Origin of the sequence: Nocardioides sp. OK12, assembly GCF_024341885.1 — a bacterium.
Lineage (GTDB): Bacteria > Actinomycetota > Actinomycetes > Propionibacteriales > Nocardioidaceae > Nocardioides > Nocardioides marinisabuli.
This window is the reverse complement of sequence record NZ_BNET01000001.1, coordinates 31497-256826: the sequence shown is the minus strand read 5'-3', so window position 1 is coordinate 256826 and position 225330 is coordinate 31497. Positions and strand designations below refer to the sequence as shown.

220 protein-coding genes, 1 other RNA gene, 2 pseudogenes and 1 riboswitch (1 of these 224 cut by a window edge) are annotated in these 225330 nt (G+C 72.8%); of the genes and pseudogenes, 81 read left to right on the top strand and 142 right to left on the bottom strand.

Annotated features, from left to right (window positions below):
• On the bottom strand, nt 1–583 hold the 5' portion of the coding sequence (locus OCU29_RS01280) for an SDR family NAD(P)-dependent oxidoreductase (protein WP_261818512.1). The gene continues 287 nt to the left of window position 1, outside the view; the window shows 583 of its 870 coding nt (coding positions 1–583); it begins with the start codon at nt 581–583; its stop codon lies off the left edge, out of view.
• A 73-nt stretch (nt 584–656) separates the two neighbouring features.
• Here OCU29_RS01280 and OCU29_RS01275 point away from each other — a divergent pair, with 73 nt between their 5' ends.
• On the top strand, nt 657–1115 hold the full coding sequence (locus OCU29_RS01275; RefSeq protein ID WP_261818511.1) for a MarR family winged helix-turn-helix transcriptional regulator: 459 nt from the start codon (nt 657–659) through the stop codon (nt 1113–1115).
• Nucleotides 1116–1354: 239 nt separating this feature from the next.
• Here the strand turns inward: OCU29_RS01275 and OCU29_RS01270 are convergent, their stop codons facing one another.
• A complete protein-coding gene (locus OCU29_RS01270) occupies nt 1355–1819 on the bottom strand; it encodes a GNAT family N-acetyltransferase (RefSeq protein ID WP_261818510.1) in 465 nt (154 codons plus the stop codon).
• 518 nt (nt 1820–2337) lie between these two features.
• Here OCU29_RS01270 and OCU29_RS01265 point away from each other — a divergent pair.
• Nucleotides 2338–4092, top strand: coding sequence for a DUF262 domain-containing protein (locus OCU29_RS01265; protein ID WP_261818509.1), 1755 nt, complete (start codon nt 2338–2340; stop codon nt 4090–4092).
• Nucleotides 4089–6389 (top strand): DUF262 domain-containing protein, encoded by a 2301-nt coding sequence (locus OCU29_RS01260; RefSeq protein WP_261818508.1) that lies wholly within the window; start codon nt 4089–4091, stop codon nt 6387–6389. Before OCU29_RS01265 ends, OCU29_RS01260 begins: the two co-directional genes overlap by 4 nt.
• Before the next feature lie 74 nt (nt 6390–6463).
• Here OCU29_RS01260 and OCU29_RS01255 read toward each other — a convergent pair whose 3' ends face one another.
• From OCU29_RS01255 to OCU29_RS01240, 4 genes are all read right to left on the bottom strand, one after another.
• Complete coding sequence (locus tag OCU29_RS01255) at nt 6464–7612, bottom strand: bacteriophage abortive infection AbiH family protein (protein WP_261818507.1); 1149 nt, start codon at nt 7610–7612, stop codon at nt 6464–6466.
• Nucleotides 7613–8093: 481 nt separating this feature from the next.
• On the bottom strand, nt 8094–8948 hold the full coding sequence (locus tag OCU29_RS01250) for a hypothetical protein (RefSeq protein ID WP_261818506.1): 855 nt from the start codon (nt 8946–8948) through the stop codon (nt 8094–8096).
• Nucleotides 8949–9254: 306 nt separating this feature from the next.
• Nucleotides 9255–9625: a transfer-messenger RNA gene (gene ssrA, locus OCU29_RS01245) on the bottom strand.
• 50 nt (nt 9626–9675) lie between these two features.
• Complete coding sequence (locus OCU29_RS01240; RefSeq protein ID WP_261818505.1) at nt 9676–10743, bottom strand: nitroreductase/quinone reductase family protein; 1068 nt, start codon at nt 10741–10743, stop codon at nt 9676–9678.
• 137 nt (nt 10744–10880) lie between these two features.
• On the opposite strand from OCU29_RS01240, the gene OCU29_RS01235 reads away from it, so the two are divergent.
• Complete coding sequence (locus tag OCU29_RS01235) at nt 10881–12266, top strand: HNH endonuclease signature motif containing protein (protein ID WP_261818504.1); 1386 nt, start codon at nt 10881–10883, stop codon at nt 12264–12266.
• Between the two features lie 27 nt (nt 12267–12293).
• Here OCU29_RS01235 and OCU29_RS01230 read toward each other — a convergent pair whose 3' ends face one another.
• From OCU29_RS01230 to ftsE, 5 genes are all read right to left on the bottom strand, one after another.
• Nucleotides 12294–13199 (bottom strand): amidohydrolase family protein, encoded by a 906-nt coding sequence (locus OCU29_RS01230; protein ID WP_261818503.1) that lies wholly within the window; start codon nt 13197–13199, stop codon nt 12294–12296.
• Entirely contained in the window at nt 13192–13671 is a 480-nt protein-coding gene (gene smpB, locus OCU29_RS01225) for an SsrA-binding protein SmpB (RefSeq protein ID WP_179615722.1), read from the bottom strand. Before smpB ends, OCU29_RS01230 begins: the two co-directional genes overlap by 8 nt.
• A 60-nt stretch (nt 13672–13731) precedes the next feature.
• Nucleotides 13732–14988 (bottom strand): M23 family metallopeptidase, encoded by a 1257-nt coding sequence (locus tag OCU29_RS01220; RefSeq protein WP_261818502.1) that lies wholly within the window; start codon nt 14986–14988, stop codon nt 13732–13734.
• Between the two features lie 52 nt (nt 14989–15040).
• Complete coding sequence (ftsX, locus tag OCU29_RS01215; RefSeq protein ID WP_179615720.1) at nt 15041–15955, bottom strand: permease-like cell division protein FtsX; 915 nt, start codon at nt 15953–15955, stop codon at nt 15041–15043.
• An 80-nt stretch (nt 15956–16035) separates the two neighbouring features.
• Entirely contained in the window at nt 16036–16725 is a 690-nt protein-coding gene (gene ftsE, locus OCU29_RS01210; RefSeq protein WP_261818501.1) for a cell division ATP-binding protein FtsE, read from the bottom strand.
• A 72-nt stretch (nt 16726–16797) separates the two neighbouring features.
• On the opposite strand from ftsE, the gene OCU29_RS01205 reads away from it, so the two are divergent.
• The 5 genes from OCU29_RS01205 (at nt 16798) to OCU29_RS01185 (ending at nt 19312) form a co-directional block, all read left to right on the top strand.
• Complete coding sequence (locus OCU29_RS01205) at nt 16798–17433, top strand: hypothetical protein (protein ID WP_261818500.1); 636 nt, start codon at nt 16798–16800, stop codon at nt 17431–17433.
• A gap of 29 nt (nt 17434–17462) precedes the next feature.
• Complete coding sequence (locus OCU29_RS01200) at nt 17463–17696, top strand: hypothetical protein (RefSeq protein WP_261818499.1); 234 nt, start codon at nt 17463–17465, stop codon at nt 17694–17696.
• A 66-nt stretch (nt 17697–17762) separates the two neighbouring features.
• Entirely contained in the window at nt 17763–18116 is a 354-nt protein-coding gene (locus tag OCU29_RS01195) for a hypothetical protein (protein ID WP_179615716.1), read from the top strand.
• Nucleotides 18109–18612, top strand: coding sequence for a hypothetical protein (locus tag OCU29_RS01190; protein WP_261818498.1), 504 nt, complete (start codon nt 18109–18111; stop codon nt 18610–18612). The genes OCU29_RS01195 and OCU29_RS01190 overlap by 8 nt, the downstream gene beginning before the upstream one ends.
• The gene (locus tag OCU29_RS01185; protein ID WP_261818497.1) at nt 18605–19312 is read left to right on the top strand and encodes a hypothetical protein; all 708 of its coding nucleotides are present in this window, start codon (nt 18605–18607) and stop codon (nt 19310–19312) included. Before OCU29_RS01190 ends, OCU29_RS01185 begins: the two co-directional genes overlap by 8 nt.
• 316 nt (nt 19313–19628) lie before the next feature.
• Here the strand turns inward: OCU29_RS01185 and prfB are convergent, their stop codons facing one another.
• The 4 genes from prfB to OCU29_RS01165 form a co-directional block, all read right to left on the bottom strand.
• Entirely contained in the window at nt 19629–20744 is a 1116-nt protein-coding gene (gene prfB / locus OCU29_RS01180) for a peptide chain release factor 2 (RefSeq protein ID WP_179615713.1), read from the bottom strand.
• Between the two features lie 34 nt (nt 20745–20778).
• Nucleotides 20779–22239 (bottom strand): CAP domain-containing protein, encoded by a 1461-nt coding sequence (locus OCU29_RS01175; RefSeq protein WP_261818496.1) that lies wholly within the window; start codon nt 22237–22239, stop codon nt 20779–20781.
• Nucleotides 22240–22320: 81 nt separating this feature from the next.
• A complete protein-coding gene (locus OCU29_RS01170) occupies nt 22321–22773 on the bottom strand; it encodes a CAP domain-containing protein (protein WP_261818495.1) in 453 nt (150 codons plus the stop codon).
• 20 nt (nt 22774–22793) lie between these two features.
• Complete coding sequence (locus OCU29_RS01165) at nt 22794–24113, bottom strand: sodium:proton antiporter (RefSeq protein ID WP_261818494.1); 1320 nt, start codon at nt 24111–24113, stop codon at nt 22794–22796.
• A gap of 89 nt (nt 24114–24202) precedes the next feature.
• Here OCU29_RS01165 and OCU29_RS01160 point away from each other — a divergent pair, with 89 nt between their 5' ends.
• The gene (locus tag OCU29_RS01160; protein ID WP_261818493.1) at nt 24203–26296 is read left to right on the top strand and encodes an acyltransferase family protein; all 2094 of its coding nucleotides are present in this window, start codon (nt 24203–24205) and stop codon (nt 26294–26296) included.
• Between the two features lie 39 nt (nt 26297–26335).
• On the opposite strand, the gene OCU29_RS01155 is transcribed toward OCU29_RS01160, so the two are convergent.
• From OCU29_RS01155 to OCU29_RS01115, 9 genes are all read right to left on the bottom strand, one after another.
• On the bottom strand, nt 26336–27874 hold the full coding sequence (locus OCU29_RS01155; protein ID WP_261818492.1) for a GntP family permease: 1539 nt from the start codon (nt 27872–27874) through the stop codon (nt 26336–26338).
• Between the two features lie 168 nt (nt 27875–28042).
• Nucleotides 28043–28501 carry a pilus assembly protein TadG-related protein gene (locus OCU29_RS01150; RefSeq protein WP_261818491.1) on the bottom strand — a complete coding sequence of 153 codons (459 nt, stop codon included), beginning with the start codon at nt 28499–28501 and terminating at the stop codon, nt 28043–28045.
• Nucleotides 28498–28941, bottom strand: a complete 444-nt coding sequence (locus OCU29_RS01145; RefSeq protein ID WP_261818490.1) for a hypothetical protein — start codon at nt 28939–28941, stop codon at nt 28498–28500. The genes OCU29_RS01150 and OCU29_RS01145 overlap by 4 nt, the downstream gene beginning before the upstream one ends.
• 11 nt (nt 28942–28952) lie before the next feature.
• A complete protein-coding gene (locus OCU29_RS01140; RefSeq protein WP_261818489.1) occupies nt 28953–29342 on the bottom strand; it encodes a TadE/TadG family type IV pilus assembly protein in 390 nt (129 codons plus the stop codon).
• The gene (locus OCU29_RS01135; protein ID WP_261818488.1) at nt 29342–29554 is read right to left on the bottom strand and encodes a hypothetical protein; all 213 of its coding nucleotides are present in this window, start codon (nt 29552–29554) and stop codon (nt 29342–29344) included. Before OCU29_RS01135 ends, OCU29_RS01140 begins: the two co-directional genes overlap by 1 nt.
• Before the next feature lie 23 nt (nt 29555–29577).
• Nucleotides 29578–29931, bottom strand: a complete 354-nt coding sequence (locus OCU29_RS01130) for a type II secretion system F family protein (RefSeq protein ID WP_261818487.1) — start codon at nt 29929–29931, stop codon at nt 29578–29580.
• Nucleotides 29928–30515, bottom strand: a complete 588-nt coding sequence (locus tag OCU29_RS01125; RefSeq protein WP_261818486.1) for a hypothetical protein — start codon at nt 30513–30515, stop codon at nt 29928–29930. Before OCU29_RS01125 ends, OCU29_RS01130 begins: the two co-directional genes overlap by 4 nt.
• The gene (locus OCU29_RS01120) at nt 30512–31366 is read right to left on the bottom strand and encodes a type II secretion system F family protein (protein WP_261818485.1); all 855 of its coding nucleotides are present in this window, start codon (nt 31364–31366) and stop codon (nt 30512–30514) included. Before OCU29_RS01120 ends, OCU29_RS01125 begins: the two co-directional genes overlap by 4 nt.
• 2 nt (nt 31367–31368) lie before the next feature.
• A complete protein-coding gene (locus OCU29_RS01115; RefSeq protein ID WP_261818484.1) occupies nt 31369–32667 on the bottom strand; it encodes a CpaF family protein in 1299 nt (432 codons plus the stop codon).
• Nucleotides 32668–32924: 257 nt separating this feature from the next.
• Here OCU29_RS01115 and OCU29_RS01110 point away from each other — a divergent pair, with 257 nt between their 5' ends.
• The gene (locus OCU29_RS01110; RefSeq protein WP_261818483.1) at nt 32925–33782 is read left to right on the top strand and encodes a hypothetical protein; all 858 of its coding nucleotides are present in this window, start codon (nt 32925–32927) and stop codon (nt 33780–33782) included.
• 26 nt (nt 33783–33808) lie between these two features.
• Here OCU29_RS01110 and OCU29_RS01105 read toward each other — a convergent pair whose 3' ends face one another.
• The 11 genes from OCU29_RS01105 to OCU29_RS01055 all read right to left on the bottom strand — a co-directional run bounded on the left by OCU29_RS01105 (nt 33809) and on the right by OCU29_RS01055 (nt 44379).
• Nucleotides 33809–34363 carry a YetF domain-containing protein gene (locus OCU29_RS01105; RefSeq protein WP_179615698.1) on the bottom strand — a complete coding sequence of 185 codons (555 nt, stop codon included), beginning with the start codon at nt 34361–34363 and terminating at the stop codon, nt 33809–33811.
• An 82-nt stretch (nt 34364–34445) separates the two neighbouring features.
• A complete protein-coding gene (locus OCU29_RS01100; RefSeq protein WP_261818482.1) occupies nt 34446–34991 on the bottom strand; it encodes a hypothetical protein in 546 nt (181 codons plus the stop codon).
• Between the two features lie 34 nt (nt 34992–35025).
• Nucleotides 35026–36330 carry a PHB depolymerase family esterase gene (locus OCU29_RS01095; protein WP_261818481.1) on the bottom strand — a complete coding sequence of 435 codons (1305 nt, stop codon included), beginning with the start codon at nt 36328–36330 and terminating at the stop codon, nt 35026–35028.
• A gap of 73 nt (nt 36331–36403) precedes the next feature.
• Entirely contained in the window at nt 36404–37339 is a 936-nt protein-coding gene (locus OCU29_RS01090) for an alpha/beta fold hydrolase (protein ID WP_261818480.1), read from the bottom strand.
• Nucleotides 37336–38031 carry a TetR/AcrR family transcriptional regulator gene (locus OCU29_RS01085; protein ID WP_261818479.1) on the bottom strand — a complete coding sequence of 232 codons (696 nt, stop codon included), beginning with the start codon at nt 38029–38031 and terminating at the stop codon, nt 37336–37338. The genes OCU29_RS01090 and OCU29_RS01085 overlap by 4 nt, the downstream gene beginning before the upstream one ends.
• Complete coding sequence (locus tag OCU29_RS01080) at nt 38028–39608, bottom strand: class I adenylate-forming enzyme family protein (protein WP_261818478.1); 1581 nt, start codon at nt 39606–39608, stop codon at nt 38028–38030. Before OCU29_RS01080 ends, OCU29_RS01085 begins: the two co-directional genes overlap by 4 nt.
• Entirely contained in the window at nt 39605–40765 is a 1161-nt protein-coding gene (locus OCU29_RS01075; RefSeq protein WP_261818477.1) for a branched-chain amino acid ABC transporter permease, read from the bottom strand. The genes OCU29_RS01080 and OCU29_RS01075 overlap by 4 nt, the downstream gene beginning before the upstream one ends.
• Nucleotides 40762–41637, bottom strand: coding sequence for a branched-chain amino acid ABC transporter permease (locus OCU29_RS01070; RefSeq protein WP_261818476.1), 876 nt, complete (start codon nt 41635–41637; stop codon nt 40762–40764). Before OCU29_RS01070 ends, OCU29_RS01075 begins: the two co-directional genes overlap by 4 nt.
• On the bottom strand, nt 41634–42398 hold the full coding sequence (locus OCU29_RS01065) for an ABC transporter ATP-binding protein (RefSeq protein ID WP_179615691.1): 765 nt from the start codon (nt 42396–42398) through the stop codon (nt 41634–41636). Before OCU29_RS01065 ends, OCU29_RS01070 begins: the two co-directional genes overlap by 4 nt.
• Nucleotides 42395–43156: an ABC transporter ATP-binding protein gene (locus OCU29_RS01060; protein WP_179615690.1), complete on the bottom strand. Its 762-nt coding sequence runs from the start codon at nt 43154–43156 to the stop codon at nt 42395–42397. Before OCU29_RS01060 ends, OCU29_RS01065 begins: the two co-directional genes overlap by 4 nt.
• Nucleotides 43153–44379, bottom strand: coding sequence for a substrate-binding domain-containing protein (locus OCU29_RS01055; protein ID WP_261818475.1), 1227 nt, complete (start codon nt 44377–44379; stop codon nt 43153–43155). Before OCU29_RS01055 ends, OCU29_RS01060 begins: the two co-directional genes overlap by 4 nt.
• A 115-nt stretch (nt 44380–44494) precedes the next feature.
• Here OCU29_RS01055 and OCU29_RS01050 point away from each other — a divergent pair, with 115 nt between their 5' ends.
• Nucleotides 44495–45619, top strand: coding sequence for an LLM class flavin-dependent oxidoreductase (locus OCU29_RS01050; protein WP_261818474.1), 1125 nt, complete (start codon nt 44495–44497; stop codon nt 45617–45619).
• Here OCU29_RS01050 and OCU29_RS01045 read toward each other — a convergent pair.
• The 10 genes from OCU29_RS01045 to ligD (OCU29_RS01000) all read right to left on the bottom strand — a co-directional run bounded on the left by OCU29_RS01045 (nt 45576) and on the right by ligD (OCU29_RS01000) (nt 54536).
• Complete coding sequence (locus OCU29_RS01045; protein ID WP_261818473.1) at nt 45576–46523, bottom strand: oxygenase MpaB family protein; 948 nt, start codon at nt 46521–46523, stop codon at nt 45576–45578. The genes OCU29_RS01050 and OCU29_RS01045 overlap by 44 nt on opposite strands.
• A gap of 9 nt (nt 46524–46532) precedes the next feature.
• Nucleotides 46533–46916: a response regulator gene (locus OCU29_RS01040; RefSeq protein WP_179615687.1), complete on the bottom strand. Its 384-nt coding sequence runs from the start codon at nt 46914–46916 to the stop codon at nt 46533–46535.
• Between the two features lie 88 nt (nt 46917–47004).
• Nucleotides 47005–47586 carry a hypothetical protein gene (locus OCU29_RS01035; protein WP_261818472.1) on the bottom strand — a complete coding sequence of 194 codons (582 nt, stop codon included), beginning with the start codon at nt 47584–47586 and terminating at the stop codon, nt 47005–47007.
• Entirely contained in the window at nt 47579–48082 is a 504-nt protein-coding gene (locus OCU29_RS01030) for a pyruvoyl-dependent arginine decarboxylase (protein ID WP_261818471.1), read from the bottom strand. The genes OCU29_RS01035 and OCU29_RS01030 overlap by 8 nt, the downstream gene beginning before the upstream one ends.
• A 74-nt stretch (nt 48083–48156) precedes the next feature.
• Complete coding sequence (locus OCU29_RS01025) at nt 48157–50277, bottom strand: cell wall metabolism sensor histidine kinase WalK (RefSeq protein ID WP_261818470.1); 2121 nt, start codon at nt 50275–50277, stop codon at nt 48157–48159.
• 28 nt (nt 50278–50305) lie between these two features.
• The gene (locus OCU29_RS01020; protein ID WP_179617377.1) at nt 50306–51067 is read right to left on the bottom strand and encodes an HAD-IIA family hydrolase; all 762 of its coding nucleotides are present in this window, start codon (nt 51065–51067) and stop codon (nt 50306–50308) included.
• Nucleotides 51068–51158: 91 nt separating this feature from the next.
• The gene (locus OCU29_RS01015; protein WP_246305143.1) at nt 51159–51884 is read right to left on the bottom strand and encodes a response regulator transcription factor; all 726 of its coding nucleotides are present in this window, start codon (nt 51882–51884) and stop codon (nt 51159–51161) included.
• 82 nt (nt 51885–51966) lie between these two features.
• On the bottom strand, nt 51967–52503 hold the full coding sequence (locus OCU29_RS01010) for a hypothetical protein (protein WP_179615682.1): 537 nt from the start codon (nt 52501–52503) through the stop codon (nt 51967–51969).
• A 130-nt stretch (nt 52504–52633) separates the two neighbouring features.
• On the bottom strand, nt 52634–53542 hold the full coding sequence (ligD, locus tag OCU29_RS01005; protein WP_261818469.1) for a non-homologous end-joining DNA ligase: 909 nt from the start codon (nt 53540–53542) through the stop codon (nt 52634–52636).
• Between the two features lie 49 nt (nt 53543–53591).
• Entirely contained in the window at nt 53592–54536 is a 945-nt protein-coding gene (ligD, locus tag OCU29_RS01000; RefSeq protein ID WP_261818468.1) for a non-homologous end-joining DNA ligase, read from the bottom strand.
• 106 nt (nt 54537–54642) lie between these two features.
• Between ligD (OCU29_RS01000) and OCU29_RS00995 the strand changes: the two genes are divergently transcribed.
• A complete protein-coding gene (locus OCU29_RS00995; RefSeq protein WP_261818467.1) occupies nt 54643–55644 on the top strand; it encodes a Ku protein in 1002 nt (333 codons plus the stop codon).
• Nucleotides 55645–55709: 65 nt separating this feature from the next.
• Here OCU29_RS00995 and OCU29_RS00990 read toward each other — a convergent pair whose 3' ends face one another.
• The 7 genes from OCU29_RS00990 to OCU29_RS00960 all read right to left on the bottom strand — a co-directional run bounded on the left by OCU29_RS00990 (nt 55710) and on the right by OCU29_RS00960 (nt 68219).
• Nucleotides 55710–56621 (bottom strand): SDR family NAD(P)-dependent oxidoreductase, encoded by a 912-nt coding sequence (locus OCU29_RS00990; RefSeq protein ID WP_261818466.1) that lies wholly within the window; start codon nt 56619–56621, stop codon nt 55710–55712.
• A complete protein-coding gene (locus tag OCU29_RS00985) occupies nt 56618–57691 on the bottom strand; it encodes an ABC transporter permease (RefSeq protein ID WP_261818465.1) in 1074 nt (357 codons plus the stop codon). The genes OCU29_RS00990 and OCU29_RS00985 overlap by 4 nt, the downstream gene beginning before the upstream one ends.
• Nucleotides 57688–58587: an ABC transporter ATP-binding protein gene (locus tag OCU29_RS00980; RefSeq protein ID WP_261818464.1), complete on the bottom strand. Its 900-nt coding sequence runs from the start codon at nt 58585–58587 to the stop codon at nt 57688–57690. The genes OCU29_RS00985 and OCU29_RS00980 overlap by 4 nt, the downstream gene beginning before the upstream one ends.
• Nucleotides 58588–58625: 38 nt before the next feature.
• Nucleotides 58626–60452 (bottom strand): ABC transporter ATP-binding protein, encoded by a 1827-nt coding sequence (locus OCU29_RS00975; RefSeq protein WP_261818463.1) that lies wholly within the window; start codon nt 60450–60452, stop codon nt 58626–58628.
• On the bottom strand, nt 60449–62272 hold the full coding sequence (locus OCU29_RS00970) for an ABC transporter ATP-binding protein (protein ID WP_261818462.1): 1824 nt from the start codon (nt 62270–62272) through the stop codon (nt 60449–60451). Before OCU29_RS00970 ends, OCU29_RS00975 begins: the two co-directional genes overlap by 4 nt.
• Nucleotides 62273–62398: 126 nt before the next feature.
• Nucleotides 62399–67300: an NAD-glutamate dehydrogenase gene (locus OCU29_RS00965; protein ID WP_261818461.1), complete on the bottom strand. Its 4902-nt coding sequence runs from the start codon at nt 67298–67300 to the stop codon at nt 62399–62401.
• Between the two features lie 73 nt (nt 67301–67373).
• Nucleotides 67374–68219: a tryptophan 2,3-dioxygenase family protein gene (locus tag OCU29_RS00960; RefSeq protein WP_261818460.1), complete on the bottom strand. Its 846-nt coding sequence runs from the start codon at nt 68217–68219 to the stop codon at nt 67374–67376.
• Between the two features lie 69 nt (nt 68220–68288).
• Here OCU29_RS00960 and OCU29_RS00955 point away from each other — a divergent pair, with 69 nt between their 5' ends.
• Genes OCU29_RS00955 through OCU29_RS00945 form a run of 3 tightly spaced genes read left to right on the top strand, consistent with a single transcriptional unit; the run spans nt 68289 to nt 70279 of the window.
• Nucleotides 68289–69284, top strand: a complete 996-nt coding sequence (locus tag OCU29_RS00955) for a hypothetical protein (protein ID WP_261818459.1) — start codon at nt 68289–68291, stop codon at nt 69282–69284.
• Between the two features lie 27 nt (nt 69285–69311).
• A complete protein-coding gene (locus tag OCU29_RS00950) occupies nt 69312–69797 on the top strand; it encodes a DUF2505 domain-containing protein (protein WP_179615674.1) in 486 nt (161 codons plus the stop codon).
• Nucleotides 69797–70279 (top strand): DUF2505 domain-containing protein, encoded by a 483-nt coding sequence (locus OCU29_RS00945; RefSeq protein WP_261818458.1) that lies wholly within the window; start codon nt 69797–69799, stop codon nt 70277–70279. The genes OCU29_RS00950 and OCU29_RS00945 overlap by 1 nt, the downstream gene beginning before the upstream one ends.
• Here OCU29_RS00945 and OCU29_RS00940 read toward each other — a convergent pair.
• Nucleotides 70264–70467, bottom strand: coding sequence for a hypothetical protein (locus OCU29_RS00940; RefSeq protein ID WP_261818457.1), 204 nt, complete (start codon nt 70465–70467; stop codon nt 70264–70266). The genes OCU29_RS00945 and OCU29_RS00940 overlap by 16 nt on opposite strands.
• Nucleotides 70468–70533: 66 nt before the next feature.
• Here OCU29_RS00940 and OCU29_RS00935 point away from each other — a divergent pair, with 66 nt between their 5' ends.
• A complete protein-coding gene (locus OCU29_RS00935; protein ID WP_261818456.1) occupies nt 70534–71604 on the top strand; it encodes an alkene reductase in 1071 nt (356 codons plus the stop codon).
• A gap of 79 nt (nt 71605–71683) precedes the next feature.
• Nucleotides 71684–71836 carry a hypothetical protein gene (locus OCU29_RS00930; RefSeq protein WP_179615670.1) on the top strand — a complete coding sequence of 51 codons (153 nt, stop codon included), beginning with the start codon at nt 71684–71686 and terminating at the stop codon, nt 71834–71836.
• 63 nt (nt 71837–71899) lie between these two features.
• On the opposite strand, the gene pruA is transcribed toward OCU29_RS00930, so the two are convergent.
• The 3 genes from pruA to OCU29_RS00915 are packed head-to-tail and all read right to left on the bottom strand — an operon-like array spanning nt 71900 to nt 75330.
• The gene (pruA, locus tag OCU29_RS00925; RefSeq protein WP_261818455.1) at nt 71900–73537 is read right to left on the bottom strand and encodes an L-glutamate gamma-semialdehyde dehydrogenase; all 1638 of its coding nucleotides are present in this window, start codon (nt 73535–73537) and stop codon (nt 71900–71902) included.
• A 9-nt stretch (nt 73538–73546) separates the two neighbouring features.
• Complete coding sequence (locus OCU29_RS00920) at nt 73547–73888, bottom strand: hypothetical protein (protein WP_261818454.1); 342 nt, start codon at nt 73886–73888, stop codon at nt 73547–73549.
• Nucleotides 73888–75330, bottom strand: coding sequence for a wax ester/triacylglycerol synthase family O-acyltransferase (locus OCU29_RS00915; RefSeq protein WP_261818453.1), 1443 nt, complete (start codon nt 75328–75330; stop codon nt 73888–73890). Before OCU29_RS00915 ends, OCU29_RS00920 begins: the two co-directional genes overlap by 1 nt.
• Before the next feature lie 94 nt (nt 75331–75424).
• Here OCU29_RS00915 and OCU29_RS00910 point away from each other — a divergent pair, with 94 nt between their 5' ends.
• The gene (locus OCU29_RS00910) at nt 75425–75811 is read left to right on the top strand and encodes a hypothetical protein (protein WP_261818452.1); all 387 of its coding nucleotides are present in this window, start codon (nt 75425–75427) and stop codon (nt 75809–75811) included.
• Between the two features lies 1 nt (nt 75812).
• Nucleotides 75813–77186 carry a hypothetical protein gene (locus tag OCU29_RS00905; RefSeq protein ID WP_261818451.1) on the top strand — a complete coding sequence of 458 codons (1374 nt, stop codon included), beginning with the start codon at nt 75813–75815 and terminating at the stop codon, nt 77184–77186.
• Here the strand turns inward: OCU29_RS00905 and OCU29_RS00900 are convergent.
• Together OCU29_RS00900 and OCU29_RS00895 are read right to left on the bottom strand one after the other, a co-directional pair.
• Nucleotides 77149–78498, bottom strand: coding sequence for a hypothetical protein (locus OCU29_RS00900; protein WP_261818450.1), 1350 nt, complete (start codon nt 78496–78498; stop codon nt 77149–77151). The genes OCU29_RS00905 and OCU29_RS00900 overlap by 38 nt on opposite strands.
• A gap of 32 nt (nt 78499–78530) precedes the next feature.
• The gene (locus tag OCU29_RS00895; protein WP_261818449.1) at nt 78531–79244 is read right to left on the bottom strand and encodes a hypothetical protein; all 714 of its coding nucleotides are present in this window, start codon (nt 79242–79244) and stop codon (nt 78531–78533) included.
• A 99-nt stretch (nt 79245–79343) separates the two neighbouring features.
• Between OCU29_RS00895 and OCU29_RS00890 the strand changes: the two genes are divergently transcribed.
• Nucleotides 79344–79580 carry a helix-turn-helix domain-containing protein gene (locus tag OCU29_RS00890; protein ID WP_179615663.1) on the top strand — a complete coding sequence of 79 codons (237 nt, stop codon included), beginning with the start codon at nt 79344–79346 and terminating at the stop codon, nt 79578–79580.
• A gap of 111 nt (nt 79581–79691) precedes the next feature.
• On the opposite strand, the gene OCU29_RS00885 is transcribed toward OCU29_RS00890, so the two are convergent.
• Genes OCU29_RS00885 through sigE form a run of 3 tightly spaced genes read right to left on the bottom strand, consistent with a single transcriptional unit; the run spans nt 79692 to nt 82165 of the window.
• Complete coding sequence (locus tag OCU29_RS00885) at nt 79692–80957, bottom strand: S1C family serine protease (RefSeq protein ID WP_261818448.1); 1266 nt, start codon at nt 80955–80957, stop codon at nt 79692–79694.
• 60 nt (nt 80958–81017) lie between these two features.
• Nucleotides 81018–81545 (bottom strand): anti-sigma factor, encoded by a 528-nt coding sequence (locus tag OCU29_RS00880; RefSeq protein WP_261818447.1) that lies wholly within the window; start codon nt 81543–81545, stop codon nt 81018–81020.
• A complete protein-coding gene (gene sigE / locus OCU29_RS00875; protein WP_179615660.1) occupies nt 81542–82165 on the bottom strand; it encodes an RNA polymerase sigma factor SigE in 624 nt (207 codons plus the stop codon). The genes OCU29_RS00880 and sigE overlap by 4 nt, the downstream gene beginning before the upstream one ends.
• A 172-nt stretch (nt 82166–82337) precedes the next feature.
• Between sigE and OCU29_RS00870 the strand changes: the two genes are divergently transcribed.
• On the top strand, nt 82338–83027 hold the full coding sequence (locus OCU29_RS00870) for an O-methyltransferase (RefSeq protein ID WP_276529366.1): 690 nt from the start codon (nt 82338–82340) through the stop codon (nt 83025–83027).
• A gap of 48 nt (nt 83028–83075) precedes the next feature.
• Here OCU29_RS00870 and OCU29_RS00865 read toward each other — a convergent pair whose 3' ends face one another.
• Genes OCU29_RS00865 through OCU29_RS00855 form a run of 3 tightly spaced genes read right to left on the bottom strand, consistent with a single transcriptional unit; the run spans nt 83076 to nt 85215 of the window.
• On the bottom strand, nt 83076–83420 hold the full coding sequence (locus tag OCU29_RS00865) for a hypothetical protein (protein ID WP_261818446.1): 345 nt from the start codon (nt 83418–83420) through the stop codon (nt 83076–83078).
• Nucleotides 83417–85030 (bottom strand): M17 family metallopeptidase, encoded by a 1614-nt coding sequence (locus tag OCU29_RS00860; RefSeq protein WP_261818445.1) that lies wholly within the window; start codon nt 85028–85030, stop codon nt 83417–83419. The genes OCU29_RS00865 and OCU29_RS00860 overlap by 4 nt, the downstream gene beginning before the upstream one ends.
• A 17-nt stretch (nt 85031–85047) precedes the next feature.
• A complete protein-coding gene (locus OCU29_RS00855) occupies nt 85048–85215 on the bottom strand; it encodes a DUF3117 domain-containing protein (RefSeq protein ID WP_082602897.1) in 168 nt (55 codons plus the stop codon).
• Nucleotides 85216–85336: 121 nt separating this feature from the next.
• Here OCU29_RS00855 and OCU29_RS00850 point away from each other — a divergent pair, with 121 nt between their 5' ends.
• Nucleotides 85337–86143 (top strand): enoyl-CoA hydratase/isomerase family protein, encoded by an 807-nt coding sequence (locus tag OCU29_RS00850; protein WP_261818444.1) that lies wholly within the window; start codon nt 85337–85339, stop codon nt 86141–86143.
• 10 nt (nt 86144–86153) lie between these two features.
• On the opposite strand, the gene OCU29_RS00845 is transcribed toward OCU29_RS00850, so the two are convergent.
• The 4 genes from OCU29_RS00845 to dapE are packed head-to-tail and all read right to left on the bottom strand — an operon-like array spanning nt 86154 to nt 88759.
• Complete coding sequence (locus OCU29_RS00845) at nt 86154–86579, bottom strand: hypothetical protein (RefSeq protein ID WP_179615656.1); 426 nt, start codon at nt 86577–86579, stop codon at nt 86154–86156.
• 15 nt (nt 86580–86594) lie between these two features.
• Nucleotides 86595–86891 carry a DivIVA domain-containing protein gene (locus OCU29_RS00840; protein ID WP_261818443.1) on the bottom strand — a complete coding sequence of 99 codons (297 nt, stop codon included), beginning with the start codon at nt 86889–86891 and terminating at the stop codon, nt 86595–86597.
• A gap of 7 nt (nt 86892–86898) precedes the next feature.
• Entirely contained in the window at nt 86899–87633 is a 735-nt protein-coding gene (locus OCU29_RS00835; protein WP_261818442.1) for a TIGR00730 family Rossman fold protein, read from the bottom strand.
• 1 nt (nt 87634) lies between these two features.
• On the bottom strand, nt 87635–88759 hold the full coding sequence (gene dapE / locus OCU29_RS00830) for a succinyl-diaminopimelate desuccinylase (RefSeq protein ID WP_261818441.1): 1125 nt from the start codon (nt 88757–88759) through the stop codon (nt 87635–87637).
• 188 nt (nt 88760–88947) lie between these two features.
• Between dapE and OCU29_RS00825 the strand changes: the two genes are divergently transcribed.
• The 3 genes from OCU29_RS00825 (at nt 88948) to OCU29_RS00815 (ending at nt 91457) form a co-directional block, all read left to right on the top strand.
• The gene (locus OCU29_RS00825) at nt 88948–89811 is read left to right on the top strand and encodes an LLM class F420-dependent oxidoreductase (RefSeq protein WP_261818440.1); all 864 of its coding nucleotides are present in this window, start codon (nt 88948–88950) and stop codon (nt 89809–89811) included.
• 90 nt (nt 89812–89901) lie between these two features.
• Entirely contained in the window at nt 89902–90957 is a 1056-nt protein-coding gene (locus tag OCU29_RS00820; RefSeq protein WP_261818439.1) for a helix-turn-helix transcriptional regulator, read from the top strand.
• A 14-nt stretch (nt 90958–90971) separates the two neighbouring features.
• Nucleotides 90972–91457 (top strand): cupin domain-containing protein, encoded by a 486-nt coding sequence (locus OCU29_RS00815; protein WP_261818438.1) that lies wholly within the window; start codon nt 90972–90974, stop codon nt 91455–91457.
• Between the two features lie 35 nt (nt 91458–91492).
• On the opposite strand, the gene ileS is transcribed toward OCU29_RS00815, so the two are convergent.
• On the bottom strand, nt 91493–94774 hold the full coding sequence (gene ileS / locus OCU29_RS00810; protein WP_261818437.1) for an isoleucine--tRNA ligase: 3282 nt from the start codon (nt 94772–94774) through the stop codon (nt 91493–91495).
• A 338-nt stretch (nt 94775–95112) separates the two neighbouring features.
• On the opposite strand from ileS, the gene OCU29_RS00805 reads away from it, so the two are divergent.
• From OCU29_RS00805 to OCU29_RS00795, 3 genes are all read left to right on the top strand, one after another.
• A complete protein-coding gene (locus tag OCU29_RS00805) occupies nt 95113–95523 on the top strand; it encodes a hypothetical protein (protein WP_179615649.1) in 411 nt (136 codons plus the stop codon).
• The gene (locus OCU29_RS00800; RefSeq protein WP_179615648.1) at nt 95523–95726 is read left to right on the top strand and encodes a helix-turn-helix transcriptional regulator; all 204 of its coding nucleotides are present in this window, start codon (nt 95523–95525) and stop codon (nt 95724–95726) included. Before OCU29_RS00805 ends, OCU29_RS00800 begins: the two co-directional genes overlap by 1 nt.
• Before the next feature lie 83 nt (nt 95727–95809).
• Nucleotides 95810–96361, top strand: a complete 552-nt coding sequence (locus OCU29_RS00795; protein ID WP_261818436.1) for a DinB family protein — start codon at nt 95810–95812, stop codon at nt 96359–96361.
• A 10-nt stretch (nt 96362–96371) separates the two neighbouring features.
• Here OCU29_RS00795 and OCU29_RS00790 read toward each other — a convergent pair whose 3' ends face one another.
• Together OCU29_RS00790 and OCU29_RS00785 are read right to left on the bottom strand one after the other, a co-directional pair.
• Nucleotides 96372–96959, bottom strand: a complete 588-nt coding sequence (locus OCU29_RS00790; RefSeq protein WP_261818435.1) for an AAA family ATPase — start codon at nt 96957–96959, stop codon at nt 96372–96374.
• A 117-nt stretch (nt 96960–97076) separates the two neighbouring features.
• Nucleotides 97077–98051, bottom strand: a complete 975-nt coding sequence (locus OCU29_RS00785) for a hypothetical protein (RefSeq protein ID WP_261818434.1) — start codon at nt 98049–98051, stop codon at nt 97077–97079.
• A gap of 164 nt (nt 98052–98215) precedes the next feature.
• Here OCU29_RS00785 and dapD point away from each other — a divergent pair, with 164 nt between their 5' ends.
• Both dapD and OCU29_RS00775 read left to right on the top strand, forming a co-directional pair.
• Nucleotides 98216–99205, top strand: coding sequence for a 2,3,4,5-tetrahydropyridine-2,6-dicarboxylate N-succinyltransferase (gene dapD / locus OCU29_RS00780; RefSeq protein ID WP_261818433.1), 990 nt, complete (start codon nt 98216–98218; stop codon nt 99203–99205).
• A gap of 67 nt (nt 99206–99272) precedes the next feature.
• Complete coding sequence (locus OCU29_RS00775; RefSeq protein ID WP_261818432.1) at nt 99273–100241, top strand: hypothetical protein; 969 nt, start codon at nt 99273–99275, stop codon at nt 100239–100241.
• Nucleotides 100242–100272: 31 nt separating this feature from the next.
• On the opposite strand, the gene OCU29_RS00770 is transcribed toward OCU29_RS00775, so the two are convergent.
• Nucleotides 100273–101490 (bottom strand): YihY/virulence factor BrkB family protein, encoded by a 1218-nt coding sequence (locus OCU29_RS00770; RefSeq protein WP_261818431.1) that lies wholly within the window; start codon nt 101488–101490, stop codon nt 100273–100275.
• Between the two features lie 145 nt (nt 101491–101635).
• Here OCU29_RS00770 and OCU29_RS00765 point away from each other — a divergent pair, with 145 nt between their 5' ends.
• The 3 genes from OCU29_RS00765 to OCU29_RS00755 all read left to right on the top strand — a co-directional run bounded on the left by OCU29_RS00765 (nt 101636) and on the right by OCU29_RS00755 (nt 105563).
• On the top strand, nt 101636–102412 hold the full coding sequence (locus tag OCU29_RS00765; protein ID WP_261818430.1) for an ABC transporter ATP-binding protein: 777 nt from the start codon (nt 101636–101638) through the stop codon (nt 102410–102412).
• 3 nt (nt 102413–102415) lie between these two features.
• Nucleotides 102416–104977 carry an ABC transporter permease gene (locus tag OCU29_RS00760; protein ID WP_261818429.1) on the top strand — a complete coding sequence of 854 codons (2562 nt, stop codon included), beginning with the start codon at nt 102416–102418 and terminating at the stop codon, nt 104975–104977.
• Nucleotides 104978–105071: 94 nt separating this feature from the next.
• Nucleotides 105072–105563, top strand: a complete 492-nt coding sequence (locus tag OCU29_RS00755) for a hemerythrin domain-containing protein (protein ID WP_261818428.1) — start codon at nt 105072–105074, stop codon at nt 105561–105563.
• On the opposite strand, the gene OCU29_RS00750 is transcribed toward OCU29_RS00755, so the two are convergent.
• On the bottom strand, nt 105560–107617 hold the full coding sequence (locus OCU29_RS00750) for a hypothetical protein (RefSeq protein WP_261818427.1): 2058 nt from the start codon (nt 107615–107617) through the stop codon (nt 105560–105562). The two genes, OCU29_RS00755 and OCU29_RS00750, sit on opposite strands and share 4 nt — an antisense overlap.
• A gap of 72 nt (nt 107618–107689) precedes the next feature.
• Between OCU29_RS00750 and OCU29_RS00745 the strand changes: the two genes are divergently transcribed.
• Entirely contained in the window at nt 107690–108076 is a 387-nt protein-coding gene (locus OCU29_RS00745; RefSeq protein ID WP_261818426.1) for a hypothetical protein, read from the top strand.
• Between the two features lie 100 nt (nt 108077–108176).
• On the opposite strand, the gene dapC is transcribed toward OCU29_RS00745, so the two are convergent.
• Nucleotides 108177–109325: a succinyldiaminopimelate transaminase gene (dapC, locus tag OCU29_RS00740; protein ID WP_261818899.1), complete on the bottom strand. Its 1149-nt coding sequence runs from the start codon at nt 109323–109325 to the stop codon at nt 108177–108179.
• Nucleotides 109322–109648 carry a ferredoxin gene (gene fdxA, locus OCU29_RS00735; RefSeq protein ID WP_179615637.1) on the bottom strand — a complete coding sequence of 109 codons (327 nt, stop codon included), beginning with the start codon at nt 109646–109648 and terminating at the stop codon, nt 109322–109324. Before fdxA ends, dapC begins: the two co-directional genes overlap by 4 nt.
• Before the next feature lie 86 nt (nt 109649–109734).
• Between fdxA and OCU29_RS00730 the strand changes: the two genes are divergently transcribed.
• On the top strand, nt 109735–110715 hold the full coding sequence (locus tag OCU29_RS00730) for a GNAT family N-acetyltransferase (protein WP_261818425.1): 981 nt from the start codon (nt 109735–109737) through the stop codon (nt 110713–110715).
• A 6-nt stretch (nt 110716–110721) separates the two neighbouring features.
• Here OCU29_RS00730 and OCU29_RS00725 read toward each other — a convergent pair whose 3' ends face one another.
• The 5 genes from OCU29_RS00725 to OCU29_RS00705 are packed head-to-tail and all read right to left on the bottom strand — an operon-like array spanning nt 110722 to nt 115599.
• Nucleotides 110722–111759, bottom strand: coding sequence for a DUF389 domain-containing protein (locus OCU29_RS00725; RefSeq protein WP_261818424.1), 1038 nt, complete (start codon nt 111757–111759; stop codon nt 110722–110724).
• A 21-nt stretch (nt 111760–111780) separates the two neighbouring features.
• On the bottom strand, nt 111781–113550 hold the full coding sequence (locus OCU29_RS00720) for a VanW family protein (protein WP_261818423.1): 1770 nt from the start codon (nt 113548–113550) through the stop codon (nt 111781–111783).
• Between the two features lie 24 nt (nt 113551–113574).
• Nucleotides 113575–113940 carry a hypothetical protein gene (locus OCU29_RS00715; RefSeq protein ID WP_261818422.1) on the bottom strand — a complete coding sequence of 122 codons (366 nt, stop codon included), beginning with the start codon at nt 113938–113940 and terminating at the stop codon, nt 113575–113577.
• Nucleotides 113941–113954: 14 nt separating this feature from the next.
• Nucleotides 113955–114872, bottom strand: a complete 918-nt coding sequence (mshB, locus tag OCU29_RS00710; protein ID WP_179615632.1) for an N-acetyl-1-D-myo-inositol-2-amino-2-deoxy-alpha-D-glucopyranoside deacetylase — start codon at nt 114870–114872, stop codon at nt 113955–113957.
• A 10-nt stretch (nt 114873–114882) separates the two neighbouring features.
• A complete protein-coding gene (locus OCU29_RS00705; RefSeq protein WP_261818421.1) occupies nt 114883–115599 on the bottom strand; it encodes a (deoxy)nucleoside triphosphate pyrophosphohydrolase in 717 nt (238 codons plus the stop codon).
• 80 nt (nt 115600–115679) lie between these two features.
• On the opposite strand from OCU29_RS00705, the gene OCU29_RS00700 reads away from it, so the two are divergent.
• Both OCU29_RS00700 and OCU29_RS00695 read left to right on the top strand, forming a co-directional pair.
• A complete protein-coding gene (locus OCU29_RS00700) occupies nt 115680–116636 on the top strand; it encodes a DMT family transporter (RefSeq protein WP_261818420.1) in 957 nt (318 codons plus the stop codon).
• Complete coding sequence (locus OCU29_RS00695; protein WP_261818419.1) at nt 116633–117562, top strand: hypothetical protein; 930 nt, start codon at nt 116633–116635, stop codon at nt 117560–117562. Before OCU29_RS00700 ends, OCU29_RS00695 begins: the two co-directional genes overlap by 4 nt.
• 247 nt (nt 117563–117809) lie before the next feature.
• Here OCU29_RS00695 and OCU29_RS00690 read toward each other — a convergent pair whose 3' ends face one another.
• Nucleotides 117810–121280: a hypothetical protein gene (locus tag OCU29_RS00690; RefSeq protein WP_261818418.1), complete on the bottom strand. Its 3471-nt coding sequence runs from the start codon at nt 121278–121280 to the stop codon at nt 117810–117812.
• 326 nt (nt 121281–121606) lie between these two features.
• On the opposite strand from OCU29_RS00690, the gene OCU29_RS00685 reads away from it, so the two are divergent.
• The gene (locus OCU29_RS00685; RefSeq protein ID WP_261818417.1) at nt 121607–123229 is read left to right on the top strand and encodes a hypothetical protein; all 1623 of its coding nucleotides are present in this window, start codon (nt 121607–121609) and stop codon (nt 123227–123229) included.
• A gap of 60 nt (nt 123230–123289) precedes the next feature.
• Here OCU29_RS00685 and OCU29_RS00680 read toward each other — a convergent pair whose 3' ends face one another.
• Both OCU29_RS00680 and OCU29_RS00675 read right to left on the bottom strand, forming a co-directional pair.
• The gene (locus tag OCU29_RS00680) at nt 123290–123796 is read right to left on the bottom strand and encodes a hypothetical protein (RefSeq protein ID WP_261818416.1); all 507 of its coding nucleotides are present in this window, start codon (nt 123794–123796) and stop codon (nt 123290–123292) included.
• 339 nt (nt 123797–124135) lie between these two features.
• Nucleotides 124136–127405, bottom strand: a complete 3270-nt coding sequence (locus OCU29_RS00675; protein ID WP_261818415.1) for a hypothetical protein — start codon at nt 127403–127405, stop codon at nt 124136–124138.
• Between the two features lie 535 nt (nt 127406–127940).
• Here OCU29_RS00675 and OCU29_RS00670 point away from each other — a divergent pair.
• From OCU29_RS00670 to OCU29_RS00655, 4 genes are all read left to right on the top strand, one after another.
• Nucleotides 127941–129323, top strand: coding sequence for a hypothetical protein (locus tag OCU29_RS00670; RefSeq protein ID WP_261818414.1), 1383 nt, complete (start codon nt 127941–127943; stop codon nt 129321–129323).
• A gap of 68 nt (nt 129324–129391) precedes the next feature.
• Nucleotides 129392–130702, top strand: coding sequence for an HNH endonuclease signature motif containing protein (locus tag OCU29_RS00665; protein WP_261818413.1), 1311 nt, complete (start codon nt 129392–129394; stop codon nt 130700–130702).
• A gap of 63 nt (nt 130703–130765) precedes the next feature.
• A complete protein-coding gene (locus tag OCU29_RS00660) occupies nt 130766–132367 on the top strand; it encodes a sulfatase (protein WP_261818412.1) in 1602 nt (533 codons plus the stop codon).
• Nucleotides 132368–132423: 56 nt separating this feature from the next.
• Nucleotides 132424–133968, top strand: a complete 1545-nt coding sequence (locus OCU29_RS00655) for a sulfatase (protein ID WP_261818411.1) — start codon at nt 132424–132426, stop codon at nt 133966–133968.
• A 30-nt stretch (nt 133969–133998) separates the two neighbouring features.
• Here OCU29_RS00655 and OCU29_RS00650 read toward each other — a convergent pair whose 3' ends face one another.
• Complete coding sequence (locus tag OCU29_RS00650; protein WP_179615622.1) at nt 133999–134817, bottom strand: thioesterase family protein; 819 nt, start codon at nt 134815–134817, stop codon at nt 133999–134001.
• A gap of 106 nt (nt 134818–134923) precedes the next feature.
• Between OCU29_RS00650 and OCU29_RS00645 the strand changes: the two genes are divergently transcribed.
• Nucleotides 134924–135112, top strand: a complete 189-nt coding sequence (locus tag OCU29_RS00645; protein ID WP_179615621.1) for a hypothetical protein — start codon at nt 134924–134926, stop codon at nt 135110–135112.
• 7 nt (nt 135113–135119) lie between these two features.
• Here OCU29_RS00645 and OCU29_RS00640 read toward each other — a convergent pair whose 3' ends face one another.
• Nucleotides 135120–135455 (bottom strand): YnfA family protein, encoded by a 336-nt coding sequence (locus tag OCU29_RS00640; RefSeq protein WP_179615620.1) that lies wholly within the window; start codon nt 135453–135455, stop codon nt 135120–135122.
• Nucleotides 135456–135498: 43 nt separating this feature from the next.
• Between OCU29_RS00640 and OCU29_RS00635 the strand changes: the two genes are divergently transcribed.
• The gene (locus OCU29_RS00635) at nt 135499–137013 is read left to right on the top strand and encodes an AtzH-like domain-containing protein (RefSeq protein ID WP_261818410.1); all 1515 of its coding nucleotides are present in this window, start codon (nt 135499–135501) and stop codon (nt 137011–137013) included.
• 212 nt (nt 137014–137225) lie between these two features.
• Entirely contained in the window at nt 137226–138203 is a 978-nt protein-coding gene (locus tag OCU29_RS00630) for a type IV toxin-antitoxin system AbiEi family antitoxin domain-containing protein (protein WP_261818409.1), read from the top strand.
• A 122-nt stretch (nt 138204–138325) separates the two neighbouring features.
• Here OCU29_RS00630 and OCU29_RS00625 read toward each other — a convergent pair whose 3' ends face one another.
• Together OCU29_RS00625 and OCU29_RS00620 are read right to left on the bottom strand one after the other, a co-directional pair.
• Nucleotides 138326–139309, bottom strand: coding sequence for an SGNH/GDSL hydrolase family protein (locus OCU29_RS00625; RefSeq protein WP_261818408.1), 984 nt, complete (start codon nt 139307–139309; stop codon nt 138326–138328).
• 30 nt (nt 139310–139339) lie between these two features.
• Nucleotides 139340–139903, bottom strand: coding sequence for a TetR/AcrR family transcriptional regulator (locus OCU29_RS00620; protein WP_261818407.1), 564 nt, complete (start codon nt 139901–139903; stop codon nt 139340–139342).
• 32 nt (nt 139904–139935) lie between these two features.
• Here OCU29_RS00620 and OCU29_RS00615 point away from each other — a divergent pair, with 32 nt between their 5' ends.
• On the top strand, nt 139936–140256 hold the full coding sequence (locus OCU29_RS00615) for a multidrug efflux SMR transporter (RefSeq protein WP_179615616.1): 321 nt from the start codon (nt 139936–139938) through the stop codon (nt 140254–140256).
• Here the strand turns inward: OCU29_RS00615 and OCU29_RS00610 are convergent.
• The 4 genes from OCU29_RS00610 to OCU29_RS00595 all read right to left on the bottom strand — a co-directional run bounded on the left by OCU29_RS00610 (nt 140240) and on the right by OCU29_RS00595 (nt 144277).
• Entirely contained in the window at nt 140240–141235 is a 996-nt protein-coding gene (locus tag OCU29_RS00610; protein ID WP_261818406.1) for an alpha/beta hydrolase, read from the bottom strand. The genes OCU29_RS00615 and OCU29_RS00610 overlap by 17 nt on opposite strands.
• Nucleotides 141236–141251: 16 nt before the next feature.
• Complete coding sequence (locus tag OCU29_RS00605) at nt 141252–141425, bottom strand: hypothetical protein (protein ID WP_179615614.1); 174 nt, start codon at nt 141423–141425, stop codon at nt 141252–141254.
• Between the two features lie 110 nt (nt 141426–141535).
• Nucleotides 141536–143029, bottom strand: coding sequence for a serine/threonine-protein kinase (locus OCU29_RS00600; RefSeq protein WP_261818405.1), 1494 nt, complete (start codon nt 143027–143029; stop codon nt 141536–141538).
• Nucleotides 143030–143137: 108 nt separating this feature from the next.
• Nucleotides 143138–144277: a DNA glycosylase AlkZ-like family protein gene (locus OCU29_RS00595; protein WP_261818404.1), complete on the bottom strand. Its 1140-nt coding sequence runs from the start codon at nt 144275–144277 to the stop codon at nt 143138–143140.
• Between the two features lie 53 nt (nt 144278–144330).
• Between OCU29_RS00595 and OCU29_RS00590 the strand changes: the two genes are divergently transcribed.
• Entirely contained in the window at nt 144331–145014 is a 684-nt protein-coding gene (locus OCU29_RS00590) for a DapH/DapD/GlmU-related protein (RefSeq protein WP_261818403.1), read from the top strand.
• Nucleotides 145015–145021: 7 nt separating this feature from the next.
• Here the strand turns inward: OCU29_RS00590 and OCU29_RS00585 are convergent, their stop codons facing one another.
• Entirely contained in the window at nt 145022–146398 is a 1377-nt protein-coding gene (locus tag OCU29_RS00585; RefSeq protein WP_261818402.1) for a wax ester/triacylglycerol synthase family O-acyltransferase, read from the bottom strand.
• Nucleotides 146399–146570: 172 nt separating this feature from the next.
• Between OCU29_RS00585 and OCU29_RS00580 the strand changes: the two genes are divergently transcribed.
• Nucleotides 146571–147080 carry a DUF2243 domain-containing protein gene (locus OCU29_RS00580; RefSeq protein WP_261818401.1) on the top strand — a complete coding sequence of 170 codons (510 nt, stop codon included), beginning with the start codon at nt 146571–146573 and terminating at the stop codon, nt 147078–147080.
• On the opposite strand, the gene OCU29_RS00575 is transcribed toward OCU29_RS00580, so the two are convergent.
• From OCU29_RS00575 to OCU29_RS00525, 11 genes are all read right to left on the bottom strand, one after another.
• Nucleotides 147067–147840, bottom strand: coding sequence for an SDR family oxidoreductase (locus OCU29_RS00575; RefSeq protein WP_261818400.1), 774 nt, complete (start codon nt 147838–147840; stop codon nt 147067–147069). The two genes, OCU29_RS00580 and OCU29_RS00575, sit on opposite strands and share 14 nt — an antisense overlap.
• Nucleotides 147841–147867: 27 nt before the next feature.
• Complete coding sequence (locus OCU29_RS00570) at nt 147868–149064, bottom strand: MFS transporter (RefSeq protein ID WP_261818399.1); 1197 nt, start codon at nt 149062–149064, stop codon at nt 147868–147870.
• A complete protein-coding gene (locus OCU29_RS00565; RefSeq protein ID WP_261818398.1) occupies nt 149061–149717 on the bottom strand; it encodes a hypothetical protein in 657 nt (218 codons plus the stop codon). The genes OCU29_RS00570 and OCU29_RS00565 overlap by 4 nt, the downstream gene beginning before the upstream one ends.
• On the bottom strand, nt 149714–151753 hold the full coding sequence (locus tag OCU29_RS00560) for a DUF4962 domain-containing protein (RefSeq protein WP_179615607.1): 2040 nt from the start codon (nt 151751–151753) through the stop codon (nt 149714–149716). The genes OCU29_RS00565 and OCU29_RS00560 overlap by 4 nt, the downstream gene beginning before the upstream one ends.
• Nucleotides 151750–153702, bottom strand: a complete 1953-nt coding sequence (locus OCU29_RS00555) for a heparinase II/III family protein (RefSeq protein WP_261818397.1) — start codon at nt 153700–153702, stop codon at nt 151750–151752. Before OCU29_RS00555 ends, OCU29_RS00560 begins: the two co-directional genes overlap by 4 nt.
• Entirely contained in the window at nt 153699–154463 is a 765-nt protein-coding gene (locus OCU29_RS00550; protein ID WP_261818396.1) for an SDR family NAD(P)-dependent oxidoreductase, read from the bottom strand. The genes OCU29_RS00555 and OCU29_RS00550 overlap by 4 nt, the downstream gene beginning before the upstream one ends.
• Nucleotides 154464–154546: 83 nt before the next feature.
• Nucleotides 154547–155488 (bottom strand): carbohydrate ABC transporter permease, encoded by a 942-nt coding sequence (locus OCU29_RS00545; protein WP_179615604.1) that lies wholly within the window; start codon nt 155486–155488, stop codon nt 154547–154549.
• Nucleotides 155485–156432, bottom strand: a complete 948-nt coding sequence (locus OCU29_RS00540) for a carbohydrate ABC transporter permease (protein WP_179615603.1) — start codon at nt 156430–156432, stop codon at nt 155485–155487. Before OCU29_RS00540 ends, OCU29_RS00545 begins: the two co-directional genes overlap by 4 nt.
• 63 nt (nt 156433–156495) lie before the next feature.
• Nucleotides 156496–157770: an ABC transporter substrate-binding protein gene (locus OCU29_RS00535; RefSeq protein ID WP_179615602.1), complete on the bottom strand. Its 1275-nt coding sequence runs from the start codon at nt 157768–157770 to the stop codon at nt 156496–156498.
• An 82-nt stretch (nt 157771–157852) separates the two neighbouring features.
• Nucleotides 157853–158506, bottom strand: coding sequence for a bifunctional 4-hydroxy-2-oxoglutarate aldolase/2-dehydro-3-deoxy-phosphogluconate aldolase (locus OCU29_RS00530; RefSeq protein WP_261818395.1), 654 nt, complete (start codon nt 158504–158506; stop codon nt 157853–157855).
• Complete coding sequence (locus tag OCU29_RS00525) at nt 158503–159450, bottom strand: sugar kinase (protein WP_261818394.1); 948 nt, start codon at nt 159448–159450, stop codon at nt 158503–158505. Before OCU29_RS00525 ends, OCU29_RS00530 begins: the two co-directional genes overlap by 4 nt.
• Nucleotides 159451–159592: 142 nt before the next feature.
• Between OCU29_RS00525 and OCU29_RS00520 the strand changes: the two genes are divergently transcribed.
• A complete protein-coding gene (locus OCU29_RS00520) occupies nt 159593–160360 on the top strand; it encodes an IclR family transcriptional regulator (RefSeq protein ID WP_218876308.1) in 768 nt (255 codons plus the stop codon).
• A 77-nt stretch (nt 160361–160437) separates the two neighbouring features.
• Here OCU29_RS00520 and OCU29_RS00515 read toward each other — a convergent pair whose 3' ends face one another.
• The 5 genes from OCU29_RS00515 to OCU29_RS00495 all read right to left on the bottom strand — a co-directional run bounded on the left by OCU29_RS00515 (nt 160438) and on the right by OCU29_RS00495 (nt 164536).
• Nucleotides 160438–161133 (bottom strand): nucleotidyl transferase AbiEii/AbiGii toxin family protein, encoded by a 696-nt coding sequence (locus OCU29_RS00515; RefSeq protein WP_261818393.1) that lies wholly within the window; start codon nt 161131–161133, stop codon nt 160438–160440.
• A gap of 19 nt (nt 161134–161152) precedes the next feature.
• Nucleotides 161153–161614, bottom strand: coding sequence for a helix-turn-helix domain-containing protein (locus OCU29_RS00510; protein WP_261818392.1), 462 nt, complete (start codon nt 161612–161614; stop codon nt 161153–161155).
• An 801-nt stretch (nt 161615–162415) separates the two neighbouring features.
• On the bottom strand, nt 162416–163492 hold the full coding sequence (gene ychF, locus OCU29_RS00505) for a redox-regulated ATPase YchF (protein ID WP_261818391.1): 1077 nt from the start codon (nt 163490–163492) through the stop codon (nt 162416–162418).
• A gap of 34 nt (nt 163493–163526) precedes the next feature.
• Nucleotides 163527–164015, bottom strand: a complete 489-nt coding sequence (locus OCU29_RS00500; protein ID WP_261818390.1) for a pyridoxamine 5'-phosphate oxidase family protein — start codon at nt 164013–164015, stop codon at nt 163527–163529.
• Between the two features lie 86 nt (nt 164016–164101).
• Entirely contained in the window at nt 164102–164536 is a 435-nt protein-coding gene (locus OCU29_RS00495; RefSeq protein WP_261818389.1) for a thioesterase family protein, read from the bottom strand.
• 134 nt (nt 164537–164670) lie between these two features.
• Between OCU29_RS00495 and OCU29_RS00490 the strand changes: the two genes are divergently transcribed.
• From OCU29_RS00490 to OCU29_RS00475, 4 genes and pseudogenes are all read left to right on the top strand, one after another.
• Complete coding sequence (locus tag OCU29_RS00490) at nt 164671–166416, top strand: alpha/beta hydrolase (protein ID WP_179615597.1); 1746 nt, start codon at nt 164671–164673, stop codon at nt 166414–166416.
• Nucleotides 166417–166423: 7 nt separating this feature from the next.
• Nucleotides 166424–167293, top strand: a complete 870-nt coding sequence (locus OCU29_RS00485) for an alpha/beta fold hydrolase (RefSeq protein ID WP_261818388.1) — start codon at nt 166424–166426, stop codon at nt 167291–167293.
• Between the two features lie 116 nt (nt 167294–167409).
• Nucleotides 167410–167934, top strand: a pseudogene (locus tag OCU29_RS19820) (acyl-CoA dehydrogenase family protein); the annotation flags it as partial.
• Between the two features lie 97 nt (nt 167935–168031).
• A complete protein-coding gene (locus tag OCU29_RS00475; protein ID WP_261818386.1) occupies nt 168032–168475 on the top strand; it encodes an acyl-CoA dehydrogenase family protein in 444 nt (147 codons plus the stop codon).
• 164 nt (nt 168476–168639) lie between these two features.
• Here OCU29_RS00475 and OCU29_RS00470 read toward each other — a convergent pair whose 3' ends face one another.
• Entirely contained in the window at nt 168640–169821 is a 1182-nt protein-coding gene (locus OCU29_RS00470) for an ATP-binding protein (RefSeq protein ID WP_261818385.1), read from the bottom strand.
• A gap of 102 nt (nt 169822–169923) precedes the next feature.
• Here OCU29_RS00470 and OCU29_RS00465 point away from each other — a divergent pair, with 102 nt between their 5' ends.
• Genes OCU29_RS00465 through OCU29_RS00455 form a run of 3 tightly spaced genes read left to right on the top strand, consistent with a single transcriptional unit; the run spans nt 169924 to nt 172432 of the window.
• A complete protein-coding gene (locus OCU29_RS00465) occupies nt 169924–170703 on the top strand; it encodes an exodeoxyribonuclease III (RefSeq protein WP_179615594.1) in 780 nt (259 codons plus the stop codon).
• A 57-nt stretch (nt 170704–170760) separates the two neighbouring features.
• Nucleotides 170761–171867 carry a DNA recombination protein RmuC gene (locus OCU29_RS00460; protein WP_261818384.1) on the top strand — a complete coding sequence of 369 codons (1107 nt, stop codon included), beginning with the start codon at nt 170761–170763 and terminating at the stop codon, nt 171865–171867.
• Between the two features lie 52 nt (nt 171868–171919).
• On the top strand, nt 171920–172432 hold the full coding sequence (locus OCU29_RS00455) for a DUF6542 domain-containing protein (RefSeq protein WP_261818383.1): 513 nt from the start codon (nt 171920–171922) through the stop codon (nt 172430–172432).
• On the opposite strand, the gene OCU29_RS00450 is transcribed toward OCU29_RS00455, so the two are convergent.
• Complete coding sequence (locus OCU29_RS00450; RefSeq protein WP_179615590.1) at nt 172353–172973, bottom strand: L-threonylcarbamoyladenylate synthase; 621 nt, start codon at nt 172971–172973, stop codon at nt 172353–172355. The two genes, OCU29_RS00455 and OCU29_RS00450, sit on opposite strands and share 80 nt — an antisense overlap.
• A gap of 14 nt (nt 172974–172987) precedes the next feature.
• Nucleotides 172988–173986, bottom strand: coding sequence for a 4-hydroxy-3-methylbut-2-enyl diphosphate reductase (locus OCU29_RS00445; RefSeq protein WP_179617361.1), 999 nt, complete (start codon nt 173984–173986; stop codon nt 172988–172990).
• Between the two features lie 82 nt (nt 173987–174068).
• On the opposite strand from OCU29_RS00445, the gene xseA reads away from it, so the two are divergent.
• Nucleotides 174069–175358 carry an exodeoxyribonuclease VII large subunit gene (gene xseA / locus OCU29_RS00440; protein WP_261818382.1) on the top strand — a complete coding sequence of 430 codons (1290 nt, stop codon included), beginning with the start codon at nt 174069–174071 and terminating at the stop codon, nt 175356–175358.
• Nucleotides 175351–175587: an exodeoxyribonuclease VII small subunit gene (locus OCU29_RS00435; RefSeq protein WP_179615588.1), complete on the top strand. Its 237-nt coding sequence runs from the start codon at nt 175351–175353 to the stop codon at nt 175585–175587. Before xseA ends, OCU29_RS00435 begins: the two co-directional genes overlap by 8 nt.
• 64 nt (nt 175588–175651) lie before the next feature.
• Here the strand turns inward: OCU29_RS00435 and OCU29_RS00430 are convergent, their stop codons facing one another.
• Nucleotides 175652–176224: a DUF4245 domain-containing protein gene (locus OCU29_RS00430; protein ID WP_261818381.1), complete on the bottom strand. Its 573-nt coding sequence runs from the start codon at nt 176222–176224 to the stop codon at nt 175652–175654.
• 109 nt (nt 176225–176333) lie between these two features.
• Between OCU29_RS00430 and OCU29_RS00425 the strand changes: the two genes are divergently transcribed.
• The 5 genes from OCU29_RS00425 to glpX are packed head-to-tail and all read left to right on the top strand — an operon-like array spanning nt 176334 to nt 180331.
• On the top strand, nt 176334–176723 hold the full coding sequence (locus OCU29_RS00425; RefSeq protein ID WP_261818380.1) for a molybdopterin-binding protein: 390 nt from the start codon (nt 176334–176336) through the stop codon (nt 176721–176723).
• Nucleotides 176720–177481, top strand: coding sequence for a molybdate ABC transporter substrate-binding protein (modA, locus tag OCU29_RS00420; protein ID WP_261818379.1), 762 nt, complete (start codon nt 176720–176722; stop codon nt 177479–177481). The genes OCU29_RS00425 and modA overlap by 4 nt, the downstream gene beginning before the upstream one ends.
• Entirely contained in the window at nt 177478–178305 is an 828-nt protein-coding gene (locus OCU29_RS00415; RefSeq protein WP_261818378.1) for an ABC transporter permease, read from the top strand. Before modA ends, OCU29_RS00415 begins: the two co-directional genes overlap by 4 nt.
• On the top strand, nt 178302–179318 hold the full coding sequence (locus OCU29_RS00410; RefSeq protein ID WP_261818377.1) for a sulfate/molybdate ABC transporter ATP-binding protein: 1017 nt from the start codon (nt 178302–178304) through the stop codon (nt 179316–179318). Before OCU29_RS00415 ends, OCU29_RS00410 begins: the two co-directional genes overlap by 4 nt.
• Complete coding sequence (gene glpX, locus OCU29_RS00405) at nt 179315–180331, top strand: class II fructose-bisphosphatase (protein WP_179615582.1); 1017 nt, start codon at nt 179315–179317, stop codon at nt 180329–180331. The genes OCU29_RS00410 and glpX overlap by 4 nt, the downstream gene beginning before the upstream one ends.
• Nucleotides 180332–180422: 91 nt before the next feature.
• Here glpX and OCU29_RS00400 read toward each other — a convergent pair whose 3' ends face one another.
• Entirely contained in the window at nt 180423–181262 is an 840-nt protein-coding gene (locus tag OCU29_RS00400) for a triacylglycerol lipase (RefSeq protein ID WP_179615581.1), read from the bottom strand.
• Between the two features lie 97 nt (nt 181263–181359).
• On the opposite strand from OCU29_RS00400, the gene OCU29_RS00395 reads away from it, so the two are divergent.
• From OCU29_RS00395 to OCU29_RS00375, 5 genes are all read left to right on the top strand, one after another.
• Nucleotides 181360–182268, top strand: coding sequence for an alpha/beta fold hydrolase (locus tag OCU29_RS00395; protein WP_261818376.1), 909 nt, complete (start codon nt 181360–181362; stop codon nt 182266–182268).
• A 98-nt stretch (nt 182269–182366) separates the two neighbouring features.
• Entirely contained in the window at nt 182367–183695 is a 1329-nt protein-coding gene (locus OCU29_RS00390; protein ID WP_261818375.1) for an extracellular solute-binding protein, read from the top strand.
• Nucleotides 183692–184645 carry a carbohydrate ABC transporter permease gene (locus OCU29_RS00385; protein ID WP_261818374.1) on the top strand — a complete coding sequence of 318 codons (954 nt, stop codon included), beginning with the start codon at nt 183692–183694 and terminating at the stop codon, nt 184643–184645. The genes OCU29_RS00390 and OCU29_RS00385 overlap by 4 nt, the downstream gene beginning before the upstream one ends.
• 5 nt (nt 184646–184650) lie before the next feature.
• Nucleotides 184651–185481 (top strand): carbohydrate ABC transporter permease, encoded by an 831-nt coding sequence (locus OCU29_RS00380; RefSeq protein WP_179615578.1) that lies wholly within the window; start codon nt 184651–184653, stop codon nt 185479–185481.
• Nucleotides 185482–185505: 24 nt separating this feature from the next.
• Nucleotides 185506–186708, top strand: a complete 1203-nt coding sequence (locus tag OCU29_RS00375; RefSeq protein ID WP_261818373.1) for an ABC transporter ATP-binding protein — start codon at nt 185506–185508, stop codon at nt 186706–186708.
• Nucleotides 186709–186767: 59 nt separating this feature from the next.
• On the opposite strand, the gene OCU29_RS00370 is transcribed toward OCU29_RS00375, so the two are convergent.
• The 9 genes and pseudogenes from OCU29_RS00370 to OCU29_RS00330 all read right to left on the bottom strand — a co-directional run bounded on the left by OCU29_RS00370 (nt 186768) and on the right by OCU29_RS00330 (nt 195293).
• Nucleotides 186768–187847, bottom strand: coding sequence for an ABC transporter ATP-binding protein (locus OCU29_RS00370; protein ID WP_261818372.1), 1080 nt, complete (start codon nt 187845–187847; stop codon nt 186768–186770).
• 190 nt (nt 187848–188037) lie between these two features.
• A complete protein-coding gene (gene thiC / locus OCU29_RS00365) occupies nt 188038–189723 on the bottom strand; it encodes a phosphomethylpyrimidine synthase ThiC (RefSeq protein WP_261818371.1) in 1686 nt (561 codons plus the stop codon).
• A complete protein-coding gene (gene thiD, locus OCU29_RS00360) occupies nt 189720–190556 on the bottom strand; it encodes a bifunctional hydroxymethylpyrimidine kinase/phosphomethylpyrimidine kinase (RefSeq protein WP_261818370.1) in 837 nt (278 codons plus the stop codon). Before thiD ends, thiC begins: the two co-directional genes overlap by 4 nt.
• Nucleotides 190553–190858: pseudogene (locus tag OCU29_RS00355) on the bottom strand (thiamine phosphate synthase); the annotation flags it as partial. The pseudogene OCU29_RS00355 and the gene thiD, both read right to left, overlap by 4 nt.
• 294 nt (nt 190859–191152) lie before the next feature.
• Complete coding sequence (locus OCU29_RS00350) at nt 191153–191938, bottom strand: thiazole synthase (RefSeq protein ID WP_261818369.1); 786 nt, start codon at nt 191936–191938, stop codon at nt 191153–191155.
• Complete coding sequence (gene thiS / locus OCU29_RS00345) at nt 191935–192129, bottom strand: sulfur carrier protein ThiS (protein ID WP_261818368.1); 195 nt, start codon at nt 192127–192129, stop codon at nt 191935–191937. Before thiS ends, OCU29_RS00350 begins: the two co-directional genes overlap by 4 nt.
• Nucleotides 192126–193178 carry a glycine oxidase ThiO gene (thiO, locus tag OCU29_RS00340; RefSeq protein ID WP_261818367.1) on the bottom strand — a complete coding sequence of 351 codons (1053 nt, stop codon included), beginning with the start codon at nt 193176–193178 and terminating at the stop codon, nt 192126–192128. Before thiO ends, thiS begins: the two co-directional genes overlap by 4 nt.
• On the bottom strand, nt 193175–193777 hold the full coding sequence (locus OCU29_RS00335; protein WP_261818366.1) for a thiamine phosphate synthase: 603 nt from the start codon (nt 193775–193777) through the stop codon (nt 193175–193177). The genes thiO and OCU29_RS00335 overlap by 4 nt, the downstream gene beginning before the upstream one ends.
• Nucleotides 193773–193882: riboswitch (TPP riboswitch) on the bottom strand. Its footprint overlaps the gene before it by 5 nt.
• Nucleotides 193883–193943: 61 nt before the next feature.
• Complete coding sequence (locus OCU29_RS00330) at nt 193944–195293, bottom strand: HNH endonuclease signature motif containing protein (protein WP_261818365.1); 1350 nt, start codon at nt 195291–195293, stop codon at nt 193944–193946.
• Nucleotides 195294–195445: 152 nt separating this feature from the next.
• Between OCU29_RS00330 and OCU29_RS00325 the strand changes: the two genes are divergently transcribed.
• The gene (locus tag OCU29_RS00325) at nt 195446–195808 is read left to right on the top strand and encodes an HIT family protein (RefSeq protein WP_261818364.1); all 363 of its coding nucleotides are present in this window, start codon (nt 195446–195448) and stop codon (nt 195806–195808) included.
• Here OCU29_RS00325 and OCU29_RS00320 read toward each other — a convergent pair.
• On the bottom strand, nt 195802–196446 hold the full coding sequence (locus OCU29_RS00320; RefSeq protein ID WP_261818363.1) for a DUF1707 domain-containing protein: 645 nt from the start codon (nt 196444–196446) through the stop codon (nt 195802–195804). The genes OCU29_RS00325 and OCU29_RS00320 overlap by 7 nt on opposite strands.
• A gap of 45 nt (nt 196447–196491) precedes the next feature.
• On the opposite strand from OCU29_RS00320, the gene OCU29_RS00315 reads away from it, so the two are divergent.
• Nucleotides 196492–198177 (top strand): fumarate hydratase, encoded by a 1686-nt coding sequence (locus tag OCU29_RS00315; protein WP_261818362.1) that lies wholly within the window; start codon nt 196492–196494, stop codon nt 198175–198177.
• A gap of 36 nt (nt 198178–198213) precedes the next feature.
• On the opposite strand, the gene OCU29_RS00310 is transcribed toward OCU29_RS00315, so the two are convergent.
• Nucleotides 198214–198447 carry a hypothetical protein gene (locus tag OCU29_RS00310; protein WP_179615567.1) on the bottom strand — a complete coding sequence of 78 codons (234 nt, stop codon included), beginning with the start codon at nt 198445–198447 and terminating at the stop codon, nt 198214–198216.
• Nucleotides 198448–198554: 107 nt separating this feature from the next.
• Here OCU29_RS00310 and OCU29_RS00305 point away from each other — a divergent pair, with 107 nt between their 5' ends.
• Complete coding sequence (locus tag OCU29_RS00305; RefSeq protein ID WP_258016881.1) at nt 198555–199238, top strand: spermidine synthase; 684 nt, start codon at nt 198555–198557, stop codon at nt 199236–199238.
• On the opposite strand, the gene OCU29_RS00300 is transcribed toward OCU29_RS00305, so the two are convergent.
• Nucleotides 199208–199816 carry a hypothetical protein gene (locus OCU29_RS00300; protein ID WP_179615565.1) on the bottom strand — a complete coding sequence of 203 codons (609 nt, stop codon included), beginning with the start codon at nt 199814–199816 and terminating at the stop codon, nt 199208–199210. The genes OCU29_RS00305 and OCU29_RS00300 overlap by 31 nt on opposite strands.
• Before the next feature lie 88 nt (nt 199817–199904).
• Between OCU29_RS00300 and OCU29_RS00295 the strand changes: the two genes are divergently transcribed.
• The gene (locus OCU29_RS00295; RefSeq protein ID WP_261818361.1) at nt 199905–201305 is read left to right on the top strand and encodes an aspartate ammonia-lyase; all 1401 of its coding nucleotides are present in this window, start codon (nt 199905–199907) and stop codon (nt 201303–201305) included.
• Nucleotides 201306–201348: 43 nt separating this feature from the next.
• Here the strand turns inward: OCU29_RS00295 and OCU29_RS00290 are convergent, their stop codons facing one another.
• The 8 genes from OCU29_RS00290 to OCU29_RS00255 form a co-directional block, all read right to left on the bottom strand.
• Complete coding sequence (locus OCU29_RS00290; protein WP_261818360.1) at nt 201349–201831, bottom strand: hypothetical protein; 483 nt, start codon at nt 201829–201831, stop codon at nt 201349–201351.
• Nucleotides 201832–201866: 35 nt separating this feature from the next.
• Complete coding sequence (locus OCU29_RS00285) at nt 201867–202328, bottom strand: thioesterase family protein (protein WP_261818359.1); 462 nt, start codon at nt 202326–202328, stop codon at nt 201867–201869.
• A gap of 52 nt (nt 202329–202380) precedes the next feature.
• Nucleotides 202381–203235, bottom strand: coding sequence for a hypothetical protein (locus tag OCU29_RS00280; protein ID WP_261818358.1), 855 nt, complete (start codon nt 203233–203235; stop codon nt 202381–202383).
• Nucleotides 203232–203816 (bottom strand): RNA polymerase sigma factor, encoded by a 585-nt coding sequence (locus tag OCU29_RS00275; RefSeq protein WP_261818357.1) that lies wholly within the window; start codon nt 203814–203816, stop codon nt 203232–203234. Before OCU29_RS00275 ends, OCU29_RS00280 begins: the two co-directional genes overlap by 4 nt.
• A gap of 141 nt (nt 203817–203957) precedes the next feature.
• Nucleotides 203958–204953 (bottom strand): hypothetical protein, encoded by a 996-nt coding sequence (locus tag OCU29_RS00270; protein ID WP_261818356.1) that lies wholly within the window; start codon nt 204951–204953, stop codon nt 203958–203960.
• A gap of 176 nt (nt 204954–205129) precedes the next feature.
• Complete coding sequence (locus OCU29_RS00265) at nt 205130–205789, bottom strand: lytic transglycosylase domain-containing protein (RefSeq protein ID WP_261818355.1); 660 nt, start codon at nt 205787–205789, stop codon at nt 205130–205132.
• A 219-nt stretch (nt 205790–206008) separates the two neighbouring features.
• Nucleotides 206009–207346, bottom strand: coding sequence for a PhoH family protein (locus tag OCU29_RS00260; RefSeq protein ID WP_261818354.1), 1338 nt, complete (start codon nt 207344–207346; stop codon nt 206009–206011).
• Between the two features lie 674 nt (nt 207347–208020).
• Entirely contained in the window at nt 208021–208794 is a 774-nt protein-coding gene (locus OCU29_RS00255) for an isoprenyl transferase (protein ID WP_261818353.1), read from the bottom strand.
• 111 nt (nt 208795–208905) lie between these two features.
• Here OCU29_RS00255 and OCU29_RS00250 point away from each other — a divergent pair, with 111 nt between their 5' ends.
• Entirely contained in the window at nt 208906–209640 is a 735-nt protein-coding gene (locus OCU29_RS00250; protein ID WP_261818352.1) for a hemolysin III family protein, read from the top strand.
• Here the strand turns inward: OCU29_RS00250 and OCU29_RS00245 are convergent.
• On the bottom strand, nt 209625–210674 hold the full coding sequence (locus OCU29_RS00245) for a LacI family DNA-binding transcriptional regulator (RefSeq protein WP_261818351.1): 1050 nt from the start codon (nt 210672–210674) through the stop codon (nt 209625–209627). The genes OCU29_RS00250 and OCU29_RS00245 overlap by 16 nt on opposite strands.
• Nucleotides 210675–210721: 47 nt before the next feature.
• On the opposite strand from OCU29_RS00245, the gene OCU29_RS00240 reads away from it, so the two are divergent.
• Nucleotides 210722–212116, top strand: coding sequence for a GH1 family beta-glucosidase (locus OCU29_RS00240; protein WP_261818350.1), 1395 nt, complete (start codon nt 210722–210724; stop codon nt 212114–212116).
• A gap of 32 nt (nt 212117–212148) precedes the next feature.
• On the opposite strand, the gene OCU29_RS00235 is transcribed toward OCU29_RS00240, so the two are convergent.
• The 5 genes from OCU29_RS00235 to OCU29_RS00215 form a co-directional block, all read right to left on the bottom strand.
• On the bottom strand, nt 212149–213117 hold the full coding sequence (locus OCU29_RS00235; RefSeq protein ID WP_179615555.1) for a carbohydrate ABC transporter permease: 969 nt from the start codon (nt 213115–213117) through the stop codon (nt 212149–212151).
• Nucleotides 213114–214076 carry a carbohydrate ABC transporter permease gene (locus OCU29_RS00230; protein WP_219633566.1) on the bottom strand — a complete coding sequence of 321 codons (963 nt, stop codon included), beginning with the start codon at nt 214074–214076 and terminating at the stop codon, nt 213114–213116. The genes OCU29_RS00235 and OCU29_RS00230 overlap by 4 nt, the downstream gene beginning before the upstream one ends.
• Before the next feature lie 88 nt (nt 214077–214164).
• Nucleotides 214165–215535, bottom strand: coding sequence for an ABC transporter substrate-binding protein (locus OCU29_RS00225; RefSeq protein ID WP_261818349.1), 1371 nt, complete (start codon nt 215533–215535; stop codon nt 214165–214167).
• A gap of 162 nt (nt 215536–215697) precedes the next feature.
• Nucleotides 215698–216456, bottom strand: coding sequence for an anti-sigma factor (locus tag OCU29_RS00220; protein ID WP_261818348.1), 759 nt, complete (start codon nt 216454–216456; stop codon nt 215698–215700).
• On the bottom strand, nt 216453–216989 hold the full coding sequence (locus OCU29_RS00215; RefSeq protein WP_261818347.1) for a sigma-70 family RNA polymerase sigma factor: 537 nt from the start codon (nt 216987–216989) through the stop codon (nt 216453–216455). The genes OCU29_RS00220 and OCU29_RS00215 overlap by 4 nt, the downstream gene beginning before the upstream one ends.
• Nucleotides 216990–217341: 352 nt before the next feature.
• On the opposite strand from OCU29_RS00215, the gene OCU29_RS00210 reads away from it, so the two are divergent.
• Entirely contained in the window at nt 217342–219504 is a 2163-nt protein-coding gene (locus tag OCU29_RS00210; RefSeq protein WP_261818346.1) for a hypothetical protein, read from the top strand.
• Nucleotides 219505–219597: 93 nt separating this feature from the next.
• On the opposite strand, the gene OCU29_RS00205 is transcribed toward OCU29_RS00210, so the two are convergent.
• Nucleotides 219598–220335: a haloacid dehalogenase type II gene (locus OCU29_RS00205; protein ID WP_261818345.1), complete on the bottom strand. Its 738-nt coding sequence runs from the start codon at nt 220333–220335 to the stop codon at nt 219598–219600.
• Between the two features lie 85 nt (nt 220336–220420).
• Between OCU29_RS00205 and OCU29_RS00200 the strand changes: the two genes are divergently transcribed.
• Genes OCU29_RS00200 through trxA form a run of 3 tightly spaced genes read left to right on the top strand, consistent with a single transcriptional unit; the run spans nt 220421 to nt 222423 of the window.
• A complete protein-coding gene (locus OCU29_RS00200; protein WP_261818344.1) occupies nt 220421–221572 on the top strand; it encodes a serine/threonine-protein kinase in 1152 nt (383 codons plus the stop codon).
• Nucleotides 221569–222006 (top strand): hypothetical protein, encoded by a 438-nt coding sequence (locus tag OCU29_RS00195; RefSeq protein WP_261818343.1) that lies wholly within the window; start codon nt 221569–221571, stop codon nt 222004–222006. Before OCU29_RS00200 ends, OCU29_RS00195 begins: the two co-directional genes overlap by 4 nt.
• Nucleotides 222007–222042: 36 nt before the next feature.
• On the top strand, nt 222043–222423 hold the full coding sequence (trxA, locus tag OCU29_RS00190; protein WP_261818342.1) for a thioredoxin: 381 nt from the start codon (nt 222043–222045) through the stop codon (nt 222421–222423).
• 6 nt (nt 222424–222429) lie between these two features.
• On the opposite strand, the gene OCU29_RS00185 is transcribed toward trxA, so the two are convergent.
• Nucleotides 222430–222720: a hypothetical protein gene (locus OCU29_RS00185; RefSeq protein WP_261818341.1), complete on the bottom strand. Its 291-nt coding sequence runs from the start codon at nt 222718–222720 to the stop codon at nt 222430–222432.
• 2 nt (nt 222721–222722) lie between these two features.
• On the bottom strand, nt 222723–223628 hold the full coding sequence (mca, locus tag OCU29_RS00180; RefSeq protein ID WP_179615545.1) for a mycothiol conjugate amidase Mca: 906 nt from the start codon (nt 223626–223628) through the stop codon (nt 222723–222725).
• Nucleotides 223629–223658: 30 nt separating this feature from the next.
• Here mca and OCU29_RS00175 point away from each other — a divergent pair, with 30 nt between their 5' ends.
• Nucleotides 223659–224060 carry a DUF4307 domain-containing protein gene (locus tag OCU29_RS00175; RefSeq protein ID WP_179615544.1) on the top strand — a complete coding sequence of 134 codons (402 nt, stop codon included), beginning with the start codon at nt 223659–223661 and terminating at the stop codon, nt 224058–224060.
• 235 nt (nt 224061–224295) lie between these two features.
• Nucleotides 224296–224805 (top strand): transcription elongation factor GreA, encoded by a 510-nt coding sequence (gene greA / locus OCU29_RS00170; protein WP_179615543.1) that lies wholly within the window; start codon nt 224296–224298, stop codon nt 224803–224805.
• Nucleotides 224806–225330: the final 525 nt, after the last annotated feature.

Here is a 225330-nt window from a genome sequence, read left to right as displayed (position 1 = left end):
CCGGGCCGCCGGTGAGCATGCTCCCGGGCGAGACGATGGTGACGTCGATGCCGAACTGCTTCAGCTCGGCCCGGTAGACGTCGGCGAACACCTCCGCCGCGGCCTTGGACGCCCCCGAGGCGGCGTTGAACGGGAGCGGCACCGTCGCGGTGATGGTGCTGATCTGCACGATGCGCCCGCGCGCGGCGCGCAGCGCCGGCAGGAACTCGTTGATCACCCGGAGCGGCCCGAAGGTGTTCACCTCGAACTCGCGGCGTACGTCGTCGATCGCCAGCAGCTCGACGGGGCCGGGGGTGAGAATGCCGGCGTTGCTGACCAGGAGGTCGACACCGGCCACGTGGTCCTGCACGCCCTGGGCCCAGGTGGCGACCGCCGCGTCGTCGACGATGTCGACGACCGCCAGCCGCACGGCACCCCCCGAGGCGGCATCGAGGTCGGTGACCTCCGCTGCCGCGAGGGCGGTCCCGAAGACCTGGTAGCCGCGTGCGGTCAGCCCCAAGGAGATCTCCCGACCCAGCCCGCTGCCGGCCCCGGTCACCACTGCTACTCGTCCGGCGTCCATCTCGACGTCACGCTCCTCCACTCGTCAGTTACTTGCTTCGTGAAACAAACACTACGGCTAGACAGGTGCTTGAGCAAGCAACTATCCTGTGAGCGTGCCCACACCACCACCTGCACGCGACCCGCTGACCCCCGTCGAGGAGCGGTTCATGCGGTCGCTGACCCGACTGCTGGCAGTCCTGCCCCGCAAGCTCGATGCGGACCTGGTCCGCAGCACCGGGATCTCGGCGACCGACTACTTCGTGCTCGTCCACGTGTCCGAGGCGCCCGAGCAGCGGATGCGGATGAGCGACCTCGCCGCAGGCGCCGCCATGTCGATGAGCGGGATCTCACGCGTCATCGACCGACTGCAGAAGGCGGGGCTGGTGCGGCGAGACCGCTCCCCCGACGACGGGCGGGGTTGGGACGCCGTCCTCACCGATCTTGGGCTCCAGGAGCTCCGGGAGGCGTGGGTGGTGCACCTGGCGAGCGCACGCACCCACATCTTCGACCACGTCGGCGAGCTGGACCTCGACGCCGTCGCCGACATGTTCCAGCGTATGGCCGACTCCTAGGCCCCACCCACTGCGCCAGCCACCGCGCTTCCGTTCGGCTCCTGGTCGGTGGCGCGGACGGCAACGAGCCCGCGGCGTCGCCGCGGGCCCGTTGCATCAGTCAGTTCAGTCAGTCAGTCGGGTCTTCGCGGAAAGTCGAACGTGCAGGCCCCGGCATCGTTCTGCGAACCGACTCCGGCGCGCGCACCCACGCGTCGCCAGATCAGCACCCGCGCACTCGCCGCGACGGCCGACCCGGCTCAGAGGTCTTTGCGGAAGTGCACGTCGCCGGCCCCGGGGACTGGCACGTCCTCCCATCGGAAGATCTCTCGATACCCCTGTCGCTCGTAGAAGCCAGGAGCCTGGAACGTGAAGGAGGTGACGAAGACATGGGTGCACCCTCGTCGCCGAGCCTCGGTCTCGAACTCGGCGAGCACTCGGGTGCCAAGGCCCGCGCCGCGGCTGTCCTCGCGGACCCACGTCATCCCAATGCCGGCGGCGACACCCCAGGTCCAGCCGCTCATGCCCGCCGCGAGCCGCCCCGCCGCGTCGTTGATCCGCACCGTCAGCTCCCGCGCCGGAGCAGTTCCAAGGGTCGCCCGCGCGTTCACCTTGTCCAGCTCGTCCGACAACGTCTGGTCGAGCTCAGCGTCAGCCTCGTCGACCCTCGAGCTGTATCGGCGATCGTCTCCGAGTGCGCTGTTCGACCCGCCCGCCTCTGTCATGACGAGGATCGTGCCACGAGGGCTTGCCACTGCATTCGCCGGCAGCCGCTGCCGGAAAGCGGCTGCGGACGCAGCACGAGAGCCGCTCCGACTGGCGTCGAAGCGGCTCTCGTTCAAGAGGGCTGGCTCTCGGTGGTGTCACCCACCGGGACCGGCAATTCTGCGAAGTGTCCGGGCTACTTCTGCGAAGACCCCCTCAGTGGCGTGTTCCCGAAAGTCGTCTGACCTGCGCCAACGTCGAGTTCGCTGGGTGGTCTCCACGCGGTAAGGGGCCTAGTCTCCACACTGATCACCGTTTCAGCAGGTCAGACCCTCTGTGCACGCCATGAGCTCCTGGGCCGTGGCGCCGTCGCTGCGGCGCGGGGCGCGGATGCGTCGCCCGCGACGTCACTCGCTTCCGAGCCAGGCCGCCCCAACTGGCGGCGGGCTCCGGCCACCAAGTCCGCGGTGCGAGGTGGCCCCACCGAGGTTGCCTGACTTCCGGGCGTGTCTCCTGAGAGTGAGTCAAGATGTGCCGCATGAACCTCGGGACCCCCGCGCTCTTGGAGCCACGCCTCGTCGACGACCTGGAGGGGTCATTCTTCGTGCCGGACTACCAACGCGGCTATCGCTGGGGTAGTCACGAGGTGGAGAGGCTTCTGGACGACATCCAGGAGGCTAAGGGTGACAACTACTACCTCCAGCCTGTGGTGGTAAAGCCGATGGACGACGGCCGCTGGGAGCTCGTCGATGGTCAGCAGCGATTGACCACGCTGTACCTGGTGATGCGCGCGCTCAAGGCTTACATGCCGCAGGCCGAGGTTCACTACGACCTCAGCTACGAAACCCGGCCGGGCAGCGCTGAGTACCTCGACGATCCGCGGGAGGACCTCCGTCACGAGAACATCGACTACTTCCACATGTTCGAGGCGTTCACTGCCATCGAGGCCTGGTTCGCGAAACAGGCCAAGCCGAACCTCGCGGCCTACAAGCTGTCTGAGGCTCTGAGCAGCACGGTCTTCGTGATCTGGTACGAGGCGCCGCGGGAGGCTGAGTTCGACTCGCGCGCTCTCTTCACGCGACTCAACGTCGGCCGAATTCCGCTCACGGACGCCGAGCTAGTCAAGGCGTCGCTGCTGTCCCGCATCGAGCGCGAGCACGAGACCGCGGCGCAGTGGGACACCATCGAGCGCCAGCTGTGGTCGCCGGAGGTGTGGGCCTTCGCGGCTGGCTCGTCCTACGACCAAGCGGCAACCCGGATCGAATTGCTGCTCGACACCGTTGCTGATCTCGAGTCGGGAACGCACATCAAGAACCGCCCGCGCTTCCACACCTTCGAGATCCTGCGACCGCTGATCCTGTCTGACCCCCAGGCGGTGTGGGACAAGATCGTCGATCTGCACTCGCTGATCCTCGGCTGGTACGAAGATCTGAGCTCGTTTCACAAAGTCGGCTACCTCGTCGCGTCCGAGGTCGCAACCTTCTTCGACCTCGTCCAGCTGGCCGAAGGCAGAGCAAAGTCCGCCTTCGACAACGCGCTCGATGAGCGCATCAGACGCAGCTTGAGCCTTGCGTGGACGGGAGTGGCTGCCCTGACTTACGGAAGCAGGAAGACCAGACAAGTTCTGCTTCTCATGAATGTCGAGACTGTACGGAGCAACGCGTTCTCATCTGAGCGCTACTCCTTCAGCCAACACGTGCAGAGGCTCTGGTCCCTGGAACACATCCACGCGCAGCGCTCCGAGGGGTTGAACACGGTCGAGCAGTGGACATCGTGGCTCAAGGAACACCTCGAGGCCTTGGACGTGCTGGGTCTGTCGTCCGAGCGACGCGCAGACCTAGAAGCCAGGATCGAAGGCGCGCTGCCCACCATCAACAGCGACTCGTTCGACGCCCTACATCTCGAGCTCGTTGAGCTCTTCAGCGACAACACCGACTCGGACGAAGCCGAAGGACCGACCTCGGCCGACCACGACGAGATCGACTCAATCGCCAACCTCGCGTTGCTCTCTCGGGACGACAACAGCGTCTTGAACAACTCGGTGTTCGAGGTCAAGCGCCGCCACGTGATCGAGCTCGATCAGCGCGGGTCCTACATCCCAGTCTGCACTCGCAACGTGTTCTTGAAGTACTACGACACGAGCGCCGCAGCCCAGCAGATCCACTTCTGGGGTCGACGCGACCGAGAGGCCTACCTCACCGCACTGCGCGCAAAGCTGCAGCCCTATCTGCTCGAGGACACTCCCGAGAACGACAGCATCGCGGCCGACGTCGATGAGGAGGACGTGGCATGAGCATCCGTGAGTCGGACGAACAGGGCATGACTGGCTACCGCACCACCTACCAGGCGATGTTCGGAGAGCAAATCGACGGCATGCCATCGGTAGAGCGAGTCGCGGTTCCCTTGATCCAACGCGACTACGCCCAGGGACGCCTGGACGCACGAACAACCACGATTCGATCGACCTTCCTAGATGCCCTGCACTCCGCGCTCACCGGCGAGACATCCGTCGGCCTCGACTTCATCTACGGAGAGGTCCACACCAACGGCACGTTCGAGCCGCTGGATGGCCAACAACGCCTCACGACGCTATTCCTGCTGCACTGGTACTTCGCCTTCCGCCGTGGAGTAGTGAGCTCGGAGCACCCTTGGTCCAACTTCAGCTACGCCACGCGGCCAAGCGCCAGGCTCTTCTGCGAACGCTTGGTCAAGCACCCCCCGCCGAGCGATCTCGCCACACCACCCTCGGCATGGATCACTGATCAGAGCTGGTACCTGCACCTTTGGCAGTTCGACCCGACGATCCGCGCGATGCTGGTCACCATCGACGCCATCGCCAGTCGCTTCGCCGACGAGAACCCTGATGAGCTCTGGGGTCGGCTAACCGACGCCGAGAACCCAGCCATCTGGTTTCAATTGCTACCCATCGACAACATGGGTGCCGCAGAGGACCTCTACATCAAGATGAACTCCCGTGGGAAACCCCTCACCGAGTTCGAGGCCTTCAAGGCGTCCCTTGGTCAGCTGGTGGGTGAGGCCGGCGGGTTCGAGGACTTCGGGCACAAGATAGACGGGGACTGGACCGACGTCCTTTGGCCTTACCGCGGCGAGAACAACATCGTCGACGACGAGTTCATGCGCTACTTCGACTTCTTGATGGAGGTCTGCGAGTGGCGCGACGGGCTGGTCAGAAGCGGCGAGACCGTGACACCTGAGAAGCGTGCGAAGGTTCTCTTCGGCATCAGCAACCCGCGTCACCACGAGCACCTCTCGTTCATGCACGGAGCGTTCCAGACGTGGGTCACGGAGCCGAACCTCAAGGACTACTTCGAGAGTCTCTTCAAGACGACACTCGACGGCGACGGGGTGCGGCTCTTCGGCGCCAACGCCACCAGCGACCTTTTCCATGCTTGTTGTGACCGCTACGGCGACGTTAGAGGGACGACCAGAGCGTTCTCGCTGACCGACACCCTGCTGCTGTTAGCAGTCCTGGTGCACCGGCAGCATGAGACGAAGGATGTTGCCGCCCGGTTGCGTAGTCTGCGGAACATCAACGAGGCATCTCAGTTCGAGATGCGCGTGACCAACATGCCGAAGTTCGTCAACGAGGTCACCACGTTCATGCAGACCGGCGACCTAGACGCACTCATTACCTTCAACAAGAACCAAGTGAACGAGGAAAAGGCCAAGCAGGACCTCAGAATCAAGGATGCCGAACTGGCTCATGCCGTCGAACGCCTGGAGGACCACCCCATCCTGCGAGGCACGCTGGCATGCTTCGACCTGGACCCGTCCATCGCGCACCGAGCGAGCGCCTTCGAGGCTGCGTTTAACCCGGACCAGTGGTCCCTCGTCACTGGGGCCCTGCTCGCCTCTGGCGAATACCAACGCGGCTTCCAAGACTCAGACCGGTTCCAGTTCGGCTCACCCACCACTGACAGCGTTTGGCGTTCAGTGCTCGTCGATCGCGGCGACCGAGGCGCACTTGCCCCCGCTCGTGAAACTCTAGGAACGATGCTCGATGCCATTGCTGTATCACAGGCCTCCGACGTGGAGGACAAGCTGATCGAGATCGCCAGCAACTTCACGAAGTCGCGGGCCGACCAAGAGTTCTTCGACTGGCGATACCACTTGGTTCGCTATCCAGAGATGAGGGAGGGCAACACCGGCATCTATTTTGGGGCGGGTGGCGAGCTCGGCTACGAGATGACGATGCTGCGCAGAAAGGTGCAACGCAGCTACTACCGCGACGCCTACCTTTATGCGATCTGGAGCGAGGCGGGACGGCCGGTTGAGGTCAAGGACCCATGGTTCTACGGCTACTCCACGACCCCACGCTGGATGCAGCTTGTTCACTCCGGCGTGGCGTTGCGAAGCATTGAAGCAGGGCTCGTTCTCCGCAGCGGCGACTCGTCTAGTGACGAGGGCACCCTCGAGGCGCTATGCGAGGCCGCTGGTGCGGAACCCCACGAGGACGGCTGGCTCCTTTGCATTCCACAGAGGCATCATGCTGGCAAGCTCGTCGATACCGTCGATCGCGTACAGGTCGGAGCAAGGATCCTGCGAGACCTCATCTCAAACGGTTTCTGACGGCCCCACACCGGGTTCTCCGGGAGGTCGAGCCTCCAAGTTGCGCTTCGGGCGCTCGCGCGTGGGGGCAGCCCCTACGGGGTGGCCAAGAAGGTCGGCGGGTCATCATCGGTGTAGATGACGATCTGAATCCGATGTTCCACGCTCGCCCGCTCGGGTTCACATCCGTTCCCTTCGACGCCGGCGAAGAAGGTGTCGAGGACTGCCGCCCTGGTGACGGAGCCCGCGGTAGGGCTCCACCAGTAGATGATGAGTTCGCTGGGAGACTCTCCGTCGCCAGTGTGGCGGTTGAGGGCGTCGTATACGCGGCGCCACCACCAGCCGTCGGTCTTGCCGAGGGAGCACCCGAAGATGATGAACAGCCGGGTGTCTGAGAACAGGTGGCCGTACTCAATGCGGTTCATGGCCCAATACGGCTTCATGAGTTGGCGGTGAGGGTCCGTCCCTGCGCTGAAGTTGTCGGGGGCGTCGATCCCGAACAGGAGCGACCGCGGAATCGGTTGCTGTCCGTGGGGATGGATGACCTCGCTACGGAGGTAGCTGGACCAGCCAGTCTTGCTGTTCCCGTGGCCGTCTGAGTGGTTGGTTGGGTTGGGGTGAAACTCGAAGTTGCGGTCGGCATACGTGTGCGCTTGCGGCAGGAACTGCTGAGCGTCTCGGAACACGTAGTCGTCCAGCAGCGGCGTGTAATTGAAGTTGACGAACAGGTAATTGAAGAGGTCGTAGTGACTGGTCTCCGCAGGGAAAGCGAAGGAGTCAAAGGTCTGCGAGCCCGTCGCGACGTCCCCGATGAAATCCGCCATCGACCTCACGGCCAAGGAGCCTTCGGCGGAGTCCTTTCCGACTCGAGTGAGCAGTTCAGGTGGTGCGACGAGTTCCAGATACTCTGAGAACGCTGCCTGGATGGCGAGAGTCGCCTCGTACACGGCGTCAGCGGGGTGCCGGCCGCCCCCTGGCGTGATGAGGTTTCCGATCGCAGACTCGACGTCACTCCAATTCTCCTGACCGCGCTCCCTGGCAACCGCCATCTGCAGGACAACGAGGTTCGAGGAGTCGAAGTCGCGGGAGAGGAGGTAGTGATAGAAGGCCGGGTAGCGGGGAGAGAACCGTGCCTGGTAACGCCGAGTGACTTGGATGTCGAAGCCGTTGCCCACCAGGACCATGACGTTGTGCTGACGCCTCAGGTCGTCGTACTCGTGCTTGGTGAAGGTGCGATACCCCATGGCTGGTCCTGTTCGTTTATCGCGTCAGAGTCGTTGGCCTAGTGCGTGCCGGCGGTCGTGCGGGTAATCCTAGGCGGGTGCTACCACCGGCGTAGGGGCAACGACTGGGACGGCAGCCCTGACGCAGTCCGGACTCCCGACCGCTAGCGATGATTCGACGCAGCCCCCTGGCCGGAATGGCCTGCATAGCCCACTTGCCCCCCGACGCCGATAACGCCTGACACCTACCCGTCAGTGTCGAAGATGTCTCGGGTGAGGCTGAAGCCGCGCGCTGAACCGATCGCGCTGAGCTCTTGATCACCCGGTGACAGCGTCGATGCAAATGAGATGTCACCTATCCGCGCAGCCGACCCCCGGGGCCCCTGTGGGGCTCTATCGCCTCACTCGAGTGGCCTTCTTGCACATGCCCCGAATCCGGCGGCCGCCTAGAGGTCCTCGGTCGAAAGCGTATCCAGTGGGCGTCGTGGTCGACTCGCCGGGGTCAACCGTCTGTCTCAATCGACATGCTGTCTTGGGAAAAATTGCGCGCCTTCCAAGTCGAGGTCTTTGCGTCCCACAACAACAATCTCTTGCCCGACACCCCGCTCAGCGTCGGCTTCCCGTCCCAAACTCCACTTGCCAGCTCTGCCACGGCGTTCACAGCCTCTTGCGCAACCGCCTCGTCGCTCGTTTCGATGACCGCGGTCAGTGACCGACTACCATCCCTCAATTCGATGTTCACACGCGTCGGCTTGTCGGGCTGACCACCGACTGGCGTCTTTCTCCGCCGAAGCAAGGTCTTCACGGCGTCCCAAAGGGCACTCCCCAGCGCCCCTAGACCAATCGTTCCGACCACTGACCCAACAGCGATGAAGATCTGCGGGTCAGGGATCACACTGAACTGGTAGACACGCTCTGTCCGAATGTCAGTAGCACCGGCGGCGACGAGCGCCGCTTCCGCTTCGATCAGGGCATCGTCGTCGAACCATGCGTTGTCGGCGCTGAGCTCGAAAGGACTCGAGGACACGTCTTGCCCCTCGCGCCCATCCAGTGGCGAACGAATCGCAACTGACATAGCGCGTCGTTCGGATACGATGTGCACATCGTCGGGGTGCACGTCGTATCGTACCTTCAGCCGCGAGAAGCCGTCGTCACCGTCTTCCACCCAAGCCACAAGATCCCGGACCCGAAGCGGTCGTGTCTGATCATGCTCCACCTGCATGGGGATCTGCCCACCACTGAGGGACGCGGCCGCCGTCTCCAGCGCCTGGCGTCCAAGTTGCACGCCGCCGTAGGCCTCGATGGCGTGCGTTGTCATCAGGGTCGCTTCTAGGGAAAGCCAGGCAGCTTCGGTCACCTCGGCACCCTGCCATGGGACCAGGAGCTCGTCTACGGGTTGGCCCACTCTGTGCCCACCTCCGCATCAACCGCACCCGCACCCTCAGCGCCACAGGCATGAGGGCTGAAGTGCTGCCCCCACGCGGGCGCCCACCCACAGCCCGGGCCGTCGGCTCGCGAAACGCGGGCAACGCAGGGACAACCGCGCCCTGAACGGCAACGAATAAGTGCCCGGAACCCCTGCGGGGCTCCGGGCACTTCTCTCAAGAGGCTTTCGGGAACAAGCGCGTCATCCTTTCGGGAACACGCCCGCGTGTCAGTCAGTCAGTGGAGCTGGCGGGAATCGAACCCGCGTCCTCGAGCGTCGAACCTGGTCTTCTCCGGGTGCAGTCTGTGATGTCGTTTTCTCAGCCCCGGTGCTCGCAACAGACACGTCACCGACGGGCTCAGTCAGATTTGAGTCCCGATCAACCACTCTGACTGCAGTTGATCAGCGAGTCTCCTAGTCGACGCCAGGTTCCGGGACGGAGACAGGTGCCCGGTCTGACGCTTCGATCACTGCTCAGGCAGCGAGAGCGAAGGAACTGCGATTGGTGTTGGCAGTTATTGGTTTCCAGCGATCGTTTACGAGATGGCGCTGGCTTCTCGACCCGCTTCTCCAGGAACTAACGTCCCAAGTCGAAACCGATCAGCCCCTCTTGAGTTTTCACCTGCACGCACAGGCTACCTGACCCAACCACCCGAGGTCACGCAGCATTCCCGCCCGACCCCCGCACCCGCAGCACGACCCCGTTCGCAGGCAGGTGCGCGCGCGGCCAGCGCAGCGAGTACGTCGCCCAGGCCTCCTCGTGGTCGGGGTGGCCGGGCACCAGCGGCTCGGCGTACGCCGGGAGCCACTCGCCCTGCCACAGCACCTCGACCGCCGTGGTGGGCCGGTGCACGTTGCGCCACCAGCTCGTGCCGTCGCGGGGCACGACGACGAGCGCGCCCTCGAGGTCGACGGCGTAGCGCACCGGCACCCGGTGGGTCCGCCCGGTCCGCCGACCCCGCACCTCGACCCCCACCAGGTCACCGTCGAGCCAGCCCCACGAGGAGCCGAGCAGGCGCAGCAGCACCCGGTCCCACAGCGGGACGGCGGTCATCGACCCCAGTGCCCAGTACGTCGCCAGGCCGAGCAGGCCGCCCGCGACGGCTCCGGTCGCAGCCCCAGCGCCGACGACCTCCGCCGGCGACCAGTCCTGCCCAGGCAGCGAGGCCCCAGCGAAGATCGCCACCATCACCGGCGGCCAGGCCAGCGCACTGGCCAGCACCCAGGCGCCGGGGTGGCCCACCGCCGGCCGCAGCGCCGACGCCTGGGCCAGCCCGAGCAGAGGTCCGAGCACCAGCCCGACGCCGACCGCCGCGAGCAGCAGCAACACCGGCGGCGCGCCGCCGACGGCCTCCCCCGCCTCCTGGCCCAGCACCGCTGGGGCAGCCCCCGCCGCCCAGCCCAGGCCGGCCACCAGGACGGTGGCCGCGACGAACCGCGCCCGCCGCAACCGCGGGAGCCAGCGCCCGAGGTTCCACGCCTGCGCCGACCCGAGAGCCAGCCCCTCGACGAGACCGGCACCGACCACGAGCAGCAGGCCGAGCCCGACACTGCCTCGCACCCCCGGCTCCGCCGACCACGACCCCACCAGGCGCGAGGCCCCGGCCGCGGCGGCCAGGCCGACCGCCTCGGCCAGCGACAGCGCGGCCACCCAGACGCCCAGACCGGGCCGGTCCGCCGAGCGCGACGTGGGTCTCGGCCGGAGGTCAGCGGTCTGCGTCCTCATGCCAACAGTCCAGCGCGCGCACGCGCGAGAGGGCAGCGACGAAGGTCCCGAGCGCACCGCCACAGGACCCCGAGAAGTTCTCCACAGATCTTCGAACTGGTGTTCCCATGACGCCCTCGCTCTGGGATCATGGAGGCATGACGTTGACGGCGCTCCCGATCCCCACCGCGGCCCCCGCGGTGGCCGGCGCGAGCGCTGCCCTGGGCGAGGCGCACGCCATCGCCCTCGAGCACGTGGCCCGCGAGGAGCTGGGTCACCTGCTCGAGACGCTGGCCGTCGTCGAGTCGCAGGCCGAGTCGCTGCGCCTCAAGGTCCTCGCCGAGGCCGAACGACGCCAGGTCGCCGCCGATGACGCGGCCACGGGCACCGATGCCTGGGCGGCCGCCCTCACCGGCACCACTCGCGAGGTCAACGCGGGCGGCCTGCACCTGGCCGAGCTGCTCAAGACGAAGTACCACCACACGCGCGAGGCGTACGCCGCCGGCCAGCTGCGCGCCGACCAGGTCCGGGTGGTCGTCCGCGCCGCTGAGCAGGCACCGCTCGAGACCACCCCCGAGCAGCTCGCCGCCGCTGAGGAGGTGCTGGTCAACAAAGCCACCGGGGTCGGCACCCGCTCGGGGCGCCCGATGAACGCCAAGCGGCTCCGCCAGGCGGCCCGGCGGATGCTCGACGTCGTCGACCGCGACCTGGCCGACAAGCACGAGGCGATCATGCTCGGCCGCGAGTCCCGGCGCGCGAAGCACGAGACCTACCTCGCGCTGCACGACAACGGCGACGGCACCTACTCCGGCAAGTTCACCCTCCCCGAGCTCCACGGCTCCCTGCTGCGCACCGCCATCGAGACCCTCTCGGCACCCCGCCGCCTCAACAAGGCGCGCACCGGCCCCGACGGCGAGAACATCTCCGGCTACGACGAGTCCGCCCCCACCGGGCCGGACCACGGCCTGTCGGGCTGGGAGGTCGCAGGCAATGCCCTGTGCGAGCTCATCGAGCACCTGCCCACCGACGGCTGGAACGGCGCCAACGCCCTCACACTCCTGGTCACCATGACCGCCGAAGACCTCACCCGCGACCTCGCCGCCACCGGCGACCTCGACCCCGCCACCTGGCCCGACTGGCACGGACCCCACGAGACCGGCACCGCCAAGCTCGACACCGGCACCCGGGTCGCCGCCGGCGACCTCCGGCGACTCGCCTGCGAAGCAGGCCTCGTCCCCGCCGTCCTCAACTCCCGATCAGTTCCACTCGACCTCGGCCGCACCAAACGGCTCCACACCCACCACCAACGAAAAGCCCTGGCGCTCGTCCACGACACCTGCGCCATCGGCACCTGCGAGAGACCCTTCGCCTGGACCGAGATCCACCATCTCCTCCCCTGGGCCCACCGCGGCGACACCGACCTCGACAACGGCATCCCCCTCTGTTCCTGGCACCACCACCGAGCCCACGACCCCAGGTGGCACCTCACCCAGCACCCACTCCGAGGCTGGGAGCTGAAGGCACGCCGGACCGCCCGGCACTGAGCCGACCTGCCCGACCAGCCCGACCAGCTACTCCGGCAGGCCCAGCAGCGCGGCCGCGTTGTGCCAGCAGACCGCGCGCAGCCAGTCGTCGCCCAGCCCGAGCCGCTCGAGGCCCTCGAGCTGGTGGGCGTAGGGGTACGGGATCGTTGGGAAGTCGGTGCCGAGCAGGATCCGGTCACCGAGGTCGGCGAGCCGCTCCAGCATCCCGTCGGGGTAGGTGGTCGTCCAGAAGTCGGTGAAGGTCATCGTCGTGTCGAGGTGCACCCGGTCGTAGGTGTCGGCGAACGACATGAAGTCCAGGTAGTCCGGCGCGCCGAGGTGCGCGACCACCAGGCACAACCGCGGGTGCGCGGCCAGCACCCGCGCCATCGGCGCGGGGCCGGTGAAGTCGTTGCCGACCGGCGCGTGCCCGGCGTGCACCACGACCGGGGTGCCGGCCTCGGCCAGCAGCCCCCAGACCGGGTCGAGCAGCGGGTCGTCGAGGTCGAACTCGCCCACCTGCACGTGCACCTTGAAGATCTCCACCCCGGCCTCGAGGGCCGCCGAGACGTAGGCGCCGGCCTCCGGCTCGGGGTAGAACGTCGCCGACCACAGCGACTCCGGCGCCAGCAGCTTGAACTCGGCCCCCCACTCGTTGAGGTAGCCGGCGATGCCGGGCCGGTGGGCGTAGGGCAGCGACGAGAAGCGGCGTACGCCGAGCGCGCGCAGCTGCTCGACCCGCTCCTGGGTGGTGCCGCGGTAGCGGATCGGCCAGGGCCGACCGATCTTGGGCCCGGCCTCGTCGAACTGGGCCCACACCCGGCGCTGGATCCGCTCGGGCAGGAAGTGGGTGTGCACGTCGAGCAGCCCGGGCAGGCCGAGCCGCTCCCAGAAGGCGGTGACGTCGCCGACCTCCTGGGCCCAGGTCACCTCCTGCTGGTCGGCCTCAGTCACGCATGCCCTTGAGGCGGCGCCCCACGGCCTGCTCGACCTCGCGCTTGGCAGTGCGCTCGGCGATCGACTGGCGCTTGTCCCAGTGCTTCTTGCCCTTCGCCAGGCCGATCTCGACCTTGGCGCGGCCGTTGACGAAGTACAGCGCCAGCGGGATGACCGTCAGGCCCTTCTCGCTGACCCGGCGCTCGATCTTGTCGATCTCGACCCGGTTCAGCAGCAGCTTGCGCTTGCGGCGTGCGGCGTGGTTGGTCCAGGTGCCCTGGGAGTACTCCGGGATGTGCACCCCGTGCAGCCACGCCTCGTTGCGGTCGATGTCGACGAAGCCGTCGACGAGGCTGGCGCGGCCCATCCGCAGCGACTTCACCTCGGTGCCCTGCAGCACCAGGCCCGCCTCGAAGGTGTCCTCGATGGCGTAGTCGTGGCGCGCCTTCTTGTTCTGCGCCACCATCTTCTGTCCCTGCTCCCTGGCCATCCGTCCATTCTCCCAGGTCAGGTCAACGCGGTTGCGGCGGGACCACCGACGAGCCGCTCGTCAGAGCCAGTTCATCGGGTCGACCGGGTTGCCGCCGACCAGCACCGTGTAGTGCAGGTGGCAGCCGGTCGACCAGCCGGTGTTGCCGGCGTACCCGATCGTGGCGCCGCGCGAGACCCGGTCACCGACGTTGAAGCGGTAGCTGCGCGCGTGGTTGTAGACCACGGTCAGCGAGCGTCCGTTGACCTGGCCGAGGTTGAGGAAGAGCCGGTTGCCGTAGACCGACGAGTAGTACTTCGCGATCACCGTGCCCGTGCCGGAGGCGGCCATCGGCTGCCCGCACGTCACGCCGAAGTCGGTGCCGTCGTGCATGCCGCGGTAGCCGTAGATCGGGTGGGTGCGCATGCCGAACGGCGAGGTGACCGCGCCGCCGACCGGCCGCAGCAGGTAGCCCGACGGCTTGGCCGCCACCGAGGTGCCGCGCGCCCGCCGGGCGGCCGCAGCGATGCGGGCCTTGATGCGGTCCTCCTGCTTGCGCAGCGCGGCCAGCGCCGCCTGGTCGGCCTGCTTGGCGGCCGTGGCCTCCTTGCGCGCCGCGAGCCGCTTGTCGACCAGTCCGCGCACCTCGTCGCGCACCTGCACCGCCTGAGCGGTCAGCGACTTCACCTTCGACAGGTGCGCCGCGGCGGCGGCCCGCTCGTCGGCGACCCGGTCCTTGGCGGCCTCGACCTCGTCCTCGCGAACCTGCAGCAGCACCTCGGCGGCGTCCAGGTCGTCGTACATCGACGTCTCGCGGCCCACGATGGCGCTGCTGGCCGCCTGCTGGCGGGTCAGGTCGCTGGTGGAGCTCGAGTTGAGCAGGCTGCCCAGGACCAGCAGGTCGGGGCTGCCCTGCATGTAGGTGTCGGCGATGCGGTCCTTGACCACGTCGCGCTGGGTCTCGAGCGCCTCCTGACCCACGACCAGGTCGTCGCGGGCGGTCTCGAGGCGCAGCTGGGCCGCGGCCAGGCGCTGCTCCATGCGGGCGTCCTCGAGCTTGGCCTCGTCGAGCTTGCTGCGCACGGTGCCCAGCTCGGCCTTCGCCGAGTCGAGCTCGGCGCGGGCCTTCGCGGCCGCCTCGAACGCCTTGCGGGTGGCCTTGCTCGAGTGCTCGAGGTCCTCGGTGGCGCTGTGGATCTCCTTCTGGACCTTCTTCTGCTGGTCCTTCAGGTCGTCGTCTGCGTGAGCGAGTGGGATGGCCAGGGCACCCAGAACCAGCGCACCGGCCGTGGCGGCCGATGCGAGGCGGTGGCGCGAGGCGCTGGGGAAGGAGCGCACCGTATTGCCTTCGACGTCGGGGAAGAGTCGATCGAACGGTACGGCGCGCGGCTCAGACTTTGACGTATTTGCGGGTCAGCGCGAGTGTCGGCAGCAGCGTGAGGACCGGTCCGAGCACCGCCACGACGCCCAGCGCGACCAGGTAGTCGTCCCAGCCGACCCAGGGGATGAACTCCAGGTAGTCGCTGAAGCGCTGCTGCACCCCGAAGTACTGGAAGCCCGCCAGCGCTCCACCCGCGAGCACCACGCTGACGACCGCGGTGACCAGCGCCTCGAGCAGGAAGGGCAGCGCGATGTAGAGCGTCGAGGCGCCCACCAGCCGCATGATGCCGATCTCCTTGCGGCGCGCGAAGGCCGCCAGGCGGATGGTGTTGGCCACCAGCAGCAGCGCCGAGACCACCAGCAGCAGGGCGATGCCGAGCGCGGCGCGCTGCATGGCCTCCATCGTGTTGATGATCTTGCCGGCGGTCTCGCGCTGGTCGACCAGCTTGGCGACGCCGTCGAGCCCGACGATCGCCGAGGTGATGCCCTCGAACTCGGCGGGGTCCTCCAGCGTGATCCACACCGACTCGGGCAGGTCCTCGGCGCCCAGGATCGCGTTGGGGCCCTCGAAGCGGTCGGCCTCCTCGGGGCCGTAGAGCTCCTTGACCTTCTCGAAGGCCGTCTCCTTCGACTCCACCCGGTAGGACGCCACCTCGGGGTTGTCCTCGACCGCCTGGAGGATGCGCTTCTTCTCGGCGCTGGTCACCTCGCCCTGGCAGCTCTGGTTGGGGTCGTCGTCACGGCACAGGTACGCCGTGATCTCGAGCTCGCTGCCGAGCTGGTCGCTGGTCTTCTCCGCCTGCCGGTTGAGCAGCGCCCCGGCGCCCACGAGCGTGAGCGAGACGAAGAGGGTCAGGATCACCGCCAGGTGCATCGAGAGGTTGCGACGCAGCCCCTGGCCGAGGTTGGAGAAGACGTAGCGCATGGAGGGAGGGACTCTCTGCCTGTAGGGGGCCGGTGGAGGAGGTGCGCTGGGTACGGCGCGGGCGACTCAGTGCTGACGACTCAGTGCTGGAAGCCGTAGGCGCCCTGCGCCTGGTCGCGGATCACCTTGCCGTGGTCGAGCTCGATGACGCGCTTGCGCATCTGGTCGACGATGCCGTGGTCGTGGGTGGCCATCACCACGGTGGTGCCGGTGCGGTTGATCCGGTCGAGCAGCTTCATGATGCCCACCGAGGTGGTGGGGTCCAGGTTGCCGGTCGGCTCGTCGGCGATCAGGATCATCGGCCGGTTGACGAAGGCCCGCGCCACCGCGACGCGCTGCTGCTCGCCGCCCGACAGCTCGTCGGGCAACCGGTCGGCCTTGGAGTCGAGGCCCACCAGCTCGAGGGTCTCGGGCACCAGGGCCCGGACCTCCTTGGGCGAGTGGCCGGTCACCTGCATGGCGAACGCGACGTTCTCGGCGACGGTCTTGGACTGCAGCAGCCGGAAGTCCTGGAAGACGGTGCCGATCTGGCGGCGCAGCCGCGGCACCTTCCAGCCCGCCAGGCGGTTGATCTCCTTGCCGGCGACGTAGACGCGGCCCGAGGTGGGCCGGGCCTCGCGCAGGATCAGGCGCAGGGCGGTGGACTTGCCCGAGCCCGAGCTGCCGACCAGGAAGACGAACTCGCCCTTCTCGACGTCGACCGACACCTGGTCGAGGGCGGGCCCTCCGGTGCCGGGGTAGGTCTTGGTGACCTTCTCGAAGCGAATCACCCGGTCGAGATTACGCCAGGACGCCTGACAACCCGGACTCCTCGGGCCGCGCCCCGTCCGTAGGGTGGGCGGGTGCCGTCCCGCTCCCTCCTCGCGCTGCTCCCTGCCCTGGTGCTGCTGCTGGCCGCGTGCAGCGACGAGCCCGCCGCGCCCGGAGCCGACGGTGCCACGGAGCCGACCGGGCCCGCGGTGAGCACGGTGGCGCTCGCCGACATCGACACCTCCGACCTGGTGGTGCCGCGCGTCGGTCTGTGCGACGGCCTGCCGGTCGCGGCGGTCGAGGCCGCTCTCGGCGGCGAGGTCCGCCGCAGCGAGACCTGGGCCGACGGCGAGGAGGCCCGCCTGTCCGCCGAGGTGCGCGACGTGGCCCACGAGGACGGCTGCCGCTTCGACGGCCCCGCCCGCACCAGCGCCGCCGCCTGGGTCTTCACCCCGCCGGTCTCCCCCGCCCGCGCCGAGGAGCTGGCCGAGAGTGCCCTCGACGGCGCCGGCCGCAGGTGCCGCGACGTCCCCGACGCGGCGGCGTACGGCGACCCGTCGGTGGCGCAGACCTGTCGCAGCGGCCCGCTGCGCGAGACCAGGTACGCCGGGCTGGTCGGTGACGCGTGGGTGACCTGCAGCCTCAGCGCGCCCCGGTCGGTGGAGCGCGCCGACCTCGAGGAACGCGCCGACCGATGGTGTGCCGCGGTGCTGTCGGGGGAGGTTTGACCCACCCGCCCAGGTGGGACGATCGCCTCGTGACCACCTCCGCGAGCCGCACGCCGGGGCGTCTCCACGTGGAGCCGGCGGACCTGCGCACCGCCGCACGCCTCCTCGACTCGACGGCGGGGTCGCTGGCGTCGGTGGCTCCGAACCTCGACGGACGACCCGACGCCGGGGCCTCGTCGGACGAGCTGGCCACGGCGCTGGGCGCGCTGGCCCAGGCGGTGGCTGCGGTGGCGGACGAGGTCCGCGACATCGCGGACCGGTGACCGTCTCCCCGACGTCGGCGAGGGCCTGGACGACGTCGGTGACGCCCTGACCTTCTGGGACTGATCGTGATCTACCTCTTCATGCTGCTCAGCGGCACGGCTGCGGCCGGGTTCAACACCTGGCAGCGACGCGGTCGTTCGAGCGCCGCTCGACGATGGGCCCACGGCACCCACCGAGACTTCGCCCAGCGCAACGTGCTGATCCTGTGGCCGCTGCTCGCCGCCGCCCTCCTGCTGGGCGCCGCCCTCGGGGGGCTGCAGCGCGCGGGCGGCCCGACCACACCGGTGGCGCTGCTGCTGGGACTCGTCCTCGTGGCCTGGGTGGGCTTCGCCGCGCTTCCGCTGCCCGTGCCCTCCGCGGTCCAGCCGCGGTGGTACCGCGACCGGCCCACGTCGCCGGACGGCCGGTCGCGTGACTGACCCCGCTCCCCCGTCGTACGCCGCCCCGGAGGTGCCACCGGGGTGGGACAAGCTGGCGCTGGCGCCGGTGGGCGCGCTCTGCGCCGCGGTGCAGGCCGGTGACCCGGCCGGAGCGGGCGGGCCGGCCGCGCGGGGGTCTTTTCGCGCCAACCTCGTGCTGACCTGCGACGACCTGCACGGGCTCAGCTTCCGCGACTGGCAGGTGGGCACCGACCAGCTCCTGCCCCGGACCCTGCGTGACTACCACCTCATCGAGATCGAACGGCTGCGCATCGACGACCTGCCGGGCGGGCGACGGCTGGCGCACCACGTCGACCTCGACGGGCGGGCCCTGACCATGGAGCAGTGGTTCGTGCGCGAGGACGATCGGCACGCCTGGTCGCTGACCGCGACGTTCGAGACCTGGTCCTACGACGCCCTCGCCGACTGTTGCGCAGACGTCGCTGCGGCGTGGCGACCGGTCAGCGGCCGCCGGAGGAACAACGCCGATGTCTGACCCGTCCACTGCCGCCCAGGGGCAGCGCGTCGACGACCAGGGTCTCGCCGCGCTCCTGCTCTCCGGCCACCCGGTCGCCGAGGTGGCGCGTGAGCACGCGGTCGCGGTGGACCTGGTGGTGGCCGGGCCGACCCTCCTGCGGCACCGCGCCTGGGCGGCCCCCGACCGGATGGCGGTCGTGCTCGCCGTGCAGCCGGGACTGCACCAGGTGATGATGCTCCCGCCCTCGCACCTGGCCGTGTCGCTGGTCCGCCTGACGCGCCCGGGTGTCGCACGTCGTGGCCCGCGCGTAGAACGCGTCTACCCGGCGGGGGAGCTCGACCGGCTCCTGTCCACCGACCCGGCGGTCCGCGCCGACGCCCTCGAGCTGGCCGGCGCCTCGCGCGCCTGGCGGCTGGAGGTGTCCTCACCCGGCCGACGGGTCGAGGTCGTGGCGGTCGACGGAGCGCACGGCCCCTTCCTGGCAGATCCTGGCGCCGACCTGCTCCGCCCGGTCGATGCGACCTCGCTCTACCGGGTGTTCTCGACGCTGCTGCCGTCCGCCGACCCGCTCCCGCGCTCGCCCGCGGGCTCCGAGCCGCGGGCTCAGGGTCCGGCTTGGAGGTCCACCGCGTCGAGCGAGGCCCCGAGGACGTCCAGTGCAGCGACACACATCCGCGCCGCCGCCGCGGACTCGGAGACCGGCAGGACCCGCCAGTAGCTCGGCCACGAGGGCTGCACCCCCGTCGCGTCTATCTCGCCGGGCACCAACCAGCCCAGCCGCCGCAGCCGCGTGTGGGCGGTGTCGTCGATCTCCCAGCCGCCGCCGAAGGAACGAGCCCCGACGCACTCGACGTACACGTGCGCCCCGTCGCGGCGCGCCTGCACGTACCTGGTGGGCGCCGTCGGCGCCTGTCGACGCCACCACGCCCGGCGCTCCAGGACGCGTGGAGCCTCGCCGAGCACGACGAAACCACCCTCGGGCAGCTCCCGGAGACGGCACTCGAGACGACGTCGCACGTCGTCCCAGCCGACCATCAGGCGTCGGTCTTCTCGGCGCCCATCCGCCAGCGGATGCCGGCCTCGAGGAAGCCGTCGAGGTCCCCGTCGAAGACGGCCTGGGGGTTGCCGACCTCGTAGGAGGTCCGCAGGTCCTTGACCACCTGGTAGGGGTTGAGCACGTAGTTGCGCATCTGGTCGCCCCACGAGGCCTGCACGTCGCCGCGCATCTCGTCGAGGTGCGCCTTCTCCTCGGCCTTCTTGCGCGCCAGCAGCTTGGCCTTCAGCACGACCATCGCGGAGGCCTTGTTCTGCAGCTGCGACTTCTCGTTCTGGCACGAGACGACCACGCCGGTGGGGATGTGGGTCAGGCGCACCGCGGAGTCGGTGGTGTTGACCGACTGGCCGCCGGGACCGCCGGAGCGGTAGACGTCGGTGCGGATCTCCTCGTCGGGGATCTCGATCTCGTCGGTCTGCTCGAGCACCGGCACCACCTCGACGGCGGCGAAGGAGGTCTGGCGGCGGCCCTGGTTGTCGAAGGGGCTGATCCGCACCAGGCGGTGCGTGCCGGCCTCGACCGAGAGGGTGCCGTAGGCGTAGGGCGCGTGGATGGCGAAGGTGGCCGACTTCAGACCCGCCTCCTCGGCGTAGGAGGTGTCGAAGACCTCCACGGGGTACTTGTGCTGCTCGGCCCAGCGCGTGTACATCCGCATCAGGGTCTCGGCGAAGTCGGCGGCGTCGACGCCACCGGCGCCGGCGCGGATCGTCACCAGCGCCTCGCGGGCGTCGTACTCGCCGGAGAGCAGGGTGCGGACCTCGAGCTGCTCGACGGCCTTCTTGACCCGGGCCAGCTCGCGCTCGGCCTCGGCCATCGAGTCGGCGTCACCCTCCTCGACCCCGAGCTCGACGAGGACCTCGAGGTCCTCGATGCGGCCCGAGAGCTCGGCGAAGCGGTCGACCTGGCCCTGCAGCAGCGAGAGGCGCCCGGTCACGCGGGTGGCGTTGGCCTGGTCGTCCCACAGGTCGGCCGCGCCGACCTGCTCGCCGAGCTCGGCGATCTCACGACGCATCGCGTCGATGTCGAGCACCTGCTCGACGGTGCGCATGGTCGCCTGGAGCTGCTTGATCTCTAGGTCGTAGTCGATGCCTGCCACAAGGAGCAAGACTACGCACCTCCCGGGGCGGTTCCTACTTGCGGCCGAAGACCTGGGCGGCGTACCAGGTGCCGTCGGCGCTCTGGCGCGCCCCGACCCCCAGCAGCCGGAAGCGGCCGTCGAGGATGTTGGCGCGGTGGCCCGGGGACCCCATCCAGCCCTTCACCACGGCCTTGCCGCTGGAGTAGCCGTAGGCGACGTTCTCGGCGACCCGGCTCAGGTCGCACTTCTCCAGCACCGGACCGAGGTCCTGGTGGAACATCCGCTCCTGGTCCGCCATCCGGCGGGCCTGCCGGTCGGCGAAGCGCTGCACGCACTTCTGCTTGCGCAGCCCCACCAGGTCGCGCTTGGTGCGCTGCACGTTGGTCTTCTTGTGCACCGACTTCTCGTACGCCGCCGCGCTCGGGCCAGGGGTGGGCGTCGGCGTCGGGGTCGGCGTCGGGGTCGGCGTCGGGGTCGGCGTCGGGGTCGGCGTCGGGGTCGGCGTCGGAGTGGGATCGGTGGGCTCCCAGTCCGGGTCGAGGAGCCGGACCTCGTAGGAGAGGTCGTCGGTCGGGGTGTCCCCCAGCCGGGCGCCCGACACCGTGACCGAGACCGTCCGGTCGCCGGGTTCGGAGCCGAGGTCGGGCACGGAGAAGACCACCCGGTCCCATGCTGCGGTCTCGACGTCGGCGGCGACGGGTGGCTGTCCGTCGATGCTCACCGTGACCCTCGCACTCTCGAGGTTGCGTTGGTCGTCGGTCGCCAGGAACAGCGACCACCGCCCGGAGTCCGGCAGAAGCGGCCGCGGGAACCACCCCGCCACCGGCCACGTCACCGGTTCGACCCGGTCGACCTCGCGCCACGGGTCGTCGACCACCCACAGGGCGTTGGCCCGCGAGGTGCTCCCGGCACCCACGCGGGTCAGTGTCGGGTGGAGGATCCACCACCGGTGCCCGACCCATCCGTTGTTGGACCCAGGGTCGTTGATGTAGCCACCGATCGACGGCACCCCGGTGACACCGAGGTAGAGGTTCGACCTGGACGCCGCCTCGGCGCCCTCCTCGCTCCAGCACGGCCACGACTTGTCCGGGCTGTGGCTCAGCCGGCTGGCGGCATGCATCATCAGCGCAGCCTTCTGCGCCTTGGCGGACCATGCCTCGTCGAGGACCACCGACGGCAGGCCGGCGAGGTCCCTGACGTAGTTGACGGCCCCGATGATGCCCTCCTGCGTCTGCTCCCCCGTCCGACCCTCGCGGCACGATGCGACGTCGCCGCCCTGCCACTCGGTGGGGACGTCCTGCAGCGGCAACCAGACGTCCTCGTAGTCACCCAGCACCTCCGCGCGCGTCGACGCGACCGCGGATCGCTGCGGGCTCGCGGCCTGCGCGACCCCGTCGGCCGGTGCCGCCGGTCCGGGGCCGGCCTGCGCAGTCGTCGTCGCGACCGGCCCGGCACCGATGAGTACGGCGACGACGGCCAGGGCGGCCAGGGGCCTGCGGGGTCCACGGTTCACGTGAGGAGAGTGGACCAGGCGAGCGGCTGTGTCTCGCGATTCGAGCATCTGGGGTGAAGAAGAGGCCCCCTCGGGCGGTTCCTACTTGCGGCCGAAGACCTGGGCGGCGTACCAGGTGCCGTCGGCGCTCTGGCGCGCCCCGACCCCCAGCAGCCGGAAGCGGCCGTCGAGGATGTTGGCGCGGTGGCCCGGGGACCCCATCCAGCCCTTCACCACGGCCTTGCCGCTGGAGTAGCCGTAGGCGACGTTCTCGGCGACCCGGCTCAGGTCGCACTTCTCCAGCACCGGACCGAGGTCCTGGTGGAACATCCGCTCCTGGTCCGCCATCCGGCGGGCCTGCCGGTCGGCGAAGCGCTGCACGCACTTCTGCTTGCGCAGCCCCACCAGGTCGCGCTTGGTGCGCTGCACGTTGGTCTTCTTGTGCACCGACTTCTCGTACGCCGCCGCGCCGGCGGCGTGGGCGGTGGTGGGGGCGGCGACGCCTCCGACGACGGTCAGGAGCACGACGAGCAGGGCGGCGAGGGGGGATCGCATACCCGGGAGGGTACGGGCTGCTAGGCCGCCGGCACCCGTTCGCGACGCTCGAGCAGGTCCATCGCCGGGCCGACCAGCACGCCGTGCACCAGCACCGAGGCCACGACCGTGAAGCCGACGGTCGACCACAGCCAGCTCTGCCCGAAGTCGTCGACCTCACCGGCGGCGTAGGCCAGGTAGAACAGCGAGCCGACGCCGCGGACCCCGAAGAACGCCGCGGTGAGCCGCTCGGCCCGGGTCAGCCCGCCCCGCTCCCCCGGCGGCACCGGCCGCACGCTCAGGGCCAGGTAGCCGGCCAGCGGCCGCACCACCAGGATCAGGCCCAGACCGATCGCGACCCCGCGCCAGTCGAGGGCCTCGAGCAGGCCGCGGGTCAGGGCGATGCCGAGCACCAGCAGCACGAAGAGGGTCAGCAGCCGCTCGAGCCGCTCGACGACCTCGTGCATCGCGCGGTGGTAGTCGTGGCGGCGCTCGGAGGCCCGGAAGGTCATCGCGCAGGCGAAGACGGCCAGGAAGCCGTAGCCGCCGAGCACCTCCGCCGCGCCGTACGACGCCGTCAGCGCCGCCACCGCGAGCAGCGGCTCGCCGCGGTCGGCGATGCGCAGCGTGGGGCTGACTGCACGGAAGGCGAAGCGGGCCAGCACGTGGCCCACCGCGACGCCGGCGAGCACCCCGATGGCGGTCTTGCCGAACAGGTACCAGCCCACCCACTCCAGCGCCGTGGCGCCGAGCGCGCCGCCGCCGGCGACGAGGACCGCGAGGTAGACGAACGGGAAGGCCAGACCGTCGTTGAGACCGGCCTCGGCCGTCAGCGCGAAGCGGACCTCGTCGTCCTCGTCGATCGGTGCGCAGTCGTCGGCCTCCTCGCCGACCACCTTCCTGGTCGCGGGCCCGCCGACCTGCACGTCGGAGGCGAGCACGGGGTCGGTGGGCGCCAGCACCGCGCCGAGCAGGATCGCCACCGCGGGGGCCAGCCCGGCCCACCAGCCCAGCAGCGCCACTCCTGCGATCGAGAGCGGCATCGCGATGCCGAGCAGTCGCCAGGTCGGCGACCAGGCCCGGCGCGACGCCTTCTGGCGCGGGTCGAGGGGCCGGTCGAGCGCCAGGCCGACGCCCATCAGGGCGATCAGCACGGTGAGCTCGGTGATGTGCTCGATCGCCGCGCGGTTGTCCTGCGGGCTCAGCGGCAGGTCGTCGGGCAGCGGGGTGGCGCCCAGCAGCATGCCCAGCCCCACGAGGACCATCGGCGAGGTCAGCGGCAGCCGGCCCAGCGCGGTGGGCAGCACGATGGCCAGCAGCAGGCTGGCCCCGGCCACGAGGTAGACGAGGTCGGCTGTCACGTGGTCGAAACTACCGCCACCGACCGGGTGGTGCCGGGCGCGGCGGTGCGGGGCCGGGTCCGTGCGATCGCAAAGTTAAGGTGCGGTCCGTGACGACCACGACCCGTCCGGCGCCGACGTCCGCGCCGGCGCCCCGGCCGACGGCCGCTCCGCTCGCCTACCGCCCCCAGCTCGACGGCATCCGCACCGTCGCGGTGATGCTGGTGCTGCTCTTCCACGCCGAGCTGCCCGGCTTCGCCAACGGCTTCCTGGGCCTGGACCTCTTCTTCGTGCTGTCCGGCTTCCTGGTCACCACCGTGGTGCTGCACGGCGCGAGCGCCAGCGGCGAGCTGCGGCTGGGGGCGTTCTTCGCGCGTCGCGCCCGTCGGCTGCTGCCGGCCGCCGTCGTCACCGTCCTGGGCACGTGCGCCCTCTTCGTGCTGCTCGCCTCGAAGCCCGAGCGCCTCGAGCTCGTCTCGCAGGCCCGCTCGGCGCTGCTCTACGTCGCCAACTGGCAGTTCATCCTCGACGGCGCCGACTACTTCGCCCGCGACGTGCAGGAGTCGCCGTTCCTGCACTTCTGGTCGCTCTCGGTGGAGGAGCAGTTCTACGTGCTGCTCCCCCTGGTGCTGCTGGTGTGGTGGCGCTGGGGCCGGCGCAACGAGGTCGTGCTGCTCGGCGTGCTGGTCGGCCTGGTGGTCGCCTCGGCCGTCAACCAGCTCGTCTGGGCCCAGGTCAACCCCTCCTGGGCGTACTACGCCACCGACGCCCGGCTCTACCAGCTGATGACCGGCGCGGCGCTCGCCGTGCTGCTGCGGCTGCGCGCGGCGCGCGGCGCGGACGAGACCACCACCGCCCGGGGCGCCGCGCTGCTGGCCACCGCCGGGGCCATCGGTGTCGCGGTCGTGGCCTCCGAGCTGCTCGCGATGGCCGCCACGACCCGCAACCTGGTGGCCACCCCGCTGCTGGCGGCCCTGGTGGTGGGGGTCTACCTCGCCCCGGGCGCCTGGCTCTCCCGGCTGCTGTCGCTGCCCACGCTGACCTACCTGGGTCGGATCTCCTACGGCATCTACCTGTGGCACTGGCCGATGCTGCTCGCGGTCGGCCGGGTGGTCGAGGTGGGCCCCGCCCTCACGGCCGCGGTCGGGACGGTGCTGTCGGTGGGCCTGGCCTCGATGTCGTACCACCTGCTGGAGCACCCCGTACGGCGCGCGCGCTCGCTCGACGGCTGGTGGTGGCCCACCGTCGCCGGCGGCCTGGCCGTCAGTCTTGCGGCCGCGCTCCTGGTGGCGCCCGCGCTGCTGCAGAGCGACAGGACCCCGATCGCGACCGCCTCGGCCGCCACCACCCGGGTCGACCAGTCCCTGACCAACCGCCGACTGGGCCGGCCGGTGCCGCCCATCGACTACGCCGAGGTGGCCGAGAACAAGGGGCCCGAGGGCGTCTACTGCACCCCCGACGCCCCCGAGGACTGCCTCGTGGTCGACGGTCCCGGTCAGCACGTCGTCCTCGTCGGCGACAGCCACGCCCAGATGCTCACGCCCGCCTTCGAGGCGCTGGCCGAGGAGAAGGGCCTGCGGCTCTCGGTCAGCATCGTGACGGGGTGCCCGTGGCAGGACGGCCTCCTCAACACCCGCAACCCCACCGCCGTGCAGGAGGCCTGCACGACAGCACGGGAGGACTTCTACACCGAGACCCTGCCCCGCATGGACGCCGACGCCGTCGTCCTGGTGCACCTGCCCCGCAGCGACCGCACCTGGGAGGGCAAGATCCGCTCCCGCGAGGGCGAGCAGCTGCCGCTGGCCCGCATGCAGCTCGACGGCGTACGCCGCACGGTCGACCTGGTGGAGGCCGCCGGCGCCAGCGCCGTGATGGTGCGCAGCATCATCGGCACCGGCGGGTTCGATCTCGGCGGGTTCGATCCCCTCGACTGCCTGGCCCGGGCCCGGGTGCTGGGCGACTGCGTCGTCACGGTGCCGCTGGAGCGTCCGCTGGCCGACGGGATGTACGACACGGCCGCGATCGACACCGAGTCCGCCGGGGTGGTCGACCTCAACCCGGTCATCTGCCCCGACGCCCCGGTCTGCCTGCCGGTCGTCGACGGCACGGTCGTGTGGTTCAACCCCACCCACGTGACCGCGACCTACCTCGTCGAGCAGCGCGAGCAGATCTGGACGGCGCTCACCGGCACCGGGCTGCTCTGAGCCCGGCGCCGGTGAGGGTGCCGGTGTCCGCTCGGTGGCTCAGAAGCCGCCGAAGAGCGTGCCGAGGGTGATCACGGTGACGAGCGCGACGACCGGGATCGCTACAGCCACCACGAAGATGTCCTTGTAGGACTGGCGGTGGGTCAGCCCGCAGATGGCCAGGACCGTGACGACCGCGCCGTTGTGGGGCAGGGCGTCGAAGCCGCCGGCGGCCAGCACCGTGACGCGGTGCATCAGCTCGAGGCTGATGCCCTGGGCGTCGGCCAGCCCGCGGAACTGCTCGCCCAGCGTCTGCAGGGCGATGCTCATGCCGCCCGAGGCCGAGCCGGTGATGCCGGCCAGGACGTTGACCGCGACGGCCAGCGAGATGACCGGGTTGCCGGAGATGCCGAGCACCGAGTCGCGCACGGTGCGGAAGGCGGGCAGCGAGGCGATGACGGCGCCGTACCCGACCTCGCTGGCGGTGTTGAAGATCGGCAGGAAGGAGCCCATGGTGCCGGTGTTGACCGACTCCTTGACGTCGCCGAAGCGCTTGAGGTTGAAGGCGACGACGACCAGCGTGGAGACCACCAGGGCCACCACGATCGCCCAGATGCCGCCGACGGTGTCGATGTCGGTGTTGCCGTAGGCGTCGCCGGCCAGGTAGTCGGTGTCCATGGCCGGGAAGACCCAGGTGACCAGCACGTAGTTGAGCGCGATGACCACGAAGATCGGCAGGAACGCGACGAGCACGCTGGGTCGCGGCAGGGTCGACTGGTCGGTGGCCACCGGCTCCCCGGTCGCGGCGGTGGCCGTCGCGGTGCCGGCACCCTCGGGGGCTGTGCCGGTCTCGGTGCCGCCCGAGGTGCCGGTCGAGGTGCTGCCCCGCTCGTCGCGGTCGGTGCCCTTGCCGGTGACGCGGGCCAGCAGGCCGGGACCCTTGGGAGCCTCGGCGGGCAGGTAGGTCTCGCCGGCGGCGGTGAGCTTCTTGGCGCGGTACATCAGCCACGCGGTGCCGCCGCCGAACATCATGATCGCGGCGATGATGCCGAGCCCGGGGGCGGCGAAGGCGTTGGTGCCGAAGAACGGGGCCGGGATGGCGTTCTGGATCTGCGGGGTGCCGGGCAGGGCGGTCATCGTGAACGTGAACGAGCCGAGCGCGATGGTCGCGGGGATCAGCCGCTTGGGCACCCCGGCCTCGCGGAAGAGCGCGGCCGCGATCGGGAAGACCGCGAAGGCCACCACGAACAGCGAGACCCCGCCGTACGTAAGGATGCCGCAGGCCAGCACGATCGCGAGGATCGCCTTCGTGTCGCCGAGCTTCTCGACGATGAAGTAGGCGATCGCGCGCGCCGAGCCGCTGTCGTCCATCAGCTTGCCGAAGAGCGCGCCGAGCAGGAACAGCGGGAAGTAGGTGATCAGGTAGTTGCCCAGTGCCGGCATGAACACCTGGGTGTAGGTGGCCAGCATGGGCAGCCCGCCCGCGAACGCGGTGGCCAGGAGCGCCATCAGCGGGGCCAGGATGATCACGTTGACGCCGCGGTAGGCGAAGAAGATCAGCAGGGCCAGCGACAGGATGATTCCGAAGAGCCCGATCATGGGCGGGGTTCCTTCCGTTCAGGTCGACCGCCGTCGCGGGGTGTGACGGCGGTCTCGTGCATCAGGGTGACGCTACGCACGCTCTGGCCGAAGAGGTATGTGCTGCGACCACACAGAAGGTCCGCCGCACTGTGGCTCGTCTAGACAGGTGTGCTGAACGGGAACCGATCACCGCTCGACGTCGGAGACCGCCGACCCCTCGGCCGAGACCGTGGGCGCCTCGGGAGCACCGGGCATGCTGAGCGGCAGATCGAGCGGGGCGCTGAGGCGCACCTGCACCGACGAGCGGGCCTGGTCGACGACGACCACGAACCGCAGACCGGGGTACTCCTCGTGAGCACCGACGCTGCGCAGGTAGTCGGCCACCCCGGCCCGGGCGACCCCGGCGTCGAGGGCGAGCTGGTCCTGCGGCACGCCCTCGGTGTACGTCGACGCCCCGGTCGCGCCCGCGTCGGCGCCGTACAGCGCGGCACCGTCGGCCAGGGTGCTGAGCCCCGAGCGCTGCAGGTAGGCGGCGCTGACGTCGACCACCACCGCCACCCCCAGCGCGAGCACGAAGGCGAACCCGACGATCAGCACGCTGACCTGGCCCCGCTCGTCGCGCCGGCTCGTGGGTCGGGGCCTCATCGGGTGATCTCCTGGTACTGCCCGATCGGGACGGTGTGGCTGGAGGCCAGCGCGAAGCTGGGCGCTCCCCCGCCGAGCACGTCCGGCATCAACGGCAGCTCGACCTTCGAGTCGACACGCACCGTGATGACCGCGGTGCCCGAGTGGCAGTCGGCCAGCTCGCCGCAGCGCACGTCCACGGTGACGGGGACGTCGTCGAGGCCCTGATCGGCCAGCGCCTGCCGGGCCGCTGCCCTCGCGCGGTCGTGGCCGCTGGCGTCGTCGGGGGCCAGGGCGTAGGCCCGCGCCGCCGACCGGGCTGCGGACTCCACGCCGAAGGCACCGCGCTGGACCTCGAAGACGCTGACGACGATCCAGAGCATCGGCACCAGCAGCAGGACGCCCAGCCAGACCAGCTCGACCAGGGCGCTGCCGGTCTCGTCGCGGGACCGCCGTCCCACCGGCCGCCGGCTCACTGCTCCTCCCTGACCGCGTGGCCGGCGACCTCGATGCCCACCCCCGGGCCTCCCAGGCCCAGCGCGGGCACGGTCGCCCGCACGGTCACCACGACGGTGGGGGCGCCGTCGACGAGCACGGTGCGGGCGGTGACGTCCTGGGCGAAGCGGCCCGAGACGGCGCCGTCGATCTGGCTTCGGGTGCGCGCGACCCCGTCGCCCTCGCCGCGACCGGCCGTGGCGGCGTACCGGGCGCCCTCGGAGGCGGCCGAGGCCAGGGTGTTGCGCACCAGCAGCACCAACGAGACCTGAAGGATGCCCAGCACCAGCGGCACGAGCACGACCAGCACCAGGACGAAGTCGACGATGGCCGCGCCGCGGCAGCTGCGCCGACGCAGCAGCGGCACTACTTCACCTTGTTGAGGGCGTTGCGCAGCATCTGCCCCAGCTCGTCCTGGGCGATCGAGCCGATCGCGACCACGATGCCGGCCGACATCACGGTCACCAGCACCCACCCGGGCACGTCGCCGCGGTCGTCGCGGCGCGGGCCGCTGCGGTGGGCGGGTGCCACCAGGGCGAGCCAGAGCAGCACCAGTCGGTGCGCGAGGAGGGATGTCATGTGGGTGTCCTTTCCCGAGAGGGTCATGGGGTCGTCAGGTCGAGCCCGACGACGCCGGGCCAGAAGGCGAAGAGGATGGTCACGGGCAGCACCAGGAACACGACGGGCACCATCATCAGCACCTCACGACGTGCCGCCGACTCGATGAGCTCGCGCCGGCCGGCCTCGCGGACGTCGGCTGCCTGGGCGTGCAGCACGTCGGCCAGCGGCGTGCCGCGCTCGACAGCGGTGGCGATGCCCTGCGCGAAACGGGAGACCAGCGGCAGGCCGCTGGTGGCGGCCAGGGTGTCGAAGGCGGAGCCGACCGGCTCACCGGTGCGCACCTGCGCGAGCACCCGGGCCAGGTCGGCCGACAGCTCGCCGCCGGACCGGCTCACCACCCGGTCGAGCGCCCGACCGGGCTCTCCCCCGCGGCCACCGCCAGCGCGAGCAGCTCGGCGACGGTCGGGAACTCGGCGAGGATGCGGCGCTCGCGGGTGCGGACCTGGGCCGAGAGGTGGTTGTCGCGGGCGAGCACACCGACCACGAAGGCGATGGCGCACACCAGCGCCGAGCTCACCACCGCACCGGGGTCGCCCAGGGTGCGCAGCAGCCCCCAGGCCGCCGCCAGCGAGAACGCCACCAGCCCCCATTGGACCTGCTCGACGCGGAACTCGTGGACGCTCCTGTCGATGCCGGCCCGTGCCAGCCGCCGGCGCACCGAGGTCGCGCCGCCCAGCACGCGCTCCACGCTCTGGGCCAACGAGCGCAGCACCGGCCCGAAGACGGCGACCACCACCGAGGACCCTCCCGGGACCGCCGGCCCCGCGCCCGGACGCCCCGCCTGCGGCAGGTCGCGCAGGTAGGGCAGCACCCGGTCAGCCAGCTGCGGGCGGCGTACGACGCGCAGCCGCGCCGCGACCAGCAGCAGCCCGGCGGCGGTCGTGGCCCCCAGCAGGGCACCCCACATCGTCAGGCTCACGACAGGATCCGCCTCTCGGTGGGCAGCCGGCCGATGCGCATCATCAGGCGGTAGGCCAGCACGCACAGCCCGGCGCCGACGGTGAGCACCACGACCCCGGCCGGTGAGGCGTAGCGGCGGATCACGTCGCTCTGCAACGACATCAGCAGCAGCACCACCCAGGGCGCGGCGACCGCCAGGCGCGCGCCGTTGACGGTCCAGGCCTGCCTCGACTCCAGCTCGGAGCGGGTGCGGGCGTCCTCGCGCAGGTAGCCCGACAGGTTGCGCAACAGCCGGCCCAGCTCGCCGCCGCCGACCTCGCGGGCCACCCGCAGGCCCTCGACGACACGGTCGCCGACCGGGTCGGCCAGGCGGTCCTTGAGGCGGTCGAGGCTCTCGCCGAACCGGCCGGTGACCTGGTAGTCGAGGGCGAAACCGGTGAACGCCTCGCGCAGCGGCTCCGGCCCCCGGGTGCCCAGCGCCGAGAGCGCGTCGGGCAGCGACATGCCGGCGCGCACCGCGGAGGACAGGTTGTCGACCGCCTCGGGCCACACCTCGGCGAACTCGCGCAGCCGCCGCCGCGCCCGGGCCGCGACCACCGTCACTGGCAGGTAGGCCGCCAGCACCCCGAAGACGACCGCGACCGGCGGGGTCCGGGAGACCAGCTGCACCAGCAGCGCGGCCCCGACACCCGCAACCGCGCACATCAGCACGAAGGACGTCGAGGACACGCCCCGCAGCCCCGCGGAGCCCAGCAGCCGTTCCAGCCGCCCCGGTCCGGTCGAGGTCGCGCGAGGTCGCCGCGGCATAGTGAAGGCCGACCAGATGAGCAGCAGCCCGACCCCCACCCCGAGACCCACCAGCGCGCCCACGCTCAGACCTCCTGCTCCGCGCCCACCGCGAGCAGGCGGCGTACGTCGATGCCGTGACGCTCGTAGAGCTCGGTGCGCGGCGGCATCCCCTGCGCGCGGCGCAGCTCGCCCTGGGTACGCCGGAAGATCGGCTCGACCTCGATGATGTCGTTCTCGGTGCGCCCCGGCACCGCCACGATCTCCTCTACGTGCCGCCGACCCCGGTGGTCGAGACCCAGGTGGACCACCAGGTCGACCGACGAGGCGACGGTCGGCACCACGAAGCGCGAGCCGATGTTCTCACCCGCCAGCAGCGGCAGCGTGCACATCTTCACCAGCGCCTCGCGCGCGGAGTTGGCGTGCAGGGTGCACATGCCAGGCAGCCCGGAGTTCAGCGCCAGCACCAGGTCGAGGCACTCCTCGGCCCGCACCTCCCCCACGATCACCCGGCTCGGCCGCATCCGCAGCGTCTCCTTGACCAGGTCGCGCAGCCGGATCTCGCCGGTGCCCTCCAACCCGGCCTGGCGGGTCTGCAGCGGCACCCAGTCGGGGTGCGGGAAGCGCAGCTCGAAGACCTCCTCGGCCGAGATCACCCGCTCGCTGCCGGGGATCGCGGCCGCCAGGCAGTTCAGCATCGTCGTCTTCCCGGCCTGGGTGCCGCCGGAGACCAGGATGTTGAGCCCGGCCCGCACCGAGGCCTGCAGGAATTCCGCGGCCTGCGGGGTCAGGCTGCCGAGCTCGACCAGGTCGCCCAGCCGGGCCGCGCGCAGCACGAACTTGCGGATGTTCACGGCGGAGAAGCCACGGCTGATCCCCTCGAGGACCACGTGCAGCCGATGCCCTTCGGGCAGCATGGCGTCGACGAAGGGGCGGCTCATGTCGATGCGCCGCCCGCTGGACTTGAGCATCCGCTCCACCAGCTCGGCGACCTGTGCCTGGGTGAGCATCAGGTTGGTCAGCTCGTGGCGCCCGTTGCGGGCCACGAAGACCCGGCTCGGGTCGTTGATCCACACCTCCTCGACGCTCGGGTCGTCGAGCAGCGGCTGCAACGCCCCGAAGCCCGAGACCCGGGCGACGAGCTCGTCGACCATCGCTTCGAGGTCGCCGACCGGCGCGACCGCCCCGGTCAGGCTCCGGTCGTCGTGGGCCCGCACCAGCGCCTCGGCCAGGCGGCGTACGACGCCCGGGTCGCGCTGGGGGTCGACACCCTCGCGTCGCACCCCTTCGCGCAGCGCGTGGTCGAGCTGCTCGAGGGTCTCGGCGTGACCGGGCAGCCCGGAGGGAGCCGACGCCCGGCGGGCGTCGGCGTGGGTCATCGCCATGGAGGCTCCCTCCGAGTAGGGATCCGAGAGGTGGGAGTGCGTCGTCGCTGACGCTACGCAGTCCTTTACCTACCCGGGAAGAGGCCCTCCTTAACCTGTGGAGAACCTCCCGCCCCGCCGACCCGGCCCAGATCTCGCGCCGAGCCGGCGCGTACCTGCGCTCCAGCCTGTTCGGAATCGTCCGGGATCGCCCGGTCCGGTCCCAGCGGCGACTGCTGCTCACCACGATGAGGCTCCCCCGACCCCAAGGAGCCTGCATGTCCCCCGCACGTCTCACCCGTCTGGCCGGCGTGGCCACGTCCCTGACCCTGCTCGTCGGCGGTCTCAGCCTGGCCCCGGCGCAGGCCGCCGGACCAGCGGCCGGCACGACCGCTGTGTCGTCGACCGAGGACCGGGACCGCGCCAAGCCGTTGCGGATCAAATCGCCCGGGGTCTCCTGCGAGTGCGGCGGCGCCGGCTACCTCTGGGGCTGGTCCGTCGTGGGCATGCGGTTCACGGGCGTGCAGAAGGGCCACACCTACCGCGCGTTCATCAAGGGCGGTGGCGAGGCCACCGCGACGCAGTCCTACGGGTACGCCATGTTCTCGCAGGCCGGCCACGACTTCGAGTACGGCGAGACCTACAAGTTCGTCGTCAAGGAGTACAAGCGCAAGAAGCTGGTGCGCACGAGCAAGGCGAAGAAATACACGATCCCCACCCCGGTGGCCCACCCGGACATGGCGCGGCTGGAGACGATCGAGGCCGACGGCAAGGACTACCTGGTCGCCGGGCGCACCTACTCGGTCGCCTACGAGGGCGAGTGGCAGGACGGCATCCAGTTCGCCAAGGGCGTCGACCGCTACCTCACCGAGGACGGGGGCTTCGGCTGGTACGAGGAGGAGGGCTACCCGCTTCCTTGGGTCGAGCACGCTCCCGATGCCGCACTCACGCTGGCTCCGACCGAGGAGCACCTCGGACAGCAGTGGAACATCTACGTCGTCGGGTCCGTCCCCGCACCGAAGGACGTGCCGCGCAAGGGCATCGAGGCCGGCGACCCGGTGCGGGGGTCCGAGTGGGGCCACCACTGGTTCGTCTCCATCATCTCCGAGGAGGAGGCCGCCCAGCTCGAGCAGTAGCCGGTCGGCGCGGGACCGGGGCCGGGTCAGTCGCGGGCGAGCCGCTCGAGCAGCTCCCCCGACTGCTTGACCCCGGTCAGCGCGGCGGGGTGCACGTCCTCGCCGCGGCGCAGCACCGTGAACCGCCCGTCGGGCTCGACGACCGCGACCGCCACCTCCTGCGGTGAGCGGACGCCGGCGGCGCGCAGCTCGCTCCACAGGCCGGTCTCGTCGAGGCCGAGCCGCGTCAGCTCGTGGCGCTGCACCTGCCCGGCCACCATCACCGCGACCGCTCGGTGCCGCCGGCGCGCCACCATCCGCTCGCTGCGACGTACCCGCCCGGCGACGCCCTCGACCGCCAGCAACGTCGCCAGCGCCAGCAGGCCACCGCTGAGCGTCGGCACCTGGCCGAGGATCGAGCGACCCACGATCGCGCCCAGCACCGTGACGACCGCGAGGTCGAGGCTCGAGGGCGAGGCGTGGAGCCGCTGACCCGCGTGCGAGAGCAGGGCCGTGATCGCCAGGTAGAGCACGATCGTGGAGACCACGATCGCCACAGCGCCGAGTAGAGGCAGGCCGAGGTAGAAGCCGAGGTCGTCCATCGACCCATCGTGGCCCATCACCACCGCCCGCGTGCCGGGGCCACCGACCGGGGGAGATCTGCGCCGGGTCAGCGTGGGCTGGTCAGCGTGGGGCGGGGGCGGCGGGGGTCGGGTGGGAGGTCTCCTTCGAGACGCTGCCCAGGAAGACCAGCACCATGATGAGCACCACCAGGTTGACCAGCCCCGCCATCAGCGCCAGCACCGCGAGCGCCATGCTGACCATCGAGCCCAGGGCGAGGGCGCCGAAGACCAGCGCCGCCACGACGTACGTCGTGCGCAGCGAGCGGGCGCCGGCGCTGCGGGTCGGCACCACGGCCATCACGCCGGTCAGCACCCCCGCCACGACGACCAGGTCGACGACCCCGGTGGCGAGGTCGAGGGGCAGCTCGACCTCGCGGAGCCCCGCGAGCCCGGGCCACAGCGGCACCGAGAGGGCGGCCCCGACCCAGGCGGCGACGGCGCCGACCCGGAACCCGGGGTGCAGGTGGGCGAGGCGACCCAGCGCGACGGCGACGAGGACCCAGCCGACGGGGTCGGGCAGGAGGTCCGGCGCCACCTCCCCGTCGCCGATGCGCAGGTCGCCCACCACGAGCAGCAGGCCGACGACGACGGTGCGGAGCGGGGTCACGCGCCCAGGCTAGGCCGCCGTCGCCGCGGCGCCCTCAACAGGCCGTGACCTTGCGGTAGACGCCCTCGCCCGTCCGGCGCACCGACGTCACGGTCGCGTCGCCCTGGCCCAGGTAGTCCTGGCTGCCGAGGGCGTAGAAGGGGTTGTAGGGGTCGTTGCCGTAGCTGACCGCGCGCCCCGCGTCCTCGTGGGTGGCGTTGCTGGTGGTCCAGCAGTCCACCGCGGGCGGCGGCGTGGTCGCCGTGGGGGTCGGGGTCGGGGTGGGGGTCGGCGTGGGGGTCGGCGTCGGCGTGGGGGTGCCCGTCGTGCCGCTCACCCGGCGGTTGTTCGCGAAGAAGAACGAGGTGACGTAGCGCGGGTAGTCGATGCTGGTGGCCTTGATGTAGCGCCCGCCCGGGCCGCCGCCGGCCGGCCAGTTGTGGCCCAGGCCGGTGTTGGTGAGCAGCGAGACCCGGGGCCCCTCGGCGTCGGACCAGACCGTGCCGCTGCCGGCGGTGCTGGTGCCGGGCAGCGTCGACATCGTGACCGGCGAGGTCGCGGTGGCGTCGTACAGCCCGGCCATCACCTCGGCGTTGAGCAGGTTGTAGCCCGTGGCGACGGTGTAGTCGTCGTTGCCGTGGATGACCGAGGTGAGCTGGGTGTCGAAGCCGGCGGTGTGGCTGCCGGCGAAGCGGGTGCAGGTCGAGGTCGCGGCCGACTTCGTGGTGGAGACCGTCGAGATCTGCGAGGAGGTGGTGCCGACCGTGGGCCCGGCGTTGATCCCGATGCCGGCGAAGACGTCGGGTGCCAGGCAGCCCATCACCATCGTCTCGCCGCCGCCCGAGGAGAGACCGGAAAGGTAGACCTGGTCGGCGTCGAGACCCAGCGTGGTCCGGCCGAGCAGGGTCTCGACGAGCGCCAGCAGGTTGTCGTCGTGGCGCGCCGGGGCGCTGCGGCTGTGGTTGCCGTCGTAGTAGTCCCAGCACCCCGCGATCACGCCGCCGCCGGGCGCGGCCGGCACGGCCACCACCATGCCGTAGTCGTCGGCGGTGGCCTGCCAGTTGCCGGCGGTCTGCAGGTCGGTGTTGGTCTGCACGCAGCCGTGCAGGTTGACCATCAGCGCCCTGCCGTCGGCGATCGCGGGCGCGGTGGTCGGCACGTAGAGACGCACGTTCATCCCGGCGATGGTCTCGCTGGTCCAGCTGCCCGCGGCCCGGGCGCTGGTGGTCGCTCCGGGTGCCAGCGCCAGCGCGACCGCGGTGAGCACCACCGCGAGCACGCCGGCCAGCGCGGCCGGGACGCCCCGGCGCTGCGCCGTGGCTGTGCTGGTGGGCAGGGACGGGGTCGGTACGTCGTTCATGGTGCTCCTCCGAGTAGGGCCAGGCATGACGTGCAGCTGTGGTGCAGGTGTGGAACGGGTGGTGCGGGTCGGCTCAGGCGTGCAGGTCTCGTACGGCGGCGACGACGGCCTCGGCCCCGCGCGGGGCCAGCACGATCGTGTAGTGGTTGACGTCGTCGACCTCGACGTCGCGCAGGTGCGGCACCAGCGCGCGCGCCCGCTCGGCCGCGTCGGGGGCGTAGAGCGCCTGCGGCTCGTCCATCAGCCCGCGCGGGGCGCGCAGGAAGACGGTGGGCAGCGTGAGCGAGCGCATCGCCTGCTCGTAGGTCGGCCCGCCGAAGAGCTGCGCGGCGTCGGCGGCCACGGCGGCCACCGCGGCCGAGGGCCTCAGTCGCGGCGCCTCGCCCTCGAGGTCGTAGTCGACGTACCCCTCGACGACGGGGCTCCAGTCGTCGGCGAAGGCGGGGTGCTCGCGCCAGAAGTCGCGGTAGGTTTCGTGGCTCTCGAAGGTCATCCGCAGCCGCTGCGCGGCCGGCCCGAGCACGTCGTCGGGCGTGGCGGTCGGCGAGGGCACGCCCCCGGCGGGCGCCGCGAGCGGCAGGCCGCCGTCGACGAGCACCAGCCCGGTGGCCCGCTCCCCCACCAGCGCGGCCAGGGTCAGCACCACGAAGGCGCCCATCGAGTGGCCCACCAGCGTCACCTCGCGCACCCCGAGGTGGTCGAGCACCTGCTCGAGGTCGCGGGCGTGGCGCTCGAGGCCGTACGGCGCCGGCAGGCCCGCGCTGCGGCCGCGGCCGCGCAGGTCGGGGGCGACGACCCGGACACCGGGCATCGCCTCGGCGACCAGCGGCCAGCAGCGGTGGTGGGCGGTGATGCCGTGCACCGCGAGCACCACCGGAGCCTCGGGGTCCTCGGGCCCCCAGACGCCGCAGGTCAGCTCGCCGCCGTCGACGGGCACACGGACCGTGCGCGGGCCGGCCGGGTCGGTCGGGGCGGCGGGCCCCGAGGGGTGCCGGGTGGCGGTGGTCATCGCTGGTCTGCTCCTGGGTCGGTGGCGGGGTCGGCGGCGGGGTGGTCGGCGGGGTCGGGGTGGCCGGCGGCCAGGGCGCGCTCGATGAAGGCCATCACCTGCTCGAAGACGTGGTCGGGCACCGTGGCGGTGGCGCCGGGGCCCAGCGTGCGGCCGGGCTCGTCGCCCCACAGCACCCAGCGCATCCCGACCATCTCGCCGATGCCCATCAGCACCCACGCGACGACCTCGGGGTCGATCTCGCCGACGTCGCCGACCTCGCGGGCCCGCTCGAGGTTGGCGATGTAGCCCTCGACGATGCGCGTGTAGTGCAGCTTGAGCGCCCGCGGCGAGACGAACTCGGCCTCGCGCACCACGCGGTAGAGGGCGGGGTGCTCGGCGGTGAAGGCGAAGAACGCCCGGAAGCCGGCCCGCTCCCCCTCCAGCCGGGTGGTGGCCCCGGCCGAGCCCTCGCTCATGGCGTGGCGCACCCGCCGGTTGAGGTCCTCGACGAGCTCCTCGAAGACGGTGAGCTTGGAGTCGAAGTAGAGGTAGAAGGTGCCCTGGGCGACCCCGGCGCGCTCGGTGATGCGGGTGATCGAGGCGTCGGCGTAGCCGTGCTCGGCGAAAACGTGCTCGGCGGCGTCGATGATCGCCTTGCGGGTCGCGGTGCCGCGCTTGGTGCTCGGCGGCTTGCGTGCGCTCTCGCTCATGCCCGGACCTCCTGCTCGCGCCACCGGTCGGCCAGCGCGCGCCGCATGATCTTGCTGCTCGAGGAGCGCGGGATCTCGGCGACCACCGCGACGTGGCGCGGCACCTTGAAGGCGGCCAGCTCGTTCGCGCAGTGCTCGCGCAGGTCCTGCTCGTCGGTGGCGACCCCGGGGCGCAGCACGACGTACGCCGCGCACACCTCGCCCCAGCGCTCGTCGGGCACCCCGACCACGGCGGCGTCGGCCACGGCGGCGTGCGCGAGCAGCACCTGCTCGACCTCGGCGGGCGCGACGCTCTCGCCGCCGGTGATGAAGATGTCCTTGATGCGGTCGACGATGCGGTAGTAGCCGTCGGCGTCGCGGGTGGCCAGGTCGCCGGTGTGCAGGCCGCGGCGCCGCTCCTGCTCGGCCCGCTCGTGCTCGGGCTCGCGGAAGTAGCCGGCGAAGACGTTGGGCCCGCGCACCACCAGCTCACCGGTGCCGGGGCCCTCGACCAGCGCGCCGGTGGCCGGGTCGACCAGCTCGACCTCGACGTGCGGGTACGGCGTGCCGGCCATGCCCACGCGCCGGGTGGCCTCCTCGGGCGGCAGGCACAGCACGTTGGGGGCGGCCTCGGTCAGCCCGTAGCCCTGGGTCAGCGCGACCCCGCGCCGGTGCCAGGTGCGCAGCAGCGGCTCGGGCATCGGCGCCCCGCCGACGATGGCGTGGCGCAGGCTGGTCAGGTCGGCGTCGGCGAAGTCGGGGTGCTCGGCGAGCATCAGGTAGGTCGCGGGCACCCCCATCGTCGTGGTGATCTGGCGCTCGGCGATCAGGTGCAGCACCCGCCCGGCGTCGAAGGTGCGCTCGAGCACCACGGTGGCGCCCATCCACCAGGCCAGCAGCGGCTGCACGTTCCACCCGCCGACGTGGAACTGCGGCATCAGCGCCAGCACCACGTCGCGGCTGGTGATCTCGGCGGTGCGCGAGAGCGACAGGTTGGTCCAGAAGCAGTTGGCGTGGGTCAGCACCGCGCCGCGGGCCTGCCCGGAGGTGCCGGAGGTGAAGATGATCAGCAGCGGGTCGTCGTCACCCACCGGGCGGGCCGCCCCGCCGGTCGTCGTACGCCGCTCGCCGCGGGCCCGCTCGAACCCGCCGGGCGTCGGGGCGTGCTGCTCGACCCCCTGGGTGCCCATCGCGGCCACCGGCACCGTGCCGACGACGAGGTCGAGGGTGGCGCGGGCCAGCGCCGTGAACTCCTCCTCCACCAGCAGCAGCGCCGGGTCGGCCTCCTCGACCTGGCCGGCCAGCTCGCGCGGGGACAGCCGCCACGACAGCGGCACCAGCACCAGCCCGGCCTTCGCGCAGGCGAAGAACAGCACCACGTGGTCGGCGCTGTTGCCGGTCAGCGTGGCCAGCCGGTCACCGGCGGTGTAGCCGGCCGCGAGCAGCCGCTCGGCGAGGTCCTCGGCGCGCTGGTCGAGGCGGGCGTAGGTGAGCACCACCCCGCGGTCGTCGATGGCGACCCGCTCGGGGGTGGAGGTGGCCCGGTCGGTGGTCCAGCGACCCAGGGTGTGCAGGCCGTCGCGGCGCGGAGTGGTCATGGGCCATCCTCACCCGCGGCGACCGCGGGGCGCCCGGCCCGGCTGCGCGCCCCGGCCAGGCGGGCGCCGAGGCCGACCAGGCCGCCGGGCACGAAGAGCACCACCAGGATGAACAGGGTGCCGAGGATGAACAGCGGCTCCCCCAGCGGCACGCTCAGCACGGCCGGGAGCCCCTCGACGGCGTCGGAGGCGGCCAGCGCGGTCAGCCGCTGGTCGAGCAGCGTGTAGACGATGCCGCCGACCACCGCTCCCCAGCGCGAGCCGAGGCCGCCGAGCACGACGATCACCAGGATGGTGAGGGTGAAGTCGGCGGAGGCGATCCGCGGGGTCGCGCCGCTCTGGAGCAGCAGGTAGACCATGCCGACCACGACGGCCAGCACCGAGCCGGTCACGAAGGCCAGCAGCTTGACCGCGAAGGGGCGCAGGCCCAGCACCCGCACCCGCAGCTCGTTCTCGCGGGTCGCGGCGGCGACGTGGCCGGCGCGGGAGCGCTCGAACCAGGTCACCAGCGCGAAGACGACCACGAGCAGCACCACGGCCACCCAGTAGAGGTTGCGGGTGTCGGTGACCCCGACCAGCGCGTCGGGCACGTGGGTGGTGTCGAGGCGCAGGCCCTCCTCGCCGCCGGTGACGTCGCTGTTGCGGCGGATCAGCACCGAGCCGGCCTGCGCGAAGGCCAGGGTGACCATCGCGAAGGAGATGCCGCCGACCCGCAGCCCGACCGCGCCGAGCACCAGCGCCACGACCGCGCCGCCCAGCAGGGTCAGCGCCATCGCCGGCACCAGGCCCAGGTCGGTGCGGTCCAGGACGATGCCCAGGCCGTAGGCGCCGATGGCCAGGTAGAGCGCGTGCCCGAAGCTCAGCAGCCCCGCCACCCCGAAGATCACGTGGTAGGTCAGCGCCAGCGAGGCGAAGACCAGCGCCAGCGCCATCAGCTGCAGCGTGCCGGGCGTGTACGTCGCTCCCGGCAGCACGCCGGGGATGCTCAGGTTGACCAGCGGCAGCACCGCGAGCAGCGCGACGAGGCCGAGCATGCCCAGCAGCCGCGGCAGGCCGGGCCCGCGGCGCGGCCCGGCGCCCGGCCCGGCCGGGGCCGGGGACGCCGGGGCGTCGGCGGTCGGGGTGGGGCTGGTGCCGGTGGTGGTGTCGGTGCTCATGCGCGGGCTCCCATCAGGCCGGAGGGACGCACGAGGAGCACGGTGGCCAGCAGCAGCACGACCACCAGGTCGCCGGTCCCGGAGAGGTAGAAGTTGGCCATCTGCTGGAGCACCGCGACCACCACGGAGGCGATCGCCGCGCCGAGCAGGGAGCCCAGGCCACCGATGACGGTGACGATGAAGGCGAAGATCAGCAGCGACCCGCCGAGCTGCGGGGAGACGTAGCCGAAGTAGTGCGAGGCCAGCACCCCGCCCAGGCCGGCCGCGGCGCCGCCGATGGCGAAGACGACGGTGAAGGCGCGGCGCACGTCGATGCCCAGGGCGGTGACCATGGAGCGGTTCTCGACGCCGGCGCGGATCACCAGGCCGAAGCGGGTGAAGCGCAGGAAGGCGATGATGCCGCCGAGCACCAGCAGCGCGACGCCGATCAGCACGAACCGGTCGTTGGGCACCCGGGCGCCGAGGATCGTGGTCGTCTCGTTGAACCAGGCCGGGCCGGTGACGAAGATGGCGTCGGTGCCCCAGATGCCGTCGAAGAGCGCGACCGTGGCCAGGGCCAGGCCGACGGTGACCAGCACCTGCTCGATGTGGCGCTCGTAGAGGCGCCGGATCAGCAGCAGCTCGGTGAGCACCGCGGCCAGGGCGCCGACGCCGGCGCCGACCAGCAGCGAGAGCAGCAGCGAGCCCCACGAGTCGCCGCCGAGGCTGCGGGCGGTCTCCCAGCCGGCGAAGGCACCGAGGGTCAGGAACGAGCCGTGGGCGAAGTTCAGCACGCCCATCAGGCCGTAGATGAGCGAGAGCCCGGAGGCGACGAGGAAGTAGAGCGCGCCCAGGCCCAGGCCGGTGGCGAGCAGCAGCACGATCGTGCTCACGAGGGGACCTCCTGGCTGTGGGTGGAGTGGGACTCGCCGGTGGAGCCGACGCCGAGCAGGCTGACGACCCGCTGCTCGTCGTCGAGCAGCTCGGCGGCGTCGCCGGTGTGCACGACCCGGCCGTCGGACATCACGACCGCGCGGTCGGCCAGGCGGCGGGCCACGACGAGGTTCTGCTCGACGAGCAGGATCGGGACCACCTGCGCGGCGCGCTCGAGGGCCTCGGTGACCTCCCCGACCAGCTTGGGCGAGAGGCCCTTGGTGGGCTCGTCGACCAGCAGCAGCCGGTTCTCGTTGAGCAGCGCGCGGGCCAGCGCGACCATCTGCTGCTGCCCGCCCGACAGGGTGCCGGCGGCCTGCTGGCTGCGGGCGATGATGTCGGGGAACAGGTCGGCGACCAGCTCGCGGCGAGGGTTCGAGGTGCGCTCGGCCAGCCGCAGGTTCTCCTCGACGCTCAGCGAGCCGAAGACCTCGCGGTCCTCGGGCACGTAGCCCACGCCGCGCTGCACGATGCGGTGCGTGGGCAGGGTGTCGATGCGCTCGCCGTCGAGCTCGACCACCCCGCTGCGCTCGACCAGGCCGAGCACCGCCTTGATGGTGCTGGTCTTGCCGACGCCGTTGCGGCCCAGCAGCGCGGTGACGCCCTGGGCGGGCACCTCGAGTGTGACGTCCTCGACGACCTGCTGCTGGCCGATGCGGGCCGAGAGGCCGCGCACGCGCAGCACGGGCTGCGCCTGCGGCGTCGTACGGGGGGTGCTCATGCGGTCGCTCCGAGGTAGGCGCTCTGGACGGTGGGGTCGGCCATCACGGCCTCCGGGGAGTCGCAGGCCAGCAGCTGGCCGTGGTGCATGACCGCGAGGCGGTCGACCAGGCCGAGCACGACGTCCATGTGGTGCTCGACCATCAGCACGGTGGTGCCGTGCTCGCGGTGCACCCGGCGGATGAGGTCCATCAGTCCCTCGACGTCGGCGCTGCCGACCCCGGCCATCGGCTCGTCGAGCAGGATGACGTGGGGGTCGCTGGCCAACAGCATGGCGATCTCGAGCTTGCGCTTGTCGCCGTGGGCCAGCCCGCCGGCGACGGTGTGCTCGTGGTGGGCCAGGCCCACCTGGTCGAGCCGGTCACGCGCCCGCTCGGTGGCGGCGCCGCCGCGCCCGGGGAACCGGACGAGGCTGAGCGCGCCGCCGAGCGCGGCCTGGGCGGCCAGGCGGACGTTCTCGACGGCGGTGAGGCCGTCGAAGAGGCTCGAGGTCTGGAACGTGCGTCCCAGCCCGGCCCTGGCGCGGGCGTCGACCGAGCGGGCGGTGACGTCGTCGCCGGCGAGGTGCACCGTGCCCGCGGTCGGGCGCATGACGCCCGAGAGCAGGTTGAACAGCGTCGTCTTGCCCGCACCGTTGGGGCCGATCACCCCGAGCATCTCGCCGCGCGGCACCGCCAGGGAGACCCCGTCGATGATGACCGCGCCACCGATGCTCAGGTGCAGGTCGCGCACCGCCAGGACCGGGCCGGGCTCGCTCACGAGGTCGCGACCGGGGGTGCGACGGCGTCGGGCTCGACCTGGTCGGCCAGCTCGGGCACGAACGAGCCGCCCTCCTTGGTCAGGGTGGCCGCGAACATCGGCTGGATCAGTGCGTGGTCCTCGGCGCGCACCGTGGTGGTGCCCTTGGGGCCCTCGAACTCCCAGCCCTCGAGCGCCTCGATCATCGCGTCGACGTCGTCGCCGCCGCCCTCCTCGATGGCGTGCACGATCATCTGGCCGGCCACGAAGCCGTCGGGCGAGAACAGGTCGGCCTCGGCGCCGGCCTCCTCGAGCGACTCGACCATCGCGGCGTTGACCTCGTTGTCGGGGGCGCCGGCGAAGTAGTGCGACAGGAAGGTGATCTGCTCGCTGGCCGCGCCGTAGGCGCCGTAGCTGGCGATGTCGCCGAGACCGGTGGTCACCGGCACCTCGTCGAAGACCTGCTGCTGGTCCAGCGACTGCCACATGGCGCTGGTGGTGTCGCCGGCCCAGGCCACGAAGACCAGGTCGGGCTCGGCGTCGAGGATGCGACGCGCGAAGGGGGTGAACTCGGTGGCGTCCTCGGGCACGAGCACCGGCTCGACGTCGGCGCCGGCGCCGCCCAGGACGGCCTCGACACCGGCCACGTTGCCCTGGCCGAAGGCGTTGTCCTGCGCGAAGACCGCGACCTTCTTGCCGTCGAGGTCGCCGATCAGCGAGCCCGCGGTGGCCACGTCCTGGTAGGTCTGGCGGCCCGAGCGGAAGGTGTAGCGGTTGATGCCGGTCACGGCGTCGGCCGCGGCGGGCCCGGAGATGTAGAGCACCTCGTTCTGCTCGGCCTGCTCGGCCAGCGAGAGCGCGACGCCCGAGGAGACGGTGCCGGCGATGATCTGGGTGCCCGAGCCGATCGCGTCCTTGGCCAGGCCGACCGCCTTGGCGGGGTCGCCGGCGTCGTCGACGAAGTCGAGGTCGATCTCGCGGCCGTCGACCTCGCCGCTGCCGTCGGTGGCGTAGTCGATGCCGGCCTCGAGGCCGTTGCGGTAGGCCTCGCCGTAGGCGGCGAGCGGGCCGCTCTGGGAGTAGATGATCGAGACGGGCACCGCGCCGCCCTCGCCGTCCTCCCCCGCCGAGGCCGAGCCGCTGTCGGGCGCGCAGGCGCTGAGGCCCAGCACGCCCACGACCGCTGCTGCGGCCACTGCCAGGGTTCGTCGTCCGCCCTGTCGGGCCGGGGTGCGCTGCGTCATGACTTCTCCTTCGTCGTCCAACCTGACGGATGATTCAGGTCTCATGACGTGACCGTAGCCACAGGGCTGACTCCTGTCAACGACCGGTACGGACCGCCGCTCGTACGCTCGAGGGGTGAGCACTCCCCCGGTCCCGCCCGCCCAGCCCGACGCCCTGCCCGACGCCCTGCCCTATGCCCTGGCCCGCCTCGGCACCCGCGAGCACCCGACCTTCGGCCTCGACACCTTCGGCGACCTCGAGCTCGGCCCCGACGGGCGACCGGTGCACGAGGCCGAGGCGATCCGCCAGGTCGTGGCCGAGGGGGTGCTGGCCGACGAGGTCGGGGTCGACTACCTCGGGCTCGGCGAGCACCACCGCGACGACTACGCGATCTCCGCCCCCGACGTGGTGCTGGCCGCGATCGCCGCGCAGACCTCGCGGATACGTCTCGGCTCCGGCGTCACGGTGCTCTCCTCCGACGACCCGATCCGGGTCCACCAGCGCTTCGCCACGCTCGCGGCGATCAGCGGCGGGCGCGCCGAGGTGCAGCTGGGCCGCGGCTCCTTCACCGAGTCCTTCGCGCTCTTCGGCCACGACCTGTCCGACTACGAGGTGCTCTTCCACGAGAAGCTCGACCTCTTCGCCGCGGTGCAGACCGAGCAGCCGGTGACCTGGTCGGGCACGACCCGCCCGCCGCTGCGCGAGCAGGTCGTGCACCCCCGCACCGAGGCCGGGCTGCTGCCCGCCTGGATCGCCGTCGGCGGCACGCCGCAGTCGGTGGTGCGGGCGGCGGCGTACGGCATGCCGCTGGTGCTGGCCGTCATCGGCGGCTCCCCCGCCGGGTTCACCCAGCTCGCCGACCTCTACCGCCGCGCGCTCACCGAGTACGAGCGCCCCGAGCTGCCGGTCGGCATGCACTCCCCCGGCCACGTCGCCGCCACCGACGAGCTGGCGCGCGAGCAGATGTACCCCCACCAGGCGGCGGCCTTCAGCCGGATCGGGCGCGAGCGCGGCTGGGGCCCCTACACCCGCGCGGCCTTCGACGAGGGCGCGAGCGCGCAGGGCGCGCTCTTCGTGGGTTCCCCCGAGACCGTGGCGACCAAGATCGCCTGGGCGGTGCGCACCCTGGGCCTCTCGCGCTTCCAGATGAAGTACGCCGTCGGCGCGCTGCCGCACGCCCAGCGTGCGGAGTCGATCCGGCTCTACGGCACCGAGGTCATCCCCCGGGTGCGGGAGCTGCTGGCCCAGGAGCGTGCCTGACCGGGCAGCCGGCCACGCCCGGCGTCGGGAAGGTGCCCAGCTGCTCGATCTCGTAGCCGTCGGGGTAGGAGCGCACCCACGGCAGGTCGGCGACCGTCTGGGGGCTCATCCGCGCCGGGAACAAACGCAGCACCCGTCCGCGTGCCCGCAGCCCGGCCCGGGCGGCGAGCACGACCGGTCGCGGGGGTGCGGCGTAGCCCAGCGCCTCGCGCAGCGGCGGGTCCATCAGGGCCCGCGAGAACACCTCGACCGCCGGTGCGGCGATGCGGGGCTGGAAGGTCAGCATCAGCGCCAGCGTCGAGGCCGCCACCGCCCGACCGCCGGCGTCGGGGCCGAAGTGCTCGGCCTCGTAGTCGTCCATCAGCCGGGCGAAGCCGTCGTAGGTCTCGGGCACGTCGGGGATCGCCATGTGCCGCCCGAGGGTGCGGTAGTAGTTGACCGAGGCCCGCAGCTCGGTGCTGGTCAGGGGCCGCTTGCCGTAGTCGTCGAGCCAGCGCTTGGGCACCACCACGAACGTGGACAGCACGTAGCGGAACTCGTGGTCGGGGATGTCGTAGGCGCGGTGCATCTGGTTGACGCGCCGGATCGCGGCCCGGGCGTCAGGGTGGTCGAAGCCCTTGAGGGAGGGCTGCTCGAGCAGCAGCGCCGTGTCGTCGTAGCGCCGCTGCACCTGCTCGGTGAAGGCGCCGGTCTCGGCGAGCAGCCGCCCGATGCCCGGCACCGCGTAGGTGCGGAACAGCGCGAAGGACAGCGCCTGGTTCATGTCCCACGGGAACTCGTGGACCACCGCGTTGCGGTAGATCTCGACGAAGTCGCTCTCGGGGTCGAGCGCGTCGTTGACGCGCCGCCAGTGCTCGCGCGGGACCCCGCCGAACGTCTTGCCGTGCCACCGGAACGACCGCATGGCCGTACGTTAGGCGCCCGGCGCGCTCCAGCCCAGCAGCGCCGCGACGTCGCCGGGCAGCTCCATCGGGCTGAAGGGCTTGGCCAGCACCCCGGTCACGGCCAGTCCGTCCCACGGCTGGGTGGGGCCGACCCGGCTCTTGGCGGTCAGCAGGATGACGGGGATGTCCCTGGTCACGGGGTCGTCCTGGAGCAGGCGGAAGGTCGTGATGCCGTCCATGTCCGGCATCATCAGGTCGAGCAGGATGGCGTCGGGCCGGGCGCTCGCGGCGAGCTCGAGCGCCTCACGACCGCGCGACGCCTCGAGCACGTCCCACCCGCCGACCTTGCTCAGCGAGATGCAGGTGACCATGCGGACGTCGTCGTCGTCGTCGACCACCAGCACGCTCGGCATCGTTCCCTCTCGACGGTCACGGCCCCGGACGACCGCGAGCGCCCACGATACCCGGGGCGGCACCCCCGCAGGTCATCCCCAGGAGCGCTCAGGAGCCCCTGGGTCCGTGCATCCGGACCACCGAGTAGGTCTGGGTGTCGACCTGCTCGATGGTGCAGTCGGCCCGCGAGTGCAGCAGCGCCCCGATCATCGTCGAGAAGCCCAGGTGCTGCTCGTTGTAGGCGCACACGTCCCACCCGCAGACCCCGCGGTCGTCGCGGACCAGCTCGACGACCTCCTCGATCATCGACTGGAAGACGTGGGTGCGACGGTGCTGCGGGGCGACCAGGGTGAAGCCGAGGTAGTAGACCGCGTCGCGGGCCGTGTGCTCGGGGTAGTGCGCGGCGAAGTAGTCGGGGCTGATCCACGGCACGGTCTCGAGGTCGCGGGTCAGCGTGGTCAGCCCGACCACCTCGCCGTCGAGGTCGCGGGCGACGTACTTCATCACCCGCGGGTCCGACATCTCCTCCACGAACTCCTCGCGGTGCAGCACCTGGCGCGCCACGGCGCGCGTGGCCAGCGGCTCGAAGGTGGCGGCGTACAGCGCGTGGAAGCGCTCGACGACCTCGGGCTCGAGCACCGTCTCGACCTCGATGGTCACGGTCAGCCCCTCGAGGGTCCGCTCAGGCACCGGTGCCCCACCCCTGGACCTCGTAGGCGGCCACGGCCAGGGCACAGACCGGGTCGTCGACGCAGTGGGCGCTGGCCACGACCGTGTGGCTCTCGACGTCGACCCAGCCGCGCGAGGCGCACAGGTCCTCCAGGCTCAGCGCGATCTGGGTGCGCAGGGCCTCCTCGCTGCCGCTGTGGTGCTCCACGAACACCCCGGCACCGCTGGTGGTCTCGCGGGCCCAGCCCAGACCGGCCCACACGACCTCGCCGTGCTGCTCGGCGCCGGCCGAGGCCAGCACGCACCACAGCCGGTCCCCGTGGTCGTGCTTCAACGGCTCGTGCGACTCCACCACCGTGCTGCCCGGCGGCACCACCGAGGACAGCGTGACCAGGTTGAGGTCGGCCACCCCGGCCTCGCGCAGCGCGGCGTCGAAGGCCGAGAGCCGGGTGCGGCCGGTGCCGCTGCCGGTGCGCACCGTGATCCGGGGCGCGGCGGGCGGTGGGGTCGTGTCCAAGGGAGCCTCCGAGGCAGCGGGACGGTGGTGCGGGGCTGTCCCCGCCGGCGAGCGGGCCGATTCTGCCCCGCGGCTCAGACCGGCACCTCGGAGGGTCCACGCACCGGCGCGGCCCGCAGGCTCAGGTGGGCGGTGGTGCCGACGCCGACCTCGCTCTCCAGCCACACCCGGCCGCCGTGGCGCTCCACGATGCCGCGGCAGATCGCCAGGCCCAGGCCCGAGCCGCCCTCCTGGCGCATGTCGGAGGAGTCGACCTGCACGAACCGGTCGAAGATCGCGTCGAGCTGGTCGGCGGGGATGCCACGGCCCTGGTCGCGCACCCGCATCTCCACCTCGCCACCCACCAGCCGCGCGTCGAGCTCGACCACCGCGCCGGGCGCGGAGAACTTCACCGCGTTGCCGATCAGGTTGGTCAGCGACTGCACGATGCGGTCGTGGTCGGCCAGGACCTGGGCCGGGCACCCGGCACCGCGCACGAGGCGCACCTGGCGGCTCTCGGCCAGCCCGGTCATCTCGCGCTCGGCGATGGCCAGCAGGTCGTCGACGTCGTGCGGCGCGACCTCGAGGGCCAGGCTGCCCGACTCGATCCGCTCGAGGTCGAGGATGTCGTTGATCATCCGGGTCAGGCGCTCCGAGCTCATCAGCGCCCGGTCGACCATCGCCGAGGCGGGCTCGGGCAGCTCCCCGAGCACGCCCCCGGCCAGCAGCCCCAGGGAGCCGCGGATCGAGGTCAGTGGGGTGCGCAGCTCGTGGCTGACCACCGAGAGGAACTCGTTCTTGACCCGCTCGACCTCGTGGCGCGAGGTCACGTCACGGAAGACCACGACCCCGCCACGGACCTCGCCGGTGTCGCCGTCGACGAGCGGGCTCGCGGTGATCTCGACCGGGAACGCCTCACCGTCCGCGCGCAGGTAGCGGTCGTCCTCGCTGTGGGTGACCAAGCGCGAGCCGACGGCGTCGGCGATGTAGCAGTGCTCGGCCGGGTAGGCCCTGCCCTGCTCGTCGGGGGCGTGGAAGACGTCGTGGGCCACGCGCCCGGTCAGGTCGGCCACCTCGTAGCCCAGCATCTGGGCGCCGGAGGGGTTGACGAAGGTGACCCGGCCCTCGAGGTCGACGCCGTAGATGCCGTCGGCCACCGAGGAGAGCAGCACCTCGGTCTCGCGCCCCATCTGGCGCAGGTCGGCGGTGCGCTCGCGCACCTGGTCCTCCAGGTTGGCGCGCAGGTGCCGGTTGTCGCGCGCGATCAGTCCCTGGCGCAACCCCGCCCCGCCGATCAGCAGGAACCACAGCACGGCCTCGACGCTGAGCAGGCCGCCGGCGCCCTCGCCGATCACCTCGACCATGGTCGCGACCAGGAGCACGCCGAAGACGACGGCGGTGTCCCAGTCCTCCGCGCCCGCGACCCCGTCCTCGCGGGTCACGTCGCTGACCCGGCTGGGCCACCAGGCCGCCAGGGCGAGCAGGAGGTAGCCGCCCATCCAGCCGAGGTCGAGCACCGTGCCGAAGTCGAAGGTGCCGGCCGCGACCCGCACGGCGTACCCCAGGTCGGTCATCGTGTAGACGATGAAGCCGGCCGCGACCAGGCCGAGGGCGACCCGGTCGGGGCCGCGGGTGCGGCGCAGCAGGATGAGCGCGACGGTCGCCAGCACGACGTCGAGGATCGGGATGACCGTGCCCGCGAGCAGGGAGACGTTCTCGCCCGAGGCGAGCAGCTGGTCGTAGACCAGGCTGGCGGCGATCATCAGCACCGCGGTGCCGAGGATCAGCCCGTCGAGCGCCATCACCGCCAGGTCGACCCGGCTGCGGTTCACCTGGGTGAACCAGGTCAGGCTCACGATCGCCAGCACCAGCGCCAGGGCGATCGCGGTGTCGCCCACCGGCGAGGACACCGCGCTCGAGGAGTCCCCCAGCAGCATCGCCAGCACGTTGCCGGTGAGCGCGGTCAGGCCGGCCAGGGACAGCAGCCGCCAGGCGCGACGCCGCCCGCCGGTCGACCACCGGGCCCGCACAGCGGTGCTCGCGGTGGCCAGCGCGCCCGCCACGACCAGGCCCAGGGCGCTGACACCCCCACGTGCCTCCAGCGAGAGCGACGACGCCAGCAGCGACCAGAAGACGACGAGCACGGCGGCGGCGACGACGGTGGCGACGACCAGGAGGACCCGCTGCCGCCTGGCATCGGGGGGGCCGGACGTCATGCGCGGAGACTACGTCGCGGGGGCGTGCTCACACCCGTCGGGCCCACTCGTCGACGAGGCCGACGAGGTCGGCCACCGACTCGCGCACCACGGTGGGGCGGTAGGGGAAGGTGCCGACCTGGTCGGGGCGGGTCGAGCCGCTGGTGACCAGCACCGTGCGCAGCCCCGCCTCGAGCCCGGCGATGATGTCGGTGTCCATCCGGTCGCCCACCATCACGGTGGTCTCGGAGTGGGCGTCGATGCGGTTCAGGGCGCTGCGCATCATCAGCGCGTTGGGCTTGCCGACGTAGTAGGGCGCCCGCCCGGTCGCGGTGGTGATCAGCGAGGCGACCGCGCCGGTGGCGGGCAGCTTGCCGTCCTGGCTGGGCCCGCTGGGGTCGGGGTTGGTCGCGATGAACCGGGCGCCGTCGTCGATGAGGCGGATCGCGCGGGTGATCGCCTCGAAGGAGTAGGTGCGGGTCTCGCCGAGCACGACGTAGTCGGGGTCGCGGTCGGTCATCACGTAGCCCGCGTCGTGCAGGGCCGTGGTCAGCCCGGTCTCCCCCACGACGTACGCCGACCCGCCGGGGCGCTGGTCGTGCAGGAACTGCGCGGTGGCCAGGGCGGAGGTCCAGATCGCCGACTCGGGCACGTCGATGCCGCTGCCGAGCAGGCGGGCGCGCAGGTCGCGCGGGGTGAAGATCGAGTTGTTGGTCAGCACCATGAAGCCGAGCCCGGAGCGCTGGAGGGCCTCGATGAACTCCTGGGCGCCGGGGATCGGCACCTCCTCGTGCACCAGCACGCCGTCCATGTCGGTCAGCCAGGTCAGCACCTCACGGCGCGGGGCATCCTGGTCGGGCTGGTCGTGCTGGGCGGGGTCCTGCGGGGGCGCGGCCACCGGCTCAGGCGTCGGCCGAGGAGGGGGCCGAGCTGGTCGAGGGGGCCGCGGCGCCCTCGAGACGGAAGCCGACCCCGCGCACGGCGACGATCTTGTCGGTGACCCCGACGCTCTCGAGCTTCTGGCGCAGGCGACCGATGGTGACGTCGAGGGTCTTGGTCGAGCCGTACCAGTTCTCGTCCCACACGTCGGCCATCAGCCGGCCGCGGGCCACGACCTTGTCGCGCTGGGAGGCCAGGATGTTGAGCACCTCGAACTCCTTGCCCGTCAGCGGGACCTCCTGCTCGCCGCAGTAGACGCGGCGGGCCGCGACGTCGACGCGCAGCCCGTGGGGGTCGGGATCGCCCGAGGCGGAGAAGCCGCTGGCGGTGCGGCGCAGCAGCGCCCGCACCCGGGCCTGCAGCTCGGCCAGGCCGAAGGGCTTGGCCAGGTAGTCGTCGGCGCCGTAGTCGAGGCCCACGACCCGGTCGAGCTCACCGGCGCGGGCGGTCACGATCATGATCGCACCCTCGTAGCCGGCCTCCCGGGCGCGCCGGCAGACCTCGAGGCCGTCCATGTCGGGCAGGCCCAGGTCGAGGATGACCACGTCCGCGGGGATGCCGCTCAGGTCGTCGAGGGCGCGCTGACCGCTGTCGACCCAGGACACCTCGTAGCCCTCACGTTCGAGGGTGCGGACGAGGGGGAAGGCGATGTCTTCCTCGTCCTCGACCACCAGGACACGCTGAGCCATGGTCCGAAGCATAGGGCCCCGGGCATCGGGGCGAGGCGCCAACACGGCAGTTCGACGACGCGACACCCCGGACCCCTCCCCGTCAGGGAGTGCTCTCCCACGCATACGTGGCTGTGGCGGCCTGCCCGCCCGCGGAGAAGGGCGGCGCGGTCTCAGGGAGCGAGACGGTGAAGCGGAAGGTGCTCTCCCCGCGCGCCGGCACCCAGCCCATGTCCTGGCGCACGTCGGCCATCGCACCGAAGGGGCCCTCGTAGACCACCCGCTCGTCGTGCTCGATGCGCAGCACCAGCGCGCCACCGGCGGCCGTGGTGGGTGCGGCGTTCTCGACCAGCGCCAGGCGCACCTCGCTGCTCTCGGGGTTGCGGATCGTCACGGTGCGGCTGGCGCTGGCCCCCGCCTCGAGGCTGGTCACGCTCAGCGTGGTGCCCTGCTCGCCGGCGGAGAGCGACATGCCGGCGCCCGCGTCGGTCTCGCTGCCGCGCAGCGGGATGCCGCTGAGCCACACGGTGCCCGCGAGCACGAGCAGCACGACCAGGAACACGCCACCCGTGCGCAGCTGCGAGCTGCTCAGGCTCGGCAGCTGCGGCTGTCCGTGCCGCTGGAGCTGGATCGAGGTCATGGCGGGTCCTCCCCTGGTCGCGCACCGGTCGAGCGCCCGGTCCCTGTGACCGTAGGACCCGGCGCGCACGCCGCGGCCACGCCTCGACCACGACCGGTCCACGGTTCGGTAACACCGCTCGGCAGCACCCTCAGCGCGGCTCCGCGAACAGGTCGCCCCGCTCCTCCACGCGCTCCAGGACCTCCTCGAGGCGCAGCTGCTCCAGGCCCAGGGGGTCCTCGGCGCCGGCCTCGACCTCGTCCCACGAGACCGGCGCGGCGACGTACGGCCGGTCGCGCCCGCGCAGCGAGTAGGGCGTGATGGTGGTCTTCGAGCCGGCGTTCTGCGACCAGTCGAGGAAGACCTTGCCGCCGCGGCGCGCCTTGGTCATGGTCGCGGTGACCCGCCGGGGGTGGGCAGCGGATAGCTCCTCGGCGACCTCCTTGGCCAGCTCGGTCGACTCCGCGGGCGGCAGGCGCCGCGGCAGCGTCGCGTAGAGGTGCAGCCCCTTGCTGCCGCTGGTGACCGGTCGCGCCTCCAGGCCGCGCTCGGCCAGGCGGTCGCGCACCAGCAGCGCCACCTGGCAGCACTCGTGCAGCCCCGCCGGGTCACCCGGGTCGAGGTCGATGACGATCCGGTCGGCGTTGCGCGGCCGGCCGTTGCGCCCCACCCGCCACTGGTGCACGTGCAGCTCGAGGGCGGCCAGGTTGGCCAGCCAGGTCAGCGTCGCCAGGTCGTCGACCACCGGGAAGACCAGGCGGTCGCCGTGGCGCGACTCCCCGCGGCTGCCGGTCGTGGGCACCGACACGGTGCGCACCCACGACGGCGTGCCCGAGGGGGCGTTCTTCTCGAAGAAGCTGCTGCCGCCGGTGCCGTGCGGCCAGCGGATCCGGGTCACCGCGCGGTCGGCCAGGTGCGGCAGCAGGGTGGGCGCGATCCGGGCGTAGTACTGCAGCACCTCGCCCTTGGTCGTCCCCGTCGCGGGGTACATCACCTTGTCGAGGTTGCTGATGCGCAGCGTGCGGCCCTCGACGTCGACCAGCACCTCCTCGCCCGCCATCAGTCCCCGCCTCTCACGACTGGTCTCACGACTGGTCTCACGACTGGCCTCACGACTGGTCCGGCAGGTCGGCGGGGGCCAGGTCCTCGCGCAGGCCGCGGTAGGACGGCTGGCGCAGGCGGGCGTGGCCGGTGCCGTGGGTGTCGACGTCGACGACCAGCACCGGCTCGACCCAGTGCGTGCCGCGGGCGTCGAGCCGGGGCACCTCGTCGGCGAAGGGGCTGCGGTCGCGCGCGAGGTCGGCGACCAGCGCGGTGAGCTGGCGCGAGACCCGCGCCCCGATGCCGCTGCCGACCCGACCGCGGTAGGCCAGCCCGTCGGGGGTCGGCTCCCCCACCAGCAGCGCGGCCAACCGGTCGCTGCTGCCCTCCTGGGGCCGCCAGCCCCCGACGACGTAGGAGCGGCGGTGGCGGTGGGCGAGCTTGAGCCAGTGCGGGCTGCGCCGCTCGAAGGTGTAGCGCGAGTCGAGGCGCTTGCTGACCACGCCCTCGAGCCCCTGCTCGAGGGTCGCGGCGTGCAGCATCGCCCCGTCGTCGTACGCCGCCGGCACCTGCCAGCGGCCCAGGTCGAGGTCGGCGAGGCGGGCGCGCCGCTCGTGCAGCGGCAGGTCGCTCAGGTCGGTGCCGTCGAGGCGCAGCAGGTCGAAGACCATGAAGGTCGCCGGCAGGGCGCCGGCGAGCCGCTCGGCGGTGCTCGCCCGGCTCACGTGCAGGCGCTCCTGGAGCACCCGGAAGTCGGGCACCCCGGCGTCGTTGAGCACGATCACCTCGCCGTCGACGAGCAGGTCGCGCGCGCCCACGGCGTTCTCGACCACGTCGGGCCAGGCCACGCCGACCTCGTTGACGTTGCGGCTCCACAGCCTCGTCGAGCCCCCACCGGCGGGCGTGAGGTCGGCGAGGATGCGCACACCGTCCCACTTCACCTCGTGGGACCACTCGGCGCCCGTGGGCAGGCTGCTCGTCTTGGTCGCGAGCATCGGGCGCAGCGGTGGCACCCGGCCATCCTGCCCGAGCGGGCGCGCACGCGCCCCCACCCGGGCGATGACGAACCGGCGTCCCACCCGTCACACTGGTGGTGTCCGCGAAACGAGAGGCTTCCCCATGCGCGCGATCTGGAAGGGTGCGGTGTCCTTCGGGCTCGTCAGCGTGCCCGTCAAGCTCTACTCCGCGACCGAGTCGCACGACGTGTCGTTCCGCCAGGTGCACGCCAAGGACGGCGGGCGCATCCGCTACCAGCGGGTCTGCTCGATCGACGGCGAGGAGGTGCCCTACGCCGACATCGCGAAGGGCTACGAGACCGAGGACGGCGAGATGGTGATCCTCACCGACGACGACATGGCCGAGCTGCCGTCGACGTCGTCGCGCGAGATCGCGGTCGAGAAGTTCGTGCCCTCCGACCAGATCGACCCGATGCTCTTCGAGAAGAGCTACTACCTCGAGCCCGAGAAGTCCGGCGCGAAGCCGTACGCCCTGCTGCGCCAGGCGCTGCTCGAGGCCGACCGGATGGCCGTGGTGACCGTCGCGCTGCGCCAGCGCACCACCATCGCGGTGCTGCGGGTGCGCGACGACGTGATCGTGCTGCAGACGATGATGTGGCCCGACGAGATCCGCACCCCCGACTTCTCGGTCGAGGCCGGCGAGGTCAAGGAGGCCGAGACCAAGATGGCCACGATGCTCGTCGAGACCCTCGCCGGCGACTTCGACGCCTCCGAGTTCGAGGACGACTACGCCGCGGCCGTCGAGATGATGGTCAAGACCAAGATCGAGGGCGGCGAGATGAAGCGCACCCCCACCTCGACCAAGTCCTCCGGCGAGGTCGTCGACCTCCTCGCCGCCCTCCAGCGCTCCGTCGACGCCGCGAAGTCGGGACGCCGCGAGAGCGACGAGTCCGACGAGGACTCCCAGGACTCCGAGGGCTCCGAGGCCGGCGAGAAGCCCGCGAGGAGCGCCACCAAGAAGACGCCGGCCAAGAAGACGGCCGCGAAGAAGTCGACGGCCAAGAAGAGCACCAGCAAGTCGAGCGCGGCCAGGAAGACCAGCGCGAAGAAGAGCACCAGCAAGAAGACGACGACGAAGAAGGCGGCGGCCAAGAAGGCGAGCTGAGGCGAGGCCGGCGGGAGTTTCATCGGGTACCCGATGGAACTCGCGCTACCCGGCTGAACCTTCGGTCAGGTGGCGCCAGCTTCATCGGGTACCCGATGAACCTTCGCGGCCTCCCCCTCCCCCGGGCGGGCCGCGGCGGAGTCGGGGAACATCCGGTCGGCTCGGGCGAAGAGCACGTCGGTGAGCCGGGGCGCGAGCAGGTTGAGCACCTCGCCGAGGTTGCCGGCGAGGGTGCTGACCAGCACCGGCCGCTCCTCCAGGGCGCGTACGACGCGCGCGGCGGCCTGCTCGGGGCTCGCGCCGCGCCCGGCGTAGGCCTCGGTGGGCGCGGTCATCGCGGTCTCGACCAGCCCGAAGCGCATCGAGGTGAAGGTGACACCGTCGCCCCAGGTCTCGCGGCCCGCGACCCGGCTCCAGGCGTCGAGGGCGGTCTTGGAGGCGATGTAGGCCGAGAACTTCGGGGCCTTGAGCTGCACGCCCCAGGTGACGATGTTGACCACGTGGCCCGAGCCGCGCTCGCGCATCGAGGGCAGCAGCCCCATGGTCAGGCGCACCGGGGCCAGGAAGTTGATCGCCATCGTGCGCTCGACGTCGTGGAACCGGTCGCCGCTCAGCGCCAGCGACCGCCGGATCGAGCGCCCGGCGTTGTTGACCAGGTGGTCGACGTGGCCGTGCTCGGCGAGCAGCCGCGCGACCAGCGCGTCGACGGCCGCACCGTCGGTCAGGTCGCAGGGGTACGTCGTCGCCGTGCCGCCCCGCTCGCGCACCCGGCCGGCCACCCGCTCGAGCTCGTCGGCGCGCCGCGCCACCAGCAGCACGTGGGCGCCGGCGGCAGCGGCGGCGTACGCCGTGGCCTCGCCGATGCCCGAGGAGGCCCCGGTGATGACCACGTGGGTGCCGCGCAGCGGGCTGGGCCGCCCGGTGAGCGGACGGGTGAGCCGGTCGAGGCGGGCCAGCGGGGTGCTGAGCAGGTTCATGCGCGTTCCCATCGGAAGAGGCGGGCCGCCAGGAGCGTGACGACCAGGGCGAAGAGTGCCAGCACGCCGATCGGTGCGAACGCAGCCGTTGCTCCCTCGCCGCGCACCATCACGTCGAGCATGCCCTCGTTGAGGTAGCGCAGGGGAAGCGCCAGCGACACGGTCTGCAGCCACTGCGGCGCCGCGTCGAGCGGGAAGAACGAGCCGCTGAGGAAGGCCATCGGCAGCACCACGAAGTTGGCCGCGTTGACCGCGCCCTCGGCGCTGCGGGTGACCGCCCCCGCCAACAGCCCCAGCGCCATGAAGCTCAACGTGCCGGTGACCAGCAGCGGCACCGCCATCCACCACGACCCGGTCAGGCTGAGCCCGAAGAGGGCGGTGCCGAGACCGAGGAAGATCGCCATCTGCACCAGCGCGATCACCAGGGTCACGCTGACCCGCGCGGCGACCACGGTGCGGGTCGCGACCGGGGCCAGCTGCAGGCGGCGCAGCAGCTTCGACTGCCGCCAGCCCTGCAGCGTCGCGGCGGCGCCGAACGCCGCGCTCATCGCCACCGCCCAGCCGAGCAGGCCGGGGGTGACGAACTGGATGGCGCTCAGCGACTCGTCCTCCACCTGCTCGACGGCGAGCCCGTACGCCGGCGCGCGGCCGGCGTCCTGCGCGAGCAGCGCGACGTTGGTGCCGTCGACGAAGGCCTGCAGCGAGCCGCGCGTGACGGCGGCCGCGACCTGGTCGGTGAGCGTGATGTGTGCGACCAGGGTGTCGTCGCGCATCTCGACCGCCACGTCGGCGTCGCCGCTGCGCACCAGCTCGACGGCCGTGTCGAGGTCGTCGGTACGGGTCACGGTGAAGGTGTCGTCGAAGGCCTCCCGCGCCCCGTCCGGCAGCTCCTGGAGGACCGGCACCTCGCCGACCTGCACCATGTCGAGCTCGGAGCGGGACTGGTCGGCGAAGACGCCGCCGAAGAGGACCAGGAACATCAGCGGGAAGACGAGCGAGAAGAACACCGACGCCTTGTCGCGCGTGAAGCCGCGCACGATGGCCAGGGAGAGCGCCCAGAACTGCCTCACGCGCGGTACTCCCGTCCGGTGAGGGTCAGGAAGACGTCCTCCAGGGTGCCGGTGTGCACCTGCACCCCGTCGAGCAGGTCGAGCTCGGCGAGCCTGCCGACGACCCGCGCGGGCTCCCGGGTGACCAGCACCGTGCCCTCGGCGCCCGCCCGGGCGTCCTCGACCCCGCCCAGCGAGCGGCCCGCGGCCCGGTCGAGCAGCCCCGGGGCCACGGTGATCCGGGTGGGTGCGTCGAGGCCACGCACCAGCGCGGCCGGGCTGTCCATGTCGAGGATCCGACCGTGGTCCATGATCGCCACCCGGTCGCACAGGGTCTCGGCCTCGTCCATGTGGTGGGTGGTGAGCACGACGGTGCGGCCCGCCTCGTTCAGCCCCGACAGCAGGTCCCACAGGTTGCGCCGCGCCTGCGGGTCGAGGGACGCGGTCGGCTCGTCGAGGAAGAGCACCTCGGGGTCGTGCACCAGCGCGCAGGCGATGGAGAGCCGTTGGGCCTGGCCACCGGACAGGTCCTCGACCCGGGTCCCGGCCTTCTCCGCCAGACCCACCCGCTCGAGCCAGTCGTCGGCCTCGCGGGCGGGGCGGGAGTAGAGCGCGGCGAAGGTCCGGATCTGCTCGCGGGCGGTGAGCCGCTCGAAGAACGACGACGCCTGCAGCTGCACCCCGATGCGCGGCAGCAGCGCCGCGTTGCGCGGCCACACGGGCTCACCCAGCACGGTGGCGCTGCCCGACGTGGGGCGCCGCAGCCCCTCGACCATCTCCAGCAGCGTGGTCTTCCCGGCCCCGTTGGGCCCCAGGACGCCGACGAACTCGCCCTCGGCGACCTGCACCGAGACGGCGTCCACCGCCCGCAGCGTGCCGTAGGTCATCGTCAGGTCGACCGTCTCGATCGCTCCCATGTCCCGGACCCTAGTACGCCGCCGGCGGGCCCACCCGTCTAGGCCAGCGAGGCCTGCCAGGCCTCGTGCAGCGCCGAGAACCGGCCGTCGCCGGCGGCCACGAGCTCCGCCGGGCTGCCGTCCTCGACGACCCGACCGTGCTCCATCACCAGCACCCGGTCGGCGATCTGCACCGTCGAGAGCCGGTGGGCGATGATCACCGCGGTGCGCCCGGCCAGCACGGTGCGCAGCGCCTGCTGCACCAACCGCTCCGAGGGCACGTCGAGCGACGACGTCGCCTCGTCGAGGATCAGCACCGCGGGGTCTGCCAGGAAGGCCCGGGCGAAGGCGACCAGCTGGCGCTGGCCGGCCGAGAGGCGGCCGCCCTGGTTGGCGACGTCGGTCTCGTAGCCCTGCGGCATGGCCGCGATGAAGTCGTGGGCGCCCAGCGCCGTGGTGGCGGCCACGACCTCCTCCATCGTCGCGTCGGGCCGGCCGAAGCGGATGTTGTCGGCGATCGTGCCCGAGAACAGGTAGTTCTCCTGGGTCACCATCACCACGTGGTCGCGCAGGGTGTCGCTGGCCAGGTCGCGCACGTCGATGCCGTCGAGCAGCACCCGCCCGCCGGTCGGGTCGTAGAAGCGGGTGGCCAGCTTGGCCAGGGTGGTCTTGCCGGCGCCGGTGGTGCCCACCAGCGCCACGGTCTGGCCGGCGGGCACGACCAGGTCGAGGCCCGGCAGCACCGGACGCCCCTCGACGTACTCGAAGCGCACCGAGTCGAAGCGCAGCTCCCCCGACGCCTGTGCCAACGGGCGCGGCGAGGTGGGCTCGGGGACGTCCGGCTCCTGCTCGAGCACGCCCGCGAGCTTCTCCAGCGCCGCCGAGGCGGACTGGAAGGTGTTGTAGAACTGGCTGATCTCCATCATCGGCTCGAAGAACTGGCGCAGGTAGAGCAGGAACGCGGCCAGCACCCCGACGGTGACGTCGCCCTGGTAGGCCAGGTAGCCGCCGTAGAGCAGCACCACCGCGATGGTGATGTTGCCGATCAGGCGGATGCCGGGCATGAACCAGGCGACCAGGCGGAAGGCGACCAGGTTGGCGCGGCGGTACTGGTCGTTGACGTCGTCGAAGATCTCCTGGTTGCGCTCCTCGCGGCGGAAGGCCTGGACCGCGCGGACCCCGCCCATGGACTCCACGAAGTGCACGATGACCAGCGCGACCTTCTCCCGGGTGACCCGGTAGGAGCTGGCCGAGGCCTTGCGGAACCAGTTGGTCAGCAGCGCCAGGAACGGCCCGCACAGCAGCGCGACCAGACCCAGCCGGACGTCGAGGAAGAGCAGGATGCCGGCGGTGCCGACCAGGGTGATGGCCGCGGTGACCAGGCCGTCGAAGCCGGTCTCGAGCATCTCGTGGATCGCGTCGACGTCGGAGGTCTGGCGCGAGATCACCCGTCCCGAGGTGTAGGTGTCGTGGAAGGCGGGGCTGAGGGCCTGGAAGTGCCCGAAGACCCGTCGGCGCAGCGCCAGCAGCACGTCCTGGCCGATCTGGCCCTGGCGCACGAGGAACCGGTTGCGGGCCACGGCCTGGGTCAGCGTGGCCACCAGCACCACGGCCACCACGGTCAGCAGCGTGGAGAGGTCGTCGCGCTCGCGGATCGGCGGGATGCCCGAGTCGATGCCGACCTTGACCAGGTAGGGGATCGCCAGCCGGGCGGCGTTCTCGACCAGCACGATCAGGACCAGGACCTGCAGGGCCCGCTTGTAGGGGCGCAGCAGGTCGCGCAGCAGCCGCTTGGCGCCGCCCCCGAGGGAGCCGGCCGTCAGCCGCTCGGCCGCCTCGTCCTGGTCGACCTCGGCCTCGCCGCGCCAGGTCTGTGCGGTGCTCATGCCGACACCTCCTCAGCCTGCTCGTCGTCGAGGTCGTCGTCGCCCGCGAGCAGGTCGCGGTACGCCGGCACGGTCGCCAGCAGCTCGCGGTGCGGCCCGACGTGGGTGATGGTGCCGTCCTGCAGGAGCGCGACCCGGTCGGCCAGCTGCACCGTGGAGGCCCGGTGCGCCACCACGATCGCCGTCGTCGAGGACAGCACCCGGCCCAGGGCCTCCTCGACGAGCGCCTCGGTGTGCACGTCGAGCGCGGACAGGGTGTCGTCGAGCACCAGGACGCGGGGTCGCGCCAGCACCGCACGGGCCAGCGCGAGCCGCTGGCGCTGCCCGCCCGAGAGCGCCATCCCCTGCTCGCCGATGCGGGTGTCGAGGCCCCACGGCAGGTCGTGCACGAACTGCGCCTGGCTGACCTCGAGGGCCTGCTCGATCTCGATCTCGGTCGCGTCAGCGCGGCCCAGGGTGAGGTTCTCGCGCGCGCTCATCGAGAACAGCGTGGGGTCCTCGAAGGCGGTGGCGACCAGGGTGCGCAGGTGGTCGGTGCGCAGCTCGCGCACGTCGACGCCGTCGATGAGCACCCGGCCACCGGTGACGTCCCACAGCCGCGGGACGAGCGCGGTCAGGATGGTCTTGCCCGAGCCGGTGGCGCCGACCAGGGCGACCGTCTCGCCGGGGCGCACGTCGAGGTCGACGCCGCGCAGCACCGGCTCGTCGGGGGCGTCGGGGAACGCGAAGTCGACCTGCTCGAGGCGCAGGTGGCCGCGCGGGTCGTCGACGACCCGGTCGCCGCCGACGATGGAGGGCTCGGTGTCGTAGATCTCCAGGATGCGCGCCGAGGCCGTCATCGCCTCCTGGGCCATCGCCAGGATCACGCCGAGCGAGGAGACCGGCCACACCAGGCTCAGCAGCAGGGTGATGAAGGCGACCAGCTCGCCGAGGGTCAGCTGGCCGCGCCCGACCCCGAGGGCGCCGAGCAGCAGCACCACGACCACCGCGACGTTGGGGATCACCTCGAGGAAGGTCCAGAACTTCGCCGAGAGCCTCGCCTTCTCGACGCTGGTGGCGTGCAGGCGTCGGGCGGCGACGTCGTACTGCTCGCCGATGTGGGCGCTGCGCCCGAAGGACTTCACCACCCGGATGCCGACCGCGCCCTCCTCGGCCAGGGTCGCGAGGTCGCCCTGCTCGTCCTGGACCCGGCGCGAGATGACGACGTAGCGCTTCTCGAAGCGCATCGAGAGCCACACGATCGGCACCGCGGCCGCGGCCACGACGAGACCCAGCGGCCAGTACATGTGCAGCAGGACCGCGGTGGTCGCCACCAGCTGCACGACGTTGATCAGCAGGAACAGCAGGCCGAACCCGGAGAACCGGCGGATCGCGGCCAGGTCGGTGGTGGCCCGCGACAGCAGCTGGCCCGAGCCCCACCGGGTGTGGAAGGCCATCGGCAGCCGCTGCAGGTGGGCGTAGAGGTCGCGGCGCATCGTGGTCTCGAGGCCCAGGACCGCGTTGGACTGCACCCAGCGCCGCCACCACACCAGCACCGCCTCGAGCACGCCGAGCAGCAGCGCCAGCCCGGCCAGCGGCAGCAGGGCCCCGAGGTCGCGGTCGGTCACCGGCCCGTCGATGATCGCCCGGGTCACCAGCGGGATCCCGATCGCCAGGGCGACCCCGCCCAGCGAGGCGACGAGCATGATGGCCAGCGCCCCGACGTGGGGGCGCAGGTAGCCGCGCAGGCGCCACAGCGAGTGGACGCCCGCGGGCGGCGGGCTGTCCGGGTCGGGACCGAGCGCGTCGGTGCCACCACGAGATCCGAGAGTCGTTGACATCGACACCGATCCTAGGCGCGGCCACCGACACCCCACGACCCGGTTTCCTCACCCCCGACCCGGTGTCGGCGCGAACGGTGCACGGCGTGCAGGAGGCGGGCACCTCACCCGGTCTCGACGACGGGGTCAGCTGGTGAGCAGCCCCCGCACGATCCGCAGCCCCACCGAGAGCCGCGCGAGGTCGGCGTCCTCGTCGGAGCAGATCTCGCCGAGGGTGCTGGCGGCACGGCCCACCGCGGTGGCGTCGCCGTCCTCCCAGGTCGAGATCCGCGCGGTGGCCGACTCGTCGTCGCCGGTGGCGGCGATGACCCGCAGGGTCAGCTGCAGGTGCACCGAGTGCAGGTCGTCGCGCAGCGCGGCGCGCGCCATGGTCTGCCAGCGGTCCTCGCGCGGCAGCCCGAGGATGCGCAGCACCAGCGCGGGCAGCCCCAGCCGCTCGCCGAGGGCGAAGTGCACCCGGGCGACCTCGGCGGGGTCGAGGCCCTCGCGGGTGGCGGCGTCGACGATGCCCAGCACCATGTACGCCGGCGGCAGGACCGCCACGCGGGTGGCCAGGTCGTCGGGCACGCCGCGCTCGACCAGGCGGTCGCGGCGCTGCTCGAAGGCCGCCAGCTCGCGCCCGGTCATCAGCTCGGGCAGCTGGGCCACGGTCTCCTGGACCGGCCCGGCCAGCTGCTCGACGGTGGCGCTGCTGTCGAGCGGGGCACGCCGGTTGGCGACGAGCCAGCGGGTGGCCCGCTCGACCAGGGTGCGCATCTCCAGGCGCATCCGGGTCTGCACCGAGGCGTCGAGCTTGTTGTCGTAGGAGTGCAGCTCCTCGCGCAGCGGCAGCGACCCGAAGATCTCGCGGGCCACGAAGTTGGCGTGGGTCAGCTCGGCGGCCCCCACCCCGGTCTCGCCGCCCAGGCGCGGCCAGAACGTCATGCCGGCGCCGTTGACCAGGTCGTTGACCACCTGGGTCACGATGATCTCGCGGCGCAGCGGGTGCTTGCGGATCTGCTCGGTGAAGCGTTCGCGCATCGCTGTGGGGAAGTAGACCAGCAGGTCCTGGTCGAGGTAGGGGTCGTCGGGCACGTCGGACTCGATGAGCTCCTGGGCCAGCACGATCTTGGTCCAGGCCAGCAGCACCGACAGCTCCGGCGCGGTCAGCCCCTCCTTCTTGTCGGCCCGGCGACGCACCTCGCGGCTGGTGGGCAGGCCCTCGACCGCGCGGTTGAGGACGCCCTCGCGCTCGAGGCGCTTCATGAACTCCTCGTGCACGTGCAGCAGCGACGGCGCGTGCGAGAGCGCGTTGGCCAGCGCCAGGTTCTGCTCGTAGTTGTCGCGCAGCACCAGCGCGGCGACCTCGTCGGTCATCGCCGCCAGCAGCTCGTTGCGCTGCTTGCCGGTCAGGTCGCCGTCGGCGACCACCCGGTCGAGCAGGATCTTGATGTTGACCTCGTGGTCGGAGGTGTCCACCCCGGCGGAGTTGTCGATGAAGTCGGTGTTGACGCGACCGCCACCGCTGTCGGGGTCGCCGCCCAGGCGGGCGTACTCGATGCGCCCGGCCTGGGTCAGGCCCAGGTTGCCGCCCTCGCCGATGCAGCGCGCCCGCACGTCGCGACCGTCGACGCGGATCGGGTCGTTGGCCTTGTCGCCGGCGTCGGCGTGGGTCTCCTCGCGGCTCTTGACGTAGGTGCCGATGCCGCCGTTCCACAGCAGGTCGACGGGCGCGGTGAGGATGGCGCGCATCAGCTCGGCCGGCGTCATCGACGACACGTCGTCCTTGATGCCGAGCGCCTCGCGCACCTGCGGGGTGATCGGGATCGACTTCTTCGAGCGCGAGTGCACCCCGCCGCCCTCGGAGATCAGCGAGGTGTCGTAGTCCTGCCAGCTGGTGCGCGGCTGCTCGAAGAGCCGCTTGCGCTCGGCGTACGACGTCGCGGCGTCGGGCGTGGGGTCGAGGAAGATGTCGCGGTGGTCGAAGGCGGCCACGAGCCGGATGTGCTCGGAGCAGAGCATCCCGTTGCCGAACACGTCGCCGGACATGTCGCCGATGCCGACGCAGGTGAAGTCCTCGGTCTGGCAGTCGATGCCGCGCTCGCGGAAGTGGCGCTGCACCGAGACCCAGGCGCCGCGGGCGGTGATGCCCATCGCCTTGTGGTCGTAGCCGACCGAGCCGCCGCTGGCGAAGGCGTCGCCGAGCCAGAACCCGTAGTCCTTGGACAGCTCGTTGGCGATGTCGGAGAAGGTCGCGGTGCCCTTGTCGGCGGCGACCACCAGGTAGGAGTCGTCGCCGTCGTGGCGCACCACGTCGACCGGCGGCGCGGTGCGCCCGTCGACGAGGTTGTCGGTGATGTCGAGCAGGCCGCTGATGAAGGTGCGGTAGGAGGCGATGCCCTCGGCCATCCACGCCTCGCGGTCGGAGGGGTCGGGCAGCTGCTTGGCGAAGAACCCGCCCTTCGCGCCGACCGGCACGATGACGGTGTTCTTGACCATCTGCGCCTTGACCAGGCCCAGCACCTCGGTGCGGAAGTCGTCGCGCCGGTCGGACCAGCGCAGCCCGCCGCGGGCCACCGAGCCGAAGCGCAGGTGCACGCCCTCCACGCGCGGGGAGTGCACGAACACCTCGTACTCCGGGCGCGGGCGCGGCAGGTCGGGGATCGCCGACGGCTCCAGCTTGAGGCTGAGGTACGACTTGGGCTCGCCGTCGTCGGTGCACTGGTAGTGGTTGGTGCGCAGGGTCGCGCCGATGTGGGTCAGGTAGGAGCGCAGGATGCGGTCGTGGTCGAGGCTGGCGACGTCGTCGAGCGCGCCGGCCAGCCGCTCGCGCAGCTGCTCCTCGCGCTGCTCGCGGTCCTCGCAGGTCGGGTCGAAGCGGACCTCGAAGAGCTGCACGAGCAGCCGGGTGATGTCGACGTTGCTGCTCAGCGCCTCCTCGATGGTGTCGAGCTGGAAGGGCGACCCGCCCTGGCGCATGTACTTGGCGTAGGCGCGCAGCACCGAGACCTGGCGCCAGCTCAGCTCGGCGGCCAGCACCAGCACGTTGAAGCCGTCGGTGTCGGTGCGCCCGTCCCAGATCGCGCGCAGCGACTGCACGAACAGGTCGCGGGAGCGCTCCGGCAGCGAGCGGCCGTAGCGCAGCCCGAACTCGTAGATGTAGGAGGCGCGCTCGAGGCCGTCGATCTCGTACGGGCGCTCGTCGACGACCTCGACGCCGAGGCTGGAGATCATCGGCAGCACCTTGGACAGCGACAGCGGGCTGCCGACCCGGTAGACCTTCAGGCGCACCTCGCCGCGACCGGCGTCGAGGTTCTCGTGCAGCGCCAGGTCGAGGCCCTCGTCGCCCTCGATCGCCTCGAGCCGGCCCAGGTCGACCGCGGCGGTGCGCGCCGAGTAGTCCTCCTTGAACGCCTCGGGGAAGGAGTCGGCGTAGCGCCGGCCCAGCACCGCCCCGGCCTGCTCGCCGTACTCGGAGAGCACGGCGGCCAGGAAGTCGTCGCGCCACGAGCGCGACGCGTCGGCCAGGCGCCGCTCGAGGTCGGTGGTGTCGAGGGCGCGCAGCTGGCCGGTGACGGTCGGGTCGCTCTCGCCGCGCGGCAGGTGCACCACGAAGTGCACGCGCGCGGTCGTCGACTCGTTGATCCGCACGGTGAACTCGATGGACTCGCCGCCCAGGCGCTCGAGCAGGATGTCGCTGAACCGCTCGCGCACCGCGGTGTTGTAGCGGTCGCGGGGCAGGTAGACCAGCACCGAGACGTAGCGCCCGTAGGTGTCGGGACGGATGATCGCGCGCACCGCACGCCGCTCGCGCGCGTGCATCGCGGCCTCGGCCATCGTCGCGAGCTGGCTCACGTCGGTGTGGAAGAGCTCGTCGCGCGGGTAGGTCTCCAGGGTGTCCATCAGCGCGCGGCCGGCGTAGGAGCGCGGGTCGAAGCCGCTGCGGCGCAGCACCTCGCGGGCCTTCTCGCGCAGCAGCGGGATGCGGGTGAGCGACTCGGCGTACGCCGTCGAGGAGAACAGGCCCAGGAAGCGCTGCTCGCCGGTCACCTCGCCCCGCTCGTCGAACGTCTTGACCCCGACGTAGTCGAGGTAGGCCGGGCGGTGCACGGTGGCCCGCGAGTTGGCCTTGGCCAGGACCAGCAGGCACTTCTCGCGGGCCTTGACCTTGACCGGCTCGGGGAGCCGGGCGAAGGAGGTGCTGTGGGCCTGGTCGGCGCGCAGGATGCCCAGGCCGGTGCCGGGCACCGCCCGCAGGACGTCGTCCTCGCCGCCGTCGATCTCGACGGTCTCGAGGCGGTACTCGCGGTAGCCCAGGAAGGTGAAGTGGTCGTCGACGAGCCACTCGAGCAGCTCGGCGCCCTGGCGGACCTCCTCGGCGGTCAGCTCGACCGGCGGGTCCTCGCGCAGGCCGCGCACGACGTCGAGCATCCGCTGCCGGGTGCGCGGCCAGTCCTCGACGGCCTCGCGCACGTCGCGCAGCACCCGCTGGACGTCCTCGACGATCTGCTCGGTGTCGTCGTCGTCGGCGAGCCGGTCGATCTCGACGTGCATCCACGACTCGCGCACCGAGGAGTCCTGCGGCTCCATCGCGCCGTCGTCGACGACCCGGGCGCGCTGGAGCTCGCCGGTGATGTCGCGCTCGACGTCGAAGTGCGGGTGCACGACCAGGTGCACGTCGCGCAGCTGGCGCGAGAGCTCCATGGTCAGCGAGTCGACGAGGAAGGGCATGTCGTCGGTGACGACCTCGACGACGCTGTGCCCGCCGGCCGACCAGCCGTGCTCGGCCAGGGTCGGGGTGAAGACCCGCACCGAGGCGCGGCCCTGGGGTCGCTGCTGGGCCAGGCGGTAGTGGCTGGCCAGGGCCCCCCACACGTCGCTCTCGGCGCGCTCGGCGAGGTCCTCGGGGGCGACGTGGCGGTAGTAGGCGGTGAGCAGGTCGCCCACCTCGGCGTGCGGCGGGCCGCCGCTGCCGCGGCCGGCACGCGCCAGCTCCGCGGCCTTGGAGATCAGCTCGGACTTGTCGAGATCGTGCGTCGTCGTTGACACGTTCCCGACCCTAGGACCCCGACGTGACGCGGACAACACGGGCCCCGGGGTGGTGCGGAGGTGTGCCGGGGGCTCAGAGCTGCGAGCGCAGCTCCCACAGCAGCGGGTAGTACTGCAGCGGCAGCCGCGAGCGCAGGTACGTCGACCCGCTGGACCCACCGGTGCCCGACTTCGCCCCGATCATCCGCTCCACCATCACCACGTGCCGCGCCCGCCACGACGCGGCCAGCTCGTCGTGCTGCAGCAGCGCCTCGGCCAGCGCCCACAACGCGGCGTGGGAGTCGCGGTCGTGCGCCACCGTGTGCAGCGCCCGCGCCACCTGCTCGTCGTCGCCGACGTCGAAGCCGGCGCCGCCCAGGGCGGTGACGAAGGCGTCCCACAGGGTCGGCTCCTCGAGCCGGCGGCGCAGCCGCTCCTGCTCGTCGTCGCTGAGGCCGCGGAAGCGGTCGAGGTAGCCGGGGTCCTTCGCGCCGGAGAGGAACTCCAGCTCGCGGAACTGCACCGACTGGAAGCCGCTGGCCGGCGCGAGCCGCTGGCGGAACTCCAGGAAGTCCTGGGGCGTCATCGTCTCCAGCACGTCGACCTGCTGGACCAGGGTGCGCTCGATGACGTGCACGCGCGCCAGCAGGTGCTGGGCCCACCACAGCCGGTCCCGACCCGCGCCGGGCGGCGAGAGCAGGGCGTCGCGGGCGGCGGTGACCTCGTGCAGCAGCTGCTTGAACCACAGCTCGTAGACCTGGTGGATCGTGATGAACAGCAGCTCGTCGTGCGCCGGCGGGTCGGACTCGAGGTGCTGGCTGTCGAGGAGCTGGGGCAGGCGCAGGTAGGACCCGTAGGTCAGCTGCGCCCCCTGCTCACCGAAGGACACGAACGTCTCGTCGCCCCGCGTCGCGGCACCCTGACCTGGCTGACCACTCATGGCCCCAACCTCGCACAGCGCCACGGCGAGGTCTTGGTGGAGGGTCGGCGCGCCGCCTAGGGTCCCGCGGTGCGCTCCCCCCACCTCCGCCGTCCCCACCGCCGTCCAGCCGCCCTGGTCAGCACCCTGTCGGCCGGGGTGCTCGTCGCCGGGCTGGGCGGGTGCGCCGGCTCCGGCACCACCAGCTCGGCCGGCTCCACGGAGACACCCAGCCCGACGTCCGGCCCCACCTCGAGCCCGACGTCCGGCCCCACCGCCACCCCGAGCCCGGAGGCCCTCGCCGTCGGCGACCTCGCCAAGGACCCGGCGGCCCGCAAGGCGGTCGCCCGGGCGGTCCGGGCGCTGCTCACCGCCGGCACCGGGACCGTCACCGTGCGCGCCGACCTCGCCCCCGTGGCGAGCATCCGCGAGAAGGGCAGCTACGACATCGACGGCCAGGACTGGGCAGCGACCCGCACGTTCGACGTCGACGGCCAGGACCTGACCGCCGAGATGCTCACGGTCGACGCCACGAGCTGGATGCGCATGGACGCCCCCGGCTGGGGCTGCTGGGTGGGCGCGGGCGCCCTCCAGGCCACGATCGGCGTCCCGAGCGCGGGCGCACCGCACCCGGCGCCGGTGATCGCGGCGTCGTACCTCGTGGGTCGCGAGCAGGTCGGCCCCGGGACCTTCCTGGCCACCGCCGACCTCGTGACGCTGGTCCAGCTGCTGAGCAGCAAGTCCCTGGTGACCGGTGAGCTGGACCCCGAGAGCGACATCCCCGTGCCCGCGACCGTCACGCTCTCCGAGGGGGTGCTGGAGAGCATCTCCGTCCGGGTGCGCGACCTGCTGCCGGCCCTGGAGGGGGCCGGGGTCGCTGCCGAGGCGCTGGCGGACCTGCGCGAGCTGCGGCGCTCCGGCGGGGAGGCGGCCCGGACCGCCGAGGAGGTGCTCGACGGCTCGCTCGAGGCCCGCTTCGCCGACGTGGGCGCGCCGGTCTCCATCACCGCGCCCGGCCCCGAGGAGGTGCTGGAGGAGGTCGACGAGGCGACCTTCGAGCAGGACCTGCGCTCCTGCCCCGCATAGCGACATACCCACGGCATGATGGCGCCCATGAAGTTCACCCACGAGCTCACCTACGACGCCTCCCCCGCCGACGTGTACGCCATGCTGAGCGACCCCGCCTTCCGCGAGAAGGTGTGCGCCGCCCAGCGGGTCGTCTCCGCCGAGGTCACCCTGACCCCTCGCGGCGCCGACGGCTTCAGCCTGGTGGTCGACCAGGTGCAGGACACCAGCGACCTGCCCTCGATCGCCCGCAAGATCACCGGCGACACCACCCAGGCCGTGGTGGAGGAGGAGTGGACGAGCCCCTCGGGCGGCACCGTCACGATCCTCTCCCCCGGCAAGCCGACCTCGATCGGCGGCACCGTGGCCCTCGAGGCCGACGGCAGCGGCACCCGCGAGGTGGTCACGCTCGACGCCAAGGTGAAGGTCCCCCTGGTGGGCGGCAAGCTCGAGTCGATGCTCGCCGAGCAGATCAGGAAGAACCTCGACGTCGAGCAGGGCGTCGGCACCGCCTGGCTGGCGGGTGAGCGCTGATGTCGAAGCACCTGGTCGAGGAGATGGCGTACGACGCCCCCCTCGCCGCGGTCGCGGCGATGCTGGCCGACCCGGCGTTCCGCGAGGAGGTCTGCGAGCGGCAGCGGGTGCTGCGCCACGACGTGCGCGTGGACTCCTCCGGCGACGTGCTCGAGGTGCGCATCGAGCAGGTCCAGGACGCCGCCGGCGTCCCGTCGTTCGCCAAGAAGCTGATCGGGGACGAGATCACGATCGTGCAGGAGGAGCGCTGGACCCGCCCCGAGGCGGGCGAGGTGACGATGACGATCCCCGGCAAGCCCGGCGACATGCGCGGCACGATCACGCTCGTGGAGCGCGACGGCGTCACCACCGAGACCGTCGACCTGACCGTCAAGGTCTCGATCCCGCTGGTCGGCGGGAAGGTCGAGGGCCTGGTGACCGACATGCTGCGCAAGGCGCTGCGGGTGGAGCACAAGGTGGGGCGCGACTACCTGTCGCGCTGAACCGGGTCCTCGGGCCGCTCGACCGGGTCGTGCCCGTCGTCGTGCTCGTCCTGCTCGTGGCGCGAGCGCCACCAGACCACCACGCCGAGCACCACGAACGGCCCGAAGGCCAGCGCCAGGGTCAACGCGCGCTCCACGGGGTGCAGGGCACCGAGGTGGAGGGCCACCAGGTGGGTCTGGGTCGTCATCGTGACCATTGTCGCTCACCCCTGGGTGGCGGAATGCGGCAGGCACCCCGGCCGGTTGGGACAGACATGCCTTCCCTCTTCCAGCCCCTGACCGCCGGCGCCCTGACGATGCCCAACCGCCTCGTGATGGCGCCGCTGACCCGCAACCGCGCCACCGGCACGGTGCCCGGCGACCTGCAGGTCGAGTACTACGCCCAGCGCGCCTCCGCCGGGCTGATCATCACCGAGGGCAGCCAGCCCACCGCCGAGGGCCAGGGCTACCCGAACACCCCCGGCTTCCACTCCCCCGAGCAGCTCGCCGGCTGGCGCCGCGTGGCCGACGCCGTGCACGAGCGCGGCGGACGGATCGTCGCCCAGCTGATGCACGCCGGGCGCATCGCCCACCCCGACAACACCGGCGGCCAGGAGGTCGTGGCCCCCTCGGCCATCGCGGCCCCCGGCGAGATGTTCACCGCGACCGGCGCCAAGCCGCACTCGACCCCGCGGGCGCTGACCACCGAGGAGGTCCCCGACGTCGTCCAGGGCATCGCCCGGGCGGCGCGCAACGCCGTCGAGGCCGGGCTGGACGGCGTCGAGGTGCACGCCGCCAACGGCTACCTCATCCACCAGTTCCTGGCCCCGGGCTCCAACACCCGCGACGACCGGTACGGCGGCTCCCCCGAGAACCGCGCCCGCTTCGCCGTCGAGGTGACCCGGGCCGTGGCCGAGGCCGTCGGCCCCGAGCGGGTCGGCATCCGGATCAGCCCCGCGCACAACATCCAGGGCGCCACCGAGGAGGACGCCGCCGACGTGCGCGCGACCTACACCCACCTCGTCGAGCAGCTCGCGCCGCTCGGCCTGGCCTACCTCAGCATCCTGGCCGACCCCCGCCTCGACCTGGTGCAGGACCTCCGCTCGGCCTTCGGTGGCGTCGTGCTCGCCAACGACGGCTTCGGCGAGGTCACCACCGCCGAGTCGGCCCAGGAGATCCTCGACAAGGACCTCGCCGACGCGGTCGCGGTCGGGCGGCTCTTCATCGCCAACCCCGACCTGCCGCGCCGCTGGGCCGAGGGTGCCGGGCTCAACGAGCCCGACGCCGCCACCTTCTACGGCGGGGGCGCCGAGGGCTACACCGACTACCCCGCGCTCGAGGCGTGACCTGACGCCGCACCGCTCGTTCACCGGGGCAAGGCCGGGTCGCTCGGGTCCGGCCACGTCTCGGAAAGGTGGTACCGACATGGCCAAGCGCCTCGTCGCCGTCCTCGCCCTCTCGTTCGGTCTCTCGCTGGTCGCCGCAACCGCTCCGGCCTCGGCCGCGAGCATCTGCATCGACTACGACATCTCGATCAACGGCCAGGGCCAGGCCGGCAGCCAGTGCCTGCCCGGCTGATCCACTCGTGACGCACGAGCGCCCCGCCCGGTCTCCCGGGCGGGGCGCTCGTCGTCGTGGGTCTCAGCCCATGTAGGGGTAGCGGTAGTCGGTCGGCGGCACGAACGTCTCCTTGATGGAGCGCGGGCTGGTCCAGCGCAGCAGGTTGACCGCGGCACCGGCCTTGTCGTTGGTGCCCGAGGCGCGACCGCCGCCGAAGGGCTGCTGGCCCACCACGGCACCGGTCGGCTTGTCGTTGATGTAGAAGTTGCCGGCCGCGAAGCGCAGCGCCTCACGGGCCCACGCGACCGCCGCCCGGTCCTGGCTGATGATCGCGCCGGTCAGCGCGTACGGCGCGAACGACTCCATCTGCTCCACGACCGACTCGAAGGCCCCCTCCCGGCTGTCGTCGTAGACGTGCACGGCCAGGATCGGGCCGAAGTACTCCGTCGCGAACATCTCGTCGTCGGGCTGGTCGGAGACCACGACGGTGGGCCGCACGAACCAGCCCACGGAGTCGTCGGTCTGGCCGCCCGCGACGACCTCGAGGCCCGGGGTCGACTGCGCCCGCTCGATCGCGGCGACGTGCTTGGCGAACGCGCGCTCGTCGATGACGGCACCCATGAAGTTCGACAGGTCGGTGGGGTCGCCGACCTTGATGGCCTCGACCTCCTCGACCAGGTCGTCCTTGATCCGGGCCCACACCGAGGCCGGCACGTAGGCACGCGAGGCCGCCGAGCACTTCTGGCCCTGGAACTCGAAGGCGCCGCGGACCATGGCGGTGCGCAGCACGGCGGGGTCGGCGGAGGGGTGGGCGACGATGAAGTCCTTGCCGCCGGTCTCGCCGACGATGCGCGGGTAGGAGCGGTAGCCGGTGATGTTCTCGCCGACCGTGCGCCACAGGTGCTGGAAGGTCGGCGTGGAGCCGGTGAAGTGGATGCCGGCCAGGTCGCGGTGGGTCAGCGCCACCTCGGAGACCTCCAGGCCGTCGCCGGGCAGCATGTTGATCACGCCCGGCGGCATCCCGGCCTCCTCGAGCAGCTCCATGATCAGCGAGGCCGAGAGCTGCTGGGTGGGGCTGGGCTTCCACAGCACCACGTTGCCCATCAGGGCCGGGGCGGTCGGCAGGTTGCCGGCGATCGCGGTGAAGTTGAAGGGGGTGATCGCGTAGACGAAGCCCTCGAGCGGGCGGTGGTCGGTGCGGTTCCAGATGCCGGGGCTGTTGGCGATCGGCTGGTCGGTCAGGATCTGCTTGGCGTAGTGGACGTTGAAGCGCCAGAAGTCGATGAGCTCGCAGGCCGAGTCGATCTCGGCCTGGAAGGCGGTCTTCGACTGGCCCAGCACGGTCGCGGCGTTGAGCCGCTGGCGCCACGGGCCGGCCAGCAGGTCGGCGGCCTTGAGGATGATCGCGCAGCGGTCGTCGAAGGACATCGCACGCCAGGCCGGCGCGGCCGCGAGGGCGGCGTCGATGGCGTCCTGCGCGTCGGCGCGGGTGGAGTTGTGGGTGGTGCCCAGCACGTGCTGGTGGTCGTGGGGCTGCACGACGTCGATCGCCGCGCCGCCGCCCTGGCGCCACTGGCCACCGATGTAGGCGGGCAGCTCGCGGGGCTCCTTCTCGAGCACCGCGATCTGGTCGAGCAGCGCCTCGCGCTCCGCGGAGCCGGGGGCGTAGTGGAGGTTCGGCTCGTTGACGGGAGCCGGCGGGAAGGAGATGGCGTCCATGGCCCGACCCTAGGCGCCCGGGGCCCCCTGGACCAGTTGACCGATCTCCTGGGTCGCGAACCACGCCAGGTCGTCGTCGGGGGCGGCACCCTCCTCGGTGTCGACGTGCACCGCGGCCACCTCGCGCACCGTGACCGGGTCGCCGCGGCGGGCCACCTCGGCCACGACCACGACCCGGCGCCGGCCGGCGCCGACGATGCCGGCGGAGGTCTCGGCGGCCTCGAGCAGCGCGGCGTACTCGGCGTCCTCGCTGTCGTCCTCGGCCTCGACGGCGGCGTCGGTGGTGAGCGGCTCGCCGGCGTGCAGGCGCGCCAGCAGCTCCAGGCTCGAGGGCAGGTAGAGGCGGGTCATCAGCGCTTCACGCTCTTCTTGCGGCGACCGCGCGGCGCGCGCGGGCGGACCCCCGAGACGGTGTCGAGCAGCTCGTCGAGGGCCTCGGCCAGGCACTGGCCCAGCACGTCGGCGTCGGGCACCTTGTCGCGGTCGGCGGTGATGCCGTAGGAGACCTGCCCGTCGTACGACGTCACGCCGATGGCGAGCAGGTGGCCGGGCAGCAGCGGCGGGACCGGGTAGGTCTCGACCATCCGCGCCCCGGCGGCGTAGAGCGGCGACTGCGGGCCCGGCACGTTGGTGACGATCAGCTGGGCGCCGCGCCCGGCCTCCCAGGCCGCGACGCGTGACCCGATGGCGTGGAAGGTGCTCGGGGCGAAGCCGGCGATGCCGGCGAGGCGGTTGGCGGCCACGCCCCGGCCGGTCTCGGCGTGGCTCTGGAAGGAGTAGGAGACCTGGTGCAGGCGCACCACGGCGCTGGGCTCGCCCACCGGCAGGTCGACCACGTGGGCGGCGATCTGGCTGCCCAGCGAGGTCGCCTCCAGCTCGCTGTCGATGACCGAGACCGGCACGACCGCGCGCACCCGCCGCAGCCCGGCCATCGACTCCGAGCGGGTCATCAGCCAGGCCCGCAGCGCGCCGGAGACCGTGGCGAGCACCACGTCGTTGACGGTGCCGCCGTGCCCGTCGCGGATGCGCTGGTGGTCGGCCAGGGTGGTGTGCACCGACACCACGCGGCGCTGCTGGGAGTGCCGGCCGCTGATCGGGGTCTCCCGCTCGCCGCCGCGGCCGGTGAGCGCGCCGAGCACCTGGCCGGCTCGCTCGCCGGCGGCGTCGGCGCCGCGCACCAGCGCGGCGGAGGTGCTGCGCAGCGTCTGGCCCAGCACGTCGGGGCGTGTCAGGTTGTCGCGCACGGCACCGGCCACCAGGCTCGGCACAGAGGGCCGCTTCCAGGCGTCCCAGTCGTCGCCGCCGAGCAGCTTGGGCTCGGGCGAGGTGTCGAGCAGCACCTGGGCCAGGTCGACCGTGTCGACCCCGTCGACCAGGGCCTGGTGGGCCTTGTAGAGCAGGGCCACCCGGCCGTCGGCCAGACCCTCGACGACGTACACCTCCCACAGCGGCTTCGAGCGGTCGAGCGGCCGCGAGACGATGCGGGCCACCAGCTCGCGCAGCTGCTCGGGGGTGCCGGGGCGCGGCAGCGCCGAGCGGCGCACGTGGTAGCCCAGGTCGAAGTCGGGGTCGTCGATCCAGATCGGGTTGGCCAGCCGCCCCGGGACCGCCTTTAGCCGCTGGCGGTAGCGCGGCACGAAGGAGATGCGGTCCTCGATGAGCGCGAGCAGCTGCTCGTGGTCGAAGCCGGACGCACCGGGCTCGAAGACCTCCACGGTGGCGTTGTGACGCGGCGTCGAGGGTGTCTCCTCGGCCAGGAAGGCCAGGTCGCGCGCCTGCACCCGGGTGGTCATCTGGTGGGGCCCCTCTCGCCGTCGACCTTGTCGTGCATGGGATTCTGTCAGAGACGACCCCCCGCGGCCGACCGGCCACGACAGGAAGAGCCTCATGCACCGCGTCCCGACCCGTCCCTCGTCCCGCGGCCTGGCCGCCCTGGCCGCCCTCGTGCTGCCCCTGGCACTGGTCGCCTGCGGCTCCGACGAGCCCGACAGCGGCGCCGACGGCACCCAGGAGCCCGTCGCCATCGAGATCACCGTCGAGGACGGGGCGATCACCCCCAAGGGCGACCGGATCGAGGTCGGGGTCGGCGACGAGGTCGTCTTCACCGTCACCTCCGACGTCGCCGGCTCGGTGCACGTGCACTCGACCCCCGAGGCCACCTTCGATTACACCGAGGGCACCACCGAGGAGACGCTGACCTTCGAGCGTCCCGGTGTCGTCGAGGTCGAGGCGCACGACCCCGACCAGCTGATCGTCCAGCTCGAAGTCTCCTGACGTGGGGCTGAGGCTGGACGACGCGGCGCGCACGGTCGAGGCCCACGGCATCGGCGGGGCCAAGGACCTGCCGATCTCGCCGGAGCTGGCCATCGCCGGCGCCGTCGCGGCGCTGACCATCTCCTTCACCGTCCTGGCCCTGGCCTGGCGCACCCCGCGCTACGCCTCCCAGGACGTGCCGCCGCGCGGGGGCCACCTGCTGCCCGACGCGCTGCAGGACGTCCTCGACTCGGCGCTCTGGCGCGGCGCGCTGCGGGTCGTCGGCCTGCTGTTCTTCGGCTGGGCCGCACTGGCCGCGGTCGCGGGCCAGGACCTGCTGACCAACCCGTTCTTCGGGATGTTCTACGTGTGGCTGTGGGTCGGCCTGGTGCCGGCCTCCCTGCTGCTGGGCCCGGTCTGGAAGGCCGTCAGCCCGGTGCGCACCTTCCACCTGCTGCTGGCCAAGGTCTCGGGCTCCGACCCCGCCCGCGGCGTGCTGGCCTACCCGGCCCGCCTCGGCTACTGGCCGGCCGCGCTGGGCCTGTTCGCGTTCGTCTGGCTCGAGCTGGTCTACCCCTACTCCACCGAGCTGGGCCCGGTGCGCCTGTGGGCGTCGGTGTACGTCGCGGTGATGCTCCTGGGCGGTGCGCTCTTCGGCGACACCTGGTTCGAGCGGGCCGACCCCTTCGAGGTCTACTCCTCGCTGGTCGCCAAGCTGTCGGTGTGGGGCGAGCGCGACGGGCGGGTCGCGATCCGCTCGCCGCTGGCCAACCTGGCCACCACCGAGGTGCGCCCCGGGCTGGTGGCGGTGGTCGCGGTGCTCTTCGGCAGCACCGGCTTCGACTCCTTCCGCGAGTCGCCCACCTGGGTGCGCTTCCTGCTCAACACCGACGCGATCGCCAGCCGCGACTGGGCGGCCACCGTGGCCGACAACATCGCGTTGCTCGTCTTCTGCGGCGGGGTCGGGCTGCTCTTCGCCCTGGGCACCATGCTGACCGGGGTCGGCCACGGCCAGCGGCGCCGGCACCTGCCCTCGCAGTTCGCGCACACGATGATCCCGATCATCGTCGGCTACATCGCCGCGCACTACCTGTCGTACTGGCTCGAGGTCGGCCAGGACACGCTGATCAAGGCCAGCGACCCGATGAGCACCGGCGCCGACCACCTCGGCACCGGCGACTGGAGCGTCAACTACTGGCTCTCCTACCACCCCACGCTGCTGGCCAACCTCAAGGTGCTGGGGGTCGTGCTGGGCCACGTGGTCGCGGTGGTGGCCGCCCACGACCGGGCGATCTCGCTGCTGCCCAAGCGCCACCAGCTCACCGGCCAGCTGCCGCTGCTGCTGCTGATGGTCGGTTTCACCGCCGGCGGGCTCTTCCTCCTCTTCGCTGCCTGAGCCCGGCGGGCGCCGCGGCCGGAGCCGCCCCGACCAGGGCGTCGGCCAGCTCGGCGACCGCGCGGGTCAGCGGTGACTCGCCGCTCTCCAGCAGGGTGCGCCCGGCCACCAGGGCCCGGTCGACGCCGGCACGGTCCTCGGGCAGGAAGTGCAGCGAGGCGGGGGCCACGAAGCCGTGCACCATCGAGGCGACCTCCTCGCGGGTCCAGCCCAGGGTGGGTCGCATCTGGTTGACCGCCACCCGCACCGGGGTGCCCGGCCAGCGCTCCGCCAGCTCGACCAGCCCCCGGGCCAGCCGCGAGAGCCCCACCGGGTCGGCGGTGCCCACCACCAGCACCTCGTCGGCGACGTCGAGCGCACCCAGGGTCAGCGCGTTGCGGCCGGGCCGGCCGCCCAGGTCGGCGGCCGGGTCGTCCTCCAGGGAGGCGCCGGTGTCGACCACCACGTGGCCCTGCTCGCGGCCCAGCTCGAGCAGGAGCTCCAGCGAGCCGGCGCGCACCTCGCTCCACCGGTCCGAGCGCGGCAGCCCGGTCACCACTCGCAGGTGCGGCCCGAGGGCCCGCTGCACCGAGGCCAGCCGCTCCTCCAGCACGCCGGCCGTGGCCAGCCGGGCCGCGGCCAGCAGCCCCGAGACCTCGTCGAGCACACCGAGCTGCTGGGCGGTGCTGCCGGCCTGCGGGTCGGCGTCGACGAGCATCGTCGTGCTGCGGCGGCGGGCCAGCTCGGAGGCCAGCGCCACGGCGACGGTGCTGCGACCGGGGGCCCCGGCCGGGCCCCACACGGCCAGCACCCGCCCGGGTGCCGGGGCCCCGTCGGCGTCCTGGCTCCCCTCGGCGTCGAGGGAGGCCAGCACCCGCGGCGGTGCGCTCGGCGGGCCCGGGGGCGGCGGGGCGCCCGGCCCGCCGGCGTACGCCGCCCGGTCGGCCACGCGGGTCGGCTCCGGGCTCGCCTCGGGCGCGGTGACCGCGTCGGCGACCGTGTCGACGCGTCCCTCGGGCACCAGCGTGCGCACCCCGATGCGCGAGGCCCGCAGCCTGGCGGTGTCGGGGGCCACGGAGGCGGGCACGACCGCGACTGGGCGCACCCGGTAGCGGCGCAGCAGGTCGACGGCCGCGGCGTCGAGGCCGTGCGCGTCGAGCCCGAGCACCGCCGCGTCGGCCTGCCCGGCCGACGCGGCGGCCAGCAGGTCGTCGACGTCGACGCAGCGCTTGAGCAGCACCACGCCGCTGCGGGCGTTGAGCGCCTCCACGGCCGTGGACTCCCAGGCCGCGCCGGCGGCGGCCACCAGCACGACGACCGGGTCGGACCCCACCCCCGGACCCACCCCCGGGCCCACCGCTGGGCTCACTGCTGGGCCCGCGAGACGAGGACCGTGGGCTCGCCGAGGCGGCCGAGCAGCGCGACGTAGGCGTCGGCGTCGTCCTCGGGCACCGCGACCACGACCCGTCGCTGCCCCGAGGAGCCGAAGCCGCCGTCGGGTGTGCTGGCGTCGACGACGGTCACGTCGGCGAGCACCGGCCCGGGGTCGAGCTCGACCTTGCGGCCGTCGGCGTCGCGACCGGTGGCCAGCAGGTAGACGTCGACGGTCATCCCGGCACCGAGGTCGGGCAGGCGCTCGGGGTCGACCGAGAGCGGCAGCTCGACGCGCCCGGAGTCCTGCGCCGAGCCGAGCGCGGCCGCGGGCACCAGCTCGCCGGCCGCCACCGGCCGCAGCAGCGTCGCGTCGGCGGGCAGCTCGTCGTCGGCGCCGAGGTAGCCCTCCAGGGCCAGCGCGTCGTCGAAGCGCACCCGCTGGGCGACCAGGTCGTCGGGCTCCAGGCGCTGGCCCGCCCCCAGGTCGCTGCCCGCCGACCACACGGTCACCATGTCGTCGGCGGCCGCGAGCAGGCGGGCACCGAGCACCACCGAGGCCGCGACCAGCGCGACGCCGACCCACAGCCGCGGGTCGCGCCACCCGGGGCGCCCGGCCCGTACGGCGCCGGGGACGGCGCCGGGGGTCGCGCCGGGGACGGCGCCGGCGGCGGTCGGCGCGCTGCTGGTCTGCTGGTCGGTCGTCACGGCGGGCATCATGCCCACTCGGGCGCGCTCTCTCACCTGCTTCTCCACAGCCCGGGGTGGGCTGCGCCGTCGCGGGCCGCCAGGTGGGAGCATGGCCGCATGCCCGGCACGCCCCGCTTCCTGACCCTGGCCGACGTCGCGGAGGTCCTCAACACCTCCAGCGCCCAGGTCTACGCGCTGGTGCGCCGCGGCGACCTGCCCGCCATCAAGATCGGCGGTCGCGGGCAGTGGCGGGTGGAGTCGGCGCAGCTCGAGCAGTTCATCGAGCGGATGTACGCCGAGACCCGCACCTTCGTCGACGAGCACCCCTACGTCGAGGCCGAGCGCCCCGAGTAGCCCTCCGGGAGTTTCATCGGGTGCCCGATGGAACTGGCGGTACCAGGCTGAACCTTCAGCCGGGTGGCGCGAGCTTCGTCGGGCACCCGATGGAACTCCCGGGTGGCGTCCTCAGCCCACCTCGGCGCGCAGCGTGATCGCGACGGTCTCGCGCACGCCCTTGCGCAGCACCGTGAACTCGATCGTCTCGCCGGGCTGGTGGGAGCGGATCGAGACGATCAGCGCGATCCCGTCGGTGACCCGGTCGCCCTCGACCTCGACCACCAGGTCGCCCTCCTGCAGGCCCGCCTCCTCGGCGGCGCTGCCGCCGACGACCTCCTCGATGCGCGCGCCACGCCCGTCCTCGCGGCCGGTCCGCACCTGGGCCCCGATCACGGGATAGCGCGCCTCGCCGGTCTTGAGGATCTGGTCGGCGGTGACCTTGACCTGCTCGATCGGGATGGCGAAGCCGACGCCGATGTTGCCCGAGCTGCCGCCGCCGAAGCCGCCCCCGCCGGTGGTGGCGATGGCGGAGTTCACCCCGACCACCTGCCCGACGAGGTTGACCAGCGGGCCGCCGGAGTTGCCGGGGTTGATGGCGGCGTCGGTCTGCACCGCGTTGATGTAGGAGGACTCGTTGGCCGAGTCGCCGGTGGTGACCGGGCGCTGGAGGGCGCTGACGATGCCGGAGGTGACCGTCGAGCTCAGCCCCAGCGGGGAGCCGATCGCCACGACCGTCTCGCCCACGCGCAGCGCGGCGGAGGCGCCCAGCGCGGCCGGGTCGGTGCCCTCGAGGTCGGGGACCTCGAGGACGGCGAGGTCGTAGACCGGGCTGCGGCCCACCACGCTGGCGGCGTAGCGCGCGCCCTCCTGGTCGACCACCTGGATGCGGCCGCCGTCGGCGGCGTCGGCCACCACGTGGTTGTTGGTGATGACGTGGCCCTGGCGGTCGAGGATGAAGCCCGACCCGGTCGCCCCCTGGTCGTCGCCGCCGAGCTCGGCGACGATCTGCACGGTCGCCGGCAGCAGCGCCTCGGCGACCGCCGCGACCGTGCCGTCCTCGGCGCGCAGCGGCGCCTGGGTGATGGTGTCGACCCCGGCCAGGCCCTCGCTGACCGGGCCGAGCCCGTTGCGCTCGACCGCGGTCACCAGCGCCCCGCCGACCGCGCCCCCGAGCAGGCCGACCACCAGCGCCACGACCGTCACGACCGGCCACACCCAGCCGCTCACCCGGGCCCGCGGGGCGGGCCGGGCCGGCGGCACCTGCTGGCCGAGGCCGGCGTACGGCGCACCCGCCCACGGTCCCGGCTGCGGCGGCAACCAGGCCCCGTGCTGCGGGGGTGCCGGCTGCGCGGGCTGCTGCGCGGTGTCCTGCGCGGTCTGCTCCTCGTCGCTCACCGGCCCATCATCCCCCGGGGGTCCTGAGCCCCGCCCCACCCGGGCACCGGATGCCCTGGATCAGGGACCGACGACCCCTCGCACCGGCACCACGCCGGGCCCGTAGGAGGGCACCGTCACCGACGTGACCGGCACCTGCCGGTCGGCCGTCGGGGCGTCGGCGGGCGCGGCGCCCAGCGCCAGCAGCCCCAGCACCGCGACGCCGGCGGCGCTGCCGACGGTCGCCACCACCCCGCCCGCGCGGCGGGCGCGGCCGGCGGGCTGCTCGCCCAGCGCCAGGTAGACCTCGCCCGGGGTGAGCGCCGGGGGGTGCGCCGAGGGGTGCGCGGGGGTGGACGCCGGACCGGGGCCGGTGGCGGGGAAGCCCGGCGCCAGGCCGCTCTTCAGCGCACCCTTGAGGTGGTCGGGGGCGCCGGCGCAGGGCGCCGCACCCAGGCCGCCGAGGCGGGTCTTGACCGCGCCCAGCCGCTCGACCAGGTCGCGGCACTGGTGGCAGCCGTGCACGTGCTCCCACAGCCGGTCGGCCTCGTCGGGGCCCAGGCGCCCGTCGAGCAGGGCGCTGGCGCGGGTGCCGAGGTGACCGATCACCGGGCGCCCCCCACGGACCCACCCAGGGTGGTGGCGCCCGAGGTGTCCCGCCCGACCTCGAGCCCCGGCCCGGCGAAGCGCAGCCGGCCGTTGCCGGGGGCCCGGTGGGCCAGCGCGGTGCGCAGCATGGCGCGGCCGCGGTGGATGCGGCTGCGCACGGTGCCGAGCTTGGCGTCGAGGATCTGCGCGATCTCCTCGTAGCTGAGCCCCTCGACGTCGCAGAGCACCACCGCGGCGCGGAAGTCGGGCGGCAGCGTGGCCAGGGCCCGCTCGACGTCGTCGTCGAAGCGCTGGTCGGCGTACGCCGCCTCGGGGGCCGGCGAGCTGCTGGTCAGCCGGGCGGCGCGCTCGTCGGAGAGCGCGTCGAAGCGGATCCGCTGCTTGCGGCGGGCCTGGTCGAGGAAGAGGTTGGTGGTGATGCGGTGCAGCCAGCCCTCGAAGGTGCCCGGGGAGTAGGAGTCCAGGGAGCGGAAGACCCGCACGAAGACCTCCTGGGTGAGGTCCTCGGCGTCGTGCCGGTCGCCGGTCAGGCGGTAGGCCAGGCGGTAGACCCGGTCGGAGTGGTCCTCGACGATCTGCGCCCAGGTCAGGGCGCCGTCGGGGTGCTCGGGACTGGTCATCGCGGTCTCCTGCTGGTGGCGCCGGGTGCGCACGGTGTGTGGTCCTCCACGCTAGGGCTCCTTGCTGAGGGGAGCCTGTGAACGTCGTCGCCCCCTCCAACGAGCGGCCCGGCAGCGGGGTTCCCGGGGCGCGGGGCCGCCCCGCGATAGGTTGGGCCCGACCGTGCGGCGAGTGACCGCGCGCCACGTCTGCAGGAGGCCCGTCATCACCACGCCGATCACCCCCGCCAGCTGGTCCCACGCGGAGGCGTTCGTCCCCGAGGACGACGTCCTGGCCGCGGCCCGCGCCCGCGCCGAGGAGGTCGGGGTGGTGCCGATCAGCCCCGGCGGCGGCGCCTCGCTGCGCTTCCTGGCCTCGGTCCTCGAGGCCCGCGCGGTCGTCGAGATCGGCACCGGCACCGGGGTCTCCGGCCTGTGGCTGCTGCGCGGCATGCGTGGTGACGGGGTGCTGACCACCGTCGACATCGAGGCCGAGCACCAGCGCCTGGCCCGCCAGTCCTTCACCGAGGCCGGCGTCGCCTCGCAGCGCGCCCGCACCATCTCGGGCTCGGCGCTCGACGTGCTGCCGCGCCTGACCGACGGCCACTACGACCTGGTCTTCTGCGACGGCGACAAGCGCGAGTACTCCGCCTACCTCGCCGAGGCGCTGCGCCTGCTGCGCCCCGGCGGCGTGGTGGCCTTCGACAACGCCCTGTGGCACGACCGGGTCGCCGACCCCGCGCAGCGCGACGAGGAGACGGTGGCGATCCGTGAGCTCGGGCGCACCGTGGCCGCCCACGAGGGCCTGCTCTCGGTGCTGCTGCCCGTCGGCGACGGCCTGCTGTGCGCCAAGAAGGTGTGGAGCCCCGACGACGAGGACTGACCTCGCCGCGCCCCGGTCCGCTCGGGACTGCGCGGGCCTGCTCGGGCCTCAGCCCTCGTCGCGCGCGACGGGGCTGAAGCCGTCCCAGCCCTCGGCGACCGCGAGGACGTCGCAGGACTCGATCAGCACCGGGGCGCTGCCGATGATCGCCGAGCCCGGCGCGTCGGCGGCGCCGGCGGTGAAGCTCTCCTCGAACGCGGCGCGGGCCTCGTCGCTGGCGAAGACGTAGACGCCCTCGAACCACTCCCCCGCCCGCATCCGCCAGGTCTTGAACTGCAGGCCCGACATGCCGGTGAACTTCGCGTGCGAGGTGCCCTCGACGTACGCCGCGAGCTCGGCCTCGACGCCCTCCGGCGCCTCGGCGAGCGACCAGCGCACGGTCAGGCCCTTCACGAGGCGTCCCCCTGGGCGCCGACCCCGGCCAGCGGGTCCTCGGAGCCCAGCCAGGCCAGCAGCGCGCGGGCGCCGAAGCCGGTCGGGCCGGCGCTCCACTCGTCGACGTCGACCGGCGAGTCGCCGACCGAGGCCACGTCGAGGTGGGCCCAGGGCACGTCGCCGGTGAAGTGGCGCAGGAAGAGCGCCGCGGTGATGGCGCCCGGACCGCCGCCGGCGTTGTCGGCGTCGGCGACCTCGGAGGCGATGCGCTCCTCGTAGACGTCGGCCAGCGGCATCCGCCACAGGGTCTCGCCGGAGGTCTCGCCGGCCGCGGCGATGTGGGTGGCCAGTGCCTCGTCGTCGGCGAAGAAGCCGCCGGTGCGCAGACCCAGGGCGACCTTCATCGCCCCGGTCAGGGTGGCGACGTCGACGATGGCGGCGGGGTCGAGCTGGGCGACGCCGTAGGCCAGCGCGTCGGCCATGACCAGGCGGCCCTCGGCGTCGGTGTTGGTCACCTCGGAGGTGCGCCCGCCGTAGTGGCGCACCACGTCGCCGGGGCGCATCGCGCTGCCAGAGACGGCGTTCTCGGCCGCCGCGACCAGCCCGACGACGCGCACCGGGCAGCCGACGGCACGCAGCGCCGCCATCGTGGCGATGACCACGGCGCCGCCGGTCATGTCGCGCTTCATCGTGGCCATGCCCTCGGCGGGCTTGATCGACAGCCCGCCGGTGTCGAAGGTGATGCCCTTGCCGACCAGCACCACCGTCGGGGTCTTCTTCGTGACGCGGGCCGGGGTGTAGTCGAGGCGGATCAGGCGCGGCGGGCTGGCCGAGGCCTGCCCGACGCCCAGGATGCCGCCGCAGCCCTCGGCGGCCAGCCGCTCCTCGTCCCACACCTCGACCTCGAGGCCGGCGCGGGTGGCGGTCTCGACGGCCTGCGCGGCCAGCCAGGCGGGGTTCTTGAGGTTCGAGGGGACGGTCGCCAGCAGGCGGGCCTGCCAGCCCGCCCCGGCCACGGCGAGCGCTCGCGCGAGCACCGCGCGGTGGGCCTCGGTGTCGCCGACACCGGCGAGGACCGCGCGTGCCACCGGGCGCTGCTCGGGCTCGCGGCCCGACCAGCGGAAGCCGAAGGAGCCGAGCACCAGGCCGACGACGAACGCCTCGAGACCGGCCTCGAGCCCCTCGGGGCCCGCGACGGCCGGCACCGAGGTGGCGACCGCCTCACGGTTGCGCACCGCCCGCGCCAGCGCCGCGCCGGCGCGGCGCAGGTCGACGGGGCGCTGCTGTCCGACGCCGACGAGCAGCACCCAGCGCAGCTCGGCGTTGTCGGGCCCGCCCAGCGGCACCGGCACCCGGGTGACCTCGCCGGCCGCGCCGGTGGCCTCCTCGAGCTCGAGCACCGCGAGCAGGTCGAGACCGAGCTGGTCGGAGAGCTCGGCCGCGCCGGGGCCCAGCACCGGGCCGGTGCTGGTGTCGTCCTCGGCGGGCAGCACCGGGACGGCCACCACGTCGACGCCCAGGACGGCGTCCGGCCCGAGGTCGCTGAGCGCGACGTCGGGCGGGGTGACCTGGGGTGCCAGGCCGGGGGCCAACTGGTGAGGGAGCGGGGCGGCGGGGGTCTGGGCCATCGAGGGGAGCAGCCGGCTCAGCCGACGACGCCCTTGAGGGCGTCCCCGAGAGCGGTGGCCTCGTCAGCGTTGAGCTCCACGACGAGGCGGCCTCCACCCTCGAGCGGGACGCGCATCACGATGCCGCGCCCTTCCTTGGTGACCTCCAGCGGACCGTCGCCCGTCCGCGGCTTCATCGCCGCCATCCGGCACCTCTTCCATTCGTGCGTGCAGGGGTGCGCACCCGAGGACCCGGGAGGCACGTGAGTGCCTAGTATCCCCCATCCCCCTGGTGATCGGCACCACAGGGTCGGGCAGACTCGGCGCATGACCTCCCAGAGCGCCCCCGCGACCGTGCTGCTCGACGTCTCCGGCGGCGTCGCGACCATCACCCTGAACCGTCCCGAGGCGATGAACAGCCTCGACATCGCCACCAAGGTGCAGCTGCTCGACGCGCTGCGCCGCGTGGGCGAGGACGACGCGGTGCGCTGCGTCGTCATCACCGGCACCGGCCGCTCGTTCTGCACCGGCCAGGACCTCAAGGAGCACATCTCGCTGCTCGAGAACGGCGGCAGCGACGCGCTCTTCACCACCGTCGACGAGCACTACAACCCGATCGTCACCGCGATCGCCGAGCTCGACAAGCCAGTCGTCGCGGCCGTCAACGGGGTCGCGGCCGGCGCCGGCGCCAGCATCGCGATGGCCTGCGACCTGCGGGTGCTCGCCGAGGGGGCCGGCTTCAACCTCGCCTTCGCCGGCGTCGCGCTCTCCTGCGACACCGGCGCCTCGGTGCACCTGCCCCAGCTGGTCGGGCGCGCCAAGGCGATGGAGCTGCTCTACTTCCCCCGCACCGTGCCGGCCCAGGAGGCCCTCGAGCTCGGCCTGGCCACCGCGGTGGTGCCCGCCGACGAGTTCGCGGGCGAGATCGAGGCGCTGGCCACCCGCCTCGCGGCCGGCCCGACCCTGGCCTTCGGCTCGATGCGCCGCTCGGTGGCGTACGCCGCCACCCACGACCTCGCCGAGTCGCTGGCCTTCGAGAGCGAGCAGATGACCCGCACCGGCGCGACCGCCGACCACCGCGCCGCGGTCGAGGCGTTCGTGGCCAAGCAGCGCCCGCAGTTCGAGGGCCGCTGACGCAGGTCGCTCAGACCACGGCCGACCAGTAGGCCCAGGTGAAGACGGCGACCCCGACGACCATCCCGACATGGGCCAGCACCGAGAGGCCCGGGCCGGTCGACCAGGAGTCCTCGGTGCCGGCCTGGGCGTGCTTGCCCTTCGAGGGCAGCCAGCGCGCGAGGATCAGCAGGCCCACCAGCGCCACGACCCACCACAGGCCCAGCGCCACGACGCCCAGCAGCGACCCGCCGAGCGCGGTGTCGGCGGGGGCGACGAGGAAGGTCAGCCACAGCACCAGCGCCAGCGCGCCGGCCCCGGTGTGCGCCGCCAGCCAGCGCCGCCCGACGTCGGCGCGCCGGGCGGCGCCGTCGCTGCGGCCCAGACGGGCACGGGTGAGCACGACCACCACCGCCGCGAGGGCGGTGAGCACGTAGACGACGACCTGGGAGGACACCCGCGTGAGTGTGCCCTACGGCTCGTGGCGCGCGCCACGCTCCCCGTCGACCTCGCCGACCCCGTCGGCCCCGGCGGCCTCCAGCTGGGCGGCCACCCGGTCGAGCAGGGCGTCGACCTCCGACATCCGGTAGCCCCGGAAGGCCAGCGAGAACCGCACCCGGCGCAGGTCGTCGCCCCGCAGCGTGCCCGCCGGCACGCTGACGTCGGGGCGGTCGTCGTACGTCGGCGCGAGCGGGGTGCCGCGCCCGGCGGCGACCATCGCGATCGCGCCCATCACCAGCACCAGCAGGATCGCGAAGAACCACATCATCGCTCGATCATCGCTCGGCCCCTTCCTGGGCGGCCACGACGTGGCGCACCGCCTCCTCGACGTCGTCGGTCAGGTGTAGCAGGTCGAGGTCGCCCTGCGAGATCTTGCCGTCGGCCAGCACGGTGTCGCGCATCCAGTCCAGCAGCCCGCTCCAGTAGTCGACGCCGACGAGCACGATCGGGAAGCGGGTGACCTTGCGGGTCTGCACCAGCGTGATCGCCTCGAAGAGCTCGTCGAGGGTGCCGACGCCGCCGGGCAGCACCACGAAGCCCTGGGAGTACTTCACGAACATCGTCTTGCGCACGAAGAAGTAGCGGAAGTTGATGCCGACGTCGACCCACTCGTTGAGCCCGGCCTCGAAGGGCAGCTCGATCCCGAGCCCGACGGAGGTGCCGCCGGCGTCGCAGGCGCCCTTGTTGGCGGCCTCCATCGCGCCCGGCCCGCCGCCGGTGATCACCGCGAAGCCGGCCTCGACCAGCAGCCGGCCCACCTGCTCGCCCTGCGCGTACGACGGGTGGTCGGGCGGGGTGCGCGCGGAGCCGAAGACCGCGATCGCGGGCCCCAGCTCGGCCAGCGCGCCGAAGCCCTCGACGAACTCGGCTTGAATCCTGAGGACCCGCCACGGGTCGGTGTGCACCCACTCGGCACCGCCGCGGGAGTCGAGGAGCCGCTGGTCGGTGGTGGTGGTCTCCTCGGTGCGGGTGAAGACCGGGCCCTTGAAGCGCCCGCGCAGCCGCGACACCTCAGGCCCCCGCCCGCTCGGCGCCGCCGGTGAGCCAGGCACGCAGCGCCCGCTCGCAGTGCTCGATCTCGGCGACCGGCACGTGCTCGTCGGCCTTGTGGGCGAAGAGCGGGTCGCCGGGGCCGTAGTTGACCGCCGGGACGCCCAGCGCGGTGAAGCGCGCGACGTCGGTCCAGCCGAACTTGGGGGCGACCTGCCCGCCGACCGCCGCGACGAACTCCTTGGCCGCGGGCCGGTCGAGCCCGGGCATCGCGGCAGCGCCGAGGTCGGTGAGCGTGACGTCGTACCCCTCGAAGACCTCGCGGACGAACGCCTCGGCCTCGTCGGTGGAGCGGTCGGGGGCGAAGCGGAAGTTGACCTCGACGACGCACTCGTCGGGGACCACGTTGCCGGCGACGCCGCCGCGGATGGCGACCGCGTTGAGGCCCTCGTGGTACTCCAGGCCGTCGATGACCGGGCGGCGGGCCTCGTAGGCGTTGAGCCGGGCCAGCACGTCGGCGGCGCCGTGGATGGCGTTGACGCCCTTCCAGGAGCGGGCCGAGTGGGCGCGCTCGCCGGTGGTGCGCACGTCGACGCGCAGGGTGCCCTGGCAGCCGGCCTCGACGCCCGCGTTGGAGGGCTCCATCAGAATCGCGAAGTCGGCCTCGAGCAGGTCGGGGCGCTGCTCGGCGACCTTCTTCAGCCCGTTGTGCTCCTCCTCGATCTCCTCGGCCTCGTAGAGCACGAACGTCACGTCACGCACCGGCTCGCGCACGGTGGCGGCCAGGCGCAGGATCACCGCGTCGCCGCCCTTCATGTCGCAGGTGCCGAGCCCGTGCAGGAGGCCGGTCTCCTCGTCGAGGCGGCTGGGGAAGTTGCCGTTGACCGGGACCGTGTCGAGGTGGCCGGCCAGCACCACCCGCTCGCCGCGACCCAGGTCGGTGCGGGCCACGACGGTGTGGCCGATGCGGGTCACGCTCAGGTGGCCCAGCGTCTCCAGCGCCGCCTGCACCGCGTCGGCGATGCGCTGCTCGTCGCGGCTGACCGACTCGATGTCGCACAGCTGGCGGGTCAGGGTCACCACGTCGGCGTCGAGGTCGAGCACCGGGGTCGCGTCGCTCGTCGTACGCGCGTCAGGGCTGGTCATGGGGCCCATCCAACCAGCCGCTCCCCCGCCCCGGGGTGGGTGCGCGCCGCCGACCCCGAAGGTTCATCGGGTACCCGATGGAACTGGCGCCACCACACCAAAGGTTCATGTAGGTGCCGTGAGTTTCATCGGGTACCCGATGAAACTCCCGCTACCCCCGAACTGCAACACGTTCTACTGTGGCACGCATGCGCAACGGCCTCGTCCTGTTCACCTCCGACCGCGGCATCACCCCCGCACGTCTGGCGGCGGCCGCGGAGGAGCGTGGCTTCGACACCTTCTACGTGCCCGAGCACACCCACATCCCCGTACGCCGCGACGCCGCCCACCCCGGCACCGGCGACGCGACGCTCCCCGACGACCGCTACACCCGCACCCTCGACCCGTGGATCTCGCTGGCCACCGCGGCCGCGGTCACCAGCCGCATCCGCCTCTCCACCGCGGTGGCGCTGCCGGTGGAGTCCGACCCGATCACCCTGGCCAAGCAGGTCGCGACCCTCGACCACCTCTCGGGCGGGCGGGTCGAGATCGGGGCCGGCTTCGGCTGGAACACCGACGAGCTGGCCGACCACGGGGTGCCGGCCGACCGGCGCCGCACGGTGCTCAAGGAGTACGTCGAGGCGATGCGGGCGCTGTGGACCCAGGAGGAGGCCGCCTACGACGGCGAGTTCGTCTCCTTCGGGCCGAGCTGGGCCTGGCCCAAGCCGGCGCGCCACGTGCCGCTGGTCATCGGCGCCGGCGCCGGGCCCCGGACGTTCGCCTGGATCGCCCGGCACGCCGACGGCTGGATGACCACCCCGCAGCAGCGCGACATCACCCACCAGATCGGGGCGCTGCAGCGGGCCTGGAGCGAGGCGGGGCGCGAGGGCCGGCCCGACGTACGGGTCCTGATCGCCTCCAGGCCCGACCCCGACGACCTGGCCGCGTGGGCGGAGGCGGGGGCGACCGAGCTGATCTGGGGCGTGCCCGACAAGGAGCCCGACGAGGTGCTCGCCAGCCTCGACCGGCTGACCGCGCGCCTGGGGCTGGCCCCCGAGCCGCTGCTCGGCTAGACCGGCCGGGCCGGGGCGAACCCCCCATCTGAGGGAGTGCCCTCGCCGCGGGACCCGCCTAGCGTGGTGGGACCGGCGAAGGAGCCGCCCATGACGATCAGCACCGACCTGGCCGAGCGCACCCTGCACGGCGTACGCCGCTTCTGCGAGGCGGCGGGCGTCGAGACCGACCTGCTGGCCGGGGTCGCGGCCCGGGTCAAGCCCGTCGTCGGGTGGGACACCGGGGTCTTCTTCACCACCGACCCCGCGACGACGCTCTTCACCGACGCCTGCGTCGACGGCTTCGGGCTCGACACGTGCGCGCCGTGGTTCCACCACGAGATCAACGTCGACGACGTCAACCTCTTCCGCGACCTCGCCGGCACCGGCGGGGTCGCGCTGCTCTCCCGCTCCTGCGCCGACCCGGTCGCCGACAGCGCGCGGCACCGCGAGGTGATGCGCCCGCAGGGTCTCGACGCCGAGGTGCGCCTGACCGCCGACGACCCGAGCGGCACCTGGGGGGCGATCGAGGTGCACCGCGAGCGCGGTGCCCGCGACTTCGGCGACGACGAGCTCGCGCTGCTGGCCGCGCTCGGGCCGGTCGTGGCCCGGGGCATCCGCCGCCAGGCGCTGGCCCGGGCCTGCCTCGAGGGGGCGGGGGTGAGCACGCCCGGCCTGGTGCACCTGACCCGCGACGGGCAGGTGCGGCCCGGCACCGAGGCCGGCGCGGCCTGGCTCGAGCTGCTCGCGCCAGGCGAGGAGCAGGACGTGCACTCGGCACTGCTGACGATGACGGCGCTGCTGCGCGGCCCCGGCGACGTGACACGGGTCCGGGCCCGCGCCGCCGACGGGCGCTGGGTCACCCTGCACGCCTCGCGCGCCTGGGGCAGCGACGACGCGGTGGTCATCATCGAGCCCGCGGGCCCCTCCGACGTCGCCGACCTGCTGGCCCGCGCCCACGGCCTGACGCCCCGCGAGCGCGAGGTGGCGCTGGGCCTGGCCCGTGGCCAGTCCACGGCGCAGCTCGCCGAGCGCCTGGGCGTCTCCCCGCACACCGTGCGCGACCACCTCAAGAACGTCTTCCGCAAGACCGGCACCACCAGCCGCACCGAGCTCGTCTCCCACCTGTTCTCGCAGTGGTACGCCGAGCGCCTCTTCCACCACTAGCGAAGGAGAACGCGATGACCCTGCAGACACCCGCGATACTGGGACCGACCGAGGGCGAGCACTGGCACTTCCTCAACGGCCTGATGTCGATCAAGGCCGACGGCGCCCAGACCGACGGCGCGATGACCGCCCTGGTCTTCGAGGGCCCCCGCGGGTTCGGACCCCCGCTGCACAGCCACGACGTCGAGGAGGAGCTCTTCCACGTCCTCGAGGGCGAGATCCGCTTCACCACCGGCGAGATCGAGCAGGTCGTCGGTGAGGGCGGCACGGTCTTCCTGCCCAAGCAGCGCCCGCACCAGTTCCAGGTGCTGTCCCCGACCGCGAAGATGTTCCAGGTGACCACACCGGCGCAGTTCGGGGACTTCGTGCGCAAGCTCGGCACCCCGGCCGAGAGCGCCACGATCCCGGAGCCGACCGAGGTCGACGGGGCGCGGGTGGCCGAGATCTGCGCCCAGTTCCAGATCCAGGTGCTGGGCCCGCCCCCGCCGCCGCTCGACTGAGCGGCCGGACGAGGGGCGGGCACCGCGGGCCGGCCTCAGGCCTTCGCGACCGCCACGGTCGCCTTCTCGCCCTCCCCCACGGTCACCGGCGTGCCCGGGTGGTCGACGTTCGAGGTGACCTCGTACGCCGTCGCCAGGGTCTCGCCGGTGATCAGCTCGCGGTGCGTCGACGCGGCCGCCTGCACGGCCTCCGAGCCGGCGATCGTCAGCACGATCCGGTCGGAGACCTCGAAGCCGGCGTCGCGGCGGGCCTGCTGGACCGCGCGCACCAGGTCGCGGGCCAGGCCCTCGGCGGCCAGCTCGTCGGTGACCACGGTGTCGAGCACCACGAAGCCGCCGCCGGGCAGCATCCCGATCGCGTCGGTGTCGTCGGCCGAGCCGGCGACGGTCTCGAGGGTGTACTCGCCCTCGAGCAGCGCCAGGCCGCCCGCGGTCACGGTGCCGTCCTCGGCCACCGACCAGTCGCCCGACTTCGAGCCCTTGATCGCCTGCTGCACGTCCTTGCCGAGCCGGGGCCCGGCGGCGCGCGCGTTGACGCTCAGCCGCTGCGAGACGCCGTACGACGCCGCCTCGGGCGCGTCGGCGCCCAGCAGGCGCACCGACCGGACGTTGACCTCGTCGGCCACGATCGACTCGAAGCCCTCGAGCGCCGCGGGGTCGGCGACGACCACGGTCAGCCCGGCCAGCGGCAGGCGGTTGCGCAGCGAACGGGCCTTGCGCAGCGCCGAGGTGGCCGAGCAGACCTCGCGCACCTGGTCCATCGCCGCGACCAGCGCGTCGTCCGCGGGCAGCTCGCCGGCGGTGGGCCAGTCGGTCAGGTGCACCGACCGCTCGCCGGTCAGCCCGCGCCAGATCTCCTCGGTGGCCAGCGGCATCAGCGGCGCGGTGACCCGGCAGACCGTCTCGAGCACCGTGTAGAGGGTGTCGAAGGGGGCCGAGTCGTCGGCGTCCCAGAACCGCTCGCGCGAGCGGCGGATGTACCAGTTGGTCAGCACGTCGAGGAACGAGCGGGTCGCGTCGCAGGCGTCGGCCACGGCGTACGAGTCGAGCGCGGTGGTCATCTGCTCGACGTACTGGCCGCACTTGGCCAGCAGGTAGCGGTCGAGGCGGTCGGTCGAGGCGGTCGAGGCCTGCGCGTCGACGGAGCCGGCGTTGGCGTAGAGCTGGAAGAAGTACCAGCTGTTCCACAGCGGGATCAGCACCTGGCGCACCGAGTCGCGGATGCCCTGCTCGGTGACCACGAGGTTGCCGCCGCGCAGGATCGGGCTCGACATCAGGAACCAGCGCATCGCGTCGGCGCCGTCGCGGTCGAAGACCTCGCGCACGTCGGGGTAGTTGCGCAGGCTCTTGGACATCTTGTTGCCGTCGGAGCCCAGCACGATGCCGTGGCTGATGCAGTTCTCGAAGGCCGGCTTGTCGAAGAGCGCGGTGGCCAGGATGTGCAGCGTGTAGAACCAGCCGCGGGTCTGGCCGATGTACTCGACGATGAAGTCGGCCGGGAAGTGGCCGGGGTGGCCGTCGGTGCCGCTGAACCACTCGGCGTTCTCGAACGGGTAGTGCACCTGGGCGTAGGACATCGACCCCGAGTCGAACCACACGTCGAGCACGTCGGGGACCCGGCGCATCATCGACTTCCCCGTGGGGTCGTCGGGGTTCGGGCGCACCAGCTCGTCGACGAAGGGGCGGTGCAGGTCGGGCTCGCCGGCATGGTTGCGCGGCAGGTCGCCGAAGTCGCGCTCGATGTCGGCGAAGGAGCCGTAGACGTCGAGGCGCGGGTACGCCGGGTCGTCGCTCTTCCACACCGGCACCGGGGAGCCCCAGAAGCGGTTGCGGGTGATCGACCAGTCGCGAGCGTTCTCCAGCCAGCGGCCGAACTGCCCGTCCTGGATGTGGTCGGGCACCCAGTTGATCTGCTGGTTCAGCTCGAGCATCCGCTGCTTGATCGCGGTGACCTCGACGAACCACGACGAGACGCCCTTGTAGATCAGCGGCTCGCGGCAGCGCCAGCAGTGCGGGTAGGAGTGGTCGTAGGTCTCGCGGCGCAACAGGATCGTGCCGGGCGTGACCGCGCCGGCCTGCTCGCCGCGCGTCGTGGACTTGAGGTGGTCGATGATGTGCAGGTTGGCGTCGAAGACCTGCATGCCGGCGTAGTCGTCGACGGGGTGCGTGAAGCGGCCGTCCTTGCCGACCGGCATCACCGCCTCGATGCCCTCGCGGTCGGTGACCTCCTTGTCGATCTCACCGAAGGCGCCGGCGGTGTGCACCAGCCCGGTGCCGTCGGTGGTGGTGACGGCGTCGTCGGCGGCGACCACGCGGAAGGCGTTCTCGTGGCCCAGGAAGTAGGAGAACGGCGGGGTGTAGGTGCGCCCGACCAGGTCGGCGCCGCGGTAGCGGCCCAGCACCTCGATGTCGTCGGTCGAGCCCAGCTCCTTGGCGTACGACGCCAGCCGGGCCTCGGCGAGCAGGTAGCGCGCGGTGGTCTCGGTGCCGGGCACGGCGGCCTCCACGACGACGTACTCGATCTCGGAGCCGACCATCACCGCGAGGTTGGAGGTCAGCGTCCACGGGGTCGTGGTCCAGATCAGCAGGTGCGCGCCGTCGAGGACCTCGTCCTCACCGGTCGCGTCGAGCGCGTAGCCGACCGTGACCGCGGGGTCCTGGCGGTTCTGGTAGACGTCGTCGTCCATCCGCAGCTCGTGGTTCGACAGCGGCGTCTCGTCGTTCCAGCAGTAGGGCAGCACCCGGAAGCCCTCGTAGACCAGGCCCTTCTCGTGCAGCTGCGAGAACGCCCACATGACCGACTCCATGTAGTCGGGGTTCATGGTGCGGTAGTCGTTGTCGAAGTCGACCCAGCGCGCCTGGCGGGTCACGTAGTCGCGCCACTCGCCGGTGTAGGTCATCACCGACTCGCGGCAGGCGTCGTTGAACTTGTCGATGCCCATCTCGACGATCTCGTCGGTGGTCTTGATGCCGTTGAGGCGCATCGCCTCGAGCTCGGCGGGCAGGCCGTGGGTGTCCCAGCCGAAGCGGCGCTCGACGCGGCGCCCGCGCATCGTCTGGTAGCGCGGGATCAGGTCCTTGACGTAGCCGGTGAGCAGGTGGCCGTAGTGCGGCAGCCCGTTGGCGAACGGCGGGCCGTCGTAGAAGACGAACTCGTTCTCGCCGTGCTCGCCCGCGTCGCGCTGGTCGATGCTCGCCTGGAAGGTGCCGTCGGCGGCCCAGTAGGCCAGCACCCGCTCCTCGATCTCGGGGAAGCGCGGGCTCGACGGGACGGCGCTGGCGCCGCTGGGGTCGGTGGAGACCTTCGGGTAGGTCACGGCTGCTCCTGGGGTACGTCGGTCGTCGGGGCTGACTGCCACGAGGACGACTCCCCTGCCGGGGTCCGCGGTACCACCTCGCTTGCTCCCGCGGGTGCTGCTGCGGGGGCCGCTCGTTGCTGGCTGTGACGGGCCCACCCGTCCGGTTCTACTCACCCGAGGGCTTTCTTCCGGAGGCTCGCCGCTGATGACGGCTCAGACGCCTGTGCCCCGATCGTACGCCGCCGCACCGATCAACCGCGCCTCCGGGAGGACATGTCAGAGAAACTTGACACCATGGCGCGCCGGGCCTGATGCTGGTGGTGTCAAAGAACTCTGACATCAGGAGACGTGCCGCCATGCCCTCGACCACCGCTCCCCACCCGGCCCGACCGTGGCTGCTCGCCACCGCGCCGGCCCTGGTCCTGGCCGCCGGCGTCGGCGCCGTCGCCGCCCGGGTCCGTGACGACGCCCCCGCCGAGGTCTCCTTCACCGTCTTCGCCGTGATGACCTTCGGGTGCTTCCTGGCCCTGGGGGCGGTCCTCCTCGACCGCACCGAGCGCCCCGAGCAGCACGAGGACTCCATCGAGTCCCAGTGGGCCCGCTCCGCCAGCAGCGGCGCCTTCTACGACCTGGTCGTCGCCCTGGGCGTGGTCACCTTCCTCACCGCCCTCCTCGACGCCGGCCACGTGCCGCTGTGGCCCTTCGTGGTCCTCGGCCTCGGCGACCTGTCCGTGCGCCTGGTCGTCCTGCAGCGCCGCGAGGGCTGATGGACAACCACCTCAGGGCGATGCGCGAGCGGGCCGGCCTGTCGCAGAGCGAGTGCGCGACGGCGCTCGGCGTCTCGCGCCAGACCGTGATCTCGATCGAGAAGGGCCACTTCGACCCCCGCTTGTCGCTGGCCTTCCGGATCAGCCGGCTCTTCGACACCCCCGTCGACGAGATCTTCGCCCCCGACGACCCCACCCCCTGACCCGGCCCATTTCTTGCACCGACCCGGCCCGGATCTCGCGTCGACCCGGCCCGAACCTCCCGTCGTGCGGCAGGCTGCTGCGCATGACCTCCCACCACGGCATGTTCGTGCCGGCCGACGAGGACCCGCGCGGCGACACCGGCAGCAGCCGGGGTGAGCGGGGCTGCGTGACCGGCTACCTCGAGGCCTACCGCCACACCATCGCCATGAAGTGCCAGGGCCTGTCCCCCGCCCAGCTCGCCACGGCTTCGGTGCCCCCGTCGGCGATCTCCCTGCTCGGGCTGGTGCGCCACCTGGCCCGGGTCGAGCACCACTGGGCCCGGCGGGTCCTCGAGGGCCGCGGCGACCTCCCCCGCCTCTTCGACGAGCCGGGCGACGACGCCGGCTTCACGCTCCCCGGCGCCACCGAGGAGACCGACGAGACCACGGTGCACGAGGCGTTCGAGCTCTGGCGCGGCGAGTGCGCGTACGCCGACGGGGTGGTCGCGACTGCCTCCCTCGACGACCTCGTCAGCGTCGGTGACGAGCGGATCGAGGTCCGCGACGTGCTGGTGCACCTCGTCGAGGAGTACGCCCGCCACGCCGGCCACGCCGACCTCGTCCGGGAGTGCCTCGACGGCCGCACCGGTCAGTGACCCGGCCGTCTCAGTGCGGCTCGAGCCAGGCCAGCACCCGCTGCGCCGCCTCGTCGGCGGTGAGCCCGGCGTTGTCGAGGCGCAGGTGCTCGACGTCGGCGAGCAGCTCGTCGGCGAGCGTCGGGTCGGCGGGGTCGGTGTTCATCCGCAGCCGGCCGTCGACGTCGCGCACGTGCGCGTCCGACCAGGCGAGGTCGGCCTTCGAGGGCTTGGCGGCGATCCGGTCGGCGCCGGAGTTGCGGGCCAGCCTGGTCTCGAGGTCGGCGTACAGCTCGACCCAGCGCACCGGCAGCCCCGCCTCGCGGAAGGGCGCGATCATCTGCCGCACCAGGTCGGCGTCCGCGGGGTCGTCGACACCCCAGACCAGGGTGAAGACCAGCTTGAGCCCGTGCTCGGCCGCCTCCTCGAGCACCCGGCGCCGGAACTCGAGGGTGAGCTCCTCGAAGGCGGGCGTGCCGTGCCCGAAGACCTCCAGCAGCGGCTCGACCGTGTGGTGGTTGTGGAAGAGCCGGTAGTCGCTGCGCGCGCAGATCGCCCGCCCCACCGTCATCTTGCCGACCGCCGGCGGTCCGGTGATCAGCAGCAGCTCACCCGTCATGCCCGGACCGTACGCCGTCGGCGCGGCGCGGCCGAGCGGTTTTGCGCCGGGTCGACGCGAGATCTGGGACGGGTCAGCGGGAGATCTGGGACGGGTCGACGCGAGATCTGGGCCGTGTCAGCGCAGCGAGAGGACGTCGTCGGGCACCACGGTCAGGCCGTGGGCGCGGGCGGCGTCGAGGAGGCGGTGGCGCACGTCGGAGTGCACGGCCGAGGGCAGCTCCTCGAGCACGAGGCGGCGCACAGCGCCGTGGCGGAAGGCAGGGGTGCCGTCGGGGGTGTGCACCACCAGGCCCGACTCGACGGCGCGGGCGAGCGCGGCCGGGCCGACGGCGTCCTCGACCACCCCGGCCGGGATGTGCGGGCCGGCGACGGCCGCGACCCCGACGGCCAGCAGGGCCAGCGGGTCGAGCGCCGCGAGGCGGCGGTGCACCGAGGCCGGCAGGGCGTGCGCGAGGCGGGGGGCCAGGTCGGTGGGGTCGACGGCGGTGCCGGCGGCGGCGAACTCGGCGCGCAGGCCCGGCTCGTCGAGCAGCGCGCGGAGCACGCCGGGGTTGCCGGCGCTGGCGCGGTGGTAGGCCGAGACCAGGCCGGAGGCGCCCTCGAGCCGCTCCCCCAGCGCGTCACCGACCACGTCGGCGACGCCCGCCCGCTCCAGGCAGGCCAGGTCGATGAGGGTGCAGTCGCGCTCGTCGGAGATCTCGGGCACGTCGTCGTGGGCGCCGACCAGCAGCGGCGCGCGCGAGCGGTGGCACCGACGCGCCACCTCGGCGCGCTGCGCGGGGTCGCAGAGGTCGGCGTCGTCGAGCACCACCAGCACCTTGTCGCGCCCCGCGAGCATCGGCTCGAGGTCGTCGACCAGGTCGAGGGGCGAGGCGGCCCAGGGCCGCGGGCGCAGCCTGCTCACCCGCACCCCCTCGACGGACGCGCGCCGGGCGGCCTCCTGCAGCATCGTGCTCACCCCGACGCCGGGGCGCCCGCGCACCACGGCGGGGCGCACCTCGCGCACCACGACCTCGAGGATCGCCAGCTCGCGGTTGCGCCCGCGGACCAGCGGGGAGACGGGGGTGCCGGGACGCGCTGCGGAGGCCATCAGACGATCCCTCCGGTCGGCGTACGGCGCGTGGCGCCGTCCCGCTCCCCCCGAGCAGGTCCTCCCAGCGTAGGCGCCGCGCAGCGCTGTGCCAACGCCCCCGGGGGCGTCCCACCGCGGGGAGGGGGTCGCCGAGCGTCGGCGGGCTTTCCTAGGGTGGGGTCGTGACCGCGACCAACGAGCCCACGACCACCACTCCCGCCCGCACCACCGGGCCCGCCTGGGGCCACGGCCTGGCCACCGTCACCGGCGACGGCACGGTCCTCGACGTGTGGTTCCCGCAGCCGCGGCTCGGGTCGCGCCCGGACGCGGAGGAGCCCGCCCCCAAGGTCCTGGTGGACCTCGAGGGCAGCGACCACGCCCGCGGCGTGCGCCGCGAGGTCGTCCTCGTCGAGATCGCCGACCTGCAGCAGCCCCCGGCCGACACCGCCGACGTGTGGCTGCGCCTGCACCTGCTCTCGCACCGCCTCGTGCGCCCCCACGGCGTCTCGATGGACGGCGTCTTCGGCAAGCTCACCAACGTCGTGTGGACCTCCGCCGGGCCGTGCGCGGTCGCCGACTTCGAGATGGCCCGGGCCCGGATGAAGGCCGGCGGCACCCACGTGGCGGTCTACGGCATCGACAAGTTCCCCCGGATGACCGACTACGTCGCCCCCGCGGGCGTGCGGATCGCCGACGCCGACCGGGTGCGCCTGGGCGCCCACCTGGCCGAGGGCACCACGGTCATGCACGAGGGCTTCGTGAACTTCAACGCCGGCACCCTGGGCTCCTCGATGGTCGAGGGCCGCATCTCGGCGGGCGTCGTGGTCGGCGAGGGCAGCGACATCGGCGGCGGCGCCTCGATCATGGGCACCCTGTCCGGCGGCGGCACCGCGGTCATCTCGATCGGCGAGCGCTGCCTGCTGGGCGCCAACGCCGGCATCGGCATCTCGCTGGGCGACGACTGCGTCGTCGAGGCCGGCTGCTACGTCACCGCCGGCACCAAGGTCACGATGGCCGACCCCGAGGGCGGCGAGCCCCGGGTGGTCAAGGCCGCCGAGCTGTCCGGCGCCTCCAACGTGCTCTTCCGCCGCAACTCGGTCACCGGCGCCGTCGAGGCCGTGGCGTGGAAGGGCGAGGGCATCGCCCTCAACGCCGACCTGCACGCCAACTGAGCGGGCCGGCGGCCGGCGCCAGGCCCCGCCTCAGCGTCCTCTTGGGGTCGTCACGGACGATGTCCCCATGAGGAAGGTCGTCCCCGCCGTCGCGATCACCCTGGCCCTGGCCGGGGTGATCGCGCTCGGCGTCTGGGCGGTGGTCGACCGGGTCGGCGGCGTCTTCACCAGCCGCACCTGCACCGCCACGGTCGACGGCCTCGAGGTCCAGCTCAGCGCCGAGCAGGCCGAGAACGCCGGGCTGATCGCGGCGATCGGCGTACGCCGAGGGCTGCCGGCGCGCGCGGTGTCGATCGCGCTGGCCACCGCCTACCAGGAGTCGAAGATCCTCAACCTCGACTCCGGTGACCGCGACTCCCTGGGCATCTTCCAGCAGCGGCCCTCGCAGGGCTGGGGCACCGAGGCGCAGCTGCAGGACCCGGTCTACGCCACCAACGCCTTCTACGACGCCCTGGTCGACGTCGAGGGCTACCGCGAGATGGAGGTGACCGAGGCGGCGCAGGCGGTGCAGCGCTCGGGCTTCCCCAACGCCTACGCCGACCACGAGGCCGACGCCCGGGTGCTGGCCTCGGCGCTGACCGGCAACTCCCCCGCCGCGCTGCACTGCGAGGTGCCCGGCGACGTCGAGGCCTCCGACTCCGACCTGCGCGACGTCGGGCTGACCTTCCGGGCCAACCAGGTGCGCAAGGAGGTCACCGCGGTCTTCGGGGAGCTGCCGCTGGGCGGCTTCGCCCCCGGCGGCGTCAGCACCGGGCACAGCGAGGGCTCGGCCCACTACGACGGCCGGGCCGTCGACATCTTCGTGCGCCCGGTCTCGGATGCCAACAAGGTGCGCGGCTGGGCGATCTCGCACTACCTGGTCAGCCAGGCCGAGCGGCTCGCGATCGCCACGATCATCTTCGACGACAAGATCTGGACCGCTCGCCGCTCGGCCCAGGGCTGGCGCGAGTACGACGTCGACACCTCGGGCGTGGCCGAGTCGACGGCCGAGATCCTCGAGCACCGCGAGCACGTGCACGTCGACGTCTTCGCCTGAGGCGGCGACCCCCGGCCGGGCCCACCACGGCTCAGTCGTCGGCGGTCTCCTGGGTGGCCCCGCGCGACAGGCGCAGCCGGCGCCCGCGGGCGACGTCCTCCTCGTGCTTCTCGTCGGCCTTCTCGATGCCGGTGGTGTCGCGCGCCGGCAGCTGCACCGACTCCTCAGCGGCGATGCCGGCCTGCAGCTCGCGCCCGCGCTCGAGCTCGGCGTCGAGCTCGGCGCCGAACAGCAGGGCGAGATTGGTGATCCACAGCCACAGCAGGAAGACCACGGCGCCGGCCAGCGAGCCGTAGGTCTTGTTGTAGCTGCCGAAGTTGGCGACGTAGAAGCCGAACGCGGCCGAGGCCACGATCCAGGTGACGATGGCGAGGACGGCGCCGAGGCTGATCCACCGGAACTTGGGCTGCTCCACGTTGGGCGTCGCCCAGTAGAGGATCGCCACGATCAGCACCACGACCAGCAGCAGCACCGGCCACTTGGCGATGCTCCAGACGGTCACGACGCTCGAGCCGAGCCCGATCGCCTCGCCCACGGCCTCGGCGGCCGGGCCGGTCAGCACCAGCGCCACCATCACCAGCGCGGCGAGCAGCACCATCACCAGGGTCACCAGCAGCATGACCGGGCGCAGCTTCCAGACCGGGCGGCCCTCGCGGATCTCGTAGATCCGGTTCATCGCGCGGCTGAAGGAGTTGACGTACCCCGAGGCCGACCACAGCGCGGCGAGCAGACCGGCCACCAGCGCGAACCCCGAGCCCTCGGCCTGAGCCAGCGACATCAGGGTCGGCTCGATCGTCTCGACCGCGGTGCCGGCGCCGACGTCGCCCAGGATCTGCAGCAGCGTGGTGACGGTCTCGCGCGGGTCGCCGACCAGCCCGACGAGCGAGAGCAGCGCCAGTGCGGCCGGGAAGAGCGCGAGCACCCCGTAGTAGGTCAGCGCGGCGGCCAGGTCGGTGCACTGGTCCTTGCCGAACTCGCGGCCGGTCTTGCGCAGCACGTACTTCCACGACGGTGCGGTGACGTCACCCGGTGAGTCGGGCTTGAGGTCGCTGTCGGGGTCCGGGGCGACCCCCTCGCGCCCGGGGCCCTTCCGCGGCTCGCCCCCGTCCCGGTCGTCGGCCGGTACGTCGCGCAGCTCGACGCGTCGCGTCCGCGAGCCTGCGACGTAGCCCAGCGCCGCGCCGGCCACGAGCCCGGCCGCACCCTTGCGCCGCGAGGCACTGCCGGCCCCGTCCGTCACTCCTGTCACGTCCTTCGCAGTCCTGCCCATTCCGCCGAAGGTAGGCGCAACGCTCGTCGAGGGGCACCTCCCTGAGGGGTGGTCGGGGACCCCGGGGACACCATCCGGGGTATTCCCGATGACGCGCGGCACCGACCGCTGCCAGACTCGGCGCATGGCCCAGCCCACCGCCGCGCAGCCGCCCACGCCCGCGGCCAGCGCCCACGACCTGACCAAGGTGTACGGCGCCGACGAAGCGCAGGTGCGCGCGCTCGACGGCGTCAGCGTCGACCTGCACCGCGGCGAGTTCACCGCCATCATGGGGCCCTCCGGCTCCGGCAAGTCGACCCTGATGCACTGCCTGGCGGCGCTCGACACCCCCACCAGCGGCGAGGTCGTCGTCGACGGCACGGCGCTGCACGGGCTCAGCGACAAGCGGCTCACCGCGCTGCGCCGCGAGAAGATCGGCTTCGTCTTCCAGGCCTTCAACCTGGTGCCGACCCTGACCGCGCAGGAGAACATCCTGCTGCCGCTCGACCTGGCCGGCCGCAAGCCCGAGCCGGCCTGGTTCGACACCGTCGTCGACGCGGTCGGGCTGCGACCCCGGCTCGGGCACCGCCCCAGCGAGCTCTCCGGCGGCCAGCAGCAGCGCGTGGCCTGCGCGCGGGCCCTGGTCAGCCGGCCCGCGATCGTCTTCGCCGACGAGCCCACCGGCAACCTCGACTCGACCAGCTCGGCGGAGGTGATGCGCTTCCTGCGGCGCAGCGTCGACGAGTTCGGCCAGACCATCGTGATGGTCACCCACGACCCGGTGGCGGCGGCGTACACCGACCGGATCCTCTTCCTGGCCGACGGCCGCATCGTCGACGAGCTGCGCGACCCCGACCGCGACGGGGTGCTGGAGCGGATGCGGCGCCTGCAGCCGGCGCCGGTGCCGCCTCGGGCGGGCTGAGCGGTGCTCCGCCTGACCTGGCGCACCCTGCTGGCGCGCAAGGCCCGCCTGGCCATGAGCACGCTGGCGATCGTGCTCGGCATCGGCTTCCTGACCGGAGTGCTGACCTTCAGCAGCGGCATGTCGACGACCTTCGACGGGATCATCGACGGCTCGACCAGCGACGCCGTGGTCCGCCCGGCCGGCACCGCCTCCTTCGAGGCCGTCGGCGCGGGCAACACCCATACCCTCGACCCCGACGACGTCGCCGAGCTGGCCGCCCTGCCCGAGGTGGCCGGCGCCGACGGCAACGTCGACGGGCTGGGGCTCTACGTGCTCGACCCCGACCTCAAGCTGGTCGGCACCGGCGGTGCGCCCACGCTCTCCTTCAACTACACCGACACCCCCAACATGGACGGCGAGCCCATCCTGGCGCTCGACGAGGGCCGGTGGCCCGACGCGGTCGACGAGATCGTCCTCGACACCACGGCGGCCACCAACGCCGGCTACGAGGTCGGCGACGCCGTCACCGTCATCCCGCCGGGCGTCGACGGCAGCGGCCCGGTCAGCGTCGAGCTCGAGCTGGTCGGCCTGGCCGGCTTCAACGCCGGGGCGGGCACCGCGGGCGCCACCCTGGTGATCTTCTCGACCACCGGCGCGCAGGAGATGTTCCTCGACGGCGCCGACGCGTTCACCTCCGTGGCGCTGACCGCCGCGCCCGGGGTCGACCAGCGACAGCTCGCCGAGGCCGCCGGCGCCGTCGTGCCCGCCGGCTACGAGGCGGTCGCGGGTGACGTGGTCGCCGAGGAGTCGAAGTCGGCGGTCGGGGAGTTCCTCGGCTTCATCGACATCTTCCTGGGCGCGTTCGCGGTGATCGCCGTGGTGGTCGGCGGCTTCATCATCGCCAACACCTTCTCGATCCTGGTCGCCCAGCGGGTCCGCGAGCTCGCGCTGCTGCGCGGGCTCGGCGCCAGCCGCGCACAGGTGCGCCGCTCGGTGCTCCTGGAGGCCGCCCTGACCGCCGTGCTCGGCTCCAGCGTCGGACTCCTGCTGGGCCTGGGCCTGGCCCGCGCCCTGGCCGCGCTGTTCACCAGCATCGGGCTGCCCATCGACGGCGGGGTGCTCGACCTGACCCCGGCGACCATCGCGACGGCGTACGTCGTGGGCCTGGGCGTGACCCTCGCCTCGGCCTACCTGCCGGCCCGACGGGCGGCGACGGTCGCGCCGGTCGTGGCGATGCGCGAGGAGACCGGGCCCAGCGGGGCCGGGCTGCGCCGCCGCACCCTGCTGGGTGCGCTCGCGCTGGTGCTCGGCGGCGTCCTGGCCGCCCTGGGCCTGGCCGGCGCCCCCGGCAACGACGCGCTCTGGCTGGGCGCCGGCGCGGTGGTGTGGGTGCTGACCACCGCGGCGATCAGCCCGGTGCTGGGCCGGCCGGTGCTGCTGGCCGCCCGGCGCGGCTTCGGCGCCCTCTTCGGCACCACCGGCCGTCTCGCCGGCGACAACGCGCTGCGCAACCCGCGGCGCACCGGCGCCACCGCCTCCGCGCTGATGATCGGCCTCGCGCTGGTCTCGGCGGTGGGGGTGCTCGCGGCGTCGGTGAGCGCGTCGAGCGACCGGCTGGTCGACGAGCAGTTCGAGTCCGACTTCCTGGTGCAGTCACCGGTCTTCGGCAGCTTCCCGGTCGCGATCGGCGACCGGATGAGCCGCGTCGACGGCGTCGAGGTGGTCTCGCGGCAGCAGGCGGTGCTGGCCACGGTCGGCGACGACGAGGACCCGACGTACGTCGCGGCGACCGACGGGTTCTTCGGCGACGTCTACGACCTGAGCATGGTGGCCGGCAGCGAGCAGCCGGGGCCCGGCGAGGTCGTCGTCTCGGCCGACACCGCGGCCGAGCGCGACCTCGAGCTCGGCCAGAGCATCGACCTCGGCTTCCCCGGCGACCGCCGGGTGCCGGTCGTGGTGGCCGGCATCTTCGAGGACAGCCAGGTCGCCGGGCCGCTCAACGTCGGCTTCGACGTGCTCGAGGCCGCGGGGGTGCGGCGCGTCGACTCGGCGCTGAGCATCAACACCGAGCCCGGCGCCGACGTCGAGGCGGTCCAGGCCGACCTCGAGGCGCTGGTCGCCGACCTGCCGGTCGTGGCGGTGCAGGACAAGGAGGAGTTCGCCGACTCGATCACCTCGCAGGTCAACCAGCTGCTCTACATCGTCTACGGTCTGCTCGCCCTGTCGGTGGTCATCGCGGTGATCGGCATCGTCAACACCCTGAGCCTCAGCGTCCTCGAGCGCACCCGCGAGATCGGGCTGCTGCGCGCCGTGGGGCTCTCGCGGCGCCGGCTGCGGCTGATGGTGACCCTGGAGTCGGTGACCATCGCCGTGATGGGCGCGGTGCTCGGGCTGGTGCTGGGCGTGCTGATCGGGGTGCTGCTGCAGCGCTCGCTGCGCGAGGACCTCTCCGAGCTGGCGCTGCCCTGGACGAGCCTGGTGGCCTTCCTGGCCGTCGCCGTGGTCTTCGGGGTGCTCGCCGCCATCGTGCCGGCGGTGCGCGCCTCGCGGATGAACGTGCTCGAGGCGATCGCGACCGAGTAGACCCCTGACGCCGGCCCGCGCCGCTGGGTCCTTCGGCCCTGGGCTGTGCAACGCGCCAGGCCTAGCGTGGGAACCCCGCCCCCCGGAGGTGCCCATGACCCACGACCCGTTGCCGCCCGTGCGGCTCTCGGTCGTCCTCGAGGCCGGCTGCCGCACCATCGAGCAGCACATCGACGACTACCTGGCCCGACGCGGCGGCCCCACCGTCGCGGCGCGCCGGCTCGGGGAGGCGGTCTCGGCGCTGCGGGAGCACATCTACGTGCAGGAGGAGCTGGTGTTCCCGCTGCTGCGCGAGGCAGGGATGGAGGGCCCGGTGCACGCCATGTCGCTCGACCACTACCAGCTGTGGGAGACCCTCGACCGGCTCGATGCCGACCTGGCCACGCCCGGCACCCCCGACGTCCGCACCGCGGCGCGGATCCTGCAGGCCGAGCTCGACCGGCACACCTCGACCGAGCGGCCCGTCATCCTCGCCCACGTCGAGGACACGCTCACCGAACGGCAGCAGGCCACTCTCCTGAACCAGCTGAGCCACGCCCACACGCCGCCCGGCTGGACCTGCGCCGACCCCAGCGAGCCCGGCTAGTCCCGCTGGCTCGGCTGGCCCAGCCGCCAGGTCACCGGGCTCAACGGGTCGGGCTCGTAGCAGCAGTAGGTGCCCGTGCGGAGCCGTTGCGACAGGTGGGCGCCGAGGTCGGGGTGCTGCTCGGCCAGGCGCGCCAGCCCGTAGCGCAGCGAGCGCGTCACGCTCGTGCGCGCGCGCTCGGCCGAGCCGCCGGTACGCCGGTCGCGACCCCCCAGGCCCACTGCCCGCGAGAGCTCGGCGAGCAGGTAGTCGCGGTCGCGCGCGGCCATCTCCTGGCGCGCCAGGTCGTCGGCGCGCACCGCCTCCTCGAGGTCGTCCTCGACCTCGGCCAGCCGTCGGCGGTAGGCCGCCTTGGCCTCCTCGTCGAGCACCAGGAGGCCCGGGGCGTCGACCCGGACGACCCCCTCGGGGGCCTGCGGGTCGGCCTCGCCGGCGACCAGGTCGAGCACGTGCAGCTCCTCGCCGGGCCGGGCCAGCAGCCGCTCGAGGTAGCGCAACCCCTTGAGGTCGGGCAGCACCCGCTCGACCCCGCCGAGCGCGACCCGACGGCTGCTGCCGAGGCGTTCGAAGACCGCGACCGGCGGCCCCGCCGCCCGCTCCCCCGGCTCCTCCTCGCCCTGCCCCGCGGCCGCGAGCAGGCGGCGTACGTCGAGGGCGGCGCCGAACGCCTGGTAGGCCGCGAGCGCCGAGTCGCGCTCGAGGCGTGCCGCGTCGGGGCGACCGGCTGCGTCGAGCGCCGCAGCCAGCACCTCGCGGGCGCCCGCCGTCTCGTACGCCGCCTCCGCGTCGGCCCAGGCCGCGACCGCGGCCGTGCCGGCCTCGACGGCCGGGCGCCCGGCGGCCAGCTCGGCGCGGGCCCGGGCCAGCGCCGCGGCGGCGCAGAGGCCCGGGCCCGGCCAGCGCTGCGCGATCGCCTCGAGCCGCTCGGCCGCGCGCGCGACCGCTGGTGGCCGGCCGAGCGCGGCGGCGACCTCGGCCTGCGCCTCCAGCAGCGGCGCGACCCGCAGCTCGACGAAGGGGGGCCGCTCCTTGGAGGGCATCGGGAGCGGGTGGGCGACGGCCTCGTCGAGCAGGCCCAGCGCCTCCTCGCCCCGGCCCTGGGCCAGGCGCAGGAGGGCGAGCGCCGGTTGGGGGCACCAGGCGTGCTCGTGGGCCTCGAGCAGGGCCTCCTCCGCGCCCACCAGGTCACCCAGGCGCAGCCGGATCGTGCCGAGCTCGACCAGCGGCCAGCCGTACTCGCGCCGCATCCAGGGCCGCAGCTCCTCGCAGGCGGCGACCGCCTCGGCCTCGGCCTCCTCCCCCGGTCCCGACCAGCGCAGCATCTCGGCGCGGTGCACCCGGCAGCGCCCGTTGATGCCGCCCACGGCGCGGCCCGGGCGCCAGCGCTGCATCACCTCGGTCCACTCCCGGGCCCGGTCGTGGCGCCCGACGCCCTGCGCGGCGCAGACGAGCTCGCAGAGCATCATCCCCGCCGTCAGCGGGTCGACGCGCTCGGAGGTCAGCTCGATGGCGACCTCGTCGAGCAGCTCGAGGCCCTCCTCGACCGCACCGTCGAGGATGCGCAGCCGGGCCAGCGCCGTACGCCCCACCACGATGGCGGCGACGACGTCGCGCTCGCGGCCGAGCTCGACGGCGCGGCTCGCCAGCTCGCGCGCGGCGACCGGGTCGCCGCTGAAGAACCGCTCGTAGCCGGCCACCATGGCCACCACCGCCCACACCGGCGACTCGGGCGTGGGGCCCAGCAGCTCCTCGGCGCGGCGGTTCCAGCCGCGCACCGTGGCCATCAGGCCCGAGTCGATGAGCAGGTGCAGCGCGGTCATCGCCGCCGCGCGCCCGGCCTGCTCGGTCTCCCCGCGCTGCTCGTGCAGGTCGTGCAGCCGCTCCCAGGACCCGATGGAGCGCTCGAGGTCGCCGGCGCCGTAGCAGGCCGCGGCCTGCACCTCGAGGGCGTCCGCCAGCTGCGGACCGTCGTCCTCGGCGAGCGCCCCGAGCTCGGTCAGGGCGTCGGTCCATGCGCCGGTGCCGAGGGCCGCGCGGGCCCGGTCGAGCGTCACTGTCCCACTGTGACACCGATTGTCACGCCGTACGAGTGACAGCCCAGCCACCCACTCGCACAGGAGACTCCCATGCGCATCTCGCAGCACGACCTGCCCGTCAAGATCGACGTGCCCGGCGCCACCGCCCGCCAGCTGCCCGACTTCGGCCTCGCCGAGGGCCCGCTGGCCGCCGAGTGGTTCTCGCTGGCCGCCGGCACCGACATCGCCCCGCTGCTGGTGGGCCTGCCCGGCGACGCCTGCCAGGCCACCCACGTCGGCTACGTCATCTCCGGCGCGCTGGTCGTGAGCTACACCGACGGCGACCCCGAGCGCTGCACCACCGGCGACCTCTTCAGCTGGCGCGCCGGGCACAGCGTGCGTGTCGAGCAGGACGCCGAGGTCATCCTCTTCAGCCCCTCCCACGCCCACACCGTCGTGCTCGACCACATGCTGGGGGTGATGGGCGCGGCGGTCTGAGCGGCCCGCGGGAGTTTCATCGGGTACCCGATGGAGCTCGCGCTGCCGCCATGAATCTTCAGCCGGGTGGCGCCAGTTCCATCGGGTGCCCGATGAACCTTCAGCCCGCCGCGAGCCGAGCCACCGCGGCGGAGACCCGCTCGTCGGTGGCGGTGAAGGCGACCCGCACGTGGCGGGCGCCGGCGCGGCCGTAGAAGACGCCGGGGGCGGCGAGGATGCCGCGCTCGGCGAGCCAGGCGACGGTCTCCCAGCAGTCCTGCTCGACCCCGTCGACCACGCGGGTCGACCACAGGTAGAGCGACGACTCGGAGTGGTCGACGCGGAAGCCCGCGCCCTCCAGCGCGGCGCGCAGGGCCGTACGCCGCGCGGCGTAGCGGGCGTGCTGCTCGTCGGCGTGCGCGTCGTCGTCGAGGGCGGCGACCATCGCGTGCTGCATCGGCCCGGGCATGATCAGCCCGAGGTTCTTGCGCACCGCGAGCAGCTCGCCCACCAGGGCCGGGTCGCCGGCGACGAAGGAGCAGCGGTAGCCGGCGAGGTTGGAGCGCTTCGAGAGCGAGTGCACCGCGAGGATGCCCTCGAGGGAGCCGCCGTTGATGTCGGGGTGCAGCACCGAGACGGGCCGCTCACCCTCCCAGGAGCACTCGACGTAGCACTCGTCGGAGACGAGCACGGTGCCGCGCTCGCGGCACCAGTCGACGACCTTGCGCAGGTGGGCCGCCGGCAGCACCCGCCCCGTCGGGTTCGACGGGGAGTTCAGCCACAGCAGCGCCGGCGCCTCGGGGCCGAAGGAGGTCAGCGAGTCGGTGGCCACACCGGTCGCGCCGCACAGCGCCGCCCCGACCTCGTACGTCGGGTAGGCCAGCTCGGGGTAGGCCACGACGTCACCGGGCCCCACGCCCAGGTGCAGCGGCAGGGTCGCGACCAGCTCCTTGGAGCCGATCGAGGGGATCACCGCGCCGAGGTCGAGCCCCGGCACGCCGGTCACGCCGTGGCGCCGCTCGAGCCAGTCGAGGCACGCCTGGCGGGTGCGCTCGAGACCGATCGTGACCGGGTAGCCCGGCGAGTCGCTCGCCGCGCGCAGGGCGGCCTGGGCCACCTCGGGCGTCGGGTCGACGGGGGTGCCGACCGAGAGGTCGACGATGCCGTCGGGGTGGGCGCGCGCGGTGGCGGCGTACGACGTCAGCTGGTCCCAGGGGAAGTCGGGCAGGCGGGCCGAGACCGGCCCGCCCGACCGGCGACGCTGGTTCAGGAGTCCTGGTTCTGCGGCGGGAGCGCGGCGACCATCGGGTGGTCCTTGTCGATCTCGCCCATCTTCGCGGCGCCGCCCGGCGAGCCGAGGTCGTCGAAGAAGTGCACGTTGGCGTCGTAGTAGCCCTTCCACTCCTCCGGGGTGTCGTCCTCGTAGAAGATCGCCTCGACCGGGCAGACCGGCTCGCAGGCACCGCAGTCGACGCACTCGTCGGGGTGGATGTAGAGCATCCGCTTGCCCTCGTAGATGCAGTCGACGGGGCACTCGTCGACGCAGGCGCGGTCCTTGAGGTCGACGCACGGCTGGGAGATGACGTAGGTCACCGGTTCCTCCTCGGAGGCGGGGTCAGCGGGGGTTCAGCAGGGTGGCGGCATCCTGGTGACGCCGTTGCGCAGCCTAGTATCCCGCCGTGCCTGCATCGCCGGAAGCCCACCCCTCGGGAGCGCCGCACCTGGGCCCCCACGTCGTGGGCACCCGGGTGGTCGTGCGCCGCGTCGTACGCCGCCCCGGCGCCGAGGGTGGGCCCGGCGAGGTCGAGACCGGCCCCAGCGGCGGCCCGGCGCTGACCGACGTGCTGGGCACCTGCCTGGCCTGGGGCGAGGGCGTGTGCGTGGTGCAGCCCGCCGACGGCGAGCCGGTGACGATCCCGGTCGCCGACATCGTCGCCGGCAAGCCGGTGCCGCCGAGGGCGTCGGTGCGCCAGCGGGTCTCGGCCCGCGAGGCCGAGGGCCACTCGTTCGTGCTGTTCCCCGACGTGGAGCGCCGCGACGTCGGCGAGTGGGTGCTGCGCAGCGACCCGGCGCCGATCGGGCGGCTCTACAAGCGCGCCAACTCGGCGCTGGCGATGGGCGACCCCGGCTGCTCGTTCGCCGAGGCGGAACGGGCGGTGCTCGACTTCTACGCCGAGCGCGGCCGCGACCCGATGGTCTCGGTCGAGGCCGACGGCGACGTCGAGGCCGCCTTCCGGGAGCGGGGGTGGGTGCCCCACCCGCACGGCGAGGTCGAGTTCCGCCTGGGTTCGCTGGTCGCGGTGCGCCGCGCCCGCCGCGGGCGCGGCCGGGGCCTGGGCGTGGTCGCCCTCGAGGGCGACCGTGACGAGCGGGTGCACGTGGTGGTGCCGGGCACCGCCGAGCCGCGCGCCGAGGGCCGCGGGGCCGTGCACGGCGACTGGCTGGGGCTCAACGGTCTGCGCACCCGTCTCGAGCACCGCCGCCAGGGCCTGGCCGGCGAGGTCCTCGACGCCCTGCTCGAGTGGGGCGCCGAGCGCGGCGCGATGACGGTGTGGCTGCACGTCGAGTCCGACAACCCCGCCGCGCGCGCCCTCTACGACGGCCTCGGCCTGGCCGTGCACCACGTGACGCGCTACCTGGTGCCCGGCGACGCGGGCTGAGGCGGCTCAGTCCTCGTCTCGCACGCCGATGCCCTCGTCGCGGCTGTGCCCCGGCCCCGCTGACCCGGCACGCCCGTCGTCGTTGCCGTACGACGTGGCCCGGAAGACCCTTTCGGCCCCGGCGGTGATGGGGATCCACCAGCGCCGCTGCACCGCCAGCACCAGCGTGCCGGCCACCAGCATCCCGGCGATGTTGATGCCGAGCTGGGCCAGCGACCCCAGGATCTCGGCGGTCTCGAGGAACGCCAGGCCCAGCGCGAGGTTGCCGGCGGCGGGCACGGTGGTGACGCTGATGAAGACGCCGACCATCGTGGAGGTCTTCTGGATCGACAGCGCCAGCACGCCCGCGGCGCCGGCGATGAGGGCCACCACCAGCGACCACTGGTCGGGGCGCCAGATGAAGCCGGTGTTCGGCCGCTTGGCGGTCACGTCGGCCAGGTCGATCATCCCGGTGGCCCGCCCCAGCAGGCACGACAGGCCCACGACCGCGATCGCCAGCACGAAGGACAGCACCAGCAGCTGCAGGCTGCGGCGCACGAGCCGCCACCGGCCCAGCACGACGCCGGCACTGGCGCTGGCCACCACCGCGAAGTCGGGGCCCACCACCATCGCCCCGACCACGAGCACCGCCGAGTCGGTGAGCACCGCGACCGCGCCCAGCGCCACCGCCAGCACCAGGAACAGGTGGTAGGAGACCGTCGGGTCGGCCCCGCCCTCGGCGTCGGCCTCGACCTGCTCCCAGATCACCGCGTCGTCGGGGTGGCCGGGCGCGAGCGCCTCGAGCTCCTCGGCCCGGTCGAAGGGCGCGCCGCTGGGGTCGACGACCAGGATCGAGCCGCGCTCCTTGAGCCCGCACCGCTCGAGCTTGTCGATGAGCGGGCCGGCCTTCTCCCGGGCCACGTCGCACTCGAGCAGGTCGCCGGGCGGGTTGATCACCACGTCGCGCTGCAGGGTGACGTTGGTGGCCCAGTCGGGCTCGCACAGCGTCTCGCGGACGGCGTCGGTCAGGTCGGCGGGTGCGGTGAGCCGCAGGTGGACCAGCATCCGCTCACGATAGGGCCACGCTCAGCCCCCGGAGCCCGCCTTCGCCGGCTTGCACTCCACGCCGTCGGAGGGCGTGTAGACGGTGTTGAACTTCTCGGTGCGCTCCAGCTCCGACTCCCCCGCGCGGCGGAAGTAGCGCCACACGTTGATGGAGAAGCCCGCGGAGCCCTCGTAGGCGTAGCAGTCCTCGCCCGACAGGGTGCGCGTCGTGGGCTGGGTGTAGTCGTAGCGCTCACCGGTCTTGGAGGTGATGTCCCAGTACTTGGTGGAGTAGAAGGTCGCGGTGACCACGCCGGTGCCGGTCGCGTCGCCGGGGGTGACGTTGGTGTCGATGAGGATGCCGTGGGGCGTGTCGTTCTTGAAGCGCAGGTCGATGGCGCCCCACGCGACCGTGGCCTCGCGCCCGACCGGGTAGCGGTCGATGTAGAACGAGTGCGGCTTGTGCTCGACGTCCTCGAGGCCGGCGAAGAACGCGGCGTTGAAGAGGGTGGTGGCCATCTGCGAGACGCCGCCGCCGAGGTCCTCCTTGAGGATGCCGTTGGAGATGATGAAGCCCTCGGTGAAGCCGTTCTCGCGGGTCCGCTCGCCCACCGTGTCGTTCATCGAGAAGGTCTCGCCGGGGGCGAGCACGGTGCCGTCGATGATCTCGGCGGCGCGACCGATGTTGACGTTGCGGTACTCCGCGTTGGGGTAGTAGGTGGTGAACGTCGAGACCTGCTCGCGGATGTTGAGCTCGCGCGCGTCCTTGGTGGTGAAGTCGGGCTTCTCGACCTTGGCCTCGACCTCGGCGCTGCGCCGGCCCTCGCGGCGCACGACGACCTCGAGCAGCGCGTCGGTGACGTCGGCGGGGTCGTAGGTCACGCCGGGCTTGCCGGGCACCACCTTGGGCTTGCCGTCGACCAGCGCGACGGTCGCGTCGACCGGGGCGCCGTCGCCGGCGGTCGCGGCGTCGACGAGGCCGACGAGCTTCCTGGTGTTCACGGCCGGCTCGAGGGCGCCGTCGACGGCCTTGAGCCGCACGATCGGTGCGTACTGCTGCGGGTCGAGGCTCACGGTCGCGTCGCCGAAGTCGAGCGAGACCGGCGCCGACATCGCGGGGTTGGCGAACTCCTCGACGGCGCGGTCGACGTCGGCGTCGTCGATGTCGGGCTCGACGTCGCGGACCACGAGCTCGGCGCTCGCGTCGTCGTCACCGCCGGCCATCGCGACGTACGCCGCCACGACGGCCTCGCGGGCGGCCTCGACGTCCAGCTCGCTGCCCACCTTGGCCTTCGTGGTCTTCACGCCGGTGGCGGTCAGGCGCACCTGGCCGTCGACGGCGGGCTGGGCGACACCCTCGGCGGCCTCGTCCAGGGCGGCGTCGAGCGCGGACTCGTCGACCTCGACGACGGGGTCGAGGTCCTCACCGCCGGTGAAGAAGTCCCAGAGCCGGTCGGGCGCCCACGACTGCCGGCCGCCGGCGTCGGCGACCGAGGCTGCGGTGTCGACCGAGAGGCCCGCCTGCGCCGGGTCGATCTCGGTGGTCTCGCCACCGGGCAGCGAGACGCTCAGCGGCGAGCCGAGCCGCTCGTCGAGCCCGGCGGCCAGGGTGCGCTCGGCGCGCGCGGGGCTGCGCCCGCCCACGTCGATGCCGGCGATGGTGGTGCCGCGCGGCACCTTGTCACCGGCCACGGCGCCGGCCACGGCGTAGCCGCCGCCGGCCAGCAGGACCAGGACACCGAGGATCAGCACCACGGCCTTGGCGCCGCTGGACTCGCGGTCGTCGGAGGGTCGCTTGGGGTCTCGGCTCACACGTTCCACTCTAAGAGCCAGCACCTACAGCCTTGAATCCTCGCCGGGAGGGGTGGATGGCGCGGTGGGGTGCGGGCGCCGCGGCACGCTGACCACGGCCGCCACCACGAGCACCAGCGAGAGCCCCAGCAGCCCGTAGCCGAGCAGGCCCGAGCCGATCAGGTAGTCGCCCTCGGGCCGTGGCCGTGCGGCGGCGACCAGGAGCAGCGCCATCCCCAGCGCGTAGGCGACCCGGGTGGTGAAGCCGGGCGGCAGCGCCAGCAGCACCGCCAGCGACGCGGCCGCGCCGAGCGCCAGGCCCCAGCCGGTGGCGTGCACCAGCAGCACGCCCAACCCGGTCACGGCACCGGCCAGCAGGAGGGCGCCCACGGCCAGCACGCGCAGCGGCATGGGCAGGAGCGTGCTCAGAGCCCCGCGAAGAGGTCGGTCTCGAGGCCGTCCTCCCCCACCGGGCCCAGGGTGCCCTTGGCGATCCGGTAGAACTCCTGGCCCCACGCGGTGGCCCCGACGTTGTTGGAGAGCGCGAAGAACGGCCCGTCGGTGGTGATCTGGGTGGCGTGCGCGGCCAGGGCGGCCATCTTGGTGTCGACGTAGTCGGTGGCGTCGACCGCGCAGGCGAGGTCCTCGTCGGGGGTGATGAAGTGCGGCAGCGGGCCGTCGGGGTCCATGCCCTCGAAGCTGGTGGTGTCGCCGGCCTCGCGCAGCGCGCGCAGCCCGGCGCGCATCCGGCTCTCCGACATCGCGCCCCAGTAGATCTTGGCGATCTCCCACGGCGCGCCGAGGTCGCGGCGGTACGACGGCACCGCGGCGAGCTGGGCGGCGTACATCGCGACGCGGTGGGCCTGGATGTGGTCGGGGTGGCCGTAGCCGCCGAACTGGTCGTAGGTGACCAGCACCTGTGGGCGGACCTCGCGGATCACCTCGACCAGCAGGTCGGCGGCCTCGGTGAGGTCGGCGCGCCAGAAGGCGTTGTCGTGGATGTCGTCGGCGGCGACCGCGTGGCCGTCGGCGTGCCACTTCATGCCGGAGTCGCGGAATCGGCCGAAGCCGCCGAGGAAGCGGTGGTCGGTGACGCCGAGCGCCTTCATGGCCGCGGCGAGCTCGGTGCGGCGGTGCTCGCCGAGCCGGTCGTCCTTGTCGGCGGCGAGGTGCTCGAGCTCGGGCACCAGGATCTCGCCCATCTCGCCGGCGGTGCAGGTCACCAGCGTGACGCCGCGGCCCTCGGCGGCGTACTTGGCCATCGTGGCGCCCTGCCCGATCGACTCGTCGTCGGGGTGGGCGTGCACCAGGAGCAGGCGCTGGTCTCCGGAGGTGGTCGACATGGGCTCGATCCTAGGTCTGCGCGCCAGGTCTCTTGATGCGCCGGGGGCCGGACGGCAGGTCGAGGGGCGCGGCCGGGGGCGGGGTCGCGGCCACGGTGTCGTCGTCGAGCCAGCCCTCGTGGTCGTCGACGAGCACCTCGACCAGCCACTGCGGGGCGTCGGTGAGCACCGCCCAGGGGTGGTCCTCGTCGTCGTCCTCGCCGGCCAGCCGCTCGCGCTCGAGGTGCGCCTCGTAGCCGTCGCCGCGCAGCCGCCGCAGCACCGCGGTGGCGTCGTCCTCGTCGAAGAGGACCGCGCGCAGCACCGCGCGGCGCTGCTCGGTCTCGGCCGCGCGCAGCAGGTGGGTCAGCTCGGGCAGGAACGGCCGGTCGGCCGCCATCCAGTCGAGCCCGCCGGGCCCGTCGAGCCCGTCGGCGCCCACCCAGGTCAGGCGGTCGTGCTCGTGGGGCGCGGGCTCGCCCTCGACGATGCGGGCCACCGCCACCCGCAGCTCGAGGTGGTCGTCGATCTCGCTGGTGCCGCCCAGCCAGGCGGTCACCTCGATCTGGCAGCCGAGCTCCTCGGCGATCTCGCGCTCCAGCGCGTCGGCGGGCCGCTCGCCCGGCTCGACCTTGCCGCCCGGCAGCTCCCACCGCCCCGCGGCCTCGGGCGGCGTCGTACGTCGCGCGGCCAGCACGCGCGCCCCGCGCACGATCGCCGCGCCCACCACCAGCCTCCGCTCAGCCACGCCCGCACGATATCGACCCGTTGGTCGAGGAGGTTGCGCAGCAACCGCCTCGGGACCACCCCATGAGGCAGGCTGGGCCCGTGACCTCTCGGGACCGCACCCCCACCCGCTCCGCTCCCCCACCCGGCGCCGTACCGCTCGTCCCGGCGGCGGCGTTCGTGCTGGTGTGGTCGTCGGGCTACATCGCCGGCCCGGCGGGGGTGAGCGTGGTCGAGCCGTTCACGCTGCTCACCCTGCGCTTCGCGCTGGCCGCGCTGCTGCTCGCCCCGCTGGCGTGGTGGCTGCGCGGGCCGATGCGGATGACCCGCGACGAGGTGGTGCGGGTCGGGGCGGTCGGGCTGGTGCTCAACGCGGTGCAGTTCGGGCTGATGTACGTCGCCTTCGAGCTCGGCCTGGGCGCGACCCTGGCCTCGCTGCTGCACTCCCTGTCCCCCGTGCTGACGGTGGTGCTGGCGGGGCTGCTGCTCGGCGAGCGGCTGACCCGGGTGCAGGTGCTGGGCTTCGCGGCGGGCGTGGTGGGCGTGCTGGTGGTGCTGGGGCCCGACGTCGACGGGGCCGGCGGGCCCCTGGGACTGGTGCTGGGGGTGGCGAGCCTGCTGGCGCTGAGCCTGGGCACCCTGGGGCAGCGTTGGATCCACGTGAGCGCCGACCCGATCTGGTCGGCGACGGTGCAGTGCGCGGTCGCGGCGGTGCCGCTGGGCGTGGTGGCGCTGGCGGTCGAGGGCACCGGTGGGGTCGACGACCCGCTGCTGGGCCTGGCCGCGATCGGCTACATCGCCGGCATCAACTCGGTGGTGGGGCTGCTGCTGCTCGGCGTGCTCGTGCGCCGCGGTGGGGCCAGCGCCGGGGCCAGCGTCTTCTTCCTGATGCCGCCGGTGACCGCGGTGCTGGCCTGGGTGGCGTTCGGCGACACCCTGGGCCCGCGCCAGGTGGTGGGGCTGGCACTCTCGGTGGTGGGCGTCGCCGTCGCGACCCGCGCCGGGCGCGCCCGTCGTACAGCAGCAGCCGCCGCGAGACTCCAGGAGCCGACCGCATGAGCCAGCCCGAGGCCGAGACCGCGTGGGTCGACGAGGCGAGCGGGCTGCGGCTGGCTCGCAGCGCGGCGTACCCGCGGGTGCCGGGGGCGGTCTGCCTCGAGGCCGTGCCGCTGACGGGTCAGCTGCGCCGCAGCTGGGCGTTGCGCGCGCTGGGCATGACGGCGTGGACGTGGGAGAAGCCCGACCGGCGCGACCGTGAGTGGTGGCCGCAGGGCGTCACCGACGCCGCCGAGGCCGACGCGACGCTGCTGGTCTCGTGGTACGCGAAGTCGGGCGGCTCCCGGATCTCGGTGGTCGACACCCGGGCGGGCTGGTATGCCCACGTGCGGCTGGCGGTGCCCCGCGTGGACGACTCGGGGGCCCTGGAGCTGGCGCCGCTCAAGGTGCATGCCGGCGGTCTTGCCCGCACCGGTCGCTGGCTGCACGTCGCGGCCACCGCGAGGGGCTTCTACACCGCACACCTGGACGACGTCGTCGTCACCGACGAGGGGCCGGTGCTGCCGGTGCGCCACGCGCACCGCGCCTCGGCGCCCGACGGTGTCGAGCCGCTGCGCTACTCGTTCCTGTCGGCGGGCGCGTCGGGGATCGTCGTGGGTGAGTACGCCCGCGGCAAGAGGACGCGGCGCCTGGCCCGCATCGACGTCGACCCCCGCACCGACCTGCCCTGCTCCGCCCCGGTCGTCGTGGGCGAGGGCGTGGCCGGCATGCAGGGAGTCGTGGAGCGCGAGGGCCGCTGGTCGGTCACCACCTCGCACGGCCCCTGGGGCCCCGGCACGCTGTGGACCGGCTCCCCCGGCGACTTCCAGGCCCGCCGGTGGGCGATGCCGATGGGACCCGAGGACCTGTACGCCGACGCGGCCGGCGACCTGTGGACGGTCACCGAGCACCCGCGTCGGCGGTGGGTCGTGCGGCTGCGCACCGCCTGAGTGCGCCGACCGGTGCCGGACGTGACCCGGCGCCTGCCCCGGGGGATGGGGGCAGGCGCCGGATGTGCGGTGCCGGTCCGCTGTTCCGACAAGCGGCCCGAGCCACTCCCCGGCAGCGGCGTCGGGAAGTGACCCGGACCGCGTCCGTGGTCCCGTCGAAGTACGGGAGGCTCAGAGCCCGAGCCCCTCAGCCGGTGACCGGCCCAAGGCGCTCGCGCGCCTCGGGCCGGTCCTGGTCAACGCGAGGTCAGCGGACCTTGCGCTTGTTGGACTTGCTGGCGTTGTAGGTCACGCCGTCCTTGTCGAAGGCCACCGAGCGGGCCATGTAGGACGTGCGCTTCTTGGAGTTGTCGCGCACCGAGAAGGTGGCGACGCCCTTCGCGTCCGTCACTGCGGTCCCGACCAGGCGCTGGCCCCGCTTGCGGGTCAGCTTGTAGAGCTCGACGGTGGCTCCGGCGGGCACGTCGGAGACCTTGACCTTCAGCTCGTCGGCCTGCTTGCCGTTGTTCGAGCCCGTCAGCTTCAGCACCGGGGTGATGTCGGTGACGACCGGGCCCACGAAGGAGACGGTGTCATCGACCTTCGCGATGCGGTTGCCGTTCAGGGACACGATGGCCGCGACGGAGGCCGTTCCCGCCGAGGTGCCGGCGAAGTCGTAGAACGCCTTGCCGTCCTTGTTGACGTTGTCCCAGTTGTTGCCGTCCGAGTCGTTGGGGCCGGGGCCCGAACGCACGAAGTTGACCTGCGCACCGCGGAGCGCCTGCTCCTCCTGGTCCTTGGCCAGCAGCTCCATGGTCACGGTCGTGCCGACCGGCACCTCCTCGGCGCCCTGCTGGGCGAGCGTGAAGGTGGAGGCCGCCGGGTCGACGGTGTACCACTGGATCGCCGAGGTGGTCTGCTCGACGTCGTCGCGGTTGGCGATCACGTAGGCCTGCGGGTTGGTCGGGGTGGAGAGCAGGGCGCCGGTCGCGATGTTGGCGCTGTAGGTGAACGACCGGGCGCCGTCGGCCTCGACCTCGAGCACCTGCGACGTGGCGCGCTCGGCCCACGCCACGACGGCCGGCTGGTTGGCCGAGAACGCCGAGCGGAAGCCGTTGACGTGGGCCAGCGGGGTGTTGTCGGTGATCGTGAGACCCATGCTGGTCGGGTTGCCCCAGAAGTCCGTGGTCTTCACGTCGTAGTTGACGTTCTGACCCTCGACGTCGCCCGGGGCCGCCGCGCGCGCCTTGGGGAGCACGGTCGAGTCCTGGTCGCTGGAGAGCTCCACCACGAGGGGGTTCGTCTTGGCCAGGTTGGCCGGCGCCCCCACGGTGGTCCACCGCACGTCGTGCGTGTCGGAGGCGCCGCCGCTGGTGGCACGGATCTTGTCGTCGACCCGGCCGTCGTCGTCGAAGCCGGCGTTGCGCTCGATGGTGACGAAGAAGGTGCCGACGCCGTCCTTCAGCGTGACCTCCTTGCTCTGCCCGGAGTCCTTGTAGTCGACGACGTCACCCTGCTTGGGGGTGCCGTCGAAGGCCTTGGCGTTGCTGCTCGTGTCGACGAAGAAGCCCTCGTCGACCGTGAGCTTCACCTTCGGCGAGTCCAGCTGCACACCGTCGCTGTTGAAGGCGACGACCGTGCCGCGGCTCAGCACGCCGGGGATCGACTCGTCCTGGCCGGCCGACGGGAAGGTGACGCTGGCCAGCCCGTCCTGGGTCGGGGCGCCGGGGCTGTCGGGGTTCTGCACCTCGATGCGGGTGGCCTCCAGCGAGCGCAGGAAGTCGAGGTCCAGGGTCGCGTCCGCCGAGTCGGCGGCCACACCCGGGGCCGCCGGGTTGTTGAGGGCCACCGAGGCGGCGGTGACGGCGTCGTTCAGCTCGGCGCCCGGTGCGGGCGTCGGGTCGATGACGGTGACGGAGAAGCCGCCGCCGGCACCCGTGGTGCCGGTCGCGTTGTGCTTGCCACCGACCTGGGTGTTCTTGTCGACCTGGTCGGCCGTCGGCGCGAAGTACGCGTCGCCGGGGGTGGGCGGCATGGTCGCGCCGTTGGCGTCGGCGTCCGCGGTCGGGGTGAAGGTGAGACCGAAGGTCCGGCCCGGCAGCACGGCGCCGCTGGGCAGCTGCAGCTTGCCCGACTGGGTGGTGGTGCTGCCGGCGAGTGCCTGGGCGGTGGCCCCCTCGTCCCACACGAACTTCGCTTGGTCGGACTCGATCACCAGGGGCGTGGCGGTGGTGCCGTTGGCCATGCTGACCTCGACCTTGATCGAGGACAGGGTGTTCTGCTGGCCCTTGATCGCGCCGGAGGCCTCGGTGATGGTGGTGCGGCCCTTGTTGTCCGTCACGGGGACCGTCACGTTGTTGACGCTGGTCTGCTGCACGCCGCCCGCGGTCCAGGTCCGGGTGACCTTGACGGTCGGCGCGGCGTTCTGGACCGGGTTGCCCGCGGCGTCGGTGACCGTGATCGTCACCTCACCGGTCTCGTCGTCGTCCTGGGCGGCGCCCAGCTTGTTGGCGAGCTCGATCTTGCTGGCCGCGGCCGGCACGTTGGTCTGCTCGACCTTGAGCAGCACGTCGCCGGCGTTCTGGAAGTTGTAGTCGCCGTTGACGTCGACGACCAGGTAGGCCGACTGCACGTTGGGGGCGGGGTTCTTGTCGTCGCCGCCGTCCATGTCGGACTCGTCGAGCACGACCGGCACCTGACCCTGGGCGTTGGTGGTGGTGTCCCAGAACTGCGCACCGGCGGTGTCGCGCAGGTTGGTCCAGTCGTAGGTGCCCGCGGCGTCGGCTGCGTAGACGTTCGCACCGGCGACCGGCTGGCCGTTCTGGTCCAGGACGGTGACGTTGTAGCGGGTCAGGTCGTTGAGAGGCACCCCGTCGGGAGCGCCGCCACCGGCTGCGCCGTAGTTGCCGCCGTTGACGTCACCGGCCACGTTGGCCTGGTAGCCGTTGGCCACGGCCACCGTCGAGGACGCGGCGGTGACGCGCTGGAGGTAGGCCGAGTAGACCTGGGCGTCGCTGCTCTCGCCGTTGTCGACGGTGATGACCACGTCGTCGTCGAGGTCGCTGGGCTTGCCGAGGGTGGTGTCGTCCACCAGGTTGCCCGCGGCGATGTCCACGACGGCGCGGAAGTTGCGGAGCCCGGCGGCGTCGGCCGCGCCGGGGGTGGCGGCCGAGGCGAGGCCGGCGTTCGGGCCGGCGTTCTGCACGTTGACGGGGTTGGCGCTGCCGGTCTTGCCCGAGACGACCGCGGTCCGGGTGCCGAAGCCGACGTTCTCGAAGACGCCGACCCGCGAGCGGGTGGCACCGTCGAGGGTGATGGCGTTGTTCGCCGCTGCGAAGTTCGTCGCGCGGGGAGCGGACGTCGCCAGCACCGCGTTGCTGCCGTCGAGGGTGACCGCGCGCACCGACAGGATGCTGGCCGACGCGGTGAAGGCGCTGGTGGCGAGCCCCTGGTTCAGGGGGACTGTCGCGATGGTGCTCCAGACGCCGGCGGGCCCTTCGCTCTCGAAGCGAATGGAGTGGGCGGCGTTGTGGCTGGAGGCCGCCACCAGGCGCACGGTGCTGTTGGTGCCGTCCGACTTGTTGGAGACGTCGGCGATCGAGGGGCTGTAGAGGACGACGGCGCCGACGCCGGCCTCATCCAGGGTTCGGGCCTGGGCCGGCGCTGTGGCCAGGCCGGTGAGCGCGAGGGCGGAGATGGCGCTGAGTGCCAGGCCCCGCTTCATACCGCTGCTGTTCATGGATGTTCCTTCCAAAGTGGGAGCACTCCACCGGAAGGTGCTTCCGGTGGGCTGGACCCGAGTCCGTGTGACCGCCGAGCTGGGAGCAGGGCGGGACGCAGGAACCCTAGGAAGGTAAAGAGCGACGGCGCGCGATTGCTGCGCAGCCAAAAATTGCTCTCCTATAATCATTTACACGGGCGCTGTCAATCGGTATGGACGGGTCATTTCGCAAAGTTCTTGCACGCGCCGCGACCAGAACGGTTTACATGTGCACCGGGGCCCGGGAAGCCTCACGACGGAACCGCGGGAGACGGTCAGACGGGGAGGAGAAGAGGAGACACCCCATGTCGGTCCCGGTGGACTCACGCGACGACACGACCGCCAGAGGGCCCAGCCGCAACGGTCCCGGCCGGCCGATCCGCCTTCCGGACGACCCCGCCTCCGAGCGCTCCGGAGCCGTCGACCCGTGGGCACGAGTCGGCTGGTTGCTGTCCACGTCGCGCGCCTTGCACCCCGACATGTCTCGCCGGGACGTGCTCACGACCGCGCTGCGCGACCTCGGCATCACGGCCGATCTCAGCCGGGTCAGCCGGTGGGAGTCCGGCCAACAGGTGGTGCCCCTCCCCGTGGTGCGTGGCTACGAGCAGCTGCTAGGCGTGCCGGAGGGGACCTTCGTCGCGGCCACGCGCGGTCTCCTGCGGGCCTCGGTGCGGGCGGTGCGCGTGGCGTGGCCCCCGGCGAAGCCGGTCGCCGAGCACGACACCGCGACCGCCTCGCTCCTGGACCGCGCCACGTCGGGCGAGCAGCTCACGGGCGGCGAGTGGCTCTTCCTCGCGCTGGACCTGGAGCGGTTCGGGCAGCTGATCCTGCCGACGGTGACCTGGCGGACGTTGTGCGACCGGGTGGTCGACGAGCTGACGCGCACCGCGGGACCTGCCTTCGCCCGCCGCTACGAAGCGTGCGTCACCCTGATGACCCACCCCTCGGGCTGCCCGCACATGATCGCCTCCATCGAGGAACGTCTGGCGGCCCCCGACGCTCGATGGGTCTCCGTGCTGACGTCGCTGCTGCAGTTCACGGCCTCCGAGGCTGCCACCGAGCTGCTGATGCGCGCTCTGGAGGGCAGTGACAGAGCGACAGCCACGGCGGCAGAGCTCGCCGTCGCGGACAAGATGGCCCGCCGTCACCTGGACGACGCCATCCTGACCCGGATCGAACGACGGGTCCGTGACGAGCTGCTGCGCGACAGCGCTCATCGGCTGGCCACCACCAACGCCGTCCACCACCTGCCCGAGCCGCACTTCAGCCGCCTGCTCACGGCGCTGCCGGACCGACGGTTGCGGCGTCGGCTGACGCTGACGCGGGCCCGCCACGATCTCGTCGACCCGCAGGTCAGCACCTCGATCAGCAGGAACGTCGCCCGCAGGGTCCAGGCGCACACGCCACAGTCACCGGCCGAACCCGACCGGATGCTGCAGCGCCTGGTCCGGGAGTCGCTCTTCCACCCCCACACACCCCGACGCCAGCTGGCCTGCTGGCTCCTGCATGTCAGCCGTTACCGCGACACAGCCGCCGACCGGTACCTGCGCCTGGTGAGCGAGCCCAACGAGTTCGTCGCCGCCCGCGGTTGGGAGGCCCTCTCGGTCCTCGGGCTCGGCACCCGCGGTCGCGCCGCCATCTCCATCAGCATCGACGAGCGACGCCCGGCTCTCCAGCGGCGCGGCTTGACGACCATCGCCCTGCACGGGGGCGAGCTCACGGCCACGGAACGCCAGGCGCTCGCGCAGGTGATGGGCGCGTCGACCGACGAAGGGGTCCGGATGGCTGCCGCCAGTGTGTTGGGCCTGCGGCTACGAGAGGGGGACGCCGACGCGGGTGAGCAGGCATCGGCGTACGGCCCCCGGAGGCTTGAGGATCCTGACTGTGTCGTCCTGACCGAAGGCGCTCGGGTCGGGGGGAACGGCTAGGAGGCCCCAGCGCTTGCACAGGAAGACTCCTGTAGCGACGCCGTACTCCGCGCGTCCGGCTCAGCTGTTGCCGCAGGTGAACTCGGCGACGACGTCGATGCTGTCGCCCTCCGTCGGGTTGGCCGCAGCGTCGACGTTGACCGAGGTGCCGTCCTCGCTGGCCTCCACTCCCTCGGAGTCGTCCGGCGGGGTCGTGTAAGCGATTCCGTCCACGGTGACGACGGCGCTCGTGGGGATGTCCCCCGAGCCGGCGAAGACCTGGATCGACCCCTTCTCGCCGTCGTAGAGGTAGTAGGCGGCCGGCTGTCCGGACGCGGGCTGCACCGACTCGCCCTTGCCCTTGAAGCTGGCCTTCGCCCCGCCGGTGACGTCGACCTTGACCTTGCACTCGCGCTGCTTGTCGCCGCTGCCGTCGTCGGTCACGCCGGTCTCCTCGTCGTAGCCGGCCGTGGCAGACGAGGTGGCTTCAGGGTCGGCGGAGGTCTCGTCGTCGCCGCTGCAGCCGCTGAGGACGAGGGCGGTCGTGGCGAGGGCGGCCAGGGCGGTGGCGGGATGGGAGAGGCGCATGGCCCGAGTCAAACATCCACCCCCGCTCGAAAGTAAAGCGGGGCGACACCCAGCACCCCCAAATGCCCACCGGGGCCGCACACGGCGTGTGCGGCCCCGGTGATGCAGCCGGAGAACCCTGGTGTCATATGGTGACAGGGCGGTCCGGACCATTCTCAAGCAGCGGCAACAGAGAATGGCCCGGACCGCGTCTGTGTCTCCGGCTCAGTGAGCTGTGCTCATCGATCTCGCTCAGGTGACTGGGCGCAGGAGCAGGGGACGGAGTTCTCGGTCCCCCGGGGAGAGTCGCTCCGGGGCGGCTGGACCGCCCCGGAACTCCTCACGTCAGTCCAGCTGGGATCAGCGGGGCTTCTGGGTGTTCGACTTCGCCTTCTGCGAGATCTCCGTGGCGGAGACCTTCGCGATGAAGCGGGTCTTCTTGTTCCCGTTGCGGTCCGCGACCTTGAAGGTCAGGGTGCCGCCCTCGGGGACGATGTCCTCACGGACCTGCACCAGACGCTTGTTGCCCTCGGACTTCTTGCCGCGGATCTTGAACAGCTTGACCGTGGCACCCTCGGCCTCGTCGTCGACCTGGAAGCGGACGACGTCCTTCTTCGGGCCGTTCGAGTCGGCAGAGATGATCGCCTCAACGACGACCGGCTCCGGACCCTGGTCCTCGCCGAACGAGACCGTGTCGGTCGCCTGCGAAGCGGGGACCACGGTGGCGCCCACGTAGCCGATGGCCGTCACGGTGGCGGTGCCCTCAGCGGCGCCCGAGAAGACGTACGTCGCCATGCCGTCCTCACCGGTCGCGACCGGGGTCGGGTTGTTCGGGTCGCCGTCCTGGAAGTCGTCGGGACCGGTACGGAAGAAGTCGACCGAGAACTCGATCGGCTCACCGTTCTGGTCGACGGCCGTGTAGTCCATGATGACGGTGGTGCCGACCGGAACGGTCTCCGGGCCCTGCTGCGCCAGCGTGAAGGTGCTGTTGGCGAAGTCGACCGCGTAGAACTCGACCTCGGGGCCCTCGCCCTCGATGTCCTCGGAGTCCGGGACGACGACACCGAGGTCGTTGTACTCGTTCACCGGGGCGTCCCAGGTACCGACGGGCATCGAGTCGCCGGCGACGTTCGAGTCCACAGCGAACTCGACGTTGTCGTTGAAGTCGGTGCGGACCGAGATCGGGTCCGCGTCACCGACGCCGTCGATGTCGATGTCGACCTCGACGTTCTTGACCAGGTTGCCGAACTGGTCGGTGGCCTGGACGTCGTAGGCGGCCGTGTCAGACAGCGGCAGCTTCGGGAGCACGGAGCTGTCCTGGAACTTGTCGCTGGCCAGCTCGATGATGACGTCGCCGCCGTTGAGCGGGTTCTCGGACGAGAAGTCGTAGTCCTCGGTGTCCGACTGACCGTCGACCGTCGCGGTCACGTTGACCGTGGCCTCGCCGTCGTCGTCGAAGTCGTCGCTGCCCTTGATGCCGATGTAGTACGTCGCGTTGCCGGTCGAGTCGGTGACCACGGTGATGGTCTGACCGCGGTCGACGATGTCACCGGCCTGGTCACCCTCCTCCGGGTCAGCCGGCTCCCCACCCATGGTGGTGAAGAAGGCGTCGCCGTCGACCGTGAGGGTCACGAGGACGTTGGCGGCAGGGTCGTTCTCGACCGCAGTGGTGTCCGGGTCGTCGACCGTGACCTTGACCGTGCCCGAGGTGACCTCGCCGGGCTTGCCGGTGGCGGTGTTCTCGGTGATCTTCACGACGGCGGTGCCGTCAACTTCGTCGGTGACGAAGTCCACGTCCACGGTGTTCGAGTCCTCGTCGGCGTCACCGATGTCGTCGGTGTTCAGCGTCGTGGCGTCGAGCTCACCGTCGAGCTCGGACTCCGGGCTGCCCGCCACGGCAGGATCGAATAGCGCCACGGAAATGTTTCCGTCTGCGTCAGTGGTGTCCTCAGCGACAGTCGTGCTGACCCGGGTCGTACCCTCGGGCTGGTCCGCCTGCGGAGCGATCACGACATCGTCACCGGCACCGTTGCGGGTGTAGGTGAACTGAACGTCGCGGCCGGCAAGCGCCGTCCCGTCGTCGAGCTTCAGGCTGCCGGTGTAGGTGGCGGTCGTTCCGGCCGGGGCCGGGTCGCGCTCGTCCAGGACCAGGTTGGCCTGGCCCGACTTCACCGTCAGCGGCGAGCCGGAAAGGTCGCCGGCGCCCTGACCGGGCGTACCGTCCTGGTTGAGGTAGTAGTTGAGGACGTACGTGCCCTCCTGCGCCTGGTAACCAGTGGGCAGCGGAACCGTCGCCTCGCCGTCCGAGTCGGTCGCGGTCGTGGCACCCGAAGTGGTGACGGCGACGGGGTTCGGGGTGGCGGTCGTCGGGAAGGCCTTGAAGGTCCAGGTGTAGTTGACGATGGCGCCGGAGATGCCCTCGTCGTTCTGGTCCGTGACGGTGACCGAGATGTCGCCGGCCGAGTACTCGTCCTCATCGAAGGCAGCGCCGTCGTTCGATGCCGCCACGATGGAGGTGGGCTGCTGGGCCTCCTCGCTGATGGTGACGGTGCGGCGGAAGTCAGTGCCGTTCTCGTACGCGTAGTTCTCGTTGGTGTTCACGTAGAACGAGAAGGTCTGCGACTCACCAGCGGGGTCGGCGTTGAAGACAGCCTCGCCCTGCGAGTTGGTGAACTTGGTGCCGAGACCGTCCTGGGAGACGACCTCAGCGCCCACGACAGGGGCACCGTCCTGGTCGGAGACCAGGACGGTGACGTCGCTGTTGCCACCGGGGATGACGGTGTTGTCATCGGCGGTGACGGTCACACCGGAGATGGTCTGCTCGTAGAGCTCGACGGCCTCGGCGTCATCGCCGCCGGCCTCAGCCACGATCAGGGCCTGGTCGGCCGCGGGCGGGGTCGCCGGCGCGAAGTTGTAACCAGTGAAGTCGACCGGGGCGGAGTAGGTGCGCGAGCTTGCGCCCGGCGCCACGGGACCAGCGACATCCTCATCGTTGGGTGCACCCAGGCCGGGCGACTCAACCGTGAGGGCGGGGTCCGCCGACAGGTCCGAGGTGGTGCCCGAGACAGCACCGAGCAGCTCCTCGCTGGTCACGGTACGACCAGCCGAGGCCGCGTAAGGCTGGTCGAACACGCCGACCTCAGCCCCGCCGGCGTAGGCGATGTCAACCGACTCGGCGGTCGGGCTGATGGTGACGGAGTTGTTGATCTCGTCGACGTCGGTCTCGGCCTGGCCGGCTGCAAGACCCACAGCGCGGAACGCAACCTGGGTGTTGAAGAGGGCCGGGGGCGGCGTCCACTCGGTGTCGAATGCACCGGCGTCGCGAGACACAGTCGCGATCGTCGTCCATCCGGCGGTCGCGGCGGTCGCAGCCGGGTTGGTGTTGTACTCGAAGCGAACCTGCTGCACGTTGGCGGCAGCGTTGGCGACGAGGTGGATGCTGCTCTCGACACCGTCGTTCTTGGTGGAGGCAGTGCCGTCGGGCGTGTAGAGCTCAACATCGCCGGGCGTGGTGGCCTGGTCGGCGAGGGGGATGGCGGAAGCCGAGGTAGCGAGGAACGGGAGACCCGTGATCGCCAGGGCGGTGATGGCCGAGCCGGCCAGCCCCCGCTTAATGCCGCTGCTGTTCATGTGCAAAAGATCCTTCCGGATGTGTGTTGAGGACCGACCTCGACCGAGCCCGAGGCCATGCCACAGCGATCCCGAAGGCCGCTGTGAGTCCGGAAGACGCAGAGTGCGCCCAGCCAGACGATCGCGACTCTAGGAAGGTAAAGAGATGTGATGTGGCTTTAATGCAAGTTGCAACGACCTTTGCAATAACTGAGACGGGCATCACTAGTTGTGGGTATATAGCGCCACGGCATCGGGGCCGTGACAACGAGTCGACAACACCAGGGGAGCTGTTTTGCGAGGATCGGCCCGTCCGACCCGCTCGACCACGCCAAGGCTCAAGGAGCCTCCGACAGGCCTTACGAAGCGGCGAGGGCGACCGGTGCAGATGCCGGACGACCCCAGCACCATGCGGTCCCGCACCACCGACCCTGTGGCTCGCACCGCGTGGTTGCTGACCACCAGTCGTTCCTGCTCGAGCGACCCTGAACTGGCCAGCCGCAAGGACTTCGTGGCCCGACTGCGCGAACACGATGTCACCGCCGACGTTAGCCGGTTGAGCCGCTGGGAGTCGGGCGCGAAGAACGTGTCCAGCAAGGTGGTGCGCGGCTACGAGCGGGCCATCGGACTGCCGGCCGGCGTGCTGCTGGCGACACAGCGTGGACTCATCCGCTCCTCCGACCCGAGCGCGCCGGAGCCCGAGCCCCTGCAGTTCTGCGAGGCCGACAGTGCGCCCGACCAGCTCGTCTCCGAGCTCCTCGAACAGGCGGGCGACCCGACCGCCCCCATGTCCGGGGGCGACTGGCTGCGACTGGCTGTCGAGGTCACCCGCTTCGAGATGGTGCTGCTGCCCAAGGCGACCTGGACGGCGGTCTGCGACCGGCTCGTGAACGAGCTGGCCCGCACCACCGGAGGGGACCGGCTTCGCCGCTACGAGGCCGCGGTCACCTTGATCTGCCACCCCGTGGCCCAGCGTCACGTCCTGGCCGCTCTCGGCTCCTGGCTGACCGACCCGCACGTGCAGGTCGTCAGCCCGATCCTCTCGCTGCTCCAGCATGTGCGCGACGAGGCCGCGAGCAAGCTCGTGCTGCGCCTGCTCGACTCCGATGCTCGCGCACTGAGCCAGGGCGCCGTGCAGGTCGCGGCCGCCAAGGCGGCGCACGGGCACTTCCAAGGCGTGGCGCTGGCTCTCCTGGAGCAGCGGGCCATCCGCGAGCTGGTCACGCCCCAGGGTCAGAGCGGCATCGACATCCTCGACCTGACCACGTTCCTGCCCGAGCAGTCCTACCGCCGGGTCCTGATGACGCTGCGCGACGCCCAGCTGCGCCAGCGGGTCGAGTCGAGTCGTGAGAGCCACTGCCTGGTCCCGGCCGAGGTGGCCAGGAACCGCAGCCGCGACATCGCAAGCCAGGCCCAGTCGGCCACGCCGACGATTCACGCCGCCGAGCCCGACCTCCTCCTGCAACGGCTCGTGAGCGAGGCGCTCTTCCACGTCCACGGCGCGCGCCGATCGATGGCAGCCAGCCTGCTGCGCGTCAGCCCGTACGGCGCCGCCGTCGCCGACGCCTGCCTGTCGCTGGCCACGAGGGAGAGCGAGTTCGTCGGCGCGCGCGCCTGGGAGGCGGTCTGGCAGCTGGGCACCGGCACCCGACGAGGCCACGTGACCAAGTTGGCCCACGAGCACCGCCACCCGTGGATGCAGCGACGCGCCCTCACTGCGCTCGGCAACAGCGGCGCCCCGCTCGACGATCGGGAAGCCGCGCGGGTCGTCGACGCGACGTTGACCACCCCGCACCGCGGCGTCCGCTCCGCGGGGCTGCTGGCACTCGGCATGGGCTCCCCCGGCAGCCTGGGCCGCATGGACTCGCTACCCGCAGAGCAGCGCGAGATCGCCAACTGGTGGCTGCGGGTCGGCCCCGCCCTGGCCGACGCCGGCTGATCCGAACCTTCGTCCACAGATCTCGCGCCGCTCTAGCCGTCGAACGCGCGTTCGAGTAAAGTCGGGGCATGACAGCCGCTCCCTCCATCCGCGATCTCGCCGCCCTTGGCGAGGCCGAGCTGGTCGAGGCGCTGCGGGCGGCGGAGGAGCAGAAGTGCCGGCTCGACGCGCTGCAGGTGGAGCTGACGGCTCGTCTCGACGAGGTCGTACGCCGCCGCCACGCCGCGGCCGGTCTGCCCACTGAGCGGCAGGGTGTCGGGGTGGCCTCGCAGGTCGGGCTGGCGAGGCGCGAGTCGCCGAACCGGGGTGCCCGCCACCTGGGGTTGGCGAAGATCCTGGTGGCCGAGATGCCGCACACATTGGCTGCGATGCGCGCCGGCTGGTGCAGCGAGTGGCGTGCGACCCTGCTGGCCCGCGAGACCGCCTGCCTGTCGCTGGAGGACCGGCGCCGGGTCGACGCTGAGCTGATGGCTGACCCCGAGACGACCGAGGGGTGGGGTGACAAGCGGCTGGTGGCCGCGGCGCGGGCCCGTGCCTACGAGCTCGACCCGCACGCCGCGCTGAAGCGGTCGAGGAAGGCCGAGGGCGAGCGGTACGTGTCCCTGCGACCGGCACCGGACACGATGACCTACCTGACCGCGCTGCTCCCGGTCGCCCAGGGGGTCGCGGCGTACGCCGCGCTCACCCGCGCCGCCGACTCCGCCCGTGCGAGTGGTGATGAGCGCTCCCGCGGGCAGGTCATGGCCGACACCCTCGTCACCTCCGTGCTCACCGACCGCGTCGAGCCGGCGCCAGTTCCTGTGGTCCCGGTGGCGGTGAACCTGACGGTCTCCGACGCCACCCTCCTCGGCGGCGGCCACCAGCCCGGTTGGGTCGCCGGCTACGGCCCGGTGCCGGCCGGGTTCGCCCGCGAGCTGGTCGCCACCGCGATCGCCGATGCGCAGGCGACGCTGCGCCGGCTCTACACCACCAGCGCCGGGGCCCTGGTCGCGATGGACTCCAGGGCCCGTACCTTCCCCGCGAGCCTGGGGCTGTTCATCGACCTGCGCGACCAGTCGTGCCGCACCCCGTGGTGCGACGCACCCATCCGGCACCACGACCACGTCGTCCCCGACCACGCCGGCGGCCCCACCAGCGCCACCAACGGACAAGGACTGTGCGAGGCCTGCAACCAGGCCAAGGAAGCCCCCGGCTTCACCGCCACCACCGTGCGCAGCACCGTCGTCACGACCACCCCCACCGGCCACCAGGTCCCCTCCCGCGCACCCGACCTCCCACCCGGCGACCCGCCAGTCACACCCGAACCCTCACGACCACGGGTCGACATCCTCCACCCCCGCCTACAGATCGTCCTCGACGACTACACGCCCGCCGCCTGACCCCGCGCCGAGAAAGTTCGGCCCCGAAGGCAACCGACCGCGCCCCAGCACCGTCTAGGAAGCATGGGGATCTCGGAACTGCCGACACGGGTGCGGCTCGGCGCCGGCGTGCTGGTGGTCGTCGCGGCCGTGGTGCTGGCGCTGATCGTGGCGACCTGGCCGGCGCAGACCGACGACGGCGAGCGGCCGCAGCGCCCCCGCCGCAGCGAGCGGGCGGTGCCGCCCCCTGCCCCCGCGGAGCGCGAGACCACCGCCGAGCCCGGGCGGGCGACGTACGAGCCGAAGCAGCGCCAGCCGCGACCCAACATCGTGCTGATCACCACCGACGACCAGAGCGACGCCGAGCTGCGGTTCATGCCGCGCACCCGGCGGCTGCTGGGGGCCGCGGGCATCGAGTTCACCGACGCCATCAACCCCCACCCGCTGTGCTGCCCGGCCCGCGCGGAGATCCTCACCGGCGAGTACGCCCACAACAACGGTGTGCGCCACAACGACGGCCCCCACGGCGGCTGGTCGGCGTTCGTGGCGAGCAACGAGAAGGAGAACCTCGGCCCCTGGCTGCGCCGGGCTGGCTACCGCACCGCGTTCGTGGGCAAGAACCTCAACGAGTACACCTTCGCCGCCCCGCGCCCGCGCGGCTGGGACTTCTTCTCCCCCACCGGCGAACGCACCTACTCCTACTACGGCACCACCTTCTACAACGACGGCCAGCCCCGCGGCTTTGGCGACAAGTACGTCGCCGACATCGTGCGCGACGAGTCGGTCCGCCTGATCAAGGCCTGGGCCGCCGAGCCCGAGCCGTTCTTCCTCTGGGCCTCCCACGTCGGCCCGCACGCGGCGTACGTCGACGGGTGGCGCTCGCCGGTCCCCGCCCGTCGCCACGCCGGCCTCTTCGGCGACCTGCAGGTCGGCACCCGCGCCAAGGCCTCCTTCAACGAGGCCGACGTCAGCGACAAGCCGCCCTTCATCAGCGGTCGGGGCAAGCTGTCGCTGGTCAAGCTCACCAAGCAGGTGCGCGACCGGGCCCGGTCGCTGCAGGCCATCGACCAGGCCAACGCGCGCACCATCCGGGCGCTGCGCCGCAGCGGCGAGCTCGACGACACCCTCGTCGTCTTCGTCAGCGACAACGGGTTCCTGCTCGGCGAGCACCGCTACTTCGGCAAGGACGTGCCCTACGACGAGGCGCTCCAGGTGCCGCTGCTGGCCCGCGGCCCCGGCATCGAGCCGGGCACCACCAGCCGCGCCACCGCCAGCATGGTCGACCTCGCCCCCACGTTCCTCGACTACGCGGGGGTGCTCGACGACGTGCGCGCGGCCGGCCACACCGACGGGATCAGCCTGCGACCCGTCTGGGCCGAGGCCGCCCCCGTCAACGACACCTCGCTCATCCAGGCCGGCACCAGCGACCCCGAGGCGCTGGCCGCCTTCGGGTGGGCCTGGCGCGGGGTCCGCACCGGGCGCTACACCTACACGCGCTGGTGGGACGGCTTCGAGGAGGTCTACGACCGCCGCCGCGACCCTGGCGAGCTGCGCAACGTCGCCGGGCAGGCGTCGTACCGAGGGGTGCGCCGCGAGCTGCGCCGGCGCTACGAGCGGCTCGCCGACTGCAGCGGCGTGCGCGAGTGCGAGCAGCAGGACTTCGGGGCCGTCCCCTCACCGCGCTGAGCGTGATCCGGGGACGAAGCACCCACCTCGCCGCCGGCGTGGCACCCTCTCGCCTCGTGCTCCCTCGACTGCGCCCTGCCGCGGCGCGCGCCCTGACGCCCCTCCTGCTGCTGGCGCTAGCGCTGGCCCTCCTGGCGGGCGGCCTGCCCGCGAGCCGGGCCTCGGACCAGACGACCCGACCCGGCGAGGACTCCCGGGGCGCGGAGAACCCGGTCGCGGCCGCCGAGCCGCAGCGCCCCAACATCGTGCTGATCACCACCGACGACCAGACCGACGACGAGCTGCGGTTCATGCCGCGCACCCGCCGGCTGCTGCGCCGCCAGGGCCTCGACTTCACCGACGCCATCAGCCCCCACCCGCTGTGCTGCCCCGCCCGCGCGGAGATCCTCACCGGCGAGTACGCCCACAACAACGGGGTGCGCCACAACGACGGCCCCCACGGCGGCTGGTCGGCCTTCATCCGCCGCAACGAGAAGCAGAACATCGGCCCCTGGCTGCAGGACGCCGGCTACCGCACGGCCTTCATCGGCAAGAACCTCAACGGCTACTCCTTCGAGGAGCCCCGCCCCCGGGGCTGGGACTTCTACTCCCCCACCGGCAAGAAGACCTACTCCTACTACGGCACCACCTTCTTCAACGACGGCCAGCCCCGCGGCTTCGGCCGCAGGTACGTCGCCGACATCGTGCGCGGGGAGTCGGTGCGGCTGATCAAGCAGTACGCCCCCGAGCCCGAGCCGTTCTTCCTGTGGGCCTCCCACGTGGGCCCGCACACCGCCTTCGTCAAGGGCTGGCGCTCAGCGGTTCCCGCCCGACGCCACGCCGACATGTTCCGCAACCTCCAGGTCAGCAACCGCACCAAGAAGTCCTTCAACGAGGACGACGTCTCCGACAAGCCCGGCGTCGTACGCCGCCGCAAGCGCTTCCCGCTCGACCACCTGACCCGCCACGTGCGCGACCGGGCCCGGTCGCTGCAGGCGATCGACGAGGCCAACGCCCGGATGGTGCGGGCGCTGCGCAGCACCGGGGAGCTCGACAACACCCTGATCGTCTTCGTCAGCGACAACGGCTACCTGCTGGGCGAGCACCGGATCTTCGGCAAGAACTTCCCCTACGAGGAGGCGCTGCAGGTGCCGTTCCTGGTCCGTGGCCCCGGCATCGAGCCGGGCAGCCGCAGCCGGGCGACGGCCACCCTGGTCGACCTGGCCCCGACCTTCCTCGACCTCGCCGGCGTGCTCGACGACGTGCGCGCGGCCGGGCACACCGACGGGATCAGCCTGCGCCCGGTGTGGCGCAGCGGCGCCCCGGTCAACGACACCTCGCTCATCCAGGCCGGCACCGGCGACCGCCGGCAGCTCGCCGCCTTCGGCTGGGCCTGGCGCGGGGTCCGCACCGGGCGCTACACCTACACGCGCTGGTGGGACGGCTTCGAGGAGCTCTACGACCGGCGCCGCGACCCCGGCCAGCTGCGCAACGTCGCCGGGCAGGCGTCGTACCGAGGGGTGCGGACCGAGCTGCGCCGTCGCTACCAGCGCCTCGCCGACTGCGCCGGCGTACGCCGGTGCGAGCAGCAGGACTTCGGGCCGGAGCCCGCGCCGCGCTGACCCGCTGACCCGCGGTCGGCCGGGCGGGGCTCAGGCCGGGCGCGGCGCCAGCGCCAGCTGGCGCGACTGCGCGACGAGGCGACCGGTGGAGTCCCAGACCTCGCAGTCCTCCTCGAACATCCCGCCGGCCAGGTTGCGGGTGCGGTGCTGCACCTTGAGCCACCCCGGCGCCGGCTTCGCGCGCACGTGGGCGGAGAGCTCGAGCGTCGGCGCCCAGCCCATCACGCCCAGGTCGAAGGTCACCGGCGGCAGCGCGTCGAGCACCAGCAGCAGCGACAGCGGGTCGGGCTCCCGCTCGCCCTCCAGCCGGAACCACGCCTGGAAGCGCCCCCGGCCGCTGGGCTGACCCGTGGTCCAGCCCGCCTGGTCGCGCGGGAAGCGCATGTCGAAGCGCGACATCAGCGGCGCCATCTCCAGCACGTACGACGGCACGTCGGCCCGGCCCACGCACTCCTCGCGCGGCGGCAGGTCGGGCTCGGTCGCGGTGGTGCGCACGTCGCCCTCGAAGCGGTCGAGGTCGGAGTAGGTCGCCAGCACCGTGAGCCGGGTGGCCTCGCCCTGCTTCAGCTCGGCCGCGACCGTCGACATCCGCCCGCCGGCGCGCTTGACCTCGACGTCGACGGTGGCCGGGCCGGCCTCCGCGGCGGAGAGGTAGTAGGCGCTGATCGCGACCGGGTCGGGCTTGTCGGCCAGGTGGGTGCTGATCGCGGTGCCCACCACGGCCAGCTGGTAGCCGCCGTTGAGCCCTCCCCCGACCTTCCAGCCCGGCGCGAGCTGCGCGGCGTACCGGCCCTCACCGGCGGGGGTCACGGTGGTGTCGACATCGAACTCGGCCTGCTGGGTGGTCATGGGTGGCAAGGTACCGACCCGCCGACGAGGGGGTGTAGCCAGCCGCCGCGCAACGGGCCACGGTGGGACGACGAGCACCCCAGCACCCGAGCACCCGGAGGACGACATGGGCACCCTGCACGGCCGCGACGACCAGCCGCTCCACACCGAGGGCGTGCCCGACGAGGAGGGCCTGTCCCAGGCCGACGTCGCGGAGCGGCTCGACAAGGACCCCGACGAGCAGCTCAACGCCACCGACCCCGACTCCGACGTCGAGCTCCACGCCCCGCAGGAGCGGGTCGACGACAGCGACTGAGCGGCGCTCAGCCGGCGCGGGGCGAATACATGATGACCGCGACCCCGACCAGGCACAGCGCGGCGCCGGTCAGGTCGAAGCGGTCGGGCCGGAACCCGTCGACGACCATCCCCCAGGCCAGCGAGCCGGCGACGAAGACCCCGCCGTACGCCGCCAGGATGCGCCCGAAGTTCGCGTCGGGCTGGAGCGTGGCCACCAGGCCGTAGAGCCCCAGTGCGACCACGCCGGCGCCGACCCAGAGCAGGCCGCGGTCCTCGCGCACCCCCTGCCAGACCAGCCAGGCGCCGCCGATCTCGGCGAGGGCGGCCAGGGTGAAGAGCAGCAACGAGGTGGCGACGGGCACGGCAGCAGTCTCGCAGGCCCCTCGACAGGGCAGACTCGGCGGCGTGGAGCAGCCAGGCACGACCCCCGGACCAGCACTGCCCGTCCCCGACGGGCTGGTGGAGGCCTTCCGCGCCCACGAGCGCGCCGTCGCCGAGGGTGACACCGCGGCGCTGGCCCGCTTCGTCGCCCCGGGCACCAGCACCCTGGCCGGGGACCCGCGCGGGCTGCTCGTGGGCAGCAGCGCGATCACCGCGTACGCCGTCGCGCCGGGGCCGCGGCGGCTGGTGCAGACCCACGTGCAGGTCACCGACCCCGACCACGCGCTGGTGGTGGCCGTGACCGAGCACGCCTCGGGCGGGCGCGGGCAGCAGACCCAGCTGTGGGCGCGCACCGACGCCGGCTGGGTGGTCACCGCCGCCCACACCTCCGAGCCGGCGCCGGCCCTCGACACCCGCGTGTGGCGGGTGGTCGGCGACCCGCTGGTGCCCGGCACGCCCGGCGGGCCGCTGTCGGGCGAGAGCGTGGCGGTCAAGGACGTCTACGCCGTGGCCGGCCACCCCGTCGGCGGCGGCAACCCGGCGTGGGAGGCCGCCGCCCCGATCGAGCGCGGCGACGCCAAGGCGGTGCTGGGCCTGGTCGAGGCCGGCGCCGACCTGCGCGGCATCGCGCGCACCGACGAGCTGGCCTGGTCGCTCTTCGGCACCAACCCGCACTTCGGCGCCCCGCCCAACCCGCGGGCGCCGTACCGGGTGCCCGGCGGCTCCTCGTCGGGCCCGGCCAGCGCGGTCTCGCTGGGCCACGCCACCATCGGGCTCGGCACCGACACCGGCGGCTCGTCGCGGGTGCCCGCGGCCTACCAGGGCCTGTACGGCGTACGCACCACGCACGGCGCGATCGGCACCCACGGGGTGCTGGCGCTGGCGCCGAGCTTCGACACCGTCGGCTGGATGACCCGCGACGCCGACCTGCTCGCGCTCGTCGGCGACGTGCTGCTGCCCGACTCCTCGGCCCGCGGCAGCGGCGAGCTGGTGCTGGTGCCCGAGCTGCTCGACCTCGCCGAGCCCGACGTGCGCGAGGCCGTCGAGGGCTGGGTGGCCACCCAGGGACTGGTGGTGCGCGAGAGCTGGTCGCTCGGCGAGCTGGCCGAGTGGCGGCGCGCCTTCGTCACCCAGCAGTCGTGGGAGGCCTGGACCGTGCGCGGCGCCTGGCTGCGCGACCGCCTCGACGTGCTCGGCCACGAGGCCCGTGCCCGCTTCAGCCACGCCGCCAGCATCGACGAGCGCACCGCCGAGCGCGCCCAGGAGGTCGTGCTGGCCGCCCGCGCCCGGCTGCGCGAGCTGGTCGGCGACCGGGTGCTGGTCACCCCCACCACGCCGTCGGTCGCGCCGCTGCTCGGCAGCGACCTCGCCGCCCTGCGCGAGCCCACGCTCTCGCTGACCTGCCTCGCCCCGCTCGCCGCGATGCCGGCCGTCACCCTGCCGCTGCGCACCGCCGCCGGGCTGCCCTGCGGCGTCAGCCTCACCGCCGCCCCCGGACGCGACCGCGACCTGCTGGCCCTCGCCGCCTCGTTGGCCTGAGCCCGGCTGCAGGAGTCCCCGGTCGGCCGGGGACTCCTGCACTTGTCAGGGGTTGCAACACCTGACAGGTGAGGGACTCGCCCACCAAGTACGCCGCTGGCGAGACCCGGGTCGAGCCACCAGCTGACCCCAACCCCTCCCCGACGACTCGTCGTCCACAGGCCAGCACCCGCCCAGGTAGGCCCGCCGACGCCCGGGGCACCACCGGAGGCATGGACGAACTGACTCCTCACGACCCGTTGCTCACTCCCCTCCACCTCCGCAAGGACCTCGTCGCGAGCGGCTGGACGGACCGAGCCATCTCCCGCGCCGTCGCGCGCGGCGACCTGGCCAAGGTCCGCTGGGGCGCCTACGTCAGCAGAGCGTCGTACGACGCCCTCGACGAGGCGGGCCGCAACGGGTTGCGGGCTCGTGCGGTGGTGGCCCAGGGCGGGACCGACCTGGTGGTCTCGCACGCCTCGGCGGTGCCGTTCTGGGGTGCACCGGCCTGGGGGCTCGACCTCACCGACGCGCACGTGACCAGGCCCGACCGGAAGGCGGGGCGTCGCGAGGCGGGCGTCCAGCAGCACCGCGGCAAGCTGCTGCCCGGGGACACGGCGACCCGCGGCGGGCTGGTCGTCTCGTCGCCGACGCGGCTGGGTCTCGAGATGACCACCACCGGCCGCGCCGAGGCCGCGCTGTGCGTGGTCAACGACCTGCTGCACCGCGGGCTGACCACCCGGGAGGCGCTCGAGACGCGCTACCGGGCCCTCGGCGAGGACGTCACCGAGCCGATGGACCACTGGCCAGGCACCTTGACCGCCAACATCGTTCTGCGCCTCTGCGACCCACGGCTGGAGTCGGTGGGCGAGAGCCGGCTGCTCTACCTGTGCTGGGCCAACGGGCTGCCCATGCCGGTCCCGCAGTACGAGGTGCGCGACCGGTGGGGCCGGCTCGTGGCGAGGGTCGACTTCGCCTGGCCGGACCTGGGTGTCTTCATGGAGTTCGACGGCAAGGTGAAGTACACCAGGCTGCTGCGCCCCGGCGAGAGCGTCACCGACGCGGTGCTGCGCGAGAAGAGGCGCGAGCAGGAGGTGTGCGAGGCCACCGGCTGGCGTCCGGTCCGGGTGGACTGGCCCGACCTCGAGCGGGGTCCCGCGACCGCTCGACGCATCGGGGCGGTGCTCTCGCCGCCCCCGCTCAGCGCCTGAGCCGTCGTACGGCGAGAGCGGGCCGCCGCACTGGTCGGGCGAGTCGCTCGCTTGTCAGGTGTTGCAACCCCTGACAAGTGCAGGAGTCCCCGGTCGGCCGGGGACTCATGCAGGGCGCCCGCTCAGCGGTAGACGTCGGGGTCGGTGTCGCGCAGGTGCTGGAGCAGGTACGCCGCCTGGGCGCGGGCGCCGGCGGCGTTGGGGTGGGCGGGCACGCCGACTGCGGGGTCGTTGACCGAGGGCCCGTAGGTCTCGGCCCAGCGCACCTGGGGCGCCTGGCACAGGTCGTGCCCGGCGCTCTGGCGGTAGGTGTTGACGACCTCGGCGCCGCCGCGCCGCGCGGCCCGGTGCACCATCTTGTTGAGCTGGCGGAACTTGGCGGAGATGTAGGCCATGTCCTCGTCGGTGGCCGGCAGGGTCGGGTAGCAGCCGTGGTCGGGCACCACGTCGAGGTAGTCCATCACCAGGATCCGGGCTTTCGGGGCGCGGCGGTGGATCTGGCGCAGCGCCTTGACGAGCTTGATCTCGGACGCCTTGATCCGCTGCGCCAGCTGGTCCTCGCCACCGGCGGTGTACTTGGCCTTGCAGCCGCCGAGCGGGAGCCCGGGGCCGCTGTCGGAGACGGGGTTCTCGACCGGGATCAGGTTGAGGCAGTCGAGGCCGGCCCCGGCGATGCCGGCGTCGTTGCCGCCGATGCCGACGCTGACCAGGTCGGTGGTGCGGGTGAGCCGGTCGAACTGCGGCGGGTTGGTGCCGCCCAGGGGCAGGCCCTCCTGGGGTCGCCGGAAGTGCTTGGTGGTGGCCGAGCCGCAGGAGGCGTCGCGGAAGACCGGCACCGCCAGCGCCTCGGCCACGAGCTTGGGGTAGTTCGACTTCGACTGCGCGCAGTCGATCGGGGCGTGGGTGGTGTCGGGCAGGCCGTAGCGGTCGACGAGCACCACGTCGGCTGTCCAGGAGTCGCCGAGTGCGACGTACTCGGTGAACGTCGGCAGGCGCCGCTCGGCCGGTGCGGCAGCGGCGGGCCCGGGGCCCGCCCCGGGGGCGGCGAGCAGGGCGCCCACCAGCGGGGCGAGGAGTGCCAGCAGGGCGTGGGGACGTGCCGTCATGCCCTGCTCAACGCGCCTGAGTGACGCAGGTCACGCCCCGTGCTCGGGGTGGGCCAGGCCCTGAGCGGCGCGCGCGAGGTCGTCGACGACCCCGGCGAGCTGGTCGGAGGTCTCGGTGGCGAGGTCGACGTGCAGCCCCACCAGCGAGGCGTCGACGAGACGCACGACCCGCCGCGCGCGTCGCGGCGGGGCCCCGCAGCGCACGAAGTAGTCGCGCAGCGCGGCCGCCCACTCGGCGTTGGAGGCCTGCACGTCACTGCGGTAGGGCTCCTCGCCCAGCAGCCCGGTGGCGGCGGCCTGCACGTAGGAGGTGATCAGCGCCTGCAGCGGCGGGGTGCTGAACGCCTCCCACAGCCCGTGCACCCCGGCCCGCACCGTGCGCCGCGACGGCAGCGCCTCGACGGCGGCCACCGCCCGCTCGTTGACCCGCTGCACGACCGCAGAGACCAGCGCGTCGCGGTTCTCGAAGTGGTAGATCAGCATCCGGTCGCTGGTGCCGATCGCCGCCGCGACCGGGCGCAGCGTCAGCCCGATCAGGCCGTGCTCGAGGACGTGGTCGGTGACCTCGTCGAGCAGCTGTTCGCGTCGGGGCATCCGATGAGTGTAGCGATCGCTACACTGGCGGGGTGCCTGCCCTGCTCCTGACGCTGGCGATCGTGGTCGAGGTGGCCGCGACGGCCAGCCTGCCGCGCACCGACGGGTTCACCCGACCGGGGTGGACCGCCGTGGTGGTCGCCGGCTACGCCGTCGCCCTGTGGCTGCTGTCGCTGGTGGTGCGCACCATGCCGGTCTCGGTGGCGTACGCCGTGTGGGCCGGCCTGGGCACCGCCCTGGTCGCGGTCGTCGGCGTGGTGCTGCTGGGCGAGCCGCTGGGCTGGGTCCGCGCCGTGTCGCTGGGTCTGGTGGTGGTCGGCGTGGTCGGGCTGAACCTCAGCGGCGCCCACTGAGCGGCGCGTCCCCGCCCAGGTGCCGGCGCTGGTCGGCGACCACCGCCTCGAGCGCGGGCCGGGCGCTGCGCGCCAGGTAGGGGAAGCTGAGGAACCCGTGCGGCATCAGGTGGAAGTCCTCCACCCGGGCCGGGGTGCCGGAGGCGACCAGCGCCTCGGCGTAGCGCACCCCGCTGTCGTGCAGCGGGTCGAGCCCGGCGACGACCACCACCGCCGGCGGCAGGCCGGCCAGGTCGGGGGCGTGCACCGGCGAGAGCCGCCAGTCGGTCGGGTCGGTCCCCTCGGGCAGGTAGTGGCCGTAGAAGATCTCGAGGTCGTCGTTGCTCAGCACGATCCCCCGGTTGCCGACGTACGACGCGTGCTCGCGCAGCGCCTCGGTGAGGTCGGTCGCGGGGTAGAGCAGCGCCTGGTGCAGGACCGCCGGCCCGGACTCCTCGCGGGCCCGCAGCGCGAGCACCGCGGCGAGGTTGCCGCCGGCGCTGTCGCCCATCAGGCCCAGGCGCTCGGGGTCGGCGCCCAGGACGTGGGCGTGCTCGACGGTCCACAGCAGCGCCTCGTAGCAGTCGTCGAGCGCGGCGGGGAAGCGGTGGGTGGGGGCGAGCCGGTAGTCGACGGCCACCACGACGGCGTCGAGGTCGTCGGCGACCGCGCTGCACAGCCAGTCGCCCTGGCGGGCGCTGCCGAGCACGAAGCCGCCGCCGTGCAGGTGCAGCACCACGGGGCGCGGCCCGAGCGCGGGCCGCTGCGGCACGTAGAGCCGCAGCGGCAGCTCGCCGTGGCTGGCGGGGAAGGTGCGGGTGCTGATGCGCACCCCGCTGCGCGGGCGGCCCAGGAGCAGGTTGGCCGGGCCCCGGGCGGGGATGGTGGCCCCCTGGACCCGGCGCAACCGCTCCTCGCTCATCCGCGCCACCGACATCGCCGGCGTGGCGCGGAACAGCGCGTCGAGCGCGCGTACCCCCAGGGGCGGCTGCTCGCTCATCGTCGGTGCGGGTGCCTCAGCGCCGCATGAACCTGCCGAGCAGGCCCTTCACGCCGCGACCGATCGCCGCGTCGCTGCTCGAGCCACCGGCGCGGCCGGCGCCCGCGCCCATGCCACCGCCCATGCCGCCGCCGGCCGGACGACGACCGCCGCCCTTGCCCAGGAACCTGCTCACGATGCTGCCGATCATGGTGTCTCCCTCCTCGCCGGCGCGCTGCGCCGACTGCTCTTGCGTGGACCCCACTCCCCTACCCAGCGCCGCGCCGGGTCATGCCACCTCACCCCTTGGTGGTGGCCCGCTCAGCCGACCACGCGGTCGGCGACGATCCGGGACTCCCCGTCGACCTCGGCCACCTGCAGCCGCCGGGTCTCGCGCGAGCCGCCGTCGTAGGTGAGGGTCACGTCGACGGAGCCGCCGCCGACGTCCTGGATGGCGATGATCTCGACGGTGGAGATGGTCGACCAGAACCCGTCGTAGCTCTCGCGCCCGATCTGGTCCTGCAGGTCGGGCGACAGGGTGGCCCAGCCCGCGTCGCGGTCGCCGGGCAGCGCCGCGTAGTAGTCCTCCAGCAGCGCCACGGCCTCCTGACCGCGCACCCCCTGGGTCGCGGCCGGCGGCTCGCTCGACCCGCTGGGCTCGGTCGTGGGGCCGGTGGTCTCGTCGGTCGGGTCCTCGGTCGGCTCGTCGGTGGCCTCGGCCGACCCCGACGGCGCCGACGTGCTCTCCCCCGCCGACGGGGCGTCGCCCTCGTCGTCGCCGGAGGTGGCGACCCACACCAGCCCGCCGACCGCGAGCAGCAGCAGCACGACGGCCGCGACCACCCACCCCGCCCGGCGCGTACGCCGCTCCTGCGGGGCGGGCGCGGCGGGTGCGGCCACGGGTGCGGGCGCCGGTCGTGGCTCCGGCTCCGGCTCCGGCTGCGGCGTGGGCGCGGGGAACAGCTGGGTGGCGGCGCCGGTCTCGTCGACGCGGGTGTCCTCGACGCCCGCCCCGCCGTCGGCGACGGCGCGCAGCTCGCGCGCCACCCGGGCCATCGACCAGCGGGCCTGGGGGTCGGGCTCGAGCATGTGGCCCAGCAGCCCGGCGAGCGCACCGGCCCGGCGGGGCGGCTCGGGCTGCTCGTGGGCGATGGCGTGCAGGGTGGCGATGGCGTTCTCGCGGGTCGCGAAGGGCGGGCGGCCCTCGACCGCGGAGTAGAGGGTGGCGCCCAGCGCCCACACGTCGGAGGCGGGCGAGGAGTCGGCGCCGCGGGCGAGCTCGGGCGAGAAGTAGGCGGGCGTGCCGGTCATCAGCCCGGTCTGGGTGCGGTGCTCGTCGAGGGTGTCGCTGCGGGCGATCCCGAAGTCGGAGATCTTCGCGTGGTCGCCCTCCTTGACCAGGATGTTGCCGGGCTTGACGTCGCGGTGCACGGTGCCGCTCTCGTGGGCCAGCGCGAGCCCGTCGGCGACCTGCGCCCCGATCGCGGCCACCCGGCGCGGCGCGAGCGGCCCCTCCTCGCGCACCAGCTGCGACAGCGTGCGCGAGGGCACGTACTCCATGACCAGCCAGGTGTGGTCGCCCTCCTCGACGGCGTCGAAGACCGAGACCACGTTGGGGTGCTGCAGCGCCGCCGAGCGGCGGGCCTCGCGCAGCGCGCGGGCCAGGTCGGCCGCCTCGCCGGGCAGCGCCCCGATCTCCTTGACCGCGACCTCGCGGCCCAGCAGCTCGTCACGGCACAGCCAGACCGCGCCCATCCCGCCGCGCCCCAGCTCGCGCTCGACGCGGTAGCGCCCCGCGATCAGCTCCGGTGCCATCCGTTCCCCCTTCGGCGCCCCTGGCGGGGCCGTTGCTCGCCCACCCTGCATACCCGATCGGGGCCCCGTCCACGCGCGCGGAGGGTGGGCTCCCCTCGATCCGCCGCCTCAACCGGGCAGCACCGGCTCCAGCCCGAGCCACCCGGCGAGGTCCTCGAGCTCGGCGCGCACCCCCTCGCGGGTGGCGACGTCGAAGGGCTCGTCCTCGTGCACGGCGTGCACCACCAGCGCCCCGGCGCGCCGGTCCGCGGTGGCGTCGACCTTGCCGAGCAGCCGGTCGCCGACCAGCACCGGCAGCGCGTAGTAGCCCCAGCGCCGCTTCGCGGCCGGCTTGTACATCTCGAGCTGGTAGTCGAAGTCGAGGAGCTCGACCATCCGCTTCCGGTCGAAGACCAGCCGGTCGAGCGGCGAGAGCAGCGCCACCCGGCCCTCGAAGGGCTCGTCGAGGGCAGCGAGCTGGTCGGGGTCGGCACGCCACTGCCCGCGCACGCCCTCGACCACCACCACCTCCCCCACCGCGCCGACGTGGTCGGGGTCGGGGCCCGGCACCTTCGCCGAGCGCTCCCGGGCCAGGCCCAGCGCCCGCAGGCGGCGTACGGCGCGCTCGTGCAGCGCGTCGTGGACCGGCGGCAGCTCGTCGTCGGCGTACACCCGCTCGGCGAGGTCCCACAGCGGGGTGCGGCCCTCGCGCCCGGCGACCGCGACCTCGCCGCGCGCCGCGAGCACCTGCAGCAGCTTGGCGACGTTCTTGCCGTTGCTCCACCCCGAGGAGCCCCACGGGCGCACGCACGTGTCGGGCAGCGCGGTGGCCGGCAGCGGCCCGTCGGCGCGCAGCCGCTCGAGCACGTCGGCGCGGCAGCCGCCGTTGTCGAGCACCCACTCCCAGGCCTGGTGCTCGTAGGCGTCGTGCAGGTCGGGGTCGGGCCACACCGCCATCTCGGCGCGGTGCAGCGCGACGTCGGCGTGGTGCACCAGGCGCATCGAGATCTCGACCAGCCGCTGCTCCTCGCAGCGGTCGGCCAGCTCGTCGCGGTCGAGGCCGCCGCCGAGCCGGCTCCACAGCACCAGCTCGGCGCTCGGCGCCACCCGCGTGGTCAGGTCGACCTGCACCATCGTCAGCGCCCGCACCACCTCGAGCACGTCGAGGCCGCGACGCCGGGCCGGGGCGTCGAGCAGCTGGGCGCGCACCGCCACCCGGCGCGCCTGCTGCGCGCTCAACCGGTGCGGGGAGCCCCCGACGGTGCCCATGCCTGGCAGCGTAGGCGCCCCGACCGACGCCCGCGCCCACTACAGTCGCCGCCGTGACCCCTCTCAGCGCGCTCCTCCACCGGGGCCTGCACGCCGCGTGGCGCTACGTCGACGGCCTCGGCGAGATCGTGCCCGGCTCCCCCTCGGCCGCCGCGTTCGGCAGCCTGGGGCGCGGCAGCAGCATCGGGTTCGCACCCGCCACCATCCTCAACCCCGCCTCGATCCACATCGGCGAGGACACCCTCATCGGGCGCTCGGTGACGCTCTCGGTCGGGTACGGCGCCGGCGACCCCACCGCCCCGCCCCGCGGGCTGGTGATCGGCGACCGGTGCGCCATCGGCGCCCGCAGCTCCTTCACCGCCCACGAGTCGATCGAGATCGGCGACGGGGTCTTCTGCGGCCAGGGCGTCTTCATCACCGACACCAGCCACGGCTACCAGGACCCCACGATGCCGGTCGGCAAGCAGTTCGGCGCCCACGACCCGGTCGTCGTCGGCGCCGGCTCCTGGCTGGGCCACGGCGCGATGGTGATGCCGGGCGCCCGGCTGGGCCGCAACGTCGTGGTGGCCGCCGGGTCGGTGGTGCGCGGCGAGGTCGAGGACCACGCGGTGGTGGCCGGCAACCCCGCGCGCGTCGTACGCCGCCTGGAGCCCGACGTGGGCTGGGTCGGCTCGCGCGGCGACGTGCGGCCGGTGGTGCCGCAGGCCGAGATGCTGGCCCGGCTGGCCGAGGGCTGAGCCCGGCTCAGCCGGTGGCGGCGACCGTCCGGGCCAGGTCGTCGAGCTCGGTGTGGAAGGCCTCGAGGATCTTCTCGGGGTCGGGGATGACGCGGGTGTCGGCCTTGAAGCCGACCCGCACGGTGCCGGCGTAGGTGAAGATGCAGGTCCCGAGCGTCTGGTCGCCCGACCCGGGCACCCAGCCCAGCAGCCCGCTGATCCGGGTGCCTGCGAAGTAGCGCGCCTCGCGCGGGCCCGGCACGTTGGTGGTGACCCCGGTGGCCTTGCCGGCGAAGAAGGTCACCAGCATCCGGCTCAGCCGGGCGCCCAGCCGGCCGATGCCCTGGATGAGCGCGAAGGTGATGACCGGCTCCGGCGAGCGCTTGATCGTGTCCATCCGCCGCTTGGTCTCGGCCAGCCGGTCGGCGGCGGTGAGCAGCCCCGACGGCAGGAGCAGCAGCACCAGCGCGAAGCGGTTGCCGAGCTCGCGCGGCAGCGGCAGGTGCATCGGGCGCAGGTTGACCGGGATCATCGTGGGGATGTCGACCGAGCGCCCGTCGTGGGCCAGCTGGTACTGCTCCAGCGACCCGGCCAGCGCCGCGACGAGCACGTCGTTGACCGTGGCGCCCGAGCCCCGGGCGATGTCCTTGACGACCCCGAGGTCGATCGGCTCCGACCACACCGCCACCTTGTGCTCCCCCGCGTCGCCGGACAGGCCGGTGTCGGGGTTGCGGGTCACCAGCAGCTTGCGCAGCGCCGCCACCCCGCTCAGGCCCAGGCGCAGGCCCTCCAGGACGGTGCGGCGCACCCGCTCCGGTCGCAGCAGCGCCGGCACCTCGGGCGCGGCCCGGCGCGCGGCCTGCACGACGTCGGCCAGCGCGCGGTGCGGCGCCGCGGGCTCGTGGGTGCCGTCGCGGTCGCCCTCGGAGGTCTCGTCGGTCAGCGAGAGCAGCACCTGGGTCAGCGCGATCCCGTCGGCCAGCGCGTGGTGTAGCCGCACGTAGAGCGCGGTGCCGCGGTCGAGGCCCTCGACCAGGTGCATCTCCCACAGCGGGCGGTCGCGGCGCAGCGGGGTGCCGAGGAAACCGCTGACGTAGGCCTGGAGCGCGGCGTCGTCGCCGGGCGCCGGGAGCCGCACCTCGCGCACGTGCTGGTCGAGGTCGAGCTCGGGCACGTCGCGCCACCTGCTGCGGCGCCGGCGTCCGGTGCCGGCCACGGGCCGGCGGGAGAAGACCGGGTAGACGTCGAGGAGGCGGGTGCGCACGACGCGGTCGAAGCGCTCGCGGTCGAGCGGGCCGTCGAGGAACATCAGGCACTCGATGACCATCAGGTTCTGCGGCCGGTCCATGCCGAGCCAGATCGCGTCGACCGGGTCGACCCGGTGCTCGGTGCGGTGCCCGATCACGGCGTGGTCCTGTCCTCGAGCGTCATCAGGCCCCTCCCAAGGCTGTGCGGCACGTCACCGCGAACCTACGTCGCCGACGGTGGCGCCACCTCATCCCGAGCATCCCGACGCCGCTCCCGGTCCCCCACCCACGGGTGGTTTCCGCGCCGCCGGGGCCGGGTAGCCGACCAGCATGGACGACGCACCCACCACAGCGAGAGAGACCTCGACCGGCCCGCCGTCGAGGTCGTTCGGGCTGGTCTACGGCCTCGGGTTCGGCGGCTTCGTGGACGGCATCGTGCTGCACCAGATCCTGCAGTGGCACCACATGGTCAGCGACGTCGACGACTACCCCACCACCACCCTGGCGGGGCTGGAGGCCAACACCCTGGCCGACGGGTTCTTCCACGTGGCCACCTGGCTGATGCTGCTGCTCGCCTCGGTGCTGGCGATCCGCACCTGGCAGCAGGGACGCCTCGCGCCGAGCTGGAGCTTCCACTTCGGGCTGGTGCTCGCCGGCTGGGGCGTCTTCAACCTCGTCGAGGGCCTGGTCAACCACCAGCTCCTGGGCGTGCACCACGTGCGCGACGACCTGGGCGCGCCGCTGTCGTGGGACCTGGGCTTCCTGGCCGCCGGGGCGCTCCTGGTCGTCGGCGGGTGGCTGCTGCACCGACGCGGCGCCGCGCGGCTCAGCCCGCGTTGATGCGGCGGTTGACCGCGCGCAGCAGCCAGCTCGGCGTGACCCCGGCCGAGCCCAGCATCAGCTGCGCCTGCCGCCCGACCGCGCGGTGCGCGCTGAGCCGGCGACCGGGGCGGACCGCGGCGAGCACCTCCTCGGCCACGTCGTCGGCGGTGAGCCGGATGCCCAGCGAGCGGGTCGAGGCGGTCTCGACGCCCTGCGTCATCGCGGTCTGCACGAACAGCGGCCACAGCGCCCGCACCGTGATGTCGTCGGCGGCCCACTCCAGGTCGAGCGCCTCGGTCAGCCCGCGCACCGCGAACTTGGTCGCCGAGTACGTCGCCAGCTCGGGCTGGCCGTAGATCGCCGAGGCCGAGGCCAGGTTGACCACGTGCGCGCCCGGCGTGGCTGCCAGGTAGGGGTGCGCGGTGTGGCAGCCGTTGACCACGCCGGTCACGTTGACGTCGACCTCGCGCTGCTGGGCCTCGAGCGGGACGTCCGCGAAGCGCCCGGCCACCAGGATGCCGGCGTTGTTGACCAGCACGTCGAGGGTGCCGCCGGTGTGCGCGGTCAGCGTCGCGAGCGCGGCGCGCCACTGGTCGGCGTCGCGCACGTCGAGGTGGCCGGTCACGACGGCGTCCCCAAGCTCGGCGGCCAGCGAGGCCAGGCCGGGCTCGTCGACGTCGTACGCCCCGACGAGCCACCCCTCGGCGGCGAAGCGGCGGGCGACGGCGCGGCCGATGCCGGCGGCGGCGCCCGTGACCAGGACGGATCGACGTGTCATGCGCGCCAGCATCGCAGGCGCCCGGCCTCAGGCGGGCACGGGGCGCGAGCGCCGCAGGAACAGCGCGCAGACCACCAGGCCCCAGCCCCCGAGCACCAGCCACGGCACCGCGGCGGCGTCCGTGCCGCCGAGGCGGCCGTACATGAAGCCGCCGCCGAGGTTGCCCACGACGCCGCCGATCGCCAGGGCCAGGCCGTGGACGCCGAAGTAGGAGGCGACCGAGGAGGGGTCGGCGTAGCGCGAGACCTCCGAGTTCATGATCGGCGAGAAGAGCACCTGGCCCAGGGTGAAGACCACGACGCCGACCGAGAGCCCGACGGCGCTCTGCCACAGCCCCATCACCACCAGGCCCGCGGCGAGCCCGAGCGTGGCCAGGGCCAGCGACTGCCGCGGCGCCAGCCAGCGGTCGGCCGCACGGGTCATCGGCAGCATCACCACGACCATCACCACCGCCGCCAGCGAGTAGACCGCGCCCAGGCCCACCGAGCTCGGCAGCACGTCACGGGCCAGCACCGGCACCGCGAGGTAGAGCTGAGAGACCAGCACCCAGGTGCCGGCCACCAGCGCGCAGAAGCCCAGGAACGGCCGGTCGCGCAGCACCGGCAGCAGCCCGGCGGGGTCGGGCGCGGTGCCCTCGGCGTGCATGTCGCGGGGCAGCCCGACCAGGGTGATGACGAAGGCGACCAGGAACAGCCCGGCCGACGCCGCGGCGACCCACTGGAAGTCGAAGCCGGCCAGCAGCCCGCCCAGCAGCGGCCCGCAGACGAACCCGAGGTTGCTGAGGATCTCGCGCAGCGAGTAGACCTGCACCCGGTTGCGCTCGCCGGAGAGCAGCGTGTACGCCGCGTAGCTGGCGGGGTGGAACAGCGAGCCGCCGAGCCCGGCCAGGACGCTGGCCACGACCAGCCCCGGCACCGTGGTGACCACGGCGAAGAGCCCGAAGCCGGTGGCGCGCAGCAGCACGCCCGTCGCGATCGCCCGCCGGTGCCCCAGCCGGTCGGCCAGCAGGCCCGACCAGGGCATCAGCCCCTGCTGGCTGGCGCCGCGGATCGCGGCCAGCACCCCGACCACGCCCACGGTGAGCGCCAGGTTGTTGAGCAGGTGGTAGGCCAGCAGCGGCACCAGCATGTAGAAGCCGACCGCCATCGTGAAGGTGTCGGCGAGCAGCACCAGCAGCGGCGCCTCGAGGCGGGTGCGGCCCGGTCTCGTGTCGCTGGTGGTCATGCGGTGCGTCCGAGCAGGCTGCCGTGCCGCTCCACGGTGCGCCGGGCCGCGACCAGGGCGGCCAGGCCGGGCACGCTCAGGCCCAGCACCGGCACCAGCGTCGGCAGGACCGTGCACAGCGCGACCCAGGTGACCAGCACGACCAGCACCCCCGCGGAGCGGGCGGGCGCCGTCACGACCAGCCCCAGGGCCAGCCGCAGCCACTGCCGCGCCGAGCCGTCCCGGGCCAGCGCCGCGGCGGCCGGCAGGTGGGCCACCACCAGGGCGCCCAGCGCCGCCAGCGGCACCAGCGCGGCCAGCAGCAGCACCGCCCACGGCGACGACCGGCTCGCCAGGAAGACCACGTCGGCCACCACCAGCGCCACCACGACCGTGGCCGCGACGCTGAGCGGCAGGGTGCGCCGCCAGGTGGCGGCGAGCTCGCGGAAGGTGGTGGTGAAGACCGTGTCGAGGTCGTCCTCGAGCCAGCGCTGCAGCGCCCGCACCAGCGCCACGGCGGCGCACAGCCAGGTCACCACGCCCAGCGCGATCACGAAGCCGGCGATGCCGGCGAACGCCAGGTTGGCGGGGTAGGCCAACCAGCGCAGCGCCGCCCCCTCCCAACCGGGGCCGGCACCGGCACCACGGCCGGAGGGGCGACGCAGCGTGCTCACCCGCCCAGCGACGACGTGCCGACGGCGATCCGGGTGCCCGCGGCGGCGCACTCCCCGGCCAGCGCGGCCTTCGCGTCGGCGCCGTCCTCCAGCGCCACTGCCAGCTCCTCCACGACCCCTCCTCGGCTGATCCCGACCACCACTGTGCCGTCCTGCTCGCGCACGTGGGCGGAGGAGGGCGTGTCGTCGTGCCACGCGAGCGGCTCGAGCACGCTGACCAGGACCGCCCGGGTGGTGGGCCCGGTCTCGCGCACCAGGGTGTGCTGCACGCTCTGCACCGCCAGGCTCGGGGTGCTCGCGGTCGGGTTGGCGAAGACCTCGGTGGGCCGGGTCGACCAGGTCGCGTCGCCCGGCGCGGGGCCGGAGACCCGCAGCCGGCCGGGGGCGGCCTCGGTCAGGGCGGTGCCGTCGGCGACGTCGAAGGGGTGGTCGGCGTGCAGCAGCCACGACCAGGTGCGCGGGGTCTCGCTCTCCAGGTGGTCGACGACCAGCAGGGTGCCGCGCGGCGACAGCGCGAGGTGCCGGTCGACCCGGCGCACGCCGAGCTCGTCGGCGTACATGGCGCCGGTCTCGCTGGAGGCGCAGGTCCAGCCGGCCTCCAGGACGGTCTCGGTGATCCGGGCGACGTGGTGCTCGGCGAGGTCCTCGTAGACGTGGTAGCGGTCCTCGTTGGCGAAGCCCTGCCCGTCGACCAGGATGCCGTTCTGGTGGCCGTGGCGCTTGCGGTTGGAGTAGCCCTCGTCGATCGCCAGGTAGGCGTCGTGGCCCAGCAGCGTGAAGGTGCCGGCGTCGGGCTGGTGGTGCCCGGCGTTGAGGGTGCGCCAGCCGCGCTCGCGGTCGAGCCGGTGCGAGGACTCCCACGCCTTGTGCCCGCCGCCGGGCGAGGCCTTGAAGGAGACCATCACCGCGTCGTCGTCCCACGAGGTGCGCCCGACCACGAGACCGAGGTCGGCGAAGAACCGGCTGGTCGGCAGGGTGTCGACGGGCTCGGGCTCGACGCTGGGGTCGTACCAGAGCAGCTCCTGGTAGGCCTCGGGGCGCACGCCCGGCTTGACCCCGCTCTCGTAGGCCTCGCGCCAGTAGAAGCGCTCGCTGACCCGGTCGGCGAGCCACTGGGCGTGCCCGAGGCGGTACTTGGAGGCGAGCTTGTAGTACATCGAGACGCTGTGGCCGCTGCGCCGGTCGTGGCAGTCGCCGTGGTTGATGATGCGCTCGAGGTCGGGGGCGGCCTGGTAGAGCCGGTAGTAGAAGGTGTGGCGCAGGTAGTCGCTGCCCTCGAAGAGGTCGATGCCCTCGGCGGCCTCGAGCACGTCGAGGTAGCTGACGATCCACGGGACGCCGTAGCGCCAGTAGACGACGCCCTCGTTGTTGGAGCCGTCCTCGGGCAGCAGCCCGAGCACCTCGGTGAAGTTCTCCTTGGCCCGCTCGGTCCAGGCCTTGGCCTCGGGGTGGCGCGGCGCGAGCACGTAGCCGGCGGTGGCCAGCCCGGCGTAGCAGATCCAGTTGTGGTTCTGCCAGTACGACGAGGACCACCAGCCGCCCTCCGACTCGACCGCGAAGTCGTAGAGCCGGCGGCCCTGCAGCAGCAGCTTGGCCTCGAGGCGCTCGCGGGTCTCCTCGGGCAGCGCGTCGCCGGCCCAGGACAGCGCCAGCGAGAGCCCGTGCAGGATCCACCCGGCGTCGAGGTCGTGGTCGGGCATGTTGGCCTTGCCCCAGTGCGGGAAGCCCAGCGGCGACTCGAGCCAGCGCTCGAGCTCGGTGAGGAAGTGCTGCTGGCCGGTCAGGCGGTAGGCCAGCGCCAGGTTGGCCGCGGCCGGGCCGAAGTAGGTGATGCTCGCGCTCGGGTGCTCGGTCGGCAGCTCCATCGAGCGGTAGCGCTCGCACTCCCCCAGCAGCCGCTTGAACTGCACCCGGCGCACCGTGGTGACCTCCTCGCGCAGCGCGTCGAGGCGGCCCTCGAGCAGGAGCCGGCCGGCGCCGTCGTCGGAGCCGCCGTCGGGGCCGGGGCGGGTGGTGGTCGTGGTCGGGTCGCTCACTGGGGGTCCTCTGCTGGTGTGGTGGGCGTGGCTGTGCCGGACGTGCTGCCGGGGGTGGTCGGAGGGAGCGGGTGGAGCCGGTGGGTCTCGGTGGTGCCGTCGCCCAGGCCCACCTCGACGGTGAGGCCCTCGGGCGTGGTGCGCACCTGCACCGAGCGCGGGCCGTGCGGGTCGTCGGCGGGCTGGTAGGCCGAGACGAACCAGACCTGGTCGCCCTCGGCGTGCCAGTCGACGACGGGCAGCACCCGGGCGGGGTCGTCGGAGGGCCCGCGCCCGGGCACGACCCGGAGGGCGGAGGGCCCGGAGGCTACGTGCAGGGCGACGAGCTCGGAGCCCTCCTGGGCGCCGCTGCCCCAGGTGGTGCGCCAGTGGTCGGCGCCGCCCTGCACGGCGATCCCGGCCGCGGGTCGCAGGCCGAGGTCGAGGGTGCGCGGGGTCTCGGCGCGCACCAGGACGGCGTCGAGCAGGTAGCGCTCGGTCATCTCCAGGTGCCGCTCGAGGCGTACGCCGTCGTAGGCGTCGTCGGCGGCCACGCTCGCGCGGGCGCCCCGCTCGGTGGTCTCCCAGCGGGCCACCCGGCCGGTGCAGGGCGCCTGGTCGGCGTCGTCGACGCGCACGGTGGGGTGGGCCAGGGTGCGGGCGTAGTGCTGCAGGCGCAGGTGGCTGGCGTACGGCGGCACACCGGGTGCCGGCTGCCACTGCTCCTCGCGCCCGTAGAGGTAGAGCCCGAGCTTGTCGTGGTGGCCGTGGCTGCCGCCGTGCGGGCCGGCGTCGACGACGGCCTGCCAGCGACCCGAGGGCGGGCGCAGCACCAGGAAGCCGGCCTCGGGCCAGTGCACCGACCGGGCCGGCCGGGGCTCGCGCGCCGCGCGGGGCGGCCCGTCGAACCAGCCGTCGAGCTCGTCCTCGAGGCCCGTGCCGGCCGGGGTGAGGGCGGCGCGGGCGTGGGTCTCGAGCCGGTCGAGACCGGGCAGGTCGACCAGCTGGCGGCCGAGCACCGCGACCTCGAGGAGCTCCTGCTGGGCGGGCACCCGGGCGTACGGCCCGTCGTGCAGCACCGGCAGCACCCCTGCCTCGGTGGCCAGCCCGACGAGCACCGCGAGCATCCGCTCGAGCCGGTCGGCGACCGGCTCGGGCAGCGAGCGGGGGGCGCTGCCGCCCAGGCCGAGCAGGCAGGCACGCAGCACGAACAGGTGGTAGTACGTCGAGCCCTCCCACTCCCAGCCGTCGTCGCCGACGGCGGCCTCGAGGAAGGCGTGCAGGCCGTGCGGGCCCTCCTGCCACTGCTCGAGGTCGGCGGCCTCGTCGCCGAGGGCGAGGCTCGCGCGGGCACACAGGGCACCGGCGGCGTCGAGCCAGGCGGTGTAGTTGTTGCGCAGCTCGCCGCGCTCCTCGACCAGGGTGCGGCGCGCGGCGTGCACGGTCTCGCTCAGCGGCGTGAGCAGGTCGCGCGCGGGCTGCAGGTCGGCCGCGTCGTGGCCGTGCACGGCCGACCCGGTCGCCAGGGCCAGCACGCCGTCGGCGACGGCCACCCCCCAGATCGACTCGGTCAGGGCCTGCGAGAAGAGCTTGCCGCGCAGCATCCACTCCTGAGACGAGGAGCTCCAGCCGGCGGCCAGGACCTCGCGGTAGACCTCCACGTAGTCGTGCACGAGGCCGACCGCGAGCGCCCGGTCACCGGCGTCACCAGTGCGCAGGTAGCGGCGCGCGCTGGTGCGCAGCGTGCGGGCACAGGCCTGGTGGGACAGCACCCGCCAGGCGCCGTCGAGCTCGGCGCCCGAGAGCCGGCAGCCGTGCGGGCACAGGTGCGGCTCCCCCTCGACCCGGTCGGGGTCGTGGAGCAGCTCGGTGCCGTGGGTGGGGCAGACGTAGTCGTGCCACCACCCGGCGCGCCCCGACGGGACGACGGGGCGCTGCGGGGTGGGGGCGTCCGCGGTCGGGGCAGTCACCGGGTGAGCACACCACCGTTGACGTCGATGGTCTCGCCGGTCACGTAGGCGGCCAGGTCGGAGGCCAGGTAGCACACGGCGCCGGCCACGTCGGCCGGGGTGCCGGCCCGCTGCAGCGGCACGCCCGCCACGATCCGCTCGCGCGCCTCGGGGGCGGTGAAGGTCTCGTGGAAGGCGGTCTCGCCGATGAAGCCGGGCGCCACGGCGTTGACGGTGACCCCGTCGCCGGCGAGCTCCTTGGCCAGGCCCTTGGTGAAGCCGAGCATCCCGGCCTTGGCGGTGGCGTAGGCCACCGAGCCCGGGCCGCCGCCGTTCTCGGCCGCGAGCGAGGCCATGTTGACGACCCGGCCGCTGCCCGAGGCCCGCAGCGCCTTGGTGGCGGCGCGGGTGACGAAGAAGGCGGTGGAGATGTTGAGGTCGATGACCTGGCGGAAGAACTCGTCGCTCATCTCCTCGACCGGGCTGCGGCCGACCAGGTGGCCGGCGTTGTTGACGAGCACGTCGAGCCCACCGAGGTACGCCGTCGCCTCCTCGACGCAGCGCTGCGCCTGGGCGGAGTCGGTCAGGTCGGCGCCGATGGCCACCGCGCGGCGTCCGGCCGCCTCGGCGTCGGCGACGGCCTGGGCCGCACCCTCGGAGCTGTGGGCGTAGTGGACGGCCACGTCGGCGCCCGCCTCGACGAGGGCGGCGACGACCGCGCGGCCGATGCCGCTGCCGCCGCCGGTGACGAGGGCGCGGCGTCCGGTGAGGTCGAGAGTCATGATGAGTCGCTTTCTTGTCGTGGTGTGGTCGTGCTGCGGTCGTGCTGGTGGTGCGGGGTGGTGCTCGGGGTGGGGCGTGCCGGCTACTTGATGCCGGCGTTGGTGAAGCCCTGGATGAAGTAGCGCTGGGCGAAGAGGAAGAGCAGCACCATCGGCACGGTCGCCAGGGTGGTGCCGGCCATCAGGTAGGCCCACTGGGTGGTGCCCTCCTGCTGGAAGACCGCCAGGCCGACCTGGATCACGCGCAGGTCGTCACGGGTGGTGACCAGCAGCGGCCACAGGAAGTTGTTCCAGCTGTCCTGGAAGGTCAGCAGGGACACCGTGGCGATGGCGGGCTTGATGAGCGGGGTGTAGACCCGCGCCCAGATCGCCAGCTCGCCGGCCCCGTCGAGGCGGGCGGCCTCCTCCAGCTCCTTGGGCAGCGAGAGGTAGAACTGGCGGAACAGGAAGATCGCGAAGGGGCTCAGCCCGCCGGGCACGATCAGCGCCCACCAGGAGTCGAGCCAGCCGCTGCCGCCCTGGCCGAAGATGTCGTTGCCGCCGAAGAGCGGCATGAACTTCACGATCAGGAACTGCGGCACGATCTTGGTGTACGTCGGGATCATCAGCATCGCGACGAAGGCCAGGAAGATCAGCTCGCGGCCCCGGAACTGGACCCGGGCCAGGGCGTAGCCGGCCATCGCGCCGAAGACGACGGTGATGACGGTGTGGCCCACCGAGATGATCATGCTGTTGCGGAAGTAGGTGGCGAACGGGGCCGCCTGCAGCGCCTCGGAGTAGTTGCTCCAGGCCCAGTCCTCGGGCAGGAACGACGGCGGGAACTGCGCCAGGTCGGCGGGCGTCTTCAGCGACGTCAGGATCATCCAGGCGAAGGGCAGGATCATCGTCAGCGCCGAGAGCGCCAGGACCACGTGCAGGACCACGCGGGCCACCGGCTTGGGCCGCCGGCTCTGCGGGGCGTGGGGCGGTGCGCTCGGGGCGGTCTGCGCCTCGGGGGCGTCCAGGTGGGGTGCGGTGGTGCTCATGCCTCGTCGCCTCCGGTGAGTCGTCGGTTGACCACGGTCAGGACCAGCAGGAAGGCGAAGAGGACGACCGACTGCGCGCAGGCCATGCCCATCCGGAAGTTCTGGAAGGCGCTGCGGTAGACCTCGTAGGTCATCATCGTGGTCGCGTTGGCGGGTCCGCCGTTGGTCAGCACGTAGATCTGGTCGAAGACCTGGAACGCCGAGATGATCGAGACGACGAACACGAAGAACGTGGCCGGCTTGAGCATCGGCAGGGTGATGGAGAAGAACTGGCGCACGCTCGAGGCGCCGTCCATCGAGGCGGCCTCGTAGAGACCGGGGTCGATGTTCTGCAGGGCCGCGATGTAGATCAGCATCTTCAGGCCGATGCCCTGCCAGATCCCGACCAGGATCACCGAGCCGAGCGCGAAGTCGGGGTTGGCCAACCACGCCTGGCCCGGGATGCCGAAGAACGACAGGAACCCGTTGAAGAGGCCGAACTGCGGGTCGTACATCCACAGCCAGACCATGGCGATCGCGACGGTGGCGGTGACCTGCGGCAGGAAGAACGCCGCCCGGTAGATCGCCCGGCCGCGCAGCTTCTGGTTCAGCAGCACCGCGATCACCACGGCGATGGCCATCGAGAACGGGACGGTGAAGAAGGTGTAGACGATCGTGTTGATCGTCGCCTTGCGGAAGACGTCGTCGTTCCAGAGTTCGGTGTAGTTGTCGAGGCCGATGAACCGCGGGCTGTCGAAGACCGAGTAGTCGGTGAAGCTGAGGACGATCGTGGCGAGCACCGGCAGGGCGATCCACATGCCCACGTGGATCACCGCGGGGGCGACCATCAGCCACCCGGTCCGCCTCTGCGTGCGCGCCATCGAGCCACGGCCCCGCGGGGGCGGGCCGGCGTCTCGGGCGGCGGGGGCGGCCAGCTGGGCCGCGTCATGCGCTGTCTGGGTCATCGTGCACCTCAAGTGGTCGGGTCAGGGGGCGGCGTGCCCGGGGTCCGGGCACGCCGCCGGGCGTCAGGAGCGGTCCATCGCCGCCTGGGCGTCCGCGGCCAGGTCGTCGAGCGCCTCCTGGGGCGTCTTCTGGCCCAGGAGCGCGGCCTCGACGGCCGCCGCGAAGTCGCCACGGATCTCGAGCCACTCGGGCACGCCACCCTCGGGGTGGGCCTTGTCGAGGTTCTCCATGGCGAACTGCACCATCGGGTTGGACTGCACGTAGTCGGACTCCAGCAGCTCGGTGCGGGCCGGCACGTTGCCGCGCTGCTCGCTGGCGGCCAGCGAGGCCTCGGCGCTGGTGAGGAACTCCAGCAGGGCCGCGGCCGCCTCCTTCTCCTGCGAGCGGGCCGACATGGCCACCAGGGTGCCGCCGTGGAACATGGCCTCCTCGGTGCCGTCGACCATGAAGGGCACCAGCTGCTCGGCGACCTTGGGGTTGGAGGCCTGGGCCTTCACCCACACGTCGTTGTGGCCGATCATCATCGCCGCGCGGCCGTTGACCACCGGGTAGGTGTCGACGTCGGCGCTGGAGTAGCCGATGTCCTCGACGCGGTCCTCGCGCACCAGGTCGACGACGTACTGCAGGGCCTCGACGCCCTCGGGCGAGTTGAAGGCCGGCGCGCTCAGGTCGTCGTTGAAGAGGCTGCCGCCGTTGGAGAAGAGCAGCACCTCGAACATCTGGCGCGGGTCGAGGGTCATCACGTCGAGACCGGCCTGCTGGAGCTTGTCGCCGTCCCGCTCGGTGAGGGCGACGGCGTACTCGCGCATCTCCTCCCAGTCGGCGGGCGGCTCGTCGAAGCCGGCCTCGGCCAGCAGGTCCTTGCGGGCAATGCCGATGCGGGTGTCGAGCATGATCGGGACGGCGTAGAGCTCGTCCTCCCACATGCCGGCGTCGAGCACCTCGGCGGTGACCTCGTCGGAGAGCTCGTCGTAGTCGATGCCGAACTCGCCGAGGCCCTGGAGCACGCCCTTGTCGGCGAAGCCCTCGATCCAGCCGACGCCCATCATCATCACGTCGGGCACCAGGCCGCTGGCGATCGAGGTGGTCAGCTTCTCGTTGAGGCTGCCGTAGTCGGTGTAGTCGACCGAGACGGTGACGCCCGGGTTCTCCTTCTCGAACTGCGGCAGGAGCTCCTCCTCGAGCACCTGCTTGCCGCTCTCACCCTCGAAGATCGGGGTGAGCAGCTTCAGCTCGGTGGTGCCGTCGGCGGCGTTGCCCCCGCCACCGCAGGCCGACAGGCTCACGGCGGCGGTCACGGCGAGAGCCGCGAGGGCCCCGGTTGTCCTGCTTCTCATCTCTGCTGCTCCTTGTGGTGTGGCTGTGGGTGTGGCTGTGGGTGGTGCTGTGCCTGGGTGGCTCGGTGGTGCTGGGTGCTGCTCAGTGCTTCTCGAGGTGGGCGACCAGCTCGGCCGCCAACGCCTCCAGCGCGGCGGCTCCGTGGTCGACGTACGTCTTCTCCAGGACGCTGCCGACGCCGACGGCGACCGGGCCGGCGCCGAGCCAGCCCGCGATGCTCGTGGCGTCAACCCCGCCCGTGGGGATGAACCCGGTGTCGGGGAAGACCGACTGCAGGGCCCGGAGGTGGGCGATGCCGACGGTGTCGGCCGGGAAGAGCTTGATGGTGCCGGCGCCGAGCGCCCGCGCCCGGATGACCTCGGTCGGGGTCAGGACGCCGGGCACGGTGGGGACGCCCGCGGCCAGGCCGGCCACGAGGACGTCCTCGTCGAGGCCCGGGGAGACGACGAAGCGGGACCCGGCGGCGAGCACCGCGTCGAGCTGGGCGGTGGTGGTGACCGTGCCGGCGCCGACCAGCAGCTCCGGGTCGCCCGCGAGCTCGCGGATCACGCCTGCGGCGTCGGGGACCGTGGTGGTCACCTCGAGCACCGTGATGCCGCCGGCCTTGAGCGGGGCGGCCATCTCGACGGCCGTGCGCGCCGTGCGGGTGCGCAGCACCGCCAGCACGGAGGGGCCGGGCAGCAGGGTGCGCAGGTCGGGGCCGGTCGCGTTGGCGATCTCAGTGGTGGCGGTCATCGCGGGGCCACCTCCTCCTCGGCGAGGTGGGCGGCGTACTCGCTGGCGCTGGGCAGGCCCTCGTAGTCACCGAGGTGGGAGACCACGCGGCTGGCCACCCAGCGACCGGAGTCGAGGGCGTCGCCGAGGTCGGCGCCGCCGAGCGTGGCGTGCAGGTAGCCGACGTTGAAGGCGTCACCGGCGCCGACGGTGTCGACCACCGCGGCCACGGGGTAGGCCGGGCGCTCGAGGCAGACGCCGTCCTTGACGCCCACGACGCCGGCGGCGCCGCGCTTGACCACGACGGAGCACAGGTCGTAGGACTCCAGCCAGCGCAGCGCGGCGGGCAGGCCGCGGGCGGCGCCGCCGACCTGGGCCATCGCCAGCAGCTCGTCCTCGCCGACGAGCAGGTCGCTCACCGAGGGCAGGAAGGCCACGCTCATCGTGGCGGCATCCTGCTCGGACCAGAGCTTGAGCCGGAAGTTGGGGTCGAAGCTGACCGGGACGCCGCTCTGGCCGGCGAGCTGGACCATGCGGGCGGTGGCCTCGCGGGGGCCCTGGCCTAGGGCCAGGGTGATGCCGGTGACGTGCACCCGGCGCGCCCCCGCCACGGCCTGCTCGTCGACGTCGGCGGGCGTGAGGCCGGCCGCCGCCGAGCCGCGGCGGTAGTAGTAGGCATGGATGTCGTCGGGCGCGCGGCGCTCCTTGATCATCAGGCCGGTGACCTCGTCGGGGTCGCGGACGATCCAGCGGGTGTCGACGCCCTCGCCACGCAGGGTGCGCACGACCTCGTCGCCGAAGGGGTCCTGCCCGACGCGGCTGACCAGGGCCGAGGAGCGGCCGAGGCGGGCCAGGCCGATGGCCACGTTGGACTCCGCGCCCACCACCGACTTCACCAGGTGGCTGGTCGAGGGCAGGCGCCCGTCGGCGGCGGTCAGGCAGATGAGCGGCTCACCGAGGGTCACCACGTCGTGGCTGGCAGTCGGTTCACACTCTTGAACATTGGTCACAGACATGAATGTGCCGTACGTCATACTGAATGTCAATCCCTATACTGAATCTCGACGCCCGACCGACCGGCGCCGAGCGCGCTCGAGAGGACCCCCTGTGAGTGACGAGATCGACGGCTTCCAGCCGGTCAAGTCGGCCGATCGCACGCTGGCGGTGCTCGAGGCCCTGGCCGACGCGCGCCAGCCCCCGAGCCTGGGCGACCTGTCGCGTGACCTGGGCATCCCCAAGAGCAGCCTGCACGGCATCCTGCGCACGTTGACCCAGCGCAACTGGGTGGTCAGCGACGCCACCGGCACCCGCTTCAGCCTGGGGCTGCGGGCGCTGCGGGTGGGCTCCTCCTTCGTCGACACCGACGACATGGTCACCCGCACCGCGCGGACCCTCGACTGGATCTCCGCCGAGATCGGCGAGGCCACGCACCTGGGGCGCCTCGACGGCTCCGACGTCGTCTACCTGGCCAAGCGCGACTCGACCCACCCGGTGCGGCTCTACTCAGCCATCGGGCGCCGACTGCCGGCGCACGCGACCGGGCTGGGTAAGGCGGTGCTGGCGACGTACACCGACGAGGCCGTGCTGGCGATGCTGCCCGAGGAGCTGGTGGCCCTGACCGACCACACCGTCACCGACCACGACGCGCTGCTGGCCGAGCTGGCCCGGGTGCGGCGCGACGGCTACGCGACCGACAACGAGGAGAACAGCGCGGGCATCCGGTGCTTCGCGGCCGCACTGCCGCCGGCCTCCCCCGGCCCGGCCACCGACGCCATCAGCATCTCCATCCCGATGTTCCGGCTCGACGCGGCCCTCGAGGCGCGCGCCATCGAGCTGGTCCTCGAGGTGCACTCCCGGGTCCTCGCCGGCGTGTGAGCGCGAGTCGGCGCGCTCAGACGTTGCAGCGGAACGACGACCGTTGCGGACTGCTGGCGGCCCGCTGGACGGTCGGGCTAGTCCGAGCCCCGACCTAGACCTTCGATCTTCGCGGATCTCGCGGACAGGTCGCGAATGCTCTGCCAGACGGCCGCTCGGGGCGCATCGATCTTGAGTGCGCGGATGTATTCGTCGAGACGTTGCGGGCGATCTCGGAGGTGGGTGACTGCCTTGTCGAGGCTCTCGCCGACCGTCTTGCCGTAGGCATCGACCGCCTTGCGCGCGCCGGCCTTCAGTGCGCTGGTGTCGGGTTTCATCATGGCCAGGTCGATGAGGTCGCGGCTGAACGTCGACGTGTCTGCCCATCGGTCGTCGTTGGCGAGCAGCTTGGTTGCGACCTGGTCGGCTCGCGTCAGGATCCGCAACCCACAGATCTCATCGTCCGGGGAGGGAGTGTCGAGGTCGACGCGACCTTCATGGATGATCTCGAGCTTGATCGCCATCCCCGCAACGAGCACCGTGGTCCTGATGCCGTAGCCGTCGACAGTGGGCGTCCGACCCAGCTCCAGTTCACGTGTAGCCAGAGCGTCGAGCCCGTGGTCCCTGACCATCTGGCGCAGCTCGCAGTAGGACTGCGGGTCGGAGACCAGGAAGTCGATGTCGACCGATTCGCGGAACTCACCATTGGCGAGGACGATCGCGGTGCCGCCTCCGAACCAGCAGTTGTGCTCTGCCAGGAGCGGCGCGTCGAGGATCAACAACACCTCGGCCACCTGTTGGTGGTGCAGCCGCCTAAACAAGCAGCCTCCCGTTGCTGTAGGTGTCCGCCAGGTGCTGGATGAACACCTTCTCGTGATCGGTGAGGGCTTCCTGGTCGAGGTGTCGCCAGCCGCGTTCGTAGAGGTTGAGTGCCTCCGTCTCGGTGATGGTGGTGCCGGCGTCGGTCTGCCAGGCCAGCGTGCGCAGGCCGGGGTAGTCGCCCACCGTGATCTTCGCCGGCTCTGCTGCTGGAGCGTCGAGGATCGGGACGACGAGGTGAAGTCCGAGTGCGGCTGCAACGTTGACGTACGCGCCGATCGTGACCGAGGGGTTGCCTGCCTCGATCCTGTGCAGGGTGACACGCGAAACGCCAGCAGCTTCCGCACAGGCGACTACCGTGACACCGAGGGCCTTTCGGCGTTCGCGCAGCCGGGCGCCTAGGCGTTCGAGGTCCGCCTGCTGCTCGGGGCTCGTGTACGGGCTAGAGGCTGGCATGTTTCTCATTTTAGTCGTTCGAACTTTTGAGTCAACAATGAGAAACGCTTCGAGCAATCGGACATCCTCAAATTCAGACCTGACAAGAGGGTGCAGAGTCAGCAGCCGTTTGGCAGCAAGAGGTCGTTCTATGCATGAGGTCTTTTCGACTCAGCCTGTCTACGAAGGTCCGGAAGCCGCTTCATATGGGTCTCATCGCAAAGGGACGCCGCCGAACCGACGAGCGCAAGAATCGTCAGCGGGCGACCGCACCTGGCCGCCGCCTCCACCTTGTGATGTCCGTCGAGGAGGAAGTGAGTCAGACCCCAGTGCGCGTAGTAGTCGCTAGGCGCATCAGTTGCAGACTGGCAGACGTCAAGGGTCGACACCGCCACCGCAGTCGGCTCCGAGCCCGACTCCAGTCTCCGGACGTACTCCTCCACGCGGGCGGCGTCATTCCACGAGGGCGGGACCATCGGGGCGATGAACTCGTAGAGATGCGCGTCAGGGGTCACGGCGGTCTGGAACGTCCGGTAGTAGGGCGTGCTCGGATACTCAGGCAGCCCCCAGAAGCTTGCACGTGCCTCACGTGCGCACTGTCCGGATTCGACGGAGCGCACGCGAGGCCCACATCAAGCACCTGGCCGCAGTTCTCAGATTGAGCGCGCCGGAAAGTCCACACAGAGTTGGCGAAAAGAGAGCACGAGTGACGCACCCTCACGCGGGCGCGTGATGGACATGCACTGTCGGAGCCCCGAAGTAGGCTCAGGCTCCATCATCCATCCGGAATTCCCCCTCAACAGGGCACAGGGCACGCCTGGCTCACACGTTGAAGCGGAACTCCACCACGTCGCCGTCGGCCATGACGTAGTCCTTGCCCTCCATGCGCACCTTGCCGGCCTCCTTGGCCTTCTGCATGGTGCCGTGCTCCATGAGGTCGTCGAAGGAGACGATCTCGGCCTTGATGAAGCCCTTCTGGAAGTCGGTGTGGATGACACCGGCGGCCTCGGGGGCGGTGGCGTTCTTCTTGATCGTCCAGGCCCGCGTCTCCTTGGGGCCGGCGGTCAGGTAGGTCTGCAGGCCCAGGGTGTCGAAGCCGACGCGGGCGAGCACGTCGAGGCCGGGCTCGGTGACGCCCATCTCGGCGAGCATCTCGCGGGCCTCGTCCTCGTCGCCCAGCTCGACGAGCTCGGACTCGAACTTCGCGTCGAGGAAGATCGCCTCGGCCGGCGCGACCAGGTCGCGCATCTGCTGCTTGAGGTCCTCGTCGGCCAGCTCGTCGGCGTCGCAGTTGAAGACGTAGATGAAGGGCTTCGCGGTCAACAGCGACAGCTCGCGCAGCAGCGCGGTGTCGAGGTCGGTGTCGATGACCGGGGTGCCGGCCTCGAGGTGGGCCAGCGCCTCCTTGGCCGCGGCCACGACGGGGGCGAGCTCCTTGTTGCCCTTCGCCTCCTTCTCCAGGCGCGGGATCGCCTTCTCGACCGTCTGCAGGTCGGCCAGGATCAGCTCGGTCTGGATGGTCGAGATGTCGCTCTGCGGGTTCACCTCGCCGTCGACGTGGGTGACGTCCTCGTCGCGGAAGACCCGGGTCACCTGGCAGATCGCGGCCGACTCCCGGATGTGGGAGAGGAACTTGTTGCCCAGGCCCTCGCCCTCCGAGGCGCCGCGCACGATGCCGGCGATGTCGACGAACTCCACGGTCGCCGGCAGCTGCTTGGCCGAGCCGAAGACCTCGGCCAGGCGGGGGAGCCGGTCGTCGGGGACGCCCACGACGCCGACGTTCGGCTCGATGGTGGCGAACGGGTAGTTCGCCGCGAGCACGTCGTTCTTGGTCAGGGCGTTGAAGAGGGTCGACTTGCCCGCGTTGGGGAGACCGACGATGCCGATGGTGAGAGCCACGGGCGGTGAGTCTAGGTGTCGCTGCGACGCCCGGTCACATCTCGACGGTCTCGTTGTCACCGTCGATGCGCGAGCCGGCGACCTTCGCCTTCACCAGGTTGGCCAGCTGCACGACCTTGGAGCCGCCGGGGGCGTCCCAGTACTCCGCGGTCTCGGCGTCGACCTCGATCAGGATGTTCTCCGGGTTGTCCGGCCCGCCCTGCAGCCACGAGTCGGTGAAGGCGCTCCACAGCTCCGCGAGCCTGGCCTCGTCGTCGACCACCGACGCGGTGCCGGCGATCGAGACCCAGGAGCCGCGGTCGCTGTAGGAGACGTTGACCCGCGGGTCGGCCTGCAGCGCCTGCACCTTCTCGGAGTGCAGCTCGGCGATGAAGTAGAGCGAGCCGTCGACGTCGGTGTCCTGGGTGGCCATCGGCTTGCTCAGCAGCCTGCTGCTGGGGTCGACGTAGGTCAGCATCGCGATCTTCGCGTCGTTGACGAGGTCGAGCACGCGCTGCTCGTCGTCGGTGTGGCTGCTGGTCACGGGGCCTCCTGGGGAGCGGTTCGGGTCACCTCGAACGTACGTCGGCCCACCGGCCCCCAGGTCACCCCGCAGGTCACCCCTGGAGGTCACCCCTGGAGGGCGCGGAACCGCTCCGCCAGCTCCTCGCTCAGCGGCCGGGATCCGCGGGTCTCGTCGTCCATCTGCACGATCACCGTCGTGGCGCGGGCGACGGCGCGGCCCTCCTGGAAGAGCCCCTGCTGCATGGTCACCGAGGAGCGGCCGACCTTGGCCACCCGGGTACCGATGTCGACGCTGCCCGGCCAGGTGATCTCGCCGACCAGGTCGAGCTCGATGCGCACGATCACCCACGCGGCGCCCTCGTCGCTCATCGTGGTCCCGTCACCGGGGTAGAGAAGCTCGACGCGGCCGGTCTCGAGCAGGGTCGAGAAGACCGCGTTGTTGACGTGGCCCTGCCGGTCGGTGTCGCCGTAGCGCAGCTTGTCGCGGCTGCGGGCGGGGAAGTCGTCGAGACCCGGCTGGTCGGTGGAGGTGTCGGTCACGGCGCCCAGTGTGCCCGCGCCCGTCCCGTCGTACGACGGGGGTGGTGACACCGGTGTGGTGGTGTGGGTCACACTCGGGACGTGCCTTGGTGCCGACCCGGTGCCGGGGCTCGACGTCCTCGGGAGGGAACACCATGACCGCCACCCGCACCGAGCCCGCTCGCCGGGCCGACGACCGCATCGCCGAGGCCCGGTCTCGCGACGAACCGGGGGCCTCCGAGCTCAGCACCCCCCTCGACCTGCTGCTCTCCGAGGCCGGGCGCGGCCCGCTGCGCCGGTTCCTGCCCGGCATGTCGGGGGTGCGCCTGGCCGCCGGCCTGGCGCGCCGTCCGGGCGCCGTGGCCGGGCGGGCCGCGGGGCTGGCCGCCGAGCTGGCCCGGGTGCAGGTCGGTCGCTCCGAGGTCGGGCCGCACCCCAAGGACCGTCGCTTCGCCGACGAGGCCTGGGCCAAGAACCCCTTCCTCAAGCGCACCCTGCAGAGCTACCTGGCCACCGGGCAGGCGCTGCGCGGGCTGGTCGCCGACGCGAACCTCGGCTACGGCGACTCCCAGCGGATGGGCTTCATCGTCGACAACGTCGTCGAGGCCCTCTCCCCCACCAACAGCCCCGCGCTCAACCCCAAGGTGCTCAAGCGGACCATCGACACCGGCGGCGGCAACCTGCTGGCCGGTGGGCGGCGCTTCGTCAAGGACTTCGCGACCTCGCCCCGGGTGCCCTCGATGGTCGAGCCCGACGCCTTCTCGGTCGGCGAGGACGTCGCGGTCACCCCCGGCGACGTGGTGCTGCGCACCGACGTCTTCGAGCTCATCCAGTACACCCCGCAGACCACCAAGGTGCGCAGCGTGCCGCTGCTGATCGTGCCGCCGACGATCAACAAGTACTACGTCATCGACCTCGCCGAGCAGCGCAGCCTGGTCGAGCACCTGGTGCAGGCCGGCCAGCAGGTCTACTGCATCTCCTGGCGCAACCCCGACGCCCGGCACGCCGACTGGGGCCTGGACACCTACGGCCAGTCGATCCTCGAGGCGATGACCGCCGCCCAGGACATCTCGCGCCAGGAGCAGGTCGCGCTGCTCGGGATCTGCTCGGGCGGGATGATCGCCTCGATGGTGATGGCCCACCTCGCCGCCACCGGCGACCTGGGCCGGGTCGCGGCCTTCAGCCTCGCCGTCACGGTCCTCGACCAGCACCAGGCCGGCCTGCCCAGCGCGCTGCTCTCCCACAAGGGCGCCGCCGCCTCGACGCGTGCCTCGCGGGAGAAGGGCTACCTCGACGGCCGGGCGCTGGCCGAGATCTTCGCGTGGCTGCGGCCCAACGACCTGATCTGGAACTACTGGGTCAACAACTACCTGATGGGCCACGCCCCCAAGGCCTTCGACATCCTCTACTGGAACGCCGACCCGGTGCGGATGACCGCGGCCATGCACCGCGACTTCATGGACCTCGCGGTGCGCAACGCGCTGGTCGAGCCCGACGCCGCGACGATGCTCGGCTCGCCGGTCGACCTCGGCAAGGTCGACGTCGACTCCTACGTCGTGGCCGGCATCGCCGACCACCTGTGCCAGTGGGAGTCCTGCTACCGCACCACCCAGCTGCTCGGCGGCGACTCGCGGTTCGTGCTGTCCACCAGCGGCCACATCGCCGCGATGGTCAACCCGCCGAGCAACGAGAAGGCCAGCTTCCAGACCCGCGACACCAACCCGCCCGGGGCCGCCGAGTGGCTGGCCGGCGCCACCAAGGTCAGGGGCAGCTGGTGGAGCGACTACGTCGACTGGCTCGCCGAGCGCAGCGGACCCGAGCGCAACCGGCCGCGACGTACCGGCTCCGCCGCCTACGAGCCGGTCTGCGCGGCCCCGGGCACCTATGTCCACGACCGCTGAGCCGCCCGTGAGCACCCCCGAGTCCGCCCCCGACCGGGTCCGCTCGGTCTCGGTGCGCGGCATCACCGCGCGGATCTCGGTGCGCGAGGGCGTGGGGCCCTTCGTCAACGAGCCGCCGCTGCTGCTGTGCAACGGCATCGGGGTCTCCTTCGAGGTGCTCCAGCCGCTGGTCGATGCCCTCGACCCGCGCCGCGGCGTGGTGCGCTTCGACGTGCCCGGGGTGGGCGGCAGCGCGCTGCCGCCGACGCCGTACCCGATCGCGGCGCTGGCCTCCTGGGTCACCCGGCTGATGGCCGGGCTCGGCCACCAGCGCTTCGACGTGCTCGGCCTCTCGTGGGGCGGCGGGCTGGCCCAGCAGCTGGCGGTCCAGCACCGTCGGCGGGTACGCCGCGTGGTGCTGGTCGCGACCGGCACCGGCGCCCTGATGGTGCCGGCGCACCCCTCGGTGCTGCTCAAGATGTCGACCCCGCGCCGCCACCGCGACCCCGAGTACGCCGCGCGGATCGCCGGGGACATCTACGGCGGCACGATGCGCACCGACCCCGCCAAGGGTGCCCGCCTGCTGCACTCGGTGACCCGGTCGGGCCCCCGGCGCGGCTACTACTACCAGCTGGGCGCGATGGCTGGCTGGACGAGCCTGCCGTTCCTGCGGCTGCTGCGGCAGCCGACGCTGGTGATGGGCGGCACCGACGACCCGATCATCCCGGTCGCCAACCCGCGGCTGCAGGCGCGGCTGATCCCGCACGCGCGGCTGCACCTCTACGAGGGCGGCCACCTGGACATCGTCACCGAGGCCGAGCGCCTGGTGCCGGTGGTCGAGCAGTTCCTGCTCGGCCTGCGCCCCGACATCGAACCCGAGGGAAAGGCCCCCGCGTGAACGCCCACGAGCCCGAGGTCGCCGACCTGCACGACTCCCCCTTCTCCGACTTCCTGGGCTTCGAGCTGCTGCTCGAGGAGCGGGACCGCGAGCTGCTGAGCCGGGTGCGGGCGTTCATGACCCGCGAGGTCGAGCCGGTCATCAACGAGCACTGGACCCGGGGCGAGTTCCCCCACCAGCTGGTGCCGGCGATCGCCGAGCTCGGGATCGCCGGCCTGGCCTACGACGGCCCCGGCTGCCCGGCCCGGGGCGCGCTGGTCGACGGCATGGTGGCGATGGAGCTCAGCCGCATCGACCCCTCCATCGGCACCTTCATGGGGGTCCACGGCGGGCTGGCGATGGGCTCGATCCACCTGTGCGGCTCCGAGGAGCAGCGAGAGCGCTGGCTGCCGGCGATGGCGCGGATGGAGCTGATCGGCGCCTTCGGCCTCACCGAGCCCGACGTCGGCTCGGCCATCTCGATGGGCCTGGCCACCACCGCCCGCCGCGACGGCGACGGCTGGGTGCTCAACGGCGAGAAGAAGTGGATCGGCAACGCCTCCTTCGCCGACCTGGTGATCATCTGGGCGCGCGACGAGGACGACGGCGAGGTCAAGGGCTTCGTCGTCGAGAAGGGCACCGAGGGGATGACCTTCGAGATCCAGCAGGACAAGATCGCGCTGCGGGTCGTGCAGAACTCCGAGATCCACCTGCGCGACGTGCACGTGCCCGAGACCCAGCTTCGCCAGCACCTCCGAGGTGCTGCGGGTGACCCGAATGGGCGTGGCCTGGCAGGCCGTCGGCTGCGCGCGCGGCGCCTACGAGCACGCCGTGCGCTACACCAAGGCGCGCGAGCAGTTCGGCCGGCCGATCGCCTCCTTCCAGCTGGTCCAGGACCTGCTGGTCAAGATGCTCTCCAACGTCACCGCCGGCACCGCGATGAACGTGCGCGCCTCCCAGCTGCAGGACGCCGGGTTGCTGCGCGACGAGCACGCCTCGCTGTGCAAGGTGCACAGCACCGTGCGGATGCGCGAGACCGTCGGCTGGGCGCGCGAGGTGCTAGGCGGCAACGGCATCCTGCTCGAGCACCACGTCGGCCGCTTCGTCGCCGACGCCGAGGCCATCTACTCCTACGAGGGCACCCGCGAGATCAACACCCTCATCGTCGGGCGCGCCATCACCGGCGAGAGCGCCTTCGTCTGAGCGCCCCCACCGCTGGATGAGCAGCGAGGGCGCCGCCGTTGGTCGAGCAGCGAGGGCGCCGCCGTTGGTTGAGCAGCGAGGGCCGAAGGCTCGAGCGTCGTCGAAACCCGGCGACCCCATGGCGTACGGCGACCCGGCCGGTTCGAACCAGCCGGGTCGGCGCCTCAGGCCTCCTCGCCCGACTCGCTGCGCACGAAGGCGGCGAAGCCGGGCACGGTGAAGCGCAGCATGCCCCGGGCCGCGACCTCGATCAGGCCCTTGTCGAGCAGGCTGCGCCGGGCGACGCTGATCTCGTTGGTGCCCACGCCCATGCGCTGCGCCACGTCGCCGCGGCGTACGGCGTCGTCGCCCAGCGCGGCCATCGCCACCAGCAGCCGCCGCTCGCCCGGGGCGGCCTTGGCCCAGCGGGCCCGGAACATCGTCTCGAGCTCGCGCTCGACGTCGGCGTGGGCGGCGTCGAGCTCCTCGAGGCCCAGGCGTCCTCCGGCCGCGGGCCGGGCGCGGCGCCACAGCGCGTCGCCGTAGAGCTGGAGGAAGTAGGGGTAGCCCTGGGCGAGCGAGACCACCGCCTCGAGCAGGTCGGGGCTCCAGGCGACGTCGTGCTGGGCGGCCGGCACCACGAGGGCCTCGGCGGCGTCGGCGTCGTCGAGGCGCTCCAGGGTGCGGAAGGCGAAGCGCTCGCTGAAGGTGACCGCGGCGGTCAGCACGTCGGGTGCGTTGGGCAGGCCGGCGGCGAAGAGCACCGCCGGCGGCTCGGGGACCGCGTTCTGCAGCTCCTGCCAGGCGTAGGCGAGAGTGCGCAGGTCGGCGCGCGGGGCGGCCTGGATCTCGTCGACGATCAGGCACAGCCCGGCCGAGCCGCGCTGCCGCGCCTCGAGAGCGGCGGTCGTGACCAGCTCGCCGAACGCGGCCGAGGCGGCGCGCTGGCCCGGCCCCGGGGCGCCGGGGCTGACGTCGACCTCGATGCCGGCCTTGGCCGGCCCGGCGCCCAGCTCGAGGCTGAGCCGCTCGAGGCGCTCGCGCCACGGCGCCCGCCGGGCGACGTCGACCCCGATCCGGTCGAGCTCGGCGGCCAGGGCGTGCACCAGCGAGGCCACCAGCGACTCGTCGCCGCGCGCGGTCACCCAGGCCGTCACCATGCCGACCCCGGCCGCCGACTCGCGCACCCGCTTGAGCAGCGAGGTCTTGCCCACGCCCCGGGAGCCGATGTCGACCCGCACCCGCCCCTGGAAGCGGGCGTAGGTGGCCACCACCGCCAGGTCCGCCTCGGCGGCTTCGAGCTGCTCGCGGCGCCCGGCGAGCACGCTGGGGGCGGCACCAGGGGTGTACGGGCTGGGCAGCGACATCATGATGATTCCTTATGGACCGGAGGTTCCATCAGGGACCATAACCGGAGCCGGCGACATCCCGGTCGACCTCCGGGCGGCCGCGCCCCGTACGTTGTGAGCGTGCGCCTGGCCACCTGGAACGTCAACTCCCTCCGCTCCCGCATCGACCGCGTCGAGGCCTTCCTCGCCCGCCACGACGTCGACGTCCTGGCGCTGCAGGAGACCAAGGCCCGGCTCGACCAGCTGCCCCTGATGGGCCTGCAGTCGGCCGGCTACGAGGTCGCCGCCGCCGGGGTCAACCAGTGGAACGGCGTGGCCGTCATCAGCCGCGTCGGCCTCGACGACGTCGAGGTCGGCTTCCCCGAGCAGCCCGGCTGGGGCGAGGAGGGCGAGCCCGAGGCGCGCGCCATCGGCGCCACCTGCGGCGGGGTGCGGGTGTGGAGCCTCTACGTGCCCAACGGCCGCAAGGTCGACGACCCGCACTACGCCTACAAGCTCGACTGGCTGGCCCGCCTGCGCGAGGCCGCGCGCGGCTGGGCCGAGACCCCCACCGCCCTGGTCGGCGACTGGAACATCGCCCCGCGCGACGAGGATGTCTTCGACATCGCCCAGTTCAAGACGAGCACCCACGTGACCCCGCCCGAGCGCGCCGCCTTCCAGGGCTTCCTCGACGACGGGTACGCCGACCTGGCCCGCCCGTTCACCCCCGAGCCCGACAGCTACACCTACTGGGACTACTACCGCCAGCGCTTCGAGCGCAACCGCGGCATGCGCATCGACTTCCTGCTCGGCTCCCCCGCGCTCGCCGCACGCACGACCGGTGCGTTCGTCGACCGCGACGAGCGGGCCGGCAAGGGCGCCTCCGACCACGCGCCCGTGGTCGTCGACCTGGCCGACTGACCTGGCCGACTGACCTGGCTCCCCGGGACTGTCGGTGGTCGCGTCCATGCTGGCCACATGGACGTCTCGACGGTCGCCGCACTGACCACCACCCTGCTGATCGGCCTGGCCATCGGGGCCGTGCTGGGGCTGCTGTGGGCCCGGCTGCGCCACGCCGAGGCCGCCGCCGCGGCGCCGTACGACGACCGGGTGGGCGCCGCGCTCGACCAGCGCGCCGCCGACCAGGCGGTGGTGCGCGAGGGCCTGGAGCGGCTCCAGGACCAGCTGCGCGACCTCGAGCACAACCGGGTCTCGTGGCAGGGCCAGCTGCACCAGCAGGTCGCCGACATGCGCCACACCACCGACCTGCTCGGCAAGGAGACGCGGGCGCTGAGCACCGCGCTGCGCAAGCCGCAGGTGCGCGGGCAGTGGGGCGAGCTGCACCTGCGCCGCGCCGTCGAGCTGGCCGGCCTCGTCGACCGGTGCGACTTCCGCGAGCAGGTGCGCCTCGACGACGGGGCTCAGCGCCCCGACCTGGTCGTGCAGCTGGTCGGCGAGCGCCAGGTGGTCGTCGACGCCAAGGTGCCGCTCGACGCCTACCTCGACGCCACCTCGGCCGACGACGAGGAGACCCAGCGCGCCCACCTGGCCCGGCACGCGCGCCAGGTGCGCACCCACGTCGAGCAGCTCGGGGCCAAGTCCTACTGGCGCTCCCTGGAGCAGACGCCCGAGTTCGTGGTGCTCTTCGTGCCGGCCGAGTCGTTCCTGGCCGCCGCGCTCGAGGCCGACCCGGGCCTGATCGAGCACGCCGCCGCCCGCCAGGTGGTGCTGGCCTCGCCGACCACCCTGATCGCGCTGCTGCGCACCGTCGCGCAGGGCTGGCAGCACGAGGCGCTGGCCGAGCAGACCCGCGAGATCCACCGCCTCGGGCGCGACCTGCACGGGCGCCTGGGCACCCTGGGCACCCACGTCGACGCGGTCGGGCGCTCCCTCAACGCCGCCGTGGGCCACTACAACAGCGCGGTCGCCTCGTTGGAGTCGCGGGTGCTGGTCTCGGCGCGCCGGTTCACCGACCTGGCGGTCACCGACGAGGAGCTGGGCTCCCCGCGCACCGTCGAGCTGCGCGCGGTCGACCGGCGCGCCGACACCGAGGAGACCGGCGAGCGCCCTAGCGTGGCGCTGTAGGCCTCGAGGCCCGTCCACGCAGCGCCCACGTCGGAGCGGAGGTGCGACACCGGTGAGCAGTCCTGGTCGCGCGCCCACGCTGTGGGAGGAGGGCACCACCCCCGGCGCCGCGGTGGTGGCGCTCGGGCTCGCGCTCACCCTGACGGCGGTCGCCCTCGACCTGGTGCTCTCCCCCGGCCTGGGCTGGGTCTACGACGTCGCCTTCGTGCTGGTCTGCACCGCCTGCGCGCTGCTGGTGCGCCCCCGCGACTTCTTCACCGTCGGCGTGCTGCCGCCCCCGCTGATGCTCACCGCGCTGGTGCTGCTCGGCGCCACCAGTCCCGGCTCGGTGGCCCGTGACGACGACGGCGCGGTGCAGGCGGTCTTCTCCGGGCTCGCCGACCACGCCCTCGCCCTGGTGCTCGGCTACGCGCTGGCGCTGGTCGTGCTGGTGGTGCGCGACCGGTTCGCCCGCGCCCACGGGCGCGGCGCGGCCATCGCGTGGCCTACTCGAAGCGCGACGGGTCGCCCGAGCCGTGGCGCAGCACCTCGGGCTCCGGGCCCGACCAGTCCACGACCGTCGTAGGCTCCGCGGTCGTCTCGCCCGCCTCGATGACGATGTCGACCTGGTGCTCGAGCTCTTCCTTGATGTCCCAGCCCATGGTGCGCACCTCGTTCTCGCCGGGCAGGATCAGCGAGCTCGACAGCAGCGGCTCGCCGAGCTCCTCGAGCAGGGCGGTGACGACCACGTGGTCGGGGATACGCACCCCGACGGTCTTCTTCTTGGGGTGCAGCAGCCGCCGCGGCACCTCGGGGGTGCCCGGCAGGATGAAGGTGTAGGGACCCGGCGTCGCCGAGCGGATCGCGCGGAAGGCCGCGTTGTCGACGTGCACGAGCTGGCCGAGCTGGGAGAAGTCGCGGCACACGAGCGTGAAGTGGTGCTTGTCGTCGAGACCGCGGATCCGCAGGATGCGGTCGCGCCCGTCGCGATTGCCGATCCGGCAGCCCAGCGCGTAGCCGGAGTCGGTCGGGTAGGCGATCAGCGCGTCGTCGCGCAGCGCCTCGACCACCTGCGACACCAGCCGCGGCTGCGGGTCGACGGGGTGCAGGTCGACGTACCTGGCCATCGGGGTGCCCCGCCTCAGCCGCGGGCCGCGGCCTGGGCGGCCTTCATGTCGCGGCGCAGCTCCTTGGGCAGCGAGAAGATCAGCGACTCCTCGGCGCTGTGCACCGCCTTGGCGTCGGGGTAGCCACGCTCGGCCAGGTAGGCCAGCACGCCCTCGACCAGGTTCTCGGGCACGCTCGCGCCCGAAGTGACGCTGACGGTGCGCACGCCCTCGAGCCAGGCCTCGTCGATCTCGCTGGCGTCGTCGACGCGGTACGACGCCTTGGCGCCGGCCTCGAGGGCCACCTCGACCAGGCGCACCGAGTTGGAGGAGTTGCCCGAGCCGACGACGATCAGCAGGTCGCAGCCCTCGGAGATCTCCTTGACCGCCAGCTGGCGGTTCTGGGTGGCGTAGCAGATGTCGTCGCTGGGCGGGTCGAGCAGCTCGGGGAAGCGCTCGCGGATGGCCGCGACCGTCTCGAGGGTCTCGTCGACCGACAGCGTCGTCTGCGAGAGCCAGGCGACCCGGCTGGGGTCGCGCACCACGATGTCGGCGACGTCGGCGGGGCTCTGCACGAGCTGGATGTGCTCGGGCGCCTCGCCGGCGGTGCCCTCGACCTCCTCGTGGCCCTCGTGGCCGATCAGCAGGATGTCGTAGTCGTCGGCGGCGAAGCGCTTGGCCTCGTGGTGGACCTTGGTCACCAGCGGGCAGGTCGCGTCGATCGTCTTGAGCTCGCGCTCGGCGGCCTGGCGGTGCACCTCGGGGCTGACCCCGTGGGCGGAGAAGACGACCGTGGCGCCGGCCGGCACCTCGGCGATCTCCTCGACGAAGACCGCGCCGCGCGACTCGAGGTCGGCCACGACGTGCTTGTTGTGCACGATCTGCTTGCGCACGTAGACCGGGGCGCCGTACAGGTCGAGGGCCTGCTCGACGGTCACCACCGCGCGGTCGACGCCGGCGCAGTAGCCGCGGGGCGCGGCCAGGAGCACGGCCTTCTCGGCCTCGTCGGGGCTGAGGACGGGAGGCATGCCCATGCTCACGCCCGTGCTGGTCGATGCGTCGGTGCTCATGTGCTCCATCGTAGGCGTGTCGGCGTGATGGCCTAACCTCGCGGCCATGGCCCTCGAGACCTCCGCCGCCGCGCCCGCCCCGGTGCGCCAGATCGCCACGGCGATCGCGGGCTGGGTCGACCGGCTCGGCGCGGTCTGGGTCGAGGGCCAGCTGGCGCAGGTCAACCGCCGCCCGGGCATGGCCACGGTCTTCATGACGCTGCGCGACACCGTCGCCGACGTGTCGGTGCCGCTGACCGCCCCGCGCACCCTGGTCGACTCCCTCAACCCGCCGCTGGTCGAGGGCGCCAGCGTCGTGGTGCACGCCAAGCCGTCGTACTACGCCAACCGCGGCAGCATGTCGCTGCAGGTGCGCGAGATCCGCATGGTCGGCCTGGGCGAGCTGCTGGCCCAGCTCGAGCGGCGCCGCCAGCTGCTGGCCGCCGAGGGACTCTTCGACCCCGCCCGCAAGCGTCGGCTGCCGTTCCTGCCCGGTCGGGTCGGGCTGGTCACCGCCCCCGGCAGCGCCGCCGAGCGCGACGTGCTCGACAACGCGCGGCGGCGCTGGCCGGCCGTGGCCTTCGAGGTCGCCCACGCCACCATGCAGGGCACCCGCTGCGCGGGCGAGGTGATGGAGGCGCTCGAGCGCCTCGACCGCGACCCGGCCGTCGACGTCGTCGTGGTGGCCCGGGGCGGCGGCTCGGTCGAGGACCTGCTGCCGTTCTCCGACGAGGCGCTGGTGCGCACCGTGCACCGCATGAGCACCCCCGTGGTCTCCGCGATCGGCCACGAGCAGGACGCCCCGCTGCTCGACCTGGTCGCCGACGTGCGCGCCTCGACCCCCACCGACGCCGCCAAGCTGCTGGTGCCCGACGTCGTCGAGGAGCTCACCGGCGTGGCCCGCACCCGCGACCGCCTGCGCTCCCTGGTCGCCGCCCAGGTCGCGCGCGAGCAGGCCGGGCTCGACGCCCTGCGCTCCCGCCCCGCCCTGGCCGACCCGCGCTCGCTGGTCGACGCCCGCGTCGAGGAGCTCACGGCGCTGCGCGAGCGGGCCCGCCGTTCGCTCTCGCACCGTCTCGACCGGGCCGCCGACGAGATCGACCACCAGCGTGCCCGGGCCCGGGCCCTCTCTCCGCTGGCGACGCTGCGCCGCGGCTACGCCGTGCTGCAGGGCCCCGACGGCCACGTCGTCACCTCCGTCGACGCCCTCGCACCGGGCGCCGAGGTCAGCGTGCGGGTCGCCGACGGGCGCGTGCACGCCACCACCACCCGGCTCGAGCCGCTGCTCGACCACCCGACCGCCGACACCACCGCCGACCCCGCGGCAGACCCAGCAGAGGACGAGACCGATGGCTGAGCCGACCACCGACCCCGCCGGCGCGAGCGAGCCCGAGCAGCCGTCGTACGAAGCGGCGCGCGAGGAGCTCGTCGACGTCGTACGCCGCCTGGAGGCGGGCGGCACCACGCTCGAGGAGTCGCTGGCGCTGTGGGAGCGCGGCGAGCACCTCGCCGGCACCTGCCAGCGCTGGCTCGACGGCGCCCGCGCCCGCCTCGACGAGGTCCTCGAGCAGGACACCGACGCCTGACCCGGGAGATCTGCGCCGGGTCAGCGCGAGATTTGAGCCGGGTCAGCGCGAGATTCGGGCCGGGTCAGGTGAGGGGCGCGGTGGTGAGCGAGGCCAGGAGCGCCTGGAGGTCCGCGGGGTCGGCGGAGCCGTAGACCATCACGACGCGGGCCGCGTCGCCGGTGCCGACCTCGGCGACGTACGCCGTGTCGCCGCCGTCGTCGGTGAAGGTGCGCCACTCCTCGGCCACCGCCGACGTCTCGTCGAGGACGAACGGGTCGCCCTCGACCGCGGACTCGTCGACGAACGCCTCCACGATGACGTCGACGTCGTCGGCCTCCTCGAGGAACCCGGCGAACGTCTCGTCGTCGGTGAGGAGGGCCAGCGAGAACGACGACGGGTCGCCGGGCTCGTAGTCGACGTTGTTGACCACCCACCCCTCGGGCAGCGCGGCGGGGTAGACGATCTCGCCGTCCGCGCCCTGCACCGCGCTCACGACCTCGAAGTAGTCGGTGTCGGGCGGGGTGTACTCGGGCTCGTTGCGGAAGGCGTCACGGAAGAGCCCGAGCGCGATGACCGCGACCAGCAGGATCAGCATGGCGCCCACCAACCCGTTGGCGGAGCGTGTGTAGCGCCCTGGGCGGCCCGTCTCACTCATGTCACCGATTGTCCCGGGTCCTCCCAGCCTGTCGACCCTCGGGGCGCTCGCAGCCCGCAGATGCGGATCAACACCGGACTGCCAACCGCAGATGCGGCATACTCGCTGTGTGAGCACCTACCGGATCGCGGAGGCCGCCGACCTGCTCGGCGTCAGCGACGACACCCTGCGGCGCTGGGTCGAGGCGGGCCGGGTCCCGGCGCGCCAGAGCGAGGGCCGCACCACCATCGCCGGGCCCGACCTCGCGACCCTGGCCGAGTCGCTGGCCGACGCCCCCGACCCCACCCGGGCCTCGGCCGTCAGCGCCCGCAACCGGCTGCTGGGCATCGTCACCCGGGTCCGCAAGGACACCGTGATGGCGCAGGTCGACATGGTCTGCGGTCCCTACCGCCTGGTCTCGCTGATGTCGGCCGAGGCCGCCGACGACCTCGCCCTGGCCGCGGGCTCGAAGGTCGTGGCGTCGGTGAAGTCGACCAACGTCGTGGTTGAGCTCCCGTGAGGGCCCGCGCCGCCGCCACCCTGCTCACGCTGCTCGCCGTCACCGGCTGCTCGTCCGGCGGCGGCGCCGCCGACGACGGGAGCGAGCCCGCCCCCGACGACACCCTGACCGTGCTCGCGGCCGCCTCGCTCACCGAGACCTTCACGACGCTGGCCGAGGAGTTCGAGGCCGAGCACCCCGGCGTCGAGGTCAGCCTCGCCTTCGACTCCTCCGCGACCCTGGCCCAGCAGGCGCTCGAGGGCGCCCCGGCCGACCTGCTGGCCACCGCCGACACCCGCACCATCGAGTCGGCCGCCGACGCGCTCGCCGCCGCGCCGGAGATCTTCGCGACCAACACGCTGGTACTGGTCGTCCCGGCCGGCAACCCCGGGGGCGTCACCTCGGTCGACGACCTGGTCGACGGGGGGTACGTCGCCTGCGTGGAGACCGCCCCCTGCGGCGCGACCTGGGCCGCGCTCGCCGCCGACAACGGCATCGACGCCGACCCGGCCAGCCTCGAGGTCGACGTCAAGGCGGTGCTGGCGCGGGTGGTCGCCGACGAGGTCGACGCCGGCATCGTCTACGCGACCGACGCGGTGGCGGCCGGTGACGCCGTCGAGACCATCGAGCTGCCGGGCGCCGAGCAGCAGGTGACGTCGTACCCGATCGCGGTGCTGGCGCAGAGCAGCCGGCCCGACCTGGCCCAGGAGCTCGCCGACCTGGTGCTCGGCGAGACCGGTCGACAGGTGCTCGCCGACGCCGGCTTCGGGGTCCCGTGACGCTGACCGCCCCGCCGCCGCGCAGCACCACGACCACCCGCCACCTCGGCCGCCCGCCGCTGGTGCTGCTGGTCCCGGCGGTGCTGGCCGCGACGCTGCTGGTGCTGCCGCTGGTCACTTTGGTGCTCGACACCCCGTGGGGCACGTTCTGGAGCGAGCTGCGCTCCGAGCCCGTACGCCGCGCGCTCGCCCTCTCCGCCCTGGCCTCCGGGCTCACCGTGGTCGTGTGCGTGGCGCTCGGCACCCCGCTGGCCTGGCTGCTGGCGCGGGTGGAGTTCCGCGGCCGCGGGCTGCTGCGGGCCGCCGTGGCCGTGCCGCTGGTGCTGCCGCCGGTCGTGGCGGGCGTGGCGCTGGTGACGGCGCTGGGCCGCAACGGCGTGGTCGGCTCGCTGCTGCGCGAGACCACCGGGCTGACGGTCCCGTTCACGACCGCCGCGGTGGTCGTGGCCCACGTGTTCGTCTCGATGCCGTTCTACGTCCTCAGCGTCGAGGGCGCGCTGCGCACCGCCGGCGAGCGCTACGACGTGGTGGCCGCCACCCTGGGCGCCACCCGCTGGACCACCTTCCGACGGGTCACCCTGCCGCTCGCGCTGCCCGGCCTGGTCGCCGGTGCAGTGCTGGCCTGGGCGCGCAGCCTGGGCGAGTTCGGCGCGACGATCACCTTCGCCGGCAACTTCCCCGGCACCACCCAGACGATGCCGTCGCTGATCTACACCACCCTGCAGGCCGACCCGGCCGCCGCGCGCACGCTCAGCATGATCCTGCTGGTGGTCTCGATCGGGGTGCTGGCCGGACTGCGGCACCGCTGGCTGAGGCCGCTGTGAGCGCCGCCGGGCTGCACGCCGACGTCACGGTGCCCGGCCGCCTGGTCGCCCGGCTCGACGCCGTGCCCGGACGCGTCGTCGCCGTCATCGGCCCCAACGGCGCCGGCAAGTCGACCCTGCTCGGCGCCCTGGCCGGCACCGTCGCGGCCACCGGCCGCGTCGAGGTCGCCGGGCGCGACTGGAGCGACCTGCCGGTGCGCGAGCGCCGGCTGGGCGTGGTCTTCCAGGACCGCTCGCTGCTGCCCCACCTGCGCGCCCGCGACGACGTCGCCTTCGGCCTGCGGGCTCGGGGGGTGCCGCGGCGCGAGGCCGACCGCCGCGCGCTGGCCTGGCTCGACCGCCTCGGCGTCGGCGACCTCGCCGACCGGCGCCCCGCCCAGCTCTCCGGCGGCCAGGCCCAACGCGTCGCCATCGCCCGGGCCCTGGCCGGCGAGCCCGAGCTGCTGCTGCTCGACGAGCCCTTCGCGGGCCTCGACGTCGGGGTCGCGACCGGCCTGCGCATCGAGCTGGCCCGCCACCTGGCGGCGTACGGCGGCGTCGCGCTGCTGGTCACCCACGACGCGCTCGACGCGCTCACCCTGGCCGACGAGGTGCTGGTGCTCGACGAGGGCCGCGTGGTGCAGACCGGGTCGCCCCGCGACGTCGCCGCCCACCCGCGCACCGAGCACGTCGCGCGCCTGGTCGGGCTCAACGTGGTGCGCGAGGGCGACGAGCTGCGCTCCTTCGCCCCCAGCGCCGTCACCGTCTCGCCCCGCGGGACGGTCGGCGGCACCGGTCACGACGCGCCGGCCACCTCGGCCCGGCACCGCTGGGCCGGGCGCGTCGCCGCGGTCGCGCCGCACGGCGACGCGGTGCGCCTGCTGGTGGCCACCGGCAGCGACGGCGACCCGGGCCCCGAGCTCATCGCCGACGTCACGCCGGCCGCGGCCGTCGAGCTCGGCCTGCAGGCGGGGGCCGAGGTGTGGCTGAGCGTCAAGGCCACGGCCGTGCAGACCGATAGCATGCGCCCATGACGACGACCTCGCCGCTGACCGGCCCCTCCTCCCGCCCCGACCGCAACCTGGCGCTCGAGCTGGTGCGGGTCACCGAGGCGGCCGCCATGGCGGCCGGGCGCTGGGTCGGGCGCGGCGACAAGAACGGCGCCGACGGCGTGGCCGTCAACGCGATGCGGGTGCTGATCTCGACCATCGGGATGAACGGCACCGTCGTGATCGGCGAGGGCGAGAAGGACAACGCCCCGATGCTCTACAACGGTGAGCAGGTCGGCGACGGCACCGGCCCGGAGTGCGACGTGGCGGTCGACCCGATCGACGGCACCACCCTGACCGCCAAGGGCATGACCAACGCGGTGTCGGTGCTCGCGGTCTCGCCGCGCGGCTCGATGTACGACCCCTCCGCGGTCTTCTACATGGAGAAGCTGGTCACCGGCCCCGAGGCCGCCGACGTCGTCGACATCGAGGCCCCCGTCGCCGACAACATCGCCGCGGTCGCCAAGGCCAAGGGCAAGCGCGCCGAGGACGTCACCGTCGTGCTGCTCGACCGCCCCCGCCACGAGAACCTCGTCGCCGAGATCCGCGCGACCGGCGCGATGATCAAGTTCATCAGCGACGGCGACGTCGCGGGCGCCATCATGGCCGCGCGCCCCGAGACCGGCATCGACCTGCTGCTCGGCATCGGCGGCACCCCCGAGGGCATCATCACCGCCTGCGCGATGAAGTGCATGGGCGGCACCATCCAGGGCAAGCTCTGGCCGCAGGGCGCCGACGAGACCCGCAAGGCCATCGACGCCGGCCTCGACCTGGGCCAGGTGCTGACCACCGACGACCTGGTCACCGGCGACGACTGCTTCTTCGTGGCGACCGGCATCACCGACGGCGAGCTGCTGCGCGGCGTGCGCTACGGCGCCGGCGGCGTGACCACCCACTCGCTGGTGATGCGCTCGCGCTCCGGCACGATCCGCCAGATCCACTCCGAGCACCAGCTGCACAAGCTGCGCGCCTACTCCGCGGTCGACTTCGACCGCTGAGGCCTCCGCCGTCGGTCGAGCAGTGACGAGCCCCACTGAGGAACGTCGACGAGTCCCGGTGAGAACCGCGCCCGCCGTACGCCGTGGGGGGTCAGGCGGTGGCCACCCAGCTCTGCGCCTCCTCGCGCGCGGCGCGGTGGCGCACGAGCGCCTCGGTGACGGCGGTGATGACGCGCGGGTCGATGGCCATCCCGACGTGGGAGGTGGTGACCTCGACCTGGGTGGTGGCGGCGGGGTCGATGCAGGCGCGCCAGTCGACGATGCCGTCGTGGCGCGAGTAGATCGCGGTGAACTCCACACCCGCCGGCAGCGGCTCGCGGCTCTCCTCGAAGCTCTGTCGGGCGCAGGGCCCGCCGACGCAGTCGGTGGTCATGGTGCGCGGCACGCCGAGCTTGCTCAGCGCGATCACGCCGCCCAGGCTCGCGGTCAGCGCCCGGTGGTGGGCGGCCGGGGCCATCATCGGGCTGCCCATGGTGACGATGCCGGAGACCAGGTCGGGGCGGCGCACGGCGATGCCACGCGCCAGCATGCCGCCGAGGCTGTGGCCCACCAGCTGCACCCGCGAGCCGCGCTTGGCCGCGATCACCTCGAGCCGCTGCTCGATCAGGTGCGCGGCATCGAGCGTGCAGCCGACGTTGGCCAGGATGCGGGAGCGGTAGGTGCGCATCCCCTCGGCGCGCAGCGCCCCGGCCATCAGCCGCAGCGTGTAGTCGCCGGCCAGGAAGCCCGGCACCAGCAGCACCGGGTCGAGGTCGCGCTGCTGCGCGCCCGCGACGTACGGCGCCCGGCGGCGCTCGCGGCGCCCCCCGACGGCGCTGGTGGCCCAGCGCCCGGCCTCTCCCGCGATCCTGGCCTCGTTGAGCACAGCGACCACCGGAGGGCGTCGGAAGCCCTCCGGGAGCAGGAAGGAGGCGAGCGGCGACTCGTTCATCCTTCAACGTTAGCGTGACGTGCACCACCCTGTGAGGTGTGACACCCAATTGTGACCGGAGGCCCGGTCCACATACCCGATGCGGTGTACTTGACACATGTCTGCTCGCCCTCCGGTGACCGTGTCCGACCAGCTCCGCGCCCCCGTGGGGCCGCGGGTCGAGCTGTGCTACCAGACCTTCGGCGACCCCGACGGCGACCCGCTGGTGCTGGTGATGGGCCTCGGCGCCCCGCTGACCTGGTGGGACGACGACCTGTGCACGCACCTGGCCCGGCGCGGCTTCTACGTGGTGCGCTTCGACAACCGCGACGCCGGCCGCTCCAGCCGCGGGGAGGGCCGGGTCACCCGCGCCACGCTGGTGCGGGCCTTCGCCGGCCTGCCCACGCGGGCGCCGTACACCCTCGGCGACATGGCCGGTGACGTCGTCGGCCTGATGGACCACCTGGGCCTGGAGTCCGCGCACGTCGCCGGGGCCTCGATGGGCGGGATGATCGTGCAGACCCTGGCCGTCGAGCACCCCACCCGGGTGCGGTCGCTGACCTCGATCATGTCGACCACCGGGCGGCGCACCGTGGGGTGGCAGCACCCCGCCCTGCTGCCGATGCTCATCGGCAGCGGCGCCCAGGGCAAGGAGGCCTACATCAAGCAGAGCGCCCGCCTGTGGCGCCTGATCGGCTCGCCGGGCTACCCGCTGAGCGCCGAGGAGAACCGTCAGCGCGCCGCCGACACCTACGACCACGGCGTCAGCGCCGCCGGCACGCTGCGCCAGATGGTGGCGATCCTGACCCAGCCCGACCGCGGCCCGGCGCTGCAGGCCCTCGACCTGCCCTCGCTGGTCGTGCACGGCCTGGCCGACAAGATGGTGCACCCCTCGGGCGGGCGGGCGACCGCCCGCGCCCTGCGCGGCAGCGAGCTGCTGCTGATCGACGGCATGGGCCACGACCTGCCCGCCGCGCTGCACGAGACGTTCGCCGCCGCGATCCGGCGCACCGCCGACCGGGCCTGAGCCGGCCGGCGTCTCACCCCCGCGGCACCGACAGGGGGGTTGTGGTCGCTTTACCCAGCGACTAGACCGGGGAACCCACGTCGTCCTCGGGAGGTCGCATGCCGCACGAGAGCCCCACCACGCCGTCGCCGCCCCGGCGACCACCCGGCGTGCGCCGACGCCGCGGGCTGGCCGTCGCCGCCGCCGTGGCGCTCTCGGCCGGCCTGCTCGCCGCCTGCGGCTCCGAGGGGAAGCCGACGCTGACCTGGTACCTCAACCCCGACGGCCAGGCCACCTTCGAGGCCTTCGCCGAGCAGTGCAGCACCGACGAGTACGACATCCAGACCCGGCTGCTGCCCACCAGCGCCACCGACCAGCGGGTGCAGCTGGCGCGTCGCCTGGCCGCCGAGGACAGCCAGACCGACCTGATGAACCTCGACCCGGTCTTCGTGCCCGAGTTCGCCAACGCGGGCTGGCTGCTGGAGCTGCCGGGCGACACGGTCACCGACGACACCCTCGAGGGGATCGCCGAGACGGTGCGCTGGGAGGACAAGATCTACGCCGCGCCGCTGTGGGCCAACACCCAGGTGCTCTGGTACCGCAAGTCCCTGGCCCAGGAGGCCGGGCTCGACATGAGCCAGCCGGTCACCTGGTCGCAGGTGGTCGAGGCGGCCTCGTCGGTCGACGGGGCCACGGTCGGCGTGCAGGCCAACAAGTACGAGGCCTACGTGGTGTGGATCAACGCGATGATCGAGGGCGCCGGCGGCACCATCCTGGAGAACCCGGAGGCCGGCGTCGACGCCGAGGTGGCCCTCGACTCCGACGCCGCCCGCGAGGCGGCCCGGGTGGTCGACGAGCTGGCCTCCTCCCCCGCCGCCCAGGCCGACCTGTCGGTCTCCAACGAGGGCACCGCGCTGGCCTACATGTACGGCGACGGGCCCGGCGCGTTCATGGTCAACTGGACGTTCGTCTACAAGAACTTCGAGCCCTCCGACGCCAACGACTACACCAAGGAGCAGCTCGACGACCTGGGTTGGGCGCGCTACCCGCGCACCGTCGACGGCCAGGAGTCCGCTCCCCCCGTGGGTGGCATCGACATCGGTGTCGGCGCCTTCACCGAGCACCCCGACTACGCCCGCGAGGCCGCCGCCTGCATCACCTCGGTCGAGAACCAGGTCGAGCTGGCGGTCACCGACGGCCTGATGCCCGCCACCCAGTCGGCGTACGACGCCGGCGAGCTGGCCGAGGCCTACCCGCCCGACCTGCTCGACCTGTTCCGCACCAGCGTCGACGAGGGCGGGCCGCGCCCCAAGAGCGCCTTCTACGCCACCATCTCCGGGGCCATCCAGTCCCGCTGGCACCCGCCCAGCGAGGTCGACCCCGAGACCACGCCCGAGAGGTCGCAGGAGTACCTGCAGGCCGTGCTGGAAGGGAAGGCGCTGCTGTGACCTCCGCGACCGTCGCCACGCCGGCCACCGACGCCGGCAAGGGCCCCAAGTCCGCCCCGCCCGAGGTCAGCGACCGGGCCCGCCACGAGAACCGGCTGGGCCAGCGCCTGGTGGCCCCCGCGGTGGTGGTGATGCTCGTGGTCACCGCCTTCCCGATCCTGCGGGCCCTCTACCTCTCGCTCTACAACTACTCGCTCACCGCACCCGAGGACCGGCAGTTCATCGGCCTGTCCAACTACGTCACGGCGCTGACCGACACGCTCTTCTGGCGCGACATCGGCGTGACCGTCCTCTACATGGTCGTGACGGTGGCGATCGAGCTGGTCATCGGCTTCGCCTTCGCGCTGGTGATGCACCGCGTGGTCTTCGCCCGGGGCCTGATCCGCACCTCGATCCTGATCCCCTACGGCATCATCACCGTCGTCTCCGGCTTCGCCTGGCAGTTCGCCTTCACCTACCAGAACGGCTTCGTCAACGGCTGGCTGCCGTTCATCAGCGACGACTTCAACTGGTTCGGCGAACCGGTGCCGGCGGTGATCGCGATCATGGTCTCCGAGATCTGGAAGACCACGCCGTTCATGTCGCTGCTGCTGCTGGCCGGTCTGGCGCAGGTCTCCGAGGACATGGTCGAGGCCGCCAAGGTCGACGGCGCCACCTGGTGGCAGCGGCTGTGGAAGGTGATCCTGCCCAACATGAAGGCGGCGATCATGGTCGCGGTGCTCTTCCGCGCCCTCGACGCCTACCGGATCTTCGACAACATCTTCGTGATGACCGCGGGTGCCCAGGGCACCGAGTCGATCTCGTTCCTGACCTACCGCCAGAGCATCGAGCAGTTCCAGCTCGGGATGGGCTCGGCGCTGGCGGTCCTGCTGTTCCTGTCCGTGCTGCTGGTGGCCTTCCTCATCGTCAAGATGTTCAAGGTCGACCTGGCCCAGGCCCGAGGGGAGTGACCGGGATGCGCAAGCTCGGACTCGTCGTCGGCGTGGGGCTGGTGCTCGTGTGGTGCCTGCTGCCCGTCGTGTGGATCATCTCGCTGTCGTTCAAGAGCCAGGCGGCCGTCTCGGGCGGCACCGACCCCGGCTTCCTGCCGCTCGACTCCTTCACCGGCTTCGCCAACTACGCCGACGTGCTGGCCGACGAGCAGTTCCGCCGGGCCATCATCAACTCGATCGGCATCAGCCTGATCGCGACGCTGCTCTCGGTCATCATCGCGACCCTGGCGGCGTACGCCATCGCGCGGCTGGAGTTCAAGGGCAAGAAGCTGGTGCTCACCACGGCGCTGGCGATCGCGATGTTCCCGGTCGTCTCGCTGGTCAGCCCGCTCTTCGACCTGTGGCGCACGATCGGGCTCTACGACACCTGGCCGGGGCTGATCCTGCCCTACATGTCGTTCACGCTGCCGCTGGCGATCTGGACGCTCTCGGCGTTCTTCCGCGAGATCCCCTGGGAGATGGAGCAGGCCGCCCAGGTCGACGGCGCCACCTCGTGGCAGGCGTTCCGCAAGGTGATCGTGCCGCTGGCCGCACCGGGCGTCTTCACCGCCGCGATCCTGACGTTCTTCTTCGCCTGGAACGACTTCGTCTTCGGCATCACCCTCACCTCCACCGAGAACGCCCGCCCGATCCCCGCGGCGCTGTCGTTCTTCGTGGGCCCCGACCCCTTCCAGCGCCCCGCCGGCCTCCTGGCCGCCGCGGCCGTGGTGGCCACGATCCCGATCGTGCTCATCGTGCTCGTCTTCCAACGCAAGATCGTCGCCGGTCTGACCTCCGGCGCCGTCAAGGGCTGAGTCAGACACAGAAAGGCAGGTCCGATGGCCGCCATCACCCTCAAGAACATCGTCAAGAAGTACGGGGACGGCTTCCCGGCCGTCAACGACGTCTCCATCGACATCGCCGACGGCGAGTTCGTCATCCTGGTGGGCCCCTCGGGCTGCGGGAAGTCGACGCTGCTGCGGATGATCGTGGGCCTCGAGGACATCACCTCGGGCGAGATGATGATCGGGGACCGCAAGGTCAACGACCTCGCACCCCGCGACCGCAACCTCGCGATGGTCTTCCAGAACTACGCGCTCTACCCGCACCTGTCGGTCTACGAGAACATCGCCTTCCCACTGCGGTTGGCCGGCGAGTCCGACGAGGAGGTCGACCGCAAGGTGCGCGAGGCGTCGAAGACCCTCGAGCTCGACGAGCACCTCGACCGCAAGCCCGGCAACCTCTCGGGCGGCCAGCGCCAGCGGGTCGCGATGGGGCGCGCGATCGTCCGCGAGGCCGACGCGTTCCTCTTCGACGAGCCGCTGTCGAACCTCGACGCCAAGCTGCGCGGCCAGATGCGCACCGAGATCGCCCGGCTGCAGAAGCGCCTGGGCATCACCACCGTCTACGTCACCCACGACCAGACCGAGGCGATGACGCTCGGCGACCGGGTCGCGGTGCTCAAGCGCGGCCTGCTGCAGCAGCTCGCGACCCCGCGCGAGCTCTACGAGAACCCCGGCAACCTGTTCGTGGCCGGCTTCATCGGCTCCCCGCCGATGAACTTCCTGCCCGCCGAGGTCGACGGCACCACGGTGACGCTGCCCTTCGGCACCGTGCAGATCCCGGAGGAGAAGGCCGAGCGGGCCCAGGGCAAGGGGGTGCTGATGGCCGGCATCCGCCCCGAGTACTTCGAGGACGCCGAGATCGCCGACAAGGCCGGCTCCGACTCGACCTTCTCCGCCGACATCGACTTCGTGGAATGGCTCGGCAACGAGACCTACGCCTACATCCCCTTCGAGGCGCCCCCCGAGGTGGAGGCGAAGATGCGCGAGCTCGAGGCGGACCTCGACGGCGAGGGGCTGCGCACCCAGCTCGTCGTCTCCCTCGACGGCTCCAGCCGGATCAAGGAGGGCGACAAGGCCGAGATCTACGTCGACGCCGCCAAGATGCACCTCTTCGACCCCGCCACCGGCGAGAACCTCACCGTCGACCGCGAGCACGCCGGCGAGATCCCCGACGACGCGCTGGCCGTCACCGGCTGAGCCCGCACGCACGAGTCGGCGCCACTTCCTTCAGGAAGTGGCGCCGACTCGTCGGTGGGTCAGTCGCTGAGGCGCGCGCCCGTCTTGGTGTCGAAGACGTGCACGTGGTGCGGGTCGGTGGTCACGTGCATGACCTCGCCCTTGCGGGCGTGGTCGCGACCGTGGACACGCACGATGACGGTGCTCGGGACGCCCTCGACGTCCGAGGTGCCGTACAGGTAGTTGTCGGCTCCGAGCTCCTCGACGACCGTCACCTTGACCGGCAGGCCCTCGCCCGGCCCGACGACCCGCCAGGCCTCGGGGCGCACGCCCACGGTGATCTCGCCGTGCATCTTCTTCTCGGCGGCGGGGTCGACCGGCACCTCGTAGCCACCGATGCTGGCGCGGCCGTCCTTGGCCACCGCCTCCATCAGGTTCATCTGCGGCGAGCCGATGAACCCGGCGACGAACAGGTTGGCGGGCTTGTCGTAGAGCTCCAGCGGGGTCGCGACCTGCTGCAGCTCGCCGAGCTTCATCACCGCGACGCGGTCGCCCATCGTCATGGCCTCTACCTGGTCGTGGGTGACGTAGACGGTGGTGATGCCGAGGTCGGACTGGAGCTTGGCGATGTCGGTACGGGTCTGCACGCGCATCTTGGCGTCCAGGTTCGACAGCGGCTCGTCCATGCAGAAGACCTGCGGCTGGCGCACGATCGCGCGGCCCATCGCCACGCGCTGGCGCTGACCACCCGAGAGGGCCTTGGGCTTGCGGTCGAGGAACTCGGTGAGGCCCAGCATCGCCGCGGCCTCCTCGACGCGCTTGTTGCGCTCGTCGGTGGGCACCTTGGCCATCTTCAGCGAGAAGCCCATGTTCTCGGCCACGCTCATGTGGGGGTAGAGCGCGTAGTTCTGGAAGACCATCGCGATGTCGCGGTCCTTGGGCGGCAGGTGCGTGATGTCGCGGTCACCGATGTAGATGTGACCCTCGTTGACCTCCTCGAGCCCGGCGAGCATCCGCAGGGTCGTGGACTTGCCGCAGCCGGACGGGCCGACGAGGACCATGAACTCGCCGTCCTTGATGTCCAGGTCGATGCCGGGGACGGCGGGGGTGTCGGCGCCGGGATACCAGCGCTGGGCCTTCTGGAAGGACACTGAAGCCATGTCGATCTCCTTCACCGGCAGGTACGTGCCGGACGATCCGTAGTGAAGTGGACGCACCCCGAGACGGGGTGACGTGGATCACCCTAGCAGCGCGCGGGGGCTCCCGGCCCGGGTGCCACCACTCGGGCAGCACCCGGGCGCCCGGGGCGGACCCGCCGGGCAGCGGTGCCCCGGGAGCCCGCCCGAGCGGTCACGCGCGCGCCGCCACCGCCGGGTCGAGCGGGTCGACGTACACCGTCGAGCCGAGCTCGACGAACTCCTCCGACTTCTCCCGGAACCGCTCGCGCACGTCCTGGCTGATCCGCATCGAGCAGAACTTCGGACCGCACATGGAGCAGAAGTGCGCGGTCTTGGCCGCCTCGGCCGGCAGCGTCTCGTCGTGCATCGCCTGCGCGGTCGGCGGGTCGAGCGAGAGCGCGAACTGGTCGTGCCAGCGGAACTCGAAGCGCGCCTTCGACAGCTCGTCGTCCCAGGCCCGGGCGCCCGGGTGCCCCTTGGCGACGTCGGCGGCGTGCGCGGCGAGCTTGTAGGTGATCACCCCGGTCTTCACGTCGTCGCGGTCGGGCAGGCCCAGGTGCTCCTTGGGGGTGACGTAGCAGAGCATCGCGGTGCCGTGCATCGCGATCGCCGCGGCCCCGATGGCGCTGGTGATGTGGTCGTAGCCCGGCGCGACGTCGGTCGCGAGCGGACCCAAGGTGTAGAACGGCGCGCCGTGGCACCAGTCCTGCTGCAGCACCACGTTCTCCTCCACCAGGTGCAGCGGCACGTGGCCGGGCCCCTCCACCATCACCTGCACGTCGTGCTCCCAGGCGCGCAGGGTCAGCTCACCCAGGGTGCGCAGCTCGGCGAGCTGGGCGGCGTCGTTGGCGTCGGCGACGCTGCCGGGGCGCAACCCGTCCCCCAGGCTGAACGCGACGTCGTACGCCGCGAAGATCTCGCAGAGCTCGTCGAAGTGGGTGTAGAGGAAGTTCTCCTCGTGGTGGGCCAGGCACCAGCCGGCCATGATCGACCCGCCGCGCGAGACGATGCCGGTCACCCGGTCGACGGTCAGCGGCACGTGGCGCAGCAGCACGCCCGCGTGCACGGTCATGTAGTCGACGCCCTGCTCGGCCTGCTCGATGACGGTGTCGCGGTAGACCTCCCACGTCAGGCGGTCGGCCTCGCCGTCGACCTTCTCCAGCGCCTGGTAGATCGGCACCGTGCCGATCGGGACCGCCGAGTTGCGCAGGATCCACTCGCGCGTGGTGTGGATGTCGTCGCCGGTGGAGAGGTCCATGACCGTGTCGGCGCCCCAGGTCGTGGCCCAGGTGAGCTTCTCCACCTCCTCGGCGATGCTCGAGGTGACCGCGCTGTTGCCGATGTTGGCGTTGATCTTCACCAGGAAGCGCTTGCCGATGACCATCGGCTCGGCCTCGGGGTGGTTGGGGTTGGCCGGGATGATCGCGCGGCCGGCGGCCACCTCGCTGCGCACCAGCTCGACGTCGCAGCCCTCCCGCGCCGCGACGTAGCGCATCTCCTCGGTCACCTCGCCGCGGCGGGCGTAGGCCATCTGGGTGACCGCGCCGCCGGTGGCGCGCCGCGGGGCCCGGCGCGGGCCTGTCCACGCCTGGCGGGCGCCCCCGCGACGAGCCGCGCCGCGCCCGTCGTCGAGCGGGTCCGGGCCGCGCCCGTCGTACGTCGTCGTGTCGCCGCGCCCCTCGATCCACGGCGCGCGCAGGGCCGGCAGCCCGACGGCGGGGTCGCCGCCCGGCCCGGTCGTGCAGTAGCGGTCGAACGTCTCGCCGTTGGTCAGCGCGACCCGGGTCACCGGGACCTGCACGCCGTCGTGGTCGACGAGCACGCGGGAGTGGGCGGGGTGGACGGGCTGCTGGGTCATCGGAGGTCTCCTCGGGAGGCGGTGGGGTGCGGGAAGGTGTGGGCGATCGGGCCCCGGCCGCGGCCGAGGTCCCAGCACCGGCTGCGGTGCAGCGCGGCGAGCGTGTGGGAGGCGGCCTCGGCGACGGCTGCCTCGAGGTCGGCGGGCCCGCGGGGGTCCGGCGCCCGGGCCAGGGCCACCGCCAGGGTGGCGCTGAAGGTGCAGCCGGTGCCGTGGTCGTTGGTGGTGCGCAGCGCCGGGTGCCGCAGGGCCGTCGGGGGGTGTCCGGGCAGGGCCAGCCAGTCGGTGCAGGCCTCCCCCGCCGGGTCGCCGTCGGGCCCGCCGGTCACCACGACGGCGCAGCCGAGGTCGGCCAGGGCCGAGGCCAGGTCGTGCGGCGCCGCGTCGCGACCGAGGAGGGCGGCGGCCTCGTCGGCGTTGGGGGTGGCGACGGCGGCGACGGGCAGGAGGTGCTCGACGTAGGCGCGGGCCACGTCGGCCCCGCCCAGCACCGCCCCGCTGGTGGCCACCAGCACGGGGTCGACGACCAGGCGCCGCCCGCCGAGCCGCTCGGCGACCAGCCGCACCACCTCGGGCGTGCCGAGCATGCCGGTCTTGGCGGCCGCCACCGGGAGGTCCTCGAGCACCGCGTCGAGCTGGGCGGCGACGCTCGCCCGCGGCACGGCGTGCACGTCGCGGACGCCGGTGGTGTCCTGCGCGGTCACCGCGGTCACGACGCAGGCGCCGTGGGCGCCCAGGGCCGCGAAGGTGGTGAGGTCGGCGGCGGTGCCGGCCGCACCTCCCGAGTCGGTGCCGGCGACGCTCAGCACGACCGGCGGCGTCCCGGGGCTCACCGGTCCGCTCCGTCGAGCGCCGCCAGCAGGGCGGCGACCACGCCGGCCGGCTCCCGGGCACGCATCACCGCGCCCATCACCGCCACCCCGGCCGCGCCGTGGCGCAGCGCGTCGGCGGCACGGGTCTCGTCGAGGCCGCCGAGCGCCCAGACCGGCAGGCCCGGGTGGGCGAGCAGCGCCGGGTCGACGACCGGGCCGTGGCCCGGCTTGCTCGCGCTGGCGGCGTACGGCGACAGGGTCGCCCAGCCGGCACCCTCGGCCGCGGCGCGGGCCAGCTCGCCGGCGTCGTGGCACGAGCGCCCGAAGCGCCCGGTCGCCGGGGCCGGCTGGTGGGCGGCGAGGTGGAGCCCGGCGGCGCCGGGGTTGGGGCCGGCGCGAGGTCAGCACCGTCAGGCCGGGGACCTCCAGCAGGGTCTCGACCAGGGCGCCGAAGCAGCGCTCGTCGAGGTCGTGCTCGCGCACCACGACCGCCTCCAGCCCTGCGGCGGCGCACTCGCGCACGGTCGCGGCCAGCCCTCGGCCCTTGGCCAGCTGGGCCCGGTCGGTGAGCAGCAGCAGCCGGGGCAGGGGGCGGCCGGGCCCGGCGTGGCCGGTGCTCACCCGATCCTCCCCGCGGTGGGGCTCGAGGCCCGGGCCACGGCCCGCCTCGGGATGCGGCCGGCGCGGCGTGCGAGGTGCCCGGCCTCCACGGCCCGGGACAGCGCCGCCGCCATCGCGACCGGGTCCTCGGCCCGGGTGACGGCGCTGGCGGCGAGCACGGCCGCGCAGCCCAGCTCCATCGCCAGGGCCGCGTCGCTGGCGGTGCCCACCCCGGCGTCCAGGACGACCGGCAGGCTGGTGGCGGCGACGACGGCCTCGACGGCGTGCGGGTCGAGGACGCCCAGGCCGGAGCCGATCGGGGAGCCGAGCGGCATGACCGCGGCGCAGCCGACGTCCTCGAGTCGGCGCGCGACCACCGGGTCGGCGGTGGTGTAGGGCAGCACCGTGAACCCGTCGCGCACCAGGGTCGCGGCGGCGTCGAGCAGCTCGACGACGTCGGGCGCCAGGCTGGTCTCGTCGCCGATCACCTCGAGCTTGACCCAGGTGGTGCCGAGCGCCTCGCGGGCCAGGCGGGCGGTGAGCACCGCCTCGCGCGCCGACGTGCAGCTGGCGGTGTTGGGCAGCACCCGCACCCCCGCGCGGCGCAGCAGGTCGAGCAGGCCGCCGCTGCCGGTGCTCGAGGTGCGCCGCACCGACACCGTGACCAGCGCGGGAGCGGCGGCCTCGAGGACGGCCGGCAGCAGGGACAGGCGGGGCAGGCCGCCGGTCCCGAGGAACAGGCGGGCGGACAGCTCCTCCCCCGCGATCCGCAGCCCGGGAGCGGTGGTGGTCACGTCGCTCATCCGCCCTGCACCGCCGTCACCACGTCGACGACGTCGCCGGGTCGCAACCGGCGGGTGGCGTGCTCGGCGCGCGGCACCACGTCGCCGTTGACGGCCACCGCCCGGCCGACGGGGTCGGGCACCAGGTCGCGCACGGTCTCGACGAGCGGCGCCGGCCGCCCGTTGAGCAGGATCTGCTCGGTGGGTCTCATCGGGTCTCCAGGAGTGGTCGGAGTCGTCGGGGATCGGTGGCCGGGTCGACCCGGCCGGTCTCGAGGTGGTCGGCGACCAGCTCGGCGGTCAGCGGCGCCAGCAGCACGCCGTGGCGGAAGTGGCCGGTGGCCAGCACCAGGCCGCGGTCGCGGGTCGGGCCCACCAGCGGCAGCCCGTCGGGGGTGCCCGGCCGGTCACGGGCCAGCGCCTCGAGCAGCTCGGCGCGGTCGAGGCCGGGCAGCAGCTCGCGGGCGGCCTCGAGCAGCGCGTGCACCCCGCCCAGGGTCACCACGGGCGGCGAGTCGTGCTCCTCGCTCGTCGCGCCGATGACGACCTCGCCACCCGCCCGGGGCACCACGTAGACGGCGCGTCCGCGCACCCAGCCGCGCACCGTGCGGGACGGCGGGTCGTCGCTTCGAGCGCGCAGGACCTCGCCGCGCACGCCGCGCACGCACCCGGGCGGCAGGCCGGCCCGCTCGGCGTACGCCGCCGGCAGCGGGGTCGCGCCGGTGGCGAGCACCGTCACCTCTGCCCAGCCGGGGGTCGGCACGGGCTGAACGGGCACGCGCTCGAGCAGCGCCGCCAGGACCCGGCGCGGGTCGATGCTCGGGTCGTCGGGCAGCAGCACGCCGCCCAGCACGCGGCCCGAGAGGGTCGGCTCGAGGCCACGCAGCCCGTGGGGGTCGAGCTCCTCCACACGTCCGCCGAGCCGGCGCACCAGCGCGGCCTGGCGCTCGACCTCCTGCAGGTCGGCGGCGTCGCGGCCGACCAGCAGCGTGCCCTCGAGGCGCAGCGCGACGCCCAGCCGCTCGGCGTACGCCGGCCACAGGGCGAGGCTGCGGCGCCCCAGGTCGAGGAGCGCGGGCTCGTCGTGCCAGACCTCGGCGGCCGGGGTGAGCATGCCCGCGGCCGCCCACGAGGCGCCCCGCGCCGGTGCCGGGTCGACCACCCGCACGTCGTGGCCGCGACGCAGCAGCTCCTCGGCGAGCGACAGGCCCACGATCCCGGCCCCGAGCACCTCGACCCGGGTGGTGCCGGGGGCGCTCACGCGACGGCGTCGAGCAGCTCCCGGGCGGCCAGCAGTGGGTCGGGTTGTCGCCAGAGGGCGCCGATGACGGCGACGCCGTGGGCGCCCGCCGACCGCGCCTCACGGGCGCGAGGCGCGTCCATCCCGCCGATGGCCAGGAGCGGCAGGTCGCCGGTGGCCGCGCTGATCGCGTCGAGCCCCAGCGGCGCCGGCAGACCAGGCTTGCTCAGGGTGTCGAAGACCGGGCCGAAGCCCGCGTAGTCGGCGCCGTCCTGGGTCGCGCGGCGTACGTCCTCGGCGTCGCGGCAGGTCGCGCCGACGAGCAGGCCCGGCGCCAGGCGGCGCGCGTCGGCGACCGGCAGGTCGAGCGCCCCCAGGTGCACCCCGTCGGCGCCCGCCGCCAGCGCGACGTCGAGACGGTCGTCGACCACGACGGTGGCCCCGTGCGGACGCACTGCCGCGACCACGTCACGGGCCAGGCGCAGCGCCATGCGGTCGTCGACCCGGGTCGACCAGTGCTTGGCGCGCACCTGGAAGCCGCGCACCCCCAGCCGGGCCAGGTCGGGCAGGACGGACAGGTCGTCGGCAGGACCGACCAGGCAGAACAGACGTGGCAGCACCATCGCTCCTCGCTTCCTTCGCCGGCTTTACCCGGATCAGGTTCGACGGTCGGAGCGGCTCAGCTCCCTCTCAGCCCGCTGCCGCGAGCTCCCGTGGTGGACGAGGACGAACCTAGCGCGCGGGTGGGGACCGGCGTCAAGGCCCTCTCCCCCACACCTCGAGGGCTCAGGCGGCGTGGTCGATGCGGCGGGTGCCGGTGTGGTCGACGAGGTAGAGCGCGCCGTAGGGGTCGAGCCACACGAACACGCCGGGGTAGGGCTGTTTGACCCGCATGTGTCCGTGGGTCTTGATGCGGTGGTGGGTGGTGGTCATCGGCCCGTAGTTCCCGACCTCGCTCGTACCCCCGGCGTCCCCGGGTGCCCAGGGGTCGGTGTGGTCGACCTGCATGCTGTCGCTGGTGCAGGAGGAGAAGGGGAACACGTCGGCCGGCGAGATCACCCGCACGGCCCGCCTATGTCGGGCCGGGATCTCGTAGGCGTCGACCGGGACCTGACCCAACGGGTCCAGCACCGGACGGATCGTGAACCTCGCGTGGGGGCCGAGGACGTCGCGGACCCATTCGCGGGTCACCGGACCATGGCCCTCCACACGGCCGATCGGCGGCAGCGGTCCGCCAGCATCAGCGATGGAACGGCCGTCGAGGTGGACCACCAGCTCGGCGCGGGGCGCCAGACCGGTCAGGTCCAGGTCGTCGGGGCGGGTCTCGGGGTTGGCGAGCATCAGCACCGCCAGCACGCGGCGCTCGTCGGCGCTGACCGCCGTGGGGGTCTGGTCGGGCTGCTCCTCACCCACCGGCTGGCGCAGGACCTCGGCGGCATGGGGGTCATCGGGGAGCTGCTCGCGCAGCCGCTCCGCGACGGCGCTGATGGCGGTGTCGAGCTGCTCGATCACCGGGATGGGGGCGCGGATCAGGAACGAGGCCATCCCGTGCTCAGGGGTGCCGATCTTCTTCGCGAACGTCGCCCGCCGGGCCCGTTCCTCCTTCTCCCGCGCCAGCTCCGGTGCCGCAGCAGCAACCTTCCCGACCACCAGCGCCTCGAACCGGGTCCACGGGATACGCCCGTCCGCGGACTCCGCGACCTCCGCATCCACCCAGCCCGCCTCCAGGGCGTCGAGCTCGCGGGTCTTGGTCACCACGAACCGGGCATAGGAGGCACGGACCTCACCGGCCAGCACCCGGGCCCACAGCACCGGGTGGCGGTCCTGCAGGTCCTGCGCATCGGCGATCAACGCTGCCGCTGCGTAAGTGCTGCGCCCGATCCGCGCCCCCAGCAGCGAGGCCGCGAACTCACTGACCGGGCGGGTGCCCGCGCCGCCGTACTGCCTGGCCTGCTCCCGCCCCGGCTTCGACACCTCAGCAGGGTCCAGCTGGTGGTCCGGGTCGTTGAGCACCGCCCACCGGTACGCCACCACCAGCATCTGCACCTCCGCCTGCTGCGCAGTGGTCGCGAGCGCGGCAGCAGTGTCGAGGACAGCGTCCTCCGACATCTCCCCCACCACCGGCTTCCCGAGCATGCACCCACTCAAGCACCAGCCACCGACACTGAGGATCTGGGCGAAGCCGGCCTGTGCATGCCCGCCCTGCCGGCCGGTCGCGCTGGTGGCGTCGGACGCCGCACAGTGCCACCGTGGTCACAGCGAGCTCCTGAGCGTCTGACGAGGCCAGCATGACCAACAAAGCGACGTACGACGGGACCGACTTCTACTGCGACGTCGCCATCCCCCACCCCGAGCGCCTGCACGTGGTCCACGAGGACGAGCAGGTGCTGGCCTTCCTGCACACGCGCCCGTTCTGGCGGGTGCACGTCGTGGCGGTTCCCAAGCGCCACATCGCCTCGCTGACCACGATCCGGGCCGGCGACGAGCCCGACGTCCGGGCGCTGCTCCGGGTGGTCCAAGCCGTCGCCCGGGACGTGGAGGAGCAGCACGGAGAGGCTGCGATCCTGACCAACCTCGGGACGTACCAGGACTCCAAGCACCTCCACGTGCACGTGCACGCCGGCGGCCGGACGGAGCAAGCGCCTCAGTAGGTGCCGAGGTACTTCTTCGGAGTGCCCGGCGGGGGCAGCCGCTGCACCGTCACCGAGCCCATCACCGCCACGCCCTCCACCCGCACGACCGGGGAGTCGGGGCCCAGGTCGGGCGGCGTCTTGTCCTTGCCCTGGGAGTACTCCCCCATCACCGGGGTGCCGTCGACCAGCACCCGCACGTGGGCCGGCACCACGACCTTGACCTCGCCCATCACCGAGCTCGCCTGGATGCGGGTCTCGTGGCTCTCCAGGACCGCTTCGCGCAGGTCGAGCAGCACGCTGCCCATCAGCGCGAACGCGGTGTGCTGCGCCGGCACCCGCCACTCGCCCTGGCGCTTGCACTCGCCCATGATCGCGCGCGACGACAGGTGCTCGGGCGCCCTGACGGGGCTCGCCCCCGGCCGGGGCGACGGCACCTGGGCGCGAGACCCGTCGACGGGCTGCAGGTCGTGGGTGATCGGGACCAGGTCGGCGTACGTCTTGGCCGCCCAGGTCTGGTCCAGGCGCTCCTCGAGCTCGTCGAGGTCGAGCCGGCCTTCGCCGGCGGCCACCCGCAGCAGCTCGGCGACGCGCTCGCGGTCGGCGTGCGAGATCCGCATCATCGACGGCTCCGGCGGGCGTCCCTCCATCTCTCCCATGGGCGGCAGACTAGTGCCGGTGCGAGCGGCGTACCCTGGGCGCTCGTGAGCGAAGCCGAGTTCCGTTACTCCGACCTGCTGCCGACCGGCAAGGACGACACGCCCTACCGGTTGATCACCACCGAGGGCGTCTCGACCGTCGACGTCGAGGGCCAGACCTTCCTCAAGGTCAGCCCGGAGGCGATCCAGCGCCTGACCGCCGAGGCGATGCACGACATCGCGCACTACCTGCGCCCGGCCCACCTGGCCCAGCTGCGCAAGATCATCGACGACCCCGAGGCGTCGGGCAACGACCGGTTCGTGGCCACCGACCTGCTCAAGAACGTCAACATCTCCGCCGGCGGCGTGCTGCCGATGTGCCAGGACACCGGCACCGCGATCGTGATGGGCAAGAAGTCCGAGGGCGTGCTGACCGGCGTCGACGACGGCGAGGCGATCAGCCGCGGCGTCCACGAGGCCTACACGAAGCTCAACCTGCGCTACTCGCAGCTCGCGCCGCTGACGACGTACGAGGAGAAGAACACCGGCACCAACCTGCCGGCCCAGATCGAGATCTACTCCACCCCGCAGACCAGCGGGAAGCCGGAGTACAAGTTCCTCTTCATGGCCAAGGGCGGCGGCTCGGCCAACAAGTCGTTCCTGTTCCAGGAGACCAAGGCGATCCTCAACCCCACGAGGATGCTGCAGTTCCTCGACGAGAAGATCCGCTCGCTCGGCACCGCCGCCTGCCCGCCGTACCACCTGGCCGTGGTCATCGGCGGCACCAGCGCGGAGTTCGCGCTCAAGACCGCCAAGTACGCCTCGGCGCACTACCTGGACAACCTGCCCACCGAGGGCTCGATGGACGCCCACGGCTTCCGCGACCTCGAGCTGGAGGAGCAGGTCTTCGAGCTGACCCAGTCGTTCGGCATCGGCGCGCAGTTCGGCGGCAAGTACTTCTGCCACGACGTGCGCGTGGTGCGTCTGCCCCGCCACGGCGCCTCCTGCCCGGTCGCGATCGCCGTGTCGTGCTCGGCCGACCGCCAGGCGCTGGGCAAGATCACCCCCGAGGGCGTCTTCCTCGAGCAGCTCGAGACCGACCCGGCGCACTACCTGCCGGAGACCACCGACGACGCCCTCGAGGCGGCCTCCGACGTGGTGCAGATCGACCTCAACCAGCCGATGGCCGACATCCTCGCCGAGCTCACCAAGCACCCGGTCAAGACCCGGCTTTCGCTGACCGGGCCGCTGGTCGTGGCCCGCGACATCGCGCACGCCAAGATCCAGGAGCGGCTCGACGCCGGTGAGGGCATGCCGCAGTACCTCAAGGACCACGCCGTCTACTACGCCGGCCCGGCCAAGACCCCCGAGGGCTACGCCTCCGGCTCCTTCGGCCCGACGACCGCCGGCCGGATGGACTCCTACGTGAAGTCCTTCCAGGCCGAGGGCGGCTCGATGGTGATGCTCGCCAAGGGCAACCGCTCCAAGCAGGTCACCGAGTCGTGCGACGAGCACGGCGGCTTCTACCTCGGGTCGATCGGCGGCCCCGCCGCCCGCCTGGCGCAGGACTGCATCAAGTCGGTCGAGGTGCTGGAGTACCCCGAGCTCGGCATGGAGGCGGTCTGGAAGATCGAGGTCGAGGACTTCCCCGCCTTCATCGTCGTCGACGACAAGGGCAACGACTTCTTCACCGACCCCGGCGGCGCGGTGACCGTGCCGATCTCGGGCATCCGGGTCCGCTCCGCGCAGTAGCCGCGAGCCGGCCGGTCCGAACCGGCCGGCTCGGGGTCAGTTCTTGTCGGCGCCGCTGCGGGCGTTGGGGCCGGTGGGGCCCTCGTCGACGCGTCCGCTCTCGGCGTCCGGCTGCCCGGCGACCGCCTGGTCGTCGGAGATCGGCTGGGCGGCGTCGTCCATGCTCTGCACCTCCGAGACCTGGCCGCCCTCGGCTGCCGCGCCCTCGTCGGCGTCGCGCTGCTTGTCGCGCTTGCGCTCCTGCTCACGCTCGTGCTGGCCCTGGCTCACAGGTCCTCCTCGTGTCGGTGTCCCCTCGACGCTAGCCAAGCGCTCCCAGGCGCGCCCTCACCCCCGCGGCGCGCATGCCCGGCCCGTACGTCGGGCAGGATGCTGGCGTGGAGCACGTGGAGATCGCCCGGGCCGAGACCGAGCGCGGGGAGCTGGTGCTCAGCGAGCGCCGTGACGACAACGCACCGGCCTCGCTCGAGCTGCGCGCCAACGGTGTCTTCGTGATGGACACCGTCGAGGTCGCCACCGAGCGGGCCCTGGCGACCGCCGCCCTGGCCCTGGTCGAGGAGCCGCGGGCGGTCGTCGTCGGCGGCCTGGGCCTCGGCTACACGATGCACGAGGTGCTGGCCGACTCGCGCGTCGAGCGGTGCGCGGTGGTGGAGATCGAGGAGGCGCTGGTCGGCTGGATGCGCGACGGCACGATCCCCCACGGCCCGACCCTGCTCGCCGACGAGCGGGTCACCGTGGTGCAGGCCGACATCGCGGTCGCGATGGCCGAGGCCCGGCCGGCGACCTACGACCTCGTGCTCCTCGACGTCGACAACGGGCCCGGCTACCTGGTCCACGAGGGCAACGCCGGGCTCTACGAGCAGGCCTTCCTCAGCACCGTCGAGGCGGTGCTGCGTCCCGGCGGCGCGCTGGTCGTCTGGTCGGCCGCCGAGGCCCCCGACCTCGAGACGGCCCTGCGCGCGGTCTTCGCCGAGGTCGACGTACGCCGCCACGACGTGCGGCTGCAGGACCGCGACGAGCAGTACCTGCTCTACGTGGCGCGTCCCGGCCCCCGCGACTGACCCGGCCGACCCGACGAGGGCGGTCGCGGCGCGCTCGCCGGCACCGGGTCGGCCGGCTCGTGGCCCTCGAGCCGCTCGTGGTCGCGGTCGCGCACGGCGCGCTGGATCTGCTGGAGGTTGTTGCGCAGCAGGTCGGAGACCAGCTCGTCGGTGCGCGGGTCCGACAGCATCTCGATCATCACGCGCAGGGTGGTCTCGGTGACCTCGGAGACGATCGTGTCGTAGCCGGGCAGCCGCGACACCAGCCGGGCGTTGGGGTCCTCACGGACCTTCTCGGCCACCAGCGCCTTGAGCTCGTCGTGGTTCTCGAGCAGCGCGTCGGAGATGTTCTTGGTGTAGTGGCCGGTGCGCATGACCGCCGCGACCTCGTCGAGCACCGTGATGGTCAGCGGCCGCTTGATCATCTCGAGACCCTTGTAGGCGAGCCTGCTGGCCAGCCGCAGCACCCACGGCCGGCGCATCCCCAGCCGCACGAGCACGGCCCCGAGGAGCGCCGCCAGCACCGAGCCGCCCACGGTCACCGCGAGCACCAGGAGCAGCACCTGGAGCGTGCTCAGGTCCTCGAGCCACTGCGTCATGGTCCGTCCTCCACCTCGGTGCGCCTGGTGAGCAGGCCCCACCGTAGCGGTGAGGCGCGCGGTGTCCGGCAGTCGTTAGCGTGGCTGCATGAGCGAGCACGACGAGAGCGCCGAGGTCCGGATCGAGCACGACTCCATGGGCGAGGTCGAGGTGCCCCGCGACGCGCTGTGGCGCGCGCAGACGCAACGGGCGGTGCAGAACTTCCCGATCAGCGGCACCCCGATCGAGCCGGCCCTGGTGCACGCCATCGGCCAGGTCAAGGCCGCAGCCGCCACCGTCAACGGCGAGCTGGGCGTGCTGGAGCCCGAGCAGGCCCGTGCGGTCACCGAGGCCGCGCAGCGGGTGGCGGCCGGTGAGCACGACGACGCCTTCCCCGTCGACGTCTTCCAGACCGGGTCGGGCACCTCGTCCAACATGAACGCCAACGAGGTGATCGCCTCGCTGGCGGCCCGGGCCGGCACCGAGGTGCACCCCAACGACCACGTCAACGCCAGCCAGTCGAGCAACGACACCTTCCCCACCGCGATCCACGTCGCGGCGGCCCTCGCCGTGGTCGACGACCTGCTGCCCGCCATCGACACGCTGGCCGCCTCCCTCGAGGCCAAGGCCGAGGAGTTCGCCGGCCTGGTGAAGTCGGGGCGCACCCACCTGATGGACGCCACCCCGGTGATGCTCGGCCAGGAGATGGGCGGGTACGCCGCCACCGTGCGCTACGCCGCCGAGCGGCTGGAGGCGGTGCTCCCCCGGGTCCGCGAGCTGCCGCTGGGCGGCACCGCGGTCGGCACCGGCATCAACACCCCCGCCGGCTTCGCCGCCCGGGTCATCGAGGTGCTGGGCGAGCGCACCGGGCAGCCGTTCTCCGAGGCCCGCAACCACTTCGAGGCCCAGGGCACCCGCGACTCCCTCGTCGAGCTCAGCGGCGCCCTCAAGACGTACGCCGTCGGGCTGACGAAGATCTGCAACGACCTGCGCTGGATGGCCTCCGGGCCGACGACCGGGCTGGCCGAGATCCACCTGCCCGACCTGCAGCCGGGCTCGAGCATCATGCCGGGCAAGGTCAACCCGGTGATCCCGGAGGCGACGCTCATGGTCTGCTTCCAGGTCGTCGGCAACGACGCGGCGGTGACCGCGGCCGGGGCCAGCGGCTCCTTCGAGCTCAACGTCGCCATGCCGGTGATCGCGCGCAACGTCCTGGAGTCGGTGCGGCTGCTGGCCGCCTCGTCGCGGGTGCTCGCCGAGCGGACCGTCGACGGCATCACCGCCGACGCCGAGCGGATGCGCACCTACGCAGAGTCCTCGCCCTCGGTGGTGACGCCCCTCAACAAGCACATCGGCTACGAGGAGGCCGCCAAGGTGGCCAAGGCCGCGCTGGCCGAGGGGCGCACGATCCGCGAGCAGGTGCTGGCGATGGGCTACGTCGAGCGCGGGGACCTGACCGAGGCGCAGCTCGACAGCGCCCTCGACGTCGAGAGCATGACCCACCCGTGAGCGGGCGCGCTGCTACCCGCCTGCCCGCCCCGGTCCGGCTGCGCTACTCGGGAGCGAGCACGTAGAACGTGGCGCCGCCCTCGAAGCCCGTGGGCTCTGCGTCGGGGTCGGCGAGCGGCACGCAGGAGTAGCGCTGACCGCCCAGCCAGGGGTCGAGGTCGACACAGGCCATCAGCGACCGGCCGCGCGCCGGGTCGGTGAGCAGGTAGGTGCCGACGGCGGGCAGGTCGACGGTGGGGTCGGCGAGGAAGCCGTCGGCCACCTCTGCCAGCGGCCAGTCGCCGTCGCGGGCCTCGGCCTCGTCGACCCGCGTGGCCAGCTCCCGGGCCAGGTCGGGCAGGACGGCCTCGGCGCGGCGGCGGTCCACCTCGTCGAGCACGGCCAGGCCGCCCAGGACCAGCCCCAGCACGACGACCGCCCCGAGGGTTTGGAGCAGGCGTCGGCGGCGGCTCTGGCGAGCGCGTTCCCGCGGGTCGTTGTCGACGTCGTACCCACGTGCAGCCAGGTCCCCGAGCTTCTCGTCCACGCCGAGACCTTCCCACACCTCCGGGGGCCGGGGGCTCAGCGCAGCGTGACCGGTGCGCCGGCGTACCGGCCCAGCGTCGCGCGGACGTCGTCGCTCATCGGCCAGGAGGCCTGTGTGGCGTGGTCCCACAGCACCACCGCGGTGGCCGCCACCAGGGCGGGCCCGTGGTCGGCCTCGACCCGCATCTCGGTGGCCACGGTGAACGAGGAGCGGCCGACGTGCTGGACCCACAGCCTCATCAGGAACGGCTGGAAGGCCACGTAGCGCATCTCGGCGTGGTAGTCGACGCGCTGGGAGCCGACGAGCTCGACGACACCCTCGGGCAGGCCGCCGAGGAGCCCGGGGCGCGGGCCGGTGGGCGGGGAGAGCGCGGCGTGGTGGTGGAAGAGGATGCGCGCCTCGTCGAGGATCCGGATGGCCTCGACGTTGTCGACGTGGCCGCCGAGGTTGATGTCGCGCACCCGCGCCTGGATCTCGCACTCGAAGACGTCGCTCACGGGCGTCATCCTCGCAGCGCCTGCCTCGGGGGCACCGCCGCGGTCTCGGTGCTCACCCCCGGTCCTCGTCGGCATCGGACTCCTCGTCCGCCTCCTCCTCGGCCTCCTCGACGTCGTCCGCGGCCTCCTCGGCCTCCTCCTCGGCGTTGTCCTCGGCCTGCTCAGCAGCATCCGCTGCCTCGTCGGCCGCTGTCTCGGCGGCATCAGCGGCCTCGTCCTCGGCGTCCTCGGCGTCGGTCTCGGCGTGGCCGCCGTGCGTGCTGCCGGGTGCCGGCGGTCCGCCCGCGGGCTCGGTCGCCGCGCCGCCGTGTCCCACCGAACCGTCCTGGGACGGCACGGGCCGGGGCGTGCTGACCTCCGCCCCGTCGTCCGCCTCCGCACCCCCCACCCCGGACGGGTCGCGGCCGGAGGGGGTCGCACCCGGGGCGGGGTCCGTCGAGCTGCGGCCGGTCCCGGAGCCGGTGTCGCTGTCGTCCCGGGCAGGGAGGTCACGCCCCTCGTCGTCGTCCTCGGGGAGCAGGGCCGCGACCCACGAGTCGTAGACGTCCTGCACCGGCCCGGGCAGTACGTGCGTCGCACCGGCAGCGACGAGCCCGGCCGCAGCAGCAGCGGACGCCAGCCCCACCTGGGCTCCCATCCCGAGCCCGACGAACCACCCGGCCAAGCCCACGAGTCGCGGCGAGCGGGGCCGTGCGGGCGACCCCTCGCGCAGCAGGAGCGCGAGCTCGGCGTTCGGGGTGGGTGCACCGGCCACCAGGCTCCGGCGCAGGTGCTCGACGGCTCCGACGTCCTGCTCGAGGTGGGGCGGCACCCGTCGCCCGGCGCGGTGGGAGAGCACCGCTTCGACGTCGGCATCGGTGCGGGCGGTGGTCTCGTCGTCGCGCCCACCGGGTGGTGGCGTGGTCATCGCGTCTCCCCCCGGTGCCTGTCGCCGACGAGCCCGGGCCGGCCCTCGAGGAGGCCGCGCCGCAGGGCGTCGAGCCCTCGTCGTTGCAGCGCCTTCACCGCGCCCTGGGACTTGCCGACCTCGGTGGCCACCGCCTCGATGGTCAGGTCCCCCACGACGCGCAGCAGCAGCACCTCTCGCTGGTCGAGCGAGAGGGTGTCGAGCAGGTCGACGACCCACTGACGACCAGCGCGGGCCAGCACGGCCTCCTCGGGGCTGGGGGCACTGCGGTCGTCGAGCTCCGCCTCCCACCCGGCGCACTCCTGGGGCCGTCGGCCACGGGTGCGGTGCGCGTCGACCGCGCGGCGGCGCGCGATGGTGAGCAGGAACGCCCCGAACGCCCTGTCGTCCCCGACGAAGCGGTCGAGGGCGCGGAAGGCGTCCAGGAACACCTGGCTGGTCAGCTCGTCCGCCTCGGGCTCGCCGCGACCGCGCAGGAAGCCCGCCACACGTGGCGAGAACTCCGACCAGAGTGCCGTGAACCCGCCCTGGTCGCCGTCGCGGGCGGCAGCCAGCGCCTCGGCGAAGTCATCGGGGTCCACGGTGGAAGATGATCGACGCGAACGCGTGCGCAGGTGGCGGTTTCTCGCGAACGGGTCCGAATCTTGACCGTGACCTCTCGGCCCGGACAGCACGGGCCCCGGCTCCCCCGAGATGCGAGGAGCCGGGGCCGGGGCGTCCAGTCAGTCGTCCGAGGCGCAGGCGTACGACAGGGCGCCGGCCACCTCACCCTCACGAGAGCCGCGGGACCGGTCGAGCTCCCACTCGACCTCGCAGTCACCGCGGCTCGACTCACCCTCGACCTCGCAGTCGTAGCCGCCCGTGGCCGACCCGGCGCACTGCACGTCGTCGTCGCTGTCGCCGTCGTCGACCAGGTCGCTCTGGAAGTCCATGCCGCCCTCGAACGTCAGGTCGTCGGTGTCGATGGTGTAGCCGAAGGTCTGCTGCAGCTGGCTCGAGGTGCACTCGAAGCCCAGCTCGCCGGGGACGAAGTGGCAGTCCCAGAGAGCCGAGTCGGTGTCGGCACCGCTCCACGAGCACTCGAACTCGAGCTCGGCCTCGACCTCGCTGGCCTCCTCGTCGGACTCACCACTGGCGGACGCGTCGAATGAGCAGTCCCAGTCGAGGCCGTCCTCGTCGGACTCGTCGGAGTCATCGGTCTCGGAGTAGGAGCAGTCCCACGAGACGTCCATCGAGAAGTCGTCGGCCGGACCGTCGGCGGAGGAGTCGTAGGAGCAGTCGGAATCGGTGTCGACCGTGCCGTCGTCGTAGTCGTGCGAGCAGTCGAAGGAGTCGCCGTCCTCGACGCTGTCGCCGTCGTCGTCGCTGGAGTCGAAGGAGCAGTCGGTGGCGCCGGTCGAGCCCTTGGCGGCCAGGGTGATCGCCTTGACCTCACCTCGCCTGATCTTCGTGGCCTTGACCACGGCACCACGAGCCAGCGCGTTGAGGTCGGCGCGGACCCGCTCCCCGGCCTTGGTGCGCACGAAGACCCGCGTCCTCGGCGTCACCGCGCGCCACTTGTCGCGGCCTTTGGCCGCATCGATGCGGACCTGCATGGTCTCGGCGCTCACGGCTCCGACACGGTCGGCCTTCTTGCCGGCGGCCACGGAGGCCGAGCCGCCGAGCAGCACCAGGCAGAGCGCGGCCAGGACCGCGACTGCCTTCACCAGGTTCTTCATGGTTGATGTCCCTCCCAGGAACGTGCCGCGCCGGCGGACCGGCACGGACGGGGGACCGCAGGACGGGGGTGGGCGCCGGTTGACGACGACCGAGACCTGCGGCGTTCGGGAGGGAGATCGTCCGGGCCGGCCAGGAGGGGTACGGCCCGAGCCGATTCTTTACCCTGCGGGCCGGCTCAGTACCAGTTGTTGGCCTGCTTGAAGGACCAGGCGCTGCAGGGGGAGCCGTAGGAGTCCTGGATGTAGCCGAGACCCCAGCGGATCTGGCTCTCCGCGGAGGTCATGTAGTCGGCCGGCAGGTCGTGCAGCTGCGTCAGCGCCTGCGGGATGCCGTACGCCGACGAGGTGGGGTTGTCGGCGTCGACCTCCCAGTCGCTCTCGCTGACCCACAGCGAGTCGAGGCAGCCGAACTGGTCGTCGGAGAAGCCGAAGTCGTCGAGCAGGGCCCGCCCGATCTCGCGCGGGTCGGCGTCGGCGAGGCGCTCGGACTGCGTCATGGCCTGCCCGTCGGTGGTCGAGAGCTCGGCCTTCTTGGCCGGGTCGGCCTCCTCGCGCCGGTCGGTGCGCGAGACGACCTCCTCGCGCTCGCCCAGGATGACCTCGCGGTCGGCGGCCGAGACGACCTCGGCGGCCAGCGGCACGATCGAGGCCGGGGTCTCGGCGCCGGCGGTGGTCGAGGCCCCGCCCAGGACGCCGCCGGTCACCGCAGCGCCGGTCGCCCCGACCGCCATCGTCGACATCACGATGGTCGAGCGCAGCGCCACGCGGGGCGCGGCGGTGGCACGGTGGGACTTTGGGGCGGCGTGCTTGCCGACGTACTTGGGCTTCTTCGACACAGGAGAGGGCTCGCGATGCTCGAGGACAGGACTGCAGCGCCGGGCACCGGGGCCGGGCACCGCCGTGACCCGACGGGGGAAGGACGAGGTCACGAAACGATCACGGGCCACTGTGCAGGAGCCGCCACGGCCACGCAAACCGAACGACAGAACCTGTGGGGCGGATCTCGCCGTGTCACGGCAGATCCGCCCCACAGGCCACAGCAGCCTCAGCAGGCCCTACAGAGTGACGTTCTCCAGCATCTCGGTGACCAGCGCCGCGATCGGGGAGCGCTCGGAGCGGGTCAGGGTCACGTGCGCGAAGAGCGGGTGGCCCTTGAGCTTGTCGATGACCGCCACCACGCCGTCGTGGCGACCCACGCGCAGGTTGTCGCGCTGGGCCACGTCGTGGGTCAGCACCACCTTCGAGTTGGCCCCGATGCGCGAGAGCACCGTCAACAGCACGTTGCGCTCCAGCGACTGCGCCTCGTCGACGATGACGAACGCGTCGTGCAACGAGCGGCCACGGATGTGGGTCAGCGGCAGCACCTCGAGCATGCCCTGGGCCAGGATCTCGTCGACGACCTCGCGCGAGGTCATCGCCCCCAGGGTGTCGAAGACCGCCTGGCCCCACGGCGACATCTTCTCCGACTCCGAGCCCGGCAGGTAGCCCAGCTCCTGGCCGCCGACGGCGAAGAGCGGACGGAAGACCACGACCTTCTGGTGCTGGCGGCGCTCCAGCACGGCCTCCAGACCTGCGCACAGCGCCATCGCCGACTTGCCGGTGCCGGCGCGGCCGCCCAGCGACACGATGCCGACCTCGGGGTCGAGCAGCAGCTCGAGGGCGACCCGCTGCTCGGCCGAGCGGCCGTGGATGCCGAAGGCCTCACGGTCGCCACGCACCAGGTGCACCCGCTTGTCGGCGCCCACCCGACCCAGGGCGGTGCCCCGCTCCGAGAGCATCACCAGTCCCTGGTGGCAGGGCAGGTCGCGGGCCTCGTCGAGGTCGATCACGCCGTCCTCGTAGAGCACGTCGATGTCGGCGGCCGGCACGTCGAGCTCGGCCATGCCCGAGTAGCCGGTGTCGGACTCCGAGATCGCCTCGCCGCGGTACTCCTCGGCGTCCAGACCGACCGCCGAGGCCTTGATGCGCAGCGGCAGGTCCTTGGAGACCAGGGTGACGTCGGCACCCTCGTCGGCGAGGTTCTTGGCGACCGCGAGGATGCGGGTGTCGTTGTCCCCGAGCCGGAAGCCCGAGGGCAGGGCCGCAGGGTCGGTGTGGTTGAGCTCGACCCGCACACTGCCCCCCTCCTCCCCCACCGGCACCGGGGTGTCGAGGCGGCCGTGGGAGACCCGCAGCTCGTCGAGGGCGCGCAGTGCGGCCCGCGCGAAGTAGCCGAGCTCGGGGTGGTGGCGCTTGCCCTCGAGCTCGGTGATGACGACGACGGGCAGCACGACCTCGTGCTCCGCGAAGCGCCGCAGCGCCCCGGGGTCGGCCAGCAGGACGCTGGTGTCGAGGACGTAGGTGCGCGCGGTGTGAAGCGACTGCGACTGCTGCGACGTGACCTTGGTCGGCACGGTTACCCCTCACGGGTCGCGGCGCGCACTCGTCGCCCGGCCCTAGTACCTGATCTCGGACCGGGAGGGGACCCGAAGACGGGAGTGCCCGCCTCCGTCCACGCGCCAGGCGCGGGCCTGACGTGCGGTGCAGTCGTGAACGTCCACGAGCGGGCCTCCAGGTGCGGTGAGCTTCCCCACTCACCGATGACCACGAACCTACGCCGGGCCCGGGGAGGATCCGGGCAACACGCCGGTACGCCGCGTCGAGCGGCCGGTGAACACCCGGTGCCGGCCCCGGCACGACGAGCACGCGGCCGCGACGCGGAGTGGTCACTGGTGACAGCCGGAGCCTCGCCGACATGTCATCTGTGATCACTGTGCGCGACGTACGGCGGACGCGCCGCTCACCGGGCCTCGACGACGCTCCTCGCTGGCGCTCGTCCCTGCTCGACCCACGAACGCCGCCGTTGGTCGAGCAGCGAGGGCCGAAGGCTCGAGCGTCGCCGAGACCCCGCAACCACACGACGTACGACAAGCACGGGGCCGCGACGCGGAGTGGTCACTGGTGACAGCCAGGAGCCTCGCCGACATGTCATCTGTGACCACTGTGCGCGACGTACGGCGGACGCGCCGGTCACCGGGCCTCGACGACGCTCCTCGCTGGCGCTCGTCCCTGCTCGACCAACGGACGGTCAGGTGCCGTGCCGGCGCTCGCGCAGGGCGTAGGCGCGGATGGCGCGCAGGAAGTCGACGCGGCGGAACTCGGGCCAGTAGGCCTCGCAGAAGTAGAACTCCGAGCGCGCGCTCTGCCAGAGCAGGAAGCCGCCGAGGCGCTGCTCGCCGCTGGTGCGGATCACCAGGTCGGGGTCGGGCTGGCCGCGGGTGTAGAGGTGCGCACCGATCATGTCGACGTCGACGATGCCGGCCAGCTCCTCGAGCGAGGTGCCCTTCTCGGCGTGCTCGAGCAGCAGCGAGCGCACGGCGTCGGCGATCTCGCGGCGCCCGCCGTAGGGGACGGCGATGTTGACCAGCATCCCGTCGACGTCGCGGGTGGCCTCCTCGGCCGCCTTGAGCCGTTCGGCGGTCTCGGCCGGCAGCAGGTCGAGGGCACCCACGGGGTGCAGCCGCCAGCGGCGCTGCACCGCCAGGGAGTCGACGGCGTCGGCGATGATCTGCAGCAGCGGCTCGAGCTCGGCGGCCGGCCGGTTGAGGTTGTCGGTCGAGAGCAGCCACAGGGTGACGACCTCGATGCCGACCTCGTCGCACCAGCCCAGCAGCGGCTCGATGTTGGCGGCCCCGGCCCGGTGGCCGTGGGCGGTGTCGTGGCCCACGGCCCTCGCCCAGCGCCGGTTGCCGTCGAGCATCACCCCGACGTGGCGCGGCAGGTTCTCGGGCAGCCGGCGCAGCAGTCGTGCCTCGTACGCCGGGTAGAGCACCCGACGCACGCCCCGCTTCCAGTCCGCCACCTGCTCAGGCTACGGCCTGGGCGCCCCGGTCCGTGACCGACACGTGATGTTCACCGCGCAGCGGGACCGAGCCGAGGCGTGACCTGGGCGCAGACGGTAGGTTGTCCCGGCATGAGCGCCCATCTCCCCGAGTCGGTCCGGCAGAGCGTCGATCACCTCCAGGAGTCGGTGCACCACAAGCTCAACGAGATCAAGCCCAAGCTGCGCGGCTGGCTGCACCTGGCCACGGCGCCGCTGACGCTGGCGGCCGGCATCGTCCTGGTGGCCCTCTCCCCCGACTCGACCACCCGCATCGGCTCGGCGGTCTTCACCGGCTCGGCGCTGCTGCTCTTCACGGTCTCGGCGATCTACCACACCGGCACGTGGTCGCCGCGCACGTGGGCGTTCCTGCGCCGCTTCGACCACTCCAACATCTTCGTGCTCATCGCCGGCTCCTACACGCCGCTGGCGCTGATCCTGCTGCAGGGCACCGAACGGGTCGTGCTGCTCACCACGGTGTGGACCTGTGCGGTGCTGGGCGTGCTGTTCCGGGTCTTCTGGACCGATGCGCCGCGCTGGCTCTACACCCCGATCTACATCGCGATGGGCTGGTCGGCGCTCTTCTTCATCCCGGGCTTCATCGACGGCGCCACCTCGCGGCTCGGCACCGGCATGGCCATCGGCGTGCTCGTGCTGATCGCGGTCGGCGGCCTGCTCTACACGCTCGGCGGGGCGGTCTACGGCTTCAAGTTCCCCAACCCCAGCCCCCGCTGGTTCGGGTTCCACGAGGTCTTCCACACCTTCACGATCCTGGCCTTCATCACCCACTACGTCGGCGTCTCGCTGGCGACCTACTCGCTGCGCTGAGCCGGTAGCCCCGGGGCGGACGTCGTCCCGCGCACCACCAGCTCGGTCGACAGCTCGACGTGGTGGGCCACGGCCGGGTCCTCCCCCTGGCCCGGCCGGTCGGGCGCCATCAGGTCGAGCACCTGCCGGGCGGCGTACCGGCCCTGCTCGACGACGGGCTGGCGGATCGTGGTCAGGTCGAAGAACGAGGCCATCTCGTGGTCGTCGACCCCGACGACCGACAGGTCCTCGGGCACCCGCAGCCCCGCGTCGCGAGCCGCGCGCAGCACCCCGAAGGCCATCTCGTCGGAGGCGCAGAACACCGCGGTCGGGCGCGGTGAGAGCTCGACCAGGCGCCGCCCGGCCGCGACCCCGCCGTCGAGCGTGAACTGACCTTCGAGCTCGAGCTCCGGGTCGTGCTCGATGCCGGCGTCGCGCAGGCTGTCGCGGTAGCCCCGCACCCGCGCACGGGGCGTGGCCAGGCTGATGCCGGTGTCGTGGATCATGCCGACGTAGGCGATGCGGCGGTGCCCCAGCGAGAGCAGGTGCTCCACGCCGGTGCGCGCGACCAGCTCGTCGTCGACGCGCACGCTGGGCCACTGGGCGATCCGGGCGCCGACCGTCACGACCGGCATCCCCTGGCTGCTGAGCCAGTGCACCTCCTGCGGCGTGGGGCCCAGCCCGACCACCAGCAGGGCGTCGACGCGCTTGGTCAGCAGGTGGGTGCCGAGCACCCGGCGCCGCGCCTCCTCGTCGTCGTTGAGGTTGTAGAGCAGCACGTCGTAGCCGCGCTCGCGCAGCACCTGCTCGGCCCCCGAGATCACCGTGGCGAAGAACCAGCGGGTCACGAAGAGCACCACGATCGCCACCGTGCGCGTCTGGCCGCCGCTGGCCAGCCCGACCGCGTGGGGCGAGGGCACGTAGCCCAGCCGCACGGCCGCCTCCATCACCCGCTGCCGGGTCTCCTCCGAGACGCGCGGGAGCCCGCGCAGGGCACGCGAGACGGTCGCGGTGGACACGCCCGTCTCCCTGGCGAGGTCGTGGATGCTGGTCATGCCGCCTCCCGATTGTACCGGTCAACCACCTGGACTACCGTAGGCGCATGAGCACGCCCTCCCGTCTGCCCGCCGCCCACGCCGACCTCGAGCTCGGCACCGCCACCGCGTCGTACCAGGTGGAGGGGGGCGCGACCGAGGACGGCCGTGGGCCCTCGATCTGGGACACCTTCGCCGCTCGTCCCGGCGCGATCGCCGACGCCAGCGACGGCTCCGTGGCCTGCGACTCCTACCACCGCTACGCCGAGGACGCCGACCTCGTCGCCGGGCTCGGCGTCGACTGGTACCGCTTCTCGATCGCCTGGCCCCGGGTGCAGCCCGAGGGCCGCGGCCGCGTCGAGACCCGCGGCCTCGACTACTACGACCGCCTGGTCGACAGCCTGCTCGAGCGCGGCGTGAAGCCCACCGCCACGCTCTACCACTGGGACCTGCCCCAGGCCCTCGAGGACCGAGGCGGCTGGCTCGAGCGCGGCACCGCGGAGGCGTTCGCCGACTACGCCGAGATCGTCCACGAGCGCCTCGGCGACCGCGTCGGCCTGTGGGCCACCCACAACGAGCCGTGGTGCGCGGCCTACCTGGGCTACTCCGCCGGCGTCCACGCCCCCGGTCGCCAGGAGGGCGGCGCCGCCCACCGGGCGGCCCACCACCTGGTCCTCGGGCACGCGATGGCCGCCGAGCGGATGCGCGCCGCCGGCGCGCACGACGTCGGCATCGTGCTCAACCTCGCCCCCGTGTGGGCGGAGCGGCCCGAGGCCGCCGACGTCGCCGACGGGGTCGACGCGATCCGCAACCGGGTCTGGCTCGACCCCCTCGTCGACGGTGCGTACGACGAGGGCCTGCTGCGGGTGGCCCCCGAGCTGGCCGACCCCGAGCTGGTCCGCGAGGGCGACCTCGCGCTGATGCAGGGCTCGGCCGACTGGATCGGCATCAACTACTACACCCCCGTGCGACCCGACGTCGCCGGCACGAGCTCCGGTGACGAGCACCCCGAGGGCGGCGCCTACCCCGGCGTCGCCCCCTTCACCCTGGTCGAGCGCGACCCGCGCACCGACATCGGCTGGGAGATCGACGCCTCGGGTCTCGAGGAGCTGCTGGTCGAGACCCACCGCCGCACCGGGCTGCCGCTGCTGGTGATGGAGAACGGCGCGGCCTGCGCCGACGACCGGGTCGAGGAGGGCCGGGTCGCCGACCAGGACCGCATCGACTACCTGCGCGACCACCTGGCCGCCACCGAGGCGGCGCGGGCGGCCGGCGCCGACGTGCGCGCCTACGTGGTCTGGACGCTGCTCGACAACTTCGAGTGGGCCTACGGCTACACGAAGACGTTCGGGCTCGTCCACATCGACCCCGCCGACCAGACGCGCACGCCCAAGGCGTCGTACGACTGGCTGGCGGGCGTCGCCCGCGACCGCAGCAGCGACCGCACCAGCGGCCCTGCCTGACCCGCTCGCCTCCCCCCGGTCCGGGGGGAGGCTCATCCCTTCACACTGCCGGCGAGCAGCCCGCGCACGAAGTAGCGCTGCAGGCCCAGGAACACCGCGAGCGGGATGACCAGCGAGACGAAGGCGCCCGCGGAGAGCAGGTGCCAGTCCTCTCCTCGTTGACCCACCAGGTTGACCAGCTTGACCGTCAGTGGCGCGACGTCCGGCCCGCTGAAGACCAGGGCGACCAGCAGGTCGTTCCACACCCACAGGAACTGGAAGATGCCGAACGCCGCGATCGCCGGCGCCATCAGCGGCAGCATGATGCGGGTGAAGATCTCGACGTGGCCGGCGCCGTCGACGCGCGCCGACTCGATGAGCTCGCCGGGGATCTCGCGCATGAAGTTGTGCAGCAGGAAGATCGCCAGCGGCATCGCGAAGATCGCGTGCGAGAGCCACAGCTCGTAGAGACCGCCCGCGGGCGCGTCCCGCCCGGCCAGCGGCCGCAGGTTGAACGGCGGTGAGGTGTAGAGCGAGAGCAGCGGGATCAGGGTGACCTGGATCGGCACGATCTGCAGCGCGAACATCGCCACGAAGAGCGCGTCACGACCCTTGAACTTCATCCAGGCGAACGCGTACGCCGCCAGGGTCGCCAGCGTGATCGGGATCAGCACGCCCGGGATGGTGATGACGATGGTGTTGACCAGGAACGTCATCAGCCCGGCGTTGCCCTCGCCCGAGAGCACCTCGCGGTAGTTGTCGAGGGTGAAGCTGGGGTCGGTGACGACGTTCCACCACCCGGTGGTCTTGGCGTCGGTCTCGGGCCGGAACGAGGAGACGAACAGACCGAAGGTCGGCAGCGTCCAGAGCAGCGCGATCACCAGGCTGATGGCGGAGGCGGTGCGGCCGCTGAGGCCGTCGCGGGCCGCCGAGGCGGCCGACTTGGAGCCCTTCTTCCGGCCGGTCTCCGGGCCCGGGGTCTGCTCGACCATGGCGGGCTCGGGGGTGGGGGTCGTGGTCATCGTGCCTCCAGCCGACGCATCTGACGGACGTTGTAGATGATGATCGGGGTGACCAGCGCGAAGATCACCACGGCCAGCGCCGCTGCGAGGCCCTGGTTGAGCGAGACGAAGTACTGGAAGTAGTACTCGTAGGCCAGCACGCTGGTGTCGAAGCGACCACCGGTCGAGGTCTGCACGATGTCGAAGACCTTGAGCGTGCCGATGCTGATCGTGGTGAGCACGACGATCAGCGAGGGGCGGATGCTGGGCACGGTGATGAAGAAGAACATCTTCAGCCCGCTCACCCCGTCGAGGCTGGCGGCCTCGACGATGTCGTCAGGGATCGCCTTGATCGAGGCGGAGAGGATCGTCATCGCGAACCCGGCCTGGATCCAGATCAGGATCACGATCAGGAAGAGCGTGTTCCACGGCGCGTAGAACAAGAAGTTGTAGGTCTCGAAGCCGAGGGCCTTGAGGACACCGTTGAGCAGACCGATCTGCTCGTTCTCGGTGCCCTTGTACTCGTAGACGAACTTCCAGATGATCGAGGCGCCCACCAGCGAGATCGCCATCGGCAGGAAGACCAGCGCCTTGGCCAGCTTCTCGAAGCGGGACCGGTCCACCAGCACCGCGTAGACCAGGCCGATGAAGGTGGAGAGCGTCGGGACGAGCAGCACCCACAGCATGGTGTTGCGCAGCACGGTCAGCAGGCTGGAGTTGGTGAAGATGTCGACGTAGTTGTCGAACCCCACGAAGTTGTCGCCGTTGGCGCCGAAGAACGACTGGTAGGCCGTCTTGAGGGCCGGGTACAGCAGCCCCACCGCGACCAGGAAGAGCGCCGGACCGACGAAGGCCACGGCCTGGACCCGTTCGCCGTTGCGCGATTTCAGTCGAGCCGTCAGGAGCAGGATGGCTGCCATCACGCCCACGAACAGGGCGATGGCGATCACCATCTGGATGAGCTTCTCGGGAGTCGTCACGTCCTACCCACACCTTTCTCGCGCACCGACCGAGGGGCCGTACGCCGGGTCGCGGGGGTGCCGCGACCCGGCGTACGGGTCGTCTCGATCAGTTCGGCCAGGAGTCCTCGATGTTGGCCAGGACGGCCTCGCTGTCGTCCCCGGTGACCCAGGAGGTCATCTCCTTCCAGAAGGAGCCGGCGCCGACGGCGCTGGGCATCTGGTCGGAGCCGTCGAAGCGGAAGACGGCCTCGGGGTCCTGGAAGGTCTCGGCCGACAGGCGGTCGATGGGGTTGTTCAGCAGCTCGACGTCGAGGCCGGTGTTGGCGCTGACCCAGCCACCGTCAGGGGTGGCCTCGGCCTTCTCGTTGGCCCACACGTCGCTGGAGAGGTAGGTCTGGAAGGCCTGCACCTCCGGGCGGTCGTCGAAGGCGACGGTGAACTCGCCGCCACCGAGCACCGGGCGACCGTTGTCCTCGTTGGTGGTGGGCAGGTAGAAGGCGAAGATCTTGCCGTCCTCGGAGATGTCGGTGTCTGCGGGCCACTGGGCGGCGTAGAAGCTCGCCTGGCGGTGCATCGCGCAGTCACCCTTGAGGATCGGCAGGCCGCCGTCCTGGAAGGTGGTCGTGGCGATGGAGTTCACGTCACCGTGACCGCCGTTGACGAAGTCGGGGTTCTTGACGATGTCGCCGACCCGGTCGAGCGACTCGACGACCTGCGGGTCGTCGAAGGGGATCTCGTGGTTGACCCACTGGTCGTAGACGTCGGGGCCCACGTCGCGCAGCAGCGCGTCCTCGAGCCAGTCGGTGAGCACCCAGCCGGTGCCCTCGCCGGACTCGATGCCCACGCACCAGGGCTTGGTGCCGCTGGCGGCGATGTCCTCGGAGAGCGCGACCATGTCGTCCCAGGTCTCGGGGACCTCCCAGCCGTTCTCCTCGAACATCTGCGGGGAGTACCAGACGAACGACTTCACGTTGGCGCCCAGCGGGGCGGCGTAGAAGGTGTCGTCGACCGTGCCGTAGCCCTTCCAGTCCTCGCCCCACCACTCGTCGACGTTGTCGGCGGTCGGCTCGGGAGCCGGCACCACCGAACCGGTGTCGACCAGGGTGCCGAGCAGGCCCGGCTGCGGGACGTAGGCGATGTCGGGGGCGTTGCCGCCACGCACGCGCACGATCAGCTGGGTCTCGAACTGGTTGGAGCCCTCGTAGGCGACCTCGGCCCCGGTGCACTCGGTGAACTTCTCGTAGGAGGCTTTGTGGGCCGCGTCCTCCGGCGCGATGATCGAGGTGTAGACCGAGACCTCGGTGCCGGTGAGGTCACCGAACTGGGTCAGGTCCTCACAGCCCTCGACGCCCTCGCCCGGCGAGGTGCCCTCGGCGGTCTGTACCTCGTTGCTGGCCGGGTCGCTGGCGCAACCGGCCAGGACGATGCCGGTGGCGATGGCCGCGATCGTCGCGTGCCTGATCTTGCGTGAGCGCATCTGGGGTCCCCTTCTCTGACGTGCTCCGGACAGTGGTGCTTAGATGATGCAAGCGTTTACGCACCGTCCGCGTCAAGGATTCCCGGGTCACGACTCTGTAACGCAGGTCACACGCCGGTGGCTGGTCTGGACCAGCCCGCGTGTCAAGGCAGGGACCGACGCTCAGACCTCGCTGCTGAGCACCGTCTCGCCGTCGGCGTCGGTGACCACCACGGCCACCACGTCGGGGCGCAGCAGCGCCGACTGCAGCTGGCAGCTCATCTCCGCGGCACCGGTGCCGAGGAACTCCCCCGCCGGCGTCAGCCGCCCCCCGGAGTCGCGGAAGGCGGCCCGGTAGACCGCGCCCTCCTCGAAGCCCGCCCCCACGAAGCGCAGCTCGGTGCCCCAGGTGTGCGCGACCAGGCCGGCGCTCTCGAGCTCGATGCCGCCCTCCCCCTGCTGCCCCGACCCGGCGACCTCGAGGCTGATCGCCTCCAGCGGCACGGCGGGCGGCTGCGGTGCGCTGGCCCGGCCCAGGGCGACCCCCGAGGCGAGCGCCACCACGACCACGGCGGCGGCCGCGGCCAGCAGCGTCGTACGACGCCGGGAGCGGTGGCGGGCGGCCGCGCGCTCGTCCTCGCGCGCGCGGGCCTCCCGCTCGGCCCGCTCGGCGGCGACCCCGCTGTGGATGCGGGCGCCCAGGTCGCCCGCCGGCGAGGGCCGCTCGTCGAGGTGGGTGGGGTCGACAGCGTCGAGCCGGGCCACCAGGGGCTCGAGCTCGGCGACCTCGGCGCGGCACCCGGCGCAGCCGTCGAGGTGGGCGCGCACCGCGTCGGCCTCCGGCGCGGCGAGGTGGCCCAGCACGTGCGCCCCCAGCAGCTCACGCAGGCGCTCGTGACGCTCCTGCTGCTCCTGTTGCCCGTGCTCATGGGCGTCGTTCACGGCGCCACCCCCATCTCGTCCATCGCGGCGCGCAGCGCCTTGAGCCCGTAGAAGACCCGGCTGCGCAGCGTGCCCACGGGCACCCCCAGCTCGGCGGCGACCTCGTCGTAGGGCCGCTCGCGCAGGTGGGTCTGCACGATGGCCACCCGGTGCTGCTCGCTCAGGCGCAGCAGCGCCTCCTCGACGACCCACTGTCCCACCAGTCGCTCGGAGGGGTCGCCCGCGGGGCCGCCAGCGTCGTGCACCGCGGCCTGCACCGCCTCGTCACCGGCCAGCGCCGACTGCCAGGGCCGCACCCGGGCGGCGCGCACGTGGTCGATCACGGCGTTGCGCGCGATCCCGAAGAGCCACACCCGCAGCGACGCGAGGTCCGGGTCGTAGCGCGCGGCGTGGCGCCAGGCCTTGAGGAAGGTCTCCTGGGTGACGTCCTCGGCCGCCCCGGGGTCGCCGAGGGAGCGCAGCACGAAGCGGTAGATCTCCGGGCCGTGCTGCAGGTAGGCGGCGTGGACGCCGTCCTCGTCACCCAGCCCCACCTCTTGCCGCGCGTCGGCCCGCGGCTCAGCCGTCCGTGCCGCTCTCGTCCTCCGAGCACCCGCCCACCCCTCGACCTGCGTCCCCATGAAGATCGCGCCGCCCTCTCCAGGACCCGTCGCGCCCATCCCTGTCGATGAGTACGGCGGCCGCCTGCTCGCCGTTCATTCGGAACCACCAGCCGCAGGGATGGCCCCACCGCGAGCCGGCGCAGATCCGGGCCGGCTGGGATTTCTTGCGCGCCGGGTGAACGCGGGTGCCGCGGGCGGCGTACCCACCCCTGACGCACCACCGCGCCCCGGGTCGGGGCGCGCCAGCGCGGCCAGGCGGTCGCACCCCAGAGAAGGGCACGACATGACGACACCCAGGACCCGAGGCGCGCGGCTGCTCAGCGGCGCCGCGGCCGGAGCGCTCGCGCTGGCCGCGGTCGCGGCCACCCCCAGCCTCGCGCAGGCGGCCGAGCGGCCCGCCGCGGAGCGATCCTCGAAGGCCGGCAACGAGGCGGGCCTGCGCGCCGCGGTGGCCAGGGCCAACCGCAAGGACGGCCTGGACCGCCTCAAGCTGCGCGACGACGTGCGCTTCAACGGCCGCCTGGGCGGGGCCATCGAGGTCACCGACGACCTGGTGCTCAACGCCCGTGGTTTCACGATCGACGCCAAGAGCGTCGACCGGATCTTCACCGTGGCCGACGGCGCCCGGCTGGTCGTCAAGAACGCCCGCCTGCGCGGTGGTGCGCCCGCGACCGGCGAGAGCGGCGGCGCGATCCTGGTCAACGGCGAGCTGGTGGTGCGCAACACCTCGATGCTGGCCAACCAGGTCACCGGCACCGGCGCCTCGGGCGGCGCGGTCTTCAACGACGGCGGCAAGGTGCTCATCTCCGACTCGCGGCTGGCGCGCAACACCGCGACCCGCGCGGGCGGTGCGATCGAGGCGAACGAGGGCCTGACCCAGCTCATCGGCACCCGGATGGTCAAGAACTCGACGGGCGACGAGCCCGGCAACGGCGGCGCGCTGCACCTGACCGGCGCCGGCGCGGTCGAGATCACCAGCAGCTGGGTGGGCGGCAACTCCGCCGGCGCCGAGGGCGGCGGCCTGTGGAACTCCGCCGACGGTACGTTCATCGTCGACCGCACCCGCATCGAGGGCAACACCGCGGGTGGCGCCGAGGCCGACCAGGGCGGCGGCGGCATCTACAACGACGGCGGCTTCCTGCAGGTCACCGGCTCGAGCATCACCGGCAACACCGCCACGGGCGCCGCCGGCTCGGGCGGCGGCCTCCTCAACAACCTCGGCACCGTCGAGGTCGTCGAGACCACCGTGGCCGACAACGAGGCGCCCCGCGCCGGTGGCGGCATCGAGGCCAACGGTGGCGACACCACCGTGCGCCGCTCGTCGCTCACCGACAACACCGCCGGCGCGGCGCCCGGCAACGGCGGCGGCCTGCACATCACCGGCACCGGCACCGTCGACGTCGTCGGCTCGGTCGTCAGCGGCAACACCGCCCTCGCCGAGGGCGGCGGGCTGTGGAACAGCGCCGGCGGCGTCTTCACCGTGCGCGGCTCCGAGATCACCGACAACGTCGCCGCGGGCGCGGCTGCCGACCAGGGCGGTGGCGGCCTCTACAACGAGATGGGCGACCTGACCGTGCGCGGCAGCACCGTCACCGGCAACACCGCCCCCGGCGCCGCCGGCTCCGGCGGCGGCATCTTCAACAACCAGGGCACCCTCGCCGTCGTGCAGAGCGACGTCAGCGGCAACGACGCCCAGCGCGCCGGTGGCGCGATCGAGGCGAACGTCGGCACCACCTCGGTGCTGCGCTCCTCGCTCAACGACAACACCGCGGGCGCGGCCCCCGGCAACGGCGGCGCCTTCCACCTCACCGGTGCCGGCGTCGTCGACGTGGCCAGCACCGAGGTCCGCGGCAACAGCGCCAGCGCCGAGGGCGGCGGGCTGTGGAACAGCGCCGGCGGCACCTTCACCGTCACCGGCTCCGAGATCGTCGGCAACACCGCCGGCGGCAACGACGCCGACCAGGGCGGCGGCGGCCTCTACAACGACGGCGGCACCCTGACCCTCCGCGACTCCACGGTCAGCGACAACACCGCCACCGGCACCGCCGGCTCGGGCGGCGGCCTGCTCAACAAGGGCACCCTCGAGGTCGTCGGCACCACCTTCGACGCCAACACCTCGGTGCGTGCCGGTGGCGCGATCGAGACCACCGACGCCACCACGGTGGCCCTGCGCGACGTCGTGATGACCGGCAACGACACTGGCGCCGCGCCCGGCAACGGCGGCGGCCTGCACATCACCGCCGCGGGCGTCGTGACCTACGACGGCGGCCGGGTCACCGGCAACAACGCCGACAACGAGGGCGGCGGGCTGTGGAACAGCGCCACCGGCGTCCTGACCGTCACCGACGTGGTCATCGCGGGCAACACCGCCCCGACCAACCCCGACAACCACAACGACGGCGGCGTGTTCACCATCGACGGCACCCCGGTGCCGGCGACGCCCTGATCAGCAGCTGATCACCACCTGACCCGCCGGCCCGTCCGGGGCGCACGCCCGCCCCCGGACGGGCCGGTGGCACGTCCGGTGGTGCGGCGGGGCCTACTTGAGCTCGGCGGTGAGCAGGTCGCCGGCGAGCTCGGCCAGTGACGGTGCGCTGAGCTCCGGCGCCCGCAGGTACGCCGGGTAGGCGCCGCGGCCGCTGCGGTCGACCCAGCCGGTGCGCAGCCCGGCGCGCGCCGCGCCGTCGATGTCCCAGGGGTGCACCGCGACCAGCATCGCCTCGTGCGCCTCGACGCCGCACTCCTCCAGCGCGTGCTCGTACGCCGACGCGGCCGGCTTCCACGCCGGCGCGTCCTCGACCGAGAGCAGCAGGTCGAGGTGGTCGCGCAGCCCGGCCCGCTCGAGCAGGCCCCCGGCGACGGAGGTCGAGCCGTTGGTCAGGGTCACGATCCGCAGCCCGGCCGCGCGCAGCGCCCGGATGCCGGGCGGCACGTCGGGGTGCACCCGCAGGGTCGAGAACCGCCCCATCACGGTCTCGACCTTCTGCTCGACCTCCTCGGCGGGGGTGCCGCTCTCGAGCAGCCGCACCCGCAGCGCCCCCGAGGCCACGTCGGCGAACGCCGCGGAGGCGCCGGCCAGGCCGAGGCCGAACCCGTCGCGCAGCACCCCGGCGAACCAGGCCTGCCGCTCGTGGGCACCCAGGCCCACCTCGACGAAGGCGTCGTCGAGCGGCGAGAGGTCGGAGAGCGTCTCGTTGACGTCGAGGACCACCACGCGCGGCGCACCCTGCTGCTGTGCGGGCTGCGGTGCGGACTGCTGTCCCTGCTGCTGGCTCATCTCTCGACCCTAGCCACGCGTGCGTACCGGCCCACCACCCCGACGGGAGGGCGCGGCGGGCTCCGGGTGCTGACAGACTGCGCCCGTGGTCTCCCCCCTCCTCAACGACAGGTACGAGCTCGGCCCGCTGCTGGGCTCGGGCGGGATGGCCGACGTGCACCGCGCCACCGACCGCCTCCTGGACCGCCAGGTCGCGGTCAAGGTGCTGCGCGACGTCGCCGGCGACCCGACCGACCGCGCCCGCTTCACCTCGGAGGCGCGCACGCTCGCGAACCTCTCCCACCGCGGTCTGGTGACGGTGCTCGACGCCGGGATCGACGAGCAGCACCCGTTCCTGGTCATGGAGCTCGTCGAGGGCCGCTCGCTGGCGCGGGCGCTCGACGAGGGGCCGCTGGGCGCCGACGAGACCGCCCGGGTGGGCGCCGAGCTGGCCGCCACCCTGGCCCACACCCACGACCGCGGGGTCGTGCACCGCGACATCAAGCCCGGCAACGTGCTGCTCGGCACCGACCGCCGCGTGAAGCTCGCCGACTTCGGCATCGCCCGGCTGATCGGCGACACGGTCAGCCACACCCGCACCGGCACCGCGGTCGGCACCGCCGCCTACCTCTCCCCCGAGCAGGTGCGCGGCGAGCAGGTCACCACCGCCGTCGACGTCTACTCCCTCGGCCTGGTGCTGCTCGAGTCGCTCACCGGCGAACGTGCCTTCCCCGGCAGCCCCACCGAGTCCGCGCTGGCACGGCTGCACCGCGACCCCGTCGTGCCCGGCACCCTCGATGAGCGCTGGCGGCGCCTGCTGGTCGCCATGACCTCCGCCGACGCCTCCGCCCGTCCCTCGGCCCACCAGGTCGCCGGCTCGCTCGAGGAGCTGCGGACGCCGGCGGCCTCGGCAGCCCCCGCGACCCCGCCCCGCGACGACCACACCGCGGTGATGACGGCGCCGGTCGCGGTGACCACCCAGGTGCCGGCCGCCGCCCCGGAGACGTCGGGCGCCCCCGAGGAGCAGCCGCGCCCGGCGCGGGTGCCGGGCGAGAGCTTCCCCGACCGGGCGGGCGCGGCGATCGCGCACGCCCCGGGCCGGCTGCTGGCCCGGGCCAAGGCGATGCCGGCGCACCAGCGCGGTGTCGCCGGCGCGGTCACCGCGATCCTGCTGCTGGTGCTGGTGGCCGGCCTGGCCGCCGGCGAGGACGAGCCGGCCGACCAGCAGCGCGGCCCGCAGCAGGAGCAGCGCCGGTGAGCGCTCCCGACGCCCCGCTCCAGCACGCGGTCGACGTCGCCTGCGACCCGGGTCGCGCCTTCGAGGTCTTCACCGACCTGGGCCGCTGGTGGGACCCTGCCTCGACCCCCGACCCCGAGGCGTTCGCCGGCCTGGAGGTCACACCGGGCGTCGACGGCGAGGTGGTCCTGCTGGTCGGTGGCGAGCGCCGCCCGCTGGGGCGGGTGACGACCTGGGAGCCCGGGGTCCGCTACGCCCAGACCTACCGGCCGCACTGGTGGCAGCCCGCCGACGCGCACCCCACCTGGCTCGACGTCGCGTTCACCGCCGAGGGCGGCGTCTGCCTGGTCGAGTTCCGCCACGGCGGCTGGGACGCCACGAACCTGCACCTGCGCGAGCGCTGCACCGACTGGCCCGACCTGCTGGGCCGCTTCGCCCGCGCCTGCGTCGGCTGACTCGAGGACCTCACGCGGGCGTCGTACGGTGGAGGCATGGCAACCATCGAGCTGACCGAGGCCAACTTCGAGACCCACGTGAAGGAGGACGACATCCTCCTGGTCGACTTCTGGGCGGAGTGGTGCGGCCCGTGCAAGCAGTTCGCACCGACCTACGAGGCCGCCTCCGAGGCGAACTCCGACATCACCTTCGGCTCCATCGACACCGAGTCGGAGCAGCAGCTGGCCGCCGCGGCCGGCATCCAGTCGATCCCGACCCTGATGGCCTTCCGCGAGGGCATCCTGGTCTTCGCCCAGCCCGGCGCGCTGCCCGCGCCGGCGCTCGACCAGGTCATCCAGGCCGTGCGCGACCTCGACATGGACGAGGTGCGCCAGCAGATCGAGGCCCAGGACGGCGCCCAGGCCCAGGAGGGCTGAGCCGGCTCAGGCGCGGCCGGGGTCGCCGGTGTTGTCGTCGGCGTCGTCCTCGGCCACCGGACGCTGTTCCGGATCGGCCGGGACGTCGCCGTACACGCCGGTCACCCGGCCGTGCTCGACCTTGCGCAGCTGGCGGAACAGGCTCCAGCCCAGCAGCGCCACGGCCGCGGCCATCAGCGCGAAGATCGCGAGGGCACCCCAGCCGGCCTTGACGTCCTCGGGCTCGGGAACCTCGTCGGTGAGCCGGACCAGCTCGAGGACGGGCGCGAGGTGGACGACGAGCTCGGGCAGCAGCATGCTCACAGCGTGCCACCCGGGCGGTCGATGCCCGCGAAGAGGTCGTCCTCGGGCGTCGTCGACGCGACGTGGCTCACCACGAGCTCGTAGTCCTCGGTCGGCCAGACCTCGAGCTGCAGCTCGCGCGGGATCGCGAACCAGTGCCCGTCGGGGTCGATCTGGGTGGCGTGCGCCAGCAGCGCCTGGTCACGCACGCCGAAGTAGGCGCCGCACTCGACCTTGGTGGTGATCCGGGCGTCCCACTCGGGCTCGGGCTTCCAGTCCTTCAGCCGCTCCTCCCACGGCGACTCCAGGCCGTGGGCCTGCATCGCGGCGTGCAGCGCCTCCATGCGGGGGCGGTTGAAGGAGTGGTGGTAGTAGAGCTTGAGCGGCTGCCACGGCTCCCCCGCGTCGGGGAAGCGCTCCGGGTCGCCGGCCGCCTCGAACGCCGCGACGCTCACCTCGTGGCAGCGCACGTGGTCGGGGTGCGGGTAGCCGCCCCGCTCGTCGTACGTCGTCAGCACGTGCGGGCGCACCTCGCGCACGATCCGCACCAGCGCCTCCACCGACTCCTCCAGCGGGGCGACGCCGAAGCAGCCCTCGGGCAGCGGCGGCTTCGGGTCGCCGTCGGGCCAGCCCGAGTCGACGAAGCCGAGCCAGTGCTGGGTGATGCCGAGGATGTCGCGGGCGCGCTCCATCTCCTGGCGGCGCACCTCGGTGATGTTGGCCAGGATGTCGGGCCGCTCCATCTTGGGGTTGAGGATCGAGCCCCGCTCCCCGCCGGTGCACGTGACCACGTGCACCTCGGCGCCCTGGTCGACGTAGCGCGCGGTGGACGCCGCACCCTTGCTCGACTCGTCGTCGGGGTGGGCGTGGACGTGCATGAGACGCAGGCCGTCGTACGGCCGCTCCTGGGGGTGCTGCGACATGCGTTCCATCGTAGGTGTCACCATGGAGCAGTGACCTCGCAGGACCTCCTCACCGAGCGGTACGGCGCCCCCGCGCCGTGGCGGCGCCGCTCGCTGCTCGCCGCGGTCGCCGTGGTCGCCGCCGTCTCGCTGGCCTGGCTGGCCTGGACCACGCTCGTGCACGCCAACCCGTCGGTGCGCTCCGACATCGTGGGTTTCGACGTGGTCGACGACCACACGACCACCGCCGTGGTCGACGTGCGGGTGGGCGCCGACGCCACCGACGTGCAGTGCCTGGTGCGCGCCTACGCCGCCGACAAGGTCGTGGTGGGCGAGCGGGTCTTCACCCCCACCGGCGACGGGCGCACCGAGGTCAGCGTCCGCACCGAGCGGCTCGCGACGGCCATCGAGAACGTCGGCTGCACCGCCGACGGCCAGTCGCGCCCGCGCTGAGGCCCCGCCTCCGGGCCCTTTCACCCCTCCGAGTCGATGGACCGGTCTGCTTTTTGGGCCGGGGATTGTTAAGGTGGTCGTTCTGACGCACCCGCCGGGCCCGCCAGGACGAAGGCCCGCGACCACCGTCGAGCGCCTCACCTGCGCCACCGACGTCGTCAGATCCGCACGAGACACACCCACGACAACGGGTGCGGACGACCACACCCTGACGCACCCCCCGTAGGAGCCACCCATGACGCAGTCGACCGAGCCGGGCAAGATCTGGCTGACCAAGGACGCCTTCGAGAAGCTCAGCGCCGAGCTCGAGGAGCTCAAGGGCCCGGTGCGTGCGGACGTCATCGAGCGCATCAGCAACGCCCGCGACGAGGGCGACCTGAAGGAGAACGGCGGCTACCACGCCGCCCGCGAGGAGCAGGGCCGCATCGAGGGCCGCATCCGCCAGCTCGAGGACATGCTCCGCCGCGCCGAGATCGGCGAGACCCCTCCCGACGACGGTGTCGTCGAGCCCGGCATGAAGGTCACCTACAAGTTCGTCGGCGACGACGACGACGAGGCCGAGACCTTCCTGCTCGGTGCCCGCGAGATCGAGGACTCGGTCGAGGACCTGAAGGTCTACTCGCCGCAGTCCCCGCTGGGCCAGGCCATCAACGGCGCCAGCCGCGGCGACACGGTCTCCTACGAGGCCCCCAACGGCAAGATGCTCGAGGTCGTCATCCTCGACGCGGTGCCGTACACGATCTGAGCCACGCACGATGCGCGAGCCGGCCGGTGTGAACCGGCCGGCTCGACGCATGTCCAGCCCCGTTGGTCGAGCAGCGATGGCCGAAGGCTCGAGCGTCGTACGGCGAGCGCGGTCCTCACCGGGTCTCGCTGACGCTCGTCATCCTCGACCAACGAACGCCCCCGTTGGTCGAGCAGCGAGGGCCGAAGGCTCGAGCGTCGCCGAGACCCCGCAACCGAACGGCGTACGGCGAGCACGGTCCTCACCCGGCCTCGACGACGCTCCTCGCTGACGCTCGTCACTGCTCGACCAACGAAGCACCGCCGTTGGTCGAGCAGCGAGGGCCGAAGGCTCGAGCGTCGCCGAGACCCCACCACCGAACGGCGTACGGCGAGCACGGTCCTCACCCGGCCTTGACGACGCTCCTCGCTGACGCTCGTCACTGCTCGACCAACGAAGCACCGCCGCTGGTCGAGCAGCGAGGGCCGAAGGCTCGAGCGTCGCCGAGACCCCACCACCGAACGGCGTACGGCGAGCACGGTCCTC

Bases quoted from the DNA above. Each gene is read 5' to 3' on its own strand.
- OCU29_RS01270 (WP_261818510.1), bottom strand. From the start codon at position 1,819: ATGACAGAGGCGGGCGGGTCGAACAGCGCACTCGGAGACGATCGCCGA.
- OCU29_RS01265 (WP_261818509.1), top strand. From the start codon at position 2,338: ATGAACCTCGGGACCCCCGCGCTCTTGGAGCCACGCCTCGTCGACGAC.
- OCU29_RS01260 (WP_261818508.1), top strand. From the start codon at position 4,089: ATGAGCATCCGTGAGTCGGACGAACAGGGCATGACTGGCTACCGCACC.
- OCU29_RS01255 (WP_261818507.1), bottom strand. From the start codon at position 7,612: ATGGGGTATCGCACCTTCACCAAGCACGAGTACGACGACCTGAGGCGT.
- OCU29_RS01240 (WP_261818505.1), bottom strand. From the start codon at position 10,743: ATGAGGACGCAGACCGCTGACCTCCGGCCGAGACCCACGTCGCGCTCG.
- OCU29_RS01235 (WP_261818504.1), top strand. From the start codon at position 10,881: ATGACGTTGACGGCGCTCCCGATCCCCACCGCGGCCCCCGCGGTGGCC.
- smpB (WP_179615722.1), bottom strand. From the start codon at position 13,671: ATGGCCAGGGAGCAGGGACAGAAGATGGTGGCGCAGAACAAGAAGGCG.
- ftsX (WP_179615720.1), bottom strand. From the start codon at position 15,955: ATGCGCTACGTCTTCTCCAACCTCGGCCAGGGGCTGCGTCGCAACCTC.
- OCU29_RS01185 (WP_261818497.1), top strand. From the start codon at position 18,605: ATGTCTGACCCGTCCACTGCCGCCCAGGGGCAGCGCGTCGACGACCAG.
- OCU29_RS01170 (WP_261818495.1), bottom strand. From the start codon at position 22,773: ATGCGATCCCCCCTCGCCGCCCTGCTCGTCGTGCTCCTGACCGTCGTC.
- OCU29_RS01155 (WP_261818492.1), bottom strand. From the start codon at position 27,874: ATGATCGGGCTCTTCGGAATCATCCTGTCGCTGGCCCTGCTGATCTTC.
- OCU29_RS01150 (WP_261818491.1), bottom strand. From the start codon at position 28,501: ATGAGGCCCCGACCCACGAGCCGGCGCGACGAGCGGGGCCAGGTCAGC.
- OCU29_RS01135 (WP_261818488.1), bottom strand. From the start codon at position 29,554: ATGACATCCCTCCTCGCGCACCGACTGGTGCTGCTCTGGCTCGCCCTG.
- OCU29_RS01115 (WP_261818484.1), bottom strand. From the start codon at position 32,667: ATGGCGATGACCCACGCCGACGCCCGCCGGGCGTCGGCTCCCTCCGGG.
- OCU29_RS01110 (WP_261818483.1), top strand. From the start codon at position 32,925: ATGTCCCCCGCACGTCTCACCCGTCTGGCCGGCGTGGCCACGTCCCTG.
- OCU29_RS01105 (WP_179615698.1), bottom strand. From the start codon at position 34,363: ATGGACGACCTCGGCTTCTACCTCGGCCTGCCTCTACTCGGCGCTGTG.
- OCU29_RS01095 (WP_261818481.1), bottom strand. From the start codon at position 36,330: ATGAACGACGTACCGACCCCGTCCCTGCCCACCAGCACAGCCACGGCG.
- OCU29_RS01090 (WP_261818480.1), bottom strand. From the start codon at position 37,339: ATGACCACCGCCACCCGGCACCCCTCGGGGCCCGCCGCCCCGACCGAC.
- OCU29_RS01085 (WP_261818479.1), bottom strand. From the start codon at position 38,031: ATGAGCGAGAGCGCACGCAAGCCGCCGAGCACCAAGCGCGGCACCGCG.
- OCU29_RS01080 (WP_261818478.1), bottom strand. From the start codon at position 39,608: ATGACCACTCCGCGCCGCGACGGCCTGCACACCCTGGGTCGCTGGACC.
- OCU29_RS01075 (WP_261818477.1), bottom strand. From the start codon at position 40,765: ATGAGCACCGACACCACCACCGGCACCAGCCCCACCCCGACCGCCGAC.
- OCU29_RS01065 (WP_179615691.1), bottom strand. From the start codon at position 42,398: ATGAGCACCCCCCGTACGACGCCGCAGGCGCAGCCCGTGCTGCGCGTG.
- OCU29_RS01055 (WP_261818475.1), bottom strand. From the start codon at position 44,379: ATGACGCAGCGCACCCCGGCCCGACAGGGCGGACGACGAACCCTGGCA.
- OCU29_RS01045 (WP_261818473.1), bottom strand. From the start codon at position 46,523: ATGCGGTCGTTCCGGTGGCACGGCAAGACGTTCGGCGGGGTCCCGCGC.
- OCU29_RS01040 (WP_179615687.1), bottom strand. From the start codon at position 46,916: ATGCCGAGCGTGCTGGTGGTCGACGACGACGACGACGTCCGCATGGTC.
- OCU29_RS01025 (WP_261818470.1), bottom strand. From the start codon at position 50,277: ATGACGTCCGGCCCCCCCGATGCCAGGCGGCAGCGGGTCCTCCTGGTC.
- OCU29_RS01020 (WP_179617377.1), bottom strand. From the start codon at position 51,067: ATGGACGGCGTGCTGGTGCACGAGGAGGTGCCGATCCCCGGCGCCCAG.
- OCU29_RS01015 (WP_246305143.1), bottom strand. From the start codon at position 51,884: ATGGCTCAGCGTGTCCTGGTGGTCGAGGACGAGGAAGACATCGCCTTC.
- OCU29_RS01010 (WP_179615682.1), bottom strand. From the start codon at position 52,503: ATGACCTCGATCCAGCTCCAGCGGCACGGACAGCCGCAGCTGCCGAGC.
- ligD (WP_261818469.1), bottom strand. From the start codon at position 53,542: ATGGCGGGCGAGGAGGTGCTGGTCGACGTCGAGGGCCGCACGCTGCGC.
- OCU29_RS00995 (WP_261818467.1), top strand. From the start codon at position 54,643: ATGCGCGCGATCTGGAAGGGTGCGGTGTCCTTCGGGCTCGTCAGCGTG.
- OCU29_RS00990 (WP_261818466.1), bottom strand. From the start codon at position 56,621: ATGAACCTGCTCAGCACCCCGCTGGCCCGCCTCGACCGGCTCACCCGT.
- OCU29_RS00980 (WP_261818464.1), bottom strand. From the start codon at position 58,587: ATGGGAGCGATCGAGACGGTCGACCTGACGATGACCTACGGCACGCTG.
- OCU29_RS00975 (WP_261818463.1), bottom strand. From the start codon at position 60,452: ATGAGCACCGCACAGACCTGGCGCGGCGAGGCCGAGGTCGACCAGGAC.
- OCU29_RS00970 (WP_261818462.1), bottom strand. From the start codon at position 62,272: ATGTCAACGACTCTCGGATCTCGTGGTGGCACCGACGCGCTCGGTCCC.
- OCU29_RS00960 (WP_261818460.1), bottom strand. From the start codon at position 68,219: ATGAGTGGTCAGCCAGGTCAGGGTGCCGCGACGCGGGGCGACGAGACG.
- OCU29_RS00950 (WP_179615674.1), top strand. From the start codon at position 69,312: ATGAAGTTCACCCACGAGCTCACCTACGACGCCTCCCCCGCCGACGTG.
- OCU29_RS00945 (WP_261818458.1), top strand. From the start codon at position 69,797: ATGTCGAAGCACCTGGTCGAGGAGATGGCGTACGACGCCCCCCTCGCC.
- OCU29_RS00940 (WP_261818457.1), bottom strand. From the start codon at position 70,467: ATGACGACCCAGACCCACCTGGTGGCCCTCCACCTCGGTGCCCTGCAC.
- OCU29_RS00935 (WP_261818456.1), top strand. From the start codon at position 70,534: ATGCCTTCCCTCTTCCAGCCCCTGACCGCCGGCGCCCTGACGATGCCC.
- OCU29_RS00930 (WP_179615670.1), top strand. From the start codon at position 71,684: ATGGCCAAGCGCCTCGTCGCCGTCCTCGCCCTCTCGTTCGGTCTCTCG.
- pruA (WP_261818455.1), bottom strand. From the start codon at position 73,537: ATGGACGCCATCTCCTTCCCGCCGGCTCCCGTCAACGAGCCGAACCTC.
- OCU29_RS00920 (WP_261818454.1), bottom strand. From the start codon at position 73,888: ATGACCCGCCTCTACCTGCCCTCGAGCCTGGAGCTGCTGGCGCGCCTG.
- OCU29_RS00915 (WP_261818453.1), bottom strand. From the start codon at position 75,330: ATGACCACCCGGGTGCAGGCGCGCGACCTGGCCTTCCTGGCCGAGGAG.
- OCU29_RS00910 (WP_261818452.1), top strand. From the start codon at position 75,425: ATGCACCGCGTCCCGACCCGTCCCTCGTCCCGCGGCCTGGCCGCCCTG.
- OCU29_RS00890 (WP_179615663.1), top strand. From the start codon at position 79,344: ATGCCCGGCACGCCCCGCTTCCTGACCCTGGCCGACGTCGCGGAGGTC.
- sigE (WP_179615660.1), bottom strand. From the start codon at position 82,165: ATGACCAGTCCCGAGCACCCCGACGGCGCCCTGACCTGGGCGCAGATC.
- OCU29_RS00860 (WP_261818445.1), bottom strand. From the start codon at position 85,030: ATGGCCCAGACCCCCGCCGCCCCGCTCCCTCACCAGTTGGCCCCCGGC.
- OCU29_RS00855 (WP_082602897.1), bottom strand. From the start codon at position 85,215: ATGGCGGCGATGAAGCCGCGGACGGGCGACGGTCCGCTGGAGGTCACC.
- OCU29_RS00850 (WP_261818444.1), top strand. From the start codon at position 85,337: ATGACCTCCCAGAGCGCCCCCGCGACCGTGCTGCTCGACGTCTCCGGC.
- OCU29_RS00840 (WP_261818443.1), bottom strand. From the start codon at position 86,891: ATGATGTGGTTCTTCGCGATCCTGCTGGTGCTGGTGATGGGCGCGATC.
- dapE (WP_261818441.1), bottom strand. From the start codon at position 88,759: ATGACCAGCCCTGACGCGCGTACGACGAGCGACGCGACCCCGGTGCTC.
- OCU29_RS00825 (WP_261818440.1), top strand. From the start codon at position 88,948: ATGCGCAACGGCCTCGTCCTGTTCACCTCCGACCGCGGCATCACCCCC.
- OCU29_RS00820 (WP_261818439.1), top strand. From the start codon at position 89,902: ATGACGATCAGCACCGACCTGGCCGAGCGCACCCTGCACGGCGTACGC.
- OCU29_RS00815 (WP_261818438.1), top strand. From the start codon at position 90,972: ATGACCCTGCAGACACCCGCGATACTGGGACCGACCGAGGGCGAGCAC.
- OCU29_RS00805 (WP_179615649.1), top strand. From the start codon at position 95,113: ATGCCCTCGACCACCGCTCCCCACCCGGCCCGACCGTGGCTGCTCGCC.
- OCU29_RS00800 (WP_179615648.1), top strand. From the start codon at position 95,523: ATGGACAACCACCTCAGGGCGATGCGCGAGCGGGCCGGCCTGTCGCAG.
- OCU29_RS00795 (WP_261818436.1), top strand. From the start codon at position 95,810: ATGACCTCCCACCACGGCATGTTCGTGCCGGCCGACGAGGACCCGCGC.
- OCU29_RS00790 (WP_261818435.1), bottom strand. From the start codon at position 96,959: ATGACGGGTGAGCTGCTGCTGATCACCGGACCGCCGGCGGTCGGCAAG.
- OCU29_RS00785 (WP_261818434.1), bottom strand. From the start codon at position 98,051: ATGGCCTCCGCAGCGCGTCCCGGCACCCCCGTCTCCCCGCTGGTCCGC.
- OCU29_RS00775 (WP_261818432.1), top strand. From the start codon at position 99,273: ATGAGGAAGGTCGTCCCCGCCGTCGCGATCACCCTGGCCCTGGCCGGG.
- OCU29_RS00765 (WP_261818430.1), top strand. From the start codon at position 101,636: ATGGCCCAGCCCACCGCCGCGCAGCCGCCCACGCCCGCGGCCAGCGCC.
- OCU29_RS00755 (WP_261818428.1), top strand. From the start codon at position 105,072: ATGACCCACGACCCGTTGCCGCCCGTGCGGCTCTCGGTCGTCCTCGAG.
- OCU29_RS00745 (WP_261818426.1), top strand. From the start codon at position 107,690: ATGCGCATCTCGCAGCACGACCTGCCCGTCAAGATCGACGTGCCCGGC.
- OCU29_RS00725 (WP_261818424.1), bottom strand. From the start codon at position 111,759: ATGCTGGTCCACCTGCGGCTCACCGCACCCGCCGACCTGACCGACGCC.
- OCU29_RS00715 (WP_261818422.1), bottom strand. From the start codon at position 113,940: ATGCCGCTGCGCGTGCTGGCCGTGGGCGCCCTCCTGCTGGCCGGTGCC.
- mshB (WP_179615632.1), bottom strand. From the start codon at position 114,872: ATGTCGACCACCTCCGGAGACCAGCGCCTGCTCCTGGTGCACGCCCAC.
- OCU29_RS00695 (WP_261818419.1), top strand. From the start codon at position 116,633: ATGAGCCAGCCCGAGGCCGAGACCGCGTGGGTCGACGAGGCGAGCGGG.
- OCU29_RS00690 (WP_261818418.1), bottom strand. From the start codon at position 121,280: ATGAACAGCAGCGGTATGAAGCGGGGCCTGGCACTCAGCGCCATCTCC.
- OCU29_RS00685 (WP_261818417.1), top strand. From the start codon at position 121,607: ATGTCGGTCCCGGTGGACTCACGCGACGACACGACCGCCAGAGGGCCC.
- OCU29_RS00680 (WP_261818416.1), bottom strand. From the start codon at position 123,796: ATGCGCCTCTCCCATCCCGCCACCGCCCTGGCCGCCCTCGCCACGACC.
- OCU29_RS00675 (WP_261818415.1), bottom strand. From the start codon at position 127,405: ATGAACAGCAGCGGCATTAAGCGGGGGCTGGCCGGCTCGGCCATCACC.
- OCU29_RS00665 (WP_261818413.1), top strand. From the start codon at position 129,392: ATGACAGCCGCTCCCTCCATCCGCGATCTCGCCGCCCTTGGCGAGGCC.
- OCU29_RS00660 (WP_261818412.1), top strand. From the start codon at position 130,766: ATGGGGATCTCGGAACTGCCGACACGGGTGCGGCTCGGCGCCGGCGTG.
- OCU29_RS00650 (WP_179615622.1), bottom strand. From the start codon at position 134,817: ATGACCACCCAGCAGGCCGAGTTCGATGTCGACACCACCGTGACCCCC.
- OCU29_RS00645 (WP_179615621.1), top strand. From the start codon at position 134,924: ATGGGCACCCTGCACGGCCGCGACGACCAGCCGCTCCACACCGAGGGC.
- OCU29_RS00630 (WP_261818409.1), top strand. From the start codon at position 137,226: ATGGACGAACTGACTCCTCACGACCCGTTGCTCACTCCCCTCCACCTC.
- OCU29_RS00625 (WP_261818408.1), bottom strand. From the start codon at position 139,309: ATGACGGCACGTCCCCACGCCCTGCTGGCACTCCTCGCCCCGCTGGTG.
- OCU29_RS00620 (WP_261818407.1), bottom strand. From the start codon at position 139,903: ATGCCCCGACGCGAACAGCTGCTCGACGAGGTCACCGACCACGTCCTC.
- OCU29_RS00610 (WP_261818406.1), bottom strand. From the start codon at position 141,235: ATGAGCGAGCAGCCGCCCCTGGGGGTACGCGCGCTCGACGCGCTGTTC.
- OCU29_RS00605 (WP_179615614.1), bottom strand. From the start codon at position 141,425: ATGATCGGCAGCATCGTGAGCAGGTTCCTGGGCAAGGGCGGCGGTCGT.
- OCU29_RS00600 (WP_261818405.1), bottom strand. From the start codon at position 143,029: ATGGCACCGGAGCTGATCGCGGGGCGCTACCGCGTCGAGCGCGAGCTG.
- OCU29_RS00595 (WP_261818404.1), bottom strand. From the start codon at position 144,277: ATGGGCACCGTCGGGGGCTCCCCGCACCGGTTGAGCGCGCAGCAGGCG.
- OCU29_RS00580 (WP_261818401.1), top strand. From the start codon at position 146,571: ATGGACGACGCACCCACCACAGCGAGAGAGACCTCGACCGGCCCGCCG.
- OCU29_RS00575 (WP_261818400.1), bottom strand. From the start codon at position 147,840: ATGACACGTCGATCCGTCCTGGTCACGGGCGCCGCCGCCGGCATCGGC.
- OCU29_RS00570 (WP_261818399.1), bottom strand. From the start codon at position 149,064: ATGACCACCAGCGACACGAGACCGGGCCGCACCCGCCTCGAGGCGCCG.
- OCU29_RS00550 (WP_261818396.1), bottom strand. From the start codon at position 154,463: ATGACTCTCGACCTCACCGGACGCCGCGCCCTCGTCACCGGCGGCGGC.
- OCU29_RS00545 (WP_179615604.1), bottom strand. From the start codon at position 155,488: ATGAGCACCACCGCACCCCACCTGGACGCCCCCGAGGCGCAGACCGCC.
- OCU29_RS00540 (WP_179615603.1), bottom strand. From the start codon at position 156,432: ATGACCCAGACAGCGCATGACGCGGCCCAGCTGGCCGCCCCCGCCGCC.
- OCU29_RS00535 (WP_179615602.1), bottom strand. From the start codon at position 157,770: ATGAGAAGCAGGACAACCGGGGCCCTCGCGGCTCTCGCCGTGACCGCC.
- OCU29_RS00530 (WP_261818395.1), bottom strand. From the start codon at position 158,506: ATGACCGCCACCACTGAGATCGCCAACGCGACCGGCCCCGACCTGCGC.
- OCU29_RS00510 (WP_261818392.1), bottom strand. From the start codon at position 161,614: ATGCCAGCCTCTAGCCCGTACACGAGCCCCGAGCAGCAGGCGGACCTC.
- OCU29_RS00490 (WP_179615597.1), top strand. From the start codon at position 164,671: ATGACCGCCACCCGCACCGAGCCCGCTCGCCGGGCCGACGACCGCATC.
- OCU29_RS00470 (WP_261818385.1), bottom strand. From the start codon at position 169,821: ATGTCGCTGCCCAGCCCGTACACCCCTGGTGCCGCCCCCAGCGTGCTC.
- OCU29_RS00460 (WP_261818384.1), top strand. From the start codon at position 170,761: ATGGACGTCTCGACGGTCGCCGCACTGACCACCACCCTGCTGATCGGC.
- OCU29_RS00450 (WP_179615590.1), bottom strand. From the start codon at position 172,973: ATGGCCAGGTACGTCGACCTGCACCCCGTCGACCCGCAGCCGCGGCTG.
- OCU29_RS00445 (WP_179617361.1), bottom strand. From the start codon at position 173,986: ATGGGCATGCCTCCCGTCCTCAGCCCCGACGAGGCCGAGAAGGCCGTG.
- xseA (WP_261818382.1), top strand. From the start codon at position 174,069: ATGGCCCTCGAGACCTCCGCCGCCGCGCCCGCCCCGGTGCGCCAGATC.
- OCU29_RS00435 (WP_179615588.1), top strand. From the start codon at position 175,351: ATGGCTGAGCCGACCACCGACCCCGCCGGCGCGAGCGAGCCCGAGCAG.
- OCU29_RS00430 (WP_261818381.1), bottom strand. From the start codon at position 176,224: ATGAGTGAGACGGGCCGCCCAGGGCGCTACACACGCTCCGCCAACGGG.
- glpX (WP_179615582.1), top strand. From the start codon at position 179,315: ATGACGACGACCTCGCCGCTGACCGGCCCCTCCTCCCGCCCCGACCGC.
- OCU29_RS00400 (WP_179615581.1), bottom strand. From the start codon at position 181,262: ATGAACGAGTCGCCGCTCGCCTCCTTCCTGCTCCCGGAGGGCTTCCGA.
- OCU29_RS00395 (WP_261818376.1), top strand. From the start codon at position 181,360: ATGTCTGCTCGCCCTCCGGTGACCGTGTCCGACCAGCTCCGCGCCCCC.
- OCU29_RS00390 (WP_261818375.1), top strand. From the start codon at position 182,367: ATGCCGCACGAGAGCCCCACCACGCCGTCGCCGCCCCGGCGACCACCC.
- OCU29_RS00380 (WP_179615578.1), top strand. From the start codon at position 184,651: ATGCGCAAGCTCGGACTCGTCGTCGGCGTGGGGCTGGTGCTCGTGTGG.
- OCU29_RS00375 (WP_261818373.1), top strand. From the start codon at position 185,506: ATGGCCGCCATCACCCTCAAGAACATCGTCAAGAAGTACGGGGACGGC.
- OCU29_RS00370 (WP_261818372.1), bottom strand. From the start codon at position 187,847: ATGGCTTCAGTGTCCTTCCAGAAGGCCCAGCGCTGGTATCCCGGCGCC.
- thiC (WP_261818371.1), bottom strand. From the start codon at position 189,723: ATGACCCAGCAGCCCGTCCACCCCGCCCACTCCCGCGTGCTCGTCGAC.
- OCU29_RS00350 (WP_261818369.1), bottom strand. From the start codon at position 191,938: ATGAGCGACGTGACCACCACCGCTCCCGGGCTGCGGATCGCGGGGGAG.
- thiS (WP_261818368.1), bottom strand. From the start codon at position 192,129: ATGAGACCCACCGAGCAGATCCTGCTCAACGGGCGGCCGGCGCCGCTC.
- OCU29_RS00330 (WP_261818365.1), bottom strand. From the start codon at position 195,293: ATGCTCGGGAAGCCGGTGGTGGGGGAGATGTCGGAGGACGCTGTCCTC.
- OCU29_RS00325 (WP_261818364.1), top strand. From the start codon at position 195,446: ATGACCAACAAAGCGACGTACGACGGGACCGACTTCTACTGCGACGTC.
- OCU29_RS00320 (WP_261818363.1), bottom strand. From the start codon at position 196,446: ATGGGAGAGATGGAGGGACGCCCGCCGGAGCCGTCGATGATGCGGATC.
- OCU29_RS00300 (WP_179615565.1), bottom strand. From the start codon at position 199,816: ATGACGCAGTGGCTCGAGGACCTGAGCACGCTCCAGGTGCTGCTCCTG.
- OCU29_RS00295 (WP_261818361.1), top strand. From the start codon at position 199,905: ATGAGCGAGCACGACGAGAGCGCCGAGGTCCGGATCGAGCACGACTCC.
- OCU29_RS00280 (WP_261818358.1), bottom strand. From the start codon at position 203,235: ATGACCACGCCACCACCCGGTGGGCGCGACGACGAGACCACCGCCCGC.
- OCU29_RS00270 (WP_261818356.1), bottom strand. From the start codon at position 204,953: ATGAAGAACCTGGTGAAGGCAGTCGCGGTCCTGGCCGCGCTCTGCCTG.
- OCU29_RS00250 (WP_261818352.1), top strand. From the start codon at position 208,906: ATGAGCGCCCATCTCCCCGAGTCGGTCCGGCAGAGCGTCGATCACCTC.
- OCU29_RS00245 (WP_261818351.1), bottom strand. From the start codon at position 210,674: ATGACCAGCATCCACGACCTCGCCAGGGAGACGGGCGTGTCCACCGCG.
- OCU29_RS00240 (WP_261818350.1), top strand. From the start codon at position 210,722: ATGAGCACGCCCTCCCGTCTGCCCGCCGCCCACGCCGACCTCGAGCTC.
- OCU29_RS00235 (WP_179615555.1), bottom strand. From the start codon at position 213,117: ATGACCACGACCCCCACCCCCGAGCCCGCCATGGTCGAGCAGACCCCG.
- OCU29_RS00225 (WP_261818349.1), bottom strand. From the start codon at position 215,535: ATGCGCTCACGCAAGATCAGGCACGCGACGATCGCGGCCATCGCCACC.
- OCU29_RS00210 (WP_261818346.1), top strand. From the start codon at position 217,342: ATGACGACACCCAGGACCCGAGGCGCGCGGCTGCTCAGCGGCGCCGCG.
- OCU29_RS00205 (WP_261818345.1), bottom strand. From the start codon at position 220,335: ATGAGCCAGCAGCAGGGACAGCAGTCCGCACCGCAGCCCGCACAGCAG.
- trxA (WP_261818342.1), top strand. From the start codon at position 222,043: ATGGCAACCATCGAGCTGACCGAGGCCAACTTCGAGACCCACGTGAAG.
- OCU29_RS00185 (WP_261818341.1), bottom strand. From the start codon at position 222,720: ATGCTGCTGCCCGAGCTCGTCGTCCACCTCGCGCCCGTCCTCGAGCTG.
- mca (WP_179615545.1), bottom strand. From the start codon at position 223,628: ATGTCGCAGCACCCCCAGGAGCGGCCGTACGACGGCCTGCGTCTCATG.
- greA (WP_179615543.1), top strand. From the start codon at position 224,296: ATGACGCAGTCGACCGAGCCGGGCAAGATCTGGCTGACCAAGGACGCC.